161 protein-coding genes, 4 pseudogenes and 2 riboswitches are annotated in these 202,826 nt (G+C 60.3%); of the genes and pseudogenes, 74 read left to right on the forward strand and 91 right to left on the reverse strand.

All coding sequences use genetic code 11. The features are described from left to right. The first annotated feature begins 688 nt into the window (after nucleotides 1–688). Together JFT63_RS04405 and JFT63_RS04400 are read left to right on the forward strand one after the other, a co-directional pair. Nucleotides 689–1,138, forward strand: a complete 450-nt coding sequence (locus JFT63_RS04405) for a hypothetical protein (protein WP_186560256.1) — start codon at nucleotides 689–691, stop codon at nucleotides 1,136–1,138. Between the two features lie 131 nt (nucleotides 1,139–1,269). Continuing rightward, nucleotides 1,270–2,277: an ABC transporter substrate-binding protein gene (locus JFT63_RS04400; protein ID WP_198843548.1), complete on the forward strand. Its 1,008-nt coding sequence runs from the start codon at nucleotides 1,270–1,272 to the stop codon at nucleotides 2,275–2,277. Nucleotides 2,278–2,403: 126 nt separating this feature from the next. Here the strand turns inward: JFT63_RS04400 and JFT63_RS04395 are convergent, their stop codons facing one another. Continuing rightward, nucleotides 2,404–4,530 carry a TonB-dependent receptor gene (locus JFT63_RS04395; RefSeq protein ID WP_198843547.1) on the reverse strand — a complete coding sequence of 709 codons (2,127 nt, stop codon included), beginning with the start codon at nucleotides 4,528–4,530 and terminating at the stop codon, nucleotides 2,404–2,406. A gap of 94 nt (nucleotides 4,531–4,624) precedes the next feature. Beyond that, nucleotides 4,625–5,014, reverse strand: a complete 390-nt coding sequence (locus JFT63_RS04390) for a DUF2946 domain-containing protein (protein ID WP_057702785.1) — start codon at nucleotides 5,012–5,014, stop codon at nucleotides 4,625–4,627. 93 nt (nucleotides 5,015–5,107) lie between these two features. On the opposite strand from JFT63_RS04390, the gene JFT63_RS04385 reads away from it, so the two are divergent. From JFT63_RS04385 to JFT63_RS04370, 4 genes are all read left to right on the forward strand, one after another. Further along, nucleotides 5,108–5,545: a DUF3995 domain-containing protein gene (locus JFT63_RS04385; RefSeq protein ID WP_186560137.1), complete on the forward strand. Its 438-nt coding sequence runs from the start codon at nucleotides 5,108–5,110 to the stop codon at nucleotides 5,543–5,545. A 304-nt stretch (nucleotides 5,546–5,849) separates the two neighbouring features. After that, a complete protein-coding gene (locus JFT63_RS04380) occupies nucleotides 5,850–7,016 on the forward strand; it encodes an efflux RND transporter periplasmic adaptor subunit (RefSeq protein WP_198843546.1) in 1,167 nt (388 codons plus the stop codon). Then, nucleotides 7,013–10,189, forward strand: coding sequence for an efflux RND transporter permease subunit (locus tag JFT63_RS04375; RefSeq protein ID WP_198843545.1), 3,177 nt, complete (start codon nucleotides 7,013–7,015; stop codon nucleotides 10,187–10,189). The genes JFT63_RS04380 and JFT63_RS04375 overlap by 4 nt, the downstream gene beginning before the upstream one ends. Further along, a complete protein-coding gene (locus JFT63_RS04370) occupies nucleotides 10,186–11,622 on the forward strand; it encodes an efflux transporter outer membrane subunit (RefSeq protein WP_198843544.1) in 1,437 nt (478 codons plus the stop codon). The genes JFT63_RS04375 and JFT63_RS04370 overlap by 4 nt, the downstream gene beginning before the upstream one ends. 229 nt (nucleotides 11,623–11,851) lie before the next feature. Here JFT63_RS04370 and JFT63_RS04365 read toward each other — a convergent pair. Beyond that, a pseudogene (locus tag JFT63_RS04365) lies at nucleotides 11,852–12,067 on the reverse strand (IS5/IS1182 family transposase); the annotation flags it as partial. A gap of 2 nt (nucleotides 12,068–12,069) precedes the next feature. Between JFT63_RS04365 and JFT63_RS04360 the strand changes: the two are divergent. From JFT63_RS04360 to JFT63_RS04340, 5 genes and pseudogenes are all read left to right on the forward strand, one after another. Further along, nucleotides 12,070–12,330: pseudogene (locus JFT63_RS04360) on the forward strand (class I SAM-dependent methyltransferase); the annotation flags it as partial. A gap of 150 nt (nucleotides 12,331–12,480) precedes the next feature. Then, nucleotides 12,481–12,810: a hypothetical protein gene (locus tag JFT63_RS04355; RefSeq protein ID WP_198843543.1), complete on the forward strand. Its 330-nt coding sequence runs from the start codon at nucleotides 12,481–12,483 to the stop codon at nucleotides 12,808–12,810. A gap of 89 nt (nucleotides 12,811–12,899) precedes the next feature. Then, nucleotides 12,900–13,346, forward strand: a complete 447-nt coding sequence (locus JFT63_RS04350) for a GNAT family N-acetyltransferase (RefSeq protein ID WP_198708629.1) — start codon at nucleotides 12,900–12,902, stop codon at nucleotides 13,344–13,346. A gap of 3 nt (nucleotides 13,347–13,349) precedes the next feature. Then, entirely contained in the window at nucleotides 13,350–13,586 is a 237-nt protein-coding gene (locus JFT63_RS04345) for a hypothetical protein (protein WP_057702796.1), read from the forward strand. A 459-nt stretch (nucleotides 13,587–14,045) separates the two neighbouring features. Beyond that, entirely contained in the window at nucleotides 14,046–14,294 is a 249-nt protein-coding gene (locus JFT63_RS04340; RefSeq protein WP_057702797.1) for a DUF1652 domain-containing protein, read from the forward strand. Nucleotides 14,295–14,309: 15 nt separating this feature from the next. Here the strand turns inward: JFT63_RS04340 and JFT63_RS04335 are convergent, their stop codons facing one another. Further along, nucleotides 14,310–14,672: an NUDIX hydrolase gene (locus tag JFT63_RS04335; RefSeq protein WP_057702800.1), complete on the reverse strand. Its 363-nt coding sequence runs from the start codon at nucleotides 14,670–14,672 to the stop codon at nucleotides 14,310–14,312. A 126-nt stretch (nucleotides 14,673–14,798) separates the two neighbouring features. Here JFT63_RS04335 and JFT63_RS04330 point away from each other — a divergent pair, with 126 nt between their 5' ends. The 8 genes from JFT63_RS04330 (at nucleotide 14,799) to uvrA (ending at nucleotide 27,190) form a co-directional block, all read left to right on the forward strand. Beyond that, nucleotides 14,799–15,776, forward strand: a complete 978-nt coding sequence (locus JFT63_RS04330; protein ID WP_057702801.1) for a Gfo/Idh/MocA family protein — start codon at nucleotides 14,799–14,801, stop codon at nucleotides 15,774–15,776. Nucleotides 15,777–15,818: 42 nt separating this feature from the next. Then, on the forward strand, nucleotides 15,819–16,448 hold the full coding sequence (locus tag JFT63_RS04325) for a ribonuclease T2 family protein (protein WP_057702803.1): 630 nt from the start codon (nucleotides 15,819–15,821) through the stop codon (nucleotides 16,446–16,448). A gap of 567 nt (nucleotides 16,449–17,015) precedes the next feature. After that, entirely contained in the window at nucleotides 17,016–17,633 is a 618-nt protein-coding gene (gene lexA / locus JFT63_RS04320; protein WP_057702804.1) for a transcriptional repressor LexA, read from the forward strand. Beyond that, nucleotides 17,633–18,247, forward strand: a complete 615-nt coding sequence (gene imuA, locus JFT63_RS04315; protein WP_057702806.1) for a translesion DNA synthesis-associated protein ImuA — start codon at nucleotides 17,633–17,635, stop codon at nucleotides 18,245–18,247. Before lexA ends, imuA begins: the two co-directional genes overlap by 1 nt. A gap of 7 nt (nucleotides 18,248–18,254) precedes the next feature. Beyond that, on the forward strand, nucleotides 18,255–19,670 hold the full coding sequence (locus JFT63_RS04310; RefSeq protein WP_198843542.1) for a Y-family DNA polymerase: 1,416 nt from the start codon (nucleotides 18,255–18,257) through the stop codon (nucleotides 19,668–19,670). A gap of 118 nt (nucleotides 19,671–19,788) precedes the next feature. Then, nucleotides 19,789–22,860 carry an error-prone DNA polymerase gene (locus JFT63_RS04305; protein ID WP_198843541.1) on the forward strand — a complete coding sequence of 1,024 codons (3,072 nt, stop codon included), beginning with the start codon at nucleotides 19,789–19,791 and terminating at the stop codon, nucleotides 22,858–22,860. 101 nt (nucleotides 22,861–22,961) lie between these two features. Then, nucleotides 22,962–24,674, forward strand: coding sequence for an ATP-binding protein (locus JFT63_RS04300; RefSeq protein ID WP_186563263.1), 1,713 nt, complete (start codon nucleotides 22,962–22,964; stop codon nucleotides 24,672–24,674). Continuing rightward, nucleotides 24,671–27,190: an excinuclease ABC subunit UvrA gene (gene uvrA / locus JFT63_RS04295; RefSeq protein ID WP_198843540.1), complete on the forward strand. Its 2,520-nt coding sequence runs from the start codon at nucleotides 24,671–24,673 to the stop codon at nucleotides 27,188–27,190. The genes JFT63_RS04300 and uvrA overlap by 4 nt, the downstream gene beginning before the upstream one ends. 166 nt (nucleotides 27,191–27,356) lie before the next feature. Here uvrA and tkt read toward each other — a convergent pair whose 3' ends face one another. Further along, nucleotides 27,357–29,411, reverse strand: coding sequence for a transketolase (gene tkt / locus JFT63_RS04290; protein ID WP_186563258.1), 2,055 nt, complete (start codon nucleotides 29,409–29,411; stop codon nucleotides 27,357–27,359). Between the two features lie 175 nt (nucleotides 29,412–29,586). Here tkt and JFT63_RS04285 point away from each other — a divergent pair, with 175 nt between their 5' ends. Next, on the forward strand, nucleotides 29,587–29,811 hold the full coding sequence (locus JFT63_RS04285; protein WP_057702817.1) for a YdcH family protein: 225 nt from the start codon (nucleotides 29,587–29,589) through the stop codon (nucleotides 29,809–29,811). Nucleotides 29,812–29,947: 136 nt separating this feature from the next. Here JFT63_RS04285 and hglS read toward each other — a convergent pair whose 3' ends face one another. Continuing rightward, nucleotides 29,948–31,324: a 2-oxoadipate dioxygenase/decarboxylase HglS gene (hglS, locus tag JFT63_RS04280; protein ID WP_198843539.1), complete on the reverse strand. Its 1,377-nt coding sequence runs from the start codon at nucleotides 31,322–31,324 to the stop codon at nucleotides 29,948–29,950. 217 nt (nucleotides 31,325–31,541) lie between these two features. Between hglS and JFT63_RS04275 the strand changes: the two genes are divergently transcribed. Further along, a complete protein-coding gene (locus JFT63_RS04275) occupies nucleotides 31,542–34,178 on the forward strand; it encodes an MGH1-like glycoside hydrolase domain-containing protein (protein WP_186563254.1) in 2,637 nt (878 codons plus the stop codon). Nucleotides 34,179–34,749: 571 nt separating this feature from the next. On the opposite strand, the gene JFT63_RS04270 is transcribed toward JFT63_RS04275, so the two are convergent. Next, the gene (locus JFT63_RS04270) at nucleotides 34,750–35,106 is read right to left on the reverse strand and encodes an alpha/beta hydrolase (RefSeq protein ID WP_198843538.1); all 357 of its coding nucleotides are present in this window, start codon (nucleotides 35,104–35,106) and stop codon (nucleotides 34,750–34,752) included. A gap of 135 nt (nucleotides 35,107–35,241) precedes the next feature. Further along, nucleotides 35,242–36,207, reverse strand: a complete 966-nt coding sequence (locus JFT63_RS04265; protein ID WP_198843537.1) for an alpha/beta fold hydrolase — start codon at nucleotides 36,205–36,207, stop codon at nucleotides 35,242–35,244. 172 nt (nucleotides 36,208–36,379) lie between these two features. Between JFT63_RS04265 and JFT63_RS04260 the strand changes: the two genes are divergently transcribed. Beyond that, the gene (locus JFT63_RS04260) at nucleotides 36,380–36,967 is read left to right on the forward strand and encodes a LysE family translocator (protein WP_186561550.1); all 588 of its coding nucleotides are present in this window, start codon (nucleotides 36,380–36,382) and stop codon (nucleotides 36,965–36,967) included. On the opposite strand, the gene JFT63_RS04255 is transcribed toward JFT63_RS04260, so the two are convergent. From JFT63_RS04255 to gloB, 8 genes are all read right to left on the reverse strand, one after another. Next, complete coding sequence (locus tag JFT63_RS04255; RefSeq protein WP_198843536.1) at nucleotides 36,909–37,802, reverse strand: AraC family transcriptional regulator; 894 nt, start codon at nucleotides 37,800–37,802, stop codon at nucleotides 36,909–36,911. The two genes, JFT63_RS04260 and JFT63_RS04255, sit on opposite strands and share 59 nt — an antisense overlap. 77 nt (nucleotides 37,803–37,879) lie before the next feature. After that, the gene (locus tag JFT63_RS04250; protein ID WP_057702826.1) at nucleotides 37,880–39,481 is read right to left on the reverse strand and encodes an ABC transporter ATP-binding protein; all 1,602 of its coding nucleotides are present in this window, start codon (nucleotides 39,479–39,481) and stop codon (nucleotides 37,880–37,882) included. A 1-nt stretch (nucleotide 39,482) separates the two neighbouring features. Continuing rightward, nucleotides 39,483–40,502: an ABC transporter permease gene (locus tag JFT63_RS04245; RefSeq protein ID WP_005788757.1), complete on the reverse strand. Its 1,020-nt coding sequence runs from the start codon at nucleotides 40,500–40,502 to the stop codon at nucleotides 39,483–39,485. A gap of 1 nt (nucleotide 40,503) precedes the next feature. After that, complete coding sequence (locus tag JFT63_RS04240; protein WP_057702828.1) at nucleotides 40,504–41,577, reverse strand: microcin C ABC transporter permease YejB; 1,074 nt, start codon at nucleotides 41,575–41,577, stop codon at nucleotides 40,504–40,506. Beyond that, nucleotides 41,578–43,416: an extracellular solute-binding protein gene (locus JFT63_RS04235; protein WP_198843535.1), complete on the reverse strand. Its 1,839-nt coding sequence runs from the start codon at nucleotides 43,414–43,416 to the stop codon at nucleotides 41,578–41,580. Beyond that, nucleotides 43,413–45,242, reverse strand: coding sequence for an extracellular solute-binding protein (locus JFT63_RS04230; protein WP_198843534.1), 1,830 nt, complete (start codon nucleotides 45,240–45,242; stop codon nucleotides 43,413–43,415). The genes JFT63_RS04235 and JFT63_RS04230 overlap by 4 nt, the downstream gene beginning before the upstream one ends. A gap of 210 nt (nucleotides 45,243–45,452) precedes the next feature. Then, complete coding sequence (locus JFT63_RS04225; protein WP_057702834.1) at nucleotides 45,453–46,853, reverse strand: transglycosylase SLT domain-containing protein; 1,401 nt, start codon at nucleotides 46,851–46,853, stop codon at nucleotides 45,453–45,455. Nucleotides 46,854–46,951: 98 nt separating this feature from the next. Further along, entirely contained in the window at nucleotides 46,952–47,719 is a 768-nt protein-coding gene (gloB, locus tag JFT63_RS04220; RefSeq protein WP_198843533.1) for a hydroxyacylglutathione hydrolase, read from the reverse strand. Between the two features lie 65 nt (nucleotides 47,720–47,784). On the opposite strand from gloB, the gene JFT63_RS04215 reads away from it, so the two are divergent. Beyond that, nucleotides 47,785–48,543, forward strand: a complete 759-nt coding sequence (locus tag JFT63_RS04215; protein WP_057702837.1) for a class I SAM-dependent methyltransferase — start codon at nucleotides 47,785–47,787, stop codon at nucleotides 48,541–48,543. An 86-nt stretch (nucleotides 48,544–48,629) separates the two neighbouring features. Beyond that, complete coding sequence (gene rnhA, locus JFT63_RS04210; protein WP_003173571.1) at nucleotides 48,630–49,082, forward strand: ribonuclease HI; 453 nt, start codon at nucleotides 48,630–48,632, stop codon at nucleotides 49,080–49,082. A 35-nt stretch (nucleotides 49,083–49,117) separates the two neighbouring features. Here rnhA and JFT63_RS04205 read toward each other — a convergent pair whose 3' ends face one another. Beyond that, nucleotides 49,118–49,423: a DUF2388 domain-containing protein gene (locus JFT63_RS04205; protein WP_057702838.1), complete on the reverse strand. Its 306-nt coding sequence runs from the start codon at nucleotides 49,421–49,423 to the stop codon at nucleotides 49,118–49,120. A 203-nt stretch (nucleotides 49,424–49,626) separates the two neighbouring features. Between JFT63_RS04205 and dnaQ the strand changes: the two genes are divergently transcribed. From dnaQ to JFT63_RS04190, 3 genes are all read left to right on the forward strand, one after another. Next, the gene (dnaQ, locus tag JFT63_RS04200) at nucleotides 49,627–50,367 is read left to right on the forward strand and encodes a DNA polymerase III subunit epsilon (protein WP_164365998.1); all 741 of its coding nucleotides are present in this window, start codon (nucleotides 49,627–49,629) and stop codon (nucleotides 50,365–50,367) included. A 176-nt stretch (nucleotides 50,368–50,543) separates the two neighbouring features. Then, the gene (locus JFT63_RS04195) at nucleotides 50,544–52,799 is read left to right on the forward strand and encodes an Orn/Lys/Arg decarboxylase N-terminal domain-containing protein (RefSeq protein ID WP_057702840.1); all 2,256 of its coding nucleotides are present in this window, start codon (nucleotides 50,544–50,546) and stop codon (nucleotides 52,797–52,799) included. A 23-nt stretch (nucleotides 52,800–52,822) separates the two neighbouring features. Next, nucleotides 52,823–53,392 (forward strand): GNAT family N-acetyltransferase, encoded by a 570-nt coding sequence (locus tag JFT63_RS04190; RefSeq protein ID WP_198843581.1) that lies wholly within the window; start codon nucleotides 52,823–52,825, stop codon nucleotides 53,390–53,392. A 99-nt stretch (nucleotides 53,393–53,491) separates the two neighbouring features. On the opposite strand, the gene JFT63_RS04185 is transcribed toward JFT63_RS04190, so the two are convergent. Continuing rightward, nucleotides 53,492–54,400, reverse strand: a complete 909-nt coding sequence (locus JFT63_RS04185; protein WP_198843532.1) for a LysR family transcriptional regulator — start codon at nucleotides 54,398–54,400, stop codon at nucleotides 53,492–53,494. A gap of 183 nt (nucleotides 54,401–54,583) precedes the next feature. Between JFT63_RS04185 and JFT63_RS04180 the strand changes: the two genes are divergently transcribed. After that, nucleotides 54,584–54,922: a hypothetical protein gene (locus JFT63_RS04180; protein WP_198843580.1), complete on the forward strand. Its 339-nt coding sequence runs from the start codon at nucleotides 54,584–54,586 to the stop codon at nucleotides 54,920–54,922. A gap of 63 nt (nucleotides 54,923–54,985) precedes the next feature. Here JFT63_RS04180 and JFT63_RS04175 read toward each other — a convergent pair whose 3' ends face one another. Continuing rightward, complete coding sequence (locus JFT63_RS04175; protein WP_057702842.1) at nucleotides 54,986–55,222, reverse strand: hypothetical protein; 237 nt, start codon at nucleotides 55,220–55,222, stop codon at nucleotides 54,986–54,988. Nucleotides 55,223–55,449: 227 nt separating this feature from the next. Here JFT63_RS04175 and JFT63_RS04170 point away from each other — a divergent pair, with 227 nt between their 5' ends. After that, the gene (locus JFT63_RS04170; protein ID WP_186561532.1) at nucleotides 55,450–56,007 is read left to right on the forward strand and encodes an NADPH-dependent FMN reductase; all 558 of its coding nucleotides are present in this window, start codon (nucleotides 55,450–55,452) and stop codon (nucleotides 56,005–56,007) included. Nucleotides 56,008–56,129: 122 nt separating this feature from the next. Here JFT63_RS04170 and poxB read toward each other — a convergent pair whose 3' ends face one another. The 14 genes from poxB to metH form a co-directional block, all read right to left on the reverse strand. Beyond that, complete coding sequence (poxB, locus tag JFT63_RS04165) at nucleotides 56,130–57,854, reverse strand: ubiquinone-dependent pyruvate dehydrogenase (protein ID WP_186561529.1); 1,725 nt, start codon at nucleotides 57,852–57,854, stop codon at nucleotides 56,130–56,132. Nucleotides 57,855–57,990: 136 nt separating this feature from the next. Continuing rightward, nucleotides 57,991–59,070 (reverse strand): type VI immunity family protein, encoded by a 1,080-nt coding sequence (locus tag JFT63_RS04160; RefSeq protein ID WP_233102223.1) that lies wholly within the window; start codon nucleotides 59,068–59,070, stop codon nucleotides 57,991–57,993. Nucleotides 59,071–59,072: 2 nt separating this feature from the next. Beyond that, nucleotides 59,073–59,834, reverse strand: a complete 762-nt coding sequence (locus JFT63_RS04155) for a VRR-NUC domain-containing protein (RefSeq protein ID WP_233102222.1) — start codon at nucleotides 59,832–59,834, stop codon at nucleotides 59,073–59,075. Nucleotides 59,835–59,960: 126 nt separating this feature from the next. After that, nucleotides 59,961–61,517 carry a type VI immunity family protein gene (locus JFT63_RS04150; RefSeq protein ID WP_057702845.1) on the reverse strand — a complete coding sequence of 519 codons (1,557 nt, stop codon included), beginning with the start codon at nucleotides 61,515–61,517 and terminating at the stop codon, nucleotides 59,961–59,963. A 2-nt stretch (nucleotides 61,518–61,519) separates the two neighbouring features. Further along, the gene (locus JFT63_RS04145; RefSeq protein ID WP_332875215.1) at nucleotides 61,520–62,278 is read right to left on the reverse strand and encodes a VRR-NUC domain-containing protein; all 759 of its coding nucleotides are present in this window, start codon (nucleotides 62,276–62,278) and stop codon (nucleotides 61,520–61,522) included. Between the two features lie 116 nt (nucleotides 62,279–62,394). Continuing rightward, a complete protein-coding gene (locus JFT63_RS04140; protein ID WP_198843531.1) occupies nucleotides 62,395–64,761 on the reverse strand; it encodes a type VI secretion system Vgr family protein in 2,367 nt (788 codons plus the stop codon). A 36-nt stretch (nucleotides 64,762–64,797) separates the two neighbouring features. Then, complete coding sequence (gene icmH, locus JFT63_RS04135; RefSeq protein ID WP_407071383.1) at nucleotides 64,798–65,529, reverse strand: type IVB secretion system protein IcmH/DotU; 732 nt, start codon at nucleotides 65,527–65,529, stop codon at nucleotides 64,798–64,800. A 277-nt stretch (nucleotides 65,530–65,806) separates the two neighbouring features. Beyond that, the gene (locus tag JFT63_RS04130) at nucleotides 65,807–67,030 is read right to left on the reverse strand and encodes an NADH:flavin oxidoreductase/NADH oxidase family protein (protein WP_198843530.1); all 1,224 of its coding nucleotides are present in this window, start codon (nucleotides 67,028–67,030) and stop codon (nucleotides 65,807–65,809) included. 211 nt (nucleotides 67,031–67,241) lie between these two features. After that, nucleotides 67,242–67,736, reverse strand: a complete 495-nt coding sequence (locus JFT63_RS04125) for a DUF934 domain-containing protein (RefSeq protein ID WP_057702849.1) — start codon at nucleotides 67,734–67,736, stop codon at nucleotides 67,242–67,244. Next, the gene (locus JFT63_RS04120) at nucleotides 67,720–69,378 is read right to left on the reverse strand and encodes a nitrite/sulfite reductase (protein ID WP_198843529.1); all 1,659 of its coding nucleotides are present in this window, start codon (nucleotides 69,376–69,378) and stop codon (nucleotides 67,720–67,722) included. The genes JFT63_RS04125 and JFT63_RS04120 overlap by 17 nt, the downstream gene beginning before the upstream one ends. Before the next feature lie 178 nt (nucleotides 69,379–69,556). After that, complete coding sequence (locus JFT63_RS04115) at nucleotides 69,557–69,865, reverse strand: hypothetical protein (protein ID WP_198843583.1); 309 nt, start codon at nucleotides 69,863–69,865, stop codon at nucleotides 69,557–69,559. Between the two features lie 11 nt (nucleotides 69,866–69,876). Continuing rightward, nucleotides 69,877–70,095: a DUF2970 domain-containing protein gene (locus tag JFT63_RS04110; RefSeq protein WP_057702850.1), complete on the reverse strand. Its 219-nt coding sequence runs from the start codon at nucleotides 70,093–70,095 to the stop codon at nucleotides 69,877–69,879. Nucleotides 70,096–70,147: 52 nt separating this feature from the next. Further along, a complete protein-coding gene (locus tag JFT63_RS04105) occupies nucleotides 70,148–74,992 on the reverse strand; it encodes a hypothetical protein (RefSeq protein ID WP_198843528.1) in 4,845 nt (1,614 codons plus the stop codon). Nucleotides 74,993–75,130: 138 nt separating this feature from the next. Next, on the reverse strand, nucleotides 75,131–78,841 hold the full coding sequence (gene metH, locus JFT63_RS04100; RefSeq protein ID WP_198843527.1) for a methionine synthase: 3,711 nt from the start codon (nucleotides 78,839–78,841) through the stop codon (nucleotides 75,131–75,133). Between the two features lie 166 nt (nucleotides 78,842–79,007). On the opposite strand from metH, the gene JFT63_RS04095 reads away from it, so the two are divergent. From JFT63_RS04095 to nfuA, 3 genes are all read left to right on the forward strand, one after another. Further along, entirely contained in the window at nucleotides 79,008–81,299 is a 2,292-nt protein-coding gene (locus tag JFT63_RS04095) for a fatty acid cis/trans isomerase (RefSeq protein WP_198843526.1), read from the forward strand. 86 nt (nucleotides 81,300–81,385) lie between these two features. Beyond that, nucleotides 81,386–82,408 (forward strand): acyltransferase family protein, encoded by a 1,023-nt coding sequence (locus tag JFT63_RS04090; RefSeq protein WP_198843525.1) that lies wholly within the window; start codon nucleotides 81,386–81,388, stop codon nucleotides 82,406–82,408. A 59-nt stretch (nucleotides 82,409–82,467) separates the two neighbouring features. After that, nucleotides 82,468–83,052 (forward strand): Fe-S biogenesis protein NfuA, encoded by a 585-nt coding sequence (gene nfuA, locus JFT63_RS04085; RefSeq protein WP_003190728.1) that lies wholly within the window; start codon nucleotides 82,468–82,470, stop codon nucleotides 83,050–83,052. 190 nt (nucleotides 83,053–83,242) lie between these two features. Here the strand turns inward: nfuA and cobM are convergent, their stop codons facing one another. The 4 genes from cobM to JFT63_RS04065 all read right to left on the reverse strand — a co-directional run bounded on the left by cobM (nucleotide 83,243) and on the right by JFT63_RS04065 (nucleotide 85,352). Then, a complete protein-coding gene (gene cobM, locus JFT63_RS04080) occupies nucleotides 83,243–83,989 on the reverse strand; it encodes a precorrin-4 C(11)-methyltransferase (RefSeq protein WP_198843524.1) in 747 nt (248 codons plus the stop codon). Nucleotides 83,990–84,058: 69 nt separating this feature from the next. After that, the gene (locus tag JFT63_RS04075) at nucleotides 84,059–84,451 is read right to left on the reverse strand and encodes a cobalamin biosynthesis protein (RefSeq protein WP_057702856.1); all 393 of its coding nucleotides are present in this window, start codon (nucleotides 84,449–84,451) and stop codon (nucleotides 84,059–84,061) included. Then, nucleotides 84,448–85,152 (reverse strand): CbtA family protein, encoded by a 705-nt coding sequence (locus tag JFT63_RS04070; protein ID WP_057702857.1) that lies wholly within the window; start codon nucleotides 85,150–85,152, stop codon nucleotides 84,448–84,450. Before JFT63_RS04070 ends, JFT63_RS04075 begins: the two co-directional genes overlap by 4 nt. Before the next feature lie 11 nt (nucleotides 85,153–85,163). Further along, nucleotides 85,164–85,352 carry a CbtB domain-containing protein gene (locus JFT63_RS04065; RefSeq protein ID WP_057702858.1) on the reverse strand — a complete coding sequence of 63 codons (189 nt, stop codon included), beginning with the start codon at nucleotides 85,350–85,352 and terminating at the stop codon, nucleotides 85,164–85,166. Nucleotides 85,353–85,448: 96 nt separating this feature from the next. After that, a riboswitch (cobalamin riboswitch) is annotated at nucleotides 85,449–85,662 on the reverse strand. A gap of 42 nt (nucleotides 85,663–85,704) precedes the next feature. Continuing rightward, nucleotides 85,705–85,905: riboswitch (cobalamin riboswitch) on the forward strand. A 93-nt stretch (nucleotides 85,906–85,998) separates the two neighbouring features. On the opposite strand from JFT63_RS04065, the gene cobW reads away from it, so the two are divergent. The 4 genes from cobW to JFT63_RS04045 are packed head-to-tail and all read left to right on the forward strand — an operon-like array spanning nucleotide 85,999 to nucleotide 92,478. Continuing rightward, nucleotides 85,999–87,060 (forward strand): cobalamin biosynthesis protein CobW, encoded by a 1,062-nt coding sequence (gene cobW, locus JFT63_RS04060; protein WP_057702859.1) that lies wholly within the window; start codon nucleotides 85,999–86,001, stop codon nucleotides 87,058–87,060. Between the two features lie 2 nt (nucleotides 87,061–87,062). After that, nucleotides 87,063–90,824, forward strand: coding sequence for a cobaltochelatase subunit CobN (cobN, locus tag JFT63_RS04055; RefSeq protein WP_198843523.1), 3,762 nt, complete (start codon nucleotides 87,063–87,065; stop codon nucleotides 90,822–90,824). Continuing rightward, nucleotides 90,824–91,822, forward strand: coding sequence for an ATP-binding protein (locus tag JFT63_RS04050; protein WP_186561510.1), 999 nt, complete (start codon nucleotides 90,824–90,826; stop codon nucleotides 91,820–91,822). Before cobN ends, JFT63_RS04050 begins: the two co-directional genes overlap by 1 nt. A gap of 53 nt (nucleotides 91,823–91,875) precedes the next feature. Next, nucleotides 91,876–92,478: a vWA domain-containing protein gene (locus JFT63_RS04045; RefSeq protein WP_186561554.1), complete on the forward strand. Its 603-nt coding sequence runs from the start codon at nucleotides 91,876–91,878 to the stop codon at nucleotides 92,476–92,478. A 113-nt stretch (nucleotides 92,479–92,591) separates the two neighbouring features. On the opposite strand, the gene JFT63_RS04040 is transcribed toward JFT63_RS04045, so the two are convergent. Continuing rightward, a complete protein-coding gene (locus JFT63_RS04040) occupies nucleotides 92,592–93,539 on the reverse strand; it encodes a DUF1853 family protein (RefSeq protein ID WP_198843522.1) in 948 nt (315 codons plus the stop codon). Nucleotides 93,540–93,684: 145 nt separating this feature from the next. Here JFT63_RS04040 and JFT63_RS04035 point away from each other — a divergent pair, with 145 nt between their 5' ends. From JFT63_RS04035 to JFT63_RS04000, 8 genes are all read left to right on the forward strand, one after another. Continuing rightward, nucleotides 93,685–94,575 (forward strand): NAD(+) kinase, encoded by an 891-nt coding sequence (locus JFT63_RS04035; protein WP_003217892.1) that lies wholly within the window; start codon nucleotides 93,685–93,687, stop codon nucleotides 94,573–94,575. Beyond that, entirely contained in the window at nucleotides 94,572–95,546 is a 975-nt protein-coding gene (locus JFT63_RS04030; protein ID WP_442963704.1) for a metallophosphoesterase, read from the forward strand. The genes JFT63_RS04035 and JFT63_RS04030 overlap by 4 nt, the downstream gene beginning before the upstream one ends. Further along, nucleotides 95,543–96,412: a rhomboid family intramembrane serine protease gene (locus JFT63_RS04025; protein WP_057702865.1), complete on the forward strand. Its 870-nt coding sequence runs from the start codon at nucleotides 95,543–95,545 to the stop codon at nucleotides 96,410–96,412. The genes JFT63_RS04030 and JFT63_RS04025 overlap by 4 nt, the downstream gene beginning before the upstream one ends. Nucleotides 96,413–96,426: 14 nt before the next feature. After that, a complete protein-coding gene (locus JFT63_RS04020; RefSeq protein ID WP_003190750.1) occupies nucleotides 96,427–96,687 on the forward strand; it encodes a YeaC family protein in 261 nt (86 codons plus the stop codon). After that, nucleotides 96,684–97,514: a DUF2797 domain-containing protein gene (locus JFT63_RS04015; RefSeq protein WP_186561506.1), complete on the forward strand. Its 831-nt coding sequence runs from the start codon at nucleotides 96,684–96,686 to the stop codon at nucleotides 97,512–97,514. The genes JFT63_RS04020 and JFT63_RS04015 overlap by 4 nt, the downstream gene beginning before the upstream one ends. 13 nt (nucleotides 97,515–97,527) lie before the next feature. Continuing rightward, complete coding sequence (gene pepN / locus JFT63_RS04010) at nucleotides 97,528–100,185, forward strand: aminopeptidase N (RefSeq protein WP_198843520.1); 2,658 nt, start codon at nucleotides 97,528–97,530, stop codon at nucleotides 100,183–100,185. 372 nt (nucleotides 100,186–100,557) lie between these two features. Continuing rightward, a complete protein-coding gene (gene zapE / locus JFT63_RS04005) occupies nucleotides 100,558–101,664 on the forward strand; it encodes a cell division protein ZapE (RefSeq protein WP_198843519.1) in 1,107 nt (368 codons plus the stop codon). Between the two features lie 165 nt (nucleotides 101,665–101,829). Next, the gene (locus tag JFT63_RS04000; RefSeq protein ID WP_057702868.1) at nucleotides 101,830–102,321 is read left to right on the forward strand and encodes a GNAT family N-acetyltransferase; all 492 of its coding nucleotides are present in this window, start codon (nucleotides 101,830–101,832) and stop codon (nucleotides 102,319–102,321) included. A 100-nt stretch (nucleotides 102,322–102,421) separates the two neighbouring features. Here JFT63_RS04000 and JFT63_RS03995 read toward each other — a convergent pair whose 3' ends face one another. From JFT63_RS03995 to JFT63_RS03980, 4 genes are all read right to left on the reverse strand, one after another. After that, nucleotides 102,422–102,634, reverse strand: coding sequence for a hypothetical protein (locus JFT63_RS03995; protein WP_057702869.1), 213 nt, complete (start codon nucleotides 102,632–102,634; stop codon nucleotides 102,422–102,424). Nucleotides 102,635–102,774: 140 nt separating this feature from the next. Then, entirely contained in the window at nucleotides 102,775–105,012 is a 2,238-nt protein-coding gene (locus tag JFT63_RS03990; protein ID WP_198843518.1) for a TonB-dependent siderophore receptor, read from the reverse strand. Between the two features lie 128 nt (nucleotides 105,013–105,140). Further along, complete coding sequence (locus tag JFT63_RS03985) at nucleotides 105,141–106,883, reverse strand: phosphoethanolamine transferase CptA (protein WP_198843517.1); 1,743 nt, start codon at nucleotides 106,881–106,883, stop codon at nucleotides 105,141–105,143. Nucleotides 106,884–107,037: 154 nt separating this feature from the next. Continuing rightward, nucleotides 107,038–107,214: a DUF6026 family protein gene (locus JFT63_RS03980; protein WP_157243918.1), complete on the reverse strand. Its 177-nt coding sequence runs from the start codon at nucleotides 107,212–107,214 to the stop codon at nucleotides 107,038–107,040. Between the two features lie 259 nt (nucleotides 107,215–107,473). On the opposite strand from JFT63_RS03980, the gene gnd reads away from it, so the two are divergent. Genes gnd through JFT63_RS03965 form a run of 3 tightly spaced genes read left to right on the forward strand, consistent with a single transcriptional unit; the run spans nucleotide 107,474 to nucleotide 110,798 of the window. Beyond that, nucleotides 107,474–108,457, forward strand: coding sequence for a phosphogluconate dehydrogenase (NAD(+)-dependent, decarboxylating) (gene gnd / locus JFT63_RS03975; RefSeq protein WP_057702872.1), 984 nt, complete (start codon nucleotides 107,474–107,476; stop codon nucleotides 108,455–108,457). After that, on the forward strand, nucleotides 108,454–109,977 hold the full coding sequence (zwf, locus tag JFT63_RS03970; RefSeq protein WP_057702873.1) for a glucose-6-phosphate dehydrogenase: 1,524 nt from the start codon (nucleotides 108,454–108,456) through the stop codon (nucleotides 109,975–109,977). Before gnd ends, zwf begins: the two co-directional genes overlap by 4 nt. Then, entirely contained in the window at nucleotides 109,974–110,798 is an 825-nt protein-coding gene (locus JFT63_RS03965) for an HAD family hydrolase (RefSeq protein WP_198843516.1), read from the forward strand. The genes zwf and JFT63_RS03965 overlap by 4 nt, the downstream gene beginning before the upstream one ends. Before the next feature lie 67 nt (nucleotides 110,799–110,865). On the opposite strand, the gene JFT63_RS03960 is transcribed toward JFT63_RS03965, so the two are convergent. Further along, nucleotides 110,866–111,126, reverse strand: coding sequence for a hypothetical protein (locus tag JFT63_RS03960; protein ID WP_186561491.1), 261 nt, complete (start codon nucleotides 111,124–111,126; stop codon nucleotides 110,866–110,868). 344 nt (nucleotides 111,127–111,470) lie between these two features. Between JFT63_RS03960 and JFT63_RS03955 the strand changes: the two genes are divergently transcribed. After that, a complete protein-coding gene (locus tag JFT63_RS03955) occupies nucleotides 111,471–112,793 on the forward strand; it encodes a sigma-54 dependent transcriptional regulator (RefSeq protein WP_057702876.1) in 1,323 nt (440 codons plus the stop codon). 146 nt (nucleotides 112,794–112,939) lie between these two features. On the opposite strand, the gene JFT63_RS03950 is transcribed toward JFT63_RS03955, so the two are convergent. The 6 genes from JFT63_RS03950 to JFT63_RS03925 form a co-directional block, all read right to left on the reverse strand. Continuing rightward, entirely contained in the window at nucleotides 112,940–114,247 is a 1,308-nt protein-coding gene (locus tag JFT63_RS03950; RefSeq protein ID WP_198707636.1) for an autotransporter domain-containing protein, read from the reverse strand. Nucleotides 114,248–114,296: 49 nt separating this feature from the next. Then, nucleotides 114,297–115,040 carry a hypothetical protein gene (locus tag JFT63_RS03945; protein WP_057702878.1) on the reverse strand — a complete coding sequence of 248 codons (744 nt, stop codon included), beginning with the start codon at nucleotides 115,038–115,040 and terminating at the stop codon, nucleotides 114,297–114,299. 37 nt (nucleotides 115,041–115,077) lie between these two features. Beyond that, nucleotides 115,078–115,758, reverse strand: coding sequence for a C39 family peptidase (locus tag JFT63_RS03940; protein WP_057702879.1), 681 nt, complete (start codon nucleotides 115,756–115,758; stop codon nucleotides 115,078–115,080). A 60-nt stretch (nucleotides 115,759–115,818) separates the two neighbouring features. Next, the gene (locus tag JFT63_RS03935; RefSeq protein WP_057702880.1) at nucleotides 115,819–116,553 is read right to left on the reverse strand and encodes a hypothetical protein; all 735 of its coding nucleotides are present in this window, start codon (nucleotides 116,551–116,553) and stop codon (nucleotides 115,819–115,821) included. Nucleotides 116,554–116,622: 69 nt separating this feature from the next. Next, nucleotides 116,623–117,171, reverse strand: a complete 549-nt coding sequence (locus JFT63_RS03930; RefSeq protein WP_198843515.1) for an adhesin — start codon at nucleotides 117,169–117,171, stop codon at nucleotides 116,623–116,625. After that, nucleotides 117,171–117,611, reverse strand: coding sequence for a hypothetical protein (locus JFT63_RS03925; RefSeq protein WP_198843514.1), 441 nt, complete (start codon nucleotides 117,609–117,611; stop codon nucleotides 117,171–117,173). The genes JFT63_RS03930 and JFT63_RS03925 overlap by 1 nt, the downstream gene beginning before the upstream one ends. Before the next feature lie 62 nt (nucleotides 117,612–117,673). On the opposite strand from JFT63_RS03925, the gene JFT63_RS03920 reads away from it, so the two are divergent. Beyond that, nucleotides 117,674–117,838, forward strand: coding sequence for a hypothetical protein (locus tag JFT63_RS03920; protein WP_198707641.1), 165 nt, complete (start codon nucleotides 117,674–117,676; stop codon nucleotides 117,836–117,838). 70 nt (nucleotides 117,839–117,908) lie between these two features. Here the strand turns inward: JFT63_RS03920 and JFT63_RS03915 are convergent, their stop codons facing one another. Then, nucleotides 117,909–118,904, reverse strand: a complete 996-nt coding sequence (locus tag JFT63_RS03915) for a FecR family protein (protein WP_198843513.1) — start codon at nucleotides 118,902–118,904, stop codon at nucleotides 117,909–117,911. A gap of 147 nt (nucleotides 118,905–119,051) precedes the next feature. Between JFT63_RS03915 and JFT63_RS03910 the strand changes: the two genes are divergently transcribed. Further along, complete coding sequence (locus JFT63_RS03910; RefSeq protein ID WP_057702884.1) at nucleotides 119,052–119,321, forward strand: PepSY domain-containing protein; 270 nt, start codon at nucleotides 119,052–119,054, stop codon at nucleotides 119,319–119,321. A 20-nt stretch (nucleotides 119,322–119,341) separates the two neighbouring features. Here the strand turns inward: JFT63_RS03910 and JFT63_RS03905 are convergent, their stop codons facing one another. Continuing rightward, complete coding sequence (locus JFT63_RS03905) at nucleotides 119,342–124,480, reverse strand: dermonecrotic toxin domain-containing protein (RefSeq protein WP_198843512.1); 5,139 nt, start codon at nucleotides 124,478–124,480, stop codon at nucleotides 119,342–119,344. Nucleotides 124,481–124,648: 168 nt separating this feature from the next. Here JFT63_RS03905 and JFT63_RS03900 point away from each other — a divergent pair, with 168 nt between their 5' ends. Next, nucleotides 124,649–125,686 carry an Ldh family oxidoreductase gene (locus tag JFT63_RS03900; RefSeq protein ID WP_198843511.1) on the forward strand — a complete coding sequence of 346 codons (1,038 nt, stop codon included), beginning with the start codon at nucleotides 124,649–124,651 and terminating at the stop codon, nucleotides 125,684–125,686. A 33-nt stretch (nucleotides 125,687–125,719) separates the two neighbouring features. Here the strand turns inward: JFT63_RS03900 and JFT63_RS03895 are convergent, their stop codons facing one another. Continuing rightward, nucleotides 125,720–126,040: a DUF883 family protein gene (locus JFT63_RS03895; protein ID WP_005788644.1), complete on the reverse strand. Its 321-nt coding sequence runs from the start codon at nucleotides 126,038–126,040 to the stop codon at nucleotides 125,720–125,722. Between the two features lie 162 nt (nucleotides 126,041–126,202). Here JFT63_RS03895 and JFT63_RS03890 point away from each other — a divergent pair, with 162 nt between their 5' ends. Next, nucleotides 126,203–126,457 carry a hypothetical protein gene (locus JFT63_RS03890; protein WP_003190904.1) on the forward strand — a complete coding sequence of 85 codons (255 nt, stop codon included), beginning with the start codon at nucleotides 126,203–126,205 and terminating at the stop codon, nucleotides 126,455–126,457. Here JFT63_RS03890 and JFT63_RS03885 read toward each other — a convergent pair. Further along, complete coding sequence (locus tag JFT63_RS03885) at nucleotides 126,429–127,349, reverse strand: LysR family transcriptional regulator (protein WP_198843579.1); 921 nt, start codon at nucleotides 127,347–127,349, stop codon at nucleotides 126,429–126,431. The two genes, JFT63_RS03890 and JFT63_RS03885, sit on opposite strands and share 29 nt — an antisense overlap. 90 nt (nucleotides 127,350–127,439) lie before the next feature. On the opposite strand from JFT63_RS03885, the gene JFT63_RS03880 reads away from it, so the two are divergent. Beyond that, on the forward strand, nucleotides 127,440–128,366 hold the full coding sequence (locus tag JFT63_RS03880) for a carbon-nitrogen hydrolase family protein (protein ID WP_057702888.1): 927 nt from the start codon (nucleotides 127,440–127,442) through the stop codon (nucleotides 128,364–128,366). 151 nt (nucleotides 128,367–128,517) lie between these two features. Here JFT63_RS03880 and JFT63_RS03875 read toward each other — a convergent pair whose 3' ends face one another. From JFT63_RS03875 to JFT63_RS03845, 7 genes are all read right to left on the reverse strand, one after another. Then, on the reverse strand, nucleotides 128,518–128,979 hold the full coding sequence (locus JFT63_RS03875; protein ID WP_186561477.1) for an LEA type 2 family protein: 462 nt from the start codon (nucleotides 128,977–128,979) through the stop codon (nucleotides 128,518–128,520). 12 nt (nucleotides 128,980–128,991) lie between these two features. Then, complete coding sequence (locus JFT63_RS03870) at nucleotides 128,992–130,422, reverse strand: nucleobase:cation symporter-2 family protein (protein ID WP_078821492.1); 1,431 nt, start codon at nucleotides 130,420–130,422, stop codon at nucleotides 128,992–128,994. A gap of 217 nt (nucleotides 130,423–130,639) precedes the next feature. After that, a complete protein-coding gene (locus tag JFT63_RS03865) occupies nucleotides 130,640–131,617 on the reverse strand; it encodes an NAD(P)-dependent oxidoreductase (protein ID WP_198843510.1) in 978 nt (325 codons plus the stop codon). Further along, a complete protein-coding gene (locus tag JFT63_RS03860; RefSeq protein WP_057022484.1) occupies nucleotides 131,614–132,906 on the reverse strand; it encodes an MFS transporter in 1,293 nt (430 codons plus the stop codon). The genes JFT63_RS03865 and JFT63_RS03860 overlap by 4 nt, the downstream gene beginning before the upstream one ends. A gap of 45 nt (nucleotides 132,907–132,951) precedes the next feature. After that, nucleotides 132,952–133,893, reverse strand: a complete 942-nt coding sequence (locus tag JFT63_RS03855; RefSeq protein ID WP_057702892.1) for a sugar kinase — start codon at nucleotides 133,891–133,893, stop codon at nucleotides 132,952–132,954. Further along, on the reverse strand, nucleotides 133,886–134,668 hold the full coding sequence (locus JFT63_RS03850) for a sugar phosphate isomerase/epimerase family protein (protein WP_198843509.1): 783 nt from the start codon (nucleotides 134,666–134,668) through the stop codon (nucleotides 133,886–133,888). The genes JFT63_RS03855 and JFT63_RS03850 overlap by 8 nt, the downstream gene beginning before the upstream one ends. 121 nt (nucleotides 134,669–134,789) lie before the next feature. Then, entirely contained in the window at nucleotides 134,790–135,836 is a 1,047-nt protein-coding gene (locus JFT63_RS03845) for a LacI family DNA-binding transcriptional regulator (protein WP_332875213.1), read from the reverse strand. A 246-nt stretch (nucleotides 135,837–136,082) separates the two neighbouring features. Here JFT63_RS03845 and JFT63_RS03840 point away from each other — a divergent pair, with 246 nt between their 5' ends. The 3 genes from JFT63_RS03840 (at nucleotide 136,083) to JFT63_RS03830 (ending at nucleotide 142,147) form a co-directional block, all read left to right on the forward strand. After that, a complete protein-coding gene (locus JFT63_RS03840) occupies nucleotides 136,083–137,348 on the forward strand; it encodes a hypothetical protein (RefSeq protein WP_057702894.1) in 1,266 nt (421 codons plus the stop codon). A 137-nt stretch (nucleotides 137,349–137,485) separates the two neighbouring features. Beyond that, nucleotides 137,486–139,564 carry a hypothetical protein gene (locus JFT63_RS03835; protein ID WP_244885959.1) on the forward strand — a complete coding sequence of 693 codons (2,079 nt, stop codon included), beginning with the start codon at nucleotides 137,486–137,488 and terminating at the stop codon, nucleotides 139,562–139,564. A 315-nt stretch (nucleotides 139,565–139,879) separates the two neighbouring features. Then, nucleotides 139,880–142,147 (forward strand): autotransporter outer membrane beta-barrel domain-containing protein, encoded by a 2,268-nt coding sequence (locus JFT63_RS03830; RefSeq protein WP_057702896.1) that lies wholly within the window; start codon nucleotides 139,880–139,882, stop codon nucleotides 142,145–142,147. Nucleotides 142,148–142,203: 56 nt separating this feature from the next. On the opposite strand, the gene JFT63_RS03825 is transcribed toward JFT63_RS03830, so the two are convergent. The 6 genes from JFT63_RS03825 to JFT63_RS03800 all read right to left on the reverse strand — a co-directional run bounded on the left by JFT63_RS03825 (nucleotide 142,204) and on the right by JFT63_RS03800 (nucleotide 149,597). Next, nucleotides 142,204–142,677 carry a hypothetical protein gene (locus JFT63_RS03825; RefSeq protein WP_057702897.1) on the reverse strand — a complete coding sequence of 158 codons (474 nt, stop codon included), beginning with the start codon at nucleotides 142,675–142,677 and terminating at the stop codon, nucleotides 142,204–142,206. Nucleotides 142,678–142,958: 281 nt separating this feature from the next. After that, nucleotides 142,959–143,558 (reverse strand): LysE family translocator, encoded by a 600-nt coding sequence (locus JFT63_RS03820; protein ID WP_057702898.1) that lies wholly within the window; start codon nucleotides 143,556–143,558, stop codon nucleotides 142,959–142,961. Nucleotides 143,559–143,612: 54 nt separating this feature from the next. After that, nucleotides 143,613–144,452: an AraC family transcriptional regulator gene (locus JFT63_RS03815; RefSeq protein ID WP_198843508.1), complete on the reverse strand. Its 840-nt coding sequence runs from the start codon at nucleotides 144,450–144,452 to the stop codon at nucleotides 143,613–143,615. Nucleotides 144,453–144,524: 72 nt separating this feature from the next. Continuing rightward, nucleotides 144,525–145,166: a DUF1345 domain-containing protein gene (locus tag JFT63_RS03810; protein ID WP_198843507.1), complete on the reverse strand. Its 642-nt coding sequence runs from the start codon at nucleotides 145,164–145,166 to the stop codon at nucleotides 144,525–144,527. Nucleotides 145,167–145,349: 183 nt separating this feature from the next. Further along, entirely contained in the window at nucleotides 145,350–148,448 is a 3,099-nt protein-coding gene (locus JFT63_RS03805; RefSeq protein WP_057702901.1) for an efflux RND transporter permease subunit, read from the reverse strand. 6 nt (nucleotides 148,449–148,454) lie between these two features. Beyond that, the gene (locus JFT63_RS03800; RefSeq protein WP_057702902.1) at nucleotides 148,455–149,597 is read right to left on the reverse strand and encodes an efflux RND transporter periplasmic adaptor subunit; all 1,143 of its coding nucleotides are present in this window, start codon (nucleotides 149,595–149,597) and stop codon (nucleotides 148,455–148,457) included. A 228-nt stretch (nucleotides 149,598–149,825) separates the two neighbouring features. Between JFT63_RS03800 and JFT63_RS03795 the strand changes: the two genes are divergently transcribed. Together JFT63_RS03795 and JFT63_RS03790 are read left to right on the forward strand one after the other, a co-directional pair. Then, nucleotides 149,826–150,527 (forward strand): response regulator transcription factor, encoded by a 702-nt coding sequence (locus JFT63_RS03795; RefSeq protein ID WP_005788610.1) that lies wholly within the window; start codon nucleotides 149,826–149,828, stop codon nucleotides 150,525–150,527. 3 nt (nucleotides 150,528–150,530) lie between these two features. Continuing rightward, nucleotides 150,531–151,832 (forward strand): ATP-binding protein, encoded by a 1,302-nt coding sequence (locus tag JFT63_RS03790; protein ID WP_198843506.1) that lies wholly within the window; start codon nucleotides 150,531–150,533, stop codon nucleotides 151,830–151,832. Nucleotide 151,833: 1 nt separating this feature from the next. Here the strand turns inward: JFT63_RS03790 and JFT63_RS03785 are convergent, their stop codons facing one another. The 3 genes from JFT63_RS03785 to JFT63_RS03775 all read right to left on the reverse strand — a co-directional run bounded on the left by JFT63_RS03785 (nucleotide 151,834) and on the right by JFT63_RS03775 (nucleotide 153,624). After that, nucleotides 151,834–152,502, reverse strand: a complete 669-nt coding sequence (locus JFT63_RS03785; RefSeq protein ID WP_198843505.1) for an anti-sigma factor — start codon at nucleotides 152,500–152,502, stop codon at nucleotides 151,834–151,836. Continuing rightward, the gene (locus JFT63_RS03780; protein ID WP_057702905.1) at nucleotides 152,499–153,017 is read right to left on the reverse strand and encodes a sigma-70 family RNA polymerase sigma factor; all 519 of its coding nucleotides are present in this window, start codon (nucleotides 153,015–153,017) and stop codon (nucleotides 152,499–152,501) included. The genes JFT63_RS03785 and JFT63_RS03780 overlap by 4 nt, the downstream gene beginning before the upstream one ends. A gap of 85 nt (nucleotides 153,018–153,102) precedes the next feature. Continuing rightward, nucleotides 153,103–153,624 (reverse strand): DUF3455 domain-containing protein, encoded by a 522-nt coding sequence (locus JFT63_RS03775; RefSeq protein WP_057702906.1) that lies wholly within the window; start codon nucleotides 153,622–153,624, stop codon nucleotides 153,103–153,105. A gap of 198 nt (nucleotides 153,625–153,822) precedes the next feature. Between JFT63_RS03775 and JFT63_RS03770 the strand changes: the two genes are divergently transcribed. Beyond that, entirely contained in the window at nucleotides 153,823–154,608 is a 786-nt protein-coding gene (locus JFT63_RS03770; protein WP_198843504.1) for a sulfite exporter TauE/SafE family protein, read from the forward strand. A gap of 124 nt (nucleotides 154,609–154,732) precedes the next feature. On the opposite strand, the pseudogene JFT63_RS03765 reads toward JFT63_RS03770, so the two are convergent. Continuing rightward, a pseudogene (locus tag JFT63_RS03765) lies at nucleotides 154,733–154,898 on the reverse strand (monooxygenase); the annotation flags it as partial. Between the two features lie 199 nt (nucleotides 154,899–155,097). Here JFT63_RS03765 and sfnG point away from each other — a divergent pair. Next, on the forward strand, nucleotides 155,098–156,222 hold the full coding sequence (sfnG, locus tag JFT63_RS03760) for a dimethylsulfone monooxygenase SfnG (protein ID WP_198843503.1): 1,125 nt from the start codon (nucleotides 155,098–155,100) through the stop codon (nucleotides 156,220–156,222). 56 nt (nucleotides 156,223–156,278) lie between these two features. On the opposite strand, the gene map is transcribed toward sfnG, so the two are convergent. After that, a complete protein-coding gene (gene map, locus JFT63_RS03755; protein ID WP_198843502.1) occupies nucleotides 156,279–157,034 on the reverse strand; it encodes a type I methionyl aminopeptidase in 756 nt (251 codons plus the stop codon). Nucleotides 157,035–157,050: 16 nt separating this feature from the next. Then, complete coding sequence (locus JFT63_RS03750) at nucleotides 157,051–157,251, reverse strand: ParD-like family protein (RefSeq protein WP_198843501.1); 201 nt, start codon at nucleotides 157,249–157,251, stop codon at nucleotides 157,051–157,053. 297 nt (nucleotides 157,252–157,548) lie between these two features. Here JFT63_RS03750 and JFT63_RS03745 point away from each other — a divergent pair, with 297 nt between their 5' ends. Beyond that, a complete protein-coding gene (locus JFT63_RS03745; protein ID WP_057702911.1) occupies nucleotides 157,549–157,818 on the forward strand; it encodes a DUF1652 domain-containing protein in 270 nt (89 codons plus the stop codon). Nucleotides 157,819–157,935: 117 nt separating this feature from the next. On the opposite strand, the gene JFT63_RS03740 is transcribed toward JFT63_RS03745, so the two are convergent. The 10 genes from JFT63_RS03740 to JFT63_RS03695 all read right to left on the reverse strand — a co-directional run bounded on the left by JFT63_RS03740 (nucleotide 157,936) and on the right by JFT63_RS03695 (nucleotide 169,411). Further along, the gene (locus tag JFT63_RS03740) at nucleotides 157,936–158,874 is read right to left on the reverse strand and encodes a carbohydrate kinase family protein (RefSeq protein WP_198843500.1); all 939 of its coding nucleotides are present in this window, start codon (nucleotides 158,872–158,874) and stop codon (nucleotides 157,936–157,938) included. A 12-nt stretch (nucleotides 158,875–158,886) separates the two neighbouring features. Further along, a complete protein-coding gene (gene xylB / locus JFT63_RS03735) occupies nucleotides 158,887–160,368 on the reverse strand; it encodes a xylulokinase (protein WP_198843499.1) in 1,482 nt (493 codons plus the stop codon). Between the two features lie 138 nt (nucleotides 160,369–160,506). Then, the gene (locus tag JFT63_RS03730) at nucleotides 160,507–161,988 is read right to left on the reverse strand and encodes a mannitol dehydrogenase family protein (protein WP_198843498.1); all 1,482 of its coding nucleotides are present in this window, start codon (nucleotides 161,986–161,988) and stop codon (nucleotides 160,507–160,509) included. An 18-nt stretch (nucleotides 161,989–162,006) separates the two neighbouring features. After that, nucleotides 162,007–163,110 (reverse strand): ABC transporter ATP-binding protein, encoded by a 1,104-nt coding sequence (locus tag JFT63_RS03725; protein ID WP_057702915.1) that lies wholly within the window; start codon nucleotides 163,108–163,110, stop codon nucleotides 162,007–162,009. 22 nt (nucleotides 163,111–163,132) lie between these two features. After that, nucleotides 163,133–163,963 (reverse strand): carbohydrate ABC transporter permease, encoded by an 831-nt coding sequence (locus tag JFT63_RS03720; protein WP_005788583.1) that lies wholly within the window; start codon nucleotides 163,961–163,963, stop codon nucleotides 163,133–163,135. Nucleotides 163,964–163,973: 10 nt separating this feature from the next. Further along, nucleotides 163,974–164,864 (reverse strand): carbohydrate ABC transporter permease, encoded by an 891-nt coding sequence (locus tag JFT63_RS03715; RefSeq protein WP_057702916.1) that lies wholly within the window; start codon nucleotides 164,862–164,864, stop codon nucleotides 163,974–163,976. Nucleotides 164,865–165,040: 176 nt separating this feature from the next. Next, nucleotides 165,041–166,363 carry an ABC transporter substrate-binding protein gene (locus JFT63_RS03710; RefSeq protein ID WP_057702917.1) on the reverse strand — a complete coding sequence of 441 codons (1,323 nt, stop codon included), beginning with the start codon at nucleotides 166,361–166,363 and terminating at the stop codon, nucleotides 165,041–165,043. 199 nt (nucleotides 166,364–166,562) lie between these two features. Next, on the reverse strand, nucleotides 166,563–166,811 hold the full coding sequence (locus JFT63_RS03705) for a DUF6124 family protein (RefSeq protein WP_057702918.1): 249 nt from the start codon (nucleotides 166,809–166,811) through the stop codon (nucleotides 166,563–166,565). A gap of 332 nt (nucleotides 166,812–167,143) precedes the next feature. Continuing rightward, nucleotides 167,144–168,049, reverse strand: coding sequence for a helix-turn-helix domain-containing protein (locus JFT63_RS03700; RefSeq protein ID WP_198843497.1), 906 nt, complete (start codon nucleotides 168,047–168,049; stop codon nucleotides 167,144–167,146). A gap of 72 nt (nucleotides 168,050–168,121) precedes the next feature. Next, the gene (locus JFT63_RS03695) at nucleotides 168,122–169,411 is read right to left on the reverse strand and encodes a glycosyltransferase (RefSeq protein ID WP_198843496.1); all 1,290 of its coding nucleotides are present in this window, start codon (nucleotides 169,409–169,411) and stop codon (nucleotides 168,122–168,124) included. Nucleotides 169,412–169,650: 239 nt separating this feature from the next. Between JFT63_RS03695 and JFT63_RS03690 the strand changes: the two genes are divergently transcribed. The 8 genes from JFT63_RS03690 to JFT63_RS03655 all read left to right on the forward strand — a co-directional run bounded on the left by JFT63_RS03690 (nucleotide 169,651) and on the right by JFT63_RS03655 (nucleotide 183,327). Next, entirely contained in the window at nucleotides 169,651–170,049 is a 399-nt protein-coding gene (locus JFT63_RS03690) for a hypothetical protein (protein WP_198707668.1), read from the forward strand. Between the two features lie 245 nt (nucleotides 170,050–170,294). Continuing rightward, complete coding sequence (gene tpx, locus JFT63_RS03685) at nucleotides 170,295–170,795, forward strand: thiol peroxidase (protein WP_057702929.1); 501 nt, start codon at nucleotides 170,295–170,297, stop codon at nucleotides 170,793–170,795. Between the two features lie 231 nt (nucleotides 170,796–171,026). Beyond that, nucleotides 171,027–172,325: an MdtA/MuxA family multidrug efflux RND transporter periplasmic adaptor subunit gene (locus JFT63_RS03680; protein WP_198843495.1), complete on the forward strand. Its 1,299-nt coding sequence runs from the start codon at nucleotides 171,027–171,029 to the stop codon at nucleotides 172,323–172,325. Then, nucleotides 172,322–175,423 (forward strand): MdtB/MuxB family multidrug efflux RND transporter permease subunit, encoded by a 3,102-nt coding sequence (locus tag JFT63_RS03675; RefSeq protein ID WP_057702931.1) that lies wholly within the window; start codon nucleotides 172,322–172,324, stop codon nucleotides 175,421–175,423. Before JFT63_RS03680 ends, JFT63_RS03675 begins: the two co-directional genes overlap by 4 nt. Further along, entirely contained in the window at nucleotides 175,420–178,527 is a 3,108-nt protein-coding gene (locus tag JFT63_RS03670) for an efflux RND transporter permease subunit (protein WP_198843494.1), read from the forward strand. Before JFT63_RS03675 ends, JFT63_RS03670 begins: the two co-directional genes overlap by 4 nt. Continuing rightward, complete coding sequence (locus JFT63_RS03665; RefSeq protein ID WP_233102221.1) at nucleotides 178,524–180,065, forward strand: efflux transporter outer membrane subunit; 1,542 nt, start codon at nucleotides 178,524–178,526, stop codon at nucleotides 180,063–180,065. Before JFT63_RS03670 ends, JFT63_RS03665 begins: the two co-directional genes overlap by 4 nt. A 364-nt stretch (nucleotides 180,066–180,429) precedes the next feature. Further along, nucleotides 180,430–182,526, forward strand: coding sequence for a putative bifunctional diguanylate cyclase/phosphodiesterase (locus tag JFT63_RS03660; RefSeq protein WP_198843493.1), 2,097 nt, complete (start codon nucleotides 180,430–180,432; stop codon nucleotides 182,524–182,526). A 54-nt stretch (nucleotides 182,527–182,580) separates the two neighbouring features. After that, nucleotides 182,581–183,327 (forward strand): SDR family oxidoreductase, encoded by a 747-nt coding sequence (locus tag JFT63_RS03655; RefSeq protein ID WP_057702934.1) that lies wholly within the window; start codon nucleotides 182,581–182,583, stop codon nucleotides 183,325–183,327. 10 nt (nucleotides 183,328–183,337) lie between these two features. Here JFT63_RS03655 and JFT63_RS03650 read toward each other — a convergent pair whose 3' ends face one another. The 4 genes from JFT63_RS03650 to JFT63_RS03635 form a co-directional block, all read right to left on the reverse strand. Next, the gene (locus JFT63_RS03650; RefSeq protein WP_233102220.1) at nucleotides 183,338–183,853 is read right to left on the reverse strand and encodes a hypothetical protein; all 516 of its coding nucleotides are present in this window, start codon (nucleotides 183,851–183,853) and stop codon (nucleotides 183,338–183,340) included. Between the two features lie 18 nt (nucleotides 183,854–183,871). Beyond that, complete coding sequence (gene mapR / locus JFT63_RS03645) at nucleotides 183,872–185,281, reverse strand: GntR family transcriptional regulator MpaR (RefSeq protein WP_005788562.1); 1,410 nt, start codon at nucleotides 185,279–185,281, stop codon at nucleotides 183,872–183,874. Between the two features lie 155 nt (nucleotides 185,282–185,436). Continuing rightward, a complete protein-coding gene (ccoG, locus tag JFT63_RS03640) occupies nucleotides 185,437–186,846 on the reverse strand; it encodes a cytochrome c oxidase accessory protein CcoG (RefSeq protein ID WP_057702935.1) in 1,410 nt (469 codons plus the stop codon). A 184-nt stretch (nucleotides 186,847–187,030) separates the two neighbouring features. After that, nucleotides 187,031–187,270, reverse strand: coding sequence for a DUF3203 family protein (locus JFT63_RS03635; RefSeq protein WP_057702936.1), 240 nt, complete (start codon nucleotides 187,268–187,270; stop codon nucleotides 187,031–187,033). A gap of 118 nt (nucleotides 187,271–187,388) precedes the next feature. Here JFT63_RS03635 and JFT63_RS03630 point away from each other — a divergent pair, with 118 nt between their 5' ends. Beyond that, a complete protein-coding gene (locus JFT63_RS03630; RefSeq protein ID WP_057702937.1) occupies nucleotides 187,389–187,880 on the forward strand; it encodes an MgtC/SapB family protein in 492 nt (163 codons plus the stop codon). A gap of 19 nt (nucleotides 187,881–187,899) precedes the next feature. Here the strand turns inward: JFT63_RS03630 and JFT63_RS29500 are convergent, their stop codons facing one another. Together JFT63_RS29500 and JFT63_RS03620 are read right to left on the reverse strand one after the other, a co-directional pair. Next, the gene (locus tag JFT63_RS29500) at nucleotides 187,900–188,907 is read right to left on the reverse strand and encodes a M10 family metallopeptidase C-terminal domain-containing protein (protein WP_233102219.1); all 1,008 of its coding nucleotides are present in this window, start codon (nucleotides 188,905–188,907) and stop codon (nucleotides 187,900–187,902) included. Between the two features lie 187 nt (nucleotides 188,908–189,094). After that, a complete protein-coding gene (locus JFT63_RS03620) occupies nucleotides 189,095–189,253 on the reverse strand; it encodes a hypothetical protein (protein ID WP_167346936.1) in 159 nt (52 codons plus the stop codon). A 204-nt stretch (nucleotides 189,254–189,457) separates the two neighbouring features. On the opposite strand from JFT63_RS03620, the gene JFT63_RS03615 reads away from it, so the two are divergent. The 4 genes and pseudogenes from JFT63_RS03615 to JFT63_RS03600 all read left to right on the forward strand — a co-directional run. After that, nucleotides 189,458–191,452: an alpha-1,4-glucan--maltose-1-phosphate maltosyltransferase gene (locus tag JFT63_RS03615; protein WP_198843492.1), complete on the forward strand. Its 1,995-nt coding sequence runs from the start codon at nucleotides 189,458–189,460 to the stop codon at nucleotides 191,450–191,452. Nucleotides 191,453–191,600: 148 nt separating this feature from the next. After that, nucleotides 191,601–194,948: a maltose alpha-D-glucosyltransferase gene (gene treS / locus JFT63_RS03610; RefSeq protein ID WP_057702939.1), complete on the forward strand. Its 3,348-nt coding sequence runs from the start codon at nucleotides 191,601–191,603 to the stop codon at nucleotides 194,946–194,948. After that, on the forward strand, nucleotides 194,945–197,182 hold the full coding sequence (gene glgB, locus JFT63_RS03605) for a 1,4-alpha-glucan branching protein GlgB (RefSeq protein WP_057702940.1): 2,238 nt from the start codon (nucleotides 194,945–194,947) through the stop codon (nucleotides 197,180–197,182). Before treS ends, glgB begins: the two co-directional genes overlap by 4 nt. A gap of 90 nt (nucleotides 197,183–197,272) precedes the next feature. Next, nucleotides 197,273–197,941: pseudogene (locus JFT63_RS03600) on the forward strand (GGDEF domain-containing protein); the annotation flags it as partial. A gap of 36 nt (nucleotides 197,942–197,977) precedes the next feature. On the opposite strand, the gene JFT63_RS03595 reads toward JFT63_RS03600, so the two are convergent. The 3 genes from JFT63_RS03595 to JFT63_RS03585 all read right to left on the reverse strand — a co-directional run bounded on the left by JFT63_RS03595 (nucleotide 197,978) and on the right by JFT63_RS03585 (nucleotide 202,475). After that, entirely contained in the window at nucleotides 197,978–200,182 is a 2,205-nt protein-coding gene (locus tag JFT63_RS03595; protein ID WP_198843491.1) for a GAF domain-containing hybrid sensor histidine kinase/response regulator, read from the reverse strand. 103 nt (nucleotides 200,183–200,285) lie between these two features. Further along, on the reverse strand, nucleotides 200,286–201,137 hold the full coding sequence (locus JFT63_RS03590) for a CAP domain-containing protein (protein ID WP_057702942.1): 852 nt from the start codon (nucleotides 201,135–201,137) through the stop codon (nucleotides 200,286–200,288). 123 nt (nucleotides 201,138–201,260) lie between these two features. Then, entirely contained in the window at nucleotides 201,261–202,475 is a 1,215-nt protein-coding gene (locus JFT63_RS03585) for an MFS transporter (protein ID WP_057702943.1), read from the reverse strand. Nucleotides 202,476–202,826 lie beyond the last annotated feature (351 nt).

Below are 202,826 nucleotides of genomic sequence, written 5' to 3' on the forward strand. Positions count from 1 at the left end.
CGGCGCAGTAAAGTCATCCAGGTGACGAAACGAGCCCCCCGCATAGGGCTTGCAGGTTGGCTTCCAGAGTTTTGGCTAATTCACAGGCTTTATTGTGATCGCTGCGAAACCCCTTGATCCTGCCACTGGGCACTTCAAGAATGTGGAAAAAGTTCTTTCCGGCCGGTACCACTTGGTAAAGAGCTGAATGGGAGTACCCATCAAGGTTATGTAAGCAGTAGTATTGGCGTTCGTCTGGACATGATGAACGAGAGTGGAAGGACGTAGCGTTGTGTTGACGTCGTTGCATGCTCAGCTCCTGTCGATCGATCTTGTTAGCCTGTCTTTTCTTGGTGTTTCGGGTGGTTTTGACCCGGCCTGCTGTTTTAGTATTGTCGTCGGCAGTTCGCAACTGGTTCCATGCCCGTGTATTTTTTGTTTTGGGTGTCGGAAAACTGCATTTCTGACTGGGTTATTCTCTGAAGTTGGTCGACTCGTATTCTCGGGTCGTTGAACCTGTGATTTGCTGTGCCACCGGCTGACCTTGCTTTAGGTCCACCGCGGTTGGCTGTACGGGTCTTATGGGTGGTCTTCAGATTTTTGATGAATGTGTGATCGTGCCGTAACGGCCGTTTTTTTGTGCTGCCCGCTTCCGCGGCCAGCGCTTTCTTGATGTGGGGGCGTTTCCTTGGCAGTCAGTAATCTGGATATGCACGCGTTATTCGTGCTGGGTGATTTGCGCGCAAAGTTGGTCAAACAGTTTCAATCCCGGTTTGTCTACGTCACTGAACAGACGCCGGAAGGCATCTACATTGCCGAGATCGATACCGAAGCGGCAATGGTCGTGGATGACAAGCCGCGCCTGGAACTCAAAGTGGGCGACCATTTCCGTGCGGCTGTTTTGCCCAGCCGCGAAGGCGGAAAGTTCGAGCTGAAGTTTCGCGATATCAAGTTGACCGTGTACGGCCTCGGCGACTACGCCTTTGTATCGTCGAACGAAGGTCAGGGCATTGTGTTCAAGGAAGGCCACAGCGTGATGCTGGTATTTGCCGCCCATGAACAATTGCAGGAAGGGCTGACCAAAACCCTCAAGGCCGTGACGGGCAAAGCCGCCAAGTGGCGCAAGGGTGAGCTGGTGACGTTCAAGGCCAGCGAATAGTCGGTAAATTCGCTGCGCACCTTTCTCTTTCGGAACCTCTACTACAGTTGAGTTGACTTAACTATTCAGAGGCTTCGCGCATTAGCGGCCAAGCCGTTTGCCATGACTGCGAAAACGCGAGGTGCAAAGGCATGAAAGGATTGAAGTCACTGCTGGCGGCGTCATTGACGGCCATGAGTCTGTCACTGCCGGTTTCGGCCGCACAGGCGCCGGTGCATTTTGCCGACCTCAACTGGGAAAGCGGCAGCCTGATCACCGAAGTACTGCGCTTTATCGTCGAAAAGGGTTATGACTTGCCCACCGACACCTTGCCGGGCACCACTATCACCCTGGAAACCGCCCTGGCCAAGAACGACATCCAGGTGATCGGCGAAGAGTGGGCGGGCCGCAGCCCTGTTTGGGTCAAGGCTGAAGCCGAAGGCAAAGTGGCAGGGCTTGGAGACACAGTCAAAGGCGCCACTGAAGGCTGGTGGGTGCCGGAATACGTGGTCAAGGGCGACCCGTCCAGAAACCTCAAGGCCCTGGCGCCGGACCTGAAAAGTGTAAAGGACCTGGCGCGCTACAAAGACGTATTTAAAGACCCGGAATCCCCGGGCAAGGGGCGGTTTCTCAATAGCCCCATCGGCTGGACGTCCGAAGTGGTCAACAAACAGAAGCTCAAGGCCTATGGCCTGGACGACAGCTATGTGAACTTCCGCAGCGGTTCGGGCGCAGCGCTGGATGCCGAGATTGCCTCGTCGATCCGCCGGGGCAAGCCGGTGCTGTTCTATTACTGGTCACCGACGCCGCTGATGGGCCGCTATAAGCTGATCCAGCTGGAAGAACCGCCTTTTGATGCCGATGCCTGGAAAACCCTGACTGATGCAGACAACCCGAACCCGAAGCCGACACGCTCGTTGGCTTCCAGGTTGAGCATTGGCGTATCGACGCCGTTCCAGCAGCAATATCCGCAGATCACCCAGTTCTTCGAAAAAGTCGAGTTCCCCATCGAGCCGCTTAACAAAGCCCTGGCGAAGATGAGCGAAAACCACACCGCGCCACGGGACGTGGCCCAGGCGTTCCTCAAGGAGCACCCTGAGGTCTGGAAGGCGTGGTTGACGCCGGACGTTGCGCAGAAGGTTGAGACGGCCCTTAAATAGCCTGGATGCAGAACAAAATGTGGGAGGGGGCTTGCTCCCGATGGCGGAGTGTCAATCACAGATAAATTGACTGACACTCCCTCATCGGGAGCAAGCTCCCTCCCACAATTTTTTTGCATTCCAGATTTAGAATCGCGTTTGTACCGCTATCTCGAAGGTCCGCGGTGACCCCAGATAGTAAGCTGGCGATACATGCGCAAACTCGGCATACACCTCATTGGTCAAGTTACGCACCCGCCCGGTCACAGAGGTGCGAGCATCGAGCTTGTAGCGCAGGAAACTACCGAACAGCGTGTAAGCCGGCACTGTCTGGGTGTTGGCATAATCGGCATACACCTGGTCGACATAGCGCGCATCCACCCCCCCTTGCCAATGCTCTGAGAAGTCGTAGGTCAACCACAGGTTGCCCACGCGCTTGGGCACATTGGTCGGCGTATTGCCTTTGCGCGATACCACGGCGCCGCTGGCAACTTTCTCATTGAATTCATCGTACTCGGCATCCACCCAGGCAAAGTTGCCTTCGGCCAGGAGCCTTGGCGTGATGCGCAGTGAGCTGGCCAGTTCGATACCTTTGGACGACTGCGCGCCCACCGGGATGCTGTTGGTGGGGTCCTGTGGGTCGGTGACGGCAAAGTCTTCGCGTTCAATTTTGTAGACGGCGACCGTTGCCGAGCCGCGACCGTCCAGGTAATCGAACTTGCTGCCGATCTCCCACTGCTTGCCGGTGGACACGTCAAACACCTGGGTGGTGGTATTGGGCTGTTCCACGGCGGTGCTGTATTGCACGTAGACATTGGCTGACGGGATGAATTGATAGGTCAGGCCCACACGGCCGGTCACTGGTTCCCAGCTGCGCTTGAAGTGCCGAGGGTTGGTGGCGGTGATTGTGCGGTGGTTGGTCACGTCCAGGTCGATGGCGTCATAACGCAGACCGGTCAGCAGTGACAGCTTATCCGTCAGCCCCAGGCGGTTTTCCAGGAACAGTGCCTTGGTGGTTACCTGGTTGGTCGTGTCCTTCACAAAACCCGGTTTGATGCCGGGGATGTCATAGAAGTGCCCCGGGTTGTAGTGGTTTGGGTCAACCGTACTGTCACCCTGCTCCCTAAGCGGGTGGCCGGTGGTGCTGTTGACCTTGTACTCAAAACCGCCGGACCAGGTGGTAGAGAGCCCGAACACGCTGGTGTCATGGCGCAGTTCGAACTGGTTGCCATTCTGTTCGCCCTGATGCCGCACCTGATAGGCCGTGGAGCGGTTAACGGCGCTGTTGTCGGCGTTGTACTGGTAGGTCTCCAGGTTGCGGTAATCGCGCTGGCTGTCGAGATGATAAAGGGTGTTTTTCAGCGTGGTGCTGTCGTTGATCCGATAGTCGATGATCGATCGCGCCCAGATCGTGCGCTGTTCATAACGCCCGTCGGCAACGTTGTAGTTGTTGAAGCGGTTGTGCCTGTCGATCTTCAGTTCGCCGGCTTTGGGATTGAGCACCGGCGTGCCCCAATACGGGCTGTCTTCATGCTCGTCCTGATACTCCAGGGCCAGGGTGTGGGACAGGTTGGGGGTGAGGTCGCTGAGCAGGGAAAACGCCACGCTCCAGGCATCCCGTTGAACACGCTCGATGTGGCTGTGGTTGGTGTTGCGGCTTACATCCAGCCGCGCGTAATGCTGCACGTCGGCGCCGGGTTCGGTCAGTGCGTGATTAAGGCCCAAGGCCATGCCGGCGGTGTCGTAGCTGCCGTAGGTCAGTTGGCCTTCTGCGGCCAGTTCTTCACGGGTCGCCAGCTTGGTCACGTAATTGAGCGAGCCACCCACGGAGCCGGCGCCGTTGATCAGGGAGGAGGGGCCGCCGACCAGTTCCACGCGGTCGTAGATCCAGGCATCCACCGGGCGCGCCAGGCCCGTGGCGACATTGATGCCGTTGAACATCTGGGTGATCTGGCTGCTGGTAAACCCTCGATACGAGACAAAACCACCGAACCCGGGCGGCGCGCTGGCGTTGACGCCGGGAAGGGTATTGGCCGCATCGCGGAAGGTCTTGGCGCCATGGCGCTCGATATCGTTACGGTTGGCGATCGCCACCGACGCCGGGGTTTCCCGCACGCTCAGACCCAGGCGCGAGGCCATGCCGCTGGATTGATCAAGGGCCAGGCCGGGCTCGACGCTTTGATCACCGTCAATGGTGGTCGGCGCCAGCTCAAGGGCGCAGGCGCAAACAGGCAGGCAGCCGAACAGGCCCGCCAACAGGGGTAAATGTTTCATGGTTGAATCCTGAAAACTTGGCTTGAAAACAACGCACCGCTGCCCATACGTCCTCACGCAAACGGCGGGCAATGCAGATCGGAAAGCGCAGGGATCAGGCGAAGGCAGGTGGCGCGCGCGGGTTAGCCGTGGGCCAGGTGAAGCGGGCAGGAATATCAGCGGCAAGCACCACCGCAGCAGGCGGCGCATGGGGTTGGGGCAGTACCGCCACATTCAAATGGGAGTTGAGCGCAGGCCCCATGCCGCCGGTAGAACACAGCGGGCAACCAAACGCCTTGGACAGGGTTGGCAGGTTCTCATCGGTAGAGTTGGCAGGCAGTGGCGCCTGGGTGCGCGGGTCCACCGTACAGAACTGGCCGCTGATGCCGTTGAGCTGCATCCCCACCATCTGCCCATGGCCAATGCTGCAGGCGAACACATTGAACAGGACGCAGCAGTAGAGCATCCAGGCAATGAGCGAGCGGTCGGCACGGGCGAGTTTCATGGGGCGGCACTTTACCATCAGCGGCCGACGAAATGCCTGCAGAAAATCTCAGGGCGACTATCCTCATTCGCACATTTTTGGGGAGTACCGGGCATGAGCTTCGTCATAGCGCGATGGATCGTCGGCGTATTTACCTTCATCAGTATGGTGCATTTGTACTGGGCGGCTGGCGGCAAATTCGGCAGCCTGGCGGCGATTCCACAACTGCCTGGTGAATTTGCCAGCGGGCCGCGACCGGCGTTCAAACCGTCGACCCTGGGCACCTTTCTGGTGGCGATGGGGTTGGTGGCGATTGCGTTGTTGGTCTGCCTGCGTGCCGGGCTGTATTTTTCGCCGGTTTCCCATGGGGCGTTGCAGTGGGGCATCAGTGCGATTGCGGTGTTGATGTTTGCCCGGGCGATTGGCGATTCGGAGCTGGTGGGGTTTTTCAAGAAGGTCGGCAGTTCCCGGTTTGCGCGCCTGGATACCTACCTCTACTCGCCGCTGTGCCTGGTGTTGGGTGCCGGGCTGTTGGTGGTGGCCTGGACCTGATCGTCTCAGTTTAGGGCGGCAAGTCGTCGGTAGGAGCGAGCTTGCTCGCGAAAATGTCAACGATTGCGCGCGCTTCCTGAATAAACGCGGCGCTTGTGAGTTTTTCGCGAGCAAGCTCGCTCCTACATTTTTAATCCAGTGTGATCTCCCGATCAGTCAGTCTCCAGGTCTGCTGTCTCCCTCCAAACACCCTCCAGACAAAAATACACCTCCCGGTTTTATAGCGCTTGACCTTCCCAATGTGGCAAGCCCGATAAAAACCTCCAGTGTCGATTTGTCTTGAAAATTCCAAGGAGGGTGAACGATGTACGCCAAACCAATAAGCCTGATCACCGGGGCAATGGCCGTGGTGTTGACGCTGGGCGGATGCACAGACAATGCGCCGCCGGCCGCGGCCGGCAAACCGCCGAGTGTGCCGGTGGCCGAGGTGGTAGCGCGGGCGGTGACGCCGTTTGTCGAGTACACCGGCTCGTTGACCGCCATTGAGCAGGTTGAACTGCGCCCGCGTGTCAGCGGTTATCTGCAAAGTGTCAGCGTACCCGAGGGCCAGTTCGTCACCAGGGGCAGCCCGTTGTTTGTGATCGACCCGCGGGTGTTTCAGGCTGCGTTGAATGCTGCCAGGGCGCGCTTGCGTGAGGCCGAGGCCAATGCGTTGCTGGCCCAGGCCGAGCATGGGCGAGCCGAGCAGCTGTTCGCCAAGAAGGTGGTGGCGCGTGATCGCCTCGACACCGCCATTGCCTCCTTGAATGCCGGCCGGGCCCAGGTTGAGGCCGCGAAAGCGGCGCTGGATACGGCGCAGTTGGACCTGAGCTACACCCGCGTCACCGCGCCGATCAGTGGCCGTATCGATCGCGCACTCGTCACTGAAGGCAACTATGTCACCCGCGGGGAGACGCCGTTGACGACGATCGTTTCGGTCGACCCCTTGCATGTTTACTTCGATGTCGACGAGCGCACCTATCTGCACTCGTTGGCTGCGACGCGGGAACACGCCGGATCGAAGGGGGACAAAGCCGCCAGGGTGATGGTGGCGATGCTCAACGATACAACCTATGCGCGAGCCGGGCGGGTGGACTTTCTGGCCAACGCGGCCGACCGCAAGACCGGCACCGTGCGCGTGCGTGCGGTGGTCGACAACCCGGACGGGCGCCTGACCCCCGGGCTGTTCGCCAAGGTCAAACTGGACACCGGCGCGGCGCAAACGCGAGTGTTGATTGCCGACCATTCCATTGGTACCGACCAGGGCCGCCGTTATGTGCTGGTGGTCGGTGAAGATGACAAGACCCAATACCGCCCGGTCGAACTAGGCCCGATGGCTGACGGCCTGCGGGTGATCGAACAGGGCCTGCAACCGGGCGAGCGCATTGTCGTCAAAGGGCTGGTACGCCCCGGTATGACGGTCACGCCATTGGCCGCCAGTATCGAGGGCAAGCCGCTTGAGGCCCCGCTGACCGTGGGAGGCGTGCAATGAGCTTTCCACGCTTCTTTATTGATCGGCCCATCTTCGCCATCGTCCTGTCGGTGTTGATGATGATCGGCGGCATTGTCGCCTTCTTCCATCTGCCGCTGAGCGAATACCCCGCGGTCACGCCGCCCACTGTGCAAGTCACCGCGTCTTATCCGGGGGCCAACCCGCAAGTGATTGCCGAGACTGTGGCGGCGCCGCTGGAACAGGTGATTACCGGCGTTGAGGGCATGCTCTACATGACCTCGCAGTCGGCCACCGATGGCCGCATGATCCTGACGGCGACCTTCGCCCAGGGCACGAATGCCGACATGGCACAGATCCAGGTGCAAAACCGTGTTTCGCGCGCGTTACCGCGCTTGCCTGAAGAGGTGCAGCGTCTCGGTGTGGTCACGCAGAAGACCTCGCCGGACATCCTCATGGTGGTCCACCTGCTGTCTCCCGACCAACGTTATGACCCGCTGTACATTTCCAACTACGCCTACCTGCAGGTGCGTGATGAGCTGTCGCGCATTCCGGGGATCAACGACGTGCTGGTGTGGGGTGCAGGTGAATACAGCATGAGGCTGTGGCTCGACCCGGACCTGATCGCTGCCCGTGGCTTGACCGCCGGTGATGTGATCGGCGCCGTACGCGAGCAGAACGTGCAAGTGGCCGCCGGCTCGGTCGGCCAGTCGCCTGATTCCAGTGCGGCGTTCCAGGTTACGGTCAACACCCTTGGGCGGCTGACGGACGAAGCGCAGTTTGGCGACATCATCATCCGCACCGGCGATAACGGCCAGGTTACGCGCCTGCGCGATGTCGCCCGTATCGAAATGGGCGCCGATGCCTACGCGCTGCGCAGCCTGTTGGATGGCGAGCCGGCCGTGGCTTTGCAAATCATCCAGAGCCCGGGGGCCAATGCGCTCGATGTGGCGCAGGCGGTGCGCGACACCCTGCAGCGTTTGCAGGCCAACTTCCCCGAAGGGTTGGTCTCGCGGATAGCCTATGACCCGACCGTGTTTGTGCGCGCTTCGCTGGAATCGGTCGCCATCACGCTGATGGAAGCGATCCTGCTGGTGGTCATCGTGGTGGTGGTGTTCCTGCGTAACTGGCGCGCATCGCTGATCCCATTAATGGCCGTGCCGGTGTCGATCATTGGTACCTTTGCAGTCATGCATTTGATGGGGTTTTCCCTCAATACCTTGTCGTTGTTCGGGCTGGTGTTATCGATCGGCATTGTGGTCGACGATGCCATCGTGGTGGTCGAGAACGTTGAGCGGCATATCGAGAACGGCGAAGAGCCCACACAGGCCGCGCGCAAGGCAATGGGCGAGGTCACCGGCCCGATCATCGCCATTACGTCGGTCCTTGCGGCGGTGTTTATTCCCACGGCATTTCTCAGCGGCCTGCAGGGGGAGTTCTATCGGCAATTTGCGTTGACCATCGCGATTTCCACCATCCTTTCAGCGGTCAACTCGTTGACCCTCAGCCCAGCGCTTGCCGGCCTGTTGCTGCGCCCGCGCACCGCCGCCGTGGCGCACGACCCGCGCAGCCTGCGCGGTCGCGCCGCGCATTGGGTACACGTGCTGAGCCGGCCGTTCCAGCGTGCACCGCAAGCGTATGGCAACTCGGTGCGCAAGGTCGTCGGCCGACGCGGGGTGGCGCTGGTCGCCTATGGCGGGTTACTGGCGCTGACCTGGTTCGGCTTCAATGCTGTACCGGCGGGTTTTGTGCCGATGCAAGACAAGTACTACCTGGTGGGGATCGCCCAATTGCCCAATTCGGCCTCGCTGGATCGTACCGATGCGGTGGTGCGGCAGATGTCTAAAATCGCCCTGGATGAGCCGGGGGTTGAAAGTGTGGTGGCGTTCCCGGGGTTGTCGGTCAACGGCTTCGTCAATGTGCCGAATGCGGCAGTGATGTTCGTCATGCTCGATCCATTCAAAGAGCGAACCTCATCCGATATGAGCGCGGTTGCCATCGCCGGGCGCCTGCAAGCCAAGTTCGCGAGCATCCCTGACGGTTTCCTCGGCGTATTCCCGCCGCCGCCGGTGCCCGGCCTTGGGGTGACCGGTGGTTTTAAATTGCAGGTCGAGGACCGTGGCGGGGTTGGGCTTGAGGCATTGGTGCAGCAGACCCAGGTATTGATGACCAAAGCCACTGAATCGGGGCAGGTCGCCGGGTTGATGACCAGCCTGGACGTCAACGCCCCGCAGTTGAACGTGGACATCGACCGCACCCAGGTCAAGAGCCAGGGCGTGCGCCTGGCGGATGTGTTCGAGTCCTTGCAGGTCTATCTCGGGTCGCTGTACGTCAACGACTTCAACCGTTTTGGCCGCACCTACAAGGTCACCGCCCAGGCCGATGCCGACCACCGTATGCAGGCCGAAGCCATCGGCCGTCTGCAAGTGCGCAATGCGGCCGGGGACATGCTGCCGTTGTCGGCGTTTGTCACCGTCACACCGGGTTCCGGCCCGGACCGGGTGATCCACTACAACGGCTACCCTTCGGCGGACATCTCCGGCGGGGCTATGCCTGGGGTCAGCTCGGGGCAAGCCGTCGCGCTGATGGAGCGCCTGGCGCAGGAGGTACTGCCCGAAGGCGTGACCTATGAATGGACGGACTTGACCTACCAGCAGAAGCTCGCGGGGTCCTCGGCGCTGTTTATTTTCCCTCTGTGTGTGTTGTTGGCTTACCTGATCCTCGCCGCGCAATACAACAGCTGGTTGTTGCCTTTGGCGGTCTTGATGATTGTGCCCATGTGTCTGCTCAGCGCGATCGTCGGCGTGTGGCTGGTGGACGGTGACAACAACGTGTTCGTGCAAATCGGGCTGGTGGTGCTGGTCGGGCTGGCGGCGAAGAACGCTATTTTGATCGTCGAGTTTGCCCGCAGCCTCGAAGGCGAGGGCGCCAGCCCGTTGGAGGCGGTTATCCATGCGTGCCAACTGCGCTTGCGGCCGATCCTGATGACGTCGCTGGCGTTCATCGCCGGCGTGGTGCCGTTGGTATTGGCCAGTGGCGCCGGGGCCGAGATGCGCCATGCCATGGGGGTTGCGGTATTTGCCGGGATGTTGGGGGTGACGCTGTTTGGCCTGTTCCTTACGCCGGTGTTCTACGTGGTGATGCGCAGCCTGGCGCTGCGCTTGCAGCGTCAAGGTTCGAGTCCGAAGTTGCAGCTGGAGGAGCAAGCATTATGAAACGGTCTTTTCCACTCTTTATGTTGCCGTTGCTGCTGGCAGGCTGCGCTGCGGTAGGGCCTGACTATTCCGCGCCGGTACTGCCCGCCGCGCATAGGCCGGCAAGCTTCGGGGCGCCCGTTGCAGGTTTGGGAAGTGGCGAGGTTGAAATGCAGTGGTGGCAGGTGTTCGACGAACCGGCCCTCAGCCAATTGATCCGGCAGGCGCTGGCGGCCAACCACGACATTGGCATCGCCGCCGCACGCCTGGACGAAGCCAAGGCAATGCTGCGTGAGAGCCGTCAAGGGTTCCTGCCCAGTGGCGGTGCCGCCCTGGGTTATGAGCACAGGCGGCGCAGTGAAGTCGAGACACCGTTCGGTGAGGAACGCTCAATCGAAACCACCCGTGCGGCGCTGGATGCGGCCTGGGAAATCGACCTGTTTGGCCGCGTGCGCCGCTCGGTAGAAGTAGCGCAGGCGCAGGCGGGGTCGCGCCAGGCCTTGCTGCGCAGCGTGCAGGCGAGCGTCGCCGCCACCGTCGCGGCCACCTGGTTCGAACTGCAAGGGATCGAAGCTGAACAGGCGGTGGTCGCGGATATCAGCCAGAGCCAGCGTGACAGTCTGGGCCTGGTGGAGCATCTGGTCAGCGTCGGTGCCGCCACTGAGTTCGACCGGCTACGCGCCGAGGCCTTGCTGCGCAATGTCGAGGCGGTAGCGCCCGACCTTGAACGGCGACGCGCAACCTCTACCAACGCACTGGCCGTGCTGCTGGGGCAAGCGCCGCAAGGGTTCAAGCCGCCGTCGGCCAAACCCGGCCGTGACACCTTGAACCTGCGTACCCTGCAAGTGGGCGACCCGGCTGGCTTGTTGGCTCGGCGCGCCGATATCGCGGCGGCCGAACGCACGCTGGCGGCCGAGACTGCACAAATAGGCGTGGAAACTGCCGGTTTGTATCCGGATATCCAGGTACAGGGCTCCATCGGGCTGTTGGCCGGAAGCCTCGGTTCCCTGGGGGATGCCGGTATGCAGTCGAACTTTATCGCCCCGGTAATTCGCTGGTCACTGCTGGACACCGCACGCGTGCGCGCACGAATAGCCGCCAGCGAGGCGCGCACCCAGGCGGCACTCATCGCCTACGACCAGACCGTCTTGCGTGCCCTGCAAGAGACCGATGATGCGTTTCAGGCCAACAGCGCTGCGGGCAATACGCTAAACCTGCGCCTGCTGGAAGCAGCAGCAAATCGCGAAGCGGCCAGGTTTGCACGCACGCGCTTCGCCGAAGGCGAGGGCGTGTATCTGGATGTGCTTGAGGCCGAACGTGCGGACTTCAACAGCCGCCGTGCGTTGACGGCGGCGCGTACCGGGCAGCGCTTGGCGGTGGTGGGAATTTACAAGGCGCTGGGCGGGGGATGGCAGGTTTGTGAGCAGGTGGGGCACGTGTGTAAGGGAGGATGATGCAGTGCAAATGTGGGAGGGGGGCTTGCCCCCGATGGTCATGGGTATCTACACAACTTTTTGTAGCCACTGCCGACGCTAACCACGATGCGAAGCGAGCCGCTCTTGCTCTTGCCCCTCTGCTTTTGATCTTAGCCGCCCCCAAATCCATAGCGAATTACGGGCACACCGAGCCTAAGCGAGGTGCTGAGTGGTGGGGCCTTTCAGCTGTCGTAGCAAGAAACGGCCATTGCTTAAGTGTTAGCCATTTACCGCCAGGGCATTGATAAGCGTCGCGTTGTTCCTCGTATTTGAAGTCCGTGCGATCAAAAAACTCAGTACCGTCACCTTGATTGTTGACCGAGCGATTAGGCGGTACGAAGGCCATGATGCCGACATTTTCACAGGCTTGAAACTGTTCGCCATTGGAGTAGCCGGCATCGGCCGTGACGCTTAATTGCGATTGATGAGGACGGCACCTACCTGATGGTAGAACTCAACCTGTCTGAAGAGCTGCACGAGAACATGAACCTGTTCGGCCGTGTCATGTACCCCCAGAGCACCCTCTATTGCATGACTTGCTCGCTGTCCCATGGCGGGGAAGGGCTGGGAGCGTTCATGGGCGAGAAACGTGCCCGCCAGATGGCGCAGGCGGCCGGTTTCAGTCATTTTCGCAAAGTCCCCTCGGAGTGGCCGCCGATGCCGGCGCTGTTCGAGCTCAAGCCTTGACTTGAACTCGTTGCGGCGAGGGAGCTTGCTCCCTCGCCACATTGCGCACCGCCGCCAAAATAGTGCGCAATAAGGCAATTTAATGGCCCCTTTGTAACAAAATCCTCGCCAAAATCACTTTTATTTTCAGGTGGTTAGGTGGGGATGCAAATGCGCACTGTTGGAATGATGCTGATTGCCTGCTCCCTGGCAGGTGGCGCGACCACCGTACAGGCTCGGGAGTTGCGCGAGGGCGACAAGTACATGTGCAGTTGGGGCGCGGGCACGGCTGCCAGAGCCCAGGAACTCAAACTGTCCGGGGTGTCGCTGTATGCCGCTCGGCAGAAGATCCAGACCATCAAGTTCAATAAATCCTGGATGCGCATGATGGCCATGGGTATCACCGAGCAAACCTATGACAGCCGCTCAAGACTCAAGCCTGAGGCGATTCGCAAAAGTTTTTACCAGGATTGCGTGCGCTACAAAGTCGCACGTAAATAAGCCGAAGCCGTTTAACGGCGCTTACAAATCCCCCACAAACCCTGTGTGAGTATTTGCATACAATTGCGCACTTCTTCATGGAGGCTTGTATGCAAGTGCTTATTCGAGCGGCGACAGCCGATGATGTCGACACGCTGTGCGCTATTCGCACCTCGGTGGTGCAAAACCATCTGAGCCTTGAGCAAATGGCCGAACGGGGGATTACGCCGCCGGTACTGGTCGACGCATTACGCCAAGCGCCTTGCGCCTGGATCGCCGAAGTTGACGGCCAGGCAGCCGGATTTTCCATGGTTGATCTGGATGAAGGTGAAGTGTTCGCGATGTTCGTGTTGCCCACGCACGAGAACCTGGGCCTGGGACGCCAACTGATGGCAGTGGCTGAGGCCGCATTGTTTGAACGCCATGACCGGCTGTATCTGGTCACTGACGGGCGTGATGAAATCCGTGCCAACGGCTTCTATCAACGCCTGGGTTGGTCCAACGTCGGTCAGGTCGATGGCGATGACGTTCGCTATGAAAAAAGCAGGGCGCCGTAGGTCATGAATGCCCCGCAACCGCCATCGTCCAACGGCTTGCTGTATTTAGCCGTGGGAGTGCTGTGCCTCGCAGCGCTACTGGGGGGCTATTTCATTCAACTCAACGCTCAGGTGGACCGTCAGCGTGAAGAGGCCGCTGAGCGCCTGGCGCTTTGTCGGCACATGGAGACCGTCGTGGAGGTGAGCGCTGCCAGACGCGCTGAACTTCAACAGAGGTGCAAGCAGTTGAGCCAAGAGTGATTGTAAGTGTGCCGCGACTGGCTGAATAACCCTTTTTTATAGATGGACTTATAGCGCAGGTATAAGCGTTACTTGCACCAAAAAGTGGCACTCGGTGTGTTCGTTACCTTAAAAAACATGTGGTTATTGAATGACTTACGACGCTTTTAATCCGACGAAAGGATTAAAATAATCTTGTTACAGGTTTTTACACTCGCTACTATAGCCGGGCGTTCACCTCCCACGGTTTATGCATTTTTAAATCCCAAGTTTCCATCAGCTACTTGGGATTTTTTTTTGCCTTGAATTAAGTACGGGTAACCATGTTAGTGATACGGCCTGCCACTCGGCACGCGTTCGCTGCCGGGCGAAATGAGGCATGGCTAACACTTTTGCATTAATTGCCTCGCCTGCCGCGAAACCTCATCTACGCTGTTTTGCATCACAATCACCAGGTAGGCCCGCACAAGGGCGCTTGCCATGATCTCGATCGTCGAATTCAACCGCATCATGGCCTCGGGGTTCCAACCGCTTTGCTGCGACTGCACCTTGAACAGCGATGGCTCGCTGCGCATCAGCATTTATGAGCCGCAGTCCGGTCGTGTCGATCTTTTGTTGACGTGCGTGTCCCCTGAAGGTCTGGACAGCATCCGTTCCATCTCAAACCTGATTGGAGAGTTGCGCGCCGAGATCAAGGCCGGGCGCCGTGGGTTTGCGGCAGTGGGCTAGGGGTTGAGCACGGCGTCAGAGGCGACGCAGAAAGGATTTGACGATGTGACGGGTGGCGTCAGTGGTATCCAGCTCGTCCAGGGCGCTGTAGGCATGCCATTGGCACGCAACGATCTCGTTGCATGGCCGTGCTTCGTCGATGTTTACCACCGAGGCTTCGAACACATGGTGCAGGGTGTCGCGGGCCTTCAGTTCTTGCAAGTACAGCAAACCGTCGACGTTTAATCCGGTTTCTTCTTCCAGCTCACGCTCGGCGGCGCCCACCGGGCGTTCGTCGCGTTCTACCTTGCCGCCCGGCAATGCCCACTTTGATCTGGCCTTGCGCACGAAGAGAATATGCCCTTCATGTTCGCAAATGACGGTTGCTCTAATTTTCATCGTATGTGCCCCCGCGCCGGATGAATGTCACAAAAGTGTAATGCAAATGTCATGCTAAGTGGTTATGGCGTGCCGGGACCTGTATGTGGATACTGCCCGATTGACGAAGACGAACGAGGGCATTCGATGAAGACCATACGCTGGGGCATGATCGGCTGTGGCAGTGTCACTGAGTTAAAGAGTGGACCCGCTTTCTACAAAGCGCCAGGTTCAGCATTGGTGGCCGTGATGGGGCGGCGTAGCGAGGCGGTGCGCGATTATGCAGCGCGGCATGGCATTGCACGTTTTTATACCGATGCCCAGGCACTGATCAATGACCCGGAGGTGGATGCGGTCTACATCGCCACACCGCCCGACAGTCATCTTGAATACAGCCTGATGGTGGCTGCGGCGGGCAAACATTGCTGCGTCGAAAAGCCCATGTCGCTGAATGCCGAGCAGAGCACATTGATGCAACGCACCTTTGAGCGCGCGGGGTTGCACCTGTTTGTTTCTTATTATCGGCGCTCGTTGCCGCGCTTCCAGCAAGTGCGCAATTGGTTGCAGGAGGGGCGCATCGGCGAGTTGCGGCACCTGACCTGGACCCTGTGCAAGCCTGCCGCTGCAGCTGATAGCAACGCCGCCAATTGGCGCACCGACCCGGCCATTGCCGGTGGCGGATATTTCGCCGACCTGGCCAGCCACGGGTTTGACCTGTTCCAGTACCTGGCCGGGGATATTGTCGAGGTCTCAGGCTTTTCTGCGCGCCAGGCCGGGCGCTACGCGGCGGAGGATGCTGTAACGGCCTGCTGGACCTTCGCCAATGGTGCCTTGGGCATGGGCTGCTGGAATTTCGTGGCGGACCGCCGCGAAGACCGTGTCGAACTGATCGGCAGCCATGGCCGCATTCAATTTTCAGTGTTCGAGGATCAACCATTGCGCCTGGAAAGCGAAACCAGCGAGGTGTTGGAAGTGCCGTGCCATGCGCATATCCAGTGGCACCACGTATTGGGCATGAATGCGCATATTCGCGGGGACGCCGAACATCCGTCGCTGGCGATCGAGGCGTTGAAGACCGATATCATCCTGGACAAGGTGCTGCAACGTTACTCCAACCATCCCTAGCTGCCGCGATAGCGTGAGACTTCATTTTTAAAGGAATACGGGATGAAATACTGGATGGTGTTGTGGCTCCTGATCGCCACAGTTGCAACGGCGGCGCCGCGTGACCAAGGGCTACCGGGGGAGTTTGACTTTTATGTGCTGTCGTTGTCGTGGTCTCCGACCTTCTGCCTGACGCACCCAGGCAATGAACAGTGCACGGGCAAGGGCTATGGGTTTGTGTTGCACGGCTTGTGGCCGCAATACGCGCGGGGAGGGTGGCCGGCCTCCTGTGCGCCACACTCACGCTTGAATGCCGAGGAAATGGACAAGGGCGCGGCGCTGTTTCCAACCCGTGCGCTGCTCAAGCACGAGTGGGCCAAGCATGGGACCTGCAGCGGGCTCGAACCGCTGGAGTATCTGGACAAGACCGACACGGCCCTCGGCGCGGTGGTCATTCCGCCACAACTGCAGCCATTCAATACGCCCGCGTCGCTACAGGCGCGTGAGATTGAGGACTTGTTTCGCGAGAGTAACCCGCGCATGGGCAATCACGGCTTGGCGGTAATCTGCAAGGGCAAGGTGCTGTCGGAGGTGCGCGTGTGCCTGACCAAGGAGCTGGCATTCACCGGGTGCCCGCGCAGCGTGAAAAGCCAATGCCGTAGTGGTGATATTCGTATTCCGACGCAGCGCTGAGCTCAGTTGCGGGGGCCAGCTTCTTGCTCCCGTGACGGCGTGTAAGTCGCCGAATCTATATCTGATGTGCTGGGGTCCAAATGTGGGAGGGGGCTTGCCCCCGATGGCGGCCTAAGAGCCGACCAGGATGCTGGACTTTGATCGAGTGCATATCCGTTATTTGGGTAACGGCTGATATGGGTTCCGCCCTTACGGCGGGTCACTTTCGAAAAGCGCGAAAGTAACCAAAGCGCTCTTGCCCCACCACTCGGCACCTCGCTCAGGCTCGGTGTGCCCGTAATCCGCCAGTGATTTGGGGGGCCGCCGCCACGCGCCATCCATGGCGCGGGGCGGCTAAACCGGCATCCCTGCCGGTTTACCCCCCAAATCCCTGTCGAATTCCGGCCAGCGTGGTTTGACGGGGCGCCTAAGATCAAAAGCAGAGCAAGAGCTAGAGCAAGAGCGGCTCGCTTCGCATCGTGGTTACGGTTGGCTAACTACACAGTTGTGTTGATAGGTATGCCTTGATGGCGTGGAGGTTGACCGCCGACTGACGGTTATTGTCAGAAATTTCCCACAGGAGTACAAATGTACTCCATGACTAATCTTACTCCTCGCCGTACCGCCATCCTGACCTTCATCCGCGAGCGCATCGCGCAGCAAGGCCAGCCCCCCAGCCTCGCCGAGATCGCCGAGGCGTTCGGCTTTGCCTCGCGCAGCGTCGCCCGCAAGCATGTGGTGGCGTTGACTGAAGCCGGCTTCATCGAGGTCAACCCCAATCAGGCCCGTGGCATTCGTTTGCTCAATCAACCTGCGCGTCCCGAGTGGCTGGATGTCCCGGTACTTGGGCGGGTGGCGGCCGGCCGGCCCATTGGTGCCGATGCCGACGTGCACAGCCGCTTGCAACTGGACCCGGCCACTTTCGCCAAAACCCCCGATTACCTGCTGCGCGTACAGGGTGATTCGATGATCGAAGACGGCATTCTCGACGGCGACCTGGTGGGTGTGCGCCGCAGTGCCGAAGCTTTGAACGGGCAGATTGTGGTGGCGCGCCTGGACGGTGAGGTCACCATCAAGCGCTTCGAGCGCAACGGCGAGCGCGTGCGTTTATTGCCGCGCAACCCGGCGTATCAACCCATTGTGGTCGGCCCTGATCAGGACCTGGCCATCGAAGGGGTGTTCTGCGGCCTGGTGAGGCAAGGCTGATGGGCGCCGTGGTTGCGCTGGACTCGCTGTTCAATGGCGGGCGAGTCTGGAAGGGCCGTCCCGCTGCGCCACCGGCCAGCGTGCACCCAACGGGGCTGGCGGCGCTGGATGCGGTGCTGCCCAGTGGCGGCTGGCCGGAAGCGGCCTTGAGTGAAATCCTCATGGCCCGGGATGGGGTGGGCGAATTGCAACTGGTGCTGCCCACCCTGGCGCGCTTGTCGGCCCAGGGTGAGCGCATTGTGCTGGTGGCGCCGCCCTATACGCCGTATCCCCATGCCTGGCAGAACGCCGGAGTGGATATCCGCCAGCTTTCCATTATCCAGGCCCAGGAGCGCGATGCGCTGTGGGCGGTGGAACAATGCCTGCGCTCGGGCAGTTGCGGTGCGGTGTTGTGCTGGCCGCGCAAGGCTGATGATCGGGCCTTGCGGCGTTTGCAGGTGGCGGCGGAAACCGGGCAGACCCTGGCGTTCGCCTGGCGTTCCTTGAGTGAGGCGGTCAATGCCTCGCCCGCGGCCTTGCGCCTGGCGGTCGAGGCAAAGCCTGCGCAAGTGCGCGTGCTCAAGTGCCGGGGTGGGTTGGCCCATCCGGCACCGATTGCCCTGGCGGGGCATTGAGGTTGCCATGCGTTGGGTCTGTATCGTCTTCCCGCAATTGGCGCTGGACGGGGCGCAGCGTGTGCACCCCGAACCCGATCAGCCTCTGGCGCTGCTGGCCGGTACGCCGCAGCGACGTGTGCTGCAAACCGTCAATACCGCCGCCCGTGCCCTGGGCTTGCGCCCTGGTCAATCGTTGACGGCCGCCCATGCCGTGGCCAAAGGCTTTGCCTGTGTGGAATACGACCCTCTGGAAATCGAGCGCTTGCAGCAGTTTCTTGCCGCCTGGGCTTACCGCTTCAGTTCCCAGGTCAGCCTGTATTACCCACGTGCCTTGTTGTTCGAGATCGAGTCGAGCCTGGGCCTGTTCGGGCCCTGGTCGCAGTTCGAGGCGCGCTTGCGCAAGGAGTTGACCGAGCTTGGCTTTCGTCACCGCATCGTCGCTGCGCCCAACCCGGCGGCGGCGCGGGTGTTGGCAAATCTTTACGATGGCCTGGCCGTGGCCGATGATAACGCCTTGATGCAGGCCCTGGCGCCACTGCCTGTCGACCGCGCCGGTCTTGAGCCGCAGGCCGCCACCGCCTTGTCCCGCATGGGCCTGCGCACCCTGGCCCAGGTGCAGGCATTGCCGCGGCATACCTTGGCGCGGCGCTTTGAGGCCAGCCTGCTCAAGCATCTCGACGCCCTGAGCGGGCAACGGCCCCTGGCATTGGCGTTCTATCAGCCGCCGGACCAGTTCGAGGCGCGCATCGAGTTGAACTTCGATGTGCAATCCCACCAGGCCTTGCTGTTTCCATTACGACGCTTGACCGGCGATTTGTCGGCCTTCCTGTGCGGCCGTGACAGCGGCGTGCAGCGCTTTGACCTGCACCTGGAACATGCCCAGGCGCCCGACAGCGTGATCAAGGTGGGCCTGCTCAGTGCCGAGCGCGAGCCCTTGATGTTGTTTGAGCTGGCCCGTGGGCGCCTGGAGCAGGTCCAGGTCACCTCGCCGGTACGTGGTTTGCGCCTGGTGGCCGAGGACTTGCCGGTGTTCGTGCCTCAGCGCCAGGACCTGTTCGACGACCGCCCGCAGCAAACCCTGCCGTGGGAACAGTTGCGCGAACGTCTGCGCGCGCGCCTGGGGGATGAGGCGGTGCAGGGCCTGCGCTTTCACGCCGACCATCGCCCCGAATGCGCCTGGCAAGCCGCGACCGACAGCCGCCCATGCCCGAGCTTGAACAAGGTGCGGCGCCCCGGCTGGCTGCTGCCCGAACCGACGCTGGTGGCCGAGCAGGGCGTGCATATATTGATGGGCCCGGAGCGCATCGAATCCGGCTGGTGGGATGGCGCCGATATCCGCCGCGACTATTACCTGATCCAGACCCGCGCCGGCCAGCAAGGCTGGGCCTACCGCAATGTGGGGTGCAGCGATGGGCTGTGGCTGCAAGGCTGGTTTGCATGAGCTCTGTAGGAGCGAGCTTGCTCGCGAAGGTCGTCAACGATGACGCCGGCATCCTGAATGAACGCGGCGCCTTCAAGTTTTTCGCGAGCAAGCTCGCTCCTACAGCGGCGAATAGCGCATGAGCTACGCCGAACTGCATTGCCTGTCCAATTTCAGTTTCCAGCGTGGTGCCTCCAGTGCACTGGAGCTGTTCCAGCGGGCCAAACACCAGGGTTACAGCGCCCTGGCAATCACCGATGAATGCACCTTGTCGGGCATTGTACGGGCCTGGCAGGCGGCGAAAGCGGTGGGCTTGCCGCTGATTATCGGCAGTGAAGTGTGCATCGAAAACGGCCCCAAACTGGTGCTGCTGGTGCAAGACCTCAGCGGCTACCAGCACCTGTGCAGGCTGATCACTCTGGCCCGGCGCCGTGCCGAAAAAGGCCGTTACCGTCTGCTGCAGGAAGACTTCGAGCAACCACTGCCCGGCCTGCTGGCGCTGTGGGTGGCGCAGGACCACGACACCCAGGCCTCGATCCAATGGCTGCGCCGCACCTTCGCCGGGCGCCTGTGGTTGGCGGTGCAATTGCATTGCGGCCAGGACGACGAACACCACCTGGGACAACGCCTGAACCTGGCCGCCCAGTTGCAGATCCCGGCGGTGGCTTGCGGGGATGTGCACATGCACGCTCGCGGCCGCCGCGCCCTGCAAGACACCATGACCGCCATCCGTCATCACGTCGCGGTGGCCGACGCCGGTACGTTATTGCATCCCAATGGCGAGCGGCATTTGCGCAGCCTCGATGCCCTGGCCGCGCTGTACCCGCAAGCGCTGCTTGACGAAACCCTGGCGATTGCACGGCGTTGCACCTTCGACCTGAGCCAGTTGCGCTATCACTACCCACGCGAACTGGTGCCGACAGGCCATGACGCCGCCTCCTGGTTGCGTGCGGTCACCGAAGAAGGCATTGCCCGGCGCTGGCCCAAGGGCGCCGATGCCAGGACCTTGCAGCAGATCGACAAGGAACTTGGACTGATCAGCGAGTTGGGCTACGAAAGTTATTTCCTCACGGTTCACGACATTGTGCGCTTCGCCCGCAGCCGTTCGATCCTGTGCCAGGGCCGTGGCTCGGCGGCCAATTCGGCGGTGTGTTTTGCCTTGGGAATTACCGAAATCGACCCAAGCCTGACCGACATGCTGTTCGAGCGCTTCCTCTCCAAAGAGCGCAATGAACCGCCGGATATCGACGTGGACTTTGAGCACGAACGCCGCGAAGAAGTGCTGCAATACGTATTCCAGCGTTACGGCCGCCACCGTGCAGCGTTGACTGCGGTGGTCAGCAGCTACCATGCCGCCGGCGCGGTGCGCGATGTGGCCAAGGCCCTCGGGCTGCCGCCGGACCAGATCAATGCGCTGGCCGACTGCTGCGGGCGCTGGAGCGATGACGCGCCACCTCTTGAACGCCTGCGTGAAAGCGGCTTCGACCCGGACAGCCCACTGCTGCGCCGCGTGTTGACGCTCACCCGGCAATTGATCGGTTTCCCCCGGCACCTGTCCCAGCACCCTGGCGGTTTCGTGATTAGCGAATACCCGCTGGACACCCTGGTACCGGTGGAGAACGCGGCCATGGCTGAGCGCACCATCATCCAGTGGGACAAGGATGACCTGGACGCCGTCGGCCTGCTCAAAGTGGATATCCTCGCCCTCGGTATGCTCAGCGCCATCCGCCGCTGTTTCGATTTGCTGCGTCGGCATCGCAACCTGGATTTGAGCCTGGCGAACATTCCCAAGGAAGATCCGGCGACCTACGCCATGATCAGCAAGGCCGACACCATCGGCGTGTTCCAGATCGAATCGCGGGCACAGATGTCGATGTTGCCCAGGCTCAAGCCGCAAACCTTCTATGACCTGGTGATCGAAGTCGCCATCGTGCGCCCTGGGCCGATTCAGGGCGGCATGGTGCATCCGTATTTGCGCCGCAGGAACAAAGAGGAAGCAGAAACCTATCCTTCACCCCAATTGGAGGCCGTGCTCAAACGCACCCTGGGTATCCCTTTGTTCCAGGAACAAGTGATGCAGATCGCCATGGTCGCCGCCGACTACAGCCCTGGTGAGGCCGACCAGTTGCGCCGCTCCATGGCCGCCTGGAAACGTCACGGCGGCCTGGAGCCGCACCAGAAACGTCTGCGCGACGGTATGCTCAAGAACGGCTACACCAAAGCCTTTGCCGCGCAGATTTTCGAGCAGATCAAAGGCTTTGGCAGCTATGGCTTCCCCGAATCCCACGCGGCCAGTTTTGCCCTGCTGACCTACGCCAGTTGCTGGCTCAAGTGCCATGAGCCGGCGGCTTTCGCCTGTGCGCTGATCAACAGCTGGCCCATGGGTTTCTACAGCCCGGACCAGATCCTGCAGGACGCCCGGCGCCATCGTTTGCAGATCCGCCCGGTGGATGTGCAAGCCAGTGACTGGGATTGCAGCCTGGAGCCTATCGATGGTCGGCAACCGGCGATTCGGATGGGCTTGCGTATGATCTCGGGGTTTCGCGAGGACGATGGGCGGCGCATCGAAGCCGCACGCCAACGGCAACCGTTCAGCGACATCGCCGACCTGGACGCCCGCGCTGGCCTGGATGCCCGGGCCCAGGCGCTGCTGGCGGATGCCGGAGCCTTGCGCGCCCTGGCCGGCAACCGGCACCAGGCCCGCTGGGACATGGCCGGTGTGCACAAGCAACTCGGCTTGTTTGCCGGCCAGCCAAGTCCGGATGAAACCGTGGTGCAATTGCCCGCGCCCAGCGTAGGCGAGGACCTGCAAGCCGATTACGCCACGCTGGGCACCACCCTTGGGCCGCATCCCCTGGCCTTGCTGCGCACCGAGTTGCGCAAGCGCCGCTGCCGCAGTTCCCAAGAGTTGCTGGCGGTGGAGCATGGGCGCAATGTGAGCATCGCCGGTTTGGTAACCGGTCGGCAGCGCCCCGGTACGGCCAGTGGTGTGACCTTTGTCACCCTCGAAGATGAATTCGGCAACCTCAATGTGGTGGTCTGGCGCGACCTGGCCGAGCGCCAGCGCCAGGCGCTGGTGGGCTCGCGCCTGCTCAAGGTGGATGGGCGCTGGGAAGCGGTGGGCGAGGTGCGGCATTTGATCGCAGGGCGCCTGACCGATTTGACGCCGCTGTTGGATGGAATCGTGGTGCGCAGCCGGGATTTTCATTGAGTTCAGTGGTTTGTGCATTCCAATGCGTACAAGATGAAACCATCCACCGTCGGCGCGCTCCAAAACTTGCGATTGTCTACTCCTGCGCACAGAGCCTAATGATGCAATTTTTATCCAACCCCCACGGCTGTGAAGGCTGGGCCGGCGAAATGGCTCAGCGGATACGCACGTTTGACTGGTCAACGACCGACCTTGGCCCTCTGGATCAGTGGTCCACAAGCCTGGCTTGCACCGTGCAAATGATGCTCGCCTCACCGGTGCCGATGGTGATGTTGTGGGGGCGGGCGGGGTACATGATCTACAACGACAGCTATTCGGCATTTGCCGGCGGGCGCCATCCCTACCTATTGGGCACGCCGGTGGAGCTGGGCTGGCCGGAGGTGGCCGAATTCAATCGGCATGTGGTCGATACATGCCTGGCGGGCGGGACCTTGTCGTTCAACAACAAGGAACTGGTGTTGTCGCGTCACGGCCGGCCGGAAAGCGTGTGGCTGGACCTCTATTACAGCCCGGTGGCCGGTGATAATCAGGAGCCGGCCGGTGTGCTGGCGATTGTGGTGGAAACCACCGAGCTGGTGAAGTCCGAGCGGGTACGTCAGGAACTCACCCATAACCTGGAGCAACGCGTGGCCGCTGAGGTGCAGGCGCGCTCTGCCGCCGAAGACCAGTTGCGTCAGTCACAAAAGCTGGAGGCGATTGGCGGCCTCACCGGGGGCGTGGCCCATGACTTCAATAACCTGCTGCAAGTGATCGCCGGCAATCTGCATTTGCTTGCCCGGCATGAACCGGATAATTGCCAGGTGCAACGTCGCGTCACCGCGGCCATCGCCGCAGTCGAGCGTGGGGCCAAGCTGTCCTCGCAACTGCTGGCGTTTGCCCGACGCCAACCATTATCACCGGCGGTGTACAACCCGCAACGCATCTACGCCGGTCTGGGCGAGTTGCTGCAACGGGCGCTGGGCGAAACCATTCATATCGACGTGCAACTGCCCCAGGACTCCTGGTGCATCAATGTCGACCGCAACCAGTTGGAAAACGCGCTGCTTAACCTGGCGATCAACGCCCGGGATGCCATGCAGGGCGAGGGGGTAATTCGCATCACCGGGGAAAACGTCATCCTCAACCCCAACGATTGCGTCGGTAAAAGCATCAGGCCCGGCGAGTACGTGCGCCTGGCGGTGTCCGATACCGGTGTAGGCATGTCCCAGGCGACCCTCAAGCGCGCCTTCGAACCCTTTTTCACCACCAAGCGCGAAGGCCACGGCACCGGCCTGGGGCTGAGCATGGTGTTTGGTTTTGTACGCCAGAGTGGTGGGCACGTGGATATGTGGAGCGAGGAGGGCAAGGGCTCAGTGGTACAGATGTATTTTCCCCATAGCCTGGAGCCCGAATGCCTCGACGACGACAGTGACGTGGACCTGCAAGGCGGCGGCCAGGAAACCATTCTGGTGGTCGAAGACAATGAAGGCGTGCGCCTGACGGTGGTCGAGTTGCTGCAGCAGTCGGGCTATACCGTACTGACCGCCGAAGATGGCGACCGCGCGATGCAGGTGTTGCAGCGCGGCGCGGCGCCGGACCTGATCTTCACCGACGTGGTGATGCCAGGCCGGGTCAAGAGCACCGACCTGGCCACTTGGGCGCGTGCGCAAAACCCGCCGGTGGCGGTGCTGTTCACCTCCGGCCACACCCGCGACATTCTATCCTCCAATCATTTGCTCAGCGCCGACATCCACCTGCTGAGCAAACCCTACAGTCCTGATGCCCTGACTCAACGCGTGCGCAGGGTGCTCAGCGCAAGACAAGGTTGCCCATGACATCACAGCGCAACATCCCTGCGGTTAGCGCCCAGCAATCGGGCTTTGTCAGGGTGCGTGGCGCCCGTGAACATAACCTGCGTAACGTCGACGTCGATATTCCCCGCGATGCCCTGGTGGTGTTTACCGGTGTGTCCGGCTCCGGCAAATCGTCCCTGGCGTTTTCCACCGTGTATGCCGAGGCGCAACGTCGCTATTTCGAATCGGTGGCGCCCTATGCGCGGCGCTTGATCGACCAGGTAGGCGTGCCGGATGTGGACAGCATTGAGGGCTTGCCGCCGGCGGTGGCCCTGCAACAGCAACGCGGCACACCGAGTGCGCGCTCCTCGGTGGGCAGCGTCACTACCCTGTCCAGCCTGATCCGTATGCTGTACTCCCGCGCCGGCAGCTATCCGCCGGGGCAGGCCATGCTGTATGCCGAGGATTTTTCCCCGAACCTGCCTCAGGGCGCGTGCCCGCAATGCCATGGTTTGGGTCGCGTGTATGAAGTGACCGAAGCACTGATGGTGCCCGATCCCTCCTTGACTATCCGCCAGCGTGCGGTGGCGTCGTGGCCGCTGGCATGGCAGGGCCAGAACCTGCGCGACATCCTTGTGACGCTGGGCTATGACGTCGACATCCCTTGGCGTGAGCTGCCGAAAAAACAGCGCGACTGGATCCTGTTCACCGAAGAAACCCCCACCGTGCCGGTGTACGCCGGCTTCACCCCGCAGCAGACCCGCGATGCGTTGAAACGCAAGCTCGACCCCAGCTACCAGGGCACCTTCAGCGGCGCCCGGCGCTACATCCTGCACACCTTCGCCCACACCCAAAGCGCGCTGATGAAAAAGCGCGTCTCGCAGTTCATGCAGGGCAGTGCCTGCCCGTTATGCCACGGCAAGCGCCTCACCCAGGCAGCGCTGTCGGTGAAGTTTGCCGGGGTGGATATCGGTGAGTTGTCGCAACTGTCCCTGGCACAATTGGCCGAGTTGCTGCAGCCGGTGGCGGCGGGGCAGGACAAGATGAAATTGTCGGTGGAAAAACGCCTGGCAGCCCAGCGCATTGCCCAGGACTTGCTCGAACGGGTGAACACCCTGATCGAGTTGGGCCTGGGCTATCTGTCGCTGGAGCGCAGCACGCCGACCCTGTCGTCGGGAGAGTTGCAGCGCTTGCGCCTGGCCACCCAGTTGGGCTCGCAGTTGTTCGGCGTCATCTATGTATTGGACGAGCCCTCGGCGGGCCTGCATCCGGCGGATGGCGAAGCGTTATTCAGCGCGCTTGAGCGATTAAAGGCTGCGGGTAATTCATTGTTTGTGGTGGAGCATGATCTGGAAACCATGCGCCGCGCCGACTGGTTGATCGACGTGGGCCCGGCGGCCGGTGAACATGGCGGGCAAGTGCTGTACAGCGGGCCCCCTGCGGGGTTGGAGGCTGTCGAGGCGTCACAGACCCGTGAGTATCTGTTTGCCCCACAGCGCCCGGCCAACGTGGCGCGGCGCAAGCCCAGCGCTTGGTTGAAGCTCGACGGGGTGACGCGTAATAACCTCCAGGACCTGACGGTGGAATTTCCGCTGGGCTGCTTTACCGCGGTAACCGGTATTTCCGGCTCGGGTAAATCCAGCCTGGTCAGCCAGGCGTTGCTGGAGCTGGTGGGCACGGGGCTTGGGCGCGTGCTGGAAAACGACGACGAACCCAGCCTGGAAGACGCCGCACCGCAAGCCAGCGGCGGGCGTATCAGTGCCGGGCTGGAACACATTCGCCGCCTGGTGCAGGTGGACCAAAAACCCATCGGTCGCACGCCGCGCTCTAACCTGGCGACCTACACCGGGCTGTTCGACCATGTGCGCAAGCTGTTCGCCGCTACGCCGGCAGCCAAGAAGCGCGGTTATGACGCCGGGCAATTTTCCTTCAACGTCGCCAAGGGCCGGTGCCCGAACTGCGAGGGTGAAGGTTTTGTCAGTGTTGAGCTGTTGTTTATGCCCAGCGTGTACGCGCCATGCCCCACCTGCCATGGTGCGCGCTATAACCCCGAAACCCTGGCGATCAAATGGCAGGGTTTGAACATCGCGCAGGTGCTGGGGCTGACGGTCGAGCAGGCAGTGGAAGTCTTTGCCGAGGAGGCTGGCGTACTGCGCTCATTGCAAGTGCTGCGCGATATCGGCCTGGGCTATTTGCGTCTTGGTCAGCCCGCCACCGAACTGTCCGGCGGTGAAGCCCAACGCATCAAGCTCGCCACCGAACTGCAACGCAATGCCCGCGGCGCTACCTTGTATGTACTCGATGAGCCGACCACCGGCTTGCACCCCAAGGATGTGGACCGCTTGCTCAGCCAGTTGAATCAACTGGTAGACGCGGGGCATAGCGTGGTTGTGGTCGAGCATGAGATGCGTGTGGTGGCCCAGAGCGACTGGGTCATTGATATCGGGCCGGGGGCAGGGGACCAGGGCGGGAAGGTAGTGGTGTGCGGTACGCCGCACAAGGTTGCCAAAAGCAAGAACAGTCGCACCGCGACTTACCTGGCCCAAGCGCTAACCTGATAGCCAAATGTGGGAGGGGCCAAGGCCAGGCAGTTGTAGGAGCGAGCTCGCTCGCGAAAAACCCATAGGCGCCGCGATTATTCAGGAAGCACGCGTTATCGTTGGCGTTTTTCGCGAGCAAGCTCGCTCCTACAGGCATTAGGGCACGCCCCATCCCACCTGTTGATCAGCGTTTGTTCAGTTGGGTCTGCTCCCTGGCCAGCTTCACCACATTCTCCACGGTAAACCCGAACTTTTCCTGCAACTTGGCCAACGGCGCCGACGCGCCAAAGCTGTTCATCACCACCTTGGCGCCGGTTTGCCCGACGTAGCGATCCCAACCCAGAGGGCCTGCTTGCTCTACCACGACCCGGGCCTTTATCGCGGGCGGCAAGACGCTGTCGCGGTAGGCTTGATCCTGGTCTTCAAACAGCTCCCAACTCGGCATCGATACCACTTGCGCGGCCACGCCTTCGCCCCTGAGTTGCTCGTAGGCAGCCACCGCCAGGCTGACCTCACTGCCGGTCGCGATCAGTATGACCTCAGGCTTATCCGCACCAGCCAACACATAGGCACCTTTGGCCGCACCGGAGGCGCACGCATACCGGGTGCGGTCCAGGGTCGGCAGCGCCTGGCGCGACAGCACCACGCAGCTTGGCCGATGGGTTTGCGCCAGGGCCACCTTCCATAACTCCAGGGTTTCATTGGCGTCGCCCGGGCGCAGGGTCAACAGCCCCGGCGTGGCGCGCAGTTGAGTCAGGTGTTCGATCGGCTGGTGTGTAGGCCCGTCTTCACCCACGCCGATGGAGTCATGGGTAAACACGAAAATCACCGGTATTTCCATGATCGCCGCCAGGCGGATCGGCGGTTTCATATAGTCGCTGAACACCAGAAAGGTCGAGGTGTACGGACGCAGATAGGACAGCGCCATGCCATTGGCAATCGCACCCATGGCGTGCTCGCGGATGCCGAAGTGCAGGTTGCGCCCGCTGTAGTCATCGGCGCTGAAACGCCCGGCACCGTCGAAGGTCAGGTTGGTTTTGGTCGACGGCGACAAATCCGCCGAGCCGCCCAGTAACCAGGGGATCTGTTGGGCGAAGGCATTCAGTACCTCGCCGCCGGAGGCGCGGCTGGCAACGCCCTTGGCATCGGCGGCAAAGCTGGGCAGATGCGCCTGCCATTGCTCGGGCATTTCCCCGGCGCGCATCCGGTGCAGTTCATCGGCGCGTGGCGGGTCGAGGGTTGCCAGGGTCTGGTTCCATTCGGCGTACAGCGGTTCAGCGCGCTCGTAGAGGGCATCGCGCAGGACGCTGCGGGCCTCGTCGGGCACCAGAAAACTCGAATCCTGCGGCCAGCCATAAGCAGCCTTGGTCAGGCGAATCTCGTCTTCGCCCAATGGCTCGCCATGGGCGGCAGCGGTGTTGTGCTTATGCGGCGAACCATAGCCAATCACGCTGTCGACCACGATCAGGGTCGGCGCGCCGGTGTTGGCCTTGAAGGTTTCCAGCGCCACGCTCAACGCCTGCAAGTCATTGGCGTCGGTGACATGCTGGGTATGCCAGCCGTAGGCCTGGAAGCGCTTGATCACATCTTCGCTGAACGCCAGTTCGGTGTGGCCCTCAATGCTGATGGTGTTGTTGTCGTAGATCCAGCACAGGTTATCCAGCTTCAAGTGCCCGGCCATGGAGGCCGCTTCGCTGCTGATGCCTTCCATCATGTCGCCGTCACCGCACAGGGTGTAGACGTCATAGTCGAACAGCACCTGGTCGTCGCGGTTAAAGCGCTCGGCCAGCCAACGCTGGGCCATGGCCATGCCCACGCTGTTGGCGCAGCCCTGGCCGAGCGGGCCGGTGGTGGTTTCCACGCCGGTGGTCATACGGTACTCGGGGTGGCCTGGGGTCTTGGAGCCCATCTGCCGGAACTGCTTGATATCGTCGAGGCTGATGGCCGGCTGGCCGGAGCGCTGGCCATGGGCGTCAATTTCCACCACACCGGCCAGGTGCAACAGCGAATACAGCAACATCGACGCATGACCCACGGACAACACAAAACGGTCACGGTTAGGCCAGTCGGGATGTTCAGGGTGATAACGCAGGAAGCGACTCCACAGCGTATACCCCACCGGCGCCAGGCCCATGGGCGTGCCCGGATGCCCCGAATTGGCCTTCTGCACGGCGTCCATGGCCAGGGTGCGCAGGGTGTTGATGCATTGAGTGTCGGCAGCAGTGGCAGCGTGATTCATGAAACCTGTCTCCCTCGGGTGGCGATCTACAGTGGAGGGCAGGGCACGGCAAAGGTTTGATCCCATCGGATGCAGCGCGACGAACGGGGCTGTATTGACCTCAAACATGACAAGACCCATTGGAATGGGCTAGCTTCAAGGGCGTAGACCATTGATCAATCTGTGGAGGTACGCCATGCCAGTGAAACACGACCTGTATCAGGACTTGGGTGTCAGCAAGGAAGACGTTCACAAGCGCAGGGCGGAGGACAAACGGCTGGATTCGCTGCTCACTCAATATGACGACGCCGACGCGAATGTACTGAAAGCGGAAAAAGCCAGTGCCAGCGATGAGGAAGTGGAAAACCTGAAGAAGAAACGGCTGCTGATCAAGGACGAGATCGCCGGGCGATTGGGCTAGGCGCAAACGGCAATATTTGTTCAGATTTGTATGCGCGACATTGCAGGGCTGTGTCTTTATGATGCGCCCCGTCCACCCGGCTCTGGGGACTGTTGCGGCGCAAGGATTGTGCTGCTGAGCCGGGTGGGCATCCTCTTTATGGCAGCAGCGTTGCCATGCATTCATCGATAGAACGCTGCTGCGTCTGGCCATAGAGCTGCAATTCATCCATCGTCTTGCGGCCCAGCGCCTGTTCGAATTCAGCCTGATTGGCATTGGCCGCGTAGCGACTCTGCGCTGCGTCCCCCAGGTTTGACTGGAAGATCCCCGCCGCACTTACCGGCAGAAAATCCTCATACACCAATGGCTCGATCGCGACGTGACCGGCGCTGACCAGTGCTTCCAGCGTGCGCGGCTGATCCGCGTGGCCGCGTGCGGCCAGGCCATGGTCGGTCACGAAGTAGTGAAAGTAAGCCAGGCCCTGTTCGCGCATCTGCGCATGGTTGTCGGGAAACACCTGGAAGTGTTGTTCCATCAACTGCACATAACGCTCGGCGTTGGCCTCATTGGGGAACGCGCCCAGCTCATCGCGGGCGGCGTTCAGCAGTTGGTCATACAGGGCGCGGCCTCTGGGCGTGAGCGCTACGCCGCGTTGTTCGATTTCGCCAAAGCGTGCGCTGTGGCTACCCTGGGCGTCGCTGAAGGCGATAGGTTCGTCGAGCGCTTTGAAGCTGGTCTGGCGCAGCAGGATCGGGCACTGGCGCCGCGGTGGGCCTTCGATCACGGCTTTGGGCGTAATGCCTTTGCCGGGCATGGCGGCCTGTACCTGGTCGATGTCCAGGGTGCGTGGCGTGAGGTGGTTGATGTGCGGGCCCCTGAAGGCGACCACATCGGCGATCAGGCGGTGCTGGTTGCTCAGCTGCTCGTATTGCGCCCCTGTGACGGTGGCGGTGTTATGCCAGCGGAACGTCTCCAGGGCCTCGCGGATAAAAGCCTGGGCGTCGCTGGCATTCAAGCCGCCCTGTGTTTCTGCCTGCTCGATCAGCGCCAGTGCGCCGGGGGTGAAGATCGAGCGCTTGGCCAGGGCACTTTCGGCAAAGGCGCGCAGCTCCAGGTTTTCGATCAGCTCCAGGCGCAGCAGTGAAGTGAACACCCGAAACGGGCTGGTTTGCAGCGCGTGTTCATGCACGGCGCGAAAGGCAGTGGAATGCACCGGCACGCCCGCGGGGGTGAGGTCGTAGTAGCCCACCGGTTGCATACCCATGACCGCGAACAGGCGGCTGATGGTTGCCAGTTCTGCGGCAGTGCCCAGGCGGATGGCGCCATGGCGCTCCATGTCCAGGCGCTGGATTTCTCCGGTGCGCTGCAACTGCTGCACCAGCTCGGGTTGGCTGTCGAGTACGCGTGCATTGGTGTGGGCCACTAGTTCGAGCAGCGCGCCGTACAGCGGCACTTCATCGCGGTACATGTCGGACATGGCCTTGGAAAAGCCCTTGCGGATCTCATCGGGGCTGACATGTGCGTTGGCGTGCATAGAAAAATTCCTGATGGCTGTGGCGAGGAAAGTGACCTTTCCCCGATTTTGTTGAGGCGCAGGCCGGCTTGCAAACGAAGATTCCTCTGGACTTCATTCTGCAAATGAATGAGCTGCCATGAACAGGAGCAAAACCCGCCTCTTCCAAGTCTTCATGTGCAACCGGGCGCCATTGGGTTCTACACTGCGCCTCACTGTGTAGGTGATGGAGAACCCTATGACGGCCGTACCCGCAACCCGCCTGCTTGACACGATTGAAGGCCAGCGCCTGGCGACGCAAGATGCCGAGCGTTGGCGTGAATGGGGCCCGTACTTGAGCGAACGCCAGTGGGGCACCGTGCGCGAAGACTACAGCGCCGATGGCGACGCCTGGGCGTCCTTCCCCCATGAACAGGCGCGCAGCCGCGCCTATCGCTGGGGCGAGGATGGCCTGGCCGGTTTCAGCGACAAGGCGCAACGCTGGTGCCTGGGCCTGGCGCTGTGGAATGAGCGTGACGCGATCCTCAAGGAGCGCCTGTTCGGCCTCAATAACGCCGAAGGCAACCACGGTGAAGACGTCAAGGAACTGTACTTTTTCGTCGATGGCGTACCGAGCCATGCCTACATGCGCATGCTCTACAAATACCCCCATGCCGCCTTTCCCTATACCGACCTGATCGCTGAAAACGCCCGCCGTGGGCTGGGCGATAGCGAGTATGAAATCCTCGATACCGGGGTGTTTGAAGACAACCGTTACTGCGACATCAGCGTTGAGTACGCCAAGCACCAGCCCGACGATATGTTCATGCGTGTGACCGTGCACAACCGCTCGGACCAATCGACACGTCTGCAGGTGCTGCCCCAGCTGTGGGCGCGCAATGACTGGAGCTGGACCTTTGATGCGCCCAAACCCAGATTGACGCTGGACGGCGACCGCGTGCTGGCCCGTCATCATGAGCTTGACGATCGCCAGCTCAGCGCCTGGGGCCAGGATGGACTGCAATGGTTGTTCTGCGAAAACGAGACAAATGTTCGAAAATTGGGCGGGCAACCGGCGCCGGGGCCGTTCAAGGATGGCATCAACGATTACGTGGTAGCGGGTGTGGAGTCGGCGATCCGCCGGGATTCGGGCACCAAGGTGGCGGCGCGGTTCATGCTTGAACTGGCGGGCCTGGAAAGCAAAATCCTGTATGTGCGCTTTGCCCCAGTGGGCGCGCCCCAGGTCAATGCCCGCAAGCTGTTTGAACAGCGCCGTCAGGAGGCCGATGACTTCTACGCGGCCCTGCAACAAGGCATCACCGACGACGATGCGCGCAATGTGCAGCGCCAGGCCCTGGCCGGCTTGCTGTGGTCCAAGCAGTTGTACTATTTCGACGTCAATCAGTGGCTCGACGGCGACCCGGCTCAGCCTGCGCCGCCGCCCGAGCGTCTGCACGCGCGCAATAGCCATTGGCGGCATTTGTCCAACTTCGACATCCTGTCCATGCCCGACACCTGGGAATACCCGTGGTATGCCTCCTGGGACCAAGGCTTCCAGGCGGTGGCCATCGCGCTGATCGATCCCGGCTACGCCAAGCAGCAGTTGCTGCTGCTGGTGAAAGACCGCTTCATGCACCCCAACGGCCAGTTGCCCGCCTACGAATGGCGCTTTGACGACGCCAACCCGCCGGTACATGCATGGGCGAGCTGGCGGGTGTATCAGCAGGATAAGGCGCTAACCGGCGTGGGCGATATGGACTTTCTGGAGCGGATCTTCCACAAGCTGCTGCTGAATTTTTCCTGGTGGGTCAACCGCAAGGACGCCGAAGGCCGCAACCTGTTCCAGGGTGGATTTCTGGGCCTGGACAATATCGCCTTGTTCGACCGCTCGGCCACGCTGCCGCCGGGCTATCAGTTGGACCAGGCCGATGGCACTGCCTGGGTCGCGGCCTATGCCCTGGACCTGATGCGTATCGGACTGGAGCTGGCCAAGCGCAACGCCGTGTACGTGGACATTGCGGTGAAGTTTTTCGAGCACTTCCTGTATATCGCCGGCGCGATCAACCGCGTCGATGACAGCGCCGAAGGCTTGTGGGATGAGCAGGACCTGTTCTTCTATGACGTGCTGCACCGTCCCGACGGCCAGAGCGAACCGGTGCGCCTGCGTTCTATCGTTGGCCTGATGCCGTTGTTCGCCGTGCTGGTGCTGGAACAGCGCGAGCATGAGGGCTTGGAAGGCCTGCGCGAGCGTTTGCTGGGGTTTATGCATCACCGGCCTGACCTTGCCAAACTGGTCTCGCGCTGGAACGAACCGGGGCAGGGCAATCGCTTGTTGTTGGCGCTGCTGCGTGGCGAGCGTACCAAGGATTTGCTGCGCCGTATGTTGGACGACCAGGAGTTTTTGTCGGCCTTCGGTGTGCGCGCCTTGTCCAAGGCCTTTGCCGAGCAACCCCTGGCGCTGAAGATGAATGGCGACACCCTGTGCGCCCGTTACCAGCCTGGCGAATCCGACTCACGCCTGTACGGCGGCAACTCCAATTGGCGCGGGCCGCTGTGGATGCCGGTGAACTACATGCTGATCGAGTCGCTGCGCGAGTTTCACCGCTACTACGCGGATAATTTTTCTGTGGAATACCCCACAGGCAGCGGTTATCTGGCGTCCCTTGAGGAAGTGGCCGACAGCCTCAGCCAGCGTCTGACTGGGCTATTGCTGCGCGATGAAAATGGCCTGCGGCCATCCATGGCGGGGTATGCGCAGTTGGAGGCGGACCCGGCCAGCCGCGATCTGGTGTTGTTTCATGAGTACTTTCATGGCGAGACCGGGCGAGGGTTGGGCGCGTCGCACCAGACGGGGTGGAGTGCGCTGGTCGCTTTGCTGCTGCAGCCAAAGGTCTAGCGCCCGGCGCGACGCGGGACCTGTGGCGAGGGAGCTTGCTCCCGTGAAGGCCGGCAGCGGCCGACTATTGAACTGATACCCCGCGACTCTACTGTGGGAGGGGTTTGAATGTGGGAGGGGGCTTGTTCCCGATGGCGGCCTGATAGCCGGCCAGGATGTTGGATTAGACCGAGTATATATCCGTTATTTGGGTAATGGCTGCTATGGGTTCCGCTTTTACAGCGGGTCACTTTGGAAAAGAGCCCCAAAGTAACCAAAGGGCTCTTGCCCCACCACTCGGCACCTCGCCTAGGCTCGGTGTGCCCGTAATCCGCCATGGATTTGGGGGGCCGCCGCCACGCGCCATCCATGGCGCGGGGCGGCTAAACCGGCATCCCTGCCGGTTTACCCCCCAAATCCCTGTCGAATTCCGGCCAGCGTGGTTTGACGGGGCGCCTGAGATCAAAAGCAGATCAAGATCAAGAGCGGCTCGCTTCGCATCGTGGTTACTGTTGGCGACTGCAAAGTTGTGTAGGTACCCATGATTATAGGGACGCATCGATCTGGGCGAGGTGCCGACTTGTGCATTTGGCTAGCGGCAGGTCTTGTCCGGTCTTGTTTCATGAGGCGCCAGCAGATAGTCGACGACAGCCTCGTCCACGCAGCGGTCGATGCCGTTGAGCACCAGGGTGTGCCCGTCTCCCTCACGGGTGACCAGTGGGCTTTTAAACCATTTCGCCATCTGCCGCGCGTTGATGTAGGGCGTGGTCGGATCGAATTGCTGGCCGACAAACAACAACGGAGGCAGGTTCGGTGCGGCCACTGGCACGTGGGCTGAAAGTGTGCCGCGCCATGGCCACAGGTCGCACAGTTCCAAGCCCGACTGTTGCACAGCCAGGTAATTGGTGAAGGGCGAGGCCTCTCGAATCGCCTGTCTCTGCTTGCGCAATAACTGGACATCGCGACCGGGGATTGCGACGTCTGCACAAGAGATTACGCTCAGGGCATCATCGGCATCTTCCCCGACGTTCTCGTCAATCAGCCCGGCTACCTGTTCATCGGCGATCCCGTCGTTGGCCTTGTGCTACAAAGCCATCAGCTCGGGCCAGCGGTCGGACCACAGCAGCAGCGCTTGAGTGGTGGTCAATAGGTCGTCGGCGGTCACTTCGTCCCCATCGGGCGTGATCAAGGCTGTGTCGTATACCTGGCGTAACAATTGATGAAACGCCTTGGTCGCTCCCGCCTCATCGGGCGGTAAAGGGCAGTCACGGTTTTTTGCGCAGTACGCTGCAAAGCGTTTGAAGGTTTGCTGGTAGCCGCGAGCCTGATTCAGTAGCTGGGTGTAATCGTCCTCTGAAAGGTCCACCACACCGTCCAGCACCAATGCACGGGTGTGCGCTGCAAAGCGTTCGGCATACAGCGCCGCGACCTGGGTGCCGTAGGAGTAGGCCACTGCGGTTAAACCGGGTTCGCCCAACGCAGCCCGGATTACATCAAGGTCATTGACCGCGTCGTCGGTACCCATGTGCTGCAAGACCTTTGCGCCGGTATGTTCGATGCAGGCGGCCAGGGTTTTGCGGGCCTGGGCTTCCAAGGCGCCAACGTCGTTTTCGTCGATGACCATTTTTTCGTCACGCTGGGGCAAGGCACAGGAAATCTTCGGTGTTGACTGCCCCACGCCTCGCGGGTCGTAGCCGATAATGTCGTAGGACCGCGTGAGCCTGGCCACGGTGTCGTCATCGGCCAGGAAGGGGTTGATGCCGGGCAGCCCCGGCCCGCCGCTGATCACCACTACGCTGCCCTGTTTGGCGCCAGTGGCAGGCAAGCGGGTCAGCGCCAGCCGTACCTTGTCCGCCTTGGCGTTGCCCGAATATCCCAAAGGCGCCTCAACATAGCCGCACAGCAGATCCTCTGGTGGCTCAGCGTCAAACCAATTGTCGAACGGGCTGTCGGTGCACGGCTGCCAGCGCACAGCGTCGGGTTGGGCGTGGGCAGACTGGGACATGAGGATCAGCGGCAGCAGTACCAGCAGGTGCTTGAGTGTTGACATGAAGAGTGAGTCAGGGCCAAAGGGCGCCTACCTTAACCGAGATAGGTGGCCTGGAATCACGCCTTTACAGAATCACCACAAATGTTCACCAAGGGGCATTTTGTTCAATATCCGCAGTGTCTGAGCCTTTACCGTGATGTCACCTGTGTTTGACATAACAAGAGGGACTGCAATGAGCTTGATCATTTCCATGGCCGCTTTCGCCCTGGCCACCTCCATCACCCCTGGACCGGTCAATGTGGTCGCCTTGAGCAGCGGCGCACGTTTTGGCTTTGCCGCCAGCCAGAAACATGTGTTCGGCGCGGCAGTCGGCTTCACGTTACTGCTGGTATTGATCGGCCTGGGGCTGCATGAAGTACTGGTGCGCTGGCCAATACTGACCCAGCTGATCCAGTGGGGCGGGGTGGCTTTCCTGTTGTACATGGCTTGGAAACTGGCGATGGATGACGGTCGTCTGGACGCCGAAGGTGCAGCTAGCGCGCCATCGATGCTGTACGGCGCGATCATGCAATGGCTCAACCCCAAAGCCTGGCTGGCCTGTGTCGCGGGCATGGGCTTGTTCGTGGCCGATGGCGATGCCAGGCAAGTGTGGCTGTTTGCGGCGCTTTACCTGGTGATTTGCTACCTGTCGGTGGCGTGCTGGGCGTACGCGGGGACGTTTTTGCGTCGCTACTTGAACAACCCGCAGGGCGTGCGCCTGTTTAACCGCTCCATGGCCGGGTTGCTGGTGGCCAGTGTGGGTTATTTGCTGATGGCTTGAGGTTCTCGCGGTACTGCCCGGGCGTGGCGGCAAAGTGTTGTTTGAACGTGCGCTGGAAGTGCGCCTGGTCGGCAAAGCCTGCGGCCAGGGCGACATCGGCAATCAGTTCGCCGTCGCGCAATCGAGCGCGGGCGAACTGGATACGGTGATTGACCAGGAAGGCATGGGGTGTCAGCCCGTAATATTGCTTGAACGCGCGAATCAGGTACGACGGCGACAGCTCGGCCGCCAGGCAAATATCCTCCAGTTTCAACGCCTCGGTGCAGTGTTCACGGATGAAATCCGCAGCGCGCTCCAGCTTGTGATTGACCTCCCGTACCGGCGTAAGCGACGGGTTCAAGCGCTGCTGAACTTCGCTGAAGTAACCTACCAGCGCGCTCTGTTTGTGCAGCAGTTCGGCCTGCTCATCCACCAGCAGTCGGTACAACGCCAATAAGCCGCTGTACAGCGAGGTGTCCCGGGTATGTGGGGTGTTGAACGGGCGGTAACCCTGGTCGGTGCTGAAACCCAACTGGTGCTGCAGGTCGGTCAGCCAGGGGCTATCGAGGTAGAGCATATGGTAGGACCAGTGCTCATTGCGGATAGGGTTACAGGCATGTACGTCGCCGGGGTTCATCAGCACCACGGTGCCTGCGCTGATCTCGAACGTCTGTGTGCCGTAGTGGTAATAACTGCGCCCGCAGGTAATCGCGCCGATGGAAAAGTGCTCGTGGGCGTGCCGGGTGTAGGTAACCTTGCGTCCGTCGGCAATGGTGCGCGCCTCGATAAACGGCAAGCGTTCGTCGCGCCAGAAACAAGGCGCCTGAGCGGGGCGGGCAGGGGTGTTCAGCGACATGGCGGTGGTTCCATCCCTTGAGAGATCGAGGGCTGATCTTTACACACACCGCCAGTGGCGTCAGCCTCAATGTGACGTCAGGCCGGTACCAAAAAGGCGGCCTTGAGCAACTGGCGAGTGTAGGCATGTTGTGGGTCGGCAAAAATGGCCTTCGCATCGCCTTGCTCCACCACCTGCCCTTGCTTGACCACCATCAGTTGGTGACTGAGCGCCTTCACCACCGCCAGGTCATGGCTGATAAACAGGTAGGTCAGGTTGTACTTGGCCTGCAACCCGCGCAGCAATTCAACCACCTGGCGTTGTACCGTGCGGTCCAGGGCCGAGGTGGGTTCGTCCAGCAGGATCAGGCGCGGCTTGAGCACCAGGGCGCGGGCGATGGCGATGCGTTGACGTTGGCCACCGGAGAATTCGTGGGGGTAGCGGTGGCGGGAGTCGGGGTCCAGACCCACCTCCTTGAGCGCCGCGATAATCGCTGCTTCCTGCTCGTCAGGCGTGCCCATCTTGTGGATACGCAAGCCCTCGCCGACGATTTCGCTGACACACATGCGCGGGCTCAAGCTGCCGAACGGGTCCTGGAACACCACCTGCATTTCCCGGCGCAACGGGCGCACCTGTTGCTGGGTAAGCCTGTCCAGCTGCTGGCCTTCGAAGCGAATCCCGCCCTTGCTGCCGATCAGGCGCAAAATCGCCAGGCCCAGGGTGGACTTGCCCGAGCCGCTTTCACCGACGATGCCAAGCGTCTGCCCCTGGGGCAGGCTGAAGTTGATGCCGTCCACCGCCTTGACGTAATCCACGGTGTTGCGCAAAAAGCCCTTCTTGATCGGGAACCAGACTTTCAGGTCATCCACTTCCAGCAGCGGTGGCCCGACCTCGTTGCCGGCCGGGCCGCCGCTGGGCTCCGCCGCCAATAATTCCTGGGTATAGGGATGCTGGGGCGACTGGAACAGTGTCTCGCACTCGGCCTGCTCCACGATGCAACCTTGCTGCATCACACACACGCGATGGGCGATGCGTCGCACCAGGTTGAGGTCGTGGCTGATCAGCAACAGCGCCATGCCCAGCCGCGCCTGCAACTCCTTGAGCAATTCCAGGATCTTCAACTGCACGGTAACGTCCAGCGCTGTGGTCGGCTCATCGGCGATCAGCAACTCCGGCTCATTGGCCAAGGCCATGGCGATCATCACACGCTGGCGCTGGCCGCCGGACAATTCGTGGGGCAGCGCCTTGAGGCGTTTGTGCGGTTCGGGGATACCCACCAGCTCCAGCAATTCCAGGGTGCGCCGGGTGGCGACCTTGCCGGTCAGGCCCTTATGCAGCCCGAGCACTTCATTGATCTGTTTTTCGATCGAGTGCAGCGGATTCAAGGAAGTCATCGGCTCCTGGAAGATCATCGCAATGCGGTTGCCGCGAATATGCCGCAGGGTCTTTTCTTTAAGGGTCAGCAGGTCTTGCCCGGCGTATTCGATAGTGCCGGACGGGTGCCGCGCCAACGGGTAGGGCAGCAGCCGCAGAATCGAGTGCGCCGTCACCGATTTTCCGGAGCCGCTTTCGCCGACGAGTGCCAGGGTTTCACCCCGCTTGATGTCAAAACTCACCTGGTTGACCACGCGGTGGTGATGTTCACCGGTGACGAACTCGACACTGAGGTCGCGGATTTCGATCAGATTGTCCGGATTCATCTCATTTCCTCGGGTCGAACGCATCGCGAGCGGACTCGCCGATAAACACCAGCAGGCTCAACATGATCGCCAGCACCGCAAAGGCACTCATGCCCAGCCACGGCGCTTGCAGGTTGGATTTGCCCTGGGCCACTAGTTCACCCAGCGACGGTGAGCCCGCCGGCAGGCCAAAGCCAAGGAAATCCAGGGCAGTGAGGGTGCCGATGGCGCCGGTGAGGATGAACGGCAAAAAGGTCATGGTCGAGACCATCGCATTGGGCAGGATATGGCGGAACATGATCGCGCCGTTCTGCATACCCAGCGCCCGCGCTGCACGCACGTATTCAAGGTTTCGCCCGCGCAGGAACTCGGCGCGCACCACATCCACCAGGCTCATCCAGGAAAACAGCAGCATGATCCCCAACAGCCACCAGAAGTTGGGTTGCACGAAGCTGGCGAGGATGATCAGCAGGTAGAGCACCGGCAGCCCCGACCAGATCTCCAGAAAGCGCTGCCCGGCCAGGTCGACCCAGCCGCCATAGAACCCCTGCAACGCGCCGGCAATCACGCCGATGATCGAGCTGAGCACGGTCAGGGTCAGGGCAAACAGCACCGACACCCGAAAACCGTAGATCACCCGCGCCAGCACGTCTCGGCCCTGGTCATCGGTGCCCAGCAGGTTAACGCTTGAAGGGGGCGCGGGGGCGGGTACCTTCAGGTCGTAGTTGATGCTCTGGTAGCTGAACGGGATCGGCGCCCACAAGGTCCAGGCGTCCTTGGCCTTGAGCAGCTCCTGGATGTACGGGCTCTTGTAGTTGGCTTCCAGAGGGAATTCGCCGCCGAAGGTGGTCTCCGGGTAGCGCTTGAGCGCCGGGAAATACCAGTCGCCGTCGTAATGCACGGCCAGGGGTTTGTCGTTGGCGATCAGCTCTGCGCCCAGGCTCAGCCCGAACAGGATCAGGAACAGCCACAGCGACCACCAGCCACGTTTGTTGGCCTTGAACCGCTCGAACCGGCGGCGATTGAGGGGGGACAAATTCATCTCAATGCTCCCGGCTGGCGAAGTCGATACGAGGATCGACCAGGGTATAGGTGAGGTCACCGATCAGTTTTACGATCAGCCCCAGCAGGGTGAAGATAAACAGCGTGCCGAATACCACCGGGTAGTCGCGGTTGATGGCTGCTTCAAAGCTCATCAGGCCCAGGCCGTCGAGGGAGAAGATCACTTCCACCAGCAATGAGCCGGTAAAGAAGATACCGATGAAGGCGGAAGGGAAGCCGGCGATCACCAGCAGCATCGCATTGCGAAACACGTGGCCGTAAAGCACGCGGTGGTTGGTCAGCCCTTTGGCCTTGGCGGTGACCACGTATTGCTTGTTGATCTCGTCGAGAAAGCTGTTTTTGGTCAGCAGGGTCATGGTCGCGAAGTTACCGATCACCAGTGCGGTGACGGGCAAGGCCAAGTGCCAGAAGTAATCGAGGATCTTGCCGCCGGTGCTCAACTCATCGAAGTTGTTGGAGGTCAGCCCGCGCAGAGGGAACCAGTCCAGGTAACTGCCGCCGGCAAACACCACGATCAGCAGGATCGCAAACAGGAATGCCGGAATCGCATAGCCGACGATGATGGCCGAGCTGGTCCACACATCGAAGTGACTGCCGTGTCGCGTGGCCTTGGCGATCCCCAGCGGGATCGACACCAGGTACATGATCAGGGTGCTCCATAATCCCAGGGAGATGGACACCGGCATCTTTTCCTTGATCAGGTCGATGACCTTGGCGTCACGGAAAAAGCTGTCGCCGAAATCCAGCCGGGCGTAGTTCTTGACCATAATCCACAAGCGTTCCGGCGCCGATTTGTCGAAGCCGTACATCTTTTCGATTTCCTTGATCAGCGCCGGGTCCAGGCCCTGAGCCCCGCGGTAGCTGGAACCGGCCACCGCAACTTCGGCTCCGCCCCCGGCAATGCGGCTGGTGGCACCCTCGAAGCCTTCCAGCTTGGCGATCATCTGCTCCACCGGCCCGCCGGGGGCGGCCTGGATGATCACAAAGTTGATCAGCAAAATCCCGAACAGCGTGGGGATGATCAGCAACAGGCGGCGAACAATATAGGCCAGCATTTAATCGCCTCCGCTCGCCGCATCGGCGTTTTGCGTCGTGTCCAGGGATACCGCCGGTTTGACGTCAGGCTTGGCCCACCAGGTGGCCGTGCCCACGTCGTAGCGTGGCGAGACCTTGGGATGACCCAAATGGTCCCAGTACGCGACGCGGAAAGTTTTGATGTGCCAATTGGGCACCACGTAGTAACCAAACTGGAGTACGCGATCGAGTGCCCTGGCGTGGGCAATCAGGCTTTGGCGTGAGCCGGCATCGATCAGCGCTTCGACCAACTGGTCGACGGCCGGATCCTTGAGGCCCATGTAGTTGCGGCTGCCGGGCTTGTCGGCGCTGGACGATTTCCAGAATTCGCGCTGCTCGTTACCGGGCGAGGTGGACTGCGGGAAGCTGCCCACCAGCATGTCGAAATCCCGTGAGCGCAGGCGGTTGACGAACTGCGAGACATCCACCCGGCGAATCACCAGGTCGATACCCAAGTCGGCCAGGTTGCGCTTGAACGGCAGCAGGATGCGTTCGAACTCGGTCTGGGCCAGCAGGAATTCGATAGTCACCGGTTTGCCGGTGCTGTCGACCATCTTGTCATCGACAATCTTCCAGCCGGCCGCTTGCAACAGCTGGTAAGCCTCACGCTGCTGGGTGCGGATCATGCCGCTGCCATCGGTTTTGGAAGGTTCGAAAGCCTGGGTGAAGACTTCGGGCGGGATCTTGTCGCGCAACGGCTCAAGGATTGCCAGCTCGTCCGGGCCGGGTAGACCGGTGGCGGCCATTTCCGAGTTTTCGAAATAGCTGCGAGTCCGTGTGTACGCGCCATTGAACAGCTGCTTGTTGCTCCATTCGAAATCCAGTAACAGGCTGATCGCCTTGCGCACTCGCACATCCTGGAACATCGGCTTGCGCATATTGAATACAAAACCCTGCATACCGGTGGGGTTGCCGTTGGGGATCTCTTCCTTGATCAGTCGGCCCTGGGTCACCGCCGGGATGTTATAGGCATTGGCCCAGTTCTTTGCGCTGAATTCCAGCCAGTAATCGAACTGCCCGGCCTTCAAGGCTTCCAGGGAGACCGTGCTGTCACGGTAGTAATCGGTGATGCGGGTGTCGAAATTGTAGAAGCCCTTGTTCACCGGCAGGTCCTTGGCCCAATAATCCTTGACCCGCTCGTAGCGAATCATGCGTCCAGGCTTGACCTCCGACACCTGGTACGGCCCGCTGCCCAGGGGCGCTTCCAGGTTGCCCTTGGAGAAGTCGCGAGTCGCCCACCAGTGCTTGGGCAGCACCGGCAACTGGCCGAGGATCAGCGGCAGTTCGCGGTTGTTGGTGCGTTTGAACTTGAACAACACACGCAACGGGTCTTCGGCCACCACTTCGTCGACATCGGCGTAGTAGTTGCGGTAGAGCGGGTTACCGTCCTTGATCAGGGTCTGGAAGGTAAACACCACGTCTTCGGCGCGCATCGGGTGGCCATCGTGGAAGCGCGCTTCGGGGCGCAGGTAGAAACGTACCCAGCTGTTGTCCGGGGCTTTTTCGATCTTGCCGGCCACCAGCCCGTATTCGGTGATGGGTTCATCCAGGCTTTGCATGGCCAGGGTGTCGTAGATCAACGGCAGATTATCCGCCGGCACGCCCTTGCTGATGTAGGGGTTGAGGCTGTCGAAGCCGCCCATGGCCGATTCGCGGAAGGTGCCGCCTTTGGGGGCGTCGGGGTTGACGTAGTCGAAATGCTTGAAGTCGGCGGGGTACTTGGGCGGCTCGTTGTAGAGGGTCAGCGCGTGTTGCGGGGCGGCTTGGGCCGCAGTGCACAGCAACAGGCTGGCGAGCAGGGTAGTATGCAAAGACATCATTGGGCTTTCTCCGAAGCTTTCAGCCACCACGCACTCAGGCCCAGGCTATAGGGTGGCGTGGTAACGAAGGCGAACCGGTTGCGGTACGCCAGGCGATGATAGTTGAGGTACCAGTTGGGAATGCTGTAGTGCTGCCACAGCAGCACGCGGTCCAGGGCACGGCCGGCGGCCAGTTGTTGTTCGCGGGTCTGCGCCGCCAGTAGTTGATCCAGCAGGTGGTCGACCACCGGGCTGGCGATGCCGGCGTAGTTCTTGCTGCCCTTGATCGCGGCCTGGCTGGAGTGAAAGTACTGCCACTGCTCAAGACCGGGGCTCAAGGTCTGGTTGAGGGTCATCAGAATCATGTCGAAATCGAATTGATCGAGGCGCTGTTTGTACTGTGCCCGGTCGACGGTGCGCAAGCGGGCGTCGATGCCGATACGGGTCAGATTTTCGACATAAGGTTGCAGGATGCGCTCAAGGTTCGGATTGACCAGCAGGATCTCCAGGCGCAGCGGTTGCCCATCCTTGTCGAGCAGGCGTTGCCCCGACAGTTTCCAGCCCGCTTCGCCGAGCAGGGCCAGGGCGCGACGCAGCGTTTCGCGAGGGATGCCGCGACCGTCGGTTTGCGGCAGGCTGAACGGCTGGGTAAACAGTGCGGCCGGCAGTTGGTCGCGGTAGGGCGAGAGCATCAGCCATTCATGGCCCACTGGCAGGCCGGTGGCCGAAAAATCACTGTTGGGGTAATAGCTCACCGAACGCTTATACGCGCTGCTGAACAGGGTACGGTTGGTCCACTCAAAATCGAACATCAACCCCAGGGCTTCGCGGACCTTGGCCTGGCTGAAGGCGGGCCGCCGGGTATTCATGAACAGACCCTGGCTCTGTGTGGGGATCTGGTGGGCAATCTGCGCCTTGATCACATCGCCCCGATTGACCGCCGGGAAGTTGTAACCCGTGGCCCAGTTCTTGGCTTGATGCTCGATATAAATGTCGAATTCACCGGCCTTGAAGGCTTCAAAAGCCACGTCGCTGTCGCGATAGAACTCCACCTCGACCTTATCGTAGTTGTAGAAGCCGCGGTTGACCGGCAGGTCCTTGCCCCAGTAATCCTTGACCCGCTCAAACACCAACTGCCGGCCCGGGGTGACTTTGGTCATGCGGTATGGCCCGCTGCCCAGCGGCGGCTCGAAGGTGGTGGCCTTGAAGTCGCGGTTCTTCCAGTAGTGCAGGGGCAGCACCGGCAACTCGCCCAGGCGCAGGATCAGCAATGGGTTGCCGGCGCGCTTGAACACAAAACGGATGCGGTGGCGGTTGAGAATATCGACCCTGGCCACTTCCTGCAGGTTGGTACGGTATTGCGGGTGGCCTTCGGTCAGCAGGGTGCGATAGGAAAACGCCACGTCTGCGGCGGTGATCGGCTTGCCGTCGTGAAAGCGCGCTTCGGGGCGCAGGTTGAACACCACCCAACTGCGGTCTTCGCTGTATTCCACTGACTGGGCAATCAGGCCATAGCTGGAAGTGGGCTCATCCCCTGACGGCGCGTACTGGCCGGTGCCGACCATTAAGGGTTCGTTCAGCTCATTGACGCCGTATTGCAGGAAGTTGCCGGTAGAAACCGGGCTGGTGCCCTTGAAGGTATAGGGGTTGAGCGTGTCGAACGTGCCAAAGGCCATGACCCGCAGTGTGCCGCCTTTGGGCGCTGCAGGGTTTACCCAATCGTAATGGGTGAACTTGGCCGGGTACTTGAGTGAGCCGAACTGCGCGTAACCGTGGCTTTCGGTAATCGTCGCGTTCGCAGCAAAGCTCAAGGCCAGACTTATTAGTAGAAGGAGAGGACGCTTCAAGTCAGAGATCCGATCCAGGCGGCTTGGGCTTTATGATCGGTACAGTAACAGCTTGTTCCGGTTGGAAAAAGCCAGTTAGGGCGATGGCGATCCAATGTGGGAGGGGGCTTGCTCCCGATAGCGGCATGTCAGCCAGTACATAGGCTGACTGACCCACTGCTATCGGGAGCAAGCCCCCTCCCACATTAGCCTCCGGTGTTCTTGAGGGCTTTATCTTGGCCCCGACACCACTAGCATTTGCCCCGGCTTCAGCGCCTGGCCCGTGCGCGGGTTCCAACGCTTGAGATGTTGCATCTCAACGTTGAAACGCTTGGCGACCATGTACAACGAGTCGCCTTTTTTTACCTTGTACTGCACCGGTTTTTTCGCGGCAGCCTTGCGGGTGTCCTGCATCACCAGGGTCTGGCCGACCTTGAGTGACTGGCCGTTGAGCTTGTTCCAGCGCTGCAGGTCATGCACATCGACCTTGTTGGCTTTGGCGATCAGCGTAAGGTTGTCGCCACTGCGCACTTTGTAGCTGCGGGTACGCCCGGCAACCGCCTTGGACTCGACTTCGTCGAACACCGGCTTTTTTGGGCGCATACTCAGCAACTCTTCCGGCTTCATCGTCGAAAGGGTGCTGGTGAGCAACTGCGCCTTGGAGGTCGGCACCAGCAAATGCTGGGGGCCGTCCAGGGTGGTACGTTGTTTCAAGGCCGGGTTGAGCTGGAACAGTTCGTCTTCGTCGATCTCGGCCAGCGCGGCAACCCGTGAGAGGTCCATGCTTTGCTTGACTTCAACCACTTCGAAATACGGTGTGTTGGCAATCGGGTTCAGGTTGACGCCATAAGCCTCGGGCGCCAGAACCACCTGGGACAAGGCCAGGAACTTGGGCACGTAGTCCTTGGTTTCCTGGGGCAGGGGCAGGTTCCAGTAGTCGGTGGGCAGGCCAAGCTTTTCGTTGCGCTCGATCGCCCGGCTGACCGTACCTTCGCCGGCGTTGTAGGCCGCCAGAGCCAGCAGCCAGTCGCCGTTGAACATGTCATGCAGACGCGTCAGATAGTCCAGGGCGGCGGTGGTGGAAGCGGTAATGTCGCGGCGGCCATCGTAGGCGCGGGTCTGACGCAGGTTGAAGTAGCGCCCGGTGGAGGGAATGAACTGCCACAAGCCGACCGCATCGCTGCGCGAATAGGCCATCGGGTTGTAGGCACTTTCAATCACTGGCAGCAGGGCCAGCTCCAGAGGCATGTTGCGTTCTTCAAGGCGTTCGACGATGTAATGAATGTAGAGGCTGCCGCGCTCACCGGCATTTTCCAAAAATGATGGGTTGCTGGCGAACCACAAGCGCTGTTGCTCAATGCGTGGGTTGACGCCGACACCGTCCTGCAATTGAAAGCCCCGACGCATGCGTTCCCAGACATCCTGGGGCACTTCGGGGCTGGGCTTCTCTGATAGCCAAATAGGTTTTTGCTTAATCTTGGCAGCAAGATTGGGTTTGGGTTGCACGGTGGATTGTGCAGCGTAATTAGTCGATTGGCAGCCCGCCAGAGTTGCGGAAACGGCCACCGCCACGGCTTGAGCCAGGCGGGTCAATGCGTCTGAAGAAATGGATTTACGAATAGATGACGACATTGGCTGGAAGTAAGTTCCGGGCAAAAATGTCGGGCGATTCTAGAAAGCGCTTTGGTTCCGGTCAACCATTCAGAAATTACGTATCAGATTGCATCCTGTTAGAACTTATCTTTCCAGGCCCTCAAGCTAGCAAACACCTCGGCCCCAGAGCGGTTGTCGCGGCCGTTCCGTTCGTCCGCTTTTTGTTTAACGGATGTTTCAGCGGTGCGTAAAAATGGATTTGTGAGTTTTTCCATGGCCAGGCTCGAAGGCAGCGTGATCTCGCCACGGGAGCGAAGTTGGGCGACATTTTTCACACGTTCAGCGATATCGGCGTTATCCGGTTCGACCGCCTGGGCAAACTTGAGGTTGCTTTGTGTGTATTCATGGGTGCAGTACACAAGTGTGTCGGCAGGCAGGGCGGCCAGGCGCTGCAAGGAGGCATGCATCTGCTCCGGCGTGCCCTCGAACAGGCGACCGCAACCGGCAGCGAACAGCGTATCGCCACACAACAACACGCCCTGGTGATAAAAGGCAATATGCCCCAGCGTGTGCCCCGGCACGGCGTACACGTCGAAGTCCCAGCCCAGTACGCTGATGCGGTCGTTGTCTTGCAGGGCTTCATCGCGCGCCGGAATCTTTTCGTTGGCCGGGCCGTAGACCCTGGCGCCGGTGATATTTTTCAGTTGCTCGACGCCGCCCACATGATCATGGTGATGGTGGGTGACCAGAATGTCGCTGAGGGTCCACTCGGTGTTGTGCTTGAGCCAGGCCAGCACCGGCGCGGCATCGCCGGGGTCGACCACAGCGCAGCGCAGGGTGGACGGGTCTTGTAACAACCAGATGTAGTTGTCGGTGAAGGCGGGTAGGGCACTGATCTGTATCATTCTTCGATTCGCCAAGCTGAACACATTGGTGCATCTTAGAACGTCTAGGCGAGTTGGAGAATGCAATGACTGATAAAGCGTTCGCCCAGGCCGATCCTGAGTGGCTGGCCCTGATCAGCGCGGCCCGTGAATGGTTGTCCGGGCCGATTGGACAATTTCTGCTGGATGAAGAGCGGCGCATGCTCGATGACGAGCTGGGTCGGTTCTTTGGTGGCTATCTGGTGCATTACGGCCCCTCGGCTCAGACGCCGCCATCGGCGCCGCAGGTGCAACGCAATGTTCGCCTGGGCGCGCCGCTGCCGGGGGTTGAAATCGTCTGTGAGGAACAGGCCTGGCCCTTGAGCGAACATGCCGCCGATGTGGTGGTGTTGCAGCATGGCCTGGATTTCTGCCTGTCGCCCCATGGGTTGCTGCGCGAAGCCGCGAGCAGCGTGCGCCCTGGTGGCCATTTGCTGATTGTCGGTATCAACCCCTGGAGCAGTTGGGGCTTGCGCCGTGTATTCGCCCATGATGGCCTGCGTCAGGCGCGCTGTATCTCGCCATCGCGGGTGGCAGACTGGCTGAACCTGCTGGGCTTTGCGCTGGAGAAACGTCGCTTCGGGTGCTATCGTCCGCCGCTTGCGACAGCCAAGTGGCAGGGTCGCCTGGCGGGCTGGGAACGCCGTGCGGGTGCCTGGCAACTAGCGGGCGGCGGCTTCTATCTGCTGGTGGCGCGCAAGATCGTGGTCGGGTTGCGGCCGGTACGCCAGGTTGCGCGCCAGCCCATTGGAAAGCTCGTGCCGATGCCGCTGGCCAAGGTCAACCGCAAGCAAAGCGAACGCTAAACTCCTTTTTTGATTTCAGGCCGGTTTGCCCGGCCTCGGGATACTGTCGGTCGATTACCGCCAGCCCGTTTTGATGGATACAACCGATGACCGATAGCGTAGAACTCTTCACCGATGGCGCCTGCAAGGGCAACCCCGGCCCCGGCGGCTGGGGCGCCTTGCTGGTGTGCAAGGGCGTGGAGAAGGAACTGTGGGGCGGTGAAGCCAACACCACCAATAACCGCATGGAGCTGATGGGCGCCATTCGTGGCCTGGAAGAACTCAAGCGGCGCTGCAACGTGCTGCTGGTGACCGACTCGCAATACGTGATGAAGGGCATCAACGAGTGGATGGTCAACTGGAAGAAGCGCGGTTGGAAGACGGCGGCCAAGGAGCCGGTCAAGAACGCCGACTTGTGGCAATTGCTCGATGAGCAATGCAACCGTCACGACATCACCTGGAAATGGGTGCGCGGGCACATCGGCCACCCTGGCAACGAGCGCGCTGACCAGTTGGCCAATCGTGGCGTGGATGAAGTGCGCGGCTACAAGCAGAGCTGATCCGCAACACCGCAGCGGCCGTTCACGCCGGGCGGTTACAGCACCAGGATCGCACGGGCGAGTTGCTCGTCCGTGCAGTGTAGATCCACCCTCAAACGGCGAATGTGCTCGAACGCCGACTCCAACTGAACGCCGCGTATTTCACCCTGGCTTGCAATAAACGACGCGGCATCGGCCTTGGCCGCCAGCACGATCTTGTCGTCCTTGAAGCTGCTGCTGGTGCCTCCTGTGGCACTCATCGACAGGCTTACCAGCGCGTCAGTCGTCATGACGAAACTGGTGGCCTGCACACTGGCGGCGCAGAGCAGGCAGGGAATAAACAGCCATTTAAACGTGCACATGAATCCGGGTATTCCGCATCAAGAAGGGGCGTGCAGGCTAACAACAGGGACGGCAGCAAACTGCAGCAGGTTTGCTAAACCTTGTAAAAAACTGTTGGGCGAGCCGCCGCGGCTGTTTGCCATGGGGCGCACCGGTTCTGGAGCGTGCTAATATCCCGCCCCTTGAAATGTACCAAACCGTTGAGAGCTGAACCCTGATGGCCATCCGATCTGTTGTACTCGATACCGAAACCACCGGCATGCCGGTGACCGATGGTCACCGGATCATCGAAATCGGCTGCGTCGAACTGATGGGGCGCCGCCTGACCGGCCGCCACTTCCACGTTTACCTGCAACCAGACCGTGACAGTGACGAAGGCGCGATCGGCGTCCACGGCATCACCGACGAATTCCTCAAGGGCAAGCCACGCTTTGCCGAAGTCGCCGATGAGTTCTTCGAGTTCATCAACGGCGCGCAGTTGATCATCCATAACGCGGCGTTCGACATCGGCTTTATCAACAACGAATTTGCCCTGATGGGGCAGACGGACCGTGCGGACATTTCCCAGCACTGCACGATCCTCGACACCTTGATGATGGCCCGCGAGCGTCACCCGGGCCAGCGCAACAGCCTTGATGCCTTGTGCAAGCGTTATGGCGTTGATAACTCCGGCCGTGAACTGCACGGCGCCTTGCTCGACTCCGAGATCCTGGCCGACGTTTACCTGACCATGACCGGCGGGCAAACCAGCCTGTCCCTGGCGGGTAACGCCTCCGATGGCAGCGGCTCGGCGGAAGGCTCCGGCAACCGTCCTTCGGAAATCCGCCGCCTGCCGGCCGATCGCAAACCGACACCGGTCATTCGTGCCAGCGAGCAAGACCTGGCCGAGCACGTGGCGCGGTTGGAAGCGATTGCCAAGGCAGCGGGTGCGCCGGCGTTGTGGACTCAACTTACGCAACAGTAGTGGTGGCAGGCTTGTGTTGTGGCGAGGGAGCTATTGCCTGCACCCTCTCTATAGCTGACTGGCAGTGAGGCAGGCGCGCTTGCACATGTGATCACCACTGCCGATAAAATCTTCATTCGCCACATTCGCTTCCAGCTTCTACCCTGAGTGCAAAGCCCTCCGGAGTAAGAGCGCTCATGTACAAAGACCTCAAGTTTCCCATTCTTATCGTGCACCGTGACATCAAGGCCGACACCGTTGCCGGTGACCGGGTTCGAGGCATCGCCAGGGAATTGGAACAAGAGGGCTTCAGTATCTTTTCTGCGGTGGACTACGCCGAGGGGCGGTTGGTGGCCTCCACCCATCACGGTTTGGCGTGCATGTTGATTGCCGCCGAAGGCGCCGGGGAAAATACCCACCTGCTGCAAAACATGGTCGAGCTGATTCGCCTGGCGCGGGTGCGGGCACCCAACCTGCCGATCTTCGCCCTGGGTGAGCAAGTCACCCTGGAAAATGCGCCGGCCGATGCAATGAGCGAGCTTAACCAACTGCGTGGCATTCTTTATCTGTTCGAAGACACCGTGCCGTTTCTGGCGCGTCAGGTCGCCCGCTCTGCACGCACTTACCTGGACGGGCTGTTGCCGCCGTTCTTCAAGGCTTTGGTACAGCACACTGCCGATTCCAATTATTCCTGGCACACCCCTGGCCATGGCGGTGGCGTGGCGTACCGCAAAAGCCCGGTGGGGCAGGCATTTCACCAGTTTTTCGGGGAGAACACCCTGCGCTCGGACTTGTCTGTTTCCGTCCCTGAACTGGGCTCGTTGCTCGATCATACCGGCCCCCTGGCCGAAGCCGAGGCCCGCGCCGCCCGCAACTTTGGCGCCGACCATACATTCTTCGTTATCAACGGCACTTCCACCGCCAACAAAATTGTCTGGCACTCCATGGTTGGCCGCGACGATCTGGTGCTGGTAGACCGCAACTGTCACAAGTCAGTACTGCACTCGATCATCATGACCGGCGCTATCCCGCTGTACCTGTGCCCGGAGCGCAACGAGCTGGGGATCATCGGCCCGATCCCTCTGAGCGAATTCAGCCCCGAGTCAATCCGCGCCAAGATCGACGCCAGCCCGTTGACGCATGGCCGGCCACCCAAGGTGAAGCTGGCGGTGGTAACCAATTCCACCTACGACGGCCTGTGCTACAACGCCGAACTGATCAAGCAGCAATTGGGTAACAGCGTAGAAGTGCTGCACTTCGATGAGGCCTGGTACGCCTATGCGGCATTTCACGAGTTTTTCGCCGGGCGCTATGGCATGGGTACCTTGCGCACACCGGACAGCCCGCTGGTATTTACCACCCACTCCACTCATAAACTGCTGGCCGCATTCAGCCAGGCGTCGATGATCCATGTGCAGGACGGCGGTGCACGGCAGCTGGACCGTGACCGTTTCAACGAAGCCTTCATGATGCACATCTCGACTTCACCGCAATACAGCATCATCGCCTCGCTGGACGTCGCCTCGGCGATGATGGAAGGGCCGGCCGGGCGCTCGCTGCTGCAGGAGATGTTCGACGAGGCCTTGAGTTTCCGCCGCGCGCTGGCCAACCTGCGCCAGCATATTGCTGCCGAGGATTGGTGGTTTTCGATCTGGCAGCCGCAATCGGTGGCGGGTATCGACCGCGTTGCCACGGCGGACTGGCTACTGCATCCTCAGGATGATTGGCATGGCTTTGGCGACGTGGCTGAAGATTATGTCTTGCTGGACCCGATCAAAGTCACCCTGGTAATGCCCGGCCTCAATGCCGGTGGCGCCTTGAGCGATTGCGGGATTCCCGCCGCGGTGGTCAGCAAGTTTCTCTGGGAGCGCGGCCTGGTGGTGGAAAAAACCGGGTTGTATTCGTTCCTCGTGTTGTTCTCCATGGGGATCACCAAAGGCAAGTGGAGTACCTTGCTCACCGAGTTGCTGGAGTTCAAGCGCAGTTACGATGCCAACGTCAGCCTGGCCAGTTGTTTGCCTTCGGTATACGCCCAGGGGCCGGTACGTTATCAGGGCATGGGCCTGCGCGATCTTTGCGACCAGTTGCACAGCTGTTACCGTAGCAACGCCACCGCCAAGCATCTCAAACGCATGTACACGGTATTGCCGCAGATCGCGATGAAACCCGCCGATGCCTACGACCAACTGGTGAGGGGCGAAGTCGAAGCGGTATCCATCGATGCCTTGCCAGGACGCATCGCAGCCGTAATGCTGGTGCCTTATCCGCCGGGCATTCCATTGATCATGCCCGGCGAGCGCTTTACAGAATCAACGCGTTCAATCATCGACTACCTGGCATTTGCCCGAACGTTCGATAGCAGTTTCCCCGGTTTTGTCGCCGATGTTCATGGGCTGCAACACGAAGATGACGGTAGTGGCCGTCGTTACACCGTCGATTGCATCAAGGGTTAAGAATGTTTATGCAGCAAGCTGTGATGAACCCGAAGTACCCAGGGCTCAGTGTGCGCGTCGCCGACGAAGGTTTTGACGCTTATGTATGGGGCAATGACTTCAGCTTCGAGGTCGACGCCTATGGCGTTCCGCAGATGGGCCAGCGTGTCGATCAATGGCCGGTGGAGCGCATCCTGCCGTATCGCAAATGCTATGGCATCGACCCTGAAGAGTTCTCCAGCTTTCGCGATGCCGCCGACAGTGCGATCTTCATGGCCTACCTGGATGACCGTGCGGTAGGGCACGTGGTGGTCAGCACCAACTGGAACGGTTTTGCCCATGTTGATGAGTTGGCCGTGGTGTTGCCGGCGCGACGTCATGGCGTGGCCAAGGCGCTGCTGGACGTGGCGCAGTTCTGGGCCCGCAAGAAAAACCTGCCGGGCATGATGTTGGAAACCCAAAACAATAATCTGGGTGCTTGCCGCCTGTATGAGCGCTGCGGGTATGTGATGGGTGGGATCGACCAATTGCGTTATCGCGGGATTGATCCACAAACCCGTGAAGTGGCGATTTTCTGGTATCGGTTATTCAAGACGGAAGTGGGATCGATCTAAGCCCTGTAGGAGCGAGCTTGCTCGCGAAAAACGCAAAGGCGCCGCGTTACGTCAGGATGAGCGCGTAACCGTTCACGTCCTTCGCGAGCAAGCTCGCTCCTACGAGAGGTTTGTGTCGCCGCCCAGGAGACTTTCGGCCTTCTGGGTGACAATCTCCAGCAGCGCATTCAATGCCGGTGAGGTGGCGCCGTCTTTCAGGGTGAGTGCATACAGGCTGACCATTATGGGGGGCGACACCGGGCACGCATCCAGCCCGGCTTCCCTGGCACCAGAGGCGGTAAAAGGATCGACAATCGCCAAGCCTTCACCGGCCTCAACCATGCTGCGCATCATCTGGTAGGTCTGTACCCGCGTCTGCACCACCGGCAGCGGGCGCAGGGCTTGCAGTTTGGCGTCCAGCAGACGACTCAGCGGGTCGTGGCCTTCCAGCCCGATCAGCGACTGCCCGGCCAGATCCTGCAGCGCGATGTACTTCTGCTTGGGTTTGAGCCAGCCGTGGGGCGCGAGCAATTGCAGCTTGCCCTGGGCCAGTGGGGTGCTTTGAATTTGTGGATGTTGCGGGTCATGCAGGCTCAGCCCCACATCGGCTTCGTGCAGCAGCAGGCTCCTGACGATCTCCCGGGTCGGCTGGCTCGACAGGTTGCACGGCGTGTCCTGGAAGCGTCTGCGCAGCATGGCAATGCTTTGCGGCAGTAGTTGATTGGCCAGGGGAGGGGTGCACAGCGCACGCAGGGGCGCGGCGTGGTGATGTTTCAAGCGGCCGGCCAGGCGTTGCATCGGTTCGAGTGCTTCGTACAACTGGACGATCTGCGCCTGCAATTGCAGCGTCTCGTGCGTTGCTTGCAAACGTCCGCGCACGCTGGCAAACAACATAAAACCCAATTGCAGCTCGGCATCCTTGAGCGTGGCGTCTACTTCACCCACAGAGAGTTGCAACCATTCGGCGGCGGTGCCCAGGTGTCCGGTTTGCAAGATGGCCTGAATCACTTCGATATGACGTAAACGCATGGCCGGAGTCTATGTGCAGCGCGAAGTGGATTCAATGGTGCAGGCCTTCAGGCGCAAAAAAGACTGCGCGGGTCGCCCCGGCCTATGGCGTTCGGCCATGACCTCATTAGAATGGTGCGTCTGATCAGCAACGACCAATGCCGGCTTGCCGGTACTTACAACAAAAAACAGGTCTGGTCTCAAATGCCTCTACCCTCGACGTTCTTCGGGGTGACGGCCAAGCAACTCCTGGTCCTTTTGACCGTGGGGTGCATGGCGGCTTACCTCTTTAATGACTCCACTGAACACCCTCCTGAAGAGCTTGCACTTGAAACGTTCATCCGTTCCCAGGAAAAGGTGAGCGAGCAGGTGGGCGCCGTGTTGGCGGTTAACCTGATCAGGCAAGTGGAGGCGTATCCCGCGTCCAACCGGTCGGGCTACAAGCGCTCGATGTATGCGGTGGAGGGGGAAAGAGGGCAATTGGTGGTGACGCTCAAACAAAGCGAGCAGGGCATTGAAATAACGCAGATGCGCAGCCCTTGATGACCCCGGCCCAGTCAACGCCAACGATGGCCAGGACTGAGCGGGTGTACAAAATGGGGGCCCTTATGACGCCAGGGTAGTTTGCGATTCGCGGACAAGAATGGTCCCCGACTGGAGCAGTTTGAATTCATCGCCTTCCAGTTTCTCTACGCGGTCGCCAATGGCCAGCTTGTAGGTGGTGGTGGGCGTCGAGCCAGCCAGGTCGCCTTGCGCCGGGTCGGATTCCTGGAACTCATGCACCGAATATACGCGGCCTTCCGCGTCTCGAGCATGGAACTGTCCAACTAGTACTGCTGCCATCTGTTTAGAACCTCTGGAGATAAACACTCGATTTGCGGTTCTGTAGACCGTCAGGGAGCGGGGTAGTTTACCTATAAGAAAAAAATACTATTCGCTGATGTTTTCAGCCGTTTCCTACGCAAGCGGCTGCAAGGAAATCGCCGCGGGAATCATCAAAACTCGCTGGTGAACAGGCCGCTAAGCCTCTATAACTACAAGCTCCTTTATTCAGAAGTCGGGAAACCTCAATGAGCAAGGTCTACACGATTGCCGTCCTGGTGGGCAGCTTGAGAAAAGCGTCGATCAACCGCAAGGTCGCCCTGGCCCTGGCCGAGCTGGCACCTGCCAACCTCAAGTTGAACATTGTTGAAATCGGCGACCTGCCGCTCTACAACGAGGACATCGACGGTGCAACACCGCCCGCAGCCTACAGCACTTTCCGCCAACAGGTGAGTTCATCCGACGCCGTGCTGTTCGTGACCCCGGAATACAACCGTTCCGTACCCGCTGCGCTGAAGAATGCAATCGACGTGGGTTCCCGCCCTTATGGGCAAAGCGCCTGGAGCGGCAAGCCTGGAGCGATCATCAGCGTATCGCCGGGTGCCATTGGTGGTTTTGGCGCCAACCATCACCTGCGCCAGTCGCTGGTGTTCCTGGATGTGTGGTGCATGCAACAGCCGGAAGCCTACTTAGGCGGCGCCGGTAGCGTATTCGATGAGGCGGGCAAGGTCTCGGAAAAAACCAAACCGTTCCTGCAGTCATTCATCGATGCCTACGGCAAGTGGGTAGAAAAACAGAAGGGCTGATATTAGCCCGGCACCTGTAGGAGCGAGCTTGCTCGCGAAAAACCTGAGGACTACGCGTTCATTCAGGATGTCAGCGTTATCGTTAACGATCTTCGCGAGCAAGCTCGCTCCTACAGTAGGGGTTATCGCAACCAGTTGGTGCGTGCCAGTTCGATGACCTCATCGCCGCGACCGCTCATCACCGCTTTAAGCATATACAGGCTGAACCCTTTGGCCTGTTCCAGCTTGATACTCGGCGGCATCACCAGTTCCTGCGTGGCTGTCACCACGTCCACCAGCACGGGGCCATCATGGGCCAGGGCGCGGCGCAGGGCCGGTTCCAGATCTTCGGATTGCTCTACGCGAATCCCCAGAATACCCATGGCATTGGACATGGCCGCGAAGTCCGGGTTTTTCAACTCGGTGCCAGTGTCCAGGTACCCGGCAGCCTTCATTTCCATGGCGACAAAACCCAGGGATGAGTTATTGAACACAATGAGTTTCACCGGCAGATTCAACTGCGCCAGTGAAATGAAATCCCCCATCAACATCGTGAACCCGCCATCCCCCGACATCGAAATCACCTGGCGCCCAGGGAATGCCGCCTGGGCGCCAATGGCCTGGGGCATGGCATTGGCCATCGAGCCATGGTTGAAAGAGCCAATCAGCCGGCGCTTGCCGTTCATTTTCAAATAGCGCGCCGCCCATACTGTGGGTGAGCCAACGTCGGCGGTGAAGATTGCATCATCGTCGGCCAGCTCACTGAGCAAGCGTGCGACGTACTGGGGGTGGATCGGCCGATTGGCCTTGGAGGGTTGCGCCAGGTCATCCAACCCCTGGCGGGCCTTCTCGTAATGCTTCAACGAGGTCTCCAGAAAGCTGCGATCGGTCTTGCGGGTCAAGCGCGGCAGCAAGGCATCGATGGTTTCGCTGACATCGGCGGCGATGCCCAGATCCAGCGTGGCGCGTCGGCCCAGGGCCTGGGGGTCACGATCAACCTGAATGATCCTGGCATCGGTGGGGTAGAACTGGCGATAGGGGAAGTCGGTGCCGAGCATGATCAACGTGTCGCAGTCGAGCATGGCATGGTAACCGGAGCTGAAACCGATCAGGCCGGTCATGCCCACGTCAAAAGGGTTATCCCACTCCACATGTTCCTTGCCGCGCAGCGCGTGCACCACCGGCGCGCCGAGTGCGTCGGCCAACGCCACCACCTGATCGTGCGCACCGGCACAGCCGCTGCCGCAGAGCAGGGTGACTTTTTCACTGCTCTGAAGGATCTCGCTGAGACGTTGCAAGTCCTGTTCAGCCGGCAAGGTGCGCGGTGCGTGCAGGGCTGGCCAGGGCTTGAGCTTGTCTTCCACTTCCAGCAACGATACATCCCCTGGAATCACCACCACCGCCACGCCGCGATTGAGGATGGCTGAGCGCATGGCGCGGTGCAGCACCTGGGGCATCTGCTCGGGGTTGCTCACCAGTTCGATGAAATGGCTGCACTCCTTGAACAGCTCCTGGGGATGGGTTTCCTGGAAATAGTTGAGGCCGATCTCCGACGATGGAATCTGCGCGGCAATCGCCAGCACCGGCACATGATTACGATGGCAGTCGAACAAACCATTGATCAAATGCAGATTGCCCGGCCCGCAACTGCCGGCGCACACCGTCAACTCGCCAGTGGCGGCGGCTTCGGCACCGGCGGCAAAGGCGGCGACTTCTTCGTGGCGCACATGCATCCACTCGATACTGTCCATGCTGCGGAGCGCGTCGGTCAGGCCATTGAGGCTGTCGCCGGTCAGGCCCCAGATACGCTTGATGCCTGCCTGTTCCAGGGTGGTCGCCAACTGCTGCGCCAGGTTGATTTTCGCCATGAGGAACTCCAATCGTCAGTGAGGTTGAAAAACTGCTGATCAGTAGGGGACAGTTCAATCACGGCGAATGCTCCGCCTTTAATGTGAAGATTGCGTCATGCTTGCACTCAGTGATGCATACCTGCATAAGCCCTGGTCAGCGGCGCAAAGGTTTACGCGGGAGCTGTTGCTTGGCTGTGAGCAATCGCGATGCTGGCGTGGGCCAGTCGCTGTCGGTATCGAAACGTGCCATCCAGCGGCGGCTGTCGGCGTCGGTAAAGCGCTCGTTTGGGTCACCGTCCCATTGGCCGAAGCCCAGTAATCCCAAGTCGTCGTAACGGATGGGCTTGAGCAGTCTGTTCAAGAGCATGGGCAGTTCCGGCACGCCGAGTTCGACAGGGTACAATTCGGGCTGTTCGCCCAGCTCGATCCACTGGCCGCTGTGCAGTTCGGTGATGCTGATGCGGGGGTGAGCGAGTGCTTCGCGTACCTGTTCACGGGTCAGGTCGAGTTTTACGCGCCAGAGATCGGCTAGCAGGAAGGCCCAGGTGGGCGGACGGATGCCGTTGAGTAACTCGTCACGCATCGAAAACTCGTAGTCGATATCGAGCCCGTAGAAAGCGGGCGTCAAGGCTCTTTCCCATGTGGTAATTTCTGCTCGCGTGCCATATTCCATTGGGTTAGCCATGGCTAAACCACTGTAGACCTGATGAGCCTTGAGCAGATCAATGGTCTTGAGTACGAACTGGCGCCAGGCATCGCGGTTGTCCAGCCACCATTGCCAGCGGTAATAGAATACGATTGAGGAATACTCTGTTCGCGACCCGTCAGTTCGATACCAAGTACGCCAGAAATCGCCCGATGTTGTAGGTGAGCTGGCATGGTTTGTTTCGTCGGTAAACCAGAATACGAAGTACTCGTGTGGATGGGCTTCCATGGCCTGCCTGCGAAGATCAGGCTCTTCTTGCGGATAAGCATGAGGACGCTCAGTGTCTTCGTGCATGGTCATGGTGAAAGGGAAGCCAAGCAGTTTTTCGAAAGCTTCGTGGATATCCACCATCAATAGAGCTACATCGCGATGGTTATCAGGAGTAGGGGGGAAGTAGAAGCTGATGAACGGGCTGACACTATGGCGGGCGACTTCATCTTTACCCCAATCCGTGTTGGGCCATTCCTTCAGTTCTGCAATAAACTCGTCACGTTCTTCGTCATCAAAAAGTCTATGAGTCGTACTCATGCTTACCTCCTGTTTTTTTGGCCTTTGGACGTTGAATTGTTCTTTTCATCTATTTCAAAACCGGTGCAATCTTCCGGCACCCGCAACAGCGCAACTTTCTCTCTTCCGATTTTGTCCGGGTTGACGCCCGTTGAGGGCTTCATCAGGTTCACGTAGTCCGTTATTTGTTTTTTTACTACCCAATCTCCCGGAAACTTGATCTCCACCGCCGCAAACACATTCTCGGTTTCAAACGGCTCTTGCCGGTACTCAACCACCACCAGATCGGGCGCCAGCAAACCCTTCGGCCGTGGCCAAAAAGGCTGCACGGCACTGCCGAACCGTTTGGGCCGCGTAACCGGCTCGCCCAACAACGCCTTCTTGCTGTTGCCGTTGTAGTTGGGTTCGGCCTTGAGCGGGCTGCGCCACTCCAGTGCCTCGTCCACGGCTTCAAAAAACAACGAGGCGGTAAATTGTTTGAGGGCGATCTCGATGGTGGTCGGTACCGTATCGCCGGCAATTTTCTTGCGGATACGGCGCGGTACCTTGATCGGCATCTGCAGCGCAACGGTGCAGACTTGGCTGATCGCCGGGCGAAAGGGCACTTTGCGTTCGATGTATTCCTTGAACGTGATGTTCTCCTGGCCTCGTCGAGAAACCGTGCTATTACCGCCGCGATCCACCACGGCAAAGGTGGAACTCTTGACCTCGATCTCGCGGGTCATTGCTTCAATGGTGGCGCGAAGGGTTTCCTTGATCTGCTTCCTGCGTTCGGCAATTTCCACCGCGAGTTGGCCAGTTCGGCGGCGGTTCTGCTGTTCTCAAAAGCCTGGTTTGCCCGATAGGCGCGATAGGCACCGTCGATGATCCGCGCGACGGCAGGGGTTAGAGGGACAGGCATCAGTCGACACTCATCTCTGCACCAGCCCTAACCAGCGCCAGACAACTTTTTCACCGTCCACGTGCGGCATCAGGGCGGCGTAATCGAATAGCCGTTCGGTACCGGGTTTGTAGTCACACACCCATTTCCCTGGATACGGGCAGGTTTCGCCGCTACGGGCGCGCATGCCGCTGACAGTCCATAACCAGCGCACCTTTTGGCCTTGATGTAACGGCAGCCGTTCGTTCAGCCGGACGGTGCACTCCACGCAGCGATCCGCCTCCATTTCCCAGCGGCCGGCGCGGGGAGCGGCTTCGTGGCTGCTGGCGTGCCGGGCGGGTTCCGGGGGCGTTTGGTCGGAGTCGCGTTGCCAAAGCGTCAGCCTTTCACTGGGTTGCGAGGTGAGCACGGGCAGGATTTCGCCTTGCTTGAATTCGCGACGTGAATCAGCGACCCCCGGGACAAGCCACCAGCCGGCTTGGGTGCATGGCATGCCCGCAATGATGCTCAGCGGCGCAGAGTTTTGCGCGGGAGCCGTTGGCTTGGGTGTGCCCAATCGCGATGCTGGCGTGGGCCAGTCGCTGTCGGTATCGAAACGTGCCATCCAGCGGCGGCTGTCGGCGTCGGTAAAGCGCTCATTCGGATCACCGTCCCATTGGCCGAAGCCGAGTAATCCCAGATCGTCGTAACGGATGGGCTTGAGCAGTCTGTTCAAGAGCATGGGCAGTTCCGGCACGCCGAGTTCGACAGGGTACAACTTGGGCTGTTCGCCCAGCTCAATCCACTGGCCGCTGTGCAGTTCGATGACGTTGATGCGGGGGTGAGCGAGTGCGCTACGTACCTGTTCGCGGGTCAGGTCGAGCTTTTCTCGCCAGTGATCGGCGAGCAGGAAGGCCCAAGTGGGCGGGCGGATGCCGTTAGGCAATTCGTCGTCCATGCCATAGGCATATTCGATATCAAGTCCGTAGAAAGCTGGCATAAGCGCTCGCTCCCAGGTAGTGACTTCCGCCCGGGTGCCATATTCCATTGGATTGGCCATGGCGAAGCCGCTGTAGACCTGGTGAGCCTTGAGCAGGTCAATGGTCTTGAGGACGAACTGGCGCCAGGCATCGCGGTTGTCCTGCCACCATTGCCAGCGGTAATAGAAAACAACCCAGGAGTAAGCCGATTTTTTCCCGGTACCTTCGTGCCTGCTACGCCAGAAATGGCCCGATGTTGTGGGTGAACTGGCATGGTTTGCTTCGTCGGTAAACCAGAATTCGAAGTAATCGTTTGCATCGACATCCATCGCTTGCATGCGAAGGTCGAACTCCTCCTCGGGGTAAGGGTGCGGACGATCTGTGTCTTCGTGCATGGTCATGGTGTAAGGATGACCAAGCAGGCGTTCGAAGGCTTCGTGAATATCAACCATCAGCAGGGCGATATCGACTTGGTTGTCGGAGTTGGGGGGGAAGTAGAAGCTGATGAACGGGCTTACGCTATGCCGGGCGACCTCATCTGTACCCCAATCGGTGTTGGGCCATTCCTTAAGCTCTGCAATAAACTCATCACGCTCTTCTTCGTTAAACAGTCTATGAATAGTGCTCACGCTTACCTCCTATTTTTATTACCTTTCATCGAGGAATTCTTCTCTTCTGCTTTAAAACCCACGCAGTCTTCCGGAACCCTAAGCAACGCCACTTTTTCCTTGCCAATTTTCGCCGGATTTATTCCCGTCTCAGGTGTCATGAGGGTCACGTACCTTTTCATTTGTTTTGAAACTGCCCAATCACCCGGGAACTTGATCTCCACCGCCGCAAACACATTCTCGGTTTCAAACGGCTCTTGCCGGTACTCAACCACCACCAGATCGGGCGCCAGCAAACCCTTCGGCCGTGGCCAAAAAGGCTGCACGGCACTGCCGAACCGTTTGGGCCGCGTAACCGGCTCGCCCAACAACGCCTTCTTGCTGTTGCCGTTGTAGTTGGGTTCGGCCTTGAGCGGGCTGCGCCACTCCAGTGCCTCATCCACGGCTTCAAAAAACAACGAGGCGGTAAATTGTTTGAGGGCGATCTCGATGGTGGTCGGTACCGTATCGCCGGCAATTTTCTTGCGAATACGGCGCGGTACCTTGATCGGCATTTGCAGCGCAACGGTGCAGACTTGGCTGATCGCCGGGCGAAAGGGCACTTTGCGTTCGATGTATTCCTTGAACGTGATGTTCTCCTGGCCTCGTCGAGAAACTGTGCTATTACCGCCGCGATCTACCACGGCAAAGGTGGAACTCTTGACCTCGATCTCGCGGGTCATTGCTTCAATGGTGACGCGAAGGGTTTCCTTGATCTGCTTCCTGCGCTCGGCAATTTCCACCGCGAGTTGGGCCAGTTCGGCGGCGGTTCTGCTGTTCTCAAAAGCCTGGTTTGCCCGATAGGCGCGATAGGCACCGTCGATGATCCGCGCGACGGCTGGAGCTAGTGGGCCTGGCATCAGTCGAGGTCTCCACTGTGTTGATCCAGAAAGTCGTCGGGGAAAATCGCCTTGGCCTCAACGGGGGTGCCTTGATCATCAAGGGCCATCAGGTAGGGGGCCCACGTTTCGGTGATTTGCTGATCGTCGCGCATGATTGCCTTATGGGCCTGCACGGGTTTGGCTGCCGGCGTCACCGTCCACTCAGTGCCACCCAAGGGGCAGGTGCGCCCTTCGGCAAGCAGCGCCGTGCCATCGGTGATGCGATACCGATAGCCTGCGAAGGCACGTTGGTCGTTCTTGAGCAACGTGTAGCGCCCCAGGAACGGTCCCGGCGGTAGGGCAGGCAGTTGTGGAGTGCCGAGTGGGTTACCCGTTCCGATCGGATCTGTGGTCACAGGGCCTTTGATTCTGATGGCCAGTCCATCGAGCGTGATGCCATTGCCATCAATCGTGATGCTGCCGCCGGGCGCTCGCAGAATAAGGCGCTCGTTCGATGCAACATCGAACACTCGGGTTTTTTGCTCAATGCGCTGTCCTGCGCAGAGGCGGTAATGGTTGCGTACTGATTGTTCAGCATTGCCGCCGATCTGCACCTGGTGGTCAGCGGCGATCCTGTCATGCCGATTGTTGGCAATTTCTTCGACGCGGTCTCCACCGATGTCGATGTGGTGGTTGCGCCCTACAGTGTGTATACGATCACGGCCCACTTGCAGATGCTGGTCTTGAGCGACAGCAATGTCTTCATCGTTGCCCACTCGTTCGCTGCGGTCATGACCGATTTCGATGTGCTCGTCATGCCCGACTTGTTCGCTTCGGTCGTTTCCTACGAAGGTAGTGTTGTTGTGCTTGATGTGGACGTTTTTGTCTTTTTCGGCATGGATGAACACCTCCTGATGGCCCAACTCATCCTCAAATCGCAGCTCGTTGAAGCCTGCACCCTTATGGGTTTGGCTCTTGATGGTCATCCGCGTCTTGTGCTTGGGCAGCTGGTACGGCGGCAGATTGGTCTCGCGGTAGGTACGGCCCGTGGCGATGGGCTGGTCAGGATCGCCATCCAAATAGCTGATCACCAGTTCTTGACCCACACGTGGAATGGCCATGGCGCCCCAGGTCGCACCGGCCCAACCCTGCGCCACACGAATCCAGCACGAGCTCTGATCGTTGTTTTTGTCCGCACGATCCCACGGGAATTGCACTTTCACCCGGCCCCATTCATCGCAATAAATCTCTTCCCCTGGCGGCCCAACTACCGTGGCGATCTGCGGGCCGTCGATGCAGGGTTTGTCGCGCAGCGGCGCCTTCCAATCCGAGGTCCAGCGGATGGCGCTGGCGGTCATTTCATAAGAGCTGCCGTGGTCGCTGCCGAACGCCTCTTCCTCCAGGCTGGTGTGCTGCTTGCCTTCGTGGGTGATGGCGATGGTGCGCCAACGGTCGTTGAAGTCTTCGCGGGGATGTTCGTTGAGGTCGAATGCCAGCCCCGGTTGCAGGCGCGCGTCGTCACCGGCCAGGTGCGCCAGTTTGGCGTCATTGCGCAGGGCGGTCAGCCGAGTCTTGGTGAAGGGTTTGCCGGCGATGTCGCGTTTGTAGCGTCCGGGGTAGTCGTAGCGCTCGTAGTCCTTGTGCTGGTTTTTCAGGTCCTGGTCGCCGGTGGCGGTGTGCTGTTGGTCGTAGCGCGGGTGGGTGAAGGTGTAGTCGCGTTGTACTTGGCGTGCGGTGCGTACTTGTTCGGTGTAGTGAAAACGGGTCAAGGCCGGTTCTGTGGCATCGCCGCCGGCCATGGGTTGGTAGATCACGGGGCAATGTTTGTGCGTGCCGATGGTGCCCAGGCCGCCGACGCGGTCGGTGAGGACGAGGGTGTGGCCGTCGTCGCGGTGTTCGAAGGTGTAGAGCAGGCCTTCTTCGGCGGCCAGGCGGGCGATGAAATCGAGGTCGGTTTCGCCGGCCTGTACGCAGTATTCGCGGGGTTGGTGATCGAAGCAGATTTCGCGGCGGATGTCGGTCAGTCGGTGCTCGGCAAGCAGGCTGGTGATGATGTCGGGCACGGTCTGGCCCTGGAAGATGCGCCAGTTGGAGCGCAGGTCGAAACGCGCCAGGGTCGGTTCGATGACGGCGGTGTAGCGGGTGCGACGAAAGCCGGTGTCGCCCTGGGTGAACAGGCTGACCAGGCCGTGTACGTAGCGCACCGGCATTTCGCCGCGCCAGATCGTGAACAGCCCCGCCAGGTCGAGCACGTTATTGAAGTCGATGGCGGCGTTGTGGCTGGCCAGTTCCAATTGCAGTTTGAACGGCTGGGACAGGCTTTCTTCAAGCGTGAAAGACACCACATCGAAGGCTTCGCCTTTCAAGGGCTCGAACGTGAAACGCAGGTCGCTTTGACGGGGCATGGCGTCCTTCCTGATCGGCTATTGATGAGTTGGGCGTTATAGCGCGAGGATCTTGTTCAGTGATACCAGCACTTCCTGAGTGAGAGCGTTCAGGCGCATGGAATAGAACGTGTAGGCGACTATCAGCACCACGGCGGCCATGGCCCACGGCGTCCACAACGGCCAGACCCGTTTGATCCGATAGTTGCGCGGCGCGATGTTGGTCAGCGGGTCGGTCAGGCGCTTGGGTGTTTCGCCGCGCAGCGGGCGCAACAGGCCGTGCAACAGGTCGATGATTTTCTGGATTTCATCATCACCTTTGGGATGGGCGCCGTATTTGCCTTTAAGGCCTGAGATCAGGCACTGGTACATGAACTCCAACACATGCTGGTACCTGGCTGCTTCGGGAATCATGTTGTTCATCACGATGAAGAATCGCTCCCCGCCCCAGGTTTCCTGGTGAAAGGCGTTTAGCAGCGAGTCTTGGCTCCATTCTGATGATCTCCCCCATGGCGTGCCCATCACCACCTCATCCACCAACAAGCAAAGGCTGTAGGAGTAAGCCTTGAGCATGCCGGGGTCGTAGTCGAGCTGGCTGACTTCCTCCATGATTGCAGTGATGTGGTTACGTACGGCTTGGTACAGCGCAGGTACATCATCATGCTGGGTCAGACGGCGTATTCGAATGACCAGGCCTATCAGCGGCGTGGCGGCATCGCAAAGCGGGTTCCAGGCCACGCCGCGCATGTCGAATTCGGGATCCGATAACTGCGAGAGGACGTCAACCAAGGCCGGAGTCTCCGGCCTGGTTCCTTGGGTGGGTGGAGTAAGAGGCTGTGGGGCTTGGGGATTTTTTGTGTACGACATTGGGCAAACCCTGCTCTAAAAGTACTGCTATTAGAAACTTCGGGGTTATGCGATGTCATGTCGGACGGGTTCGCTACGTTTCGTGGTTCTTGGATGTAAGAAATATCTCTTTTTCAATGCGCTTAATTGGATTTTCTTTGAATGAAACTATCAACGATGGCGTTCGGGTAGTCAGGCAACGCAGGATTTCGCTCGCAGCCTAAGACTTCATGCTTGCGCGGTATTGCCGCGTACGCCGCGCTATAAACCACTGGTCACAGGCCAATGCCAGCCAGGGCGCAACGTTGGGGTTGGGCAGACGGCCGCGGCTCAGACGGCGCATCTGGTCGCGCACCACGGCGAGGGTGGCGAGGGCTGCCAGGGGTTTGCGCTTCCATTCCATGGGCCGCAGTTGTGGGTTGAGGTCGCGACCTTCACGCCACTGTTTGATCAGTTGCGGCTCCAGGGTCAGGGCGGTAGCGATGCCGGCCATGGCGATGCCGCTGTCCAATACTTGCTGGACCACTGGCAAGCGGCGAATACCTCCGGTCACCATCAGTGGCATGGTGGCGATGCTCGCCATTTGGGTGGCGAAATCCAAAAAGTAGGCTTCACGGGCCAAGGTGCGGCCGTCCCGCGCCTCGCCTTGCATGGCCGGCGCTTCATAGCTGCCGCCGGACAACTCAAGCAAATCGATCGGCAGTGTATTGAGCATCTCCACTACAGCGCGTGCATCGGTCTCATCGAAGCCGCCGCGCTGGAAGTCTGCGGAATTGAGTTTTACCGACACACAAAATGAAGGGCTGACGCTGTCACGTACGGCACGGACGACCTCCAGCAACAGGCGTGCGCGGTTTTCCAAGGAGCCGCCCCAGCGGTCGGTGCGGTGGTTGCTCAAGGGCGAGAGGAACTGGCTCAACAAATAGCCATGGGCACCGTGGATCTGCACCCCGGTGAGCCCGGCTTGCTCGGCCAGGCGGGCGCTGGTGGCGAAGCGCTTGATGACATCCTGTATGTCGTCTTCGGTCATGGCCTTGGGTTTGGCGAACATCTTGGAAAAACTGCCCACATCCAGCGCAATAGCCGAGGGTGCCAACGCTTGTTGACCGAGGTTGGCCATGGTCTGACGGCCCGGGTGGCTGAGCTGTACCCAGAAGTGCACACCTTTGGTCCGGGCTACGTCGGCCCATTCACGAAAACTGGCCAGGTGTTGCTCGTTTTCCAGAGCGACACCACCAGGGCCGGTCATGGCGCGGCGGTCGATCATCACGTTACCGGTCAGCAGCAAGCCGGGCTCGCCGTCGGCCCAGGTCTTGTACAGCTGCTTCAATGCTTTGGATGGTGCCTGATGCAGGTCCGCCATGTTCTCTTCCATCGCGGCCTTGGCGATGCGGTTGGCGATGACTTGGCCGTTAGGCAGTTGCAGCGATTCGAACGGTGACATGGGTTAACTCCTGAGCTGGGGAGGCCTCAGGCTAAGCTTAAAGTTAACTTTAATGTCAAGCGGGAGTCGATCACGGGCGATGCAACTGTAGGAGCGAGGGGGACGCCTAGTTCTTGCTCGCGAAGAACTCGAGGACAACGCGTTCATTCAGGATGTCAGCGTTATCGTTCAGGTTTTTCGCGAGCAAGCTCGCTCCTACAGGGACACGAGGTTAGCGGCGGCGGAACAGTGGCAGGGGTTCATCGGTGGCCGCTTGATAGGTCACCGAGAAATCCTTGAGACTTTCCAGCGCTTCGTACGGGTCTTTGTCGGCTCGCAAGGCGAAGGCATCGAACCCGCAACGGTGCAGGTAGAACAACTGGTCGCGCAGCACATCGCCAATCGCTCGCAGCTCGCCCTTGTAACCATAACGGTCACGCAGCAGGCGGGCGTTGGAGTAGTTGCGGCCATCGGTGAACGCCGGGAAGTTCAGGGCGATAACCTGGAAGTGTTCTACGTCGGCACCGATTTCCTCGGCTTCTTCATCGGCGTCCAGCCACACGCCCAGGCCGCCATCGCGGGCCTTGAGGGCGTGGCCGTGTTCGCGCCACAGGGCCAGCGGCACGATCAGGTCGTCGCAGTTGGAGATGCCGTCGAAGCTCGCGTCCTTGGGCAACAAGTGCCAGGTTTCGTCGACGACTGCGTTGTTCTTAATGATTCGCTGCATAGACGCGCTCCTTGAACAGGTCAATGCCGATGCGCTGGTAGGTGTCGATGAAACGCTCATCTTCGGTGCGCTGTTCGATGTACACGTCGATCAGCTTGCCGATCACCTCGGGCATGGCTTCCTGGGCGAAGGATGGGCCGAGGATCTTGCCCAGGCTCGCATCGCGGCTGGCGCTGCCACCCAGGGACACTTGATAGAATTCTTCGCCTTTTTTGTCCACGCCCAGGATGCCGATGTGGCCGACGTGGTGGTGACCACAGGCGTTCATGCAACCGGAGATGTTCAGGTCCAGCTCACCGATGTCGAACAGGTAGTCCAGGTCGTCGAAACGGCGCTGGATCGATTCGGCAATCGGGATTGACTTGGCGTTGGCCAGGGAGCAGAAGTCGCCGCCCGGGCAGCAGATGATATCGGTCAACAGGCCGATATTCGGCGTGGCAAAACCGCCTTCACGCAACTCGCCCCACAGGGTGAACAGTTGGCTCTGCTCGACGTCCGCGAGAATGATGTTCTGTTCGTGGGAGGTACGCAGTTGGCCGAAGCTGTAGCGCTCGGCCAGGTCGGCTACGGCGTCCAGCTGCTTGTCGGTGATGTCGCCAGGGGCAACGCCGGTGGGCTTGAGCGACAGGGTCACGGCCACATAGCCCGGCTTCTTGTGCGCCAGGGTGTTGCGGGTGCGCCAGCGGGCGAAGCCTGGGTGTTGCTGGTCGAGTGCGGCCAGCTCGGCGCCCTGATTGCTCAGGGCCTTGTACTCAGGGTCGACAAAATGCTTGGCGACGCGGTGCACTTCGGCTTCGGTCAGGGTGGTCTGGCCGCCGCGCAGGTGTTCCATCTCGGCATCGACTTTCTGCGCGAACACCTCAGGGGTCAGTGCCTTGACCAGGATCTTGATCCGGGCCTTGTATTTGTTGTCACGACGGCCATAACGGTTGTAAACCCGCAGGATGGCGTCGAGGTAGCTCAGCAGGTCCTGCCACGGCAGGAACTCGTTGATGAAGGCACCGACTACCGGCGTACGGCCGAGGCCGCCACCCACCAGCACACGGAAGCCCAGCTCGCCTGCAGCGTTGTACACCGGCTCCAGGCCGATGTCGTGCACTTCGATGGCCGCGCGGTCCGAGGTCGAGCCATTGATGGCGATCTTGAACTTGCGTGGCAGGTAGGCGAATTCCGGGTGGAAAGTGGTCCACTGACGCACGATTTCGCACCACGGCCGTGGGTCGATCAGTTCATCGGCGGCGACGCCGGCAAATTGGTCGGTGGTCACGTTGCGCAGGCAGTTACCGCTGGTCTGAATGGCGTGCATTTGCACGGTCGCCAGCTCAGCCAGGATGTCCGGCACATCTTCCAGCGCCGGCCAGTTGAACTGCACGTTCTGGCGGGTACTGATGTGGGCGTAGCCCTTGTCGAAATCGCGGGCAATCCTGGCCATCATTCGCGTCTGGCGCGAGGTCAGTTGGCCATAAGGCACGGCCACCCGCAGCATCGGCGCAAAGCGCTGAACGTAAAGGCCATTTTGCAGGCGCAGAGGGCGGAACTCTTCTTCGCTCAGTTCACCTGCTAAGTAGCGTCGGGTCTGATCACGGAACTGCTTGACGCGGTCCTCGATGATGCGCTGATCGTATTCGTCGTATACGTACATATAGGTCCTGTTCTCGGCAAATCTGCGCGCACGGCCGCGCACTCCCAACGGAGCCGGCGCACGATACCAGTTTGCGTATATGCGCAAAAGTGATGTTTGGGTATATGCACATAACCAAACTGACTAATGAGAACAGTTATCGCGATACCCACATTTGTCATAGGGGCAAGACTGGTCTTTACTGTGGACGAGTCTTAGTGCAGTCACCTATAAAACCGACAAGAGGCGATGCGATGAGTAATTCCACCAAAGCCCGTAAACCTGACAGTACCGTTGATGCCTGGGCCATTTTGTTTCTGATTATTCTCGTGGTCGGCACCGCTGTATTTTGGGTCAGCCACCAGTAATAAAACCGTTGATTGAGCAGCGATCGATATTCAAGCTTCATCTGAGCGCTTGCATTTGTCAGCGCCGCCAGCGCCGGTGGATTCCGTGCGCTGGCGGTCGTTGGCAAACCGGCGTCCTGTTGATGCGGTTCAGTTTGCATCGGCGGCTGCGTTAAACACCGGCCAGGTACAGCACCAGCTTGACGATGCCAAACAGCGTCAAGGCAAACACCACCGTGAACGCAATGCCCAGGATCACGAAGTGGCTGGGCTTGCCATGGGTGAAATCGCGGGCGCGATTCTTGCCGCTTTGCACACCGAACGCGGCGGCCGTCACGCTGTGCAGCATCTGCCAGAAGGTCGGTGGTTTGTTATCGATTGGATCGTCCATAAACCCCTCGTCAACAAGGTTCTCGTGCAGAGTATAGACAGTCTGTCGAGGCTCATTTGGAAGCCAGTACCTCCAACCCCAGGAATAGCCGCTGATCAAGCGGTGGCTTGATCTCGGCTTTCTCCAGATTGACCACGGCGCGGTTGTCGGCACGCGCCTGTTCAATCAGTTCCCGGCGCGTATATCGCTGCTCACTCGGGGTTTTAAGGTGGCCGAAGTCAGGTTGGGAGGGCGGTTGATCGACGGATGAGTAATGGAAATGGGCGTACCACAAAACATTGTCCTTACCCTTTATACCCGCCCTGATTTTGCTTTTATCGCGTACTGCATACTCGGTGAGAAAGTCACCGGCCTTCAACGGCACGCGGCTCTTCACCAGGTTGATATCGACAAAACCGTGTTTCCACAAGTAATTGACGTGGGAGGCTTTTGGGCGTTGTAACTTGTACCCTTCGCTGCAATGCTCACGGGCCTGTTGCGTTGCCTCGGCCGCCAGGCTGCGGTATTGGTCGATCAACGCGCGAGCGCCGGGATCGTTGGCGTGATCGCGCTGGAGTTCTTCGGCAAGGGTTGTGAACTTCGCTGCGTGCTGGGTCAGTATCACATCCCACTCAAGGGGGTCGAGACTTTCCAGTCGGCCCGGGTCGCGTAGCTTTCGTTGTTGGAAGGCGATGCTGCTGTCAATGCCGGCGCGCTCGTCCCTGACGGTTTGCGCCTGTGCTTCTATGGTCTTCAGCGAACGCTTGATTGCCGTCGGCGCGGGTGCTGAGGGCCCGACCTCTTCAACCACGTTCCATACACCTTCGCCGGGGTGTTCAAGGTAGGTGGCGAGGGTTTTCCCGGTGAGCGGGTCCTTGATATCGACGAAGTTGCCCGGTGTGTCACGCTGGGCAGGGCGCACTTCACCCACCAGCGTCCTGCGGTCACGGGTCTTGATCACTCTTCGGTTCGGTGCTTTCTGCCGTGTGATGCGCTCGGGCGTCGGCAGTGGCGCGAAGCCTTCTTCCACCAGAATCAAATTGGCCAACTGCGCTTCAAGGCTGGTGCGGGCGTAAGCCAGGTAGTCCATAAAGGGTTGGCGATGCTCCTCGCGAATGAAGCCGGAATTCATTTCAGCCAGTGACGTGACAGCGTTTTCCAATTGCTCATATCGCTCCAGAACGTCCTTGAGGACGTCGACCTGCTCTCGGGCCGAGTAGCCGGTGGTGGTGAGCATTTCCGTATGCGCCATCAAGCTGGTTGCCGTTCGCGTGTCGGTCAGATCGCGCACGAATGGAAATTCCGTTGGGTTGCGCGAGTCATTCATGCGATTAAACACCAAGTCCATGAACACCAGCAGGGCGTGCTGTTTGATCGCGACCGAGCGGATGTTTTGATCAGAGGGCTTGCCTTGCAAGAGTATCTGGCGCAGGGCCGGGTCTGCCTCTTTGAGTAACGTCTCGATCTTTTCAGCGGGCTCGACCATTTCCGTAAGCGCGGCAAGCTGGCGTTTTTTGGTGATGATGTAGTCGTCGTAGGCGCCGCTGATGTTTTGCGGCAGCTCCCGTGATGCGCGGGCGCTGAGTTCAGCGTCGGTTTCGCCACGATCGGTTTCCAGGGCGTCTGCCATTTTTTGCGACACCGATTCGTAGATGCCTGCCCAGAAGTCAAAGTTGCTTTTGCTTGCCCTGTTTCGTTCCCTTACATAAGTGGGGTCAGTCCTGTCGACAGCCATCAGTTCGCTGGCCTTGGCTTCGATTTTTTGCATCAGCGCCATTACCACACGGCCGTACTGCTGAAAGTTATCGAGGGCGATATTCCACTGCGTCCTGGCTTGGGCCGCCGCGACACGCCGCTTCTCATGACGGATAAGAACTTCTGCGTGCAACTTCGGTATGTTCGCGGAACTGCCCAGCAATAACCAATCCTTGCGCAGGCTTTTGCTTTGTTCAACAAGCTGGGCACGGGCGGCGTTCAGAGTGCTTTGTAGCGAAAGCGAAGTGGGTATCAGCGAGAATATTTCGGCATTCAGTGCTTGCAGTTCGGCCTTTAATACACCCAGTTTTTCGGCACGTTCCCTCTGCCATTTACTCAAGCGTTCCCGGGGCATTCCGCCCTCCAGCCTGGCGTGAGTGTCCAGGCGCCAGTGCCCCTGGTGGTCGCTTATCAGCTTGAAACCGGGGTGTTGAGGATATTGCGGGTGTACCAGATAGACCTCGTTGAATCCCGGCACCACATTGACCTGGAACAGCAACCCACCGAGGCTGGCGTGCCAGGTGCCATCTATGCGGTAAAGGCCTTTGAGCGGGCCGCTGGCTTGCGCAGCCGGCAAGGGGTCAGGCCACGGCACATTGATGTCCAGCATCGCCCTCAGTCGTTCGCTTGCGTGTGGGCTTGCCAGCGAGCGAACGAAATCCAGGGCGGTGTGGCCTGATGCCGGGGGTTCTCCCGGCAATGACACTGCGCCATGGCGTATCACTGGCGCATCCTGTGGTGGCGGCAGGCCTGGTGCACGGCGCCAGGTTTCAAGGCGCAATGCGCCGTCGGTTGCACTCGGTGGCGACAACGGTTTGGCAGAAGGCGATGCGCCATGCAGCAACACCATCGCGGTATTGAGCAGCAGATCAATCAGCGCCAACTCGCGGGTGGTGGGATCGCTGCTGTCCAGGCCAGCCAAGTCCTGCTCCAGGCTGGCAACCAGCACCAGGAACCAGCCGGCCAACATGGCTGGGCCCTGTACCAAGGGCAGCAGCAATGTATTGAACAACAGCCAGGCACCCTCCATCACAATGGCCCATCGGCTTTCGGCGTTGGAGATCGACTCGCGGTCCGCCAGGTCGACCAGTGCCCGTGCGGTGCTGCCAAACAGATGGTTGGGCAGTTGGCCGTTGAGCTGGGACTGGAGCCATTCACCGGCGCCGTCATCGACGGCCAGGGTCGCGGGCGCTGGTTTCTCGGGTCGGTTGAACTCGTCGCCAGGCAAGAAACGGATGATGTGCGGCTCTTTGATGCCGCCGTGTGCATAGATGGGGCGCGCCTTGTCCGACAGCCAGGTCAGCACGCTGTCCTGCAACGCACCTGGTTCGGCGATGGCCTCCAGCAGCGCCTGGCGCGTGGGGTATTCGTTGAGGGACTCGGCGTACAGCGGTCGGTACAGCAAGTGTGGCCCGATCTGGGAGTCGCGAGGCTCGATGATAAACATATTATTTACTTCGTCCGGCGTGGCCCCGGCTTTGCGGCACAACGCCAGGGGGCGCAGGACGATTTCCTGATCGTTGACGAGTCTGAGCGAAGGCGTTTCTCCCATGAGTGCCTTGACATACTGGTAACCCGTCACGGTCATGCCATGCTGCTGGCGGACCTTGAATTCCAGTGCCTGCATCGGCAGATGAGCCTTCAGTTCGCGAGTAAACAGCAACTCGCGGCGACGTGCCTCGACGGTATCGGACAGCAGCAGCTCTTTGAGGGCCTTGGGGTAGGTGGTGCCGATATCGACGCGCTGGATCAGGCCGTTGCTGCCCATCAGATAGTCTTCATTCAACCAGCCAGGCAGTGGCGTGGCTGTTGTCGAAGATAGCTTCAACGTACCTTTGGGCTTGCCGGCCAGATTCTTCAGAGCCAGCTCCGTCAGTGACATGCGCACGTGTTCGATGATTCCGGCGCCGCCCGGATAACCCGCCGCTACCGCGAAGTCCAACAGCACCGCGTCAGGGTCGAAATCACCGTGATCGGCTTGCATTTGCTTGCGCAATGCGACGCGGCTGAATGTGTGGATGTTTTCAATGCCCTCGTTGAACGATCGCCCCTGGTTTTTCTGCAGCACTTGCGCCATATCCTGCAAGTGGCGGTGATAGGCGAAACGATCCGCGGGCTCGGCTTGCTTGAGCCATTGCGGCAGTTGCTGGCTCACAGTGCCAAGGCGCTGGGTGTCGGGCACCTTGATGTCGGTAAAAAAAACCGCCGGATCGGTGAGAGTATCCAGGCGTTGATCGAGTTTTTTTTCGTCTTGCCCCTGGAACGATAGGATTGCCAGGTCTTCGAGTTGTTGGTTGAGGATCAGCCCGGCCTGTTGTTCAAACACGTTGGCGGCAGTTTCGTTGCGTTGCCAGGCAAGGCTGTCGAACTGAAACTCGCGTTGCATCCTGCTCCCCCAGGCCTGGCTGAACGCCTCCAGCGAATCAAACGCCTGGACTGCGCCGGCTACGCTGTAGAGCAACACCTGTTTATCGCGTACCAGTAACAGGTCCGGGGTCAATACCCGCACCGTCTTGCCGACGCTGGTGAGTGTGCTCTCGATGAAATATACGTAGGTGGCGGGCGAGGAGCGGGGCAGGCGCTCACGTTGCGCCGGCCAGGCGGCAACTACCGCTAGCATGTCGCGCTGCATGTCGCTTAGCTGTGACTGGCTGGCCGCAGTGGCAATCATCTGACCATTGAGGAACTCTGCAAGCCACTGCCAGCGGCTGTTGCCATGGTTGTCGACCTGGCTCCAGTAGTCGGCCAGATCGTGCTGCATGTACAAGTAGAGGGACGCGGGAAATTCGTCAAGAATCTGGGCGACCACCTGCATGTCGAGCGGCTGGCCATCCCCGGTCTTGAGCACGGCGGGGGGCTGTGTCGTGAGGAAGTACGGACGCTCGCGTACGGCGCGCAGGTCAAGTAACTGTGGGTTCAGTACATGGGCGACAGCCACCTCCATGAGTGCGGGGTAGGTGTATTCGCCATTGGGCTGAGGGCTGGCCAGTTTGACCGCAAGCCAGTCGAGGTTCAGCGACGGGTATTGCTCCAGCATACGGCTGCGCAATGCCTCGAAGACGACAGAATACAGCGCCGGCCGCGTAGCGAAGTGCTCATGCACTGCCTGGGCGGGCAGTTGGCGAAAGGCTGAGTTTAGCGAGGGAGTATTGGGTTCGGTCATGACGACATGCGTTTCCTGTGTAAAACCGGTTGTGCTGAGCTGCCGGTTCAGCGGACCGAGAATCGGTCCGACACAGGAAATCGCATTGAGTCATCGTAGGTGCGGTAAACGGTTACCGCAGCCAGTAGCAGCGTTACCTCAGTTGTCGTAGCCCAGGTTCGGTGCCAGCCAGCGCTCCGTCACGCTCAGGTCCTGGCCTTTGCGTGCCGTGTAGCTGGCGACCTGATCCTTGTCGACCTTGCCCACGGCGAAGTACTGCGCCTGTGGGTGGGCAAAATACCAGCCGCTGACCGCTGCCGCCGGGAACATCGCGTAGTGCTCGGTGAGAAACACGCCGCTGCGACCGGCGTGCATTTCCTGGGCTTGGGGGTCGAGCAGTTGGAACAGCTGGGCTTTTTCGGTGTGATCCGGGCACGCCGGGTAGCCGGGGGCAGGGCGGATGCCGCTGTATTGCTCCTTGATCAGCGCCTCGTTGTCCAGTTGCTCGTCCTTGGCGTAGCCCCAGTGTTCTTTACGCACTTGCTGGTGCAGCCATTCGGCGCAGGCTTCGGCCAGGCGGTCGGCGAGGGCCTTGACCATGATCGAGTTGTAGTCATCGCCCGCGTCCTGGTAAGCCTTGGCCACTTCCTCGGCACCGATGCCGGCGGTGGTGATGAAGCCACCGATATAGTCGGTCACGCCGCTGTCCTTTGGCGCCACGAAGTCGGCCAGAGAGAAGTTCGGCTTGCCGTCGGTCTTGATGATTTGCTGGCGCAAGTGATGCAGTTTGGCGATGGGCTGGCCGTCGTCACCATAGACTTCCAGGTCGTCATCCTGCACCTGGTTGGTCGGCCAGAAACCGAACACTGCACGGGCGCTGATGAGTTTCTCGTCGATCAACTTTTTGAGCATTTCCCGGGCATCGGCGTACAGCGCGGTGGCCGCTTCGCCGACCACTTCATCGGTGAGAATACGCGGGAATTTGCCGGCCAGGTCCCAGGAGATAAAGAACGGCGTCCAGTCGATGTACTCGGCCAGCACCTTGAGGTCGATATTGTCCAGCACCCTGGCGCCGGTGAAGGTCGGCACCACCGGGGTGTAGCTGCTCCAGTCGAACTGCGGCTTCTTGGCGATGGCCGCCGCGTAGCTCAGGCGCTCGGTGCGGGCGCTGCGGTTGGAGGTGCGCTCACGTACGTCGATGTATTCCAGGCGGGTCTTCTCGACGAAGCCGGCCTTCAGCTCCTTGGACAGCAACTGCGTGGCCACGCCCACCGCGCGGGAGGCGTCGGTCACGTAGATCACTGCGTCGTTGCTGTACTTGGGCTCAATTTTCACCGCCGTGTGCGCCTTGGACGTGGTGGCGCCACCGATCATCAGCGGCAGGTGGAAATCCTGGCGCTGCATCTCGCGAGCCACATGCACCATTTCATCCAGGGACGGTGTGATCAGACCGGACAGGCCAATGATGTCGCATTTCTGCTCCTTGGCTACCTGCAAGATCTTCTCCGCTGGCACCATCACGCCCAGGTCGACGATGTCATAGCCGTTGCAACCGAGCACCACGCCGACAATGTTCTTGCCGATGTCATGCACGTCGCCCTTGACCGTGGCCATGAGGATCTTGCCCTTGGCTTCGGGCTTGTCGCCTTTTTCCAGCTCGATGAACGGAATCAAGTGGGCCACGGCCTGCTTCATCACGCGGGCGGATTTCACCACCTGGGGCAGGAACATCTTGCCGGCGCCGAACAGGTCGCCAACGATGTTCATGCCGGACATCAACGGGCCTTCGATCACTTCGATCGGGCGCGCGAACGACAGGCGCGACTCTTCGGTGTCTTCGACGATGTGCGTGGTGATGCCCTTGACCAGCGCGTGTTCAAGACGCTTGTTGACGTCCCAGCCGCGCCACTCTTCGGTCTCGGCTTCCTTGACGCTACCGTCGCCCTTGTACTTGTCGGCAATGGCGAGCAGGGCGTCGGTGCCCTCCGGCGTGCGGTTGAGCACTACGTCTTCCACCGCATCGCGCAGCTCGGCCGGGATCTGGTCGTAGATCTCCAGTTGGCCGGCGTTGACGATCCCCATGGTCAGGCCCGCGCGGATCGCATACAGCAGGAACACCGAGTGGATCGCCTCGCGCACCGGGTTGTTGCCGCGGAACGAGAACGACACGTTGGACACGCCACCGGAGGTCAGCGCGTAGGGCAGTTCATCCCGGATATAGGCACAGGCATTAATGAAGTCGACGGCGTAGTTGTTGTGTTCTTCGATGCCGGTGGCGACCGCGAAGATGTTCGGGTCGAAGATGATGTCTTCCGGCGGGAAGCCCACTTCATTGACCAGAATGTCGTAGGAGCGCTTGCAGATCTCTTTCTTGCGCGCTTCGGTGTCGGCCTGGCCGGCTTCGTCAAAGGCCATCACCACCACTGCCGCGCCGTAGCGCTTGCACAGCTTGGCGTGGTGAATGAACTGCTCTACGCCTTCCTTCATGCTGATGGAGTTGACGATGCCCTTGCCCTGGATGCACTTGAGGCCCGCTTCGATCACCTCCCACTTGGAGGAGTCGATCATGATCGGTACGCGGGAGATGTCCGGCTCGCCGGCGATCAGATTGAGGAAGGTCACCATGGCCTTCTTCGAATCCAACATGCCTTCGTCCATGTTGATGTCGATCACCTGGGCGCCGGCTTCCACCTGCTGCAGGGCGACTTCGAGGGCTTCGGTGTAGTTGTCTTCGCGGATCAGGCGGGCGAACTTGGCCGAGCCGGTGATGTTGGTACGTTCGCCGACGTTGACGAACAACGAACTGCGGTCGATGGTGAACGGCTCCAGGCCCGACAGGCGGCAGGCCTTGGGAATGTCCGGGATCGAGCGCGGCGCGTAACCGGCCACGGCCTTGGCGATGGCTTCGATATGCCCAGGCGTGGTGCCGCAGCAACCGCCGACGATGTTCAGGAAGCCGCTCTGGGCGAACTCTTCGATGACCTTGGCGGTTTCTGACGGCAGTTCATCGTACTCGCCGAACTCATTGGGCAGGCCAGCGTTGGGGTGCGCCGACACATGGGTGTTGGCCTTGTTCGACAACTCCTCCAGGTAGGGGCGCAGCTCGCTGGCGCCCAGGGCGCAGTTCAAACCGACCGAGATCGGCTTGGCGTGGGCCACGGAGTTCCAGAACGCCTCGGTGGTCTGGCCCGAGAGAGTACGGCCGGAGGCGTCGGTGATGGTGCCGGAGATCATGATCGGCAGTTCCACGCCCAGTTTCTCGAACACCCCTTGCACGGCGAAGATCGCGGCCTTTGCGTTGAGGGTGTCGAAGATGGTTTCGATCAGGATCAGGTCGGCGCCGCCTTCGATCAGGCCCTTGGTGGCTTCGGTGTAGTTTTCCACCAGCTCATCGAAGGTCACGTTGCGGTAGCCGGGGTTGTTCACGTCCGGCGACAGCGAGCAGGTACGGCTGGTCGGGCCCAGTACACCGGCGACAAAACGCGGCTTGGCCGGGTTCTCGTGGGTTTTGGCGTCGGCCACCTTGCGCGCCAGGCGTGCGCCTTCCACGTTCAGTTCATAGGCCAGTTCTTCCATGCCGTAGTCGGCCATGGAGATACGCGTGGCGTTGAAGGTGTTGGTTTCAAGGATGTCGGCGCCAGCGTCCAGGTAGGCTTTTTCAATGCCACCGATCACGTCGGGACGGGTCAGCACCAGCAGGTCGTTGTTACCCTTGACGTCGCTCGGCCAATCGGCGAAGCGTTTGCCACGGTAGTCCTGCTCCTCAAGCTTATAGCTCTGGATCATCGTGCCCATGCCACCATCAAGGATCAGGATGCGTTCCTTGAGGGCTTGGTGAAGGGCTTGCAGGCGAGCGCTACGATCGGGCATGGGACTACTCTGGTCAGGCATTACGGAGGGCGTGAATCATAGCAAACCTGCGGGCTTTTGGAGCATGTTGAGCTTTTGCATGAATATCGCTCATGTTGCCGGGGTGCATGGCCCGGTAGAATCACGCCACTTCAAACACCGCACGCCTTGAATCGGGACCGGATACATGTCACTTCGTTTAATCGTCAGCGCCGTCCTGGCCTTGATAGCCAGCAGCGCTCAGGCGGAAGGTCCCGCTTCGGCGATTTCCTATACCCGCGATATCCAACCGATCTTCACCGAGAAATGCGTGGCCTGCCACGCCTGCTACGACTCCGCCTGCCAGCTCAACCTGGGCAGTGCCGAGGGCGCCGTGCGCGGTGCAAGCAAAATGCCGGTGTATGACGGCGAGCGCAGCCAGGCCACGCCAACCACCCGCTTGTTTTATGACGCCTTCGGTAAGCAGGCGTGGCAGCAGAAGGGCTTCTATTCGGTGCTGGACGCCCAGGGCAGCCAGGCTGCGCTGATGGCGCGCATGCTGGAGCTGGGGCACAACGCACCGTTAGCGCCCAATGCCAAGCTGCCCGACAACATTGTGCTGGGGCTCAACCGCGACAATATGTGCGCAACGCCCGGTGAGTTCAATGCCTATGCCGGCGCTCACCCCAAGGAAGGCATGCCGCTGGCGGTCACCGGCTTGACCGATCAGCAGTACCAGACTTTGCAACGCTGGCTGGCCTCCGGCGCGCCGATTGACGAGCAGGGCCTGGCGCCAAGCGCCAGGGAAGCGTTGCAAGTGCAACAGTGGGAAAACCTGTTCAACCAGCCGGGCGCCCGGGAAAGCCTGGTGGCGCGCTGGCTGTTCGAGCATTTGTTTCTGGCGCATATCTATTTCGAGAACGGCGAGCCGGGGCATTACTTCCAGTGGGTGCGTTCGCGTACGCCCAGTGGCCAGCCGATTGACCTGATCGCCACCCGTCGCCCCAACGACGACCCCGGCACCCAGGTGTACTACCGCCTGTGGCCGGTGCAGGGTGTGATCGTGCATAAGACCCACATCACTTACCCCTTCAGCGCGGCGAAGATGGCGCGGATCAAGGCGTTGTTCTACGCCGGCGACTGGCAAGTCACGGCCTTGCCAGGCTACGGCCCTGGCAGCCGCGCCAACCCGTTTGCGACATTCGAAGCCATCCCGGCCAAAGCGCGTTACCAATTCATGCTCGATAACGCTGAATACTTCGTGCGTACCTTCATTCGCGGGCCGGTGTGCCGTGGGCAGATCGCTACGGACGTGATCCGCGATAACTTCTGGACGCTGTTCCAGGACCCCAACCACGATCTGTACATCACCGATGCGCGTTATCGTGGCCAGGCCACGCCGTTGCTGGCCATGCCTGGGCAGAATGACGACGTGGGCAGTGTGCTGAGCCTGTGGCTGGCCTATCGCGACAAGCGCAACCAGTACGAAGCCTTGCGCCGTGACAACTATGCAGACCTGCCGGCGCCGAGTTGGTCGACATTGTGGGCGGGTAATGACAACGCCTTGTTGAGCATTTTCCGCCATTTCGACAGCGCCTCGGTGACCAAGGGCCTGATTGGCGAGGTCCCGCAGACGATGTGGCTGTTCGACTACCCACTGCTGGAGCGCACCTATTATCAGTTGGCGGTGAATTTCGATGTGTTTGGCAACGTCTCGCATCAGGCCCAGACCCGCCTGTATTTCGACCTGATCCGTAACGGCGCCGAGCAGAACTTCCTGCGCCTGATGCCTGCCGACACCCGCGAAGACTTCATGGACGACTGGTACCAGAACAGCGGCAAGCTCAAGCTGTGGCTGGACTATGAAGCGATTGACGATGACAAGGCCAGTGGTTTGCACCTGAGCGAGAAAGACCCCAAGCGTGACTTCGCCAACCAGTTGCTGACCCGCTACGGCCATTTGAACGCCAGCCCCGACCCGATCAACCGCTGCAGCGGCGCGTTCTGCTCCCGCGACGGCATTGACCCGGCCTTGCAGGATGCCGAACAAGCGCTGAGCCGCCTGACCTCACGGCCGGCGGCAGGGCTCAAGGTGATCGAGCAATTGCCCGAAGCCACGATGCTGCGCATCGAGACCGCCAGCGGCAAGCGCGAGGTCTACAGCCTGCTGCGCAACCGTGCCCACAGTAACGTCGCGTTCCTGCTGGGCGAGGCGTATCGCTATCAGCCGGGCCTGGACACCTTGACCATCTACCCGGGTGTGCTCAGCAGCTACCCGAACTTCATGTTCAATATCCCGGCCCGGGAAGTACCTGCCTTTGTCGCACAGATGGAGCAGGCCAGGGACGCGCAAAGCTTCGAGAAAATCGTTGATCACTGGGGCGTGCGGCGCAGCCATCCGTTGTTCTGGCAGTATTTCCACGACTTGTCGCGGTACATCCACGAAACCACACCGGTGGAAGAGGGCGTATTGGACATGAACCGCTATGAGAACCTATAACTGCTGGTATTGATCCGGTCACCCCACCACGCGGGCGCTGAAGCAGTCGGATATCTATCGATAAACCGGGAAAAGGTACTCCGACGATGTTGATTTCAGTGCAGGCGCTACGCGCCCTGGCGGCGTGGATGGTGGTGGGTGTTCATTTCATGCAGTTGTTCTTCGACTTTGAGGCACATAACGTGTTGGAGTATCTGCTGGCCGATAAAGGCGGTATCGGGGTGGATATATTCTTTGTCATCAGTGGCTTTGTGATCTTTCTTGCGACTGCGGACAAAGCCCTGACCCCTTGGCGTTTCATGCTTATGCGCGTGGCAAGGATCGTCCCGGCCTATTGGTTCTATACCCTGTTGATGATTGTTCTGGTTGCCACCGTGCCCTCGGTGTTTCCCCAAGAGCATCTTGATCCGAGTTATGTGCTGATGTCGCTGCTGTTCATCGCAGCTCCAAGCGAGCCGGGTGTAGAGGTCTACCCACTGCTGGGTGTTGGGTGGACCCTGAATTTCGAGATGGTGTTCTATGCGCTGTTTGCAGTCGCGCTGTTGGTTCGCGAATCCTGTCGGTTGTGGGTCGCGGCCACTTTGCTGTATCTGATGTGCTATATCGGCCCCGCCCTGGGCTTGGCCAGTGGGTTCTATAGCAATGGCATTGTGCTGGAGTTTCTGATGGGCATTATGATCGGCATGATGTATCGACGGGGTAGGTGCCAGGCCAAGCCGTGGCTGCCGGTGCTGGGTATCGTCGTTGCGTTAACGGCGATTTATCATGGCGCCGATATACCGCGTGCGCTGGAATGGGGAGTGCCCAGTGCGGTACTGGTCATCAGTTGTGTAGCGTTGGAGCCCTGGTTTCAAGGCTCCCGCTTTTTGAAGTTGCTCGGGGATTGTTCCTATTCGGTGTACTTGATCCACGTGCCGGTGCTCGCCGTTGGGTATTTTGTTGCCCAGCGAATGGGTGTCGACCCTTACACGATGCTGCTGATGTGCATCGTGGTGATAGCTTTGGGCGCTTATGCAAGCTATCGATGGCTGGAGAAGGCAACCTATCGCGCGCTAAAGCGTTGGCTGGGCGTTGATGATTCGGTAATTATTTCCCGACAAAAATACTAGGACTTTGTACCTCTGTAATGATTTGGCGTAAACTGCGGGCAAGCCTGTGAGGAGTTTCCATGACTGCCATAACCATTACCGACGCCGCCCACGATTACCTGGCTGACCTGCTGTCCAAGCAGAACACCCCGGGTATTGGCATCCGCGTCTTTATCACCCAGCCCGGCACCCAGTACGCAGAGACCTGCATCGCGTATTGCAAGCCCGGCGAAGAGAAGCCTGAAGACACCGCCCTGGGGCTCAAAAGCTTCACCGCGTACATTGATGCCTTCAGCGAAGCCTTTCTTGACGACGCCGTGGTCGACTACGCCACCGACCGCATGGGCGGCCAGTTGACCATCAAAGCGCCCAACGCCAAGGTGCCGAACGTCAACGCCGACAGCCCGGTCAACGAGCGCATCAACTACTACCTGCAAACCGAGATCAACCCGGGGTTGGCCAGCCACGGCGGCCAGGTGAGTTTGATCGACGTGGTGGATGACGGGATCGCCGTGCTGAAATTCGGCGGCGGCTGCCAGGGCTGCGGCCAGGCGGACGTGACCCTGCGCGAAGGCATCGAGCGGACTTTGCTTGAGCGTATTCCTGAGCTTAAGGGCGTACGTGACGTGACCGACCACACGCAGAAAGAAAATGCCTACTACTGAGTAAGGTGTTCACTGCGAGCATAAAAAACGGCGCCCGTGAGCGCCGTTTTTTTATGCGCTCTCTGTAGGAGCGAGCTTGCTCGCGAAAAGCGTCAACGATAACGCGTGTTTCCTGAATAAACGCGGCGCCTATGGGGTTTTCGCGAGCAAGCTCGCTCCTACAGGGATTAGGGCAAGCCACCCCACATAATCAGGGTCTGTAAAGGTGGGCATGCCCGGCCCGATACAGCGACGACTCGCCGAAACTGTCACTGGCCAGCACTCGGCCCACCACAATCAGTGCCGTGCGCCGGAACCCCTTGGCTGCGACCTTGGCGGCAATATCTGTCAGGGTGCCGACAACCCAATCCTGATCCGGCCAGGTCGCTCGGTGCACCACGGCAATTGGGCAATCGGCGCCATAGTGCGGCAGCAGTTCGGCGACGATCTTTTCCAGGTGATTGACCCCCAAGTGGATCGCCATGGTCGTACCATGGCGGGCCAGGCTGTCGAAGCTCTCACCGGGGGGCATGTTGGTCTTGTCGGCGTATCGGGTCAGGATCACGCTCTGGGCGATGTCCGGCAGAGTCAGCTCGGTTTCCAGCAACGCGGCGCAGGCCGCTACTGCCGTAACGCCGGGAATGACCTGGAAAGGAATACCCATTTCCCGCAAGTGGCGGATCTGCTCGCCAATCGCGCCATACAGGCTCGGGTCGCCCGAGTGCACGCGCGCCACATCCTGGCCTTGGGCATGGGCGGTCTTGATCAGGTCCATGATCTGTTCAAGATGCAGCTCGGCGCTGTTGACCACCTGCTGCGCCTGATGACCCTCCAGCACCGCGGCGGGCACTAACGAGCCGGCATAGATGATCACCGGGCAACTGCGGATCAGCCGCTGGCCCTTGACGGTGATCAGTTCCGGATCGCCGGGGCCTGCGCCGATGAAGTAGACGGTCATGGAGAGTTCCTGTTGAAAAGCGGGCGAGCATGAAAACGGCTCATGGTCGCAAGGGCGATTATCAAGGTTTTAGCCGGTGCAGGCCAATGCAAGCGTGGCGTGGGCAACTTTTCTGCGAGTGATCAGCAGGCGGGCAGGGGCATTAGCGAGCTGTTCGGTCAGGGCCAGGGCGGCGCTTTCGGCAATGCCGTAACAGCCGGTATGGGCAAATGCGACGCTCGATTTGTGGCTCAGTCGCTCTTCGTAAGCCGCCAATTGCGTGGCATCGAAGCACAGCAGCGGTACATTCAGCACTTGGGCGAGCGCCAGCAACCCTGGCTCATCCTGCTTGCGATCGATACTGGCCAGCGCCGTCAAGCACTGGCGGCCGATACCCGCTTCGACGAGGGCGCTGTCCAGCAGCGCCAGCAGCGTGTGAACGTCACAACCCCGCTGGCAACCCAGGCCGACTACCAACGTCATGCCGAGTATTGGTCGTCGCGGTTGCGGCGAAACAGCCAGGCGCTGATCAGGCCCAGGGCCAGCCAGAACACCACATTGGTCAGTTGCGATGCGATTTTGAACTGTGCTTCGAGCGCCTCGGGTGCCAGCATCGAATGCACTTGCGGCTGCGGCGCGCCAATCACGTGGGGGACGGCAAGAATTGCCACGCCCAGCACTTTGAGCAGCCCGTTGCGACCGAACACGATCAGCGCAATACCGGCGGCGGTGGAGGCGGCGGTACCGATCCACCAGGTCTGGCGCAGCGTCAGGTCAGCCGCGGCCGTGCCCGGCAATTCAGGCGGCAGGCCCAGGGTAGGTGCCAGCACAAAGGTCGCGTAACCCGCCAGGCCCCAGAGCAAGCCCTGGGCGGTGCGGGTGGGGGCGCGCAAGGTGTAAAGGCCGGCGAGCATCAACGCAAAGCCGACCGCCACCACCAGGTTGCCACCTGTGGTCGACAACACGCGCTGCCAGCCATCTTCCGGCTCCCAGGCTTCGGCGTCGTGGCTATGTGCAGCGGCACCTGCGCCGTGTTCGTGGGCAACTTCGGTCGCTACAGGAGCCTTTTCATACGTTTCGGCCTGCAAAATCAACGGCGAGACCCACAAGCTTTGCAGCAGGGTCAGCAGCAGGGCGGCCAGCAGGCCGGTGAAACCTGCGGTTTGCGCAATACGTTTGATCATGTCGGCAGGCCTCAGTGGCAAGGGAACGCGGCGCTGTGGCGGGTATCGTGGGCCGCGTTATGCACCGCCTCGATATGCGAAAAACCGGCGAAGTACACAAGGCACGCACCCAGGATTGCCGCGCCGATCGCAGCGCTCAGGCGTTGACTCAACGTGGTGGTGCTGCTTGCGGAGGGCGTAGTGCTGCTGATGATCGACATGGCGCGTCCCTTTCAGGTGTCAGGGTGAAACGAGCGCATGCAAACCCCACGCGCCAGGCACGCAGGGTTCGAACAGCGCCCGCCCACCGCGGGTTTGTTATCTGATTTTTTCGGGCCGGTCTCCGGGCTTGCGAGGGGCGGCTCTGGACAGAGTGCGCCTGAAAAGCATCGCCTTCCCATGCAAAAGCACAGTGGCCGTGACGCTTCGCTCGCTTACCGTTGCGGGGGCAGCACCGGATTTGTCATAGGGGTATGACGCACCGGTTTCCCGTTTCACCCTGTGAAGGGCACCCGAAACAAGATGTGTAGGAGAGCATGGGCCGGGGACGGTAGTCAAATGCCGCGAGCCCCTGTAGCCTTGCACCTTCGAGGTTCTTCGGCCCCACGCCGAAGCTAAGAAGGGAACGCGGTTCAAGCCGCGGCTGCCCCCGCAACTGTGAAGGGTTCAGTTGACTGCCATGCCACTGCCGAGACGGCGGGAAGGCGCAGTCAACGTTGGTCGCAAGACCTGCACGCCCCAAGCCAGGAGACCTGCCTCGTCACCGATTTTTCAATTCAACCGGGCGGGGTGATCCGGTGACGAAATCCGCTGCTGCGCGCCGCCGCAGGGCCTGTCGTCCCGTATGCCCGCCCCAAAGGGCATCCGATGAAAACACTGGCCAAACTTCCCGTCACCATCGTTACCGGCTTCCTCGGCTCGGGCAAGACTACGTTGCTGCGCCATATGCTCGACAACGCCCAGGGCCGTCGCATTGCCGTGATCGTCAATGAATTTGGCGAGCTGGGCATTGACGGCGAGATCCTCAAGCAGTGCTCTATCGGTTGCACCGAGGAAGAAGCCAACGGCCGCGTGTACGAACTGGCCAACGGCTGCCTGTGCTGCACGGTGCAGGAAGAGTTCTTCCCGGTGATGCGCGAACTGGTCGCCCGTCGCGGTGACCTGGACCATATCCTCATTGAAACCTCGGGCCTGGCCCTGCCCAAGCCGTTGGTGCAAGCCTTCCAGTGGCCGGAAATCCGCAGCGCCTGCACCGTTGACGCGGTGATCACCGTAGTCGACAGCCCGGCCGTGGCCGCCGGTACCTTTGCCGCCTTCCCGGATCAGGTCGACGCCCAGCGCAAACTTGACCCCAACCTGGACCACGAGTCGCCGTTGCACGAACTGTTCGCCGACCAACTGGCCAGCGCTGACCTGGTGATCCTCAACAAAGCCGACCTGATCAGCGCCGAAGACCTGGCCCGTGTGCGCCTGGAAGTGGCCGAAGAACTGCCGCCGGCGGTGAAGGTCATCGAAGCCAGCAGCGGCCGCCTGCCGCTGGACGTGTTGATCGGCCTCGGCGCCAGCTCCGAAGAGCATATCGACGCTCGCCACAGCCATCACGATCAGCACCATGAAGGCGAAGACGACCACGACCACGACGCGTTCGACTCCATCTCCATCGACTTGCCGCAAGCCGACGAAGCCCTGTTGCTCGACGCCCTGACCCAATTGGTGGTGCAGCACGGCATTTTGCGTGTGAAAGGCTTTGCAGCTATCCCAAACAAGCCGATGCGCCTGCTGATCCAGGGTGTGGGCACACGCTTTGACAAGCACTTCGACCGCGCCTGGGGCGCCGATGAAGCGCGCACCACGCGCCTGGTGCTGATCGGCCAAGAGCTGGACGCCGCCGGCCTTGAAGCGCAATTGCGCGCTGCCCTCAGCGTTTAACCATGCACCTGCTCAGGACCCAGCCCGGTGGTTTCGTCGCGGACGACAATATCGCCGACCTTGGCCAAACCCCCGCCGAGCTGGTGATCCTGTGCAGCGGCGATTCCAGCCTGGCGCTGCTGGCCGAAGTCGCCCAGCAATTGCCCGAGGATTACCCCAGCCTGCGCCTGGCCAACCCGATGCAGGTGCAGAACCATGCCTCGGTCGACCTGTATGTCGATGAGGTGTTGCGTCACGCCAAGGTCATCCTGATTTCCCTGCACGGTGGCATTGGCTATTGGCGCTACGGTATCGAGCGCCTGGTGGAGCTGGCCGAACGCGGCGTCACGCTGATCCTGGTGCCGGGGGATGATCGCCCAGACCCAGAGCTCAGTGGCTTGAGCACGGTTGGCGCCGAGCAGCGCGACCGCCTTTGGCATTTCCTGCGCCAGGGCGGGCTGGGTAATGCCCTGGATTTTTATCGCTGCCTGGCCAGTGATTATCTGGGGCGCGATTACCCTTGGAACGAGCCGCAGGCGTTGCCGCGTACCGCGATCTATCATCCGCAAACTGCCAATGCCGATCTTGATGATTGGCGGGCGCAGTGGAATGCGCAATGGCCGGTGGCAGCGGTGCTGTTTTACCGCTCCCATTTGCAGGCCGCCAACACCGGTTTCATCGACGTGTTCTGCCAGCGTTTGCAGGTCGCGGGCCTTAACCCCCTGCCTATCGCGGTGGCCAGCCTGAAGGAGCCCGGTTGCCTGGCAGTGGTTGAAGACTGGCTCGATGAAGTACAGGCGGCGGTGATCCTGAACACCACCGGCTTTGCCCAATCGAGTCCCGAAGCACCGCACCTGCGCCCATTCCGGCGCAATATCCCGGTGATCCAGGCTATTTGCGCCCAGGACAACCAGCCTGGCTGGCAGGCCAGCGAACAGGGGCTCGGCCCACGCGACCTGGCGATGCATATCGCCTTGCCCGAACTGGACGGGCGCATCATCAGCCGGCCGATCAGCTTCAAGGACCTGGCCTGGCGCAGCGAGCGCAGCCAGTCGGACGTGGTGTGCTATCGCGCAGCCCCCGAACGCATGGACTTTGTTGCACAGTTGGCGCGGCGCTGGGTTGAATTGGCCCGTGTGCCGAATGCGCAAAAACGTATCGCGTTGATCCTCGCCAACTACCCGACCCGCGATGGACGCATCGGTAATGGCGTGGGCCTGGACACCCCGGCGGCGGCGCTGAATATCTTGCGCGCCTTGCAAGCCGAAGGTTATCCGGTGGCGGATGTGCTTCCCGACAGCGGCACCGCGCTGATCCATGAACTGCTCGGCGGCGTCACCAACGACCTCGACAGCCTCGACCTGCGCCCATGCCATCAAAGCCTGGGTCTGGATGAGTACCTGGCGATGTTCGAGCGCCTGCCAGCGGCCAATCGCCAGGCCGTGCTGGAACGCTGGGGCGCGCCGCAAAACGATCCGATGTTTCGCGATGGCCGCCTGATGATCGCCGGCCTGCGCCTGGGGCTGACGTTCGTCGGCATCCAGCCGGCGCGGGGTTACCAGGTGGACGCCAGCGCGGTGTACCACGACCCGGACCTGGTGCCGCCCCACGGCTACCTGGCGTTTTACTTCTGGCTGCGCCACACCTATGCCGCCCACGGCGTGATTCACGTGGGCAAGCACGGCAACCTGGAGTGGTTGCCGGGCAAAGGCGTAGGCCTGTCGGAAAACTGCTGGCCGGATGCGTTGCTCGGGCCGCTGCCGAATATCTATCCGTTTATCGTTAACGACCCAGGCGAGGGCGCCCAGGCCAAGCGACGCACCCAGGCAGTCATCATCGACCATCTGATGCCGCCCCTGACTCGCGCCGAGACTTACGGCCCCTTGCGTGATCTGGAACTGTTGGCCGACGAGTACTACGAGGCGCAATTGCTCGACCCGCGCCGCGCCCTTGAGCTGCAAAAAGACATTCTCAAGCTGGTGCGTGAAACCCGTATCGACCAGGAGCTTGAACTGAGCGGTGATGCGGATGCGGCGGTGTGGTTGCCGCGCCTGGATACCTATCTGTGTGACTTGAAGGAGTCGCAGATTCGCGACGGTCTGCATATTTTTGGCGAGTCGCCCGAAGGCCGTTTGCGCATCGACACCTTGCTGGCCCTGTTGCGCATTCCCCGTGGCGATGGACGTGGCCCGCAATCGAGCCTGTTGCGGGTGTTGGCCAAGGCGTTCGAACTGGGTTTTGATCCGCTCGATTGCGCCTTGGCCGAGCCGTGGACGGGACGGCGCCCGTTGGTGCTGCAAAAAATTGACGGGCAGCTGTGGCGCACCGCCGGCGATACCCGTGAACGCCTGGAGCTCTATGCGGCGCGGTTGATCGAGCAGGCACTGGAAGGCCCCATCGAGCAGTTGGAAGAGCCCGGCTGGGAAGACGTCAAGTCGGTCATCGAAAGCCTGCGCATCGTGGTGGCGCCACGCCTGGACGCCTGTGGCCCGGCAGAAATGCGTGGCCTGCTGGATGCCTTGAGTGGGCGCTTCGTCCCGGCAGGGCCCAGCGGTGCGCCCAGTCGCGGGCGCCTGGATGTGCTGCCGACCGGGCGTAACTTCTTCACCGTGGACGTGCGTAACCTGCCAACCACCACGGCCTGGCGCATCGGTTTCCAGTCGGCGAATTTGATTCTGGAGCGCCACCTGCAGGATCACGGCGACCATTTGCGCCAACTCGGCCTCTCGGTATGGGGCACGGCCACCATGCGCACCGGCGGTGACGATATCGCCCAGGCCATGGCGTTGATGGGCGTGCGCCCGGTGTGGGCCACCGGCAGCCAGCGGGTGGATGATTTTGAAATCCTGCCGATCAGCTTGCTGGACCGCCCGCGTGTCGACGTGACGCTGCGCGTGTCCGGCTTTTTCCGGGATGCCTTCGCCAACCTGATCCGCCTGTTCGATGCGGCGGTGCAGGCGGTGGCGGCGCTGGACGAACCGGACGATATGAACCCACTGGCCGCCAAGGTGCGCAGTGAGCGCCAAGCGTTGCTTGAGTCGGGCCTGGACGCAGAGGCCGCGGCCAAACAGGCTGGCTGGCGTATCTTCGGCGCCAAGCCGGGCGCTTATGGCGCCGGTGTGCAGGGCGCGGTTGACGGGCGTTTGTGGCAGAGCCGCGAGGATTTGGCCGAGGTTTACCTGAACTGGGGCGGGTATGCCTACGGGGGCGCTGACGAAGGCACCGCCGCCCGCGAGCAGTTTGCCCAGCGCCTGAGCCAGGTGCAGGCGGTGTTGCAGAATCAGGACAACCGCGAGCATGACTTGCTCGATTCCAACGACTACTACCAATTCCAGGGCGGTATGCTCGCCGCCGTGGAAACCCTGAGCGGCGACAAGGCCGCCAGTTACCATGGCGACCACAGCCAGCCGGACCTGCCCAAAATCCGTACCTTGAAGGAAGAGCTGAACCGGGTGATCCGCGCCCGCGCCGCTAACCCCAAGTGGATCGAAGGTGTGAAACGCCACGGCTACAAAGGCGCGTTTGAAATGGCTGCGACCGTGGACAACCTGTTCGCTTTCGACGCCACCACCACGCTGATCGACGATTATCAATATGCACTGCTCGCAGACGCCTACCTGCTGGACCCCGACACCCGGGCCTTTGTGCAGCAGCACAATCCCGATGCCCTGCGCGACATGACCGAACGTATGCTTGAAGCCCAGCAGCGGGGCATGTGGCAGGCGCCGGGGGCGTATCGCGAAGCACTGGAAAACCTCTTGCTGGATATAGAAGAAGACAGCTGATGACTGATATTCCCCATTTTCCGTTGTCTGCCGTGGTCGGTGCTGACGACCTGAAACTGGCACTGTGCCTGACCGCCATCGACCCCCGTATCGGCGGCGTGCTGATCGAAGGCCCGCGGGGCATGGCCAAGTCGACCCTGGCCCGTGGGTTGGCGGACCTGCTCGCCAGCGGGCAGTTCGTGACCCTGCCGCTGGGCGCGACCGAGGAACGCCTGGTCGGCACCCTGGACCTGGATGCCGCGCTGGGCGAAGGCCGTGCGCAATTTTCCCCCGGCGTGTTGGCCAAGGCTGACGGCGGCGTGCTGTATGTGGATGAAGTCAACTTGCTGGCCGACCATTTGGTGGACCTGCTGCTGGACGTGGCCGCCAGCGGCACCAACCTGATCGAGCGCGACGGCATTTCCCATCGGCATTCGGCGCGCTTTGTGCTGATCGGCACCATGAACCCGGAGGAGGGCGAGTTGCGCCCGCAGTTGCTCGACCGCTTTGGTTTCAATGTGGCGCTGAGCGGGCAGACTCTGCCCGCCGAGCGCGGGCAGATCATCCGGCGTCGCCTGGATTTCGACAGTGACCCGGCGGCTTTCTGCGCGCAGTGGGCCGCGCCGCAAGCCGAGTTGCGCGAACGCTGCACGCAGGCGCGGGCGCGACTCGACAGCATCGACCTGGACGATCACGCGTTGGCGCAGATTACCGAACGCTGCTTTGAGGCAGGCGTGGACGGTATGCGCGCCGACCTGGTCTGGCTGCGAGGCGCCCGCGCCCATGCGGCCTGGCGTGGTGCGTCGGCCATTGCCGAGGAAGATATTGAAGCGGTGGCCGAGTTTGCCTTGCGCCATCGGCGTCAGCAGCAAACGCCCCCGGCCGCACCGCCGAATCAAGGGCAGTCGTCGAAACCGTCTGAAAGCTCACCCGGCCAAGGCCAATGGGGTGATATGCCCGCACCGGCCTTGCCCACGGGCGCCCGTCGCGATGTGCCGACCTGGCCAAAAAAGCCCTAGGCATCCGCCCCCGACCTGACGCGGGGACGGATGCCCGGCCCCAGGTGGGGCGACTGGATAACGGCAGGCAGGGCAGTGCACGCAGCGCACAGAAAGGCAGGATCAATTGGCCGGGTACGTTGCTCGTTGGACGGCCGCAATGCCGTGATGACCTGCTGTTCCACCTGCGTAGCCGTTCGGCGCCTGAACTGTGGTTGGTAATCGTCGATGCCTCGGCGTCCACCCGGCGCCATCGGGCGTTGACCGATGCCAAGGGTTTGTTGGCCCAGTTGTTTGACGATGCTTATCGCCAACGGGCGCGCATGGCGTTGTTGACGGCCAGCGGGGCATCGCCGAAGTGGCAGGTGCAAGGTTTGAAGGCGGCGAAAGGCTTGTCCGATTGGTTGGAGCATTTGGGAGCGGGCGGCGGGACGCCGTTGCTGGCTGCGCTGACCGAGGCGGGGCATTGGTTGGCGGCGCGACGCAAGCGCTATCCCGCCGAGCAACAGAAGTTACTGGTGGTGACCGATGGGCGGCTAAAGGCGATGGGCGCGCTGCCGCGATTGGAGTGCCCAGGCATGTTGATTGACATCGAGCGTGGGCCGATCAGGTTGGGGCGGGCTGAGGAATTGGCGGTGGGGTTGCAGTTGGAGTATCAGCACATCGATAAGCTGTAGCACCTGGGCTATCGCCATCGCAGGCAAGCCAGCTCCCACATGGAATCGGCGGCGCGGTCAAACTGTGGGAGCTGGCTTGCCTGCGATGAGGCCCTCAACCCCCCCCACACCTATCAGCCTGTCCCCGGCACATTCGGCCAAAGATCCGCCACCAGAAACAACCGCTCCGCTTCTTCCCACTCCTCACCGTTCGGCACCATGCGCACCAGCAACTGCGCTGGGGCCAGTGGGTCCAGGTCTGCCAGCCAACCTTGCATCTGCACCTCACTCCACACTTCATCGGCCGTGTAATGCGCAGGTGCCAACCAGGAGTGGCGGGGCAGGGGTTGCCAGCGGCCCTCTGGGCGGGTGCTGACAAAGTCCGGCCAGTCGCGCTGATGCAACCAGCATCCACGCAGATGCTGCGGGTGGACGCCGAGCGGGGCTTGCGCCGTGCCCGGCCAGGGATAGAGCAGATACCCGCCCAGCCACAAATGCGCATCGAACGCCTGGATATCCAGCGCCGCCAGGGCGTCGCGGCTCTCGGCCCGTGCAGAAATCGGCAGCTGATGCTCGGCCAGATGCGCCAGCTTGCGATCCAGCCGGTCATGACAGCCAGGCCCCAGCCATTGCGCGGCGTCCTGGCCATTGCCGTTCTGTGGGCCAAGATAGAGTTTGATCGCCAGTTCCAGGTGGTGCACGCCATCGCGGTCGCGCAGCAGCATGTCCAGTTCGCCCAGGGTATGCCCGGCGCGGCGGATCGGCAGGTTGGCGGCCAGCAATTCCACACCCGGCGCGTGCTGCACGGCAAACTGCCACAGGCGCTCGTAATAAAGGCCCAGGCGCCGTGTGCGCGCCAGGCTCAGCCATTGCTGCAAGGCGCTGCTGTCTTGATCAAGCCCGCGCAGCCACTGCTCAAGCCGGTGCGGCGCTTGCACCCAGTCACTGCCGGCCAGCGGGTGGCGTTGCGGCCACGGCGTTTGCGCCAGCATCGGCGGGGCAAGGATCACCCACGCCAGGTCGCGCACCTCGGGGTGGCGCAATTGGCGGGGCAAGTTGTGCAAGTCGGAGAACACAGTCATGGTCCGAGCATAGCCTTTTCAGCCGGTTGAAGGTGTCTGAGAACCATTGTCATCAAGGCCCCGCGGCGACAAAGGATTTTGCCTGAGGCGGCCTTTCGCCCATAATCGTTCTTTTTTGCCGCACCCCAAATCCCGCAGGAGCCCCATGGAGCAATTTCGCAATATCGGCATTATCGGTCGCCTGGGCAGTACCCAGGTGTTGGACACCGTCCGCCGGCTGAAGAAGTTTCTGCTCGAGCGCCACCTGCATGTGATCCTCGAAGACACCATCGCCGAAATCCTCCCGGGCCATGGCCTGCAGACCTCGTCGCGCAAGATGCTCGGCGAGGTGTGCGATATGGTCATCGTGGTCGGCGGCGATGGCAGCCTGCTCGGCGCCGCCCGGGCGCTGGCTCGGCATAACGTGCCGGTGCTGGGCATCAACCGTGGCAGCCTGGGCTTTCTGACGGATATCCGCCCCGATGAGCTGGAAGTCGAAGTGGCCAAGGTGCTCGACGGCCATTACCTGGTGGAGAACCGCTTCCTGTTGCAGGCCGAAGTGCGCCGCCACGGCGAGGCGATCGGCCAGGGCGATGCCCTCAACGATGTGGTGCTGCACCCGGGCAAATCCACGCGGATGATTGAGTTCGAACTGTATATCGACGGCCAGTTCGTGTGCAGCCAGAAGGCTGACGGCCTGATCGTCGCCACGCCCACCGGTTCTACCGCCTACGCGCTGTCGGCCGGCGGCCCGATCATGCATCCCAAGCTTGATGCCATTGTGATCGTGCCGATGTATCCCCATATGTTGTCCAGTCGGCCGATTGTGGTCGATGGCAACAGTGAGCTGAAAATCGTGGTGTCCAAAGACATGCAAATCTACCCGCAAGTCTCCTGCGACGGGCAGAACCATTTCACCTGCGCCCCCGGTGACACCATCACCGTGAGCAAGAAGGCACAGAAGTTGCGCTTGATCCACCCGCTGGATCACAACTACTACGAAGTGTGCCGTACCAAGTTGGGCTGGGGCAGCCGCTTGGGGGGTGGAGGCGACTGATGCTCGATCCCGCGCGTAGCTACGACCTGATTGGTGACGTGCACGGTTGCGCTCATACCCTTGAGCACTTGCTCGACCAATTGGGTTACCACAAGCAGGGCGGCACCTGGCGCCATCCGTCGCGCATGGCGGTGTTCCTGGGCGATATCATCGACCGTGGCCCACGCATCCGTGAGGCGCTGCATATCGTCCACGACATGACCGTGGCCGGGCAGGCGCTGTGCATCATGGGCAACCATGAGTTCAATGCGCTGGGCTGGACCACACCGGCACCCCCCGGCAGCGGCAGGCAGTTTGTGCGCGAGCACAACCCACGTCATGCGCGGTTGATCCACGAGACCCTGACCCAGTTCGAGCACCACCCGAACGATTGGCACGACTTCCTCGGCTGGTTCTATGACATGCCGCTGTTTGTCGACGCCGGGCGTTTTCGCGTGGTGCACGCGTGCTGGGATGAAGGCTTTATCCAGCCGTTGCGCGCCACCTTCCCGGATGGCTGCATTGACCAACACTTTCTGCAAGCCGCCGCCGTACCGGGCAGTTTCGCCTGCAATGCCTTTGATCGGCTGTTGCGCGGTACCGATATGCGCTTGCCCGACGGCCTCACCCTGACCGGTGGCGACGGCCTGACGCGGTCATTCTTCCGCACCAAGTTCTGGGAAGATGACCCCAAGACTTACGGTGACATCGTGTTCCAGCCCGACGCCTTGCCGGAGCCGGTGGCGCGTACGCCGTTATCGTCCACTGAGAAGAATTCCCTGCTGCGCTACGGCGTCGACGAGCCGCTGTTGTTTGTCGGCCACTACTGGCGCAGTGGTAAACCGGTACCGATCCGCCCGAACCTGGCCTGCCTGGATTACAGCGCAGTGTTGTACGGCAAGCTGGTGGCGTATCGACTGGACCAGGAAACCCAACTGGATCCGCGTAAATTCGTATGGGTCGACGTTGAGCGACCAGAGGCCATTCCATGAGTACCGTAGCTGTATTGCGCTTGCCCCTGAGCGTTGACCTGGGTGGTTTCGTCAAATTGCTGCAACGCATGCAAGTGCCCCATCGCGTCAGTGAAGAGGCCGGTGAACAAGTGCTGTGGGTGCCCGAGACCATCAGTGACGACGTGCGTGTGTTGTATCAGCGCTTCCCCGCCGGTGACCCGGACCAGCAACTGGATATTCCCGAACAGGCACCGGTTGCTCGGCCAGGCTTTGTCCAGCAAGTGCGCCATAGCCCGGTCACCGCGCTGGTATTGCTGGCCAGCCTCATCGTCGCTGCCGTGACGTTGCTCGGCGAAAACCTGCAAACCATGGCCTGGCTGACGTTCTTGCCGTTCCGGGTGCTGGGCGAGTACATCCAGTTCACGCCGCTGGCCGACACGCTCGCTTCAGGGCAGTGGTGGCGTCTGGTGACGCCGATGCTGATCCACTTTGGCATCCTGCATCTGGCCATGAACGGCATGTGGTACTGGGAGCTGGGGCGGCGCATTGAAGCGCGCCAAGGCGGCATCAACCTGCTGGGCCTGACCCTGTTGTTCAGCCTGGTCTCCAACTACGCGCAATACGCTTATGGCGGCCCCGGCCTGTTTGGCGGCTTGTCCGGTGTGCTGTATGGCCTGCTCGGGCATTGCTGGATCTTTCAACTGTTGTCGCCCAACCCGGCCTATCGCCTGCCCCGTGGGGTGCTGGTGATGATGCTGGTGTGGCTGCTGCTGTGCCTTTCGGGGCTGGTCTCGATGATCGGCTTCGGCCAAATCGCCAACGCAGCCCATGTCGGCGGCCTGGTTATCGGTTGCCTCACCGGTTTGCTCGGCGGGCTGTACAACCGTCGCAAATCGTCTATTTGATAAGGAAGAGCCGAATGTCCTCTTTTGCTGAAATGATCGAAAACATCACTCCGGATATCTACGAGAGCCTCAAGCTCGCCGTGGAAATCGGCAAATGGTCCGATGGTCGCAAGCTCACCGCCGAGCAGCGCGAATTGTCCCTGCAAGCGATGATCGCCTGGGAGATCCAGAACCTGCCCGAGGAGCAGCGTACCGGCTATATGGGCCCGCAGGAGTGCGCGTCCAAATCCGCGCCAGTACCGAATATCCTGTTCAAGTCGGATGCGATCCATTGATTGAAATTGGTCGCGGTGCAGTCAGCAAAATGTCGGCGCAACTCGGTGAGCCGACCGTTCAATACGCCTTTCGCCTGGGCGATGTCGAGGTGCCGGTCAATCCGATGATCGGCACCCATGTGCGCCTGGAGTACCTGGGCGCTATTCATTGCAGCCATTGCGGGCGCAAGACCAAGACCAGCTTCAGCCAGGGGTATTGCTACCCGTGCATGACCAAGCTGGCCCAGTGCGACTTGTGCATCATGAGCCCCGAGCGTTGCCATTACGATGCCGGTACCTGCCGTGATCCAGGCTGGGGCGAAAAATTCTGCATGACCGACCATGTGGTGTACCTGGCCAACTCGTCGGGGATCAAGGTCGGCATTACTCGCGCTACCCAGCTGCCCACCCGTTGGCTGGACCAGGGCGCCAGCCAGGCATTGCCGATCATGCGGGTCTCGACGCGCCAGCAGTCCGGCTTCGTCGAAGACCTGTTCCGCAGCCAGGTGGCCGACAAGACCAACTGGCGCGCCTTGCTCAAGGGCGATGCGCAAGCGGTGGACCTCAAGCAGGTGCGCGATGAACTGTTCGCCTCCTGCGCCGAGGGCTTGCTGGGTTTGCAGGAACGCTTTGGCCTGCAAGCCATCCAAACCATTGCCGACATCGAGCCGATTGAAATCCGCTACCCGGTCGAGCAGTATCCGACCAAGATCGTCAGCTTCAACCTGGACAAGAATCCGATTGCCGAAGGCACGCTGCTGGGGATCAAGGGCCAATACCTGATCTTCGATACCGGCGTTATCAACATTCGTAAATACACGGCCTACCAGCTCGCCGTGCATCAGTAGAAGGATCCCAAGCATGCGCACCGAACAACCGAAGATGATTTACCTTAAGGACTATCAGGCGCCGGACTACCTGATCGACGAGACGCACCTGACCTTCGAGTTGTTCGAGGACCACAGCCTGGTCCACGCGCAGCTGGTGATGCGCCGCAACCCCGAGCGCGGCGCCGGTTTGCCGCCATTGGTGCTCGATGGCCAGCAACTTGAGCTGTTGAGTGTCAACCTGGCCGACCAGCCGTTGACGGACGCTGACTACCAGTTGACCGACAGCCACCTGACCGTGCAGCCAAAGAGTGAGACCTTCACCCTCGACACCACCGTCAAGATCCACCCGGAAACCAACACTGCCCTGGAAGGTTTGTACAAATCCAGCGGCATGTTCTGCACCCAGTGCGAGGCCGAGGGCTTTCGCAAGATCACTTACTACCTCGACCGCCCGGATGTGATGAGCGTGTTCACCACCACGGTGATCGCCGAGCAGCACAGCTACCCGGTGCTGCTGTCCAACGGCAACCCGATTGCCAGCGGCCCTGGCGAAGACGGCCGGCACTGGGCGACCTGGGAAGACCCGTTCAAGAAACCTGCATACCTGTTTGCGCTGGTGGCCGGTGACCTGTGGTGCGTCGAAGACAGCTTCACCACCATGACCAATCGCGAAGTCGCGTTGCGCATCTACGTCGAGCCGGAAAACATCGACAAGTGCCAGCACGCCATGACCAGCCTGAAGAAATCCATGCGCTGGGACGAAGAAACCTACGGCCGCGAGTACGACCTCGACATTTTCATGATCGTGGCGGTCAACGACTTCAACATGGGGGCCATGGAGAACAAGGGCCTTAATATCTTCAACTCCAGCGCCGTGCTGGCCCGCGCCGAAACCGCTACCGATGCCGCCCACCAGCGCGTCGAAGCCATCGTCGCCCACGAATACTTCCACAACTGGTCGGGCAACCGCGTGACCTGCCGCGACTGGTTTCAGCTGTCGCTCAAGGAAGGCTTCACCGTGTTCCGTGACTCGGGCTTCTCCGCCGACATGAACTCGGCCACGGTCAAGCGCATTCAGGACGTGGCGTACCTGCGTACGCATCAGTTCGCCGAAGACGCTGGCCCTATGGCCCACGCAGTGCGCCCGGACAGCTTTATCGAGATCTCCAACTTCTACACCCTGACCGTGTACGAAAAGGGTTCGGAAGTAGTCGGCATGATCCACACCTTGCTCGGTGCCGAAGGCTTCCGCAAAGGCAGCGACCTGTACTTTGAACGCCATGACGGCCAGGCCGTGACCTGCGACGACTTCATCAAGGCCATGGAAGACGCCAATGGCGCCGACCTCAGCCAATTCAAGCGTTGGTACAGCCAGGCGGGTACGCCGCGCCTGGCGGTGAGCGAGTCCTACGATGCAGCGGCCGGGACCTACAGCCTGACTTTCCGTCAGAGCTGCCCGCCAACGCCGGACAAGGTCGAAAAACTGCCGTTCGTGATTCCGGTGTCGCTGGGCTTGCTGGACGGGAAGGGCGCCGCTATCGCGTTGCGCCTGGCCGGTGAGGCTACTGCTGTGGGCACCTCACGAGTGATCTCGGTGACTGAAGCCGAGCAGACGTTCACCTTCGTCGATGTCGCTGAAAAACCATTGCCTTCGCTGCTGCGTGGATTCTCGGCGCCGGTGAAACTCAGTTTCGCGTACACCCGTGATCAACTGATGTTCCTGATGCAGCACGACAGCGACGGCTTCAATCGCTGGGATGCCGGCCAGCAGTTGTCGGTGCAGGTGTTGCAGGAACTGATCGGTCAGTATCAGGCAGGCCAACCGCTGAAGCTGGATCAGCGCCTGATCGACGCGTTGCGCACGGTATTGAGCGACGAAAGCCTCGACCAGGCCATGGTCGCGGAAATGCTCTCGCTGCCAAGTGAAGCCTACCTGACGGAAATCAGCGAAGTGGCGGATGTGGATGCCATCCACGCGGCCCGTGAATATGCTCGCAAGCAGCTGGCCGAAAACCTGTTCGAAGGCTTGTGGCTGCGCTACCAGGCCAACCGTGAGCTGTCCAAGCAAACGCCGTACGTGGCAGAGGCCGAGCACTTTGCCCGCCGCGCCCTGCAGAACATTGCGTTGTCGTACCTGATGCTCAGCGGCAAGCCAGAAGTGCTGGCGGCTACCCTGGATCAGTTCGACACCAGCGATAACATGACCGAACGCCTGACGGCCCTGGCAGTGCTGGTGAACTCGCCGTTCGAAGCGGAAAAAGCCCAGGCGCTGGCGGTGTTTGCCGAGAACTTCAAGGACAACCCGTTGGTCATGGACCAGTGGTTCAGTGTCCAGGCCGGCAGCACGTTGCCGGGCGGGCTGGCGCGGGTCAAGGCGCTGATGCAACACCCGGCATTCACCATCAAGAACCCGAACAAGGTGCGCGCGTTGATCGGTGCATTTGCGGGCCAGAACCTGGTCAACTTCCATGCGGCGGATGGCTCGGGTTATCGCTTCCTGGCTGATTTGGTGATCGAGCTCAACACCTTGAATCCGCAAATCGCTTCGCGTCAATTGGCGCCGCTGACGCGCTGGCGCAAGTATGACAGCGCGCGTCAGGCACTGATGAAGGCGCAGCTGGAGCGCATTCGGGCGTGTGGTGAGCTGTCCAGCGATGTTTATGAAGTGGTCAGCAAGAGCCTGGCGTAAGGCTTTCTATCTGATGTGGCACCTCGCTTAGGCTCGGTGTGCCCGTAATCCGCCATGGATTACGGGCCGCGTGGTTTGACGGGGCGCCTCGGATCAAGAGCAGATCAAGAGCGGCTCGCTCGCATCGTGGTTACGGTCGGCTGCTACGAAGTTGTGTAGATACCTGTGTTCATCGGGGGCGAGCCCTAATGCCAATCAGCTAAGCGTACATTGCCCTCTGTAGGAGCGAGCTTGCTCGCGAAAAACGTCAACGATAAAGCGTGCTTCCTGAATGAACGCGGCGCCTGTGAATTCTTCGCGAGCAAGCTCGCTCCTACAGAGCCTTAACTGCCTGGTAAGCCCCTTCCCATATCAGTTCGCAGAGCATTCGGCATGACCTTCGACTCGCCCCTCATTGCCTATCAGTATGCCATCGCCCAGCAAGGCTTCGTCCCTGACGACGCCCAGCTTCAGGCGGTGCAGGCCTTGCAAGCGTGCCACGAGGCTTTGCATCAGGGGCGCTCGCCAATTGCCGGGGTTTACCTGTGGGGGCCGGTGGGACGTGGGAAGACCTGGCTGATGGATCAATTCCATCACAGCCTGCCAGTACCTTCACGGCGCCAGCATTTTCATCACTTCATGGCGTGGGTGCATCAGCGCCTGTTCCAGCTCACCGGAACTCAGGATCCTTTGCGAGCATTGGCTCAGGAACTGAGCCGGGACGTGCGCGTGTTGTGCTTCGATGAACTGTTTGTCAATGACATCGGCGACGCGATCATCCTCGGGCGGTTGTTCCAGGTGATGTTCGAGCAGGGCATGGTGATGGTATGCACCTCTAACCAGCCGCCTGATCAGCTGTATGCCGATGGCTTCAATCGCGAGCGTTTTCTGCCGGGCATCCACGCGCTCCAGCGCCATATGCAAGTGGTAGCGGTGGACGGTGGTGAAGATCATCGCCTGCATCCGGGTGTGGGTAAGCAACGCTATTGGGTGGATCAACCCAATGCACTGGCTTGCGTGTTCAAGCAATTAAGCCAAGGCCAAGGCGTGAGCAGCGGCGCGGTAAGCGTGGGTTACCGCTCCATTGTGGCAGTGCAGGCCAGTGACGCGGTGCTCTGGTGCCGTTATGCCGATCTGTGCGAGCAGCCCCTGTCCGCGATGGACTTCATGCTGCTGTGCGATCGCTTCCGGGCCATCCTGTTGGGCGAGGTTCCAAACCTCAGCGCCCAACAGCGCCCGGGGCGGATTGCCCGTGGCACCGAGGACGCTGCCGAGCGTGTGATGGCCGGAGACCGCCAATTGCCGCAGCTGTCGGTGCATGATGACAGCGTGCGGCGCTTTATCGCGCTGGTGGACGAATGCTACGACCGCAAGGTGCCACTTTATATCGAAGCCCGGGTGCCCCTGGAATGCCTGTACACCGAAGGCTACCTGGCGTTTCCTTTCCGTCGCACCCTGAGCCGCTTGCAGGAGATGCAACTACAGCGCTTTGCGGTCTAGGAAAAATCGCCACTTCAGGGCTTTTGGCGCGATTAGACGCAAGCAAGCTTCGCAATTTCCGTCAGATATTTGTAGTTAATCTCCTTCATCTACTGCCGACTCCACGCTTACAATCGAGGCTCTCAAAGGGGAACGAATCCCTGGTTGTCGTTATCGAGGAAGGAAATGGACACCCCAGACATTCTGGTGCTGCAAGCCAGCTATACCAACGAGGTGCACGCCAACGCCATCGGCTTGCTGCTCAACCATTATGCGCAAGACCCGATGGGCGGTGGCCACGCCTTGTCAGCCGATCTGTTGCAGCAACTGCCGGCCGAACTGGCCAAGCGCCCCCACGCGTTCAGCGTGTTGGCGTTCGTTGGTGGCGAACCGGCTGGGTTGGTCAATTGTTTCGAGGGTTTCTCGACGTTTGCTTGCCGCCCGCTGGTCAACGTCCACGATGTGGCGGTGATGGATCGGTTTCGTGGTTTGGGCTTGAGCCAGAAAATGCTGCACAAAGTCGAGGAAATCGCCCGTCAGCGCGGCTGCTGCAAGATCACTCTGGAAGTGTTGGAGGGTAATGCTGTGGCGCAATCGGCGTACCGCAAGTTTGGTTTCGATGATTCGGTATTTGATCCGAAGCATGGCCGTATGTTGTTCTGGAGCAAACTCTTGTAATAAATAGTTGGCAAAAAAAGGCGCCATTCAATGGCGCCCAATAAACCTTTGCCAACGGAGCGGGATGGCACAGGGTGTTACGGATTAACTAAGCATTAAATCAACTGTTCGGTTGTTCCTGGCTTGCCGTGTCGACCTTCAACGTCTTTCCGTCGGCAGAGGCCGTTCGTTGCTCTGCCTCGCCGTGGGTTTGCTGTTGAATGAAGCTGAAGTTATCGTAGAACTCCTTCGAACGCTCTGAACCGCCCTCTGCAAAGGCAGCGGCGGAGGTCAGTGTCATCAGGCTGGCAAGCATCAACGTCGAGAGTTTCATCGCGGTATTCCCATTAAGAGTGATCAGTGTCTGGCCGGTCCTTGATCAGAATCATGGAGCGACTATGGCGCTATCTTGTTAAGTGGGAATTAACGGGTAGGCACTGCGAAGTTAACAGTTTTGTTAACTTCGCTGGGGGGCTAAAGTTTCCAGTCCAATGCAAGCGTGATAGATCGCGGGTCACCCCAGTACACGCCATTATAGAATCCGACACGTTCGTAATATTTTTTATCAAATAGATTGTTAACGTTAACCGAGGCGCTAACCTGTTGGTCGAACTGGTAGCGTGACATCAGGTTGACCACGGTGTAACCCTGCTGTGTGATCTTCGCCCGAGTGGTTATCGGCCGACCTTCGCTATTGCGTGCTCCTGTGGGCCGGTTGCCGAAATCGTGGATTTCGCTTTGCCAGTTCACTGCGCCACCAACGGTGAGGTTGCGCCATGCACCCGGCAGGCGATAGGCGCTGGAGACCTTCAACAGATTTAAGGGCTGGCCGGTATTGGTGCGTTTGTCTGAACCATTGAGCGAGTGTGTGTAGGTGTAACCGGCGGTCAGGTTCCAGTCCGGCCGTATTTCGCCAGCGGCTTCCAATTCGAAGCCGTTGACCTTGTTACCCTTGCCGCCAGACTTGTAGTACTCCTCGCCAGTGACGGGGTTGGGAGGGACCGAGTCATCGCGCTCTGCAACGTTGTCCTGGGTGCTCCAGAAATAAGCGGCCGCCAGGTTCAGGCGTTCATTGAGTAGGCTACCCTTGAGCCCCACCTCATAATTGCTGCCTACCACCGGTTCCAGGTATTTCTTGTTGACGTCACGCCTGTCTTGCGGCTTGAAGATATCGGTGTAGCTCGCGTAGACGGTGTACTGCGGGGTGATGTCATAGAGCAACCCTGCGTAGGGCGTCCACATGTCGTTGTGGGTCTGGTGTGTTTTGCCGGCAGCCGTCAGTTGATCATTGTCGTTGTATTCGGGCGTGGCGTTTTCCAGCTCCCAACTGCCGTAGCGGCTGCCCAGCACCGCGTGCAAGCGTTCCGTAAGGCTCAGGCGAGTAGCGAGGTAGCCGGCTTTCTGCTGTTTCTTGCTGTGTTCACCCTTGAGGTCAGTGACCGTGTCGGCGAACTTGCCGATGCCGCCCATGTACTTCCAATCCTCTATGGGGTAGTAGCTGGCAGGCAGGTCGCTGCGCATGAAGGGCGATACATCCCGTTGGGCGGCCTCGCCATAGCCCATCATCAATGCGTGTTCGCGGCCCAGCAAGGTGTAGCTGCCGGCCAGGTTGACGTCGATGGCTTCCATTCGCGACGTACCGCGCATATGGCTGGCCCAGGCCGTCATGCCGCTGCGGTCTGCGTTGGGAAAACCGGCGCCGCCGTAGTAAACCTTGCCATCGGTGTCACTCTGGCGATGGGTATAGGCGGCCTTCACGTGCCAGTCGCCGCCGAGCCGATGGTCAAGGGTGGCGAAGGTGGTCTTGTCAGTCAGCGGCCAGGAGCTCCAGTGCGCCGCCATATTGGTAGAGCGAGGTAGCCTGGCCTTGTCGCCCTGGCTGTTCCAGTAGGGAACCGTGCCCCAGGAGGTGCCCTGTACCTGCTTGTCCTGGTAATCAAAACCTACCGCCAGCGCTGTATCGTCTGAAAGGTCGCCTTCGAGAATGCCGTAGCCGACTGCACGCTGCAGCCCATAGTTATCGCGAAAGGATCGGCTGTCACGGTAGGCCAGTACGCTGCGTCCGCGCAACTTACCGTCGAACGCCAGCGGACCGCCCACATCGATGTAGCTGTAGTAGTTGTCATGGCTGGCACCACTCACGCCCGTCTGTGCCTGCCATTGGGCGGTAGGGCGCTTGCGCACCATGTTGACGGTCGCCGATGGGTCCCCCGCGCCAGTGGTCAGGCCCGTGGCGCCGCGTACCACTTCGATACGGTCGTAGATGATGGTGTCGGCATCGGACTTCATGTAGCCGAATGTGTTGAGCATTCCATCAACCTGGAAGTTGTTGATGCCGTAGCCGCGGGAGGAGTAATAGACACGGTCCGAGTCGTTATGCTGAACGTTGATGCCGGTGGTCTGGCGCAGCACTTCGGTCAAGGTATTGAGGTTGAAGTCATCCATCTGCTGGCGTGTGATCACCGAGATCGATTGCGGGGTCTCTTTGACAGAGAGGTTCAGGCGAGTGGCGGTACTCATTGAGCCGGTGGTGTAGGCACCTGTGTGCTCGGTGGTGGCACCCAGGCTGTCTGCGCTGATAGTGGTCGCGCCCAGTTCCAGAGCTTTGATGGAGGCTTTTTCGGGGACGGTTTCAGCCAGTAGATTCGGGCTCAGCACAAGGCTGAAGAGCCCGAAGGTAACGGTGATGGATCGGGTAAAAGGCGCGAACATAGCGGCAGACTCCTTGTCATCTTCAAGCCCTCCCGGGGGTGGGAGGGCATGATTCAAAGACGAAAGGAGTTGGTGAACTTTAGGTTTTAACGAGAATGATTGTTATCTTTGTGTTGCGAAGCACCTGATTACTTGGCCACCACTTCGGCGCCGTCGGCCTTCTTCGGCTTGATCAGGCTGAAGTCGATCAGCGCCTTCTGCTTGGTGTCGTAAGGGTTGCCGATCAGCAGGGGGCGAGGCTTGAAACTGTCGCTGACCAGGCTCTTGCTGGGGTCCAGTTCATCAAAACTCAAGCCTGCCATGTCGGCCCAAGTGTGGATCAACTGCGAACTGCTGTAAGGCCGTTGCAGGTCGCCGGCGAAGCTCCAGTCGTGGCTTTCGCGCCATTTCGGTGAGGCGTAGGCCATGAACGGGATGGTGTACATCGGCGCAGTCGGCTTGCCTTCGTTCCGACCCAGGGTGTCGTGGCCGGCGGAGTCGAACACGTCTTCGCCGTGGTCCGAGAGGTACAGCAAAAAGCCGTTGGGATCGGTCTTGGCGTAGTCCTTGATCAGGCTGGAGACCACGAAGTCGTTGTACAGCACCGCGTTGTCATAGCTGTTGTAAGTGGGCAACTGTGCGTCGCTGACACCGGCCGGCACGCCTTGACGGTCGGTGAACTTGTCGAACGTCGGCGGGTAACGGTACTGGTAGCTCATGTGAGTGCCCAGCAGGTGCACCACGATGAACTTGCGCTCGGCGGTGTCGGCCAGGGCCTTGGAAAACGGCGCAAGCACATCACCGTCGTACTGGCGGGCGTTCTGGTTGCGGTTGTTGTTCAGGTACACCTGCTCGTCGGCCTGTTCGGAAAAGGTCGTGAGCATGGTGTTGCGCTTGGTCATGGTCTGCTGGTTGGTGATCCAGAAGGTCTTGTACCCGGCCTGTTTCATCACGCTGACAATCGACGGCGTCTTGAGGTACAGATCGGGGTTCTCTTCGTCGGCGAAGGTCAGCACCTGTTGCAGCGCTTCAATGGTGTAGGGGCGCGGGGTGATGACGTTATCGAACACGGCCAGTTGGTCGCGCAGCTTGTCCAGTTCCGGCGTGGTGTTGCGCGGATAACCGTACAGGCTCATGCGCTGGCGGTTGGTGGACTCGCCGATCACCAGCACCAGCGTGGACGGCTGGCCGGCCATGCTGTCCTTGAGGTTCTTCAACGGCGGGATCTGGCTGGCGCTGTTGAGCATGCCCTGCATATTGTCCAGCTGTTCGGTGTAGCGGCGATAGGCGACGATCATCTGCCAAGGCACGGCAGGCTCGATACGAGTTTCGAAGCGATCGATGGCCGACTCCATGGTTTCGCTGGTAGCGATCTGCTTGACCAGCGGGTAGCCCACCACGGCCAGAACAATGGCGATGGCCGCCACAATCGACTGGCCGCGCGGCAGGTACACCGGGCGCAGGCGCGTCCAGAGGAAGATGGCGAAGGCGGTGTGGGCAATGAACGCCAGCACGATCCACCAGGCAAAATATTGGGTTGCGTATTCGCCTGCTTCAGAGATGTTCGACTCGAACATGATGAAAATCACGCTCTGGGAGAACTCTTGCTGATAAATGAAGAAGTAACCCAGGCTGGCCATGGAACAGGCCCACAACACCACGCCGATCAAGGCGGCTAGCAGCCGTGTCTTGCGCGGGAACAGCAACATCGGCGCCAGCCACAGCGCACTCATGAAGAATGCCTGGCGGAAACCACTGAACCCGGAAGTGCCGGTCAGTTGGATAAGCAGTTGGGTAATACCGGAGAAGTACCAGAAAAACAGGAATAGCCAACCAAGGCCGGCCCAATCAAAGCCTTTCGCAGTCGTCGTGCTGCGTTTGAACATCGCCATCCAGCGCCCCATCAGTCAATGATCGTCGCGCAGAGTCGCGCGACATCGGGCCGCTCAGAACGTGAGCGGCATCGCGGGCGGGAGTATCGGGATAAGCGTGTGAAAACTTTGTGAGTTTTCTGTAGGTGTTGCCTTACAAACTGACCAGACGCAGTCAGCAGAGCGCCGGCTTGGCCTGGGATGGCAGCTCGAGTTGGGCCTGGAGGTGTGAACGCAGACGCAGGACTTCCTGTTGCAACTGATCGCGCTCGTCCTTCAACTGGCGCAATTCATCGCGGCGGATGCTGACGTAGAGAGTCTGTGGCGGGCGGGTCATCTGTGCTGTGCTCATTGCTTACCTCGCAAATAGCCGGTAGATCGCGTTGCCCAAACAGGGTTTGGACAACAGTCGGAAGCAAGTTTGAATTCTTTTTTGCAGCAAGGGAACTTTTTTATTTTTGGCGGTCGTGTGACTTTTCGGGCGGTGATGGTGAAACGATGGCAACTTTTTTGTCATGAAACTACACGGATCTGCTCTGGACTAACCCTCATTAGCCTCATTGCGCTATAAACTATGTCACACATTTTTTAGTAGTTAGGAGCATCAGCACATGCAACTGGGGATTATCGGACTAGGCCGCATGGGCGGTAACATTGCGCGGCGCCTGATGCTCAATGGGCATACCACCGTTGTATACGACCGTAACGAAGCCTTCGTCAAAGCCTTGAGCGAGGAGGGCGCCACCGGCGTTGCCGACTTGAAAGCGCTGGTGGCCGGCTTGCAAAAGCCCCGTGCTGTCTGGGTAATGTTGCCGGCGGGCGCGCCCACCGAAGACACCATCAACGCACTGAGCGAACTGCTGGAAGACGGCGATGTGATCATCGACGGCGGCAACACCAACTACAAGGACGACGTGCGTCGCGGCAAGGCCCTGGCTGAAAAGGGCCTGCACTATGTGGACGTGGGCACCTCGGGCGGCGTCTGGGGCCTGGAGCGTGGCTATTGCATGATGATCGGTGGCGACACCGAGACCGTGAATCGCCTCGACCCGATCTTCAAAAGCCTGGCCCCTGGCCTTGGCAATATCCCGCGCACCAAGGACCGTTCGGCTTCTGCCGACCCACGTGCCGAGCAGGGCTACATTCACGCCGGCCCAGCGGGTTCGGGGCACTTCGTCAAGATGATCCACAACGGCATCGAGTACGGGATGATGCAGGCGTTTGCCGAAGGTTTTGACATCCTCAAGACCAAGAACTCGGAAAACCTGCCGCAAGACCAGCGCTTTGACCTCAACGTTGGCGACATCGCCGAAGTCTGGCGCCGTGGCAGCGTGGTGTCGTCCTGGCTGCTGGACCTGACCGCCGACGCCCTGGCCACCGACCCGAAACTCGACGGTTACTCGGGCTCCGTGGCCGACAGCGGCGAAGGCCGTTGGACCATCGAGGCGGCCATGGAGCAAGCGGTGCCGGTACCGGTGCTGTCGACTTCGCTGTTTGCGCGTTTCCGCTCCCGCCAGCAAAGCACCTACGGCGACAAAATGCTGTCTGCCATGCGCTTCGGCTTTGGCGGCCATGTGGAGACTTCCAAAAAATGACCGCCAACGGCAAGAAACCCAAGGCCGAACCTGCTCCACCTACCACGTTGTTTCTGTTTGGCGCCCATGGCGACCTGGTCAAGCGCCTGCTCATGCCGGCGCTATACAACCTTAGCCGCGACGGGCTGCTGGGCGAAGGCCTGCGCATTGTCGGCGTTGATCACAACGCCATCAGCGACGCAGACTTCGCCAAGAAGCTTGAGGATTTCATTCGCACCGAAGCCGCCGGCAAAGTCCGGGGCAATGCCGAACATGCCCTGGACCCCGCCTTGTGGGCGCAGTTGGCCAAGGGCATCAGCTACGTCGAGGGCGATTTCCTCGACGACGGCACCTACGCGGATATCGCGCAGAAGATCGCCGATAGCGGCACCGACAACGCGGTGTTCTACCTCGCCACTGCACCGCGCTTCTTCAGTGAAGTGGTGCAGCGCCTGGGCAGTGCCGGCTTGCTGAATGAAACGGACGATGGTTTTCGGCGCGTGGTTATCGAAAAGCCGTTCGGCTCCGATCTGGCCACCGCCGAAGCGCTGAACGCGTGCCTGCTCAAGGTGATGAGCGAGAAGCAGATCTATCGCATCGACCATTATCTGGGCAAGGAGACGGTGCAGAACATCCTGGTCAGCCGTTTCTCCAACGTGCTGTTCGAAGCGTTCTGGAACAACCACTACATCGATCACGTGCAAATCACTGCCGCTGAAACCGTCGGCGTTGAAACCCGGGGCAACTTCTTCGAGAAGACCGGCACACTGCGGGACATGGTGCCCAACCACCTATTCCAGTTGCTGGCGATGGTCGCCATGGAACCGCCGGCAGCCTTTGGTGCCGACGCGGTGCGGGGTGAGAAGGCCAAAGTGGTCGGTGCCATCCGCCCCTGGTCGCTGGAAGATGCGCGGGCCAACTCCGTGCGCGGCCAATACACCGCCGGAGAAATCGCCGGCAAGCCATTACCCGGCTATCGCGAAGAAGCCAACGTCGCGCCGGACAGCAGCACTGAGACGTTCGTCGCGCTCAAAGTGATGATTGATAACTGGCGTTGGGTCGGTGTGCCGTTTTACCTGCGTACCGGCAAGCGCATGAGCATCCGTGACACCGAGATCGTGATCTGCTTCAAGCAGGCGCCTTATGCGCAATTTCGCGATACCGAAGTCGATGAGCTCAAGCCAACTTACCTTAAGATCCAGATCCAGCCGAACGAAGGCATGTGGTTCGACCTTTTGGCCAAGAAGCCGGGGCCGACCCTGGAGATGGCCAATATCGAATTGGGCTTTGACTACAAGGACTTCTTCGAAATGCAGCCCTCGACGGGTTACGAAACCCTGATCTACGACTGCATGACCGGCGACCAGACCTTGTTCCAGCGTGCCGACAACATCGAGAACGGTTGGCGTGCAGTGCAGCCGTTCCTGGATGCGTGGAAGCAAGACGACGGTATCCAGGCCTACAAGGCCGGTGAAGATGGCCCGGCGGCGGCCGATGCTTTGCTGGCCCGTGATGGCCGTGCCTGGCATAGCCTCGGATGAGTGACGCAACGATTCATCCCATCCGCTTTGTCCTCAGTGATGTAGACGGGACGCTGTTGCACCCCGACCACAGCCTCAGCCAGCGTACCGCCGACGCGATCCGTGCGATGCGTGAAGCCGGAGTGTTGTTCAGCCTGGCCAGCGGGCGTCCGCCCAAGGCCATGCTGCACCTGATCGAAACCTTTGGCATCGATGTGCCGGTGGCGGGCTTTAATGGCGGTACCTTGGTCAACCCGGATGGCAGCATTCTGGTTGCTCACCATTTGCCGGCAGAAGCAGCTCTGGTCACCCTGGCGTTGTTTTCTGCCGAGCCGGACATAGAAGTGTGGGTGTTTGCCGACGGCGATTGGCTGCGTCGTGACCCGCCAGGGCCAATGGTGCAGCGCGAAGCCGATGGCTTGGGCTATGGGCCGGTGGTGGTGGAGAGTTTCGAGCCCTACCTGGACCGGGTCGACAAGATTGTCGCGGCCAGTAACAACACGCAGTTGCTGGTGGAGCTGGAAGCGCGGTTGCAGCCCAAGGTGCAAGGTTTGGCTCAGGTATCGCGTTCGCAGCCTGTGTATCTGGACGTAACCGCAATGCTGGCTAACAAAGGCGAAGCCTTGAAAACCCTGGCCGAGCACCTTGGCGTGCCGTTGGACCAGACTGCCGCCATTGGCGACGGTGGCAACGATCCGGCGATGTTTCACGTGGCTGGATTGTCGATTGCCATGGGCCAGGCCGAAGAAACCGTCAAGCGCCAGGCCAATGTGGTGACCGGCAGCAACGTCGAAGACGGCGCTGCCGAGGCGTTCGAGCGGTTTATTCTCGCGCGACGCTAAGTACTTGAAGTGTTATTGCACAACTTCCAGCCGATGTTTGGCGTGGGCTGGAAGTTGCCGCATTGAATTACTTCGGCATTACCCAGGACTGTAACTGGTGGCCCTCTTTATCGAGCTCGGCGCGGGCCTGCAACAACAAGTCTTCAAGTTGGGCCGGGTCGGTATAGGCAGTCGAGGACAGCTGTTTGCTGCCGATACGGGTGTTGGTACGGTCGATGACGCTCAGGCTGAGAGCGCCAACGCCATCGTGCCAGGCCACGCACTGAAAGGGTTGGAAGGCACGGTCTGCAATCAAAAGAGCTTCGTTGATGCGCAGCGGAGCGTTCATTTGGGTCTTCTCTCTGTATGCCCATTCAAGTGAGTACCGGCGGTTGGGCTGACCGTGCGGTGGGTTACTTGTACTGATGCACGATGGTGGGGTGCGGGTCACATGCTAGAGCAAGAAATTTTAACTTTCCCTGACTAACGTCATGTAAGCGGCTGTTTTGAAAGCTGAATGAAAGTTTCAGTGACGGGCAACTTTTCGCTCGCGACGGCACCGACATGGCTTTTTGCCCACACTTATAGCGAAATAGTACAAGGCGAGCGTCAAGATCTTGCTAGGGTTAGCTGCAAGCGCCGCAAATCGTTGTTTCTAAATAACTTTAATAACATTGGCGCCAAGGAATCGTCATGGTTGATACACCTGTTCAACGCCGCTTGCTGGTAGTCGACCCCTGTGATGACTGCCACAGGCTGTTGCCTGGGCTGCGCACGGCAGGCTGGGAAGTAGACAGCTGTGCCTTGCAGGCGGTGGGGGATCGCTCTTGCGACGTGGGCCTGCTGCGTTTGCAGCCCTGTCACCTGGAACGCCCAGAGGCGGTCAAGGAGCTGATTGGCCGCAGCGGTACCGAATGGATCGCCGTGCTCAGTCCTGAAGTACTGCGTTTGCAGAATGTCGCAGATTTTGTCTGCGAATGGTTCTTCGATTTTCACACCTTGCCGTTCGATGTGGCTCGGGTCCAGGTGACCATGGGGCGCGCGTTTGGCATGGCGCGTCTGCGGGGCAAAGGTGTCGTGCCGGTAGGTGAGCCCCATGAGTTGTTGGGTGATAGCCGCCCGATTCGCGAACTGCGCAAATTGTTGTCGAAGTTGGCGCCCACCGAGTCGCCGGTACTGATCCGTGGCGACAGCGGCACGGGCAAAGAGCTGGTCGCCAAGACCCTTCATCGACAATCCCAGCGCCACGCCAAGCCGTTTGTGGCGATTAACTGTGGGGCGATCCCGGAACATCTGATCCAATCGGAATTGTTCGGCCATGAAAAGGGCGCCTTTACCGGTGCGCATCAGCGCAAGGTCGGACGCATCGAGGCAGCCCACGGTGGCACGTTGTTTCTGGATGAAATCGGCGATTTGCCTATGGAGCTGCAAGCCAATTTGTTGCGCTTTCTTCAGGAAAAACATATCGAGCGCGTCGGCGGCAGCCAACCCATCTCGGTGGATGTGCGCGTGCTGGCGGCCACCCATGTGGATCTTGAAGCCGCGGTGGAGAAGGGCGCCTTTCGCGAGGACCTGTATTACCGCCTCAATGTCCTGCAAGTAGTCACGGCCCCATTGCGCGAGCGTCATGGTGACGTGGCGATGCTGGCCAATCACTTTTCGCGTTTCTACAGTCAGGAAACCGGCCGACGTCCGCGCAGCTTCAGCGAAGAGGCGCTGGTGGCGATGGGGCAACACCCGTGGCCGGGCAACGTGCGCGAACTGGCCAACCGTGTGCGTCGTGGCCTGGTATTGGCCGAAGGGCGCCAGATCGAAGCCGTGGACCTTGGCCTGCAAGGCCAGCAGGCACTTTCGCCGCCAATGGCGACACTGGAAGATTACAAGCACCGAGCCGAACGCCAGGCGCTGTGCGATGTGCTCAACCGGCACAGTGACAATTTCAGTGTTGCCGCCCGTGTGCTGGGGATTTCCCGGCCGACGTTCTACCGGCTGCTGCACAAGCACCAGATTCGCTAGGGCGGATAGTGGACCAAGGCTCTCCGTAGGAGCGAGCTTGCTCGCGAAAAACGCCAACGATAACGCGTGTTTCCTGAATGAACGCGGCGCCTATGAGTTTTTCGCGAGCAAGCTCGCTCCTACATTTTTAAGCGTTCGCCTCTCGATCAGAAGTAGTACGGGAATTTCAGGCTGAACGTAAAGTCCGGTGCGTCATCCGTCATCCCAATCGCCAGGTTCGGCACGATGGTCAGGTTATCCGAGGCTGCGATCGTCATACCCACGTTGAAATAACCGGCGTTGGCATCGCTGGACACCACCGATTGCCAGTCGCCGCCGTCCGGCTTGAGCTTGCTTTTGCGCTGCACCAGATCGGAAACCGAGAACGACATGCTCATCTTCTCGTTCAAGGCGAACGCCACACCGACACCAAACTGGAAGCTGTCGCCCAGGCGTACCTTGCCTCCTACCTTCTGATTGACTTGACTGCTGATGTCATCGAAGGAGTCTTCAAAGTTGTGGGTGTATGACAACGAACCGAACAGCACGGCCGGGTCGAAGGTTTTGACCAGGGAAATGCCCGGTGTGACCGACCAAACCCCGTTGCCCGTGGGCAGGCTTTCGGGCACGTAGAGGTTGTCGTTGTTCGTTTGCTGGACCAGTTTGATGCCAAAAGGCTCCTTGCCCGTCGGCGCCTTGACGCGCACCGATACCACCGCATCCGGCAAAGTCGAGGTTTCGTCGAGGAACTTGTAGGCCACGCCAAAGTTGACATCGCCGATGGTCGGGTCGCGAGTCACTGAGCCTTCGGAGGTGGCGGTGGCATCGTTGCCGGCGCCGCCGGACTGGTAGGTCGAGTCGCGGTATACCACGGGTACGTTCAGATCGAACTGCCAGCGGTTGTCTACGTTGTAGCGCCCGGTAAGGTCCAGGGTCCAACTGTCGGACTTGATCCTGTCCAGGTTGATATTGCCCAGGAAGATCGAGTCCAGCGCCAGGAAGCCATTCAGCGTCAATTGACGTGCATCGTAACGGGCATAGGTGATGCCGGTTTCCACGCTGAACTTGCCGTTGCCGAAAAAGCCGCTGGCCTCGTTGTACAGGTTGCTCACACTTTGCGCAGGGGCCGAGTCGTCCTTGAGGGATTGGCCGTAAGAGCTGCCGCCACCGCCTGCACCACCCGACGCTGCGGCGGCACCCGTGCCCGTGGCGGCGACAGCGTTAGCACCTTGTTTGAAGTCGGCAGGTGATTTGGCCAGGCGTCTGGGGGCGGGCGCTACCGGTTGATCTTCTACCTGGCGCACGCGTTGCTCCAGCACGGCCAAGGCTTTTTGTTGCACGTCGTAGCGTTGCTTGAGTTCCAGAAGTTCCTTTTTCAGGGTTTCGATATCGGCGTCTGGCGCGGCATACAGCACGGATGCGGGCAAGAGCGTACTCAAACAAACCACCGCACGTAGCGATAACGATCGATGCATGAAATAAGCCGTCCTTTTCTAATGCGAAAGTGTCGAGGGTCAGCGTAGTTCAATAACCGAGCGTGCGTAGGCCTTTGAGTTGATCCAAATTGCAGTTCAACGCGCCGTTGTTCAAGCCGGTATTGTTCATCACGACGTTGAGTTGTGTAATGTTTCTGACAAGGTTGCTGTTGCCGGTCAGCACCGTACCCTGCAGCACGTTGCCGCCGCCGATCTGTTGCAGGCTATTGCCCTGGTTATGGTTGGCCTGGATCGCCATCTGCACGCCGCCATTGTTGGCCGAAACGCTGACGCGGCCCGCCGCACTGTCACCGGTCACGGTGCCGCCGGCGACCAGCACTTGCCCCGTTTGCAGGTTACTGGCGGGGGCGACGCCATTCTCGATGTTGATGCCCACATCGTTGTAGGCGGTGTTGCTATCGCCTGCGGTGCGCACACTTTGGGTCACACCCTGGCCGCTGCTGAGCCCGGCGCCACCGACCACGTTACCGGTGCCGGTGTTTGGCAGGCTGCCGTTACCCGTCGAACCGGTGGTTTGCACATAGAACTGCGGGGTAACAGTGGTTTTGTCGATTTGCATGTTGGCCGCGCCGGTAATGCGGTCACCGACAGCGTTGGTCCAGGTGCTGCTCATGACAATGCCGAAGCTGATGATCCGCCCCGGCATGACGTAGCGGCCGCGCAACTCGGCCATCTCTGCATCCTTGAGTTCGATCGGTTTGAAAGCCGATGAAGCATAGGCGGGCATAGCGGCTGCCAGACACAAGACCGTCAGCCAACGGAAAGTGTTCATCTGCTGCTCCTGGGGCGTCCTGCCCCTTATTGCGCTTCTAGAAGAAGTCGCTCTGGATAAAACCGAAATCCATCAACTCGGCATCGCCCACGGGCCGGAACTCGTTCAACTGGTTCTTGGCGGTCAGCGGTGTGGGAGGGTCGAGCAAGACGTTGGTCTTGTCGTAACCTTCGCCCAGCACGGCAAACACAATGCCATTCCAGCCTTTGACGAAGTCGTCACGGGAATAGCGCTTGTGCCCCAGCACAGGGTCGCCGATATACACCCAGTCCTTGTCGGCCCGCTGCAGCACCACAAAGTGCTTGTAGCCACGAATTTCCAGCAGCACCACCACGGGAATCTTTACCGTCACCAGGGTATCGGGGGCGATCTTGTAGCCGCGGGCACGCATACCGATGCTTTCGAGGTAGCGCTTCATGTCCAGCATGGAAAAGCCCTGGGTACGCACCAGGTCCTGGTCGGCAGTGACCAGCATCCCTTTGATGATGTGGTCTTCGTCGACGTCCAGCCAATAGGCCTGGCGCAGGATGGTGGCGAGTGCCGCGGCACCACAGCTGAAATCGGTTTTCTGTTCCACCAGGTTGGCGAACCGGCGCTCACGGATGCTCTCGACCTTCTTGAAAATCACCGCACCGCCGGGCATGGCGGAAATTGCCATGGTGCCTGCCCACGTCGTGCCGGTGAGCAACATCAAGAGGGTGAGGGTCGCGAGACGCATGATCGAATGACCTGTTGGACACTGGAATAAAAAGGGCCTTGTCGCCAAGGCCCCGTTGAATCAGAAGCGCACGCCGCTGGCGCAGACGCTGCAACCCTGGCCGATCGACAGGCTGTTGCTGCCCTGGTTGCCCGCACCGGATTGCAGGTTGGCGCCTATGTTGCCGGAGTTGCGGTTAATCGAGTTTTCGAGGCTTGCGTTGTTGGACACGTACTGAGGCTTGCCATAACCATGGCTGCTGGCGGCCGTGTTCAGGTAGCTGTTGTTGAGCGAGTTCTGCTCGGTATTGGAAGCCGCTGCGATGTTCTTGCCGTCAGCGGTGGTGATGGCCAGGTTGTTTTTACCCTGGTTGCCCTGGCCGGCCTGGCCGTTGTAACCCACGTTGCCGGAGTTGCCGGTGATGGAGCCCTCTAGAGAGGCGTTGTTTTGCGTGCCTTTATTGACGAAGTTGTTATGCGAGCTGCCTTGGTCTACATCGATTACGGCAAACACGGTGGCGAAGTCGCCTTTGGCGCTGGAGATGGCGCCGGCGTTGTCAGCCTGGTTGCCGGAACCTGATTGTGCGTTGACCCCGACATTACCGTTGTTGCTATTTATCGAATTTTTGGCTGATGCATTGTTATCGGTGTTGGTGTCGTCGAATTTGTTGTGTTCGCTTTTTTGTACGTCAGTGACCACAGCGGCCACAGTACCGGTAGGTTGTGGGGTTGGATGCCAGCCACCCGCTTGAGCGGCAGCAGCCATGAGCGCGGCGAGAGCGAAAACCATTGGTTTGAGCGCCATTTGAGGTTTCATGGTGTTTCTCCTTGCTTCTAATTAGTTGGGTTAAGTGTTGGTACGGTCTAACTAACGTCTACCAAGCGGTTACTTGATAGTGATGCCCAGGGTGTTAGCCACTCGGTTCCCCACCCCGGCACTCTGGTTCACCTGAATCACTCCTCGGCTGCCGGTGAAGGCCTGGTCGCTGGTCGCGACCTGGCGGCTGCCAGTGGTGGAGGTGAGCCCTGAGTCGGTCAACTGCGTCGTGTTCTGTTGCAACAGGACGCTGTCATCGATGCTTTGCGGGCCAGGGTTGAGGCTGATCCGCACCGCGTTGATCGATTGGTTATTGGCACCGGCCGACTGGTTAACGCCCAGCACACCGTTGCCATTGATAAATGAAGCCCCCTGAATCGCCACCTTGGCATTCAAGGACGGGTCGACCTTGCCGTCGAGCCGCTGGATATTCACGTTGGTGGCCTGACCATCGAGGGCGATGGCGCGGCTGTTGGACATCTGTTGCTGGTTGCCTGCCGCCTGGTTGATCGACAGGACGCCGTCATACTGTTGGCCGCTGTTGTTGATCACGGCGGCGTTGTCGGCCATGGCCGAGGCGCTGCCCAGCAGGGCGATCATCAACAGAAGGCGCTTCATTACTTGCCCCCCAGCATGTTGCCCAGATTGTTCAAGGGCGCCATACCGCGCTGGATCGAACCATTGATCTGCCCAGCCATGCTGCTGCCCGCGCCATGGCCGGCGGCTGCACCGGCGCCCTGGGTCGACAGGCTGTTTTGCGTAGCGTTCAGGCCAGACAGGTTGCTGCTGGGTTGGATGGAGCGAGCAAGGCCCGAACCGCTGCGAATGCCGCCGATGTCCAGATCACTGAGTTCGCCGGAGGTGGCACTCATGATCTCTTTGCTGGGGTTGGCGTTGGCAGTGGCGGGGTATGGATCGGGGAGGGAAGTGCGTCCGTACATGTGACCCTGTACGGTTCGCCCTGTCACGATAACGCCATCGCCTGCATGGCTGATGCTGGCGCTGAGCACGCAGCTGATCAGCAATACGTTTATCGAGGCGTGTGTGAGTGTGATCACGGCGGCATTCCTTGTTCTGAACGCTGACCCTAAACAGCGTTATCAGGGAAAGAGCAGAACCCGTGCCGCTTTTTGTTTATGTTGAAAATTCAGGAGGTTGGGATTTTTCCGCGCGCATCACCGATGGCGGTGTTTCAGGCGTGAAACAGTCGCCGGTCGGCGCGATATGCCGGGCCACACTCGTCAACTGTTTCAGCGATGAAACAGTGTTCATGACAGACGCATGAATCCGCAGCCGCTGGGCGATTCAGCGCACCGAGGTGTTTCAAAAGTGGACACGAAAGTTAGAAGCGCGCCTCAGCCCCGGGGCTTTTTGCCGGGGATGGCGTTGAGTACGGGATTGCCATCCTGGTTGCGGGTCAGGTAGACCGGCAGGACCTTGGGCAGGGAAGGTATGAGGTTGTTGACCTCGCTGAGGTTGTAGATGCCACCAATGCGAATGCTCCCGGTGCCGGCGTCCGCCAGCATCACCGGTTTGTTCAGGTATCGGTTGATCAGCGGCAACGCATCGGCCAACGCCAGGTTGTCGAGCACCAGCTTGCCTGTACGCCAGGCAAGCGCAGGGTCATTGGGTTTGATCGCGGCGACTTGCGGGGTGGCGTCGCCGCGGTGGTAACTGGCCTGCATCCCCGGGGTCAGCGGCACGCCGCCATGCACCGCGTCGCTGGTGATCTGCACCGAGCCTTCCAGCAACATCACCCGCACTTGGTCCTCGTACTTCCAGACATTGAACTGGGTGCCCGTGACCCGAATCTTACCTTCGCCAGCCTGCACGATAAACGGGTGCTCGCTGTCGTGGGTGACGTTGAAAAACGCTTCGCCCTTGTTCAACTTCACCTGGCGCCGATCCTTGTAGCGGCTGTAGACCAGCTCGGTGCCCAGGTTCAGCTCCACTTCGCTGCCGTCGCCGAGCGTGACTTTGCGCAGCCCGTTGGTGGCGTCAAACCGCTCATATGAGCTTGGCAACCAACCGGCTTCCCAACCGGTGAAGGCGGCCAGCGGTAGAGCGCCAAGGCAGATGGATGCTGCAATCGCATAAGAGCGCCAGCGTTTGCGAGGCTTGAGCGGCACTACAACCGAGGCAGGCGCGCTGCGGGGCAAATGATCGGCCACGTCCCAGATTTCGAGCATCGCGGCGTATTCGAAAGCGTGCAACGGATGGGCATCGTGCCACTGTTCGAAAGCCTGACGTTCGGCCGTCGTGCAGTCGCTGGCGTGCACACGCATACACCAATGCGCAGCGGCGTCGGTGATGGCGTCGTATTCGGCTTCTGAAAGGGGCTTTTCGCTCATTTACTCATCCTGATTTCCCGCATTCTACCCCTGGAGCCCTACGACGAGAACAGCATCATGGCGATTGCATATCAATTGGAACTTATTCTTGTTTAAACGCACCTAAAAAATCAGGAAACACACTGTCATCCACCAAGGAGTACGAAAATGTTGAAGAAAACCTTAGCCGCCCTGTGTGCAAGCACCGCGTTGTTGAGCGCCGGCGCTGCGTTGGCAGACAAGCCGGGTGCAGGCTGGATTACCATCGAAAAAGCCATTGAAGTAGCGAAGACCAAGGCTGGTTATGTTGAGGTCTACGCCGCCGAAGCCGATAACGACGGCTACTGGGAAGTCAAAGGCCGTAAATCCGATGGCGTAGTGTATGAAGCCAGGATCGATGGCGCCTCGGGCAATGTCCTGCGTGACCAGAAAGATTGATTCACGTGCGGGGGGCCTGCTCAGGCCCCCTCATCCAGCAGGCGCCCCAGATGCGTTATTAAGTAAGTGACTGAATCGGCATTGGATAAAATCACATCAATGCGTTTGTCGGTATTGCTCATGAAAATTTGTCTGGCCTCAGCCAGATCACTGGCGCCGGTAACATCCAGGACTTTACGCTTCAGGTAATGGGTGGTCTTGAAAAAGCCGTAATCCTGCCAGGTCTTCGCTACATCATCCCACGTCTTGAACAGCATCCTGTCCGGCGTCAGAGTGGACAATGCAGTCGTTTGCAAATCATCCTGACGGGTCCTCACCGCCTGAGCACCAGGCTTGGCCGTGTCAATCAAGTCGCGAAACGGCTCCATGCTCCGCAGGTAGGCGATGTCTTCGGTCTTGAAGCGCAGGTGCGTGAGCTCATGAATCAGCGTAGAGGCCCTGGCGTGCGCGTACATGTCGAAGGGAGTGCTCAGCCTGTCGATGTAGTCAGTCAGGTCGGGATCGAAGAAACGTTCGAATAAATACACTTTTCGTTCGCTGTCACCGACCAAAATCATGGCGTATTCGTTGTTGGCATCGGTGAGGCTGCGCCCGCTGATAAAGCGCATCGAGTCAGGGCCGATCAAGCTGGGGTCGCTGAGTTCATCGAGTATCCCATCGAGGATATTCTCGATTTTCTGCACCTGGCCCGGGTTCATATTGCTGGTGCCGAACAAGTCGCATAAAAACAGGCCCACGCGGCTATCAGGGGTGAGCAGCTTGGCAAAGTACTCAATGTTGCGCTTGCAGGTGACGGCGTAGTAAATCGCTACATTCAACGCTTCGTCAATGGCTTGGGCTTTCCAGCTGGCCAGTGCTGCAATCGCCCTTATGCCTCGCGCTTCAATGTTGATTTCGTGTCGTTCGGCGCGCTGCGTTTTCTGGCGCGTCCAGGTCTGGCCGAAGCGCGGTTGGTGCACGCTCAGGTCCAACACCCAATTGCCCTCTGAGTTACGGCCGATGTAGGGCCCCGGCGTGTCGTCGTTTTCCAGTCGCCACTGCTCGCTGGTTTTCTTTATCGAGTACACCTTGCCGGCAAGCGGTACATAATCTTTGCCGCGTTTTTTATCCTTGTAGACATGGGTGGCGGTGTCCAACTCAAGATCCTTCAGCGCAATGTCATTGCCCTCGAAAGGCTGCAACCGCGTACGCGAAGGCGCGGTGACGTCGCGTAGCGCCGGGATTATGGCCGTGGGCAGTTTGCCCTCCGGCCAGTCGACGATATCCGCCTCATCGGGCGGCGGGGGTTCGCTGCCATCAAGTTCGCTGTACAAGGCGGCCATTTGCGCCACGGCCAGAATGAAAACCTTCATCGCGGCCTTCCACTGGTGCAGCTGCAGCGCTTCCATCGAGCGCTTGATCAGCGTGTAGCAGCGCCAGACCACCAGCGGATAGGCAAGCTTGCCCGCCATGAATTGCACCGCTGTCGGAATGCCCGTGCCGAACAGGCCGACCGCTTTGTCCCAGAGCAACTTGGCGCCCTCTTCGAATTGGCAGGCGAGCATTCTGAGCAGGATCAGCGTGTTTTCACTGAACAGGTAGTGCAGCAGGTTGCCGGTTATCGCTGATGAGGCAAGGCGAATCTCCGAGGGGCGATGTCGGTTGTTTTGCAGCAGGTTGCGGTAAACGGCCTGATGCGGATCTTCCAGGTGCGCAATGACCCAGTCCTGCAGGGCTCCGGGTCTTTCCAGCTCATCCAGCAGCGCTTGCTCGCTGTCGTATTGCTTGAGCACATGCTGTTCACTGTAGGGCGCATATAGCACCACAGTCCCGTCCTCTTTATCTTGCGCGTTGATCAGGTACATACCCAGTACCTTGGCGGCAGTGGCGCCGGCGGTCGCCACCAGTTCCACGGGCCGAATCAGTGTCGACGCGCCTGCCAGCGCCGCACGTGCCAGGGCGTCAGGCATATCGAACGCCTGCTGGACCAAACTCAGGCCCTGGGTCGACAGGCGTTCTTGCAGGTGTTGCTCATGGGCGTAATGCAACACCTGCCAAGGCAATTGCTGGCAGAACAGACGTCGGCGCTTGGCTGCGGCCTCTGTGTCGGTGCCCAGTTCGGCGTGGAGCCGCTTCTGGTAGGCCGATTGCAAGTCCAACTGGCGGACCATCTGAATCACCGCGCTGGCATCCAGGCTGTCGGGTAACGGTGTGGCGGTGCGCGAGCGCGGACGGATAATCTGGCTGTTCAAGTCCGGCCAGTGGCGCAAGGCAAAATCGGTCAAGTTGTATTCATGGATATCGAGCGCCTGATGCGTCGGAATCAACACGTCATCGGGGCTGATGGCCTGCTTGGGAAAGCGCGCTTGAAGCAGTCTCAGCAACTCGGAAAACGTATGTTCGCGAATGGTCGGGATGCCATGCAGGTAGTCTTCTTCATCCGGCGCGCTGTTGTGGTATTGCTCAAGCAGTTCGGCATGGTAGATCTGCTCCTCGGAAGGCGCCATTGCCAGCCACACCGGCAGGGCCTGTTGAGTGATCATCGCCTCGGCCAGCGCGCTGGCCCGTGCCAGATTGGTGGGCGCAGGGGTCTCCAGGATCGCATCCAGGCGGTCCTGTACGGCGCGCGCCGGCAGGTCCATCTCCAGCAAATGATCCACGGCGTCCATGACGTTTTCGCCGTAGCTCGTCAGGCGATTGTCCAGCAGGTTATCGTCAATGCGTTGCAGCGGGCCGAGGCGATACTCCTGATGGGGCACGCGTTGGGACAATCGTAGATTCTCCAGCAGCGTCAGTCGTTTGATCGGATGCGCCAGGCGCTGGACGAGTGATTCGCGCAGGGCTGAAATCGATGGGAACACCTCATGACTACGCCGGGGCGTCCACAGGATCGCCTGGCCCGAATGCCTGGGGTCAAGGCCGCCACGCTCGGTCAGAACAAACAGGTTGGCCAACGGCAGCAGCGCATCGGACGTGCCCCGCTGCAACGATAGCGAATAAGCATCCGGCAGAAACCCGTTGAGCCCATGACGGGTCAGTCGCACCAGGCTGTCGGTGCGCAGGACCGCATCAAGGATGGCATGGCTGCCGGGCGACAGCGTTTTAATCAGCCGCCGCAGTTCAGCCTCGCTGCGCAAGCCCAGCAGCATCGAGTGTGCGTGTTTATCGCGAGTGTTGTTCAGGAACAGGCGCGGCAGCTCACGCATCTCGTGGCCGGCAAATACCTTCAACACCTGTTCGATGATGTCGTTGAAGGTTTTGATGGGCAAGTTGTTGAGCTTCAGGGCGATACGCGGGGCGATTTGTTTGTAAAAGCCAAGCCTGGAAGTCACGGGCAGTGGATTGCCCTCCTGGCCCAGGCGCTCGATGAAATGTTCAACCATGCTCAGAGACGAAACGGTCGGGCGCTCCTCGCGCTGCTCGGCGCGGGAGGGGTAAGTGTTGACAAAGACCTCATCAGCCTTGAGGTCCAGTTGTCGCGTGTGCAATTGCGTATTCAGGGCCAGGGCGGCCATGCTGCGCAATGTCGGATGCTTGATGCGCTCAATACGCAACCCTTGCTCGGCAGCTTGCAGGCTTTGCAACTGCAGCTTGGCGCGCTCGGCCTGAACGGTGGAGGGGCGACCATTGCCGCTGCTCACGGGATGTGTCGTCCAGCGCCCATCGGTGTCCAGGTCGGCCAGGCGATTGTCGAGCATCGTGCGGATGTCCAGGGCGTAATCGAGCAATGCCTCCAGGTCCACCTGACCGGCGCTGCTGCGATAGAGGCCCAGGGCATGGTTCATATTACTGATCTGCTTGGCGGCGATGTCTTCGATCATGCCGGTGAACACATGCCCGGTGATGGAGCGCGCAGCAACGTTTATCTGGTCCAGGCCGAGAAAGATATTACGCTCATCCAGAGACAGGAAATTGAGCAGTTCATCTTCGTGCCCGGCGGCGGTGAGCATACTCAATAACGTGTCTTTGAGGTCATCCAGGTCCTGGAGTACCTGCAAGCCACGTGATTGGGTGTAAAGGTAGGCATGGTTCTGGTTCAGCATCAGGGTACTGGCCAGCTCAACATAGTGCTGGTAGGGCGCATAGATGCGCACTTTCTCCACGCTCAGATCGGCGGCGTAGGCGCTACGAGCGCCTTGGTCGCTGAGGAACAGGGCCTGCAGCATATGGCTTTCATCGGCACTGAGGATGTCGATCTGACGTTTGAGCAGCACGTCGAGGCGCAATTTGTCAGCCAACACCTGTGCGAACAGCTCAAGACGCGAGGTGCCGTTGTCGATGTCTTCGTTCCAGTAGGTCTGCAGCAGGCTGTCGAGCAGTTTGGACAGCGTGCCGGAGGTCTGCTCGATGAGGGTTTCCCAATGCTCGCGGTCTTGCTCCAGCTGGGGCTGGCTGAACTGGGTGGTGACGTGCTTGGGGTTGATAAAGTCGCGGGTTTGCCCCAGAGGCCACGCATGTTTGATATAGAACTGCAGGAGCGCTTCACGTAGCGGCAGGGACTCGACCCAGCGTCGGTCGGTATCTGTCGGGCTTTGGATAAAGCAGTTTACCCGCGTTTGACGTTGATCCAGGCCCGGGAAATAAGGGTGCGCCATGATCCCAAGCACTGTATCGAGCATGTCGGACAGGGTCGGGGTTTTCTGCAGTTGCTCAAGCACTGCCTGCACGTTGGCCCGTTGGCAGGCTTGCAGGGCTTGTTCCTGGTCTTCCATGACCGCACCCAACACCGGCGAGGTCGTCAGCGTCAGGACGCTGCCCGCCGGCAGGCTGTTGCGCTGTGCAATCGACAGGAAACTGAGCAGCTCCTCGCGCTGTACTCCATCGGCCAACGCCTGGCTGACCTCGGTGAGCATTGACGCATGGCTGTCAAATACCTCAATACCGCCATAGGGGGTGTATAGCAGGGCCTTGGCACCGTCCGGGCTGGGGCTCATCACAAACGCCCCCGCGAGTGGAATCGCCGTTTGCCCTGCCATATTGATCAAGAGCCTTTCGACACGCATGGGGGGACTTTGCAGGCGACTGTCCTGGCGCCCTGCGTCGCTGGCGTAATACACGCCGTGCAGCCATTCCAGGTCCTTGACGGTGAGCCCCAGGGCGCGTTCGCGCTCGCTCAGTGTGGAGCGATTAACGGGCAGCAGGAATTCGGCAAAAAAATACGGCGGGGTGACGCGGGTCATCGCCTGTCTCCAGCGGGAATAGGGAAACACACGGTAGCCAGGGACCTTGGGCCGGCAGCGGTAACTATTGAGTCACGTCAAGTTGACAGCGGGCGCTGTGGGTGGTGTTTAATCGACGGTCTGGATGTCCATTCGTTGCCCCTTCCAATCATAAAAACGGAGCTTCAAATGTCTGCGCAGTCCCCGACAGTTGCCACGTCTTCAACCTTGATCGGCTTCACTGAGCTTTTGGAGTTGCTCCAACAGATTTTCGTCAGGCACGGGACCTCGCCAGAAGTGGCGGCCATCCTCGCGCATAACTGCGCCAGTGCTGAACGTGATGGCGCTCATAGCCACGGTATTTTTCGTATCCCCGGTTACCTGTCGACTCTGGCCAGCGGCTGGGTCAACGGCACCGCCGTGCCAATCGTCACCGACGTTGCGTCAGGCTTCGTACGGGTCGACGCCGCCAATGGGTTTGCCCAACCGGCTCTGGAGGCGGCACGTGCGTTGCTGGTGAGCAAGGCCCGCAGCGCTGGTATTGCGTTACTGGCCATCCACAACTCCCATCACTTTGCCGCCTTGTGGCCGGATGTCGAACCCTTTGCCGAACAAGGGCTGGTGGCGCTCAGCGTGGTCAACAGCATGACGTGCGTGGTGCCCCATGGTGCTGATCGCCCGTTGTTCGGCACCAATCCGATCGCGTTCGCCGCACCGCGGGCCGATGGCGCGCCGATTGTGTTCGACCTGGCTACCAGCGCCATCGCCCACGGCGACGTGCAGATTGCCGCGCGCAAAGGCGAACGGCTACCGCCGGGCATGGGCGTCGATAGCCTGGGCCAGCCGACCCAGGACCCGAAAGCCATTCTGGAAGGTGGCGCGCTGTTGCCGTTCGGTGGGCATAAGGGTTCGGCCTTGTCGATGATGGTCGAGTTGCTGGCGGCGGCGCTGACTGGCGGCAATTTTTCGTTCGAATTCAATTGGGCCGAGCATCCGGGAGCGCGTACGCCCTGGACCGGCCAGCTGCTGATAGTGATTGATCCGAGCAAGACCGCCGGGCAAAGCTTCGCCGAGCGCAGCCAGGAACTGGTGCGGCAGATGCATGCGGCAGGGTTGCGGCGTTTGCCGGGGGATCGGCGCCATCGCACACGGGCGAAGTCGCAGGAAGCAGGCATAGAGCTTGAGGCGCAGGATCTTCGACAGCTGCGAGAATTGGCGGCGGGATGAAACAGGCTGCGCCATGGGCGCAGCCCGTGCTGATCAGTGACGACGACCCAGCAGCAGACCCACCACCAGGCCAAAGCCTGCGGAAATGGCCACGGTCTGCCATGGGTGACCGCCGATATAGGTCTCGGTGGCATCCACCACAGGCTTGCTGCGCTCACGGACACTGGACACCGAATCCAGGGCTTGCTTGAGTTTGATGGCGACCTGCTCGCGCAGGGTTTCACCTTCCTCGCCCACCAGGGATGCGCTGCTTTTGAGCAGTTTGTCCGATTCTTCGATCAGCGCGGTCAATTCGCTGAAGGCTTGATCCTTGATTTGTTCTTCGACGGCTTGGGCGGCGGTTTTGCGGGCCATGTGTGACTCCTTGCAAGTGAATGTGACAGTGAACAATGGAGTATCGGGCAGCGGCAAAAGTTGCAGTTATTTTGCGAGCCGTGCATTTGGGGCACAATGGGAATCAGGACCTTTGGGCCTACAGTGTAAGATGTCACCCATTTGTGCAGCAGGTAATTCAACATGAGCTTCAATCTCGCCAACAAGACCCTCGCCGAACGCGCCGAGCTGGAAGACGAAAAGTCGCGCCTCTACGACCTGTGGCAAACCAACCTGGGCAAAGCCAAGGGCGAAGCCGCCCGTTTGTTCGGCGAGCGCGCCAAGCGCAAGGGCAAATGGGCCGAGTGGGTGCGTGCCGAACTTGACGGCATGTCGCCGCCGGAGTTTTCCAACATGGTGCGCAGCGAAGTCAACAAGCTGATGGCTGCGGCGAAGTAAAGCACGCCACAATCGCCTCGCGAACCTTGAGCAACAGCGGGTCCAGCTGGGCCTGGGTTCGCCAGCCCAGCTCCACCGGGTAATGCGGCAGTGCCAGCGGGCAGGGCAGCACACGCAAGCCGGTCATCTGCGCAATCGCCTCGGCCGCGTGGCCGGGGATCGTCGCCACCGCCGTGCTGCCTTTGAGCAGGTACGGCAGCGCCGCGAAGTGGCTGGTAGACGCGCACACCTGGCGGCTCAAGCCCTGCGCCGCCAAGCCTTCATCGGTAATACCGATAAACCCGCCTGACGACACCAGCACATGCTCGCGTGCGATGAACTCTGCGAGTTCCAGCCCTTGTTGGCCGGGCACCAGACTGCCTGGGTCCACCAGGCAACAGTAGTCACCTTCGCCCAGCACTTGCCGACTCAACCTGCGCTCGGCAAACCCGCCTGCGGTGATGGCCAGGTCCAGGTTGCGGTCGAGCAGGGCGCCTGCAACGATCTGGCTGTGGGTTTGGCGAAAGATCACCCGCAGTTTCGGCAGGCGCTCTGCGATGGCGTCCATCAGTGGCCTGCCGTAGGCGATTTCGAAATCGTCTGACAGACCTAAAACCACCGAACGCCCCTGATAGTGCGGGTTATCCGGGTTGGTCATCGCCAGGCTTTGACGGCAGCGGTCCAACGCCTCGCTGATCACCGGTTTCAACTGATTGGCCCGCAGGGTGGGCGCCAGCCCGCGGCCGGTGCGTACGAACAGCGGGTCGCCATACAGTTCGCGCAAACGCCGCAAGCCGGCGCTGATCGCCGATTGCGTAACGCCCAGGCGCAATGCCGCACGGCTGGCGCTGGACTCGTCGTGCAGGGCTTCGAAGGTTTTCAGCAGGTTCAGGTCAACCTGGGCGATATTCATCTGGGTCATATCATTTAGTACTGAAGTGATCTTTATTCATGATCGAGGCTGGCCGGAGAATGGGCAACCCTTATTAGCGGAGTGAGCGTAATGCCCGTATCGATCGTTGCAGCCCTGCAAATCGGCTCCTTGCCTGGCGGCAAAGCTGAAACCCTGGCGCAGATCCTGGCCTATGAAGATGAAATCCAGCGCAGTGGCGCGCAGTTGGTGGTGATGCCTGAGGCGTTGCTGGGCGGCTATCCCAAGGGCGAAAGCTTCGGCACGCAATTGGGCTATCGCCTGCCGGAGGGGCGTGAAGCCTTTGCGCGGTATTTTGCCAATGCCATCGACGTGCCGGGCGTCGAGACTGAGGCGCTGGCCGGTTTGTCGGCGCGCACCGGTGCCAGCCTGGTGCTCGGCGTGATCGAGCGCAGTGGCAGCACGCTGTATTGCACGGTGCTGTATTTCGAACCGTCGAGCGGTTTGGTCGCCAGGCACCGCAAACTCATGCCGACCGGCACTGAACGGCTGATCTGGGGCAAGGGCGACGGCTCAACCTTGCCGGTGATCGACGCGGCTGTCGGGCGTATTGGCGGTGCGGTGTGCTGGGAAAACATGATGCCGCTGTTGCGCACGGCCATGTATGCCAAGGGCGTGCAAGTGTGGTGTGCGCCCACCGTGGACGAGCGTGAGATGTGGCAGGTAAGCATGCGGCATATTGCCCATGAAGGCCGCTGTTTCGTCGTGAGCGCTTGCCAGGTTCAGGCATCGCCCGAGGCGTTGGGCGTGGAGATTGCCAATTGGCCAGCAGAGCGCCCGTTGATTGCCGGCGGTAGCGTAATTGTGGGGCCCATGGGCGACATTCTGGCAGGGCCGTTGCTGGGGGAGACGGGGTTGTTGACGGCGCGCATCGATACCGATGATTTGGTGCGGGCACGCTATGACTATGACGTGGTGGGGCATTACGCCAGACCGGATATTTTTGAGTTGGCGGTGGATGAACGCGCCAAGCCCGGCGTGCGCTACATCACTGATTGAACCGGGCCAACCCAGGCTTTTGTAGGAGCGAGCTTGCTCGCGAAAAACCCATAGGCGCCGCGTTGATTCAGGAAACACGCGTTACCGTTGACGTTTTTCGCGAGCAAGCTCGCTCCTACAGACGGCTTGCCAGGATCAGATCACTCGCGCATCACCAGGTGGCGGTGTTGGGCAAATCCAGCGTGCCATGCTCGACAAAGCGCATGGTGCCGAATAACCCGCCCGCCAGTTTGCCGCGCAGCACGTAGGGCAGATTGTTCAGGCTTTGGGTCTGGCTCAGACCGAGAGTCTGGCGCAACACCGAGAACGCCGAAACGCTGACAGGCACCATCAGCACCTTTTCGGAAAAACGCGGGATGCTGCCGGCCTGGTCACTTACCCCGGACGCCAGCGGTCGCCCATTGACGTCCAGGTCCAGCGCCACGCCGTTGTAGTCGATTGCCGTTTCATTGGGGTTCTGCACTCGCAGCTTCACGGCAAAGCGCACTTCCAGGTCCTGGCTTTGCAGCGGCTCGATGCCCACCACGTTGATATTTACCGGGTCGCGATTGGGGAACAGCGCGCAAGCGCTCAAGGTCAGCAACAGCAACGATAGAACCATGAGCTTGCGCATTTAAAAGTGCTCCTACTGTTTCGTGACGTCCGGGTCTTGCATGACCTTGAGGGTAGAGGACTCCGGATCGAATTCATCTTCTTCCAGCTCTATGAACTCTTCGGGCAGGAAAATGTTCAGCAGGATTGCACAGAACGCGCCCACAGTGATCGGCGATTCGAAGATGTTGTGCAGCGCCTTGGGCAAGTCGCGCAGCACTTCCGGCACCGCGGCGACGCCCAGGCCCATCCCCAGGGAGATCGCCACGATCAGCACATTGCGCCGGTGCAGGCCGGCTTCGGCGAGGATCTTGATTCCGGCCACCGCCACGGTACCGAACATGATCAGGGTCGCGCCGCCGAGTACCGGCTTGGGCATCAGCTGAAGCACCGCGCCAATCATCGGGAACAGCCCCAGCAGCACCAGCAGCCCGGCGATAAAGTACGCCACGTAACGGCTGGCCACGCCGGTCAGTTGGATCACGCCGTTGTTCTGGGCGAACGTCACCATCGGCAGGCTGTTGAAGGTGGCGGCCATCGCCGAGTTGAGGCCATCGGCCAGCAGGCCGGACTTGATGCGCTTGATATACAGCGGGCCCTTGACCGGTTGCTGGGAGATCATCGAGTTGGCCGTCAGGTCGCCGGCCGCTTCCAAAGGCGAAATCAGGAAAATCACGGCCACCGGGATAAACGCCACCCAGTCGAACGAGAAGCCGTACTTGAACGGCACCGGCACGCTGATCAATGGCACCTGGGGCAGGGCGGCCATATCCACCCGGCCCAGCAACCACGCCACCACAAAGCCCAGCGTCAGGCCGATCACGATCGAACCCAGGCGCAGGAACGGGTTGTTGAAGCGGTTGAGCACCACGATGGTCAGCAGCACCAGCGCCGCCAGACCCATATTGCTGGCGGCGCCCAGGTCACCCGCGCCATAGCCGCCAGCCATGTCGGTGACCGCCACCTTGATCAGTGACAGGCCCATCAGGGTAATGATGGTGCCAGTCACCACCGGGGTGATCAGCTTGCGCAGTTTGCCGATGAACTGGCTCAGCACCACCTCGATAAAGGCGGCGAAAAAGCAGATGCCAAAAATCGTCGAGAGAATTTCATCCGTGCCGCCGCCCCGGGCCTTGACCATGAACCCGGCGCTCAATATCACGCTGATAAACGAAAAGCTGGTGCCTTGCAGGCACAACAGCCCCGAGCCCACGGGCCCGAACGTGCGGGCCTGCACGAAGGTGCCGAGCCCCGAGACGAACAGCGCCATGCTCACCAGGTACGGCACCTCGCTTTCGAGGCCCAACACGCCGCCGACAATCAGGGTCGGGGTGATGATGCCGACAAAGCTCGCCAGCACATGCTGCAAGGCGGCAAAAATCGCGGCGGTGAAGTGCGGGCGGTCTTCCAGGCCGTAGATCAGGTCGGATTTATAGCGCGGGCGGGGGGCTTGAGCGTCAGACAAAATGATGGCTCGGGTCGGAAAATGGAGGCGCAGGATGCCAGAAAGCGTCGGCTGTCAGAAGGGTAAAAGGATATTTATGAAAAACCTGCACATCCAACCCTGTAGGAGCGAGCTTGCTCGCGAAAAACGTCAACGATGGCACATGTTTTCTGATTAAACGCGGTGCCTGTGAGTTTTTCGCGAGCAAGCTCGCTCCTACAAAAGCTGGCATTAGGGCTTATTGCTTCCAGGCCCCTGGGTTCACCAGGTTTTGCGGTCGCTCGCCCGACAACGCCTGCAACAGATTATCCACTGCACACTTGGCCATCGCCTCGCGCGTTTCATGAGTTGCCGAGCCGATATGCGGAGTCGCCACCACGTTGTTCAAGCGCAGCAACGGCGAGGCGTGATCCAGGGGTTCTTTCTCGAACACATCCAACCCCGCCGCCCGGATGGTGCGCTGCTGCAATGCTTCAACCAGCGCCGCCTCATCCACCACTTTGCCCCGTGAGATATTGATGAAGATCGTCTCCGGCCCCATCAGCGCGAATTCCTCGGCGCCAATAAGCTTTTCGGTTTCTGCGGTGAGCGGCAACGTCAGGCACACAAAATCCGCCTCTTTGAGCAAGTCCTGAAGGCTTCGGTACTGCGCGCCAAAACGCGCTTCCACCGCAGGCTTGGGCGAATGGCTGTGGTAGATCACCGGCATACCAAAACCAAAGTGCCCCCGCTGGGCCAAGGCTTCACCGATGCGGCCCATACCGATAATGCCCAGGGTCTTACCATGCACATCGCTGCCGAAATGCGCCGGGCCGATGTTCTTGCTCCACTGGCCGGCACGCACCATGTCGGCCAGTTCGACCACGCGCCGGGCGGTGGCCAGGATCAGCGCAAAGCCGGTGTCGGCGGTGGTTTCGGTGAGTACATCCGGGGTGTTGCTGAGCAGAATGCCGCGCTGGGTCAGGTAGTCGATGTCGTAGTTGTCCACGCCCACCGAGACGCTGGCCACGGCTTCCAGCTTGGGTGCCAGGTCGAGCAACCGGGCGTCCAGGCGCAGGCTTGCACCCAGCAGGCCGTGGGCGGTGGGCAGTGCGTCGCGCAGTTTGGCCAGGCCGGTTTCATCCAGTGCATCGATCAGCGTGACCTCGGCCTGCTCATGCAGGCGGGCCATCAGCGGCGCGGACAGTTTTTTGTACAACACAACGGACTTTTTCATGAGGTTTTTACCTTCAACTCCAGGGTTGGCGCCGGCGAGCGGTCACTGGCGCCGGGCTTGAGGAAAATCGTCAGCACTACCGACAGCAGCAACGCACCGCTCATCAGCAGGTACGAAGCGCCGGGCGAGCCGGTGCTGCTGTTGAGGTAACCCACCAGGTATGAGCCGCCGAACGAGCCCAGCGCGCCCATGCTGTTGATCAGTGCCATGGCGCCACCGGCGACGTTGGCGGGGAGGATTTCCGGGACGATGGCGAAGAACGGGCCATAGGGTGCGTACATGCACGCCCCGGCGATCACCAGCAGGGTGTAGGACCACCAGAAATGTTCGGCGCCCAACACGTAGGACGCGTAGAAGGCGATGGACGCAATCAGCAACGGCGGCCAAACAAAGCGCTTACGTTTTTGCAGTTTGTCCGAGCCCCACGACACCACCAGCATACCGATCACCGCCGCCAGGTACGGCAGCGCCGACAGCCAGCCGGCTTCGACCATGTCCATCTGCAAGCCGGCCTTGAGGATCGACGGCAGCCACAGCACAAAGCCGTACACGCCAATGCTCCAGCAGAAGAATTGCAGGGCAAGGATGATCACCTTGGGCGAGCGGAACGCCTCGGCGTAGTTCTTCACCGCCTTGATGCCGACTTGCTCGGCGGCGAGGGCGGTTTCCAGGTCTTTTTTGTGCTGTTCGCTCAGCCACTTGGCATCGGCGGGTTTTTCATCCGCCAGCTTCCACCAGATAAACGCCCACAGCACCGCCGGCAGGCCCTCGATGATAAACATCCAGCGCCAGCTGAAATGCTGCACCAGGTAGCCCGAGACCACCGACATCCACAGCATGGTCACCGGGTTGCCGAGGATCAGGAAGGTGTTGGCCCGCGAGCGTTCGGCACGGGTGAACCAATGACACAGGTACACCAGCATGGCTGGCATCACCGCGGCTTCGACCACCCCGAGCATGAAGCGGATGACGATCAACATATAGGCGTTGGACACCACGCCGGTCAGGGTCGCCAGGCCACCCCAGAGGATCAGGCTGACGAAAATCAGTTTTTTAACGCTGCGCTTTTGCGCGTAGATCGCCCCCGGCACCTGAAAGAAAAAGTAGCCGAGGAAAAACAGCGCGCCAAGCAGCGAGGACATGCCCGGCGTGATCATCAGGTCTTCGGCCATCCCGGAGGCGGCGGCGAAGCCGTAGTTGGCGCGGTCCAGGTAGGCCAGGCTGTAGGTGATAAACACGATAGGCATGATGTACCACCAACGGCGGGTGGCGAGTTTCACGGTTTCCATGGGGTTGCTCCTGAGCTTGTTGTAGTTGTGGCAACAGGTAATGGGTTACGCAACGGATCGAGTGGGTAATTCGGCGCGGGTCGGCAAACCCTCCATATCGCCACGGCTCTGCACAGCGCGGCTGCCGATCCAGTTAGCGCGCTGGACCGCCTCGGGGAAGCTTGAGTTTTCCAGCAGGGCGCTGATCATGCCCACGGCAAAACCATCGCCGGCGCCGACGGTGTCCACGACGTTTTCCACCTTGACGGCGGCGACGAAGCCCTGGTCCATGTGGGTGCGGTAATAGGCGCCTTCGGGGCCGAGTTTGATCGCCACGGCTTCGGCACCCTGGTCGAGGTAAAACGCAGCGATATCCGCAGGATCTTCGAAACCGGTGAGCAAGCGGCCTTCACTCAGGCCCGGCAACACCCAGTCAGCCAGAGCGGCCAGGGCATTGATTTCGCGGATCATCAGCGCCTGGCTGGCCCAGAGCGAAGGGCGCAGGTTCGGGTCGAATGACACGCTGCGCCCGGCGTTGCGCATTTGCTTCATCAGTTCAAAGGATAGTTCACGGGTGGCATCGGACAACGCCGGTGGAATCCCGGTGGCGTGCACATGGCGCGCTTGCAACAGCGCCGGGCTGATGTCGGCAATGGACAAATGGCTGGCCGCCGAACCTTTGCGGAAGTACTCGACCTGGGGATCAGCGCCGGCCTCTTCGCGCGACTTGAGCTGAAACCCCGTGGGGTGCAGTGGGTCGACGGCCACATGGCGGCAATCAATGCCTTCCTTGCCCAGGGTGTCGACCACAAAGCGCCCGAGGGAATCGTCACCCACTCGGCTCAGCCATGCCACGTTGAACCCCAGGCGCGACAAACCAATGGCGACATTGCTGTCGGCGCCGGCAATGCGTTTGTGAAACTGCCCGACCTGGGCCAGATCGCCGGTCTGCTCGGCGACAAACATCGCCATGGTTTCACCAAACGACAGAATATCGATCTCAGACATGGGCATTCTCCACGCGGGGTTGGCCAAGGCAGGCGAGGGTGGCGACCTGTTGTGCAGTGACCTCCACCAGGTCCTCGCCCTGCAACGGAAACTCCACCGCCCGCGTAATACCTTGAGTCATATGCTTGAGCAGTTGTTCCCACAGATGCAGGTCGGTAGCGCCAGGCGGCAAGGCCACCAGCTTGCCGTCGTCGCGACGGGCCACGGCCTTGCAATGCAGGTAATCCACATGCCGGCCCAGCAGGCGTGCGGCGGTCAGCGCAGACTGGTCTTGCCACTGCCAGTTGCCGATATCGAAGGTCATCTTCACCGGCAAGCCCAGGCGTTCGACTTCGGTGAAAAACCGTTGCATCGGCTCGATTCGGCCGCCGTGCAGGGTCTGGTCGTTTTCCACCAACAGCTTGACCGAATGGCGGTTGAGCAGGGCATGCAGGCTTTCCAGGTCGTTGGTGTCGGTGAAATATCCGAGGGAGACTTTCAGCCAACGTGAACCGAAGGCGTGAGCGCGGTCCAGGGTGGCCGCGAGTTCCGGATTGGGTTGGGCCCGACCGGCGACCCAGAGTTCCAAAGGCGAGGAAAAGACTGATTCCAGGCCCTGTTCTGCGGCGGCCTGGGCCAGTTCGGCGGGCTGTTCGAGGGTCAGCAACTCTTCACGCCATTCGATGCGCTGGGCACCGGCGGCGCTGAGTAACGCGACAAAGCTCAATTGGCCCTGCTGGCGGACAAGGTCTGCGCCGTAGCTGGAAAGGCTGATGGAGACGGGGTATTTATGCATTGTTGTTTACCTCTGAAACCGGTTTCATTTTTTCTGAAAAAAACACACAACCCTTGTAGGAGCGAGCTTGCTCGCGAAAAGCTCGAGGGCGCCGCGCTAATCCTGACGCTGCGCGTTATCGTTAACGACTTTCGCGAGCAAGCTCGCTCCTACAAAGGGACAGGGCGGTGGAGCCACGGATAATCAGCTCGGGTAAAAAATCCAGGGTGCGCGTGGGAGCGGTATCACCGCGCAGACGTTTGAGCAAACAGTCAAATGCGCTGGCGCCAATTGCTTGCGTCGGCTGGGCGAGGGCGGTGATGCCGTTGCCCACCAGCGGGTACCAGTCCAGGTCATCCAGAGCGATCAGGCCGACATCGTCGAACAGCGTGCAGCCCAACGCCTTGAGCGTATGTGTGCAGGCCAGCGCAGCAACACCGTTGGCGCAAAACAGCGCCTTGGGACCGGGCCTGGCTAAAAAGCTTTGCAGACGGCCTTGCAGTTCGCCATCCAGTTCAACCACCGCGCCGGTCAAGCCTGGGCGCCGGGCAATCTCGGCCTTGAAACTCTCCAGGCGCTCAAGGCGTGAGCTGGTGCCATCGGTGGCTTCGCTCACCAGCAGCACGTCGCGATAACCCTGTTGCTCAAGATGCTCTACCGCCATACGCACCGCCGCCGGGTTGTCCAGACCCACCATGTCGCTGTGCAACGGCTCGACCTTGCGGTCCACCAGCACCAGGGGCATTTCCCGTTGCAGTTCCAGCAGTTGGTCGAGGTGATGGCCCAGGGTATTCACGATCAGCCCTTCGATGTTGTACGAGCGCAGCGCTGCCAGATGCTGGCGCTCCTGTTCGTCATCGCGGTCGGTGTTGCACACCACCAGGCTGTAGCCGTGCTGACGGCAGGCGGTTTCGACACCGTGCATCACGGCAATGGAATAGGGGTTACGGATATCGGCCACCAGCATACCGATCAGGCGCGTGCGCCCACGTTTGAGGCCGCGGGCCATCTGGTTGGGGCGATAACCGAGTTCGTCGATAGCCTGTTCGATGCGCAGGGCAATGGCATCTGAGAGCAGGGCGCGGTCATCGCCGATGAAGCGCGAGACGCTGGCCTTGGACACGCCAGCGCGCTCGGCAACGTCGAGCATGGTCACGCGGCTACGCTGGGCGGCGGAAAATGGAGTCACGGTAAAGCCTTTCTTATTGGAATGGGTAACGGGTTGAAACCGGTTTCAGAAAACACCAGCGAGCTACTTACGTCAAGTTTTATTGAGGGGTATGTCCATGCGCCACATCCGCAAAACTGATGAGTGGTCAGCCTACCTGTTAATTCTGACAGTATCCAAACCCATATATGGCGTGTTCAATTGGCCCCAAGTGAACGGCGCTGCACAAGCCATAAACAGTTAAACGGTCATTCCAGGGGTGGCAGCATGAGTGGGCAAAAAAAGCACAGTCCAGTGAGTACCGCAGTTTCTGGTTCAGGCGACACTCTTGCTCTGGATGGGCCTACCGTTGTGCGTGCCCTCGCCGATGGACTGGTGCCTGCGCAGTACTATTTCAACGATCTGGAGGTGGAGCTTCCCATGCCATGGTCGTTTCTGCCGGGTGCCGGCGATACCCACTTCGTCGTATTTGTATGGGATGACCATAGCGCTACCCCCGTTGATGTGTTTCCGCCGTTGAGATTGGATGGTCCACTTACTGCAGATGACTTTCCCTATCCTGCGTCGATTCCTCAAGCATTTCTGCTGAACAGCGCGAGAGTAGATCTGTCATTTCGCATACATGTCGATTCGCCGTCTAACCCAAGCTTTGATACTTCGCAGCTCACGGCGCTTCGAATCGACCGCGACGCCCCAGGTGTCGGTGAAACACTCGCGCCCGCAATTTTCCCTGTCGATCCGATTACCCTTGATTATCTGGACCTCAACCCGTTGGTTCCGATGGAAATACCGGGTGGTTATCGGGGGCGAGATGAGGGTGACGAAATACTGTTGTACTTCTCGGCAATGGACGCTCTGCCTACGGGGGCGCCCAGCTTCATTTCACCACCGCAGGTCAGTGCTACGGGTCAAATATTCGTCGACGTCCCCGATACGATTTTTCGAAGTTTCCCGGGCGCCTTGTTTATCTTTTGCTTTTACCGTCTGAGAGATCGGGCCGGTAACCTCAATCCGCAATTTTCAGAGGTGGCGCGAGCCGGTCTGAGTGTTGCCATCCCCACCCCGACTTACCTCAGGCCGCTGTTTCCACAGACCGAATCGGACCCAATAAACAATCCGAACAAATGGATGACGTGTGCCTGTATACCGCCGATCTGGGTGGGCGTTGAAATCCGCATCAATCAGGGCTCGCCACCGTTCCCAGCTATTCAAGATGGAGATCTCATCACGATGCGGTTTCAGGGGTATCGCCAGGCTCCTGATGTAGACCCGATGCCCAATATTGTTGAAACCCAGACCCATGTCTGGGACGGCGTCGCTGATGCCAGCGGCCACTCGTTCTGGATCAGAGATGTCGAGCGTTTGATTCGGCCACTCAGAGTCACTGCGGGGGGGGAAGCTAGCTACATGGTGTCCAGAGGCGGCGCCATCATTGGGCGGTCTTTTTCCAGGTTCGCGCGATTTGATCGCGTCGTTCCATCCGCGCCGCCACCCCGTTATTGCTGGATTGACGGCAATGTCCCGGAACCCTGACGGGCGGTTTCGTCAGGGGGCGTGAGCGCTGCCATTAACAAGGTTGGCCGCTGCGAACGGGTTTGAATGCAAGTGCTGAGTGTTTTGGTTGTGCCGCAACTCAGGCGGCGGGAAAAGCTGTTGCCGGAAATCGGGTCGTGGTCATTCGCCCGGTAGCCGAAGTGAACCTGGCGGACAAATATGTGTGTAAGGAACCTATATCAAGCGATAGTGGAGATCTTCAAATGAGCAGCAACCCGAAAATCCCCTCGGCACCTACGGCTAACCCGGCAGCCGTCACGATTGCGGAGGCACTCGACGATGCAACCGGTACGATCCCGGCCAATCTTGCGACCGTCGGCATCACGGCTGAATGTACGACAGGTGACTTGTCTGATTTCGATGACTGGTTCGAAATTGAGCTACAAGACCTTCAGGCACTTCCACCTGTTTGGACTCGTATAGCGGGGCCGATTCAATTGAGCGCGACCCCTATTCCAATACCTGTCAAATTTAATATTCCGATTTCTGCACCGATTGGCGGGTTTCGCCACGGTTTTTTTCAACTCAGAAGCATTCAGTACCGAGACTTTGGCGGCTTTCCAGGCGGGACTGGGGATACTTCCGATCCTGGCCGATTTACGGTCGATACCATTCCCCCCTACGCTGATGTCGGGTTTCGTGATCAACCTACTGCCCTCGTATTCCCCATCAACCTTCCTGACGGTGCGGTTATTGACGATGCCTATCTGACGATGAACGGCGGGATACAGTTCGGTATTCCCGACAACACCTTCGTTCAGCCGCCGGGTCAGTGGCAGGCGGGTGACTTCATTACCGTCTACTGGAGCACGGTGATGTTTCCCCGCGACCAGGACATCGTGAGCCCGCCCGGCGGGATCCCGATGCTGCAGACCGGTAATACTTTTTTCCTGCCTCGTGCTCTAATTGATCTGAGTGGGAGGTATCGGGCCTTTTACACTATTACCGACAGGGCGGGTAACGTCAGTCGCCCCTCATTCATCGAAGAACGTGAAGTAAGGCTGATCGATGACCCCGAACAACGTGCGCCATTTTTGCCACTGGCTCCCGCACCGGAAGGCGGCAGCACAGATGACTTGATCGACATCGCTGATTATCTGCTGGATCCTGAAATATGGGTCAGAGTCTATAACAATCATGCTCCATTGCTCGATCGACTCGAAGTGCAAATAGGTACGCAGCCCTGGAGCGGCCTGGGCCCGGTTTTCAATACGTTTCCGCAAGTATTCGATGGTATGCAGGCACAGTTCAAGGCTGCCTACACACAGCTTACGGTCGGGCCGCAATTGGTGCCTGTCCGGTACCGGATTTCGCGAAACGGCACGTTGTTTCCTTCCTTGGACACCACCATCCGGCTCGATTTGTCAGTCGGTGGTCCAACCAACCCAGGAGAACCTGGCACACCTAATATCAACCTTAATGAAGCCCACGTATTTGGGGCCGGCTCGACAACGCCGGATGTTTTATTGCCAGAGCATGCCGACCAAAGTGTGCGCGTGGATATTGTGTTATGGACAGTCGCAGTGGCCCCTCATTCGGGGCTGTCGATCATCTTCCTGTGGGAGGGTGAGCGAGTTGGGCCATTCCCTATCACTACGGAGCAAGGTGGTGATACTTTTTCTTTCGAGATCGACTGGGACGTGGTTGCCCGTCATGGTAATGACCTCAAGACCATCAGCTATCTGGTTATCGACCCGGACACCACCAATGAGAATCCTTCCCCGCCCACTGAGGTTGATGTACAGGATGCAGTGACGACAATGTTAGCGTCAGCAGAGTATGTAGGCCGCAACTCTGGGAATCGTTGGAACTGCGCCTCGCTGAAAACCCGATCGCCAGGACCACCCCCTGTTCTGTATGGTGAAGTCTACGTACCGGGAGATACCAGGATGGCGTTAGGTGTGCCGCTGACGTTGGAATTGAGCCTTACCAATACACTCGCAGGTCGGCCACCAGGACCGTTTCCATTAACGCTTACACACCCGACCATAACCCAGAACGACAAAGACAACGGAATCACATTCGAAATCGACTACAAGGGCTATCTGGATCAGGCGCCAACGGGCAACTGCGTCGCGACTTACTCTACGGTTTTGAGTAATGGCGTAACCGGGCGTGGGATACCGTCGGATACGCGCGTTGGCATGTCGAATGCCCACACCTACTGCGATGGCACGGTACCGCCAACCCCCTGACACTGAGCCGTAGTGGAAGTGAAGTGACTCAATCAAAGCGTTAGCCCTCGTGCTTGACCTTGGGTCGCAAGAAACAATCCGATGCCTGTATTGGCATCGGATTTTTTTTGCTTGCGGTAAAGAAAGCCAGCAGCGCCTAATTGCGCCTTTTAGTTTTCCGCGTCTCAGCGATGTCGATTCAGCGTGTTATCTAAGATAAATCCTACAGTGTTTGGGGTGTCTGATCCTTACTCTTTGCGTCGCACAGGTAAGGCTCCATTCCGAGGGAACGAGCCAAGCCGTTATCCAAGACTCTACCCCAGAGAGTGATCAGCCATGCACGTATTGCCCAACTTTAAGCTCAAGCCTTTGAGCGCTATGATGAAAGTACCAACGATAACTTTATGTATGTTGGCGGCTGTTTCAGGAGCAGCCCAAGCCGGCCATTTAATCGGTGAGAGCAAAACAATTGATTCGAGTGAGTCAGCCAATGATTGGCAGTTGGATTGGAAAGCCGAACTGACACTTAATGGCGCCAGAGCGCAACGTATCATCGTCAATGATTCGGCTTTGATTATAAATCCAGGCAGCCGCGTAGAGGATATTCGCGCTACCCAGGGTTCAACCGTCAGCCTCACAGGCGCCCATGTGGAATCCAGGAACCCAACGTGGGCAGCCCTGCGCCTGGATGACAGCACTGCGACAATTATCGACAGCAACCTGATCAGTCATACCAACTTCGGACTGCAAGTATTTCAAAGTGCAGGCTCCCTTCAAGGAGGGGTTGCCAAGGTATTGAGTAGCAACATCTTCGGCGTTGTCGGGGGGGCCACGGCCCAAGGCAACAGCGAACTGCATTTCAACCAAAACACCTGGGTGGAAGGTACCGGCGCGGACAGTTTTGGTGTTCGATTGGATGGCGGTGCATTGGTTGCCGCGAGTCAAAGCACACTGATCGGCGGCAAGAATGGTGTCGTGGTGACCAACCAGTTGAAAAACGCTGAGGTTGGCAAGCTGGTACTGGACAACTCCCATGTAGAAGGCCGCACAGGCTCCGCTATTCTCGTCGAGGGGCGACCAGGCAGGGTTCCGACCGTTGAGATCGACGTGCGCAACGGTTCGACTCTGACAGGCGGTAACGGCATATTGCTGGAAGTGAACGGCGGTGCCGTGGCATCTATGAATGTCGATAACAGCGATTTGCGTGGCGACGTTATCGTCGAGCAAGGCAGCACCGCGCATCTAAGCTTGCAAAATCGTGCCGGGCTGACGGGCCAGATGCAGAATGTCACCAGCCTTGCCATAGGCGATCAGTCTTATTGGGAGTTGACCGGCGACAGCCAGGTCGGCGCCTTGAGCCTGGCCGGCGGTACGGTGAAATTCGGTGAGACTCATGCGTTCTACCAGTTGGACGTTGACAGCCTTGACGGCAACGGCACTTTCGTCATGGGCACCGATTTCGCTCGTGGCGTTACGGACTTCTTGAACGTCGAGGGCGAGGCCAAGGGCGATCACAAACTGTTGCTCGCGGCCAGCGGTGCGGAACCGACCAACCCGGAGGATATCCGCGTTGTACACACCGGTGGCGGTGACGCGCAGTTCTCCCTGGTGGGCGATGTGGTTGACGTCGGCGCTTACTCCTATGGCCTGAAAAAGGAAGGGACCGACTGGTTTCTCGACCCGAACAACCGCGTGATCAGCCCAGGCACCCGCTCGGTATTGGCGCTGTTCAACACCGCACCGACCGTGTGGTACGGCGAGGCGACTTCCCTGCGTTCGCGTATGGGGGAGCTGCGTTTCGATCCTGCCCAGGCGGGTGTGTGGATCCGTGGTTATGGCAACAAGTACGAAGTGTCTGATAGCACCGGGATTGGCTACAGCCAGAACCAGCAGGGCTTCACTTTGGGTACCGACACGCCGTTGGCCGACAGTCAGTGGCTGGTGGGTGTGATGGCCGGCCACAGCACCTCTGACCTGAACCTCAAGCGCGGCACCTCCGGTAATGTGAAGAGTTACTACCTGGGTGCTTATGCGACTTGGCTGGATGAGGAAAGCGGCCTGTATTTCGATGCGGTGGCCAAGGTCAACCGGTTCCAGAATGAGTCCAAGGTGGGTCTGAGTGACGGTACGTCGTCCAAGGGCAAGTACACCAATACCGGGGGCGGCTTGTCGGCCGAATTCGGCCGCAACATCAAGTTGGATGACGGGTTCTTTATCGAGCCTTACGCGCAAATGTCCACCGTGGTGATCCAGGGCGCCAATTACAACCTGGATAACGGCCTGGAAGCCAAGGGCGAACGTACGCGCTCAATCATGGCCAAGGCTGGCGCAACCGTTGGGCGTGACATCCAGCTCGATACGGGGAGTGTTGTACAACCTTATCTGCGAGCGGCGATGGTGCATGAGTTTGCCAATAACAATAAAGTCTCGGTGAATAACAATGTATTCAACAACGACTTGTCCGGCTCTCGCGCTGAGTTTGGCGCCGGTATGGCGGTAAAACTCTCGCAGAACCTGCAACTGCATGCCGACCTCGAGCACAGCAGCGGTGGTCGAGTTGAGCAACCTTGGGGGGCGAATGTGGGGGTTCGCTACACTTGGTAACTAATGCATTGTCAAAAGCCCGTATCGCAGGATACGGGCTTTTTTTGATGTTTTGTTCACCATGTTCCGGTGTGAAGATCTGCATTGATGACCATAGCGTGTGATTTTCCCGAAGGGTTTCTTTCGGTGCTGCCAGTGCAAGCAAGTGAAATATGAATTCCTTGAGACGAAAGCTCTTGAATGACCAGGGTGCCTGTAACGACGCGTACGGCGTATTTGTTAATGCCTGTATCGACGCTGAACCAGACCCTGGTGTTAGTGAACTCACTATCCTCCAGATGAAAAACCGTCCCGGCCGCAGTGGTGTCCTCGAACTGTATATAAATTTCTCTCACGGTATCGCTAATTGCTTCAGCGTTCCGGCCAGTAATGCCATACATATGCTTTGTGGTGTCGTGCACGATATCCTTCGTCTGGATGGTGATGGCGTTCGAGTCGACGGAAACTGTAAAGCTTCCTTGAGCGCTGTTCGATTTTGGAAACAAGGCCCGTTGTTGGTGAGGTGTTAACGTTGCACTGTGTGCTGACATGATTGTGTCTCCATGAGTGACCAGTTAGGCGAAAGCAGCGGGTGCTCCGCAAGCGATGGCTTAGTTATGAGATCGCAGAAGACCTGCGCTGTAAACTGTCATAACTGACAGTATACGAATCGCGCAATTCATGAATGAGCACCGTTTGTTTCGCGCTCTAGTAGGTGCGCCAACGTGGCGCGAATCAAAGGGCCTGACTACCATGCAATTGATTTTTGGGTTGTATAAAACACTATTTTTAGTTCTTTTTTTACTAAGTATTCTCGGAGAAAAGAACGGGTTCAGGTGAGGGCGCCAAGCCAGGTCGATCCCAGCAGTACTATTCCCATGCATCTATTGAAACCTACTATCACTCCGGCAGAAGCCAGCGCCCGGCCTGATGCCACACCCAACAATGCCCAAGTACTCAAACACGGCAGTGAAATCAGGAAAAATATCAGAGACACGTACAGCACTTGTTTTTGTTGCTCAGTACCGTCGCCGACAAACACGCTAACTACTGCAAGTGCCATCATCCAGGACTTGGGATTGATCAGTTGCAAGCTCGCGGCTCCAAGCAGGCCAAGTCGCTTATGGGTTGTTTGCTCCTCCATGACATGCGGCGGTGCGCTGAAAATCCGCCACGCCAGGTAACTCAGCCAAGCCACACCGACCCACTGCATCACGGTTTGCACCCTGGGCACTTGCACCAGAGACTGGCCCACCCCGCAGCCCACCAGCAGCACAATCCCCGCCGCTCCCGCGCAGGCACCCAGAATAATTGGCAGTGTGGCCTTGAAACCGTAACGGGCACTGTTGCTCAGCACCAGGATATTGGTCGGGCCAGGGGTAATGCAGGCGACGAAGGCGAACAGCATGAACGGCACGAACGTGGACAGCATGGTGGGTGACTCCGATGGACCAATCGATGGAGTCGATCTTCACAAGCCTGGCGGTTAACTGTCTGGAAGATTTGAGCAGCGCTTTCGGTAGGCGGCGGGTGTCAGGCCGTAGGCGCGCACAAACCAGCGGCCCAGATGGCTTTGATCGGCGAAGCCCAGGGCCATCGCCACCGCTGCCGGCTGCTCGCCCTTGGCCAATAAACGCCGGGCACGTGTGAGCCGAAGTTGCACCAGGTAAGCGTGGGGCGCCAGGCCGAAGGCGCTCTTGAAGGCGCGGCTGAGGCGAAAGCGATCGACACCGCACGCCAGGGCCAACTCGTTCATGCCTATATCCTGATGCAGGTGGGCGTGCAGGTAGTCCCGTGCCTTGTGGGCCACCCGCGGTAAACGGGGATCGTCGCGGTAGCGCATGCGCCAGTAGAGCTGGCCGGTCAGGCGTTCCAGCAATTGGTCCAGAGCACTTTGCCGTACGATCCGCAGTTCGCTGTGGTGCAAGCTGTGAAATGCCTGGCTGGTGGCCAGGGCCAGGCGTGGGTCGTTGGCCAGGGTGCGGGCGAAGCTCAACTGATGGTGAGCGGGCGCTTCCTCGAATACGCTGCAGATTTCCCGTTCCAGCCAATGTGGGTCGAGGTAGAGCATGCGGTAAGTGAAGCCATCGACAGTAGGCGCATGGCCATCGTGGATCTCACCAGGCTCCAGCAGAAACACCTGGCCCGGCACGCTGTCATGCCGCGTGCGCCGGCAGTTGAATTGCTGTATGCCTTGTTCGGTGACGCCCACCAGATAGCTGTCATGCCAATGGGGGTCGTAGGCATGGCCCTCGAAATGCGCGCGCAGGGTCTCGATGCCGGTGTCGGCGTCCTGGTTCAGGTCGATCCAATTGTGCGCGCGCATACAACACCGAGGCTGAATGTAATGTGCAATTGGCGCCGACAACGGGGAGGGCGTCTAGAAGATTTGTGCAGTCTAGCCAAACAAGCCGGCGGCGATGTTGATCGAGAAACCTAGGATCGCCGTATTGAACAGAAAACCGATCAACGACTGCCCCAGCACCACCTTGCGCAGGCCACGGGTGGCGACGCCCACATCCGAGGTTTGCACCGCCACGCCGATGGTGAAGGAAAAATACAGGAAGTCCCAGTAGTTGGGTGTGAGCAAGCCTTCGGCAAAGCGCAGCGCCGGCTCCTTGCCTTGCCAGGTGTAATAGAGCCTGGCGTAGTGCACGCTGAAAATCACCCCGATCAACAGCCAGGAGCCGATCACCGTCAGCCCGGTGAAACCGTAGTGCAGCAGGCGCTCGGAAGCGGCCAGGTCCTTGCTGCCCACCAGTTCGAAGGTGATGGTGGCCAGGCTGGCGATGGCGGCGATGCACACCATGAACAACACCAGCCCGGCGTTTTCATCTTCGATTTCGGCGATGCGCTTGACGTCCTCGGCCTTGGCGCGAATGGTCAGCCATAGCATCAAAACGAGGTAGGTCCAGACGCCGATGTTCCAGCCGATCAGGACTTTGCTGGCGAGGGTGTCAGCCGGTACCAGAATGCCCACGGCAAGGCCCAGTACGGCTGCGGATGAGAGGCGAGGGTGGGTGCGGGCAAGGAAGGGCATGGTGGCTCACAAAGAACTATGTGTGAGCACCATAGCTTATTCGGGTGTACCTGATCATGAATGCAATCAATAACCCTGTGGGAACTGGCTTGCCTGCGATAGCGTTGGTTCAGGTAACACTTATGTTGCCTGTGCCGCCGTCATCGCAAGCAAGCCAGCTCCCACATTTGGCTGCGGCGATGATCAGTTTAGCTTATGGCGCTTGCGCACCAGCTTCATCACCACCACAAAGAACACCGGCACAAACACCACCGCCAATGTCGCCGTGATCATCCCGCCAATCACACCGGTACCAATCGCTTGCTGACTGGCCGAACTGGCCCCGGTGGCAATTGCCAATGGCACCACGCCGAGGATAAACGCCAGCGAGGTCATGATGATCGGTCGCAGGCGCAACCGCGCAGCCTTTAAGGTGGCGTCGATCAAGTCCTCGCCCTGGTCATACAGGTCCTTGGCGAACTCGATGATCAGGATCGCGTTTTTCGCCGACAGGCCGATGATGGTGATCAGGCCGACCTTGAAGAACACATCGTTGGGCATCCCGCGCAAGGAGACCGCCAGCACCGCACCCAGTACGCCCAGTGGCACCACCAGCAATACCGAGGTCGGGATCGACCAGCTCTCATACAGCGCCGCCAGGCACAGGAACACGATCAGCAATGACAGGCCCAACAGCAGCGGCGCCTGGGAGCCGGACAAGCGTTCCTGCAAGGACAAGCCGGTCCATTCCTGGCCCAGCCCGGCAGGCAACTGGCTGACCAGGCGCTGGATTTCGTCCATGGCTTCGCCCGTGCTGTGCCCCGGCGCCGCCTCACCGCTGATGGCGATGGCCGGGTAGCCGTTGTAGCGGGTCAACTGCGTCGGGCCCTGGGTCCACTTGGCTTCGACAAAGGCCGACAGCGGCACCATCTTGCCCGCGTTGTTGCGCACGTTGATCTTCATCAGGTCGGCCACCTGGCTGCGCTGGTCGCCTTCGGCCTGCACCACCACCCGCTGCATACGACCCTGGTTGGGGAAGTCGTTGACATAAGCCGAGCCGATCGCGGAAGACAGCACATTGCCCACATCGGCAAACGACACGCCCAGGGCATTGGCCTGCTTGCGGTCGACTTCCAGCTGCACTTGCGGGGCTTCGGCCAGGGCGCTTTCGCGCACGTTGGCCAGGATCGGGCTTTTTGCCGCGGCGTCCAGCAGTTCGGTACGTGCTGCCATCAAGCCGGCATGACCAACGCCGCCACGGTCCTGCAGGCGGAACTCGAAACCACTGGAGGTGCCGAGGCCATCCACCGGCGGTGGCAGGATCGCATAGGCAATCGCATCCTTGAGCTCGCTGAAGGCCATGTTGGCGCGGTCGGCAATCGACGCCGCCGAGTCATCGCTGCCGCGTTCAGACCAGTCCTTGAGCGTGGTAAACGCCAGCGCCGCGTTCTGCCCGGAACCGGAGAAACTGAAGCCCATGATCATGGTGGTATCACCCACTCCAGGTTCGCCTGCGTTGTGCGCCTCGATCTGTTCGGCCACCTGCACCGTGCGGTTCTTGCTGGCGCCGGGTGGCAGCTGGATATCGGTGATGGTGTAACCCTGGTCCTCCACCGGCAGGAACGAGGAGGGCAGGCGGCTGAACAACAGCCCCATGCCCACCAGCAATACCAGGTAGATCAGCAGGTAGCGGCCGCTGCGCTTGAGGGCATAGGCCACCCAGCCTTCATAACGGTCGGTAAGCTGCTCGAAGCGTCGGTTGAACCAGCCGAAGAACCCGCCCTTGGCGTGGTGTTCGCCCTTGGCAATCGGCTTGAGCAAGGTGGCGCACAGGGCCGGGGTCAAGGTCAGGGCCAGGAACGCCGAGAACAGGATCGAGGTGGCCATCGACAACGAAAACTGCTGGTAGATCACACCCACCGAGCCCGGCATGAAAGCCATCGGCAGGAACACCGCCACCAGCACCAGGGTAATACCGATGATGGCGCCGGTGATCTGGCCCATGGCTTTCTTGGTCGCGTCCTTGGGCGACAGGCCCTCGGTGGCCATGATGCGCTCGACGTTTTCCACCACCACAATGGCATCGTCCACCAGGATGCCGATGGCCAATACCATGCCGAACATGGTCAGCACGTTGATCGAGAAGCCCAGCAACAGCATGGTGGCAAAGGTGCCCATCAATGCAATCGGCACCACCAGCGTGGGGATCAGGGTGTAGCGCACGTTCTGCAGGAACAGGAACATCACCGCAAACACCAGCGCCATGGCTTCCAGCAGGGTGTAAACCACCTTGGTGATCGAGACCTTGACGAACGGTGAGGTGTCGTAGGGAATCTTGTATTCCACATTGGCCGGGAAGTAGCGCGACAGTTCATCCATCTTCGCCCGCACCAGGGTTGCGGTGCTCAGTGCGTTGGCGCCGGGCGACAGCTGCACGCTGACGGCGGTGGAGGGCTTGCCGTTCAGGCGCGTGGAGAACTGGTATTCCTGGCTGCCGACTTCCACGCGCGCCACATCGCCGATGCGCACGGTGGAACCGTCGGGGTTGGCCTTGAGCACGATGTCGGCGAATTCCGCCGGCGTCGACAGTTGGCCCTTGACCAGAATCGCCGCGGTGATTTCCTGGGTATTGGTGCCCGGCAAGTCCCCGATGCTGCCCGCCGAGACCTGGGCGTTCTGCGCGCTGATCGCGGCGTTGACGTCAGCCGGCGTCAGGTTGAAACCGATCAGCTTCTGCGGGTCGATCCAGATGCGCATGGCCCGCTCGGCGCCGTACAACTGCGCCTTGCCGACGCCGTCCAGACGCTTGAGCTCGTTCATCACGTTGCGCGCCAGGTAATCGCTGAGCGCAACGTCGTCGAGCTTGCCGTCGTTGGAGGTCAGGGTCACCAGCAGCAGGAACCCGGCGGAGACTTTTTCCACCTGCAAGCCTTGTTGAGTGACAGCCTGGGGCAGGCGCGGCTCAACGACCTTGAGGCGGTTCTGCACATCCACCTGGGCCATTTCCGGGTCGGTGCCCGGCTGGAAGGTCGCGGTGATCGTCGCCGAACCCAGGCTGCTTTGGGATTCGAAATACAGCAGGTGATCAGCGCCGTTGAGCTCCTGCTCGATCAGGCTGACCACGCTTTCGTCCAGGGTCTGGGCCGACGCGCCCGGGTACACCGCGTAGATTTCCACCTTCGGTGGCGCGACGTTGGGGTACTGAGCCACCGGCAACTGCGGGATGGCCAGGAAGCCGGCCAGCAGGATAAACAGGGCCACCACCCAGGCAAAAATCGGGCGGTCAATAAAGAACTGCGGCATGACGGGTTATTCCTTTACGAGCGGGCTGTCGTCCACTTCAACTTTTTCGCCGGGCCGTGCATGTTGCAGACCCTCGACGATAATGCGATCGCCGGGCTTGAGGCCACTGCTGACGATCCAGCGGTCCTCGATCACCGCACCCAGTTCCACCGGCTGCTGGCTGACGGTCTGCTCGGCGTCCAGCAGCAACACCATCGGGATACCGGCGCTGTCACGGGTGATGGCGCGTTGCGGCACGCTGATGCCTTGCTTGTCTACCGCTTGTTCCAGGCGTACCCGCACGAAGCTGCCGGGCAACAGGTCCAGATCCGGGTTGGGGAACTCGCTGCGCAAAATGATCTGCCCGGTGCCGGGATCTACGCTGATCTCGGCGAACAGCAGTTTGCCCGGCAACGGGTACAGGCTGCCGTCGTCCTGGATCAGCGTGGCCTTGGCCTGGTCCTGGCCGACCTGCTTCAAGCTCCCGGCACGAAAGGCGCGGCGCAGGTCGTTCAGCTCACGGGTGGATTGGGTGAGGTCAGCATGGATCGGGTCCAACTGCTGGATAATTGCCAGCGGCGTGGCTTCGTTCTGGCCGACCAGCGCGCCTTCGGTTACCAGGGCGCGACCGATGCGCCCGGAAATCGGCGCGGTCACGGTGGCATAGCCCAGGTTCAGCCTGGCGCGCTCGACCGCAGCCTTTTGCGCGGCAACCTCTGCGTTGGTCTGGCGCAGTGTGGCGCGGGCGTTGTCGTATTCCTGCCCGCTGATGGCGTTGCCCTCGACCAACTGGCTGTAGCGCTGCTCTTGCAGGCGCGCCTGGAATGCATTGGCCTCGGCCTTGCTGAGGTTGGCCTGGGCACTGTCCAGGTCAGCCTTGAACGGCGCCGGGTCAATACGGAACAGCACATCGCCCTGTTTCACATCGTGACCTTCCTTGAACACGCGTTGCATGACCACACCGGCGACCCGCGCGCGCACTTCGGCAATACGCGGCGCGGCGATACGCCCGCTCAGTTCGCTGGTAATGGACAGGGGCTTGGCCTGCAGGGTTTCGATGCGCACTTTGGCCAGGGGCATTTGTGGCGCCTCGTCTGCAGACTGGCCACACGCGCTCAGCGCCAGTGTGAGGGCCAACAGGCAAAACGGCGCAAATAGATTCTTCGACATGCTCTTATCCCAATATTGACTGGCGCATCCTAAGGACACCTGCGCCGTGGTGCTGTGAAGCTATGTAGGTCGTGTGTGAAGAAGTGTAAGGTGCAGCCCATAGTCGGCAGGGGGCGTATATCCTTGCACAATCCTGCAATTATTGAAGGTTCAATGTGGGAGGGGGCAAGCCCCTCCCACATTGGATCCCCGTACACCCAGCAAACAGTATTCATTGGAAACACCTTCATGCCCAACATCCTTCTGGTCGAAGACGACGCCGCACTCTCCGAGCTGATCGCCAGCTACCTGGAACGCAATGGCTATCACGTCAGCGTGCTCAGCCGTGGCGACCACGTACGCGAACGTGCACGTCTGAACCCGCCGGACCTGGTGATCCTCGACCTGATGCTGCCGGGCCTGGATGGCTTGCAAGTCTGCCGCCTGTTGCGCGCCGACTCGGCGGGCCTGCCGATTCTGATGCTGACTGCCCGCGACGACAGCCACGACCAGGTGTTGGGCCTGGAAATGGGCGCCGACGATTATGTAACCAAACCCTGCGAGCCGCGCGTGCTGCTGGCCCGGGTGCGCACGCTGCTGCGCCGCAGCAGCCTGTCTGAACCCCAGGTGGCCAACGACCGGATCATCATGGGCAACCTGTGCATCGACCTGTCGGAGCGCACCGTCACCTGGCGCGAGCAGGCGGTGGAACTGTCCAGCGGCGAATACAACCTGCTGGTCGTACTGGCGCGCCACGCCGGTGAAGTGCTCAGCCGCGACCAGATCCTGCAACGCCTGCGCGGCATCGAGTTCAACGGCACCGACCGCTCGGTAGACGTGGCCATTTCCAAACTGCGGCGCAAATTTGACGACCACGCCGGCGAAGCGCGCAAGATCAAGACCGTGTGGGGCAAGGGTTATCTGTTCAGCCGTTCCGAGTGGGAATGCTGAATCATGTTCCGTGTGCTGCTTCGCCTCTACCTGATCACCATCATTACCTATAGCGCCGCCATCTTTCTGATTCCCAAGCTGGTGATTCAGCTGTTCGAACACCGCTACATGAACTACAACATCGAACAGTCCCGTGGCCTGCAAAAGCTTATGGTCAAGCAGTACCAGCGCGCACCGGTAGAGCATTGGTCCCAGGTGACCGACCAGTTGAGCCGCGATTTTGCGCCCTTGAAGGTTCAATTGTTGCTGCGCCAGGACGCCCGCTATACACCTCAGGAAGAACAACTGCTGGAGCAAGGCAAGCCGGTGATTCGCCTGGGCGAGTGGGGCTGGATGGAAGAAATCAGCTCGCCGATCAATCAGCAGTTCGCGGTCAAGCTGACGATCCCGCCGGACCCGTTGGACATGAACCTGCTGTACTGGTCGATGAACGTGTTGGTTGGCGCAGCACTGCTGGCGTGCCTGTTGGTGTGGCTGCGTCCGCACTGGCGTGACCTGGAGCGCCTCAAAAGCACCGCCGCGCTGTTGGGCAAGGGCCATCTTGGGGAGCGTACGCGGCTTCTGCCGAGCTCCAGCATCGGCAGCCTGGCCGCAGTGTTCGACACCATGGCCGACGATATCGAGCACCTGCTCAATCAACAGCGCGACTTGCTTAATGCGGTCTCCCATGAACTGCGCACACCGCTCACGCGTCTGGATTTCGGCCTGGCCCTGGCGCTTTCCGAAGACATGCCCCCCGCCAGCCGCGAGCGCCTGCAAAGCCTGGTGGCGCATATTCGCGAGCTGGATGAGCTGGTGCTGGAATTGCTCTCCTACAGCCGCCTGCAAAATCCTGCGCAATTGCCCGAACGCGTCGAGGTGGCGCTCGATGAGTTTATCGACAGCGTGCTGGGCAGCGTCGACGACGAGCTGGAAAACCCCGAGATCGTCATCGACGTGGCGCTGGACTGCAGCGTCGAGCGCTTCAGCCTCGACCCGCGCCTTACCGCCCGCGCCTTGCAGAACCTGCTGCGCAATGCGACGCGCTACTGCGATAAACGCATCCAGGTGGGGGTCAAGGTGTGTCCCAACGGCTGCGAAATCTGGGTGGATGACGACGGCATCGGCATACCGGTGGACCAGCGCGAGCGCATCTTCGAACCGTTCTACCGCCTGGACCGCAGCCGCGACCGCGCCACCGGCGGCTTTGGCCTGGGCCTGGCGATCAGCCGGCGCGCCCTGGAGGCCCAGGGCGGCACCTTGACGGCGCTGGCGTCGTCGCTGGGCGGAGCGCGGTTTCGGCTGTGGTTGCCGACTCAGAGGTAGATCACAGCACCTTGACCGCGCGGCCGATAGCTTGGATCGGCCCGGTCGGCTTGCCAGTGGGTGAGCCGGCTGGGCCTTCAAGTGTCAGCTCGAACAGTTGGTTTTGCGTAAGCGGCGGCAGGTTGTCCAAGTGCATCGACAGCGTCTGCCCCGGTTTGACCAAACCCAGGGACACCGGCGCTTGCCAGCCGTCACCCTTGGTCCAGAATTGCAGGGCCTTGTCCGCTGGCACTTGCACCACTCCCAAGGGAATCAACTGGATCTTCTGGTCATTGCTGGCCTGGATGACCCAACCGGGTGACTGGCCTTGCGGCGCCGCCAGTACCACCACAAAGGTCGGGTTGGCGGCAGGCGGGCGGGTCAGCAACAGCGTCGCCAATACGATGCTTGCCGCCAGCCCAGCGGCGGCCAGGCCACGCCATAGGGCCAGCAGGTTCCACCAGGAGACAAAGGCCGGCGGTGGCGCGAGTGTGCTTTGTATGCGCCGCCATAATTGCGGGGAGGGAGGCACCGGTTCGGCCAGCGCCGTCAGCGGCAACAGGCGCTGCTCCCAGGCATCCACCGCCTTGCGCAGCGCGCTGTCGTGTCCGATGCGCTGCTCAACGTCGGCCCGTTGCTCAGGGGGCAGCGTGCCCAATACGTATTCGCTGGCCAGTTCGTCGTTGTTCATGCCATGCACTCCCGGAGCGCGGCGAGGCTGCGTTTGATCCAGGCTTTGATCGTCCCCAGTGGGGTGCCTAGTTTCTCCGCGATTTCGCTATGAGAATAGCCGTCGACGTAGGCATGCAGGATGCACCGGCGGCGTGCCGGATCAAGGTGCGCCAGGCAGGTGTGGATCTGCCCCGAGCGTGCCGTGAACTCAAAGGTTTCGGCAGGTTCGGCGTGTGGTTCGTGCGCTTGGCTCAAGGCAATCTCGCGGCCGGCATTGCGCACGATATTCAGTGCCAGGTGCCGAGTGATGCTGAACATCCATCCACGCGCCGAGCCTCGGCTAAGGTCGAAACCGGCGGCTCCGTTCCAGATCTTGATAAATGCGTCATGCACCACATCCTCGGCCAGCCCCTTGTCACGCACGATGCGCAGCGCTACGCCCAGCAAATGGCTGCTGTCTTGCTCGTACAAGCGGCGCAGGGCCTGTTGATCGCCACGGGCGCAGGCCGACAGGCAGGCTTCGTAATCAAACACATGACTTCCTCAAGGCAACCCCCATGCAAGCACGTCGCCTGCACTGAGGGATGCAATTTCCTTTGGGCAGCGTAGTCGAGTTTGCTCAGTTGGATACCCAGAAAATGTAGTCGGCCTGGTATTTCACCTTTTCCTGCTTGCCCTTGTCGGCGGCGGTGCATTCACTGCTCGGCGCCACGCCGCCCTTGAGTGCAACCCGCTGTATATAGCTCACGCCAGTCATCGCGCCCTGGCCTTCAGCCGGATTAGCCTTGACCAGTTGATAGGGCAGGTTGCCCGGGCTCGATGGCGCCACGGCCAATTGCGTGGCGGTGATCCTGGAGCCGTCCTTGGCCTGCCAGGTCGCCGGTGGGCCGAAGTAGGTGCCTACTTGCTTGCCGCTGCGATCATTCAGCACGGCCTTGGGGCCGACAAAGGTCCATTCGGTCTGGCCTGCAGCATTGGCCTTGTCGCGACACTCATAGGTGATTTCGCCGATGCCTGTGGTCTCCATCGCAATCTTGTGACCCTGGGGCACCTTGATACTGTCAGGCAGGCCGGCCTGGGCAAAGGTGGCGGGGCTGGCGATAAGCAAACCGGTGAAGCAGAGCAGGGCTTTAGCGTTCATGGTGATTCTCCATTGGGTAGAACAGCACGGTTACTGAAGGTATTACCCATGAGCGGATCAATTGGATGCAGCGTTTAGAAAATAAAGTTTGGAGTGCATACGATGAAAAGGCATAAAGTCAGATCATATTGGTATAAGTGGTTATAAGAAAAATCGCTATCCTGCGCCCAGAAATTTATAAGGCTGCAGGTAGCTGTAATGGATGTGGGTAATATTGGTTTCGTGGTTGCCGGCCTGATCGTTGGTTTTATCGTGGGCATGACCGGTGTCGGTGGTGGCTCGCTGATGACGCCGATTTTGTTGTGGTTTGGTATCAATCCGGCCACTGCGGTGGGCACTGACTTGCTGTATGCCGCCATCACCAAGTCCGGTGGCGTGCTGGTGCATAGCAAGAACCGCAATATCGACTGGACCATCACTGGCTGGCTGACTTTGGGCAGTGTGCCTGCGGTGCTTTTGACGCTGTGGTTCATTGCCAGCCTGCACACCGACCCCAGCGCGATGAATGCGGTGATCAAGCAGGCGCTGGGCTTTGTGCTGTTGCTGACCGCATTGGCGATCCTGTTCAAGAAAAGCCTGTTGGCCTTTGCTCAGCGACATGCCGGTGATGACTACCACATGCGCCCGCGCAACCTGAACGCCCTGACCGTGGTGACCGGCGCGGTGCTCGGCACCATGGTGGCCTTGACGTCCATTGGCGCCGGGGCCCTCGGCACGGTGGCGCTGTTTATTCTGTACCCGTTCCTGGCCACGCGCCGCCTGGTGGGCACCGAAATCGCCCACGCCGTGCCCCTGACCCTGGTGGCGGGCCTGGGTCATGCCAGCATGGGCAACATGGACTGGCACCTGCTGGGCTTCTTGCTGATGGGCTCGTTGCCGGGGATCTACTTTGGCAGCCATATGACCGGCAAGATTTCCGACAGCGTGTTACGCCCGTGCCTGGCGGTCATGTTGATGGCGGTGGGGTACAAGCTGGCGTTCTGAGCCGCATGTGCTCCAAATGTGGGAGGGGGCTTACCCCCGATGAGGGAGTGTCAGTCAATACCTCCAAGTCTGACACACCGCTATCGGGAGCAAGCCCCCTCCCACAGTTTGAGCGCGATCGGCTTCAGGCCTTCGCCGGGCCGTCGCCGATTTGCCATACAAACGGTGGTTCTGTCCCATTGATCACCCAGTCACCCACGATGCGCGCCTTGTAGATCAGCGGATTGTGCAAAGACCGTCCGTGCGTTGCGCCAATGTCGGTCCAGCGCCTTGCCCGCCGGGACTTTGCTCCCCTGTTTACGGTGAGCAGGGGCGATTCGGTGTTGCTCCAGCAACAGTGGATCGACAAACCGCTGCGATACCTGACACCAGCGTCGTACTGATTCGAGGTGCTTTTTTTAGCGCAGCGCTTGTGGTGAGGGCGTTTGCGCGGCCTGGCACGCTTGCTGCGTAAGCCACAGGACATCCCTTTGTGCGAGGTACCGTCCGATGAGTCAGCAAGCCGTGAAATTTGCCTATTGGGTGCCCAACGTCAGCGGTGGGCTGGTGGTCAGCAAGATCGAACAGCGCACCCACTGGGGCATCGATTACAACCGCAAACTGGCGCAACTGGCCGAAGCTGCCGGCTTTGAATACGGCCTGACCCAGATCCGCTTCACCGCCGGTTACGGCGCCGAAAACCAGCATGAATCCGTGGCATTCAGCCATGCGCTGCTGGCCGCCACCACCACGCTGAAGGTGATTGCGGCGATCCTGCCCGGCCCCTGGCAACCGGCGCTGGCCGCCAAGCAGTTGGCGACCATCGACCAGCTCACCAACGGTCGGATCGCGGTGAACATCGTCAGCGGCTGGTTCAAGGGCGAATTCCAGGCCATTGGTGAGCCTTGGCTGGAGCATGATGAGCGCTATCGTCGTTCCGAAGAATTTATCCGCAGCCTCAAAGGTATCTGGACCCAGGATGACTTCACCTTCAAGGGCGACTTCTACCGCTTCAACAACTACACCCTCAAACCCAAGCCCCTGGGGCAGCCCGAGATCTTCCAGGGCGGCAGCTCAAGGGCGGCGCGGGACATGGCCGCGCGGGTCTCGGACTGGTATTTCACCAACGGCAATACTCCCGAAGGTATCAAGGCCCAGGTCGATGATATTCGTGCCAAGGCCGCCGCCAATCACCATTCGGTGAAAGTAGGCGTGAATGCTTTTATCATCGCCCGCGACACCGAAGAAGAGGCCAGGGCCGTGCTGGCGGAGATCATCGACAAGGCCGACCCGGAAGCGGTCAACGCCTTCGGTGATGCTGCCAGGCAAGCGGGCAAGGCCTCGCCGGAAGGTGAGGGTAACTGGGCCAAGTCCAGCTTTGAAGACCTGGTGCAATACAACGATGGGTTCAAGACCAACCTGATCGGCACCCCGCAGCAGATCGCCGAGCGCATCGTCGCGCTCAAGGCGGTGGGCGTGGACCTGGTGCTGGCTGGCTTCCTGCACTTTCAGGAAGAAGTCGAGTATTTCGGCAAACGGGTCTTGCCGCTGGTGCGCGAGCTGGAGGTCGAGGCGGGTGTAGGAGCGAGCTTGCTCGCGAAAAACGTTAACGAAAAAGTAGCTAGCCTGGTTTAGCGCGGGGTCTGGGCGTTTTTCGCGAGCGAGCTCGCTCCTACAGGCTATAGCGGTGGTTAGGGGTGATTTTGCAAGGTCAACACCTCGAAGCCATCTGCCGTCACCGCCACGGTATGCTCCCACTGCGCCGACAGGCTGTTGTCCCTGGTTACCACGGTCCAGCCGTCTTTGAGGCTGCGCACTTTGGCGCTGCCCTGGTTAAGCATGGGTTCGACGGTAAACACCATGCCTTCGCGCAGTTCCAGGCCGGTGCCGGGGCGGCCGAAGTGCAGCACCTGCGGCTCTTCATGCATCTCCCGCCCGATGCCATGGCCGCAGTACTCGCGCACCACGCTGTAGCCGTTGGCTTGCGCATGGCTCTGGATCGCATGGCCGATATCACCCAGGCGTGCGCCGGGCCTGACCTGGCGGATGCCGGCCCACATCGCTTCAAAGGTCATTTCCACCAGGCGCTTGGCCTTGGGCGCCACGTTGCCGATCATGTACATCTTGCTGGAGTCGGCAATAAAGCCGCCTTTTTCCAGGGTGATGTCGATGTTGATGATGTCGCCGTCCTTGAGGATTTGCCTGGCGCTGGGCATGCCATGGCACACCACTTCGTTGATCGACGTGTTAATGCAGAAAGGGTAGTCGTACTGCCCGAGGCTGGCCGGGCGAGCCTTGAGGTCGTTGCGAATGAAGGCTTCGACGGCGCTGTCCAGCTCCAGAGTGGAACGGCCGGCAGCGACAAAACCGTCGAGCATGTCGAATACCTGAGCCAGCAAGCGCCCGGATTCGCGCATCACAGCCAGTTGCGCGGCGGTCTTGATCATCAGCTGCGCCCCCGGATCAGGTGCGCCCCCGGATCAGGTCGGGCTTGTCCAGCAACAGCTTGTTGATCAGCTCGTTGTAGGGCAGGTGTGGGTTGAGCTCGGCAAGCAGGCCTATCTTGATCCAGAACTCGGCCTGGGCGTTGATCGAGCGGTCCATGGCGGCGCTGGCCAGGCGTAGCTGTTCGTGCAGTGGGTCGGTGATCTTGACGATGCCCATGGGGTTCACTGTGTCTGGTTGATATACAAAGCGTATATGTTTTGTATGTCCGCTGTAAACATCATGGCGAGAGGGTTAAACGTTTAATCGAAGCCATTCGAAGACGATCACGCCTCGCCCAAATACGTTATATAACGCAGCACGCGCCTTATGAAGAATGGTTACAACGCCAGCCGAATTTGCCGCGTAGGCTTGGGGATGACAAGCGTCTTACAGGGTTGGCAAGACGTGAACTGCCAGCGACTGCCAGACACATGAGCAACCGCTTGGCAGTCTCAAAAAAAGGAGAAGTTAGCCATGCTTTCGGAACTAGAGCTTCGCAGCATTATTGAAGGAAGTTTCCTGCCTAAACGGTGCGAATGCACCAAAGCCGAAGATGCCTCGTTGACCATAAAAATCTTTGATGACCGCAACCGTGACCGGGTGGATTTGGAAGTCAAAGGCATCAACGCGGACAAGCTCGACAGCAGTCGAGCGATTTGCAACCTGATCACCGGGTTGCGTGAGGATCTCAAGTACAGCCACGCCCCGGTCCTGCAACGCGCAGGCGGGCGCGGTTATCACTAACCACTGTAGGAGCGAGCTTGCTCGCGAAAAGCGTAAAGACACCGCGTTACTCCAGGATGTGCGCGTTATCGTTAACACTTTTCGCGAGCAAGCTCGCTCATGCAACCACTATTTGGCTCACGCCAGTTGGTGGCGATAGGGCAGGTCGGGGCCGGTCTTGGTACAGGTCAGCGCGGCAGCCCGAATCGCAAAGCCGAGCATGTCATCCATTTGCGCGCGCGTGAGCTGTTGCAGGCCAGTCACTGAATCAAGCTGATGCTCGGTCAGCCAGGCAATCAACGCCGCCTGAAACGTATCGCCGGCGCCGACGGTATCGGCCATTTGCACTTCGACCGCAGCGGCAGACCAACTGCCATGCTGGCGGCTGAACACCGATGCACCGTCGCCGCCGCGGGTGAGGAACACCAGTTGGCAGCGGTGCTGCAGCCAGCCTTGCAGCACACTTTCGGGTGACTGATCGGGGTAGAGCAGGTGCAAGTCCTCGTCGCTGACCTTGATCAGGTCGGCATGTTGCACCAGCTGCGCCACGCGCGTGCGCCACAGTTGAATATCCGGCTGCGGGTTGAGACGTACATTGGGGTCCAGGCTGATCAGGCGCTTGCCGCTTTCGCGCTTGACCAGGTTCAGCAAGGTGTCGCCAATGGGTTGCACCACCAGCGAGAACGAACCGATATGCAGCCCACGCACCTCATCACCCAGGGGCGGCAGGTGCGTCAACTCTAACTGGCGGTCGGCGCAGCCTTCGCCACGGAAGCTGTACTGCGGCGAGCCATTGGCACCCACGGCAACCATCGCCAGGGTGGTCGGCGCGTCGAACTCCACCAGAAAACGTTCACTGACGCCTTCGGCCTTGAGCACCTGGTGCAAGCGGCGCCCGAGGTAATCGGTGGACAACCCGGCAAACAGCCCCGACTCAACGCCCAGACGGCGCAGGCCCACGGCCACGTTGAACGGCGAGCCCCCGGCAATCGCCTTGTAGTTGACCCTGGAGGGCTGCCCGCTGGCATCCTCCTCGCTGAAAAAATCAAACAGCGCCTCACCACACACCAGATACATAGTCGTTCGCTCTTAAAGGGATGCCACGTGCTGTTGATAACGCTCATACGCCTGTTGATAGGCGCTGACACGCTCGGGTGCCGGCAAGGTGCGGCTGGCCGGGTCGATGCTCACACATCTGTCGCACAGGCTGGCCAGGGGTTCGCCGCTCTGGCACCAGGCCGCCTGGATCGCCGCACCGAGGGCCGCGGCTTCACTCTGTTCGGTACACACCACTTCGGTGTGCATGATATCGGCGACCATCTGCCGCCACACCGGGCTTTTTGAACCGCCGCCAATCAGGCGGATGCTCTGGCTTTGCAGGCCGGTCTGACGCAGCAGGTCAAGGCCATAGCGCAGGCCGAAGGTAGTACCTTCGACTACCGCACGGCACAGGTTGGCACGGGTCAGGTTGGTCATGGTCAGGCCGTGCAGGCTGCCGGTGGCGTGGGGCAGGGCGGGCACGCGCTCGCCATTGAGAAACGGCAGCATGCAAACGCCGTCGGCGCCGATGGGGGCTTGTTCGACCAGGGCGTTGAAGGCATTCAGGTCCAGTTCGAGCAGCTCGCGAATCGCCCCGGTGGCGTTGGTCAGGTTCATGGTGCAGATCAGCGGCAGCCAACCGCCACTCGACGAACAAAAGGTCGCTACCGACGCCTGCGGGCTGATGTTGGGCTGCTCGGCAAATGCGTACACGGTGCCCGATGAGCCCAGGCTCATGGTGATCACGCCGGGGGCGATATTGCCGGTGCCGATGGCGCCCATCATATTGTCGCCGCCGCCGCTGGACACCACGGCATTGGGGTTGATGCCCAGCCGCTCGGCGATGGCCGGCAGGATCGTGCCCACTGCCTGGTCGGCTTCGATCAACTGCGGCAGCGCTGCTTCCAGGTGACCGCTGGGGTCGATGTGCCGGAGTAACGCCACGTCCCAGCTGCGGCTGCGCACGTCGAAGTAACCGCTGCCGGAGGCATCGCCATAGTCAGCGCAGGCGCGGCCGGTGAGCCAGTAGTTGAGGTAGTCGTGGGGCAGCAGAATATGGGCGATGCGCGCAAACACCTCCGGGTGCTGTTCGCGGGTCCAGAGCAGTTTCGACACCGTGTACCCCGGTGCGATTGCTACGCCCAGGCGTTCCAAAGAGCCGCTTTCACCGCCCAGGTGGTGCAGCAGGCGCTCGTTCTCCGGGGTGGTTTCGGTGTCGCACCATAACTTGGCCGGGCGCAGCACTTCACCTTGTTCGTCCAGCAGCACCAGGCCGTGCTGCTGGCCGGACACACCGATACCGAGGATGTCCTGGCCATCGACTCCGGCCTGTTGCAGGGCGCGGTGGGTGGCTTCGGTGAAAGCGTCCAGCCATTCCTGAGTGTGTTGCTCGCGCCGGCCGTTGGCGCCGCTGATCAGTGTGTGCGCGGCGGCGCCCAGGCCCAGTACTTTGCCGCTGTTAGCGTCGAGGACAATGGCCTTGGTGCCCTGGGTGCCGCAGTCGATACCGAGGTAAAGGTTTTGCTGGGTCATGATGGAGTGCTCAGCAGTATTATTTTTGGATTGGTAACCCGGTCAAGTGTGGGAGGGGGCTTGCTCCCGATGAGGGAGTGTCAGTCAAATACCTTTCTCTGACCTACCGCTATCGGGAGCAAGCTCCCTCCCACATTTTTAATCCGGTTTGTTCAGGAGTTGTTGCAGGGTTTCGGTGACGCCGTTGTCACGCAAGCTTGCATAACAGCGCTCAAACGCTGCCACAAACGCCGCCGACTTGGGAATAGCCGTGCCGAAAATCTCCTCCACGCCCAGCAAGCGCTGGCTGATCAGCGCGTCATCACTCACCAGCCCCTGGCAGAACTCGGCCCGTGGGTCGGGGATGTTGTAGCGCTCGCCATTTTCGTCCACGCCCTTGAGATACAGGGCCCAGGCCGCCACGACGAGTGCGGCGCGCTCGGTTTCACGGCTATCGGTAATCAAGCGATTGATGGTCGGCACGGTGAACTTGGGAAACTTCGACGACCCATCGGAACACACGCGTTCCAACTGGTCGGCAATCGCCTGGTTGGAAAAGCGCTCCACCAGCGTCTGCTTGTACGCCGTCAGGTCGATGCCCGGCACCGGCGCCAGATGCGGTGTGACGTCCAGGTCCATGTACGCACGCATATACGCCACGAACAGCGGGTCGTTCATGGTCTCGTGAACAAACCGATAACCCTTGAGAAACCCCAGGTAGGTAAGGGCCAGATGGCTGCCGTTAAGCAGGCCGATCTTCATCTCTTCATAAGGCGTCACGTCATTGGTGAACTGCACGCCGACCTTTTCCCAGGCCGGGCGCCCGTTGACGAATTTGTCTTCCAGCACCCACTGCACGAACGGCTCGCACACCACCGGCCAGGCATCGTCGATACCGTGCGCGTCATGCAGTTGCAGGCGGTGGGCAGTGCTGGTCATCGGCGTGATGCGGTCGACCATGGCGTTCGGGAAGCTCACGTTGGCTTTGATCCAGTCATGCAGCTCGGCGTTGTGCAGCGCGGCGAAGGCCAGCAGTGCCTTGCGGGTGACGGCGCCGTTGTGCGGCAGGTTATCGCAGGACATCACGGTAAATGCCGCAGTGCCGGCGGCGCGGCGCTGGGTGAGCGCAGCGCAGATAAAACCGAACACGGTTTTAGGCGTCTTGGGGTGCGCCAGGTCATGCTGGATCTGCGGCAGGTGGGCCATGAATTCGCCGTTGCTGTCGTCGATGCAGTAGCCGCCCTCGGTGATGGTCAGCGAGACGATGCGGATCTGTGGGCTGGCGAGTTTATCGATCAACGCCTGGGCGCCGTCTTCGGCCAGCAGCATATCGCTGAGTGCGCCGATGACGCGCACCTCGGTGTCGTCGGTGTCACCTAATTCGTAGAGGGTGAACAGGTAATCCTGGCCGGCCAGGTCGTCGCGGGCCTTGCGGTCCTCGGCCCGCAGGCCCACGCCGCAGATGCTCCAATCCAGGCCCTCGCCGGTATTCATCAACGCGTCGGTGTAATACGCCTGGTGTGCGCGGTGAAAGCCACCGACGCCGATATGGGCGATGCCCTGGCGGGTATCGGCAAGCGCATAGGCCGGGATTTTCACCTGGGGCGCCAGTTGGGTGAGGTTGTGCTTATTGAGTTTCATCGGGCAATACTCGCGGGATCAGGCGGCTGCGCGCAGTGGGCGAGCCACCGCTACGCCGTCAGTGTCGAACAGATGGCAATGCGCCGGGTCCAGGTGCAAGTGCAGCGTCTCGCCGTACTGGCTGGCCATGTCGCCGCGAATCCGCAGGGTCAGCGGCTCGCCATTGGCGGTGATGACGTGGCAGAAGGTGTCGCTGCCCAAGCGCTCGCCGACGTCGGCGGTCACGGTCAGGGTGGTTTGCCCTGGTGCGGCGATTTCCAGATGCTCCGGGCGAATGCCCAGGGTCACCGCGCTGCCGACGCTCAAGGTCGCGCCGCTCAACGGCAGGCTGATCAGGGTGCCGGCGTCCAGTTGCACCTCGCAGCCCTGGCCTTCGACACGCGTGACCTTGCCCTTGAGGAAGCCCATCTTCGGCGTGCCGAGAAAGCCCGCCACAAACAGATTGGCCGGCTGGTGGTACAGCTCCAGCGGCGAGCCGACCTGTTCGATACGACCACTGTTGAGCACCACAACTTTGTCGGCCAGGGTCATGGCCTCCACTTGGTCGTGGGTCACGTAAATCATGGTGGCTTGCAGTTCTTTATGCAGGCGCGCCAGCTCCAGGCGCATCTGCACGCGCAGCGCTGCGTCGAGGTTGGACAGCGGTTCGTCAAACAGGAAGATTTTCGGGTTGCGCACAATCGCCCGGCCAATCGCCACACGCTGACGCTGGCCGCCGGACAGTTGTTTGGGCTTGCGCTCCAGCAGCGGGCCCAGCTCAAGGATGCGCGCCGCTTCGCTGACCTTGCTGTCGACCAGCTTCTTGTCGACACCGGCCAGGTCCAGGGCAAACGACATGTTCTTGCGCACGCTCATGTGCGGGTACAGCGCGTAGGTCTGGAACACCATGGCCAGGTCGCGCTTGGCCGGGGTTACTTCGGTGATGTCGCGGCCATCCAGTTCGATGGTGCCTTCAGTGACTTCTTCCAGGCCGGCGATCAGGCGCAGCAGGGTGGATTTGCCGCAGCCCGACGGGCCCACGAACACCACGAATTCCTTGTCGTTCACCTCAAGGTCGATGCCCTTGATGATCGAGAAACCTTCGAAGCCTTTTTGCAGATTCTTGATTTTCAGGTTGGCCATGATGGGCCTCCTTGTCGAATTATTATTTGACGGCGCCAAAGGACAAACCGCGTACCAACTGCTTCTGGCTGATCCAGCCGAAAATCAGGATCGGCGCGCAGGCCAGGGTCGAAACGGCGGATAACTTGGCCCAGAACAACCCTTCGGGGCTGGAGTAGGAGGCGATCAGCGCGGTCAGCGGCGCGGCGCTGGAGGACGTCAGGTTCAGCGACCAGAACGCCTCGTTCCAGCACAGGATCAGCGACAGCAACACGGTGGAGGCCAGGCCGCCCTTGGCGATCGGCAGCAGCACGCGGACCATTTCCTGCCACAGGGTGGCGCCGTCCAGGCGGGCGGCTTCGAGGATGTCCTTGGGAATGTCCTTGAAGTAGGTGTACACCATCCACACCACGATCGGCAGGTTGATCAGGGTGTAGATGATGATCAGCGCAATGCGCGTATCCAGCAGGCCGAAGCTCTTGGCCAGCAGGTAGATCGGCATCAGCACGCCCACCGGCGGCAGCATCTTGGTCGACAGCATCCACAGCAGCGTGCCCTTGGTGCGCTGGGTTTCGTAGAACGCCATGGAGTAGGCGGCCGGCACCGAGATCAGCAGGCACAGGGCGGTGGCGCTGAAGGAAATCACCACCGAGTTCCAGGCGTAGGCGAAGTAGTTGCTGCGCTCGTTGATGTGCAGGTAGTTCTCCAGCGTCGGCGTGAAGATGAACTGCGGCGGCGTGGCGAACGCGTCGATTTCGGTCTTGAAGCTGGTCAGCACCATCCAGAAGATCGGGAAGAAAATCAGGATCGCGATGGCCCAGGCCAATGTGCCGAGCAACAGGCTTTGCAGGCGACGGGATTGTTGAAGCGTCATGGCGCGGCCCTCAAGGCTTGTCAGTCAGGTTTTTGCCGATCATCCGCACCAGGATGATCGCCGCGATATTGGCGATGACCACGGCAATCAAGCCGCCGGCCGAGGCCATGCCCACATCGAACTGCACCAGCGCCTGGTTGTAGATCAGGTAGGCGAGGTTGGTCGAGGCGTAGCCCGGGCCGCCGTTGGTAGTGGTGAAGATTTCGGCAAACACCGAGAGCAGGAAGATGGTTTCGATCATCACCACCACGGCAATCGGGCGGGCCAGGTGGGGCAGGGTCAGGTGCCAGAAAATCGCAATGGCGCCGGCACCGTCCAGACGTGCGGCTTCCTTTTGCTCCTGGTCCAGGGACTGCATGGCGGTCATCAGCAGCAGGATCGCGAAGGGCAGCCATTGCCACGACACAATGATGATGATCGACAGCAGCGGGTAATGCGCCAGCCAGTCCACCGGTTCGGCGCCGAAGAACTTCCACACCGCGGCGAGGATCCCGGACACCGGATGGAAAATCAGGTTCTTCCAGATCAACGCACCGACGGTAGGCATGATGAAGAACGGCGAAATCAACAGCACCCGCACGATGCCACGGCCCAGGAACTCACTGGCCTCCAGCAGCGCGCTGATCAACACGCCGAACACCACGCTGATCAGCAACACGCTGCCCACCAGCAACAAGGTATTGGTGGCGCCGGGCAGGAAACCCGAATCGGTGATGAAGTAGCTGAAGTTTTCCAGCCCCACGAATTGGTTTTCGCCGGGGTAAAGCAGGTTGTAGCGGATCAGCGAAAAGTACAGGGTCATGCCCAGCGGCACGATCATCCACAGCAGCAACAAGGCCACCGAGGGGCTGACGAGAAACCAGCCGGGGTTGGCCAGGCGGTTTTTGGTGGGTGTATTCATGGTGATCAGAACCAGTCAGATGCCTACAGAATCTGCGTCGGAGTGCGGTCACTGTGGGAGCTGGCTTGCCTGCGATGGCATCGCCTCGGTGCTACTGATAGACCGAGTTGTTTGCCTCGCAGGCAAGCCAGCTCCCACAAAAGCCCAGCGCCTACATTTGCGGTGGTGTGGCAGGGTTATTTGGGGTAACCGGCCCGCTTCATTTCCCGCTCGGTTGTAGTCTGCGCGGCGGTCAATGCAGCATCGACGGTCTGCTGACCGGTCAACGCGCCCGAGAAGAACTTGCCCACCTGAGTACCGATCGCCTGGAATTCAGGAATGGTCACCAACTGGATACCGACATACGGCACAGGCTTCTCGGTCGGCTTGGTCGGGTCGGCCACTTTCAGCGATTCCAATGTCACCTTGGCGAACGGCGCAGCCTGCATGTACTCGTCGCTGTAGGTGGATTGGCGGGTACCCGGCGGCACGTTGGCGATGCCATCGGTCTTGGCCACGAGCTGGCCGTATTCCTTGGAGGTGGCCCAACTGGTGAACACCTTGGCGGCGTCCTTGGCCTTGGAGCTGGTCGGGATCGCCAGGCTCCAGGAATACAACCACGACGTGCCCTTGTCGGTCTTCTCGTGGGGCGCAAACGCGAAGCCGACCTGCTCGGCGACCTTGCTCTGGCTCTTGTCGGTAACAAACGAACCGGCCACGCTGGCGTCTACCCAGATCGCGCATTTGCCACTGTTGAACAGCGCGAGGTTTTCATTGAAACCGTTGCTGGAGGCGCCCGGTGGGCCGGATTTCTTCATGTTGTCGACGTAGAAGTTCAGCGCGTTTTTCCATTCCGGGCCGTTGAATTCTGACTGCCACTTCTCATCGAACCAGCGTGCGCCGTAGCCGTTGGCCAGTGTGGTGATCAGCGCCATGTTCTCACCCCAACCGGCTTTGCCGCGCAGGCACAGGCCGTATTGCTCTTTGGATTTGTCGGTGAGTTTGGCCGCGTATTCGCTGATCTGGCTCCAGGTTGGGTGCTCTGGCATCGTCAGCCCGGCGTCCTTGAACAGGTCGGTGCGGTAATAGGTGATCGAGCTTTCGGCGTAGAACGGTAGGGCGTACAACGAGCCCTTGACCGACAAACCATCACGCACCGAAGGGAACACGTCATCAAGGTCGTAGGACGCCGGCAAGTCCTTCATCGGCTCCAGCCACCCCTTGGCGCCCCAGAGTGCGGCTTCGTACATGCCGATGGTCAACACGTCGAACTGCCCGCCCTGTGTGGCGATGTCGGTGGTGAGGCGTTGGCGCAGCACGTTTTCTTCGAGCACCACCCAGTTCAACTTGATCTCCGGGTGCTCGGCCTCGAAGGTTTTCGAGAGCTTTTGCATACGGATCATGTCGCTATTGTTGACGGTGGCAATGGTCAAGGTTTGCGCGCCAAGGCTGACGGCGCTGAGGGTCATGCATGCAGTCATGCAAGAACAGGCAAGCAGAGCTTTTGCTGTGAACTTCATCGCGCACTCCATTTCCGCGCCCAGGGGGCTACAGAAGGACGGTTATTGTTGTTGTGTCTTCCTGCAACGAGTCAGGAAGAGTGTGCGTCGATTACAGCCTTGAAATGGGGTTGTGACAAATCCTTGGGCGCACGCTCACTGATACTTTTTTGCACTCGATGATCGTCCCCGTGAAGTGTGGGGACGATCGATGCCGTATTTAACGCTCGATATCAGCCAGTACCCGCTCAGCCAACAATCGAGACACCTCGATCAATTGCGCGATACCCAGGGCGCCTTCGCGCCGCGAGCCGTCGAGATCAAAGGCGAAATCGCAGGTGAGGGCGTGGGCAGAGGCGAGTGATTCGCTGAGGTTGACCAGTAGGTCTTGGATGCAGATGCCGTCTTTAACGGTGAATAGCACGCTGGGTGCTGGATCGATTGGGGGATTTGGGGTGGGTTTGATCATGGTGAAACTCCGGAGATATTAAAGGAGCTGCCATTGATCGCCGCGACGCGATGGGGGTGGCAGCTGTACGCAGGTTCGCGGACCGACTCTCCGAAACATCGGCATACCCGAAGGTATCCCGCGCACAGCCGCCATAGCGCCGCACAGTAGACGACAAAAAAGCGCCAACTGAAAGGACACGATGACGCTTTTGCGTCTGGAGAAATACGGGCCGCGACGCCCGACCGCTGAGTGTGCAGCGGTGTACAGAGACTAGAGATTGAGTGTCCTAGGGACAACCTCAAAACCTTGTAAGACGTTTCTGTTTCCTGACGCCTGCCGAACGATCAACCTCAAGCCAAATTCTGCTCAGTCAACCGCTGCACCGCCAATCGCCGGTAGTGGGACGGCGTCATCCCCTTAAGCTGCTGAAACCGCCGATTGAAGTTGGAAATATTGTTGAACCCCGACTCAAAGCACACATCCGTCACCGCCTTATTGCCATCGGCCAGCAGCTCGCACGACTTGCTGATGCGCAGCCGATTGACGAATTCAATAAAAGTACGCCCAGTGGCCTGCTTGAATACCCGGGAAAAATACGTCGGCTTCATCCCCAGGTACTCCGCGACTTCTTCCAGCGGCAGCTCCCGTGCGTAGTGGGCGAAGATGTAGTCCACCGCGCGGTTGGTGCGGTCGATGCTGTGTTCATCGGCTTGCTGCGAGGTGGTCACGCCGGACAGCAACTGGTAGTCCTCACAGGCACTCAACACTTCCAGCAGGATAAAAAAGTGCCCCAGGCGCGCTATGCCGTCGGCGTCCTCGATGTTCTGCATGAGGCTCATGGCTTGGGCGATGGTTTTTTTGCAGCGAAATTCGATGCCGTATTGGGCGCGTTCGAGCAACGGCGCCAGGCGTTTGAGCTCGGTGAAGATATGGCTGCCATGTTCGAACAGTTCATCGGTGAAGTTCACCAGCATGTCGCGCTTGGGCACCACTTCGTCTTCTTCCACCTGGCTGATCCAGTTATGGGGCAGGTTGGGGCCGGTGAGGAACAGGCTTTCCGGGTAGAAGTTGCCGATGTAGTCACCGATAAACACCTTGCCGGAACTGGCGACGATCAGGTGCAGTTCATATTCCTTGTGGAAGTGCCAGCGCACCAACGGGCAGGGGAAGCCATGCTGACGATAGATGATGGACAGACCGTTGTGATCGTCCATCAGTTCGTAGGAAGGGTCGGTGATGCGCGTTGCTCGGGTCATGCTGCCGTCGCTTTATTGTGGTCGCTGCGTAGGATAATGCCCCGTCGCGCGCGACCTCGCCAGCAGCAGTGTTTATAGGGTGCGGTTTTTGGCCTCGATCCATTGGGACATGTACTGGGTACTTTTATGCGCGTGGTGGCGCAGCATGCTGCCAGTGAAATTGTCCCGGCGATGGGCGGTGAGGTTGTTGCGGCAACGTTCCAGGCATTCCACCAAGGCGGGCCCGTGGAGGTCCTGGTCATAGCGCCGGGCCAGCAGTTGGCGCCCTTGTTCCTGAGCCTGGGTCCAGCGCTCGCGGTTTTGGTAAAGGGCCACGGCAGCGGCGGCCAGGGTCGGGGCGTCCTGTGCGATCTCGCCGGGCCAGGGCTGGTCATCGCCCATGGCCTCGGCGCCGATGGGGGTGGTGACATTGGGTGTACCGCACAGCATGGCGTCCACCAGCTTGCCCTTGATGCCGGCGCCAAAGCGCAGTGGTGCCAGGCAAATACGCGCCGCCGTCATGACTTGCAATGCATCTTCGGCCCAGTTCATCACATGAAAACCCTGCGGCGGGTTGTGCAGGGCGGTGGCCTTGGGCGGCGTGTAGGCACCGTAGATGTGCAACTGCGCGCCCGGCAGTTGTTGGCGAATCAGCGGCCACAGGCTGTGCTTCATCCACAGCACCGCATCCCAGTTGGGCGCGTGGCGGAAGTTACCGATGCTGAGGAAATGCGCGCGGTCTTCAAACGGCGCAAACGCGGCCATGGGCGGTTGCAGCATCAACGGGCACCAGTGGAGCAGGGCGGCGGGCACCTTGAACTGTTCGGTGAGCAGACGGATTTCCACGTCGGAGATCATCAGGCTGATGTCGCAGCGGTAAATCGCGGCGATTTCGCGTTTGGCCAGGTCGGTATCGGCCATGCGTTGGAACTCGTCCTCCAGCGCCGGCGCGAACAGGGCGCTGAAGTCGTCGCTGTCGGGGTTGGCTTTTACATGCGCCTTGAAACGCTGGTGACGGGCGTCGCGCAGGCTTTGCAGGTCGGAGGTCTCCAGTACCCGCAGCGCGTGGGGGCAGCATTGTTCCACGCGCCAGCCAAATTGCTCCTCCATCATGAAACGGTCGAACAGCACGATATCCGGGGCCAGTTCGTGGATAAAGTCATCGAAGCTGCTGTTGTTCAATTCGATGGCGCGTTCGGCGATCCCGAGTGCCGGCAAGTCGGCCTTGTGTTCGCCGATGGTGGCGGGGCTGCTGAAGGTAATGTCCCAACCTTGCGTAAGAAAACTCTCAAGGATTTGCATCATATGCCCGCCCGCGGCGGAAGAGCGGGGCTCTGGCCAGACGTAACCAATGACCAGGACTTTGATGGCGGGCTGATTCATGAATGCGTCCTTAGTCCCGCAGGCGGGCTCTAAAAAGCGGCTGATTAAATCATACTTTTGTGTCGCAGCCCGCCTTGCGAAGGAATGCTGATTAACGTGGTGTTTGTAATTTCGAAATGAGCTCGTGACCTGTCAACTTTCACAGTTATCCCGGCTCGTGCAGGGTGCTAGGTTAGGTACAGCTTTCTGGATGTAGGGATGTCAGAAAAACATCAAATCGTTTTTAGGAGGTGCATCCCATGGATGCCGAACAAACCAATAAGGTAAACGCCGTTGAGGCTGACTGGCATAACGTTACATTGACAAGGGGCGTCACCGGCTATAGCGGAAATTTGCGTATCCGTTTTCAGCGCCTAGGCAACAAGCTGACGTTGACAACCGAGGCCTACATGATCAGTGGCGATAGTTCACGTAGCAAGGCCAATATCAATTATGAGGTGAGGGTCGGCAATAACAAGGTTTGGGACTTGGACTCGCCCGATGACCGTAAGCAGGATGGTCAGTGGCATACCTGGTCAAATTACAAGGAAGTATCGGTTGCCAGCGGGGCTCACACGGTAACGTTCAGGGCAGAGTTTATCTTCGATATGTCCGGAATCGATGATCGGGCTATAGCGACGCACACCGTAAACATCTAGCTCGCGAGCGCCAACGTCTTGCCGGGCACCTGCGGTGCCCGGCATTTCCTATCTATCGAACTGAATCCATATCAGCGCAATTTCGGCGGGTAAGCACGTGTCCGCGCCCGATTCCAGAAGGTGTCGGTAGTGATCATGCGTGGGGACATGACAATTTGTGTCTGGCGGTAGGTAGCGTCGGCAGTTTGTGGTTAACTTCCGCCTCTCGAATTCGTTTAACCAAACCCAGCATAAGGATTCCGTTCATGGCTCAAGTCACCCTTAAAGGCAACCCGGTCCAGGTTGAAGGCGAACTGCCGAAAGTCGGCACCAAAGCCGCAGACTTCACCCTGACCGCCGGCGACCTGTCCAACGCCACCCTGGCCACCTTTGCCGGCAAGCGCAAAGTGCTGAACATCTTCCCAAGCGTTGATACCCCAACCTGCGCCACGTCCGTGCGCAAGTTCAATGCCCAGGCCAACGATGTGGCCAACACCGTGGTGCTGTGCATCTCCACCGACCTGCCATTTGCCCAGGCGCGTTTCTGCGGCTCCGAAGGCCTGGAAAACGTGAAAAACCTCTCGGACTTCCGTGATTCGGATTTCGCCGTTGATTACGGTGTGGCGATTGCCGACGGCCCGCTCAAAGGCCTGACCGCACGCGCTGTGGTGGTACTGGATGAAAACGACAACGTGCTGCACAGCGAGTTGGTCAAGGAAATCGCTGAAGAACCAAACTACGATGCTGCTCTGGCAGTGTTGAAGTAACTGTTTCTGCGCGTAACTGTCGTTTGGCAGTCACACGTATGATGCATGATTGCGGCCTGGCCTAGTCCAGGCCGTTTTTATTTGAGCGTCAGCGGTTTAGCGAAATAGCTGACGGACCAAGATCAGACGTTAAAAGTTGTAAGCCCAAGGTAAATAGCCGGTAAAGGTGCTTTTCTAAACGCCCCCCAGTGCTTATCTTTCAGCCTCCCGAAGAAGAAGCTCTCATCCCCAATGGTTGATCACTCCATGCAATCCTCCTCCCGCAACTCCCGCCGCTGGCTGTTTGGCCTGCTTGTGCTGCTGGTTATCGCCGGCCTGTGCTGGAAATTCTGGCCCGGCGGCGCGGCCCACAAGGACGCACCAGCGGGGCACACGGGCAAGACCGGCATGGCGCGCCCGGGGTTCGGTGGTTCCACCGGCCCGGTGCCGGTGCGCGTGGCGCCGGTGGTGCAGGGGGAGTTTGCGGTGTACTACAAGGCGCTGGGCACGGTCACCGCGCTCAACACCATTAATGTGCGCAGCCGGGTGGGCGGTGAGCTGGTGAAGATTGCCTTTGAAGAAGGGCAGATGGTCAAGGCCGGCGACCTGCTGGCGGAAATCGACCCGCGCAGCTACCAGAACGCCTTGCTCCAGGCCCAGGGCACGCTGTTGCAGAACCAGGCCCAGCTGAAAAACGCCCAGGTCGATGTCGAGCGTTATCGCGGCCTGTATGCCCAGGACAGTATCGCCAAGCAGACTCTGGACACCGCCGAGGCGCTGGTGTTGCAGTACCAGGGCACGGTCAAGACCAACCAGGGCGCGGTGGATGACGCCAAGCTCAACCTTGAATTCACCAGGATCCGCGCACCGATCAGCGGCCGCGTGGGTCTGCGCCAGCTCGATGTCGGCAACCTGGTCGCCGCCAATGACACCACCGCCCTGGCGGTCATCACTCAGACTCAACCGATCAGCGTGGCGTTCACCCTGCCGGAAAATACCCTGGAAACCGTACTCGCCCGTTACCACGCCGGCAACAAACTGCCCGTGGAAGCCTGGGACCGTAGCGACGTGAAAAAACAGGCGGTCGGCGTGCTACAGAGCCTGGACAACCAGATCGACGTCACCACCGGCACCCTGAAGTTCAAGGCGCGCTTCGATAACAAGGACCAGGCGCTGTTCCCCAACCAGTTCGTCAATGTGCACTTGCTTGCCGACACCTTGCATAACGTGGTGCTGGCACCGTCGGCGGCGATCCAGTTCGGCAATACCGGCACCTTTGTCTACAAACTCGACGGTGACAAAAAGGTCAAGGTCCAGCCGTTGGTGCTGGGTGATTCCGACGGTGAGAACACCGTGGTCAAGGAAGGCCTGGTCGCAGGCGACCGCGTGGTGCTGGAAGGCACCGACCGCCTCAAGGACGGCAGCGAAATCGAAGTGGTCAACGAAAGCAAAGAAGTGCCGACCACGCCGACCGAACACCTGCAAGGCAAGCCCGCGGCAAAAGGGGAGACCGGCGCTGACGCCGGCAAGGCGCAAAAGGTCGGTTCATGAACCTGTCACGCCTGTTTATCCTGCGCCCGGTCGCCACCACGCTGAGTATGCTGGCGATTGTATTGGCCGGGATTATCTCGTATCGCTTGTTGCCGGTATCGGCCTTGCCCCAGGTGGACTACCCGACCATCCGGGTCATGACCCTGTACCCCGGCGCCAGCCCCGACGTAATGACCAGCGCGGTCACGGCACCCCTTGAGCGCCAGTTCGGGCAGATGCCGGGGCTGACGCAGATGGCGTCCACCAGCTCGGGCGGTGCCTCGGTGCTGACCCTGCGTTTCAACCTCGACATCAATATGGACGTCGCCGAGCAGCAGGTGCAGGCCGCGATCAACGCCGCCACCAACCTGTTGCCCAAGGATTTGCCGGCGCCGCCGGTGTACAACAAGGTCAACCCCGCGGATACCCCGGTGCTGACCCTCGCGATCACCTCCAAAACCATGCTGTTGCCCAAGCTCAATGACCTGGTCGACACGCGCATGGCGCAGAAAATCGCGCAGATCAGCGGCGTCGGCATGGTCAGCATTGCCGGTGGCCAGCGCCAGGCCGTGCGTATCAAGGTCAACCCCGAGGCCCTGGCGGCCAATGGCTTGAACCTCTCGGACGTGCGCGCCCTGATCGCCGCCTCCAACGTCAACCAGCCCAAGGGCAACTTCGACGGCCCCACCCGCGTGTCGATGCTCGATGCCAACGACCAGTTGGTTTCGCCCCAGCAATATGCCGAACTGATCCTGGCCTACAACAATGGCGCACCGCTGCGCCTCAAGGATGTGGCGCAGATCGTCGACGGTGCCGAAAACGAGCGCCTCGCGGCCTGGGCCAACGAAAACCAGGCGGTACTGCTCAATATCCAGCGCCAACCGGGCGCCAACGTGATCGAGGTGGTCGACCGCATCAAGGCGCTGCTGCCGAGCATCACCGACAACCTGCCGGCCGGCCTCGACGTGACGGTGCTCACTGACCGCACCCAGACCATCCGCGCCTCGGTGAAAGACGTGCAGCACGAGCTTCTGATTGCCATCGCCCTGGTGGTGATGGTGACATTCCTGTTTCTGCGGCGGGTCAGCGCCACCATCATTCCGTCCATCGCCGTGCCGCTGTCCCTGGTGGGCACCTTTGGCGTGATGTACCTGGCGGGCTTCTCCATCAATAACCTGACGCTGATGGCCCTGACCATCGCCACCGGGTTCGTGGTGGATGACGCCATCGTTATGCTGGAGAACATTTCCCGCTATATCGAAGAGGGCGAGACGCCGATGGCGGCGGCGCTCAAGGGCGCCAAGCAGATCGGTTTCACTCTGATTTCCCTGACCTTGTCGCTGATTGCGGTATTGATCCCGCTGCTGTTCATGGCTGACGTGGTTGGTCGGCTGTTCCGCGAGTTCGCCATCACCCTGGCGGTGGCGATCCTGATTTCGCTGGTAGTGTCCCTGACGCTCACGCCGATGATGTGCGCGCGTTTGCTCAAGCGCGAACCCAAGGAAGAAGAACAGGGGCGTTTCTACAAGGCCAGTGGCGCCTGGATCGATTGGCTGATTCAGGCCTATGGCCGCAAATTGCAGTGGGTGCTCAAGCACCAGCCGCTGACTCTGCTGGTGGCCATCGCCACCCTGGGGCTTACGGTGGTGCTGTACCTGGTGGTGCCCAAGGGCTTTTTCCCGGTGCAGGACACCGGGGTGATCCAGGGTATTTCCGAAGCGCCGCAGTCGATTTCCTTTGCGGCGATGAGCCAGCGGCAGCAGGAACTGGCGAAGATCATCCTCGCCGACCCGGCAGTCGAGAGCCTGTCGTCCTACATCGGTGTGGACGGCGATAACGCCACGCTCAACAGCGGGCGCTTGCTGATCAACCTCAAGGCCCACGGCCAGCGCGATTTGAGCGCAGCCGAGGTGATCACCCGCTTGCAACCGCACATCGATAAGCTGGTGGGCATCCGCCTGTTCATGCAGCCGGTGCAGGACCTCACCATCGAGGACCGCGTCAGCCGTACCCAGTATCAGTTCAGCATGTCGTCGCCGGACGCCGAGTTGCTGGCACTGTGGAGCGGCAAGCTGGTGCACGCCCTCAGCCAGCATCCAGAACTTACCGATGTCGCCAGCGACTTGCAGGACAAAGGCTTGCAGGTGTACCTGGTGATCGACCGCGACGCGGCCTCGCGCCTGGGCGTGAGTGTCTCGACCATTACCGACGCGTTGTATGACGCCTTCGGCCAGCGCCAGATCTCCACCATCTACACACAAGCCAGCCAATACCGCGTGGTGCTGCAGGCCCAGTCCGGCGAAACCCTCGGCCCGGCCGCGCTCAACCAGATCCATGTGAAGACCACCGACGGCGGCCAGGTGCGGCTGTCGAGCCTGGCCCACGTCGAGCAGCGCCAGGCGCAGTTGGCGATTGCCCATATCGGCCAGTTCCCGGCGGTGATGATGTCGTTCAACCTGGCCCCCGGCGTCGCCCTGGGCAAAGGCGTTGAGCTGATCAACCAGACGCAGAAGGACATCGGTATGCCGGTGGGCGTGCAGACCCAGTTCCAGGGCGCGGCCCAGGCGTTCGAGGCGTCGTTGTCGAGCACCTTGCTGCTGATCCTGGCGGCGGTGGTCACCATGTACATCGTGCTGGGCGTGCTCTACGAGAGCTATATCCACCCGATCACCATCCTGTCGACCTTGCCGTCGGCGGCGGTGGGGGCCTTGCTGGCCCTGCTGCTCAGTGGCAATGACCTGGGCATGATCGCGATCATCGGCATTATCCTGCTGATCGGTATCGTGAAAAAGAACGCGATCATGATGATCGACTTCGCCCTCGATGCCGAACGTAATCAGGGGCTGGATCCACAGACGGCGATTTACCAGGCGGCGCTGTTGCGTTTCCGGCCGATCCTGATGACCACCCTGGCGGCCCTGTTCGGTGCGGTGCCGCTGATGCTCGCCAGCGGTTCCGGCGCGGAGTTGCGCCAACCGCTGGGCCTGGTGATGGTCGGTGGCTTGCTGGTGAGCCAGGTGTTGACGCTGTTTACCACGCCGGTGATTTACTTGTATTTCGACCGTCTTGGCCGCCGCTGGCGCAAAGAGCCGCAACGCCTGGAGCCGGTTGAGCCATGAACCTGTCCGGACCGTTCATTCGCCGGCCGGTAGCGACCATGCTGCTGAGCCTGGCGATCATGTTGCTCGGCGGCGTCAGCTTCAACCTGCTGCCGGTGTCGCCGCTGCCGCAGATCGACTTCCCGGTGATCGTGGTGTCTGCCAGCTTGCCCGGCGCCAGCCCCGAGGTGATGGCGTCCAGCGTGGCGACGCCACTGGAGCGTTCGTTCGGCTCGATTGCCGGTATCACCACCATGAGCAGTTCGTCGAGCCAGGGCTCGACGCGGGTGATCCTCGCCTTTGATTCCGACCGTGACATCAACGGCGCGGCGCGCGAAGTGCAAGCGGCCATCAACGCGTCGCGCAACCTGCTGCCCAGCGGTATGCGCAGTATGCCGACCTACAAGAAGATCAACCCGTCCCAGGCGCCGATCATGGTGCTGTCGCTGACCTCCGATGTGTTGCAGAAGGGGCAGCTGTATGACCTGGCGTCGACCATCCTGTCCCAGAGCCTGTCCCAGGTGCCGGGCGTGGGCGAAGTGCAGATCGGCGGCAGCTCGCTGCCGGCGGTGCGCATCGAGCTGGAGCCCAAGGCTCTGGACCAGTACGGCGTGGCCCTGGACGATGTGCGCAATACCATCGCCAATGCCAACCAGCGCCGACCCAAAGGCTCCCTGGAAGATGGCGAACGCAACTGGCAGATTCAAGCCAACGACCAGCTGGAAAAAGCCAAGGACTACGCGCCGCTGTTGATTCGCTACCAGGACGGCGCGGCCCTGCGCCTGGGGGATGTGGCGAAGATCACCGACGGTGTGGAAGACCGCTACAACAGCGGCTTCTTCAACAATGATTCGGCGGTGCTGCTGGTGATCAACCGCCAGTCCGGCGCCAACATCATCGAGACGGTCAGGCAGATCAAGGCCCAGTTGCCGGCGTTGCAGGCGGTGCTGCCGTCCAGCGTCAAGCTCAGCCTGGCCATGGACCGCTCGCCCGTAATTGCCGCGACCCTGCATGAGGCGGAAATGACCCTGCTGATCGCAGTGGGGCTGGTGATCCTGGTGGTGTACCTGTTTCTGGGCAATTTCCGCGCTTCGCTGATCCCGACCCTGGCGGTGCCGGTATCGCTGGTGGGCACCTTCGCGGTGATGTACCTGTACGGGTTTTCGCTGAACAACTTTTCGTTGATGGCGCTGATCCTCGCCACCGGGCTGGTGGTGGACGATGCCATCGTGGTGCTGGAGAACATCTCCCGGCACATTGACGAAGGTGTGCCGCCGATGAAGGCTGCGTACCTGGGCGCCGAGGAAGTTGGCTTTACCTTGTTGTCGATGAACGTGTCACTGGTGGCGGTGTTCCTGTCCATTCTGTTTATGGGAGGGATCGTCACCAACCTGTTCCGCGAGTTTTCCATCACCTTGTCGGCAGCGATCATTGTTTCGCTGATCGTCTCGCTGACCCTCACGCCGATGCTCTGCGCGCGCTGGCTCAAGCCTCATGACAAGTCCAGGCAGACCGGCTTGCAGCGCTGGAGCCAGAAGATCAACGACCGCATGGTCGCCGGCTACGCCACCAGCCTGGACTGGGTGTTGCGTCATCGGCGTCTGACCCTGCTCAGCCTGTTGATCACCGTGGGCGTGAATATCGCGCTGTATGTGGTGGTGCCAAAAACCTTCATGCCCCAGCAGGACACCGGTCAGTTGATCGGGTTTGTGCGCGGCGACGATGGCCTGTCGTTCAGCGTGATGCAGCCGAAGATGGAAATCTTCCGCCAGGCGGTGCTCAAGGATCCGGCGGTGCTCAGCGTGGCGGGCTTTATCGGCGGCAACAGCGGCACCAACAACGCGGTGATGCTGGTGCGGCTCAAGCCGATCAGCGAGCGCAAGATCTCTGCCCAGGCGGTGATCGAGCGCCTGCGCAAGGACGTGCCGCTGGTGCCGGGCGGGCGCCTGTTCCTGATGGCCGACCAGGACCTGCAATTCGGCGGCAGCCGCGACCAGACCAGCGCACAGTATTCCTACATCCTGCAAAGCGGCGACCTGGCCGCGTTGCGGCTGTGGTACCCCAAAGTGGTCGCGGCGATGCGTGAGTTGCCGGAGCTGACCGCCATCGATGCTCGTGAGGGCAGGGGCGCGGCGCAGGTTACGCTGATCGTCGACCGTGATCAGGCCAAGCGCCTGGGCATCGACATGGACATGGTTACGTCGGTGCTCAACAACGCCTACAGCCAGCGGCAGATTTCCACCATCTACGACAGCCTCAACCAGTATCAGGTGGTGATGGAGGTCAACCCCAAGTATGCCCAGGACCCGAACACCCTGAACCAGGTCCAGGTGATTACTGCCGATGGCGCACGGGTGCCGTTGTCGACCATTGCCCATTACGAGAACAGCCTGGCCGACGACCGCGTCAGCCATGAAGGCCAGTTTGCCTCGGAAAATATCGCCTTCGACATGGCGCCCGGGGTCACGGTAGAGCAGGGCACCGCCGCCATCGAGCGGGCGATTGCCAAGGTCGGCCTGCCAGAAGATGTGATCGCCAAGATGGCCGGCACCGCCGACGCCTTTGCGGCCACGCAGAAGGGCCAGCCGTTCATGATTCTGGGTGCGCTGGTGGCGGTGTACCTGGTGCTGGGCATTTTGTATGAGAGTTATATTCACCCGCTGACCATCCTCTCGACCCTGCCGTCGGCAGGTGTCGGCGCGTTGTTGGCGATCTACCTGCTGGGCGGCGAGTTCAGCCTGATTTCGTTGCTGGGCTTGTTCCTGCTGATCGGCGTAGTGAAGAAAAACGCGATCCTGATGATCGACCTGGCGCTGCAACTGGAGCGCAACGATGGCATGAGCCCGCTGGAATCGATCCGCAGTGCCTGCCTGTTGCGCCTGCGGCCGATTTTGATGACCACCCTGGCCGCGATCCTCGGCGCCTTGCCGTTGCTGCTCGGCAGCGGCGATGGCGCGGAAATGCGTCATCCATTGGGCCTGACCATCATTGGCGGCCTGGTCTTCAGCCAGATCCTGACCCTTTACACCACCCCGGTGGTTTACCTCTATCTCGACCGCGCGCGCCACCGCTTCAATGCCTGGCGCGGCGTGCGTACCGATGCTGCCCTGGACACTGCGCTATGACCGATTCAACCAACGCCCCTGCAACCCCTGTAGGAGCGAGCTTGCTCGCGAAAAAAGCCCAGATGCCGCGCTCATCCAGAATGAACGCATTATCGTTGACGGCTTTCGCGAGCAAGCTCGCTCCTACAGTGGGCCTGGCCCTGTTGCTCAGCGCCTGCGCCATTGGCCCTGACTACAAACGCCCGGAGGTCATCGAGCCGGTGCAGTTCAAGGAGGCCCAGGGCTGGCGCCAGGCCAACCCCAGCGATTCCCTGGCCCGTGGCGCCTGGTGGGAGCTGTATGGCGACCGCCAACTCAATGGGCTGGTAGAGCGCCTCAACACCTCCAACCAGACCGTCGCCCAGGCCGAAGCACGCTTTCGCCAGGCCCAGGCCCTGGTGCGCAGCTCCCGCGGGGCGTTTTACCCCAGCGTCGACCTGAGCGTTGGCAAAACCCGCGCCAGCCAGGGCACCGGCAGCAGCAGCGCCAGCCTCAGCAGCTCCAGCAGTGGTATTCGCGACACCCTCAATGCGCAGTTGGGCGTGAGTTGGGAAGCCGATATCTGGGGCAAGTTACGCCGCGGGCTGGAAGCCAATGAAGCCAGCGCCGAGGCCAGTTCGGCGGATCTGGCCGCGATGCGCCTCAGTCAGCAGTCGGAACTGGTGCAGAGCTACCTGCAACTGCGGGTCATGGACGAGCAGACGCGCCTGTTGCAGGCCACTCTGGATACCTACCAGCGTTCATTGAAAATGACCGAAAACCAGTACCGCGCCGGCGTGGCCGGCAAGGATGCCATTGCCCAGGCGCAAACCCAGCTCAAGACCACCCAGGCCAGCCTGATTGACTTGATCTGGCAACGCGCCCAGCTGGAAAACGCCATTGCCGTGCTGATCGGCGAAGCCCCGGCCAACTTCAATCTGGCTGTCAGCAATGATATTCCGGCGTTGCCGCAGATACCGGTGAGCCTGCCGTCCCAGTTGCTGGAACGTCGCCCCGATATTGCCTCGGCCGAACGCTCGGTGATTGCCGCCAACGCCAATATCGGCGTGGCCAAGGCAGCTTATTACCCGGACCTCAGCCTGAGCCTGCAGGGCGGTTATTCCAGCAGCACTTATGAAGATTGGATCAGCCTGCCTAACCGCTTCTGGTCGGTAGGGCCGAAACTGGCGATGACCCTGTTCGATGGCGGCCAGCGCTCGGCGGAAGTCGACCGCACCGTGGCCAGCTATGACGAGACCGTGGCCAAGTACCGCCAGACTGTGCTGGATGGGTTCCGTGAAGTGGAAAACTACATGGTCCAGCTCAAGGTCCTGGCGGACGAGGCTGTGGTCAGCAATGAAGCACTGGAGTCGGCGCGCGAGTCGTTGCGCTTGACCGAGAACCAGTACAAAGCGGGGTTGATCGCTTACCTGGATGTGGTGACTGTGCAGGCGACGGCCTTGAGTAACGAGCGCACCGTATTGACCTTGTTGCAGTCGCGGTTGGTGGCGAGTGTGCAGTTGATTGCGGCGTTGGGTGGTGGCTGGGACGGCCAGACCTCTCTGGCTGAAAAGGAGTAACCGGATGCGCCGCGCATCCTGGGGGAGCAAGATCAACTGTGTGGGCTTGCCCCAATGCCAGTCAGTTAAGCACAGTACCCTGTGGGAGCTGGCTTGCCTGCGATAGCGTTAGTGCAGTAGTAGTTGCGGTGACTGACACACCGCCTTCACGGGCAAGCCCGCTCCCACAGGGGATCTGCGCAGGCCACATTTTGATGTCCATGACGTCGTTGAAAACAGCCTGGCGAAGCCATCCGATTGACGCCAAAAACTCACTAATGGCCAACTGATTAATTAATCACCTGCCTAAGATTCATTCTCGCTACAATCGCCCGCTTTACCACCCGGCATGGGTTTTTACGCCCTGTAGCCTGCGAGAAGCCCCATGTTGATCGGTAGCTATTCAACCTCCCTCGTCGTGATTTCCCTGTGCGTCGCGATGCTGGCGTCCTACACCGCGTTGGACATGGCCGGGCGAATCGCTACCGCCAAGGGGCGTGCCGTTTACCTATGGATCGCCGGCGGTGCAGGGGCGATGGGCGTGGGTATCTGGTCCATGCACTTTATCGGCATGTTGGCGCTGCGGCTGCCGTTTGCCCTGGGGTTTGACCTGGGCATTACCGCGTTGTCGTTGCTGATCGCCGTGTTGTCCAGTGGCTTTGCCTTATGGCTGGTCAGCCAGCCACGCCTGCCGGCCTGGCAACTGGCGTTCGGCGCGCTGGTGATGGGCGCCGGTATCGCCAGTATGCATTACACCGGCATGGCGGCGATGCGCATGACACCGGGTATCGACTACGACCCCACGTTGTTCGGCGCTTCGTTGTTGATCGCAGTGGTGGCCTCCGGCGCCGCGCTGTGGATCGCCTTCAACCTGCGCCGCAATACGCCCTACGTGCGCCTGGCGCGGGGTGGGGCGGCGGTGGTGATGGGCGTGGCCATCGTCGGCATGCACTACACCGGCATGGCCGCGGCGCAGTTTGCCGATGACAGTTTCTGCGGTGCCGCCCTGACGGGCTTGAGCGGCAAGGGCCTGGACAATCTTGTGCTGGTAACCTCGTTGGCGGTGCTCGTCATTGCGCTGCTGACCTCGCTGCTCGACGCGCGCCTGGAAGCACGTACCGCCGTGCTTGCAGACTCCTTGACCCTGGCCAACCAGGAACTGACCCACCTGGCCCTGCACGATATGCTTACCGGCTTGCCCAATCGCACGCTGTTGGCCGATCGCATTCAACAAGGCATTCAGGCGGTGTACGAACAGGGCGGGTGCTTTGCGCTGATGTTTATCGACCTGGATGGCTTCAAACCGGTTAACGACGCCTTCGGCCATCACATGGGCGACCAACTGCTGCGCGAGGTGGGTCTGCGTTTGCGCGAAGACTTGCGCAGCCAGGACACCCTGGCCCGTATCGGCGGCGACGAGTTCGTGTTGCTCGTGCAGTTGACCCAACCGGACGATGCCATGGGCCTGGCCGAGCGTCAGGTCGGCCTGATCAACCGCGCTTTCACGGTGGCCGAGCATGAGCTGAAAATCTCCGCCAGTATCGGTATCGCCATGTTCCCGGGCAACGGCAACAACCCCCAGGAACTGTTGATGAACGCCGACGCGGCGATGTATCACGCCAAGGGCATGGGCAAGAACGGCTATAGCTTCTTCGATGCGTCAATGAACACCAACGCGCGCAAGCAACTGCAATTGTTGCAGGACCTGCGCAATGCCCTCGAACACGGCGAGTTTCGTTTGTATTACCAGCCCAAATTCGATGCGGTGAGCGGTATTGCCGTGGGGGCCGAGGCGTTGTTGCGCTGGCAGCATCCGCAACAAGGCTTGCTGCTACCGGCAACTTTTATTGCGCTGGCGGAGAAAACCGGGCTGATCATTGCCATCGGCGAATGGGTGCTCGACGAAGCCTGCCGCCAGATGAGCCTGTGGTACGCCCAGGGCTATGAGAGCTGGCGCATCGCGGTGAACCTTTCGGCGCTGCAGTTCTGCCATGCCGGGTTGGTCAACAGTGTTGCGGCTGCCCTGGAGCGCCACCAATTACCCGCCAACAGCCTCACGCTGGAGATCACCGAGACCACCGCCATGAGCGATGCCGACGCGAGCATGAAGGTATTGCAGCAACTATCGGACATGGGTGTGGACCTGTCTATCGATGACTTTGGCACCGGCTACTCAAGCCTCATGTACCTCAAGCGCCTGCCGGCCAATGAGTTGAAGATCGACCGCGGCTTTGTACGCGACCTGGAACACGACAGCGACGACGCCGCCATCGTCTCGGCCATCGTGGCCCTCGGCCAGGCCCTGGACTTGCGGATCGTTGCCGAAGGCGTGGAAACCGATGCGCAGCAAAACTTCCTCACCCGCCTGGGGTGTGATTCTTTGCAAGGCTATCTGTTGGGGCATCCATTGCCGGCTGATAGTTTCATGGCAAACATCCGCAGTGGCGAGGATGCGTCAGCGCCTGACAAAAGCGGTCAGTGACGAGTATTCTTGGATCCAACCCTAACCGTCAGGTTGAATCAGGAGACCGCAGCCATGGACAAAGTCGTCATCATCACCGGGGGCAGCCGCGGGATTGGCGCCGAGACGGCCTTGCTGGCCGCTCGCGAAGGTTATCGCATCTGCATTAACTATCAGTCGGACGAGAAGGCAGCCCAGGCCGTGCTTGAACAAGTGCGCGGTCTCGGTGCGCAGGCCATCGCGGTGCGCGCCGATGTCAGCATCGAAGATGAAGTGATTGCGCTGTTCAATCGTGTGGATGCCGAATTGGGGCGTGTCACGGCGCTGGTTAATAACGCCGGTACCGTGGGGCAAAAATCGCGGGTCGACGAGATGTCCGAGTTTCGTATCCTGAAGATCATGAAGACCAATGTGCTGGGCCCGATCCTGTGCGCCAAGCACGCGGTGCTACGCATGTCGCCCCGGCATGGCGGGCAGGGCGGCAGTATCGTCAACGTGTCGTCGGTGGCGGCGCGGCTGGGGTCGCCCGGTGAGTATGTGGACTATGCGGCGTCCAAGGGCGCTCTGGATACCTTCACCCTGGGTTTGTCCAAAGAGGTGGCGGGTGAAGGCATTCGAGTCAACGCGGTACGCCCCGGTTATATCTTTACCGATTTCCACGCCCTGAGCGGCGACCCGGATCGGGTCAGCAAGCTGGAATCCGGTATTCCCATGGCGCGTGGCGGGCGCCCGGATGAAGTGGCGGAGGCGATTATCTGGTTGTTGTCGGATAAGGCTTCATACGCCACTGGCACTTTCGTGGACCTGGGGGGCGGACGCTAATAGCTGCAGCTCAACGGCCAAGGTCTTGCAGCGTGTCGTAGCCATTTTCTGCGAATGCTACAAGTAGACGAGCCTCAGAGTTCTTTCGGGTGCTATAGCCCGCGTTGTGGAAGCCGTTGATCTTGCCGTCGTGAGGTTCGCTATTGCCGACGCGGCGATCATTCACATTGTCGAGAACGTTGATCACCCGTGCCAGGTTATAGGCCGCATGGGCCCTGGCCCTCGCGACAGCGTTGGCGGACGTCCAGTCGCCAACCCGGCGCTTGAGCAAGTCTGTCACTGGGTAGCGGTCCCGACGTTTGAGCAGATGCTTCAACGCGGGATTCGCGTTGATGATTTGCCGGGCGGTACGATGGTCACCGGCGGGAGGATCTTCGGCTGCAGTCGGTACGACGAGCCAGTTATTTTCAGGGCGGCCTTCGTCGGGCCGATAGCGGTGCGGTGTATGAAACGGACTGATGCGCATGGCGGCCTCAACGTGGAACTGGACCTCACTGGGTGGTGCCGTGATGGCGCCGAGTTCCATAGGCGAGGGGGGGCGCCTTTAAAAAGATCGCACAATCCGCCCCAGCGTCTCCATGGCCTTTTCCGACGCCTCGTTCCAGGGGCTGCCATAGTTCAAGCGTATGCAGTTTCTGAAGCGTTGGGTCGCTGAAAAAATCGGCCCCGGTGCGATGCTGATGCCTTGCGCCAGGGCCATCTGGAACAACTTCAGCGAGTCGGTTTGCTCCGGCAATTCCAACCACAGGAAGTAGCCGCCCGCCGGCTGGCTGACCCGTGTCTGGGCCGGGAAGTAGCGGGCGATGGCCGCCAGCATGGCGCTTTGCTGTTCTTCCAGGGCATAGCGCAATTTGCGCAGGTGGCGGTCATAGCCGCCGTGTTGCAGGTAGTCGGCAATCGCCGCCTGGGCCGGCATCGAGGGGCACAGCGAGGTCATCAGTTTCAGGCGCTCGACCTTCTGCGCAAAGCGTCCGGCTGCGACCCAGCCAACGCGGTAACCCGGTGCCAGGCTCTTGGCAAAAGAGCCGCAATGCATCACCAGCCCTTCGGTATCAAACGCCTTGGCCGGTTTTGGCGCGTGTTGCCCGTAGTACAGCTCGGCGTAGACATCATCTTCGATCAACGGCACCTGATGGCTGCGTAGCAGTTCTACCAGCGCCTGCTTTTTTGCTTCGGGCAGGGTGGCGCCCATGGGGTTCTGGAAGCTGGTCATGGTCCAGCAGGCTTTGATCGGGTAGCGCTCAAGGCTTTGTGCCAAGGCGTTCAGATCAATGCCATCGCGCGGGTGTACCGGGATTTCCACGGCCTTGAGTTTCAGGCGCTCCAGCACTTGCAGGCAGGCGTAGAACGCCGGTGCCTCGATGGCGACCAGGTCGCCCGGTTCGGTCACCGCTTGCAGGCACAGGTTCAGCGCTTCCAGGGCGCCGTTGGTGATCAGCAATTCCTCCATGGGCAGCATCAGGCCGCCGACCATATAGCGCAGGGCAATCTGCCGGCGCAGTTGCGGGTTACCCGGCGACATGTCGGTGACCACCAGGCGCGGGTCCATTTCGCGGCTGGCGCTGGCCAGGGAGCGCGCCAGGCGCGGCAACGGGAACAGCATCGGGCTGGGGAAGGCCGAGCCGAAGGGCACGGTATTAGGGTCTTTGATCGAGTCCAGTACCGAAAACACCAATTCACTCACATCCACATGGGTGGACTCATGCACTTGCTCGCTCACGACCGGCTCGGAAAACGGGCTCGGCGCATGGGTGTTGACGAAGTAGCCGGAGCGCGGCCGTGCGCGAATCAGGCCACGACGTTCCAGCAAGTAGTACGCCTGGAACACGGTAGACGGGCTGACGCCGTAAGTCTGGCTGGCATAGCGCACCGACGGCACCCGCTGACCTGGGCCAAGGACGCCGGAGCGGATCAGTTCTGCGATGTCATCGGCAAATTTTTCGTAGCGTTTCATGGCGGCCTAATTAGCTTTTTGAATGTGTACGCAGGGCAAAACTGTAGGAGCGAGCTTGCTCGCGAAACACGTCAACGATAACGCGTGTTTCCTGAATGCACGCGGTGCCTGTGAGTTTTTCGCGAGCAAGCGCGCTCCTGCATTTGATCTCTATATCAGCGATTCAAAGGGGCAACAAATCGGCTGTCAGCTGCGGTATAGACCCAGGGTTCATCCACATCAGTGACTTTAAAACGGATAGTTTGAGAACTGCTGGCCGGTGTGTCCGCCAGCAACGCCACCGACACCGGTATATCGACAATTTCCCCGGGCGCGAGGCTGACCTGGGTCTTGCCTTGCAACTGGAACCCCTCGGCCTCCACCAGTTCCAGGCGGTATTCCTGGCGCTGCTGGGTCTTGTTGATTACCTTGAGGCTGTAGATGTTCTCGATCAAACCCTGGCTGTTTTCGCGAAACATGCCGCGGTCCTTGGTGACATCCAGCGACACCATCGGCCGTTCAATCAAGGCCACCACCAACGCGGCAATCATGACCAGCAGCACGGCACTGTAGCCGATCAGGCGTGGCCTGAGCAGCTGAGTCTTGCCGCCCTGCAGTTGGTGTTCACTGGTGTAGCTCACCAAACCACGGGCATAGCCCATTTTGTCCATGATCGAGTCGCAGGCATCGATGCAGGCCGCGCAGCCGATACATTCCATTTGCAGGCCGTCGCGGATATCGATACCGGTAGGGCAAACCTGCACACACAGCTGACAATCAATGCAATCGCCGAGCCCGACATCGGCTGGCTGCACCTCACGTTTGCGCGGGCCACGGCGTTCACCGCGCGCAGCATTGTAGGAAATGGTCAGGGTGTCTTTATCAAACATGACACTCTGGAACCGCGCATACGGGCACATGTGCATGCACACCGCCTCGCGTAACCAGCCAGCATTGATGTAGGTAGCGCCGGTAAAAAACAGCACCCAGAACAGGCTCACCCCGCCTGCTTGCCAGGTCAGCAGTTCGACGGCGAGCGGGCGGATGGGCGTGAAGTAACCGACAAAGGTCAGCCCGGTCAGCACGCTGATACCCAGCCACAGCGAATGTTTGGCTGAGCGCCGCGCGAGTTTGTTCAGGCTCCAGGGAGCTGCCTGCAGCTTGATGCGCTGGTTGCGTTCGCCCTCGGTGATCTTTTCACACCACATGAACAGCCAGGTGAACGAACTTTGCGGGCAGGTATAGCCGCACCACACGCGGCCGGCAAACACCGTGATCGCAAACAGCCCGAAAGCACAGATGATCAGCAGCGCCGAGAGCAGGATAAAGTCCTGCGGCCAGAAGGTCGCGCCGAAAATGTGGAACTTGCTTTCGGCCAGGTCCCACAGCACGGCCTGGCGCCCATCCCAGTTCAGCCACACGGTGCCGAAAAAGGCCAGGAACAGCAACGCCGCTCCGCTGACACGCAAGGTGCGGAACAGGCCGGTGAAGCTGCGGGTATGGATCAGGTTGTCACTGGATTTGGCCTTCACCTTCTTTGGGTGTATGGGCTCAAAGGTTTCCACGGTTGGGATTCGTTCGCTCATGGTCGTTCGCTCATCAGCCTCCATCAGGCCAATGCACTATGGGCGACGGGCTGTTTGCATAACAGACTCAGGTAGGGCGATAAAAAGCGGATCAGATGGGCTGGACATCTCAGTCTGCGTCAATCTGCTGCACCCCAGACTCAATGGGGTGCAGCGATAGATCGCAGCTGCTGACGCAGATCAATTAAATCACTGAACCCGGTTCGTCGGCCTTCACATGCTGACGGCCATCGGTTGCGCCTTCAACCGTCAGGGCGTCCGCCTCGGCTTCGGTGATGTAGATACGCGCACCCGCCAATTCCAGATAAGACATGGCTTTGTCGTGATCGGTAAGGATGGTCACCCGGGTGGCTGGCAGGCTTTGTTCCTGGCCGTTGTCGTCGAGCGTGAAGTAGCACAGATGATTTTCGATGCGTACGGTCATGACGATCTCCGTTTTGTGAACTGTGCAGCGTTAGGCGACCGCCATGCGCACGGGTTCCGGGCAACTGACTGGCGGTCTGTGCGGTCTATTCTTTATTCATAATAAAAGGAGCGCATTCATGGACGCCTGGTGGCATCAAGTGTGGCAAACCCTGCAAGCCGAATTCGCCGACCTTGCCGACGCCCGACAACTCACCCAAGTGACGGTGCGCCTGCTGATCGCTGCGATCCTGGGGGGCATTCTGGGTTTTGAACGTGAACACAAGGGCAAGGCGGCAGGCGTGCGCACCCATATGCTGGTGGCGCTGGGCGCGGCGCTGTTTGTGCTGGTGCCGCAGATGTCCGGTAACCAGGCAGACGCCATGAGCCGGGTGGTTCAGGGGGTGATTGCAGGCATCGGCTTTTTGGGCGCCGGCACTATTCTCAAGGGCAAGGAAGACGAAGAGGGCCAGCATGTAAAGGGCCTGACCACGGCTGCCGGGCTGTGGATGACCGCCGCCATCGGGGTGGCGGCAGGCATGGGGCGTGAATCGACGGCGGTACTCAGTACATTGCTGGCCCTGATGGTATTCAGCATCATGCCGAGAATCGTCAAGCTAGTGGAAAAGTGATAACCGGCTAACCTCTCGATCAGGTCACGATATTGCTTTGGCGCACCTCACCAAACACCTTCAACACAAAGGCTGGCTTGCCTGGAGCATCAGCAATGACGACCACGCTGGCATTGTTATTGGGCAAATATTGAATCTGTATTTCCCCGCTCGATTCTGGCGTGCGCTCAACCGTTCGCAGTGAGGTGTTCAACTGCTTCTGGATGCCGGCCAGGTTCAGTTTGTCTTGCGATTTGAAGTTGCGGACCTCTTGAGGCGATTCGAGTGTGGATTCACTGGCAGAGCTGAAGCTATAGGTAGCGCAGGTGTCGTTGTGAGTGTCGCTGGCCGATGGCATTGACACTGTGTCGGCTTGCGATGCATCAAGTTTGTCTTTGGCCAGCGAATTGCAGGTATTGCTTAAGGCTTTATAGGTCGAATCCATTCTGGAATAGTTTTGCTCGATTTTGGTTAACTCTGCGAGTGAGTGATCGAGACGGCCAACAGAGATCGAGGCGTCGCTGTCGAATGCCCCGAGCAGCGCCTCAATATTCTTGAAGATGAATCTATTCATCACCTGTTCTGTTGTTTTATGCCTGGCCGAATTCAGGTTTTTGGCACCCTCATCGAGCAGCACGTTCATCTCTTCAAGTTTCTGGCGATTCGCTTTAGCGTCGGGCCCACGTAACGCTGCGCGCCTGTTTTCGGGCTGAAAAATCCATTCCAGTTCGGATTTGATTACCTGAGATTGGGCAGAGTCCGGATTGCTCTGCAGTGCGTTGATTGTTTCCGGGGTCAATAGTGTACGAGCATCACTCACGCGTTTGGTCGCGTCTGTGTGTTGTTCTGGGGAGATCTGATTGGCGCGCGTGTCAGGCGATTGCTCTGAACGGTCTGGTGCCTTGGGCGCAGCGGACCAGTTGGGGCCAGCCTTGAGCAGCGTCTCCAGCTGTTGTGAGGTTGGCAGGCCCTGAATGTGCGCGCCGATGGAGGGTTGCGGTGGCGATGGCGGCGTGCTCAAAGCGTGTTGAGGGTTAATGGTCGACATGGTGTCCTCGCGATAGGGTCAGAACTTCCCATCGGAAGATGGGTTGAGTGCGAGGTAAATATATAAACCTGCGTTCAGGCGAGCATTCAGGCTTGTTTCCAGTGTCTGTAGGAGAGTTCAGTTTTTGTGGCTCGCTCGAGTTGATGAACAGCCTGGCCGCTCCCGAGCGAACCTCTATCATTGTGGCTCAGACGATGACCGGCGGCGTGGTCGCAGGGGGCTCCTGCGCTGGCGGTGGCTCATCTTCCGGTGGTTCCTGCCTGGGCGGCGGCGTCGGCTCCGCAGGCGGCAAGGGTGGATCGTCGATATTCGGATCTTCAGGCGCAGGGGGAATTGGGATATTCATCGGTGTGGCCTCCTTTGTGCTTGGCTCTATGGGTGGACCATTGCCTCAGGCAATTGATTCCCCGCCCGGCGGCGACATATCCACCTGAACTTTTGTCGCGCGCCCAGGCTCGGACTTTAAACGGCCCTGCTCAGGGAGAGCGTCGCCGTACTTGAATTCGGATCAAGCAAAGAGCGTCCACGGGGCGTAAGGGGAAGATGCTCGATGACTGCTGAAACACTGGCTCCAGAAGGCTCGGTACTGCCACTGTCGCAGGCGCTGTTGTTACCCAGGATTGCTATCGAAAACACCATGCCGGTGATCGACCATGGTGAGTTTGCGGTTAAGGCCGTTGTCGGTCAGCGCGTCAATGTCACCAGTAAAGTGTTCGCCGATGGGCACGACAAACTGGCGGTGCTGATCCGCTGGCGCGCGCTGGAGGATGAAAGCTGGCACAGCGTGGTCATGACCGATGTCGGTAACAATGGCTGGGAAGGCGCGTTCACCGTCGCCCATCTTGGCCCGCATGAATACTGCATCGAGGCATGGATCGATACCTTCGCCAGCTTCTGCTATGAACTGCGCAAGAAACACGAGGCCGGGGTGCCCGTCAGCCTGGAATTGCAGGAAGGCCGCAGCCTGGTGTTGCAGGCTGCCGAGCGCAGTGACAACGAATTGCGCGACCGTTTGATGTTGTTACACCACGAACTGTCCGGCCTGCTGGAAACCGAGCAGGTGGCGTTGTTCCTGCACGAAGACAGTGCACACCTGATGACCCAGGCCGATCATCGCGCGTATCTGAGCATCAGCCCCGCCTACCCGATTGACGTAGAGCGTGAGGCGGCGCAGTTCGCCAGCTGGTATGAGCTGTTTCCCCGCTCGATCACCGATGATCCGGCCCGCCACGGTACATTCAACGACGTGCACTCGCGCTTGTCGATGATCCACGACATGGGTTTTGACGTGCTGTACTTCCCGCCGATCCACCCAATCGGCCGCAGCCACCGCAAGGGTAAGAACAACTCACTCACCGCCGGCCCCGATGATCCGGGCAGCCCGTACGCCATCGGCAGCGCGGAGGGCGGGCATGAGGCGATTCACCCGCAATTGGGCAGCCGTGAGGATTTCCGTCGCCTGGTCAAGGCCGCTGCCGACCACGGCCTGGAAATTGCCCTGGACTTCGCCATCCAGTGCTCCCAGGACCACCCATGGCTTGAACAGCACCCTGGCTGGTTCAACTGGCGCCCCGACGGCACGATTAAGTACGCCGAGAACCCGCCGAAAAAGTATCAGGACATCGTCAACGTCGACTTCTATGCGGCGGATGCGATTCCGGGCTTATGGACAGAACTGCGCGACATTGTGGTGGGCTGGGTGGAAGAGGGCGTGAAGACCTTTCGCGTCGACAACCCGCACACCAAGCCGCTGCCATTCTGGCAATGGCTGATCAGTGATGTCAGGTCCAAATACCCTGAGGTGATCTTTCTGGCGGAAGCCTTTACTACACCGGCGATGATGGCGCGCCTGGGCAAGGTCGGCTATTCCCAGAGCTACACCTACTTCACCTGGCGCAATACCAAGGCCGAGTTGAGCGAGTACCTGACGCAGTTGAACCAGTCGCCGTGGCGCGAATGCTACCGGCCGAACTTCTTCGTCAATACGCCGGATATCAACCCAGGCTTTTTGCACCAGTCCGGACGCCCCGGCTTCCTGATTCGTGCAGCGTTGGCCACCATGGGCTCGGGCCTGTGGGGCATGTATTCGGGTTTTGAACTGTGCGAAGCCGCGCCGGTGCCGGGCAAAGAGGAATACCTGGATTCGGAGAAGTACGAGATTCGGCCACGGGACTTCACCGCCCCCGGCAACATCATTGCCGAGATTGCGCAGCTCAACCGTATTCGTCGGCAAAACCCGGCGTTGCATACCCATCTGGGCCTGAAGCTCTACAACGCCTGGAACGACAGCATCCTGTATTTCGGCAAGCGCAGCGAAGATGGCAGTAACTTCATCCTGGTGGCCGTCAATCTCGATCCCTATAACGCTCAGGAAGCCCATTTTGAACTCCCGCTGTGGGAGATGGGCCTGCCGGATGACGCCCAGACCCAGGGTGAAGACTTGATGAACGGCCATCGTTGGACCTGGTACGGCAAGACCCAATGGACACGGCTAGAGCCGCAGATGCCCTTTGGGATCTGGCGCATCACCCATTCCCCAGGCTGATGGAGATCCCCTGTGGGAGCTGGCTTGCCTGCGATAGCGATTTGTCAGCCACCATTTCAGGTACTGACAGACCGTTATCGCAGGCAAGCCAGCTCCCACACTGGAGCGCATTCCGTCTGCAGAACTTTAGTGTTTTCAGGAGTTCCCGATGGCGAAGAAACCCAAGACAGCCACCTTCATCAAAGACCCGCTCTGGTACAAGGACGCGGTGATTTACCAGGTTCACGTCAAATCCTACTTCGATTCCAACAACGACGGCATCGGTGACTTCCCCGGGCTGATCGCCAAGCTCGACTACATCGCCGACCTTGGCGTGAACACCATCTGGCTGCTGCCGTTCTACCCCTCGCCACGCCGCGATGACGGCTACGATATTGCCGAATACCGTGGCGTGCACAGCGACTACGGGACCATGGCCGATGCCAAACGCTTCATCGCCGAGGCGCATAAACGCGGGCTGCGGGTAATTACAGAACTGGTGATCAACCACACCTCCGACCAGCACCCCTGGTTCCAGCGGGCGCGCAAGGCCAAGCCAGGCTCGGCGGCGCGGGATTTTTACGTGTGGTCGGACGATGACCAGAAGTACGACGGTACGCGCATCATTTTCCTGGATACCGAAAAATCCAATTGGACCTGGGACCCGGTCGCCGGCCAGTACTTCTGGCACCGCTTCTACTCTCACCAGCCCGACCTCAACTTCGATAACCCGCAAGTCATGAAGGCGGTACTGTCGGTGATGCGCTATTGGCTGGACCTGGGTATCGACGGCCTGCGCCTGGACGCCATCCCCTACCTGATCGAGCGCGACGGCACCAATAACGAAAACCTGGCTGAAACCCACGACGTCCTCAAGCAGATTCGCGCCGAAATCGATGCCCATTACCCCGACCGTATGTTGCTGGCTGAAGCCAACCAATGGCCGGAAGACACGCAGCTGTATTTCGGTGAGCGCAAAGGCGATGACGGCGATGAATGCCATATGGCCTTCCACTTCCCGCTGATGCCGCGCATGTACATGGCGCTGGCCCAGGAAGATCGCTTTCCTATCACCGATATTCTGCGCCAGACCCCGGAGATTCCCGCCAACTGCCAGTGGGCGATTTTCCTGCGTAACCATGATGAGCTGACCCTGGAAATGGTCACCGACAGGGAGCGTGATTACCTGTGGAACTACTATGCCGCAGACCGCCGTGCCCGAATCAACCTGGGTATTCGTCGACGCCTGGCGCCGCTGATGGAGCGCGATCGGCGCCGTGTCGAGTTGCTCAACAGCCTGTTGCTGTCGATGCCCGGCACGCCGACCCTGTATTACGGCGACGAGATCGGCATGGGTGACAACATCTATCTGGGCGACCGTGACGGTGTGCGTACGCCGATGCAATGGTCCATCGACCGCAACGGCGGCTTTTCCCGTGCCGACCCGGCCAGTCTGGTGCTGCCGCCGATCATGGACCCGCAATACGGGTATCAATCGGTCAACGTCGAGACCCAGGCCCAGGACCCGCATTCATTGCTCAACTGGACCCGGCGGATGCTCGCGGTGCGCAAGCAGTCCAAGGCCTTCGGCCGTGGCAGCCTGAAAATGCTCTCGCCGACCAACCGACGCATCCTGGCCTACACCCGTGAATACACCGGGGAAGACGGCCACACCGAAATCATCCTGTGCGTGGCCAACGTATCGCGCAGCGCTCAGGCGGCGGAGCTGGACCTGTCTGCCTTCGCCGGCATGGTGCCGGTGGAGATGCTCGGTGGGAATGCCTTCCCACCGATTGGTCAGCTGAATTTCCTGCTGACCCTGGCGCCCTATGGTTTCTATTGGTTTGTGCTGGCGACGGAAAACCAGATGCCGAGCTGGCATGTGGAACCGGCGCAGAGCATGCCCGACTTCACCACTTTGGTACTGAAAAAACGCATGGAAGAATTACTCGAAGACCCTTGCCGCACCAGCCTGGAGCAAACCTCATTGCCGGCCTGGTTGCCCAAACGTCGCTGGTTTGCCGGCAAAGACACGGCCATCGACAGTGTGCACATCGCTTACGGCGTAAGGTTTGGCGACCCGCAGCACCCGGTATTGCTTAGCGAAATCGAGGTCAGCAGCGGCGGTCAGGTCAGCCGTTACCAATTGCCGTTGGGCTTTCTGGGCGAAGATCAAGCGACCAGCGCCTTGCCCCAGCAATTGGCCCTGGCCCGAGTGCGCCGTACCCGCCAGGTCGGGTTGGTGACCGATGCCTTCAGCCTTGAGCCTTTTATTCGTGAAGTCATCCAGGCCATGCAGGCGGGCACCGTGCTTAATTGCAGTGAGGGCGACCTGCGGTTTGAGGCCACGCAACACCTGGCCGGGCTGCAACTGACTCATGAATCGCCGGTGCGTTACTTGTCTGCCGAGCAGTCCAACAGTTCGGTGGTGGTGGGCGAAAGCCTGGTGCTCAAGCTGATTCGCAAAGTCAGCGCCGGGGTACACCCGGAGCTGGAAATGAGCGCCTACCTGACCGCTGCGGGTTACCCGAATATCTCGCCTTTGCTGGGCTTTATGAGCCGCCGCGACGGGCAGGGGCAGGACAACCTGTTGATGATTGCCCAGGGCTACCTGAGCAACCAGGGTGATGCCTGGACCTGGACCCAGAACAACCTGGAGCGGGCGATCCGGGACGAGCTGGCCGAGGCCATCTCTGAACAGGAGCAGCACTACAACGCCCTGGGCGAACTGGCGGATTTCGCTGCGGCGCTCGGCCAGCGCCTGGGGGAAATGCATGGGGTGCTGGGTGCGCCAACGGATGACAAGGACTTCAAACCCGAAGTTACCACGGCCAAGGATACTCAGGCCTGGGCCAAGGATGTCGGCGCGCAGATTGAACGAGCCCTGCAATTGCTCAAGCTTCATCAAAGCCAGTTGAACCCCGCTGACCAGGCGTTGGTCAGTGAGTTACTGGCAAACAAAAAAGCCATCGCCGGGCATGTCCAGGCGTTGGCGAAGGCCACGCTCGGCGGGCTGCGGATTCGTGTCCATGGTGACTTGCACCTGGGGCAGGTGCTGGTGGTCAAGGGCGATGCTTACCTGATCGACTTTGAAGGGGAACCGGCGCGACCGCTGCATGAGCGGCGCGGCAAGCACAGCCCCTATAAAGACGTGAGCGGTGTGCTGCGCTCCTTTGATTATGCGGCAGCCATGGCCCTGAATGTGCAAGCAGTGGATCAGACGCCGCAAGCCAACAGTGCACGCAAGCGCGTCACGGACCGCTACCTGAGTGAAGCCCGCCAGGCATTTACCCAGGCTTATCAGACGGCGACGTCTACACTGGCGCATGACTGGCAGGATGCCAACGGCCAGGACGCAGCGCTGACGTTGTTCAGCCTGGAAAAGGCCGCGTACGAAGTGGCCTACGAAGCGGAAAATCGCCCGACCTGGTTGCCGGTGCCCTTGCAAGGGCTGCACGGTTTACTGAGCGGGCTTACACCTATATCGAAACCTGTACGCGGTGGGGAGACGTCATGAGTTTTACACATAAAGAACCGCTGCAGCCCAAGTTGACTGCATTGCCGGCGTCCAGGGACGTCGAAGCGCTGGTGCGCGCCGAACACCCGGATCCCTTTTCAATCCTGGGCCCTCACGATGACGAGCAGGGCGGCCAGTTTATTCGCGCCTTTGTGCCGGAAGCGCTGAGCGTTCAAGTGCTCAGCCGAGAGGGCAACGAAGTTCTAGGCAGCCTTGACGCAACCCAGGTGCCCGGTTTGTTTGTCGGGCAGTTCAGCACGCGTCAGCCGTACCTGCTGAAAATCCAGTGGGCCGGCGGTGAACAGATCACCGAAGACCCCTACAGTTTCAGTCAATTGCTGCTGGGGGAAATGGACCTTTACCTGTTTGCCGAAGGCAATCACCGCGACCTGGGCAATTGCCTGGGGGCCCAGGTGACCAGCGTCGATGGCGTTCAGGGTGTGCGCTTTGCGGTGTGGGCACCCAATGCGCGGCGGATTTCGGTGGTGGGCGATTTCAATATCTGGGACGGTCGCCGCCATCCCATGCGCCTGCGTCATCCCTCCGGCGTGTGGGAGATTTTTATCCCGCGTTTGCAGCCAGGTGCCGCCTACAAATACGAAATACTGGGTGCCCATGGGATCCTGCCGCTCAAGGCCGACCCGGTGGCGTTGGCAACCCAACTGCCGCCCGACACGGCCTCCAGGGTCGCCGCACCGTTGCAGGTGGACTGGCAAGACCATGAGTGGATGCAAGCCCGGGGTGACAAGCAGAAAGCCACGGCGCCGTTGTCGATCTATGAGCTGCACGTAGGCTCCTGGCAGTGCGAGCTGGACGAGGTCGGCGAGGTGGCCCGCCAGTATGGCTGGCGTGAACTGGCCGAGCGCTTGATCCCCTACGTGCAGCAATTGGGATTCACCCATATCGAGCTGATGCCGATCATGGAGCACCCCTTCGGTGGTTCCTGGGGCTATCAGGCCTTGTCACAATTCGCCCCGAGTGCGCGCTTTGGATCGCCCGAGGACTTCGCCTGGTTCGTCAATGCCTGTCACCAGGCGGATATTGGTGTGATCCTCGACTGGGTGCCGGCGCATTTCCCCACCGATACCCACGGCCTGGCGCAATTCGACGGCACGGCACTGTACGAGTACGCCAACCCGCTGGAAGGCTTTCACCAGGATTGGGACACGCTGATCTACAACCTGGGCCGCACGGAAGTGCACGGCTTTATGCTGGCGTCGGCCCTGCACTGGCTCAAGCATTTTCATGTGGATGGGCTACGGGTGGATGCGGTGGCCTCGATGTTGTACCGCGATTATTCGCGCAAGGCCGGCGAGTGGGTGCCCAACCGCCATGGCGGGCGCGAGAACCTGGAGGCGATCGATTTTCTGCGGCACTTGAACGACGTGGTCGCCCTGGAAGCGCCCGGTGCGCTGGTGATCGCCGAGGAGTCCACGGCGTGGCCGGGAGTCAGCCAGCCTACCCAACAAGGTGGCCTGGGGTTCAACTACAAGTGGAACATGGGCTGGATGCATGACTCGCTGCATTACATTCAGCAAGACCCGGTATACCGCGCCCATCACCACAATGAGCTGAGCTTCGGCCTGGTATACGCCTGGTCCGAGCGGTTTATTTTGCCGATCTCCCACGATGAAGTGGTGCACGGCAAGCACTCGCTGATCGACAAGATGCCCGGTGATCGCTGGCAGAAGTTTGCCAACCTGCGCGCCTATTTGAGTTTCATGTGGATGCATCCGGGCAAGAAGCTGTTGTTCATGGGCTGCGAATTCGGCCAGTGGCGCGAATGGAACCACGACCAGCAACTGGACTGGTACCTGCTGCAATATCCCGAGCACCGTGGCGTGCAGAAGCTGGTGGGCGATTTGAACCGCCTGTACCGCGAAGAGCCGGCGCTGCATGAACAGGATGACGCGCCCCAAGGCTTCCAGTGGTTGATTGGCGACGACGCAATCAACAGTGTTTACGCCTGGCTGCGCTGGAGCAAGGACGGCCGGCCGGTGCTGGTGGTTGCCAACTTCACCCCGGTGCCCCGTGAAGGCTATGCGGTGGGGGTGCCGTTCGCCGGGCGCTGGAGCGAGGTGATCAACAGCGATGCGGACACCTATGCCGGTTCCAACTTTGGCAATGGGGGAGAGGTGTTCACCCAGGATGAGCCGCGCCATGGGCAACCGGTGTCGCTGTCGTTGAACCTGCCGCCGCTGGGTGTGCTGATTCTGCGCCCGCAGGGAGCGTAGGGGCGCTGGATTGCCGGACGCAGTTGTTCTCGCTAATGGCAAGGTGCCACAATGGCGTCTTTGCCGTCGTACTCGACACAGGCGCATTGCATGAATAGCCTTGGGCATGGGCAAGATCAGGATCGCGTCATCGAGCAGCAGGTGCGAACCGACCGGTTGCACCAGCTGTTTCGCCAGTCGTTTTCGGCCATCTTCGGCAGTTACCTGGGTGCCGCCATGCTTTGCTGGCTGTGCTGGGATCGCTTTGATCACCGGATCATTCTGATATGGCTGGTGCTGCTGGGGTGCTCGTCACTGGTGCGTCTGCACCTGTTTGTGCAGTGGTTTGGCTGCCCTGAGAGCGAGCGCACTCCAGCGCGTTGGGAGCGACGTTACTGGATCACACTGATGGTGTCGGCAGGTATCTGGGGCGGCGGGGCGCTGGCACTGATGCCGGTTGACGATCGCGTGTCCCAGGTGCTGGTCATGCTCTTTACCGTAGGGATGTCAGTCAGTGCGGTGTCCTGCTACTCGGCCTATCGCTACATGACCCTCAGTTCAATGGCGTTGGTGCTGCTGCCCTGTACGCTGTGGCTGTTGTTCCAGCCGGCGCCGATGCAAGTGGGTGTGGCCCTGGCGGTGCTGGTGTTTTCGTCTTTTGTGGTTGGGGCCACCTGTAAATTGTCCGACGCGCTGGAGAAAGCCTTTCGCCTGACTCGGCAGATGGAGCGCACACACAGCCTTTCAACCCGCGCGGCCCAAAACGATGAGCGCGCCGGGTTTGATGATCAACACCGCTGAGGCTCAAAGCCGCCATCAAATGGCCGTGGCGGGGGGATCATTGGACATCGCCCTTACCAACGCCCTGGCGACCTGTTCGGCGGAGTAGGGCTTGGCGACGAACTCGAACCCTTCATAACCACTGTCCGCCAGCTCTTCGCTGTAGCCCGAGACAAGTACCACCGGCAGGTCCTTACGCCGCTCACGCAGCAGTTTGGCCATCGCAACGCCGGTCATTCCCGGCATGACCACGTCCGAAAAAATCGCGTCGAAGGCTTGCGCGTCGCCACCGGCGAGGGCCAGTGCCTGTTCGGCGTTGGTCGCCCAGGTGGTCTTGTAACCCAGATCCTTGAGGATCTGGCTGGCGAAACGTCCCACTTCCAGGTTGTCTTCCACGATCAGCACATGCCGTTGGGCAGCATCCTGCGGCGGTGCAAGTTGCTCCTGTTCGTCCTGCTGCGGGGCGGCTTCGCCTTCCACTTGTGGCAGATACAAGGTGAACACAGTGCCCTGGCCGAGGGTACTTGCCACATCGATGTTACCGCCCGACTGTTTGGCAAAGCCGAAGACTTGCGACAGGCCCAGCCCGGTGCCTTTGCCAACGGCCTTGGTGGTGAAGAACGGTTCGAAGATACGGTCGATGGTGTCGGCAGCAATACCGGTACCGGTGTCGGCCAGCGAGATGGTGATGTAAGGCAGGCGCGACTCGGCGTCCCCACGGATGCGCGGCAGCGCCTGCTGCGCGGCGACCTTGAGGGTCAGGGTGCCCTGGCCGTCCATCGCGTCGCGAGCGTTGAGGGCTATGTTGATCAACGCGGTTTCGAGCTGGCTGGGGTCAATGCGTGCATAGCACGGCTGATCGGGCAACTGCACCTGAACATGAATACGTGCGCCGGTGACACTTTCAAGCATCTCGCCGATGTTGCGTACCCGCTGGCTGACATCCAACACCTGTGGGTTCAACGGCTGGCGACGGGCAAAGGCGAGCAATTGGCTGGTGAGCTTGCTGGCCCGCTCGACGGTGTCGGAGACGGCGCTCATGTAGCGCTGGCGACGCTCTTCCGACAGGCTCGGTTGGCGCAGGAAGTCCACGGAGGAACGAATGATGGTCAGCAGGTTGTTGAAGTCATGGGCGACGCCGCCGGTCAGCTGGCCGATGGCTTCAAGCTTCTGTGACTGGCGTAGCGCGGCCTCGGCCTGGGCCAGCGCGAGGGTACGTTCTTCCACGCGCTGCTCCAGCGTAGCGTTAAGTTCGGTATAGGCCGCCAGGCCCTCGCGTACGGCGGCATCGGCGCGCACGCGTTCGATGTGCGCCCAGGAACGTTCGGTGACTTCACCGACCAGAGCCAGATCATAAGACGACCAGTGACGCGGCTGTTTGTCATGCACGGCCATCAACGCCGTGAGGCGCCCATCCTTGATCAGCGGCACGCAGATGGTGGCTGTAACACCCAGTGCCTGAAAGGTTGCCGCTTCATCGGCGGGCAGTTCAGTGAGGTTATTGCAAATCACCAGGGGCTGACCGGCGCTCAGACAGCTCACGGCGCCTTGGCCAAACGCCGCCAGGCTGTAATGCCCAATGATGCTGGGCGAGCCCTGTGCCGCCCAGTCGCCACGGATGGTGAAGCCGTCTTCGTCGTCATCCATGTCCGCGTAGGCGCAAATTGACACTTGCAGGTGATGCGCCAACAGCTGGGTGGTCGACTTCATGATGGCTTCAGCGTCGGTGGCACTGGTCACGGCGCTGCCGATCGCGTCCAGCACCGCCAGACGGCGGGCGAGGAATACGGTGGAGGTGGTCTCGGTCACCGTATCGAGCATGCCCACCACGTTGCCTTGGGGGGCGCGGATAGGGCTGTAGCAAAAAGTGAAGTACGCCTGTTCAGGCGCATCATTGCGCTTGATCACCAGCGGGAAGTTTTCAATATAGGTGGCATGCCCGGCGAATGCGGCGCTGGCGATGGGGCTGATTTCGCTCCACGCCTCCTGCCACACCTCGCTGAACGGGCGGCCCAACGCCTCGGGCTTGTTGCCCAGGATCGGCCTGAATGCATCGTTGTAGAGCGTAATCAACTCAGGTCCCCAGACGATGGCCTGGGGAAATCTGGAAGCGAAGCACAGTGCGACGGTGGTCTTCAATACATCGGGCCATTGCTCCAGCGGCCCGAGGGGCGTACTGGCCCAATCATGCTGGCGGACCCGCTCGGCCATATCGCTGCTGCCCTGCAGCCAATTCATCATGGGGTCAACACCTTATCTACCGCGGTTCGACGGTTGCCTGAAACGTCAGGTTGCCAAGCAACAGACCTGTCTGACCGCAACCAGTTCAGCGCGAGTATCCAAGTCATTGAGCACCGAATACACCTGTCCAATAGATGCCCGCATCGCTCTTGGGGTCCATCGCGTAGGCCGCGCCCAATTCGCGAAATTGCGGGTTCATCAGGTTGGCGCAGTGGCCAGGGCTGGCCAGCCAACCGTCCACCACCTTGCGCGGTGTGTCGAGCCCGGCAGCGATGTTTTCGCCGATGTTCTTCGCGATATACCCGGCCAGCTCGGCGCGGTCACCAGGTGTACGACCGTCGTGGTCCAGGTGGTCGAAGAAGTTGCCGTTGGCCATGTTGCGCGTGTGGCTGTTGGCCGCGCTGGCCAGGGTGTCGTTCCACGACAGCGGTGTGGTCGCGCTGAAGGCCTGAGTGCCGCATTGGCGGGGTTCGGCGCGTGCGGCGTTGACCAGGTTGAGCAGTTGCTTGCCTTCGGTCTGCCAGTCGCCCAGGCCACTGGTCAGCAGCGGGCGGGCCAGCACGATGCGCCAATCCTGGCCGCTGTTGCTGACGCCGATGTCGACAAATTGCGGGTCCAGTACGACCCGGCAGAAGCTTTCGCGCACCGCCTTCATGGCAGCGTCGGCATCCTTGGGCCCGGACAGGCTGATGGCCTGCACATTGACCATCGGGTACGCAGCCCGCGCCAGCGACTGCTGCAAATCGCCGACATTGGAGGCCGGCAGCACCAGCCGTGTGTCGTTGGTCAGCGGTGGCAGCTCCTGGGAGCCCTGATCACCGCAGCGTTGCACCTGGCTGCGGTATTGGTTGATTTGTTGGACTAACTGACTTTCTTCATTCGCCATCGCGCTGGCGCAGAACACCGTAGTGGCGGCCAGCGTCGTAAGACCCATCATCAATGACAGAACGCGCATGGACGTTACCCTTGAACTTGAAAGTGCCCATGATGCGCGATCCAGGTGCTTGCATGCACCCGTTGATCCGAACTTTTTTCTTCAGTTCTTGAATTGGCCAAGCGTCGGTACGATTTTAGCCTGTCAGTTTTTTTGCTCCGAGTGGTAGCGCGTGCGAGCGCGGTTCCAGGCAATCACGCTGGCCAGCAGGATCATCCCTGCTGCCATGGCAAAGGTGATGTGCAGGCCGGCAGCGACCGCGTGGGGCGCTGCGTGAGTGATATCAGGGCTGCTCCTGGCGAATACCGCACCGAGCGCCGAGGTACCGAAAATCAGGCCCAGGTTGCGTGACAGATTCAGCAGGCCCGACACGGTGCCGCGGCGTGCCGCCGGAACATTGCTCATCACCGCGGTATTGTTGGCCGCCTGGAACAGGCTGTATCCCGCCGTCAACACAATCAGCGCAGCGAGGTAGGTAGCAAGGCCGGTTACCTGCGATAGCCACAGGGCTGCGCACAGCATCACACCCAGCCCCACGCGAGTCAGGCGCTGGCTGCCGAGGCGGTCGGTGAGGTAGCCCGCCGGTAGGCCGGTAATCGCAGCAACCCCCGGGCCAACTGCCATTGCCAGGCCCATCCAGGCAGGCTCCAGGCCCAGGCCACGGGACAGATAGAACGGGCCCACCACAAACGTGGCCATGATCACTGCCGACACCAGGGCGCTCATGATCAAGCCTGCGCGCAACCCCGCATCACTTAAAGGCGTCCAGAACGCATCGCGGGGTGACCCGCTGCGGCGGTTGGCATCCACCGGTAAATAGCGCCAGGCGAGGGCGGCGGCCAACCCGGCCAGGGGCATACCGATCAAGAACAGCGCCTGCCAGCCCCACAGGCTGAGCAGTACGCCTCCGACGCTGGGGCCCATGGCGGTGCCCAGCGCCGACATCGTGCCGAGTAGCCCCATGACCCGGCCGGTGCTTTGTTTGTTGACCGTGTCGCCGACCATCGCCAGGGTCATTGCCATCATGATCGCCGCGCCCAGGCCCTGCAGCACGCGTGCGCCGACCAGCCAGGGCAGGGAGGGCGAGACCGCACACCCTGCGCACCCAAGCGCAAACAGCAGCAACCCGGCCAGCAGCAGGCGCCGGCGGCCCAGGTAGTCGCCCAGTCGCCCGGCGCTGACGATCACCGCAGTGATGGTCAACAGGTAGGCGAGCACCACCCACTGCACCGCATGAAAGGACGCCCCAAAGGCTTGCGCCAAGGTGGGCAGGCCGACATTGGCAATGCTGGTGCCCAACGCGGCCAACAGCATGGAGAGCGACAAGGCAATGAGGCTGCCGCGCGTGGAGGTGTACATGAGCATTTCCTTGACTGAATGCGACTGTCACAAATCTACGGCGTGGCCTAACATGGCGGAAGACGCATGGGTTGCAGGTTATAACTGCACGTAACGCCTCATGTGGATGAACTGTCGCCACTGGACCTGTGAAAGGGGGCCCCGATGGCCATAGGTATTTACACAACTTTTGTAGCCACTGCCGACGCTAACCACGATGCGAAGCGAGCCGCTCTTGCTCTTGATCTGCTTTTGATCTTGATCTTAGGCGCCCCGTTAAACCACGCTGGCCGGAATTCGACAGGGATTTGGGGGGTAAACCGGCAGGGATGCCGGTTTAGCCGCCCCGCGCCATGGATGGCGCGTGGCGGC

The organism is Pseudomonas sp. MF7453 (assembly GCF_016405455.1).
In the GTDB taxonomy this organism is placed as follows: domain Bacteria; phylum Pseudomonadota; class Gammaproteobacteria; order Pseudomonadales; family Pseudomonadaceae; genus Aquipseudomonas; species Aquipseudomonas paralactis.

Coding starts and splice junctions, on each gene's coding strand:
- JFT63_RS03930 (WP_198843515.1), bottom strand. CDS start 117,171: ATGAAGCGCCTTCTGTTGATGATCGCCCTGCTGGGCAGCGCCTCGGCC.
- JFT63_RS03805 (WP_057702901.1), bottom strand. CDS start 148,448: ATGCCGCAGTTCTTTATTGACCGCCCGATTTTTGCCTGGGTGGTGGCC.
- JFT63_RS03995 (WP_057702869.1), bottom strand. CDS start 102,634: ATGAAACTCTCGACGTTGATGCTTGCCAGCCTGATGACACTGACCTCC.
- JFT63_RS03665 (WP_233102221.1), top strand. CDS start 178,524: ATGACCGATTCAACCAACGCCCCTGCAACCCCTGTAGGAGCGAGCTTG.
- JFT63_RS04130 (WP_198843530.1), bottom strand. CDS start 67,030: ATGTCACCGTTCGAATCGCTGCAACTGCCTAACGGCCAAGTCATCGCC.
- JFT63_RS04355 (WP_198843543.1), top strand. CDS start 12,481: ATGCGCACTGTTGGAATGATGCTGATTGCCTGCTCCCTGGCAGGTGGC.
- JFT63_RS04050 (WP_186561510.1), top strand. CDS start 90,824: ATGACTGATATTCCCCATTTTCCGTTGTCTGCCGTGGTCGGTGCTGAC.
- JFT63_RS03915 (WP_198843513.1), bottom strand. CDS start 118,904: ATGAGCGAAAAGCCCCTTTCAGAAGCCGAATACGACGCCATCACCGAC.
- JFT63_RS04285 (WP_057702817.1), top strand. CDS start 29,587: ATGCCAGTGAAACACGACCTGTATCAGGACTTGGGTGTCAGCAAGGAA.
- JFT63_RS03950 (WP_198707636.1), bottom strand. CDS start 114,247: ATGCATCGATCGTTATCGCTACGTGCGGTGGTTTGTTTGAGTACGCTC.
- cobN (WP_198843523.1), top strand. CDS start 87,063: ATGCACCTGCTCAGGACCCAGCCCGGTGGTTTCGTCGCGGACGACAAT.
- JFT63_RS04040 (WP_198843522.1), bottom strand. CDS start 93,539: ATGACTGTGTTCTCCGACTTGCACAACTTGCCCCGCCAATTGCGCCAC.
- JFT63_RS03750 (WP_198843501.1), bottom strand. CDS start 157,251: ATGGGCATCGTCAAGATCACCGACCCACTGCACGAACAGCTACGCCTG.
- JFT63_RS03935 (WP_057702880.1), bottom strand. CDS start 116,553: ATGAAACCTCAAATGGCGCTCAAACCAATGGTTTTCGCTCTCGCCGCG.
- JFT63_RS04160 (WP_233102223.1), bottom strand. CDS start 59,070: ATGAGTACGACTCATAGACTTTTTGATGACGAAGAACGTGACGAGTTT.
- JFT63_RS03820 (WP_057702898.1), bottom strand. CDS start 143,558: ATGCTGTCCACGTTCGTGCCGTTCATGCTGTTCGCCTTCGTCGCCTGC.
- JFT63_RS04350 (WP_198708629.1), top strand. CDS start 12,900: ATGCAAGTGCTTATTCGAGCGGCGACAGCCGATGATGTCGACACGCTG.
- JFT63_RS03620 (WP_167346936.1), bottom strand. CDS start 189,253: ATGAATATCCCAATTCCCCCTGCGCCTGAAGATCCGAATATCGACGAT.
- JFT63_RS03895 (WP_005788644.1), bottom strand. CDS start 126,040: ATGGCCCGCAAAACCGCCGCCCAAGCCGTCGAAGAACAAATCAAGGAT.
- tkt (WP_186563258.1), bottom strand. CDS start 29,411: ATGAATCACGCTGCCACTGCTGCCGACACTCAATGCATCAACACCCTG.
- JFT63_RS03825 (WP_057702897.1), bottom strand. CDS start 142,677: ATGTCAGCACACAGTGCAACGTTAACACCTCACCAACAACGGGCCTTG.
- JFT63_RS29500 (WP_233102219.1), bottom strand. CDS start 188,907: ATGTCGACCATTAACCCTCAACACGCTTTGAGCACGCCGCCATCGCCA.
- JFT63_RS03705 (WP_057702918.1), bottom strand. CDS start 166,811: ATGATCAAACCCACCCCAAATCCCCCAATCGATCCAGCACCCAGCGTG.
- JFT63_RS04310 (WP_198843542.1), top strand. CDS start 18,255: ATGCGTTGGGTCTGTATCGTCTTCCCGCAATTGGCGCTGGACGGGGCG.
- JFT63_RS04205 (WP_057702838.1), bottom strand. CDS start 49,423: ATGTGCACGTTTAAATGGCTGTTTATTCCCTGCCTGCTCTGCGCCGCC.
- JFT63_RS03655 (WP_057702934.1), top strand. CDS start 182,581: ATGGACAAAGTCGTCATCATCACCGGGGGCAGCCGCGGGATTGGCGCC.
- JFT63_RS04325 (WP_057702803.1), top strand. CDS start 15,819: ATGAAATACTGGATGGTGTTGTGGCTCCTGATCGCCACAGTTGCAACG.
- uvrA (WP_198843540.1), top strand. CDS start 24,671: ATGACATCACAGCGCAACATCCCTGCGGTTAGCGCCCAGCAATCGGGC.
- JFT63_RS03595 (WP_198843491.1), bottom strand. CDS start 200,182: ATGATGAATTGGCTGCAGGGCAGCAGCGATATGGCCGAGCGGGTCCGC.
- JFT63_RS04330 (WP_057702801.1), top strand. CDS start 14,799: ATGAAGACCATACGCTGGGGCATGATCGGCTGTGGCAGTGTCACTGAG.
- JFT63_RS04120 (WP_198843529.1), bottom strand. CDS start 69,378: ATGTACGTATACGACGAATACGATCAGCGCATCATCGAGGACCGCGTC.
- JFT63_RS04215 (WP_057702837.1), top strand. CDS start 47,785: ATGACTGATAAAGCGTTCGCCCAGGCCGATCCTGAGTGGCTGGCCCTG.
- metH (WP_198843527.1), bottom strand. CDS start 78,841: ATGCCCGATCGTAGCGCTCGCCTGCAAGCCCTTCACCAAGCCCTCAAG.
- JFT63_RS03630 (WP_057702937.1), top strand. CDS start 187,389: ATGGACGCCTGGTGGCATCAAGTGTGGCAAACCCTGCAAGCCGAATTC.
- JFT63_RS03585 (WP_057702943.1), bottom strand. CDS start 202,475: ATGTACACCTCCACGCGCGGCAGCCTCATTGCCTTGTCGCTCTCCATG.
- JFT63_RS03795 (WP_005788610.1), top strand. CDS start 149,826: ATGCCCAACATCCTTCTGGTCGAAGACGACGCCGCACTCTCCGAGCTG.
- JFT63_RS04025 (WP_057702865.1), top strand. CDS start 95,543: ATGAGTACCGTAGCTGTATTGCGCTTGCCCCTGAGCGTTGACCTGGGT.
- JFT63_RS03965 (WP_198843516.1), top strand. CDS start 109,974: ATGAGTGACGCAACGATTCATCCCATCCGCTTTGTCCTCAGTGATGTA.
- JFT63_RS03730 (WP_198843498.1), bottom strand. CDS start 161,988: ATGAAACTCAATAAGCACAACCTCACCCAACTGGCGCCCCAGGTGAAA.
- zapE (WP_198843519.1), top strand. CDS start 100,558: ATGACCTTCGACTCGCCCCTCATTGCCTATCAGTATGCCATCGCCCAG.
- JFT63_RS04235 (WP_198843535.1), bottom strand. CDS start 43,416: ATGATGTCTTTGCATACTACCCTGCTCGCCAGCCTGTTGCTGTGCACT.
- lexA (WP_057702804.1), top strand. CDS start 17,016: ATGTACTCCATGACTAATCTTACTCCTCGCCGTACCGCCATCCTGACC.
- JFT63_RS04185 (WP_198843532.1), bottom strand. CDS start 54,400: ATGCGTTTACGTCATATCGAAGTGATTCAGGCCATCTTGCAAACCGGA.
- JFT63_RS03985 (WP_198843517.1), bottom strand. CDS start 106,883: ATGGCGATGTTCAAACGCAGCACGACGACTGCGAAAGGCTTTGATTGG.
- nfuA (WP_003190728.1), top strand. CDS start 82,468: ATGACTGCCATAACCATTACCGACGCCGCCCACGATTACCTGGCTGAC.
- JFT63_RS03715 (WP_057702916.1), bottom strand. CDS start 164,864: ATGAATACACCCACCAAAAACCGCCTGGCCAACCCCGGCTGGTTTCTC.
- JFT63_RS04090 (WP_198843525.1), top strand. CDS start 81,386: ATGTTGATTTCAGTGCAGGCGCTACGCGCCCTGGCGGCGTGGATGGTG.
- JFT63_RS03650 (WP_233102220.1), bottom strand. CDS start 183,853: ATGGAACTCGGCGCCATCACGGCACCACCCAGTGAGGTCCAGTTCCAC.
- JFT63_RS04340 (WP_057702797.1), top strand. CDS start 14,046: ATGATCTCGATCGTCGAATTCAACCGCATCATGGCCTCGGGGTTCCAA.
- mapR (WP_005788562.1), bottom strand. CDS start 185,281: ATGAAACGCTACGAAAAATTTGCCGATGACATCGCAGAACTGATCCGC.
- zwf (WP_057702873.1), top strand. CDS start 108,454: ATGACCGCCAACGGCAAGAAACCCAAGGCCGAACCTGCTCCACCTACC.
- JFT63_RS03695 (WP_198843496.1), bottom strand. CDS start 169,411: ATGAATCAGCCCGCCATCAAAGTCCTGGTCATTGGTTACGTCTGGCCA.
- JFT63_RS03615 (WP_198843492.1), top strand. CDS start 189,458: ATGACTGCTGAAACACTGGCTCCAGAAGGCTCGGTACTGCCACTGTCG.
- JFT63_RS03905 (WP_198843512.1), bottom strand. CDS start 124,480: ATGACCCGCGTCACCCCGCCGTATTTTTTTGCCGAATTCCTGCTGCCC.
- JFT63_RS03690 (WP_198707668.1), top strand. CDS start 169,651: ATGGATGCCGAACAAACCAATAAGGTAAACGCCGTTGAGGCTGACTGG.
- JFT63_RS03880 (WP_057702888.1), top strand. CDS start 127,440: ATGCCCGTATCGATCGTTGCAGCCCTGCAAATCGGCTCCTTGCCTGGC.
- JFT63_RS03725 (WP_057702915.1), bottom strand. CDS start 163,110: ATGGCCAACCTGAAAATCAAGAATCTGCAAAAAGGCTTCGAAGGTTTC.
- JFT63_RS04115 (WP_198843583.1), bottom strand. CDS start 69,865: ATGCAAACTGAACCGCATCAACAGGACGCCGGTTTGCCAACGACCGCC.
- JFT63_RS03910 (WP_057702884.1), top strand. CDS start 119,052: ATGTTGAAGAAAACCTTAGCCGCCCTGTGTGCAAGCACCGCGTTGTTG.
- JFT63_RS03670 (WP_198843494.1), top strand. CDS start 175,420: ATGAACCTGTCCGGACCGTTCATTCGCCGGCCGGTAGCGACCATGCTG.
- JFT63_RS03740 (WP_198843500.1), bottom strand. CDS start 158,874: ATGTATCTGGTGTGTGGTGAGGCGCTGTTTGATTTTTTCAGCGAGGAG.
- JFT63_RS03885 (WP_198843579.1), bottom strand. CDS start 127,349: ATGAATATCGCCCAGGTTGACCTGAACCTGCTGAAAACCTTCGAAGCC.
- JFT63_RS04240 (WP_057702828.1), bottom strand. CDS start 41,577: ATGCTGGCCTATATTGTTCGCCGCCTGTTGCTGATCATCCCCACGCTG.
- glgB (WP_057702940.1), top strand. CDS start 194,945: ATGAGTTTTACACATAAAGAACCGCTGCAGCCCAAGTTGACTGCATTG.
- JFT63_RS04335 (WP_057702800.1), bottom strand. CDS start 14,672: ATGAAAATTAGAGCAACCGTCATTTGCGAACATGAAGGGCATATTCTC.
- gnd (WP_057702872.1), top strand. CDS start 107,474: ATGCAACTGGGGATTATCGGACTAGGCCGCATGGGCGGTAACATTGCG.
- JFT63_RS04395 (WP_198843547.1), bottom strand. CDS start 4,530: ATGAAACATTTACCCCTGTTGGCGGGCCTGTTCGGCTGCCTGCCTGTT.
- pepN (WP_198843520.1), top strand. CDS start 97,528: ATGCGCACCGAACAACCGAAGATGATTTACCTTAAGGACTATCAGGCG.
- imuA (WP_057702806.1), top strand. CDS start 17,633: ATGGGCGCCGTGGTTGCGCTGGACTCGCTGTTCAATGGCGGGCGAGTC.
- JFT63_RS04170 (WP_186561532.1), top strand. CDS start 55,450: ATGAGCAAGGTCTACACGATTGCCGTCCTGGTGGGCAGCTTGAGAAAA.
- JFT63_RS04110 (WP_057702850.1), bottom strand. CDS start 70,095: ATGGACGATCCAATCGATAACAAACCACCGACCTTCTGGCAGATGCTG.
- JFT63_RS04345 (WP_057702796.1), top strand. CDS start 13,350: ATGAATGCCCCGCAACCGCCATCGTCCAACGGCTTGCTGTATTTAGCC.
- JFT63_RS03815 (WP_198843508.1), bottom strand. CDS start 144,452: ATGCGCGCGCACAATTGGATCGACCTGAACCAGGACGCCGACACCGGC.
- cobM (WP_198843524.1), bottom strand. CDS start 83,989: ATGACCGTCTACTTCATCGGCGCAGGCCCCGGCGATCCGGAACTGATC.
- tpx (WP_057702929.1), top strand. CDS start 170,295: ATGGCTCAAGTCACCCTTAAAGGCAACCCGGTCCAGGTTGAAGGCGAA.
- JFT63_RS04390 (WP_057702785.1), bottom strand. CDS start 5,014: ATGAAACTCGCCCGTGCCGACCGCTCGCTCATTGCCTGGATGCTCTAC.
- JFT63_RS04190 (WP_198843581.1), top strand. CDS start 52,823: ATGAACCCGAAGTACCCAGGGCTCAGTGTGCGCGTCGCCGACGAAGGT.
- JFT63_RS04400 (WP_198843548.1), top strand. CDS start 1,270: ATGAAAGGATTGAAGTCACTGCTGGCGGCGTCATTGACGGCCATGAGT.
- map (WP_198843502.1), bottom strand. CDS start 157,034: ATGATCAAGACCGCCGCGCAACTGGCTGTGATGCGCGAATCCGGGCGC.
- JFT63_RS03700 (WP_198843497.1), bottom strand. CDS start 168,049: ATGACCCGAGCAACGCGCATCACCGACCCTTCCTACGAACTGATGGAC.
- JFT63_RS03680 (WP_198843495.1), top strand. CDS start 171,027: ATGGTTGATCACTCCATGCAATCCTCCTCCCGCAACTCCCGCCGCTGG.
- JFT63_RS03855 (WP_057702892.1), bottom strand. CDS start 133,893: ATGTCTGAGATCGATATTCTGTCGTTTGGTGAAACCATGGCGATGTTT.
- gloB (WP_198843533.1), bottom strand. CDS start 47,719: ATGATACAGATCAGTGCCCTACCCGCCTTCACCGACAACTACATCTGG.
- JFT63_RS04305 (WP_198843541.1), top strand. CDS start 19,789: ATGAGCTACGCCGAACTGCATTGCCTGTCCAATTTCAGTTTCCAGCGT.
- sfnG (WP_198843503.1), top strand. CDS start 155,098: ATGAGTCAGCAAGCCGTGAAATTTGCCTATTGGGTGCCCAACGTCAGC.
- xylB (WP_198843499.1), bottom strand. CDS start 160,368: ATGACCCAGCAAAACCTTTACCTCGGTATCGACTGCGGCACCCAGGGC.
- JFT63_RS03770 (WP_198843504.1), top strand. CDS start 153,823: ATGGATGTGGGTAATATTGGTTTCGTGGTTGCCGGCCTGATCGTTGGT.
- JFT63_RS04105 (WP_198843528.1), bottom strand. CDS start 74,992: ATGACCGAACCCAATACTCCCTCGCTAAACTCAGCCTTTCGCCAACTG.
- JFT63_RS03990 (WP_198843518.1), bottom strand. CDS start 105,012: ATGTTCGCGCCTTTTACCCGATCCATCACCGTTACCTTCGGGCTCTTC.
- JFT63_RS04125 (WP_057702849.1), bottom strand. CDS start 67,736: ATGCAGCGAATCATTAAGAACAACGCAGTCGTCGACGAAACCTGGCAC.
- JFT63_RS03865 (WP_198843510.1), bottom strand. CDS start 131,617: ATGAAAAAGTCCGTTGTGTTGTACAAAAAACTGTCCGCGCCGCTGATG.
- JFT63_RS04255 (WP_198843536.1), bottom strand. CDS start 37,802: ATGTCGCTGAACACCCCTGCCCGCCCCGCTCAGGCGCCTTGTTTCTGG.
- JFT63_RS03775 (WP_057702906.1), bottom strand. CDS start 153,624: ATGAACGCTAAAGCCCTGCTCTGCTTCACCGGTTTGCTTATCGCCAGC.
- ccoG (WP_057702935.1), bottom strand. CDS start 186,846: ATGAGCGAACGAATCCCAACCGTGGAAACCTTTGAGCCCATACACCCA.
- JFT63_RS03840 (WP_057702894.1), top strand. CDS start 136,083: ATGAGTGGGCAAAAAAAGCACAGTCCAGTGAGTACCGCAGTTTCTGGT.
- hglS (WP_198843539.1), bottom strand. CDS start 31,324: ATGCACGCCAACGCACATGTCAGCCCCGATGAGATCCGCAAGGGCTTT.
- rnhA (WP_003173571.1), top strand. CDS start 48,630: ATGACCGATAGCGTAGAACTCTTCACCGATGGCGCCTGCAAGGGCAAC.
- JFT63_RS03660 (WP_198843493.1), top strand. CDS start 180,430: ATGTTGATCGGTAGCTATTCAACCTCCCTCGTCGTGATTTCCCTGTGC.
- JFT63_RS03940 (WP_057702879.1), bottom strand. CDS start 115,758: ATGCGTCTCGCGACCCTCACCCTCTTGATGTTGCTCACCGGCACGACG.
- JFT63_RS04000 (WP_057702868.1), top strand. CDS start 101,830: ATGGACACCCCAGACATTCTGGTGCTGCAAGCCAGCTATACCAACGAG.
- JFT63_RS03800 (WP_057702902.1), bottom strand. CDS start 149,597: ATGTCGAAGAATCTATTTGCGCCGTTTTGCCTGTTGGCCCTCACACTG.
- JFT63_RS04075 (WP_057702856.1), bottom strand. CDS start 84,451: ATGACGTTGGTAGTCGGCCTGGGTTGCCAGCGGGGTTGTGACGTTCAC.
- JFT63_RS03955 (WP_057702876.1), top strand. CDS start 111,471: ATGGTTGATACACCTGTTCAACGCCGCTTGCTGGTAGTCGACCCCTGT.
- JFT63_RS03675 (WP_057702931.1), top strand. CDS start 172,322: ATGAACCTGTCACGCCTGTTTATCCTGCGCCCGGTCGCCACCACGCTG.
- JFT63_RS04385 (WP_186560137.1), top strand. CDS start 5,108: ATGAGCTTCGTCATAGCGCGATGGATCGTCGGCGTATTTACCTTCATC.
- JFT63_RS03900 (WP_198843511.1), top strand. CDS start 124,649: ATGTCTGCGCAGTCCCCGACAGTTGCCACGTCTTCAACCTTGATCGGC.
- JFT63_RS03720 (WP_005788583.1), bottom strand. CDS start 163,963: ATGACGCTTCAACAATCCCGTCGCCTGCAAAGCCTGTTGCTCGGCACA.
- JFT63_RS03635 (WP_057702936.1), bottom strand. CDS start 187,270: ATGACCGTACGCATCGAAAATCATCTGTGCTACTTCACGCTCGACGAC.
- JFT63_RS04175 (WP_057702842.1), bottom strand. CDS start 55,222: ATGGCAGCAGTACTAGTTGGACAGTTCCATGCTCGAGACGCGGAAGGC.
- JFT63_RS04245 (WP_005788757.1), bottom strand. CDS start 40,502: ATGAATTTGTCCCCCCTCAATCGCCGCCGGTTCGAGCGGTTCAAGGCC.
- JFT63_RS03745 (WP_057702911.1), top strand. CDS start 157,549: ATGCTTTCGGAACTAGAGCTTCGCAGCATTATTGAAGGAAGTTTCCTG.
- JFT63_RS04265 (WP_198843537.1), bottom strand. CDS start 36,207: ATGTCAACACTCAAGCACCTGCTGGTACTGCTGCCGCTGATCCTCATG.
- JFT63_RS04070 (WP_057702857.1), bottom strand. CDS start 85,152: ATGATCAAACGTATTGCGCAAACCGCAGGTTTCACCGGCCTGCTGGCC.
- JFT63_RS04250 (WP_057702826.1), bottom strand. CDS start 39,481: ATGAATCCGGACAATCTGATCGAAATCCGCGACCTCAGTGTCGAGTTC.
- JFT63_RS03790 (WP_198843506.1), top strand. CDS start 150,531: ATGTTCCGTGTGCTGCTTCGCCTCTACCTGATCACCATCATTACCTAT.
- JFT63_RS03890 (WP_003190904.1), top strand. CDS start 126,203: ATGAGCTTCAATCTCGCCAACAAGACCCTCGCCGAACGCGCCGAGCTG.
- JFT63_RS03830 (WP_057702896.1), top strand. CDS start 139,880: ATGCACGTATTGCCCAACTTTAAGCTCAAGCCTTTGAGCGCTATGATG.
- JFT63_RS04405 (WP_186560256.1), top strand. CDS start 689: ATGCACGCGTTATTCGTGCTGGGTGATTTGCGCGCAAAGTTGGTCAAA.
- JFT63_RS04065 (WP_057702858.1), bottom strand. CDS start 85,352: ATGTCGATCATCAGCAGCACTACGCCCTCCGCAAGCAGCACCACCACG.
- JFT63_RS03850 (WP_198843509.1), bottom strand. CDS start 134,668: ATGCATAAATACCCCGTCTCCATCAGCCTTTCCAGCTACGGCGCAGAC.
- JFT63_RS04140 (WP_198843531.1), bottom strand. CDS start 64,761: ATGCCCCGTCAAAGCGACCTGCGTTTCACGTTCGAGCCCTTGAAAGGC.
- JFT63_RS03785 (WP_198843505.1), bottom strand. CDS start 152,502: ATGAACAACGACGAACTGGCCAGCGAATACGTATTGGGCACGCTGCCC.
- JFT63_RS03710 (WP_057702917.1), bottom strand. CDS start 166,363: ATGAAGTTCACAGCAAAAGCTCTGCTTGCCTGTTCTTGCATGACTGCA.
- JFT63_RS04020 (WP_003190750.1), top strand. CDS start 96,427: ATGTCCTCTTTTGCTGAAATGATCGAAAACATCACTCCGGATATCTAC.
- JFT63_RS03590 (WP_057702942.1), bottom strand. CDS start 201,137: ATGCGCGTTCTGTCATTGATGATGGGTCTTACGACGCTGGCCGCCACT.
- JFT63_RS04300 (WP_186563263.1), top strand. CDS start 22,962: ATGCAATTTTTATCCAACCCCCACGGCTGTGAAGGCTGGGCCGGCGAA.
- JFT63_RS04225 (WP_057702834.1), bottom strand. CDS start 46,853: ATGTCGTCATCTATTCGTAAATCCATTTCTTCAGACGCATTGACCCGC.
- JFT63_RS03875 (WP_186561477.1), bottom strand. CDS start 128,979: ATGCGCAAGCTCATGGTTCTATCGTTGCTGTTGCTGACCTTGAGCGCT.
- JFT63_RS03945 (WP_057702878.1), bottom strand. CDS start 115,040: ATGAACACTTTCCGTTGGCTGACGGTCTTGTGTCTGGCAGCCGCTATG.
- JFT63_RS04260 (WP_186561550.1), top strand. CDS start 36,380: ATGAGCTTGATCATTTCCATGGCCGCTTTCGCCCTGGCCACCTCCATC.
- JFT63_RS03810 (WP_198843507.1), bottom strand. CDS start 145,166: ATGCCCTTCCTTGCCCGCACCCACCCTCGCCTCTCATCCGCAGCCGTA.
- poxB (WP_186561529.1), bottom strand. CDS start 57,854: ATGGCGAAAATCAACCTGGCGCAGCAGTTGGCGACCACCCTGGAACAG.
- JFT63_RS04380 (WP_198843546.1), top strand. CDS start 5,850: ATGTACGCCAAACCAATAAGCCTGATCACCGGGGCAATGGCCGTGGTG.
- JFT63_RS03960 (WP_186561491.1), bottom strand. CDS start 111,126: ATGAACGCTCCGCTGCGCATCAACGAAGCTCTTTTGATTGCAGACCGT.
- JFT63_RS04195 (WP_057702840.1), top strand. CDS start 50,544: ATGTACAAAGACCTCAAGTTTCCCATTCTTATCGTGCACCGTGACATC.
- JFT63_RS04095 (WP_198843526.1), top strand. CDS start 79,008: ATGTCACTTCGTTTAATCGTCAGCGCCGTCCTGGCCTTGATAGCCAGC.
- JFT63_RS04275 (WP_186563254.1), top strand. CDS start 31,542: ATGACGGCCGTACCCGCAACCCGCCTGCTTGACACGATTGAAGGCCAG.
- treS (WP_057702939.1), top strand. CDS start 191,601: ATGGCGAAGAAACCCAAGACAGCCACCTTCATCAAAGACCCGCTCTGG.
- JFT63_RS04180 (WP_198843580.1), top strand. CDS start 54,584: ATGCCTCTACCCTCGACGTTCTTCGGGGTGACGGCCAAGCAACTCCTG.
- JFT63_RS03860 (WP_057022484.1), bottom strand. CDS start 132,906: ATGGAAACCGTGAAACTCGCCACCCGCCGTTGGTGGTACATCATGCCT.
- JFT63_RS03980 (WP_157243918.1), bottom strand. CDS start 107,214: ATGAGCACAGCACAGATGACCCGCCCGCCACAGACTCTCTACGTCAGC.
- JFT63_RS04035 (WP_003217892.1), top strand. CDS start 93,685: ATGGAGCAATTTCGCAATATCGGCATTATCGGTCGCCTGGGCAGTACC.
- JFT63_RS04370 (WP_198843544.1), top strand. CDS start 10,186: ATGAAACGGTCTTTTCCACTCTTTATGTTGCCGTTGCTGCTGGCAGGC.
- JFT63_RS04375 (WP_198843545.1), top strand. CDS start 7,013: ATGAGCTTTCCACGCTTCTTTATTGATCGGCCCATCTTCGCCATCGTC.
- cobW (WP_057702859.1), top strand. CDS start 85,999: ATGAAAACACTGGCCAAACTTCCCGTCACCATCGTTACCGGCTTCCTC.